This is a genomic window from Streptomyces sp. NPDC001700 (genome assembly GCF_053596435.1).
This window is the reverse complement of the sequence record NZ_JBSFGE010000001.1, coordinates 167096-397781: the sequence shown is the minus strand read 5'-3', so window position 1 is coordinate 397781 and position 230686 is coordinate 167096. Positions and strand designations below refer to the sequence as shown.

The following is a 230686-nucleotide window of genomic DNA, read 5'->3' as shown; positions in this document are numbered from 1 at the left end:
GGTGACCGACGCGCTCGCGCTGGTGCCGTTCCGGCAGATCCGGGAGCGCGGGTTCGACGTACGGGACGACGGGACGCCGCTGGCCGTGCTGCGGCCGGAGGAGACGTACACGCTGCCGCTCGCCGAGCTGCTGGACGCGCTGCCCGCGCACGCCGTGCGGGTCGAGGGCGGGCGGTTCGACGTCGGCGACGACGCGTACGCCGAGATCGTGAGCCGGGTCATCGAGGACGAGATCGGCACCGGGGAGGGCGCCAACTTCGTCATCCGACGAACCTTCGAGGGCGAGATCCCGGGCTTCGCGAGTACCGACGCGCTCGCGCTCTTCCGGCGGCTGCTCGCCGGTGAGCGGGGCGCGTACTGGACGTACGTCGTACGGCTGGGCGGCGGGCGGACGCTGGTCGGGGCCAGCCCGGAGGTGCACGTACGGATGTCCGGCGGGACGGTCGTCATGAACCCGATCAGCGGGACGTACCGCTACCCGGAGGGCGGGGCGTCGGTGGACGGGCTGCTGGAGTTCCTGCACGACCCGAAGGAGGTGGAGGAGCTGTCCATGGTCGTGGACGAGGAGCTGAAGATGATGTGCACCGTCGGCGACATGGGCGGGGTCGTGGTCGGGCCACGGCTCAAGGAGATGGCGCACCTGGCGCACACCGAGTACGAGCTGCGGGGGCGCTCGTCGCTGGACGTGCGGGAGGTGCTGCGGGAGACGATGTTCGCGGCGACCGTCACCGGGTCGCCCGTGCAGAACGCGTGCCGGGTGATCGAGCGGTACGAGCCGGGTGGGCGCGGCTATTACGCGGGGGCGCTGGCCCTTATCGGGCGGGACGGCGGGGGTGCCCAGACCCTCGACTCGCCGATCCTCATCCGGACCGCCGACATCTCCGGCGGGGGCGCGCTGCGGGTGGCGGTGGGGGCGACGCTGGTGCGTCACTCCGACCCTCGGGGTGAGGTCGCCGAGACGCATGCCAAGGCGGCCGGGGTGCTCACGGCGCTGGGGGTGCGCGAGGCGCCCGTACGGGCTGGGGCTGGCTCCCGGTCCCGGCTCGCGGACGACGCGCGGGTGCGGGCGGCGCTGGACGCGCGGCGGGCCGACCTGGCGCCGTTCTGGCTGCGGATGCAGGCGGCGGAGGGGCTGCTGTCCGGGCATGCGCTGGTGATCGACGCCGAGGACACGTTTACGTCGATGCTGGCGCATCTGCTGCGGACGGCGGGGCTGACGGTGACCGTGGTTCGCTACGACGCGCCGGGCGTGCGGGAGGCCGCGCTTGCGCACGACGGGCCGATCGTGCTCGGCCCCGGGCCGGGGGATCCGGGGGATGCCGATGATGTCAAGATGCGGTTCCTGCGGGGGCTGGTGGCGGAGTTGGTGGCCGGGCACCGGCACGGGCTGCTCGGGGTGTGCCTCGGGCACGAGCTGCTTGCGGCGGAGCTGGGGTTGGAGATCGCGCGGAAGGCGGTGCCGTTTCAGGGGGCGCAGGAGCGGATCGACTTCTTCGGGCGGGAGGAGACGGTGGGGTTCTACAACACGTTTACCGCGCGGTGCGATGAGGGGGTGGAGGCGGAGTTGGCTATGCACCGGGTGGAGTTGTGCCGCGACGAGTCGACCGGGGACGTCCACGCCCTGCGCGGGCCGGGCTTCGCGGGCGTCCAGTTCCACCCCGAGTCCGTCCTGTCCCTGAACGGGGCGAGGCTGGTAGCCGACCTCCTGGCCGCAGTCCGCGTGTAATCCCCCACCCCGCCCCTCCCCGAAACCGGGACCAGCCCCGGCCCCCGCTCCTCAAACGCCGGAGGGGCTGGGGGTGGGGCATCACCGCCCCGGACCCGGGTGGGGGCTCCGCCCCCACACCCCCGCTCCTCAAACGCCGGAGGGGCTGGAATGTGGACCCGGTTGTGGGCAATCGTTCCGCGGGGCGGAACGGGTGGGCACAACCCGGCCACCGGGCCGCACCCGGCTACGAAACCCCAGGCCCCGGCCCCCGGCCCCCGGCCCCGCTCCCACAGCGACCGGGGGCCGGGGGCCGGGGCGGAGCCCCGGTTCGGGAAGGGGCGGGGTGGGGAACAAACCGCGCACGCGTCACCCGGCGCGGTGGGGGCGCGGGTTCAAGCCCGGACCCACGCACGGGGCCCGGGGAGGGCTTAGCCGAAGAAGACCTCCGCTTCCGCGTACAGCGACGGGTCCACCGTCTTGAGGCGGGCCGTCGCCTCGGCCAGCGGGACGCGGACGATGTCCGTGCCCCGCAGGGCCACCATCTGGCCGAAGTCCTCGTCACGGACCGCGTCGATCGCGTGCAGACCGAAGCGGGTCGCGAGCCACCGGTCGAAGGCGCTCGGGGTGCCACCCCGCTGGACGTGGCCCAGCACAGTGGTCCGGGCCTCCTTGCCCGTACGGCTCTCGATCTCCTTGGCCAGCCACTCCCCGATACCGGAGAGCCGGACGTGACCGAAGGAGTCCAAGGACTCGTCCTTCAGGACCGCATCGCGGTCCTTCGGCATCGCCCCCTCCGCCACCACCACAATCGGCGCGTAGCGAATCTTGAAGCGGGATTCGACCCACCCGCAGATGCGGTCGACGTCGAAGCGCTGCTCGGGGATGAGGATGACGTTGGCACCCCCGGCGAGCCCCGCGTGGAGGGCGATCCAGCCCGCGTGGCGGCCCATCACCTCGACCACCAGGACCCGCATATGGGATTCGGCGGTGGTGTGGAGGCGATCGATCGCCTCCGTCGCGATGTTGACGGCCGTGTCGAAGCCGAAGGTGTAGTCCGTGGCGGAGAGGTCGTTGTCGATGGTCTTCGGGACGCCGACGCACGCGATGCCGTAGTCGCCGGAGAGCCGGGCGGCGACCCCGAGGGTGTCCTCGCCGCCGATCGCGATGAGCGCGTCGACCTCCTGCTTGGCCAGGGTCTCCTTGACCCGGCGGACGCCGTCCTCGCTGTTGAACGGGTTGGTGCGGGACGATCCGAGGATGGTGCCCCCGCGCGGCAGGATGCCGCGTACCGCGCGGATGTCGAGGGGAACGGTGTCGTTCTGGAGGGGACCGCGCCAGCCGTCCCGGAAGCCGACGAAGTCGTAGCCGTATTCCTGCACGCCCTTACGGACGACGGCGCGGATGACCGCGTTGAGCCCGGGGCAGTCGCCGCCGCCGGTGAGCACTCCGACCCGCATCCTTTTCATCCCTTCTGCCGCTGAAATCCCGGAAATCCCGAGATGGGGCCCGGTACGGGGCCACGCTAACGGTGATCCAGGTCACAGAGGATGGGGCAGATGGTGATTCCTGTGGATAACAAGGGAGTTGAGGGAGAAGTTCACCCGTTCGAGCGGCGGGCCGCCACAGGGCTCAGGCGTCGTCCAGCCCGGCCTCGATGGCGTACCGCACCAGCTCCACCCGGTTGTGCAGCTGGAGCTTGCCCAGCGTGTTCTGCACATGGTTCTGCACGGTGCGGTGGGAGATCACCAGGCGCTCGGCGATCTGCTTGTACGAGAGCCCCTTGGCCACCAGCCGCAGCACCTCCGTCTCCCGCTCGGTGAGCTGCGGGACGACCGGCTGGTCGGCGGTGGCGGGGGCGGGCTCGCTGGCCAGCCGCCGGTACTCGCCGAGCACCAGACCGGCGAGGCCCGGGGTGAACACGGCATCGCCCACGGCGGTACGGCGCACCGCGTCGATCAGCTCTTCCGTACTGGCCGACTTCACCAGATACCCCGTGGCGCCGGACTTGACCGCCTCCAGGACGTCCGCGTGCTCGCCGCTCGCGGAGAGCACCAGCACCCGCAGCTTGGGGTGGGCGGCGACGACCTCCTTGCAGACCTCGACGCCCGGCAGCCCGGGCAGGTTGAGGTCGAGCACCAGGACATCGGGCTCGGCGGCCTTGGCCCGGCGGACCGCCTGCGGCCCGTCCCCGGCGGTGGCGACCACGTCGAACCCGGCCTCGGACAGGTCGCGGGCGACGGCGTCGCGCCACATCGGGTGGTCGTCCACCACCATCACCGTCACCGTCGGTTCGGCTTCCCGGTCGTCGTCGGTCATCGTGCGCTCGTTCCCTTCGTCGTCACCGCAGGCTTCGGAACTGTCAGCTCCACTTCGGTGCCCTGCCCCGGCGCCGAGATCCACTCGGCGGTGCCGCCGAGGTCCCGCAGCCGCCCCCGGATCGACAGGGCGACGCCGAGCCGCCCTTCCCGCTCGGCGTCGGCGAGCCTGCCCTCCGGGATGCCGGGGCCGTCGTCCCGGACGGTGACCATCACCGCGCTCGGCTCGTCCTCCAGCAGGATCCAGGCCCGCGCGCGGTCCCCCGCGTGCACCCGCACATTGTCCAGCGCGGCACCGACAGCGGCCGCCAACTCCCCCGCAGCGGCCGCCGTGAGGAGCACCGGGGCGCCCGGTTCGGAGAAGGTGACCTGGGATCCGGCGTGCGGGGCGAGCAGCGCCCGTACGTCGCACGGCTCATCGGCGTCCTCGGGCAGGGCGTCCAGGGGAGCGCACGGCGGTACCGGGGTCGTGGCATCCGTACGGTCACGGTCGTCAGCGGCGTCACCCGTACGGTCGCCACTCGTACGGTCATCCGCCGCACCGCGCGGCGGGGTGACCAGACCGGTGGCCACCAGCGACCGCAGCGCGATCTCCTGCTCCCCCGCCATCCGGCCCAGTTCGGCCGCCTCGCCGCCGATCGCCGCGCCCCGCCGCTGCACCATGGCCAGCACCTGGAGCACGCTGTCGTGGATGTCCCGGGCCAGCCGCTCCCGTTCGCGGGTCGCCGCCTCGATGCGCAGCGCGCGCTCCAGGGTGCGTTCACTGGCGCGGGCGACCTCCACGACGTACCCGATGGCCACGCTCGCCACCCACACCAGCATCAGCATGTGCACGGTGTCCTGCGCGAACCCGCCGCGTTCGATGATGTTGGCCGCGCAGACGACGGTCGACGCCCACGCGGCCCACCGCCAGCCGCCCTTGATGGCGAAGCCGAGGACCGCGCCCGCCGTCCATATGGAGGGCAGCGTGGGCGTGCCCTCGACGATGCGGTCGTGGGTGTCGACGAGCGGGGTGAGCAGGATGCCGGTGATCGCGACACCGAGGTCGCCGATCAGGAAGCGCCGGGTGCAGCGCTCGGCCGAGGAGACCATGCGGAAGGTCAGCGCCGTCCACAGGGTGAGCACCGCCATATAGGCGGCGGCGCCCAGCGGATGGTCGTAGTCGTGGAAGGAGTAGACGAAGAGGCAGAGCGCGTAGACCAGGGTGAGCACCCGGTAGGCCGTCAGCGCCTGCCACAGCGGCTGCTCCACGGACATGCGTACGACACGCTCGCGCTTGGGCTGCAGCGCCAACTTCCCCCCACCCCCGGGTCCGGCGCGACCTACGCCCCGGTCTTGTCCCTGTCCTTGCTGTTGCTGTCGTCGCTCTTGTCGTCCGCGCCCTCGTCCACGGCCTTCTCGGCCTTGTCCGCCTTCTCGGCCTTCTTACGGGCCGCCTCCGCGTCCGCGATCTGCCGCTTGGCGGCGGTCGCGTAGACGTCGACGTACTCCTGGCCGGACAGCTTCATGATCTCGTACATGACCTCGTCGGTCACCGAGCGCAGGATGAAGCGGTCGCCGTCCATGCCGTGGTAGCGGCTGAAGTCCAGCGGTTTCCCGATCTTGATGCCCGGGCGCATCAGCTTGGGCATCACCTTGCCGGGAGGCTGGATCTTCTCGGTGTCGATCATCGCGACCGGGATCACCGGCGCGCCCGTCGCCAGCGCGACCCGGGCGAGGCCGCCGGGCTTGCCCCGGTAGAGCCGACCGTCCGGCGAGCGCGTGCCCTCCGGGTAGATGCCGAACAGCTCACCGCGCTTGATGACCTCGATCCCGGCCTTGATCGCGGCCTCGCCCGCCCCCCTGCTGCCCGAGCGGTCCACGGGAAGCTGGCCGACGCCCTTGAAGAACGCCGCCGTCAGCCTGCCCTTGATCCCCGGAGTGGTGAAGTACTCCTGCTTGGCGATGAAGGTGACCTTCCGGTCGAGCATCGCGGGCAGGAAGAAGGAGTCGGAGAAGGAGAGGTGGTTGCTCGCGAGGATGGCCGGACCCTCGGAGGGGACGTTTTCCAATCCCTCCACCCAGGGCCGGAAGGCAAGCTTCAACGTGCCACCCACCGACAGCTTCATTGCACCGTAGAACAACCGAGAACCTCCTGTATCCGACGAGGAGACCTTAACCTGCCTACCCCCGGTGCGGCGCGCCGCGTACGCTGAGGTCCCGTTGACCGCTTCACCACCGAACGGAGATCCGTGGTGCCGCTCCTCCCCGGAGCCGAGCCGTTCCGCCACGACGGCGGAGAGATCGGCGTCCTCGTCTGTCACGGCTTCACCGGTTCCCCGCAGTCGGTGCGCCCCTGGGCCGAGCACCTCGCCCGGCGCGGGCTGACCGTCTCGCTTCCGCTCCTCCCCGGCCATGGGACCCGCTGGCAGGATCTCGCCGTCACCGGGTGGCAGGACTGGTACGCCGAGGTCGACCGGGAGCTGCGGGCGCTGCGCGAGCGGTGCGCCCGGGTCTTCGTCTGCGGGCTGTCGATGGGCGGCGCCCTCGCGCTGCGGCTGGCCGCCCAGCACGGCGGGGCGATCAGTGGCGTCGCCGTGGTGAATCCGGCCAACCGGATCCACGATCCGCTGGCCGTGGCCCTTCCGGTGCTGCGTCATCTGGTGCCCTCCGTCAAGGGAATCGCGAGCGACATCGCCAAGCCGGGTTCCCAGGAATGGGGCTATGACCGGATGCCGCTGCACGCGGTTCACTCGATGCGCCGCTTCTACCGGGTGGTCGACGCCGAACTGCCGCAGGTGACCCAGCCGCTGCTGGTGATGCACAGCCCGCAGGACCATGTGGTGCCGTCGGCCGACTCCGAGCGCATCCTGAGCCAGGTCTCCTCCCGGGACGTCACAGAACACCTGCTGGAGCGCAGCTACCACGTGGCGACGCTGGACTACGACGCCGAGTTCATCTTCGAGGAGACGGACACGTTCATCACCCGGCTGACCGCGGGTATGGGAGAGGACAACGGGACCGGACCCGGTGACGTCAGCGGGAAGGAGGGGGCGGCGGCCAGTGGCTGAGCGCGATTCGAACGAGAATGAGGCGGGGGCGCGCCGGGACGACGACGCCGCCTTCGCGGCGATCGTCGCCGCGTACGGGGAGGAGCCGCCGGACCCGCCGGAGGCGGAGCGGTGGCCCGCGGCCAAGGACCTGACGGAGAAGTGGGGCCGCGAGGACTCCCGGCGTGAGGACTCCCAGCGTGACGACTCCCGGCCTGAGGACTCCCGCCGCGACGACCCGCTGAACGAGCTGGACGACGAACTGAGCGGCAGACCGGGCGAACGCTTCGAGGACGACTTCGACCCCGACGTCGAGGACGACCGTCCGGGCGGGGCGGCGCCGGACACCCTCACCAAGGCCGACGAGGGCGATAAGACGGGCAAGGGCGACAAGCCCGTCGGGAGCTTCATCGTGTACGCGCCGGGCGTGGGCCCGCGCGACTGGGACTCCGAGGAGCCCTCCGAGGGCGACTTCGACGAGACCGACGAGGGCCACTTCGTCCCGCCCGAGCCGCCGCCGCTCCCCGAGTCCGACACCACGTCCCGGTTCGCCTGGCTGGGCGTGCTGGGCGGGCCGCTGCTGCTGCTCGGCGTGGTGCTGTTCCGGGTGGACCTGACCTGGTGGATCACGACGCTGGGCGTCGGCGGGTTCCTCGGCGGCTTCGTCACGCTGGTGATGCGGATGAAGGACAGCGACGACGAGGGCGAGGACGACGACCCGGGGCGCGGCGCCGTCGTCTGACCCCCGGCGGGATTACGAGGCCGCGCGCGGCAGCCGGAGCGCGGCCAGGAGCGGAAGGTGGTCCGTGGCCGCCCTCAGGTCCGCGTCGGCGACGCCGGGCAGCCCGGACGGCACCCCACAGCCGATGATCTCGATGCCGTCGGACGCGAACAGCGCGTCGATGCGGCGGCGCGGATCGCCCGGGTCGAAGGTGGCCTCGCTCCCCCACGGCTCGGTGGCCCAGCCGTCCCGCAGCGTTCCGGCGATACGGCGGAAGGCGCGGCCGTCCGGCTGCTCGTTGATGTCCCCGGCGGCGACGGCGTACGGCGCGCCGAGCGCGGCGATCCGGTCCAGCAGCATCCCCGCCTGGTCGTAGCGCTCGGCCGCGGACAGGCTCAGATGGCAGCTGACGACGCCCAGCCTTATGCCGTCGTCGCCCCGGTGGCCGCCGCCTAAGCGCAGCACGGCGGTGGCGAAGCCCCGCCGGTGCAGGCCGGGTACGCGGGGCAGCAGGACGTCCTCGGAGCGCTCCACATGGGCGCGCAGCGAGGTGAGGATCATGGGGCCGGTGGCGGTGGCGCCGCCCGTCGCGTAGACGAGGCCGGTCTCGCGGGCCAGCCAGGCGGCGGCCTTGCGCCAGCGGAAGAAGCGCGGCGCCTCCTGGACGCAGACCACATCGGGGGCGCAGGCCCGGATCACCCGGGCCAGCGCCTCGCGGTCGTCGCGCAGCGAGCGGATGTTGTAGCTGAGCACCCGCACCACGGCCGCGTCAGGGCCGGTGGTGGAGGCGGGCAGATCCGCGAGCACCACGCGCCTCCCCGAAAGTGTCTCGTCAGCCCTGGCGGGCGAGGTCTGCGGCGCCGACCAGCCCGGCCTTGCCGCCGAGCTGCGCGGCGAGCACCTGGGCGTGCGGCCGCCACTGGTTGCCGACCAGCCAGCGGCGGAACGACTTGCGGATCGGCTCCAGGACGAGATCGCCCTCGTCGGAGACCCCGCCGCCGACGATGAAAGCCGACGGGTCGAAGAGCGAGGCGAGGTCGGCGAGCCCGGCGCCCGCCCAGCGGGCCAGCTCGCGGAAGGAGTCGATGGCGACCGGGTCGCCCTGGCGGGCGGCGTCGCTGATGTGCTTGCCCTCGACGCCCTCGGGGGTGCCGTCGCCGAGGCCGAGCAGGATCTCGGCGTTCTCCGGGGTGGCGGCGGCGCGCTGCTGGGCGTAACGCACCAGGGCGCGGCCGGAGGCGTACTGCTCCCAGCAGCCCTGGCTGCCGCAGCCGCACAGCAGACCGTCGGGGACGACCCTTATGTGGCCGAACTCGGCCGCGACGCCGAAGCGGCCTCGGTGCAGCTTGCCGCCGATGATGATGCCGCCGCCGAGGCCGGTGCCGAGGGTGATGCACACGACGTCGTCATGGCCCGCGCCCGCGCCGAAGCGGTACTCGCCCCACGCGGCCGCGTTCGCGTCGTTCTCGACCACGACGGGGAGGCCCACGCGCTGCTCGACCTTGTCCTTCAGCGCCTCGTGCCGCCAGTTGATGTTGGGCGCGAAGAGCACGGTGGCGCGCTTGTCGTCCACGTAACCGGCCGCGCCGATACCGACGGCCTCGACGTCATGACCGGCGCTGACCTTGCGCACCGCGTCCGCGATGGCGTCGACGACTCCCTCGGGGGTCGGCGGGGTCGATACCTTGCTCGTTTCGAGAATCGAGCCCTCTTCGTCGACCACGCCAGCCGCGATCTTCGTGCCGCCGATGTCGACGCCGATGGTGAGTCCCATGAGTCCCTCAGTTATTTGGTCGAACCCCGCCACGGCTAACGGTACCGGAGGTAGCGCTCAATCGAGGTCGATGTGTTCACTACTCGAACTCTGACCTTCGTCCCCGCGCGGCGCCCCTCCGCTCTCGCCGCTCTGGGTCCAACGCTGCTCCTGGCCCGTCACGGCGGCCCGGTAGGCGGCGAGCAGCTCGCTTCCGGCGCCGACGAGATGCTCGAATACGTCGGGATTGCGCTCTATGACCGGTTCAACGGCCGCCTTCGCCCCTGCGATCAACTGTTGTACGGCGCCTTCGACGGCCGTACCGGCAGCCGTACCGGCGAGCGGTGTCTGCAGCCCGGCCAGCTTCTCGGCGACGGCGTCGGCCAGTTTGCGCAGCTCCTCGGCGGCGCTGCCCGGCTCCTCACCGCCGCCCTCCCGGGCCTTCCGCCGGGCCTTCTCGGCGGCCAGGTCCTCGGCGCAGGCCTGCTCCCAGGCGTCGGGGTCGATGTCGGTGACCGGTACGTCGGTGCCCTGGGCGTCGGCGGGGCGCTCGGTGGCATCGCTCATGGCGAACTCCTGCGGCGGGGAGGCTGGCTGCCCGGTCCGTTCGTTCAACCGGGCTTGCTCTCGACGTTACCGGAACGAGGGGCCCGGGTCAGATGCCCCGGAAGCGGTCAGGGGCGCTTCGGCCACAGGTCGGGGTCCGGGGTGAAGCGGACCTGCAGCTGGCCGTCGCGCAGCCCGGCGCCGGAGACCGTGCAGCGGCGCAGCGCGGACGGCAGCGGCAGCACGCGGTGGAACGGCCCGACCGTGACGATCAGTTCGTCGCCGCGCCGGACCAGGTTCAGCCCGTCCCGGGAGGCGCCGGGCAGCGGCAGCCGCCACAGCAGCACGCCCTCGTCGCCCAGCCGGTCCTCGACGGTCCACGGGTCGGGCGCCGGGCGGTCCGGCCGCGGGTCGGGCGCCCCGACGGGACCGGCCAGCGCGGCCAGTCCGGCGGTGGGGCGGGGCGCGCCGCCCCCGCCGGAGACGACCACCCCGGAGACCACTCCGGAGACCACTCCGGAGACGTCACCAGCGGTGTCATCAGGGCCGCTGTCGGCGGGATCGGTGGCGTCGCCGAGGCCCTGCGGATCGCGGCCGAGATGCGGCAGCTCGCGGACCGGCGTGGCCGGTGCCCACTGCTCGTACAGCTCCTTCAGCGCGGCCTGCTGCTGCCCGGACAGCGCCCCGAGCCACGGGTCCGGGGTGCCGGTGGGCAGCAGCCGGTTGGCGACGACGGACTCCACCCGGCAGCCGTGCAGCGCGAGCCCGGCGCGGGCGGTGCGCAGCGCGCGGTCGGCGAGCGGTCCGGGGTCCACCACCAGCCGTACGGTCGTGGCCTCCGACTCCAGGACGCCCTGGACGGCGGCCAGCTCGCGCTCCCAGCGCTCGGCCGTCTCGTACAGCTTCTGCGCGGGCATCGGCATCCCGGCCAGCTGCGCCAGCATCGGCCGCAGCGCGCGGGCCGCCTGCCGCTCGGCGGGCAGCAGCCGCCGCAGATAGCGGCGCAGCTGTTCGGGCAGGGCGAGCAGGGCGACGGTCTCCGGCGCGGGCGGCAGGTCGACCACCAGGACGTCCCAGCCGGTGCCGGGCGGGGCGGTCTGCGCGGCGCGCAGCGCGCGCAGCAGCGCGACCGCCTCCACGCCGGGCAGCACGGACATCTCCTCGCCGTCCAGCGGGGCCGAGCCCAGCATGTCCAGCACGCTCCGGCCACGGTCCTGGAGGGCGGTCAGTTCGTCGCGGAACCATTCGTCGGTGACGACCCGGGCGGCCCACAGCCCGGGGGTCAGCGCGACGGGTACGGACCACGGCAGCCGGTCGGCGCTGCGGCCGGGTGCGCCGCGCAGCGGGCCGATGCCGAGCAGCGCCTCGGGCGTGCCGTCCCGGTCCGCGGTGAGCAGCAGGGTGCGCTGTCCCTCGCGGGCGGCGGCGAGGGCGGTCGCGGCGGCCACGGTGGTGCGGCCCGCGCCGCCCGTACCGGTGACGAGGACCGTACGCATGAAAGGAGCCTCCGGCGGGGTGGTACGTGGGTGTGCGGTGCGGCTCCCAGTGGCCGCCCCCGGCGGAGCGTACCCCGCGCCCGGCCCGCTTCCCGCCTGCCGGTGGCCGCGCGCCGGATGGAGGTCAGGCCGCCTCGACGCGCTTCTTCAGGCCCGCGAGCGCCCGGTCGATGATGACCTTCTCGGCCTTGCGCTTGATCATGCCGAGCATGGGGATCTTGACGTCCACGGTGAGCTGGTACGTCACCTCGGTGCTCGTGCCGCCGTCCAGCGGGGCCAGCCGGTAGGAGCCGTCGAGGGTGCGCAGCATCTGCGACTTGAGCAGGGACCAGCTGACCTCGTCGGCGGTCCAGGTGTACTGGAGCGTGTAGTCGTCCTTGATGGCCCCGGCGTCGAGCACCATCCGCACCTGCTGGCCGCGCCCCTGATCGTCCTTGGTGAGGATCTCGGCCTCCTTCACCTCACCGGACCACTCCGGGTAACGGTCGAAGTCGGCGATCACCTCCATCACGTCGGCCGGTGCCGCCTCGATCGTGATGCTCGAGCTGGTGTGTTCCGCCATCGCCGTGGCTCCTCCGTACCGGTCCGCCGCATGGGATGTCTGCCGGTGAAGGCTATCGCGGGTGGGTCACCACTCCAGGGTCCAGGGGGTACCGGTGGAGGCGAAGTGTCCGACGTTGACACATTCGGTGGCGCCGATCCGCATGCGGCGGGCGAGCGGCTGGTGGACATGGCCGAAGAACGAATAGCGGGGGCGGATGGTGTGGATCGCCTCCAACAGCGCCTTGCTGCCGCGTTCGAAGCGGCGGGCGACGGTGTCGTAGCAGAGGTCCGGCACCTCGGGCGGGATGTGGGTGCACAGCACGTCCACATCGCCCCGGCCGCCGAGCGCGGCGATCTTCTCGGCGTACGTCTCGTCGTCGATCTCGTACGGGGTGCGCATCGCCGTGCGCAAGCCGCCGCCGACGAAGCCGAAGACGAGACCGCCTATCTCGACCCGTTCGCCGTCGAGGATCGTGGTGCCGGGTTCGGCGTATTCCGGCCAGAGTCGCGGTATGTCGACATTGCCGTAGGTGGCGTACGTCGGGGCGGGAAAGGCCGCGAACAGCTCGGCGTACTGCCTGCGGACGGCGGCCTCGATGGCCGCGTTGCGGTCGAGTCCCTCCCACAGCCGGTTGCCCAGCTCGCGGGCCTCCTCGAAGCGGCGGGCGGTGCGGAGTTCGACCAGGCGGTCGGCGTTCTCGGTGCCGAAGAGGTCGGGGAAGATGCCGCGGGAGTGGTCGGCGTAGTCGAGGAAGAGGACGAGGTCACCGAGGCAGATCAGGGCGTCGGCCCCGTCGCCCGCCTTCCCAAGGTCCTGACTGTTCCCGTGCACGTCACTCACCACGTGGACTCGCATGCGTGTCACCCTAAGACCTGTGACCATCCGTCCGTAAGGTGTTCTGTTCCTAGTGACCCGCGTCCACCTGCGGTTCCTTCCGGGCTCCGGTGGCTGTCGACTAGTCTGCGGGCAGGACGAGGGCGGTGTGTGACGCATAAAACATCTGTACGGAAACCCCTATCCCGAAGCCATACCGATGGGTAACGTCCGGGCAGTCCAGCACCTCCCATTGCCCTGCAGCGGCGCCGGCGCCCATGAGGAGCAGCAGTCTTGCGCGAGTTCAGCCTTCCGGCCCTGTACGAGGTTCCGGCCGACGGCAATCTGACGGACCTCATCCAACGCAACGCGGCGCAGCACCCGGATGTGGCGGTGGTCGGCCGCAAGGTCGGCGACCGGTGGGAGGACGTCACCGCGGCGGACTTCCTGGCCGAGGTACGCACCGCCGCCAAGGGCCTGATCGCGGCCGGGGTATCGCCGGGCGACCGGGTCGGTCTGATGTCGCGCACCCGCTACGAGTGGACGCTGCTGGACTTCGCCATCTGGAGCGCGGGCGCCATCACCGTGCCGGTGTACGAGACGAGTTCACCGGAGCAGGTGCGGTGGATCCTCAGCGACTCGGGCGCGGTCGCGGTCGTCGTCGAGACCGGGGTGCACGAGGCGGCCGTGGAGTCCGTGCGGGACACCCTGCCGGACCTCAAGCACGTCTGGCAGGTCGAGGACGACGCGATCGGGACGCTGCGGGAGCTGGGTTCGGACGTCAAGGACGAGACGGTGGACGAGCGTTCCTCGCTCGCGGGCGCGGACTCCCCCGCCACCATCGTCTACACCTCGGGCACCACCGGCCGCCCCAAGGGCTGTGTCCTCTCGCACCGCAGCTTCTTCGCCGAGTGCGGGAACGCGGTGGCCCGGCTGAAACCCATCTTCGCCACCGGTGACTCCTCCGTGCTGCTCTTCCTCCCGGAGGCGCACGTCTTCGGGCGGTTGGTGGAGATTTGCGCGGTCCTGGCACCGATCAAACTCGGCCATGTTTCGGACATCAAGACGCTCACCGATGAACTCGCCGCGTTCCAGCCGACCTTGGTGCTGGGCGTGCCGCGGGTCTTCGAGAAGGTCTACAACTCGGCGCGGGCCAAGGCCCAGGCCGAGGGCAAGGGAAAGATCTTCGACAAGGCCGCCGACGCCGCCATCGCCTACAGCAAGGCCCTGGACACCGAGTCCGGGCCGTCCTTCGGACTCCGGCTCAAGCACCGGGTCTTCGACCGGCTGGTCTTCGGCAAGCTGCGCGCCGCCCTCGGCGGCCGCGCCACCCACGCCATCTCCGGCGGCGCGCCGCTGGGTGAGCGGCTGGGCCACTTCTACCGGGGCATCGGCTTCACGGTGCTGGAGGGCTACGGGCTGACCGAGTCCTGCGCGGCCACCACCTTCAACCCGTGGGACCGGCAGAAGATCGGCTCGGTCGGCCAGCCGATGCCGGGCACGGTGGTCCGTATCGCCGACGACGGCGAGGTGCTGCTGCACGGGGATCATCTGTTCACGGAGTACTGGAACAACGAGGCGGCGACGGCCGAGGCGCTGTCGGATGGCTGGTTCCATACCGGTGACGTCGGCGCCCTCGACGAGGACGGCTACCTCACCATCACCGGCCGCAAGAAGGAGATCATCATCACCGCGGGCGGCAAGAACGTCGCCCCCGCGGTGATCGAGGACCGCATCCGGGCACACGCGCTGGTCGCCGAGTGCATGGTCGTCGGCGACGGCCGCCCGTTCGTGGGCGCGCTGATCACCCTGGACGAGGAGTTCCTGCCCCGCTGGGCCGCCGAACACGGCAAGCCGGAGGGCGCGACGGCGGCCGACCTGTGCGAGGACGCCGAGCTGCTGGCCGAGCTCCAGACGGCGGTGGACGACGGGAACGCGGCGGTCTCGAAGGCGGAGTCGGTGCGGAAGTTCCGCGTGCTGACGCAGCAGTTCACCGAGGACTCGGGGCATGTGACGCCGTCGCTGAAGCTGAAGCGGAATGTGGTGGCGAAGGATTTCGCGACGGAGATCGAGGCGCTGTACGGGGGCTGAGCCGGGCGCTTGGGGCCCGGGGCTTTTCTTGAGCCCCGGGCTCTTATTCGTTCAGAGCAGCGAACGCAGCCGGTCGGCCAGCAGGTCCCAGCGCCAGCGCTCCTCTACCCAGGCGCGGCCGCGCTCGCCCATCCGGCGGCGCAGCGCCTCGTCCTCCAGCAGGGCCACGATCCGCTCCGCGCTCTGCTCCGCGGAGCCGCCCGGCACCACCCACCCGGTCTCGCCCTCCAGCACCGCGTCCGGTGCGCCGCCGGAGTCCCCGGCGACCACCGGAAGGCCGGTCGCGGACGCCTCCAGGTAGACGATGCCCAGGCCCTCGACGTCCAGCCCGCGCCGCCGCGTACGGCACGGCATGGCGAACACGTCGCCCGCGCCGTAGTGGGCGGGCAGTTCCGCCCAGGGCACCGGGCCGGTGAAGCGTACGGATTCGGCCACGCCCGTCGACTCGGCGAGGCGCCGCAGGTCCTTCTCGTACGGGCCGCCGCCGACGATCAGCAGCGCCGCGCTCGGAACCCGCTTCAGGATCAGCGGCATCGCCTCGATCAGCGTGTCCTGCCCCTTGCGCGGCACCAGCCGCGACACGCACACCACGACGGGCCGCTCCGCGAGCCCCAGCCTTGCCCGGATCTCGTCCCCGCCGGAGCCGGGGTGGAACGTCTTCTCGTCCACCCCCGGCGGCAGTTGCACCATGCGGGCGGCGGCCTCGGGGGTGAGCGCGTCGGCGATGCGGGAGCGGGTGTACTCGCCGAGGTAGGTGATCGTATCCGTACCCTCGCCGATGCGGCGCAGCAGCGCGCGGGAGGCGGGGAGCTGGGCCCAGGCGGCCTCGTGCCCGTGCGTGGTCGCCACCGCCCGCCTGGCCCCTGCCGCGCGCAGCGCGGGCGCCATCAGCCCGAGCGGCGCGGCGGCGCCGAACCACACCGAGCCGCAGCCGTGCTCGCGCAGCAGCTCGGTGGCGCGGCGGGTGACGCGGGGCGTGGGCAGCAGCATCGTCGTACGGTCCCGGATGACGGGGTACGGCTGCTCGGCGTCGAAGCGGGCAGTGGCCTCTTTGCCCTCTTCTCCGTGGGTCCAGGTGGAGGCGTAGACGACGATCCGCTCCGGGTCCAGGCGGAGGGCGATGTTGTGCAGGAACGCCTGGATGCCGCCGGGGCGGGGCGGGAAGTCGTTGGTCACGAGCAGGGTCTTGTCCATCGGGCCCGACAGTACCGGGTGGGTGCGGCCGCGCCGCCAAGTCCCCCACCCCGCCCCTTCCCGAAACCAGGGCTCCGCCCCGGCCCCCGCTCCTCAATCGCCGGAGAGGCTGGAGCGTTGTGGGCAATCGTTCCGCCGGGGCGGAACGGGTGGGCACAACGCGGCCACCGGGCCGCACCCGGCGACGAAATCCCAGGGCCCACCCGGCGGAGCCGCACACAGCCCCGGCGGGGCTAGCTCAGGGCTGTGGCTACGTACTTGCGCCACTGCGCCGTGAACTCCGGCAGGCTGACGTCCAGCACATCGCGCAGCCCCGCCTCCACCGCCCCCTCCCGCCGCGGAGCGGCGCCCACCGCGCGGTAGAGGGCGACGAGCTTCCCCGCCCCCCACCGATCGGCGATCATCCGGCAAGCCAGCCACCCCTGCTCGTACGCCTCGGAGAGACGATCCGGGCGGCTGCCGAAGCGGAAGGCATCGTCGGACGGGAGGGCCTTCGGGAGGCGGCCGCTCGCGACGGACTCGGAGAGTTCGGGGGCGACTTGGCGCGGGGTGCGCCCAGGGGTGCGGTAGCCGGTCCAGTCGGCGAAGCCCTCGGAGAGCCACAGCGGGGTGGCCGCGGTGGTGGCGGCGCGGGTGGCGACATGGGCCGTCTCGTGGGTGATCACGACCTGACGGCCGAAGTCCCCCAGCGCCCGGTACGCGTCGGGGTTGACGATCACCCGGTCGGCGGGCGAGGAGTCGCTCGCCCCGCCCACCTCACCGGTGGTGACGGCCGCGATGCCCCGGTAGCCGCCCGCGGAGGCCCCCAGCAGGGCCGCCATCCGGTCCAGCGAGGCGGGCACCTCGACGACGACGCGCCCCGCCCAGGAGCCGGGCCAGACGCGGTCCAGGGCGGGCACGGCCCGGTCGGCGGTGGCGGCGACGCCGCGCAGCAGGCGGCGGTTCTGGCCGACGCCCAGGACGAGGCTGTGCTTGCCCCGGACGACGTCGACCCGGCCCTGGTCCCACAGCTGGTCGACGCCGCGCTTGCCGTCCACCCGGCCGTCGTCGGCGGCGACGAACCACCGCCCGCCGCGCTGCGCGAGCGTCAGATACTGGGGGGCGACGACGGGCGCGGTGTCGTATCCGGCGAGCCGGTAGCGGAGTTCGACCTGGGCGGCGAGGCGGCGGCCGGTGCCGTCGGCGGGCCGGAAGCCGCCGGTGTGCACCAGCCGGTACGTCCAGGAGCGCAGGGGGACGGCGGACAGCCGCCGGAACACCCGCCGCTGCTCGGCCCGGTAGCCGTCCGAGCCACGGTCGACGGTGGCGAGGAAGGCGCCCGCGTCGCGGCTGCGGACCGCCGCGGCGCGCTGGTCGAGCATGCGCTGCACGGCGCGCCCGTCACGCCCCGCGGGGTCGTCGGGCGGTACGGACGTACCGCACGCGGCGAGCGCGGCCAGCGGCAGCGCCCACACCACCGGCAGACAGAGTGCCGTCCGCCATCGCCCCGATCTCCACCGACCCGTCACGCCATAGATCGTACGAGCCGCCGCCGCGCTTCAGACGCGGGTGATGGAAAAGATCGGCATCATGCCGACGGGGTCGTAGCGGACCGCCGCCCCCGGGTAGGGCGCGTGGATGACCTGTCCGCCCCCGGCGTACATCGCGACGTGCCCGGCGTCGGAGCGATAGACGACCAGGTCGCCGGGGCGGGCCTGGGAGAGCAGTACGGACTGCCCGGTGTGCGCCTGGGCCTGGGAGGTGCGCGGGATCGCCACCCCGGCGCGGCGGTACGCCCACTGGGTCAGCCCGGAGCAGTCGAAGGCGGTGGGCCCGGCCTGCCCCCAGGCGTACGGCAGGCCGAGCGCGGCCCGCGCCGCGCCGAAGGCCGCCGCGGCGCGCGGCGAGGACGGGCCGGGACCGGTGGTTGCGTGCGGGCCACCGGAGGGCGCGCCGGGCATGCCGTGCGCCCCGTACCCGCGCCCATCTCCGGCGCGCGAGGCGCGTGCGTACGTCTCGTACTCCCCCGGCCGTAGCGCGCCCATCAGCCGTCGCGCGGTGGCCAGCTTGCGCTGGACCTCGCGCTTGTGGAGGGCGACGGCCCGGCAGCCGCGCTCCAGCTTCACCAGCTGCGCCGCGGCCTCGGTGCGCTGCTGCCGCAGGGTGCGCTGGGCGCGCGCCAGGACCCGTAGCTGACCGGCCTGGCGGCTGCTGATGCGGTCCAGCATGGCGGCCTGGTCGAGGTAGTGGGCCGGGTCGGAGGAGAGCAGGAGCGCGAGACCGGGGTCGAAGCCGCCGGTGCGGTACTGCCCGCCCGCGATCGCGCCGAGCGCCACCCGCATCCGGTTGACCCGCTCCTGGCCACGGGCCGCCCGGTCCTGGAGCCGGTCGACCTGGCGGCGCAGCCGGTGGGTGCGGGTGCTGGCCGCGTTGTAGCGCTCGGTGGCCCGCTCCGCCTGCTCGTAGAGCCGGTCGATCCGGTCGGCGGCGGTCCGGGCCGAGGAGTGGCCCACCGAGGTGGTGTCGTGGGGCTCGGCCCCGGCCGGGGCGGCCAGCGCGGCGCCGGTGGCGGCGGCCGCCGAGGCGGCGGTGAGGACGACGGTGGCCCGGACGGGCCCGGGTTTCGAGATGCGGCGAGAGGACGCCATGGGAGCCGCACTCCCTTCCGCGGAGTCGGTGAGGAACTGCGCGCAGACAGTAGCGGCGCGACCACCCCGGGTCCAAAGCCGATCGCGGGCACACAAACTGACGCCCCGCCGGAGACCGCAGGTCACCGACGGGGCGGGAGTCGTGGGGAGTTGTACCGATTCGCCCGAACGGACGTCAGATCCGCACGCCGAACTGGAACGGCATGTTGTCCATCGACTCGAAACGCACATTGGCGCCGGGCTTGGGCGCGTGCAGCACCTGTCCGTTGCCCGCGTACAGGCCTATGTGGTGCAGGTCGCTGTAGAACATCACCAGGTCGCCGGGCTTCAGCTCGCCACGACCGATCTGGGTACCGGCGTTGGCCTGGTCCTGGGAGATGCGCGGCAGCTGGACCCCGGCCTGCTGGTACGCCCAGCCGGTGAGGCCGGAGCAGTCGAAGGAGGACGGGCCGGTGGCGCCCCAGACGTACGGGGAGCCGATCTTGGTCTTGGCGGCGGCCAGCGCGGCGGCGGCACGCTGCGAGTCGGGCACGTCGGTGCCCAGGTCGGCCCGGCTGCTGGCGCGGTTGGCGCGCTCGCGCTCCTCCTCCGCCAGCTTGGCGCGCTCCTGCTCGGTGAGGGTGTTGAGCAGATTGCGGGCCTTGGTGAGCTTGCCCTGGATCTGCTTCTTCTTGTCGCCCAGGGCCTTCCGGGTGTCCGCCAGGTCCTGCAGCTTGGTGGACGCCTCTTCGCGCTGCTGCTTGAGCGTGCGCTGCTTGTCGGCGATCTTCCGCAGCGACTCGGCCTGCTTGCCGCTGACCTGGTCGAGGGTGGACGCCTTGTCGAGGTAGGTGTCCGGGTCGGAGGAGAGGATCAGCTGTACGGAGGGGTCGATACCGCCGGTGCGGTACTGGGCGGTGGCCATCGAGCCCAGGCCGTCGCGCAGCTTGTTCAGGTCCTCCTGACCGCGCGCCACGTTGTCCTGGAGGTCGCCGACCTGCTGCTCCAGCTTCTCCTGCTTCTCCTTGGCGCCGTTGTACTTCTCGGTCGCCTGCTCCGCCTCTTCGTAGAGTTTGTCGACCTGCTCCTTGACGTCCTTCTTGTCCTGCTTCGGAGCGGCCTGGGCGGCCTGGGACGTGAGCGCGACGGCGGCTGCGGCGGTCGCCGTGAGTACGGTTACCCGAGTGCGGCTCGGCTGCTTGGGTCGACGGTGGGACGCCACGAAGGCGATCTCCTTCTTCCTCCGGCCGCCTACCGGGGGTGGAAAAGCGACCCCGGCTCCACGGATACGCCGCGGACTCGACGGTACCCCCGCTGTCACCCCGGATGGGTGATCTACCGCGCGAAGGTTCGAGCCGACATTAGTGACCCTGCCGTGATCCGTTCAAATCCCAACGACGAAAAAATTGGCCACAGGCGCATCTTTTACAAACATCGCACGGGCAGTGACGGTCATTTGACGCTGTGCTGATACTGAGCGACGGTCAGGTACGCGCAAGCCGCTTGAGCAACAAGGCGGATGCCACGGGGCGCGCTCCGGCGCGCGCGACCCCGTCCGCGACCTCCCGGTCGGTCGACACGACGACCACCGGACGGCCCGGCGGCTCGGCCCGCACCAGCTGCCGGATCAGCTCGTCCGCCGTCACGCCGGGCTTGCTGAACAGGACCCGTACGCCGCGCGGCGGCGCCAGCAGCACCGGAGCCGCCAGCTCCGCGCCGTCGAAGACACACGTCATCTCCGCGCCGGTCTGCGCCGCGAGCACCGCGAGGCCGCCCAGCAGCCGCAGCCGCTGCTTCTCCAACGGCATCGTCGGATAGCCGGTCTTGGTGACGTTGTAGCCGTCCACGACCAGATGTGCCTGCGGCAGCTCCAGCAACTGGTCCAGCAGCGCCGGATCCGTCTCCGACAGCGCCCTGGTCGCTATGTCCTTCGGCGTCATCTTCCCCGGCTCGACCGCGTCCACCGTGTCCGCCGGGTGCATCGACGCGGGCGGCAGCGCCAGTTCGCGGCGCAGCCCCTGGGCCGCGTCCAGCACCGTGTCCAGCAGCAGCCGCAGCCGCATGTCCTCCACGCTGCGGCCCTCGCGCACCGCCCGCCGGCTGGCCTCCAGCGCCGACTCCGCCTCCGAGAGCCGGGCCCGCAGCCGTCGCGCCTCACCGTCGGCGGCCGCCTGCCGCGTCGCCGCCTCCGAGCGCACGGTCTCCAGCTCGCCCTCGGCCTTGCGCAGCGCCGCCGCCCCGCGCTTCACATCGCTCTGCGCGCTGCGCAGCTTGCGCTGCACCGCGTCCGTTTCCTTACGGGCCGCGTCCAGCTCGGCGCGGATCCGTTCCGTTTCCTTACGGGACGACGCGCGGGCGGCGGCCAGCTCCTCGCGCAGCCGGTGCAGCTCGCGCTCCGCCTCCTCACCGGCCCGCTCGGCCGAGGCCCGCTGGGCCTCCTCGCCCGCCGCCTCGACCAGCTTCACCCAGCCCACCGGGCGCAGCACGTACGCCACCGCCGCCACGTCCACCGGATCGGCGGCCGCTGGCGGCGAACCGCCCTCGATGGCCTCGGCCAGCTCGGCCTGGGTCTCGCGCAGCCGCTGCCCGATCCGCTGCCGGAAGACGGGGTCGCTCTCCACCGCGGCGGCCATCGCGTTCCCCGCGAACTTCGCGCGCCGATTCGGGGTGAACCGGGCGTACTGCCGCAGCTGGGGTGGCAGTTCGGTGACCGTCAGCCCACCGAACGCGTCGGCGACCAGCGCCACCACGCGCCGCCGCACCCCTTCCGGCAGGGGGCGGTCCAGCGCCTCGGCGACGCCCTCGGCGTCACCGGCCGTCCCGGGCCCGCCCGTCCGGTCCACGACCTTCTCCTCGCTCCGTCTCTCAGGCCTTCTCTCAGGCCTTCGCGTTCGTGCTCGGCCGGTCCACCAGCTCGATCTGGTCGACCGCGTTGCACCAGCGACAACGCACTGACTCAATGGTCTCACTGACCACATCGCGCTCCTCGACCCGAGCCTCCCCGGCCAGGTCCAGATGCACGAACTCCACCGCCTTCGTCGAGCGGGTCACATCGAAACGGGTGAGGTTGCCGCACAGCGTGCAGCGCCAGCGGGTCTCGGCTGTCGGCGTGGGAACGGCCATGGTGTCGCGTCCTCGCTTCTCGGCTCATCGGCGTCCTGTAACCCTACGGCCTGAGACCCGGGCGGTGTCGGGCCCGTACCCGCCCCTGGGCGGCGGCGAGGCGCTCTGTGCAGGTTGTGCCGGGTACGCGATGATCTGCCCATGATCGAGAAGTCGGCGGAGTCCGGCCGTCCCGTGATGACGTACGCCCTCATCATCAGCTGCTGCCTGATCTTCGTCCTCGGACCGGCCTCCGGGCTCGACCCCCGCTACGGCTCCGACGGGGACCTTCTCCAGGCCCAGACCGCGTACTTCGAGCGCTGGGGAGTCGTCCCCAGCGCCCTGTGGAGCGGCACCCCCGCCGAGCCGCTGACCCCGCTGACCGCGCTCTTCGTCCACGGCAACTGGCTGCATCTCCTCGGCAACATGCTGTTTCTCTACGTCTTCGGGGCGATGGCCGAGGAGCGCATGGGGCGTATCCACTTCGCGCTCTTCTACCTCGGCACCGGCTATCTCGCCCTCCTCGGCTACGCCGTCGCCCACGCCTCCTCGCCGCAGACGCTGGTCGGCGCCTCCGGTGCCATCTCCGGCGTCCTCGGCGCCTTCCTCTGGCTCTTTCCGCGCGCCCGGGTGACCAGCCTGTTCCCGTTCCTCTTCTTCCTCCCGCTGCGCTTTCCCGCCTGGGCCGTGCTGATCTTCTGGGTCACCCTCCAGTGGCTCGCCGCCCGCCAGGCCGACGCCCGTCCCGGGGTGGCCTACCTCGCCCACCTCGTGGGCTTCACCCTCGGATTTCTCTACGCGTGGGCCCGCTTCGGGCGGCCGGATAGAGTGGGCGGCGCAGCGAGGCCCAGCGAGGGAGAAAGCCAGCCGTGATCACTTCGATCGTGCTCATCAAGACCAGCGTGGACCGGATCCCCGAGATCGCCGAGAAGATCGCCGCGATCGAGGGCGTGAGCGAGGTCTACTCGGTCACCGGCGCGCACGATCTGATCGCGATGGTGCGGGTGGCCCAGCACGACGACCTCGCGGACATCATCCCGGGCCAGATCTCCAAGGTCCCCGGCGTGGCCTCCACCGAGACCCACATCGCCTTCCGCACGTACTCGCAGCACGACCTGGAAGCGGCGTTCGCCATCGGCCTGGACAGCTAGTTCCTTCTAGGAGACCGGCACGCAGCGGCCGTCCTCCGTGCGGTAGTCCCACCGCGCGCCGTCCCGGACCAGCTCCTTCACGGCCCGTACGAAGCGCTCCACATGCTCGTCCGGGGTGCCCGCGCCGAAGCTGACCCGGATCGCGTTCAGCGCGCGCTCGCCCGGGGCGGCCTCGGGCGCGCCGCACTCCCCCGGCTCGTCGGGCTCGCTGTCCAGCAGGGTCCGCAGCAGCGGGTGCGCGCAGAACAGCCCGTCCCGGACGCCGATCCCGTACTCGGCGGAGAGCGCCGCCGCGAAGTGCGAGCTGTTCCAGCCGTCCACCACGAACGACAGCACGCCCACGCGCGGCGCGTCGTCGCCGAACAGCGACAGCAGCCGCACCTCCGGCACCTCCGCCAGACCCTCCCGCACCTCCGCGATCAGCTGCCGCTCCCGCGCCACCAGGCCGTCGAACCCGGCCTCGGACAGCGCCTTGCAGGCCGAGGCGATCGCGTACACCCCGATCACGTTCGGCGAACCGGCCTCGTGGCGCGCCGCGGTGGTGTGCCACTCGACGTCCACCCCGCCGTCGTCCCGGCGCGCGACCTTACGGCTGGCGCCGCCGCCCGCCAGGTACGGGCTCGCCTCGCGCAGCCAGTCGGCCCGGCCCGCCAGGACGCCCGCCCCGAACGGCGCGTACAGCTTGTGCCCCGAGAACGCCACCCAGTCGACGTCCGCCTCCGCGATGTCCACCGGGTGGTGCGGGGCCAGCTGCGCGGCGTCCAGGACGATACGGGCACCGTGCGCGTGCGCCGCCTCGGCCAGCTCCCGTACGGGCCACAGCTCGCCCGTCACGTTCGACGCGCCCGTCACGCACACCAGCGCCGGGCCGCCGCCGTCCCGTCCGGCTAGGGCCTTCTCCAGCGTCTCCACGGCCTCCTGGGGCGAGCGCGGCGCGCTCAGGTAGGTCACCCGGGTGTCCTCCCGCCGCTCCCACGGCAGCAGCGAGGCGTGGTGCTCGGTCTCGAACACGAACACCTCGGTGCCGGTCGGCAGCGCGGCGGCCAGCAGGTTGAGCGAATCGGTGGTCGAGCGGGTGAAGACCACCTGGTCGTCCTCCCGGCACCCCAGGAACGCCGCGACCTCCTTGCGGCTGGTCTCGAAGAGGTCCGTCGACAGCTGCGAGAGGTAACCCGCCCCCCGGTGGACGCTCCCGTAGTACGGGGCGTAGGCGGCGACGTCGTCCCACACCCTGCGCAGGGCGGGCGCGCTGGCCGCGTAGTCGAGCGCGGCGTAGGTGACCTCGCCGCCGGTGACCAGCGGCACGGTGACATCGCTGCCGAGGACGGGGAGCAGGGCGGGGATCTCGACTGCAGAAGGGCATGCGGACATGGCGAATTCTCCCGATGGGTGTGCGAGCATGCGGAACTCGCTCAACGCGCGGGCGGGTGTGATGCACCGTGGCTCCGCGCGGAGCTGGGGGGAAAACGGGGCGCTGCGGCCCTAGCGCATTCGCTGCGTCACGGAAGAACTCCCTCGACCACCAGGACCCCTAGTGCGAGGGGTCCGCGCTTGCCGCACGCCTCGCTGCGTGCGGCCTGGTCATCACCCGGGGCACCCCGCCACGGACGGAGGGTTGCCGGACAGCGGGCCGGGGCCGAAGTCGCTGTCGCTCGTGACCTGGGGCGAGTATGCCATGCCGCCCCGCGAAGCCCCCCGCCCGTCCGCATGCTGGAAACCCCCACCCCGCCCCTTCCCGAAACCGAGGGCTCCGCCCCCGGACCCCCGCCGGGGCTCCGCCCCGGACCCCATTGCGGGGCTCCGCCCCTGCACCCCGCTCCTCAAACGCCGGAGAGGCTGGATTTGCCCGGCCGGGGCCGGGTTTACCTGGCCGGGGCCGGGTTTGCTCGTCGGGCTGGGGGACGGCCGGAGCCTTGGAAATGTTGTGGGCAATCGTTCCGCCGGGGGGCACCTCCCAGCGGTAGCTGGGGGAGGAACGGGTGGGCACAACCCGGCCACCGGCCCGCACCCGGGGTCCGGGGCGGAGTCCCGGTTTCGGGAAGGGGCGGGGTGGGGGCTAACCCCCCGGCGGGCGCTACGCGTTGCTCGCGCGGACCCAGCGTTCCAGCGCCTCGCGGGCCGCGCCCGAGTCGATCGACTCGGCGGCTCGGGTGACGGCCGTCGCGATACGGGACGTAAGGGGGGTATCGGCAGGCTCGGCGGACCAGTCCAGGGTCGCCAGGGCGGCGGCCGAGTTGAGGAGGACCGCGTCGCGGACGGGGCCCGTCTCGCCCGCGAGCAGGCGGCGGGCGACGTCCGCGTTGTGGGAGGCATCGGCACCCCGCAGGGACTCCACCGGAGACAGCTCGAAGCCGATGTCGCGCGGGTCAAAAGACTCCCGCCGGACCGTGCCGTCCCGGACCACCCACACCTGGGACGTCGCGGTCACGGTCAGCTCGTCCAGACCGTCGTCGCCCCGGAAGACCAGCGCCGACGAGCCCCGCTCGGCCAGCACCCCGGCCATGATCGGCGCCATCCGCGCGTCGGCGACGCCCGTCACCTGGCAGGCCACCCGGGCCGGATTCGTCAGCGGGCCGAGGAAGTTGAACGGGGTGGCGATACCCAGCTCGCGGCGGGCCGCCGCGACGTGCCGCAGCGACGGGTGGAACTTGACCGCGAAGCACATCGTGATGCCCGCTTCCTCGGCGATCTCGGCCACCCGCGCCGGGCTCAGGTCGAGGTTGACGCCGAGCTTCTCCAGGACGTCGGAGGCGCCGCTCGCGGAGGACGAGGCACGGTTGCCGTGCTTGACCACGCGCGCGCCCGCACCGGCGGCCACGAGGGCGGACATGGTCGAGATATTGACGGTCTTGGCGCGGTCGCCGCCCGTGCCGACGATGTCGACGGTCCGCCCGGGCACCTCGATCGTCTTGGCGTGCCCGTACATCGCGCGGACCAGACCGGACAGCTCGGCGACGGTCTCGCCCTTGGCCCGCAGCGCGACCGCGAACCCGGCGATCTGGGCGTCGGTGGCCTCGCCGCGCATGATGCGGTCCATGGCCCACGCGGTGTCGTCGGCGCTGAGGTCCTGGCCGCCGAGGAGGGAGGTGAGCACGTCCGGCCAGGTACGGGCCGCCGCGGTGCTGTCGCCTCCGGCTGGGGTCACAACGTCCATGGTCCGCTCCTGAGTGGCTGGATCCGCGCTCGATCAGACCCAGCCTATCCGCGCGGACACTGGTCATAAGCACAGACCAAGGCACAGACCAGGGCACAGACCAGGGCCCCGGTCCGGACGCGAGGTCCGGGCCGGGGCCCTGGTCTGTGGCGGACAGACGTCAGCAGACGTCAGCGGAGATCAGTGGTGGCCGTGGCCGCTGGTGATCTCCTTGTACTCCTCGGAGGTCGGCTTCGGGATGAAGGCGTCCTCGCCGTAGTACGACTTGGACAGCCTGGCCCGCAGCTTCTGCGACGCCGTGGACTTGCGGCGGACGCCGTTCTCGTCGACCTCGGGGCCCAGCTCGTAGGCCTTCGGCTGCTCGTGCTGGGTGAGCACGTGCATCTGCTCCTGCGTGAGCGGCTCGTGCACCTCGATGAACTCACCGTGCGGCAGGCGCTTGATGATGCCGGTCTCGCGACCGTGCAGCACCTTCTCCTTGTCGCGGCGCTGGAGGCCGAGGCAGATCCGCTTGGTGGCGATGAACGCGAGGACCGGCCCGGCGAAGAAGCCGATCCGCACGAACCAGGTGATCGAGTTGATCGACAGCTGGAAGTGGGTGGCCCACAGGTCGTTGCCGCCACCGATCAGCATCACGAAGTACGCGGTCAGCCAGGCGACACCGAAGGCCGTACGGGTCGGGGCGTTGCGCGGGCGGTCCAGGATGTGGTGCTCGCGCTTGTCGCCGGTGATCCAGCCCTCGATGAAGGGGTAGAAGCCGATCGCGAAGAGGACCAGCGGGAAGGCCACGATCGGGATGAACACGCCCAGGACGAGCGTGTGGCCCCACGCGGTGATCTCCCAGCCCGGCATGACACGGACCAGACCCTCGGCGAAGCCCATGTACCAGTCGGGCTGGGCGCCGGTGGAGACCTGGTCGGGCCGGTAGGGGCCGATGGTCCAGATCGGGTTGATCGTGGCGATCGCGGAGATGACCGCGATGACGCCGAAGACCAGGAAGAAGAAGCCGCCCGCCTTGGCCATGTAGACCGGCAGCAGGGGCATGCCGACGACGTTCTTGTTGGTCTTTCCGGCCCCGGGGTACTGCGTGTGCTTGTGGTAGAAGACCAGGATCAGGTGCGCCACCAGCAGGCCGAGCATGATGCCCGGCAGCAGCAGGACGTGGACCGGGTAGAGCCTCGGGATGAGGTCCATGCCCGGGAACTCGCCGCCGAACACGAACATCGAGATGTAGGTGCCGACGACCGGGATCGACAGGAACACGCCCTCGATGAACCGCAGACCGGTGCCGGAGAGCAGGTCGTCGGGGAGCGAGTAGCCGGTGAAGCCGGTCAGCATGCCGAGGAAGAACAGCAGGAAGCCGAACAGCCAGTTGACCTCACGCGGCTTGCGGAAGGCACCGGTGAAGAAGACGCGCATCATGTGCACGAACATCGCGCAGAGGAAGACCAGCGCGGCCCAGTGGTGGATCTGCCGGATCAGCAGACCGCCGCGCACCTCGAAGCTGATGTCGAGCGTCGAGGCGAAGGCCTCGGACATCCGGACGCCCTGCATCGGGACGTACGGGCCGTGGTACACGACCTCTTCCATGCTGGGGTGGAAGAACAGCGTCAGGTACACACCCGTGAGGATGATGATGATGAAGCTGTAGAGCGCGACCTCGCCCAGCATGAAGGACCAGTGGTCCGGGAAGATCTTGCGCATGTTGGCCCGGGCGAGGCTGTAGATGCCCAGCCGGCCGTCGGCCCAGTCGGCGACGCGCTCGCCCGCGGGCGCTTTGCCGCGCCGCGGCGTGCCCGTGTCTGTTGCAGTACTCATCCGCGCTCCCAGTAAGCAGGACCGACGGGCTCCGAGAAGTCGCCCATGGCTTCGAGGTACCCCTGGTCATTGGCCCTGATCCGCAGCTGGGGCAGTGCGTGACCGGCCGGACCGAAGATCACTCGGCCACCGTCGGAGAGGTCGAACGTCGACTGGTGGCAGGGGCACAGGACGTGGTGGGTCTGCTGCTCGTACAGGTTGATCGGGCAGCCGACGTGGGTGCAGATCTTCGAGAAGGCGACGATGCCCTCGTGCGACCAGTCCAGCTCGCGCTTGTCCTTGATGTTCTCCGGCTGGAGCCGGACCAGCATCAGGGCGGCCTTGGCGATCTCGGTCTGGAAGTCGTGGTCCTCCTCGGTCATGCCCTCGGGCATGGCGAAGGTCAGGGAGCCGACCGAGATGTCCTCGGGCCGCAGCGGCTGCATGGTGTTGTAGTTCATGAGCCGCTTGCCCTTGCCCCAGCTGGTGTGCCGGAGCTTGGTGCCGGGCAGCGGGCCGAGGTCGCGCAGCAGCACGATGCCGGAGAGCGGCACCAGGGCGAGCGCGCCGAAGAGGGTGTTGCGGGCGAGCTTGCGGCGGCCGAAGCCGGACTCCTTGGCGCCCGCGCGGAAGTCGTCGAGGACCTTGGCCTTGACCTCGGGGCTGGCCTCGATGGCGTGCCGGTCGTCGGCGATCTCCACGTCGGACATCAGGGTGCGGGCCCAGTGGACGGCACCGGCGCCGATGGCGAACAGCGCGATGCCGAGGGTGACACCCAGCGCGAAGTTCAGCGCGCTGATGTGACCGATCGGGAAGACGTAGATGTACTTGTCGACCGGCAGTGCCACGTAGGAGGCGATGAACGCGACCGTCGCCAGCATCGAGATCGTGAAGAGCAGGGCGACGGTGCGCTCGGACCGCTGGGCGGCCCGCTCGTCGATGTCCTGCTGACGGTGCTCGTGCGGGGGCAGCCCCGGGTCGGCGAACGGGTCTTCCGCGACGACGGTCGCCCCGCCCCCCGCCCGCTCCTCGGGCAGCTTCTCTTCTGCTTCTGAAATCTCGTGGCTACTCATGACTTCTTGGCCTTTGCGGTCCGGGCGGCGACCCAGATGGTGAGGACGATCAGCGCGCCCATGCCGAAGACCCAGGCGAAGAGGCCCTCGCTGACCGGGCCGAGCCCGCCGAGCTCAAGGCCACCGGGGGTCTTGGACTTGTCGCTGTTGACCGTGTCGAGGTACGCGATGATGTCCTGCTTGGTCTTCTCCGGCATCGTGGTGTCGGGGAAGGAGGGCATGTTCTGCGGGCCGGTCTGCATGGCCTCGTACAGATGCTTCTTGCTCACGCCCTCGAGGGACGGCGCGTACTTGCCGTTGGTGAGGGCACCGCCCTTGCCGGCGAAGTTGTGGCACTGCGCGCAGTTCGTACGGAAGAGCTCTCCGCCCTTCGCGACATCCGCGTCGTCGGTGCTGTACTGGCTCTTGGAGGGCGTCACCGGCCCGGCGCCGAGCGAGGAGATGAAGGCGGCCAGCTGCTCGGTCTCGGCGTCCGAGTAGACCTTCTTCTTCTTCGGCACCTGGGCGCCCGGCTGCTGGGCGGGCATCCGGCCGGTACCGACCTGGAAGTCGACGGCGGCGGAGCCGACTCCGACGAGGCTCGGGCCGTCGGTGGTCCCCTGACCGCCCGTACCGTGGCAGCTGGCGCAGCCGACGGCATAGAGCTTCTTGCCCTCCTCGATGGCGAGGGACTGGGCGGAGCTGTCATCGGCCTTCGCCTCGCTCGGCGAGAACGCGGCGTACAGCCCCCCAGTGACCGCCAGCGCGAAGAGTAGGACGACGAGCGCAGCCAGCGGATGGCGCCGTCGTGCGGAGAGCTTTTTCACGGATTACCCCGGTGTCAGGATCTTCTGCGTCGATGCTTGAGGACGTGCTTCCGGTCGCGGTGACCGGCTTACTTGATCATGTAGATCGTGGCGAAGAGGCCGATCCAGACGACATCGACGAAGTGCCAGTAGTAGGACACGACGATGGCCGCCGTCGCCTGCTGGTGGGTGAACCTCTTGGCCGCGTACGTCCTCCCCAGGACCAGCAGGAAGGCGATGAGGCCGCCCGTCACATGCAGTCCGTGGAAACCGGTGGTCAGGTAGAACACCGAGCCGTACGGGTCGGAGGAGAGCGAGAGCCCCTCGTGCTTGACCAGCTCGGTGTACTCGAAGACCTGACCGCCGATGAAGATCGCGCCCATGATGAAGGTGATCACGAACCAGGAGCGCAGCTTCCTCACATCGCCACGCTCGGCAGCAAAGACACCGAGCTGGCAGGTGAGGGAGGAGAGCACGAGGATCGTGGTGTTCGTCGCCGAGAACGGGAAGTTCAGCGCGGACGCCATTTCCTTCCAGTGCTCGGCTCCGGTCACCGATCGCAGGGTGAAGTACATCGCGAAGAGGGCCGCGAAGAACATCAGCTCGGAACTCAACCAGATGATGGTTCCGACGCTGGTGAGGTTCGGTCGGTTGACCGACGGGTGCGCGTGCCCGGTATCTGTTGCTGTTGCTGTCGCCACGACCGACATTATGTCGGTCGCTTATCCGGCCCTCACTCCCGGGGGTGCCGTTCGGAGTGTCCGGGGCGGCATCAGGGGCATCGATGCTGCTCGTCGCGGCTGCTGAGGGCCGTCCCTCGAAGGAGGGAGAGATCGGTTCGCCCCCTCCTCCGGAAGGCTGTACGGGAGTAACATCCGCCGCAGAAGCCCGGTAGTCCCCTTGGCTGATGCGGAGGAAACGATGCGGCCGACCGCCACGGTGCTGGTCTACAGCGACGACGCGAACACCCGCGAACAGGTGCGGCTCGCGACCGGTCGCCGGCTCGCCGCCGATCTGCCTCCGGTGGAGTTCGTGGAGTGCGCGACCCTCCCCGCCGTCCTGGCGGCGCTGGAGGACGGCGGGGTCGACGTGTGCGTCCTGGACGGGGAGACGGCGCCCGCGGGCGGGATGGGCGTCTGCCGGCAGATCAAGGACGAGGTCTTCCAGTGCCCGCCGGTGCTGCTGCTCATCGGCCGCCCGCAGGACGCCTGGCTGGCCACCTGGAGCCGCGCGGAGGCCGCGGTGACGCATCCGGTGGACCCGGTGGCCCTGTCGGACGCGCTGGCCGGGCTGCTCCGCAAGCGGCTCGCGGTGGGCGCCTGACCGCACTCCGCGCGGTCTCACCCGGTCACGCCATGGGGCGGAGCCGGGCCGAGTCGGCCGGGGTGCTGCCGTCCCGCTGACCGGCGGCGAGGGCGCTGCCCTGGCGCCAGTCGGCCCAGGCCATGTTCCAGTCGCCGTAGCCGTTGCCGAACGCGGCCATGTCGGCACCGTTGCTGTTGACGACCTTGACGACGTCGCCGAGGTGCACGGTGTTGAAGAACCACTGGGCGTTCGCGGTGGACATGCCGGTGCAGCCGTGGCTGACGTTGGCGTATCCCTGCGAGCCGGTCGACCAGGGCGCGGCGTGGACGTATTCACCACTTTCAGTGACCCGGGCCGCCCAGTAGACCATCAGATCGTAGGAACCGGAGCCCAGGCCGATGCTGGCGCCCGTCATCCGTACGGCTGACTCCTTGGCCAGGATGACCTTGGTGCCGTTACGGGTGTCGAACCCGGGCATACCGGTCGTGATCGGGATGGTCCGGATCACCTGCCCGTTGCGCTTCACCGTCATCTGGTGGGTCCCGGAGTCGGTGAGGGCCTCGATGCGGTCGCCGGTGGTGATCCGCAGCGGCTTGGCCTCGCCGCCGTAGAGCCCGCCGCCGATCCTGATGCCCTTGAGGTTGGAGCGCACGTTGACGGTGGCGTGGGCGGGCCAGTACTCGGCCGGGCGGTAGTGCAGCGTCTTGTTGTTCACCCAGTGCCAGACGCCGTCCACCGCGGGCTGTGAGTCCACCTTCAGGCCCCGCTCGACCACGGACCGGGCCGAGGGGTCCTTCACCGGGCGGCTCAGCTTGGCTGTGATCGGCTGGCCGACCCCGTACTCCCCCGCCTTGGGCCCGAAGCTGACCTTCAGCTGGCGGTGCTTGGAACTGGTGGCGAAGCTGATCGTACGGCGGCCCGGCGCGCCGCCCGAGTCCTCCGTGGACACCCGCAGCGTGTAGTGGGCGCCCGCGGCCAGCGGCACGGTGGAGCGCCACCGGCCGCCGTCCGGCGTCAGCTCGCCCCGTACGTACCTGCCTGCCGCGTCGGTGGCGGTGACGTCCGTGATCCGGCCGTCGTCGCCCTTGGCGGTCACTTGGAGCGGCCGGTCCGGATCGGCGTCGCGGGCGCCGCTCTCGCCGTTGAACGAGATCTGGTCGGCGGCGTCGTACGGCTTGGCGGACAGCGGGTCCGAGGAGGGGCCCCCGCATCCGCTGAGACCCGCTATCAGCGACGCCACCAGCAGGGCACTGGAGAGCACCGCCCGGGTTCGAGGAGATCGAGGTGTGTGGCTCATGCGCTCACGCTATGAAGGCCCGCGGCGGACGGCGCGCCGAGCGTGGCATCCGTGTGTTGACACACGGATGGGGCCCGACACCTGTCCGGTGTCGGGCCCCATTCGGGAACAGCTACTGGTTCTGGTTCTCGCCGCGGTAGTACTCGAAGACCCAGCCGAAGAGGCCGACCATGATCATCGGAGCGGAGAAGAACAGCAGCCACCAGCCGAAGACCACGCCCATGAAGGCCAGGGCGCCGCCGACGGCCAGGGAGAGCGGCTGCCAGCTGTGCGGGGAGAAGAAGCCCAGCTCACCAGCGTCGTCCGCGACATCGGCGTCCTCGTTGTCCTGCGCTCCGGCGTCCACCCGGCGCGCGGTGAACGCCAGGTAGAAGCCGATCATGATGCTCAGGCCGAAGGCGAGGAACAGCGCCGTGGTACCGGCGGGCTCCTTCGACCACACGCCGTAGACGATCGCCATCAGCAGGATGAAGACGGCGAGCCAGATGAACATCCGGCCTTGGACCTTCACTTGTCGGCCTCCTTACCACCCGCGAGGGCCTTGTCTGCGTCGGCCGCACCCTGGTGCTCGAGCTGGTCGAGCGCCGCGATCTCAGGGTGGTGCAGGTCGAACGCCGGGGATTCGGAACGGATCCGCGGCAGGGTGAGGAAGTTGTGCCGGGGCGGCGGGCAGGAGGTCGCCCACTCGAGCGAGCGGCCGTAGCCCCACGGGTCGTCGACCTCGACCTTCTTGCCGTACTTGGCGGTCTTCCACACGTTGTAGAGGAACGGCAGTATCGACAGACCGAGCAGGAACGAGCTGATCGTGGAGATCGTGTTCAGCGCGGTGAAGCCGTCGGCCGCCAGGTAGTCGGCGTACCGGCGCGGCATGCCCTCGGCGCCCAGCCAGTGCTGCACCAGGAAGGTGCCGTGGAAGCCGATGAACAGCGTCCAGAAGGTGATCTTGCCGAGCTTCTCGTCCAGCATCTTGCCGGTCATCTTCGGCCACCAGAAGTGGAAGCCGGAGAACATCGCGAAGACCACGGTGCCGAAGACCACGTAGTGGAAGTGGGCCACCACGAAGTACGAGTCGGAGACGTGGAAGTCCATCGGCGGCGACGCCAGGATGACGCCGGTGAGACCACCGAAGGTGAAGGTGATGAGGAAGCCGACCGCCCAGAGCATCGGGGTCTCGAAGCTCAGCGAGCCCTTCCACATCGTGCCGATCCAGTTGAAGAACTTGATACCGGTCGGAACCGCGATCAAGAACGTCATGAAGGAGAAGAACGGTAGGAGCACCCCGCCGGTGACGTACATGTGGTGCGCCCACACGGTCACCGACAGACCGGCGATGGAGATCGTCGCGGCGACCAGGGTGAAGTAACCGAACATCGGCTTGCGCGAGAAGACCGGGATGACCTCGGAAATGATTCCGAAGAACGGCAGCGCGATGATGTACACCTCTGGGTGTCCGAAGAACCAGAAGAGGTGTTGCCACAACAACGCCCCGCCATTGGCCGCGTCGAAGACATGCGCCCCGAATTTACGGTCCGCCTCCAGGGCGAACAGCGCGGCGGCCAGCACCGGGAAGGCCAGCAGGACCAGCACCGCGGTCAGCAGCACGTTCCAGGTGAAGATCGGCATGCGGAACATGGTCATGCCGGGAGCGCGCATGCAGATGATCGTGGTGATGAAGTTGACCGCACCGAGGATCGTGCCGAAGCCGGAGAAGGCCAGACCCATGATCCACATGTCGGCGCCGACGCCCGGCGAGCGGACCGCGTCCGACAGCGGTGAGTACGCGAACCAGCCGAAGTCGGCCGCGCCCTGCGGGGTCAGGAAGCCGCCCACCGCGATGAGCGAGCCGAAGAGGTACAGCCAGTACGCGAACATGTTCAGCCGCGGGAACGCCACATCGGGCGCGCCGATCTGGAGCGGCATGATCCAGTTCGTGAAGCCCGCGAACAGCGGGGTGGCGAACATCAGCAGCATGATCGTGCCATGCATGGTGAACGCCTGGTTGAACTGCTCGTTCGACATGATCTGCGTGCCGGGACGGGCCAGCTCGGCGCGCATGAAGAGCGCCATGAGTCCGCCGATGCAGAAGAACGCGAACGACGTGACCAGGTAGAGCGTGCCGATCGTCTTGTGGTCCGTGGTGGTCAGCCACTTGACGACGACATTGCCGGGCTGCTTGCGGCGCACCGGCAACTCATCCTCGTACGAGGCGGTTGCGTCGGCACCCTGGGGTTCGTTGAGGATGCTCACTGTGTCTTGGTCTCCGCGTTCTTGGCGGGGTCCGTCTGCGCAATGCCCGCCGGGATGTATCCCGTCTGGCCCTTCTTCGCCAGGTCCTTCAGGTGCTGCTGGTAGCGCTCCGGGGAAACGACCTTGACGTTGAAGAGCATCCGGGAGTGGTCGACGCCGCACAGCTCGGCACACTTGCCCATGAAGGTGCCTTCACGGTTCGGGGTGACCTCGAACCGGTTGGCATGGCCCGGGACGACGTCCATCTTCATCAGGAAGGGGACCACCCAGAACGAGTGGATGACGTCACGGGAGGTCAGGATGAACTCAACCGATTCACCCTTGGGCAGCCACAGGGTCGGACCCGGGTTGCCGTTCTGCGGATTCCGCTCGCCGGGGGTACCGGTCTCGTAGACGCCCTCGGCGCCCTTCGGGACGGTGTCGAGCATCTTGTCGGGGATGGACGACACCTCCTTCGGGAAGGCCTTGGGGCTGGCCGGATTCCCGTCCACGTCCTCCATGTAGTTGAAGCCCCAGCTCCACTGGTAGCCAACGACGTTGACCACGTGGTTGGGCTTCTTGGAGGTCTTGAGGAGGGCGTTCTCATCGCGCGCGGTGAAGTAGAACAGCACCGCGACGATGACGATCGGGACCACGGTGAACAGTGCCTCGAGAGGCATGTTGTACCGGACCTGTACCGGGACCTCGATGCGGGTCCTGGTCCGGCGGTGGAGGACCACCGACCACAGGATCAGGCCCCACACCAGCACGCCCACGGCGAGCGCTGCCGCCCACGAGCCCTGCCACAGGGAGAGGATCCGCGGCGCCTCCTCCGTGACCGGGGTGGGCATTCCGAGCCGGGGGAAGTCCTTGGATGTGCAACCGGTGGCGGTCGCCAGGACCGCGCCGGCGGACAGCGCCTGCAGCAGCTTCCGCCGCACCGGGCGCCGCGACGAGCGGTCGGAGCCGTTGGGACTCACGTAGCGCCTTCCCGAGAGTCTCGCCCGCGCGGTCGGCCGCGGCCGTCATCTGGTCGGTCGCCGGCCCGGTGCGGGCAGGGGTTTGGATGTTTATGCGGACCAAACCCTACTGGACGCCATTTGGCGCTGCGCGGGGAGGGTGCCCAACGCGCCGGACCCCTCCCCGAAGGGGTGGCGTCACCCCCGGAACAGCGCGGAATCCAGGCGGAATGACCTGCTCCGCCAGCGTTTTCCGGGCCCGGGGACGGGGCGACGTGTGGCCGGAGGGCGACAGGGGTACAGGTGGGACGGGCAGCGCCCCGTTCGTGTGATGCGCGCGCGTCGGTACGCCGTACGCCCGTGCGTGGCATGTTCTATACGTGTCCTATTTCGACGCGGCCTCGTCCGCACCGCTGCATCCCGTCGCCCGGCAGGCGCTGCTCGCCGCCCTCGACGAGGGGTGGGCCGACCCGGCCCGGCTCTACCGCGAGGGGCGGCGCGCCCGGCTGCTGCTGGACGCCGCGCGGGAGACCGCCGCCGAGGCCGTCGGATGCCGCCCCGACGAGCTGGCCTTCACCCCCTCGGGAACCCGCGCCCTGCACGACGGCATCGCCGGAGCGCTCGCCGGGCGGCGGCGGGCCGGGCGGCGGCTGATCGTCTCCGCCGTGGAGCACTCCGCGGTGTTCCAGGCCGCGGCGGCGCACGAGGCGTCCGGCGGCGCGGTCACCGAGGTCCCGGTGGACCGTACGGGCCGGGTCGCGCCGGACGCGTATACGACGGCCCTGCGCGAGGCCCCCGACGGCGTCGCGCTGGCCTGCCTCCAGTCCGCCAACCACGAGGTCGGCACGGTGCAGCCGGTGGCGGCGGCCGCGGAGGCGTGCGCGGCGGACGGCGTACCGCTGCTGGTGGACGCGGCCCAGTCGCTGGGCTGGGGCCCGGTGGAGGGCACGTGGTCGCTGCTCACGGCGAGCGCCCACAAGTGGGGCGGCCCGGCCGGGGTGGGGCTCCTCGCGGTGCGCAAGGGCACCCGGTTCCGTCCGGTCGCGGCGGACGAGCGGGAGTCGGGCCGCGCCCCGGGCTTCGAGAACCTCCCGGCCATCGTCGCGGCCGCCGCCTCCCTGCGCGCCGTGCGGGCCGAGGCCGCCGGGGAGGCGGCGCGGCTGCGGGAGCTGGTGGACCGCGTCCGGGCCCGGGTGCCGGAGCTGGTGCCGGACGTGGAAGTGGTCGGCGATCCGGAGCGGCGGCTGCCGCATCTGGTCACCTTCTCGTGTCTCTATGTCGACGGGGAGGCGCTGCTGCACGAGCTGGACCGGGCGGAGTTCTCGGTCTCCTCCGGCTCGTCGTGCACGTCGAGCACGCTGGTCCCCAGCCATGTGCTGCGGGCCATGGGGGTGCTGTCCGAGGGCAACATCCGGGTCTCGCTCCCGCGCGGGACCGCGGAGACGGACGTGGACCGGTTCCTGGAGGTGCTGCCGGGCGTGGTGGCCGGGGTCCGCGAGCGGCTGGGCGCCCCGTCGGCCCCGGCCGGGGCCGCCCCCGCCGGGGAGACCGCTTCCGAGGGTCCTGGCCTGGTGGTCGACTCGCTGGGCAAGCGGTGCCCGATTCCGGTGATCGAACTGGCCAAGGTCATCGGCGACGTACCGGTGGGCGGGGTGGTGACCGTGCTGTCCGACGACGACGCGGCGCGGCTGGACATCCCGGCGTGGTGCGAGATGCGGGGGCAGGGTTACGAGGGCGAGCGCCCGGCCGAGCGCGGCACGGCGTACCGGGTGCGCCGCCGGACGTAAGACCTGACGCAGGGTGGGGCCGGGGGACGCGCCCCCGGCCCCACCCTGTGCGTACTGCCGTCAGGCCAGGTGGCCGCCGATCTCGGCGGCCGCCTCGGGGCCGTAGGCCTTGGCGAAACGTTCCATGAAGTGGCCCCGGCGCAGCTCGTACTCCTGCGTGCCGACCGTCTCGATGACGAGCGTCGCGAGCATGCAGCCCACCTGGGCGGCGCGCTCCAGCGGGAGCTTCCAGGACAGACCGGAGAGGAAGCCCGCGCGGAAGGCGTCGCCGACGCCCGTGGGGTCGGCCTTCCGCTCCTCTTCGGCGCAGCCGACGACGATCGGCTCCTCGCCCTCGCGCTCGATCCGGACGCCCTGGGCGCCCAGCGTGGTGATGCGGGTGCCGACCTTGGCGAGGATCTGCTCGGAGGTCCAGCCGGTCTTGGTCTCGATCAGCGCGGCCTCGTACTCATTGGTGAAGAGGTATTCCGCACCGCCCACCAGCACCCGGATGTCCTCGCCGTCCATGCGGGCGAGCTGCTGCGAGGGGTCGGCGGCGAACGGGATGCCGCGCGAGCGGCACTCCTCGGTGTGGCGGACCATCGCCTCCGGGTCGTCCGCGCCGATGAGCACCAGGTCCAGCCCGCCGACCCGCTCGGCGACCGGCTGCAGCTCGATCTGGCGGGCCTCGCTCATCGCGCCGGGGTAGAAGGAGGCGATCTGGTTCTGGTCGTCGTCCGTGGTGCAGACGAAGCGCGCGGTGTGCAGCACCTCGGAGATCCGGACGGACTGGGTGTCCACACCGTGCCGGTCCAGCCAGGCGCGGTATTCGGCGAAGTCCTCGCCGGCCGCGCCGACCAGGACCGGGTGCTGCCCGAGCACTCCCATGCCGAAGCAGATGTTCGGGGCGACCCCGCCCCGGCGGACTTCGAGCTTGTCGACCAGGAAGGAGAGGGAGACCGTGTGCAACTGGTCGGCGACCAGCTGATCGGCAATGCGTCCGGGGAAGGTCATCAGATGGTCGGTGGCGATGGAGCCGGTGACGGCGATACGCACGAGAGCTGCTCCTGTTTCGGGGCGGCGGCGAAATCGGACGCTTCACGCTATCGGCTTCCCCGGCCGCTTACGAACGGCAGGAAGTACCCGTTAGTAGGGCATACGGTGCGGAGATGACGGGGCTCGTGCCCGTGCGGGCCCCCTGGACCGGGAGTTCGTATGCCGCAGCACGTCACCCCCGACCTGCCCGCCGCCGGAGTGATCGAACCCGACGCCCTGGCCGAACTGCGCGGCTACGGCGCCCGGATGGCGCCGCACTGGGCGGTTCCGGTGGTCACCGTAGCGCCTCCCGCCGCGCCCGTGTCTCCGTCGCGCATCCGAGGGATCACGGTTTCGGCCGCGTCGGCGGATCTGGTCGACGGCATGTCCGACTACGGCGACTGAGCGCGGCCGCCGTGAACGGCCGCCACTGAGCGGCCGAAAAACGGCGGAAGGAACCAGCCGCCGCTTCACCCCGTCACAACGGCGACCCCCTCGCGAGGGCAAGGGACCGGACAGAGCGTGAGCGGAGCCGAAGGAGTGAAACGGTGAGCACCGAGGAGACCGACACCCCGCAGACCCCCGACGACGACCATCCGCAGCCGCGTCGGCGTTCCCGGCTGGCCGTCGTATCGGTGGCGGCCGCGGTGCTGGTCGCCGGTGGCGGCAGCGCCTACTGGGCCTCGACCGCGGCGAACGGCGGCGGCTCCCAGGGCCCGGGCTCGGGTGGAACCCCCCAGCCCCTCGCACTGGACGCGTACGCCGCCCCGGCGGGGCACGAGGGGATCGCGGTCGGCGAGCCCGATCCGAGCGGCGGCGACCGCTACGTGGTCAAGGGGAAGCTTCCCGACGGGCCCGACGAGGCGCCCGTCTACCGAACCGGCGCCAAGGTCACCAAGGCCGATGTGGCGCGGCTGGCGAAGGCCCTGGACGTCTCCGGCAGCCCCCGCGCCGAGCACGGCTCCTGGAAGGTCGGGGGCACGGAGGACGGCCGGGGCCCGGTGCTGCGGGTCAGCGAGAAGGGCCCGGGCAGCTGGTCGTTCTCCCGCTTCGGGACGCCGGGCGGCGACACGTGCGTGCATCCGCCGAGCGCGGGGCCGAAGGCCGGAAGCACCTCCTGCCCGACCTACCGGGACGGCGAGAAGAAGAGCGGCACCGACAGGAGCGGCAAGAGCGGTGACGACAAGGCCGTGTCCGAGGAGAAGGCCAAGCGCACGGCCGGGCCGGTGCTGAAGGCACTCGGGCTGTCCGGCGCGAAACTCGACGCGGGCGGCCGCTACGGCGCCGTGCGCATGGTGAACGCGGACCCGGTGCTGGACGAGCTGCCCACCCACGGCTGGACGACCAGCCTCCAGATCGGCGCGGACGGCGGTCTGGTCGGCGGGAGCGGCATGCTGGCGGAGCCGACGGAGGCCGACAGCTATCCGCTGATCAGCGCGGGGCAGGCGCTGAAGAAGCTCAACGCCACGGCGCCGAAGAGCGGTGCGAAGGGGGCGGGGAAGGTGGCCGTGAAGTCGGTGACCTTCGGGCTGGCCTCGCACTCCGTGGCCGGACAGCGCGCGCTGGTGCCGTCGTGGATCTTCAAGACGGAGCCGACCGGGGCCAACGGCGTCGCGGTGACCCTCCCCTACCCGGCGGTGAAGCCGGAGTTCATCAAGAAGAAGGCGGACCAGCCGAAGGACACCGGCGGCGAGGCCCCGGGCCAGGGCCAGAAGCGCAGTGAGCCGGGCACGCCGGGCCGCGGTTCCAAGGCCGACGACATCACCTCGTACAGCGCGGACGGGAAGACCCTGACGCTGCGCTTCTGGGGCGGGGTGTGCGACACCTACTCGGTCTCCGCCGAGGAGACGTCGAAGAAGGTGACGGTCGAGGTCGAGAGCAAGCCGAAGCGTCCGGGCCAGGCCTGCATCCTCATGGCCAAGGAGATGACCAAGAAGGTCACGCTCGACAAGCCGCTGGACGGCCGTGAGGTCGTCGACAAGTCGACGGGCGACAAGATCCCGGCGCAGAAGAAGTAGCCCCAGCACATACCGAAGGCGGCGGGTCCGGATGGACCCGCCGCCTCCGTATGCCGGTCGCTTCAGGGCTCAGCTGAAGGAGTCGCCGCAGGCGCAGGAGCCCGAGGCGTTCGGGTTGTCGATCGTGAAGCCCTGCTTCTCGATGGTGTCGACGAAGTCGATCGAGGCACCGCCCAGGTACGGGGCGCTCATCCGGTCGGTCACGACCTTGACGCCGTCGAAGTCCTTCACGACGTCGCCGTCGAGCGCGCGCTCGTCGAAGAAGAGCTGGTAGCGCAGGCCGGAGCAGCCACCGGGCTGGACGGCGACGCGCAGCGCGAGGTCCTCGCGGCCCTCCTGCTCCAGCAGGCTCTTGACCTTCGACGCGGCGGCGTCGGACAGGATGATGCCCTCGCTCGCGGTGGTCTCGTCCTGAACGGTCATCTGCTTCTCTCCCGGGTCGTACGGACTACTTGCCGTCGGCACCAACCAACGGCACCCCGGATTCATTCCGGGCCCAGCGCATGTTCCTGGCACTTCATGCTCGCACACAGGGCGCGCGGTCCGGAATGCGTCACATCGACGCGATGCCCATCGTCAACATGACGTGAAGCGGTTATGATAGATAGCGTCAAATTGACGATTAGGGTTCCGAGTGAAGAAAGAAGGGTGCGTGTTGTGACCACCGCCCAGCCCCTCGACGTCCAGCCGACCCCGCTCGCGCTGCTCCTGCTCGGCCGTGACGCCGACCCGAGGAGCGAACGCGGTGTGGAGTGCCCCGGCGACCTCCCCGCGCCCTCCGACCCGGATCTGGTGGCCCGCGCCCGCGCGGCCAAGGAGAAGCTCGGCGACAAGGTCTTCGTGCTCGGCCACCACTACCAGCGCGACGAGGTCATCGAATTCGCCGATGTCACCGGCGACTCCTTCAAGCTCGCCCGTGACGCGGCCGCCCGGCCGGACGCCGAGTACATCGTCTTCTGCGGTGTGCATTTCATGGCGGAATCCGCCGACATCCTGACCGGCGACGCCCAGCAGGTCGTCCTCCCCGACCTGGCGGCGGGCTGCTCGATGGCCGACATGGCCACCGCCGAGCAGGTCGCCGAGTGCTGGGACGTGCTGACCGACGCGGGCGTCGCCGGGACGACGGTGCCCGTCTCGTACATGAACTCCTCCGCCGACATCAAGGCCTTCACCGGCCGCCACGGCGGCACGATCTGCACCTCCTCCAACGCCCGCCGCGCCCTGGACTGGGCGTTCCAGCAGGGCGAGAAGGTGCTGTTCCTGCCCGACCAGCACCTGGGCCGGAACACCGCCGTGCGGGACATGGGCATGACGCTGGACGACTGCGTCGTCTACAACCCGCACAAGCCCGGTGGCGGGCTGACCGCCGAGCAGCTGCGCGCCGCCAAGATGATCCTGTGGCGCGGCCACTGCTCGGTGCACGGCCGCTTCTCGCTGGAGTCCGTACGAGACGTCCGCGAGCGCATACCGGGCGTCAACGTGCTGGTGCACCCCGAGTGCAAACACGAGGTCGTCGCGGCGGCGGACCTCGTCGGCTCGACCGAGTACATCATCAAGGCGCTCGAAGCCGCCCCGCCCGGCAGCAAGTGGGCCATCGGCACCGAGCTGAACCTCGTCCGGCGGCTGGCGAACCGATTCGCCGCCGAGGACAAGGAGATCGTCTTCCTCGACAAGACGGTGTGCTTCTGCTCGACCATGAACCGGATCGACCTGCCGCACCTGGTGTGGGCCCTGGAGTCGCTGGTGGCGGGCAAGGTCGTGAACCGCATCCAGGTGGACGCCGAGACGGAGGCCCACGCGAAGGCCGCCCTGGAACGGATGCTGGCGCTCCCGTAGCCCGCCCCCGCTCCCCCGCCCCGGTGGCTACGCGCCGGGGCGGACCAGGCCCGTCTCGTACGCGATGACCACCAGCTGGGCCCGGTCCCGCGCGCCCAGCTTCGCCATCGCCCGGTTGACGTGCGTCTTCACGGTCAGCGGGCTGACCTCCAGGCGGGTGGCGATCTCGTCGTTGGAGTGGCCGCCCGCGACCTGGACCAGGACCTCGCGCTCCCGGCCCGTGAGGGCGTCCAGCCGGGAGGCCTCGTACGGGCTGTCGCCGGAGACCGGGGCGCCCTGGGCCAGGAAGCGGGCGATCAGGCCCTTGGTGGCGACCGGGGAGAGCAGCGCCTCGCCCGCCGCCGCGATGCGGATGGCGGCCAGCAGCTCGCCGGGTTCCGCCCCCTTGCCGAGGAAGCCGCTCGCCCCGGCCCGCAGCGAGTCCACCACGTACTCGTCGACCTCGAAGGTGGTCAGCATGACCACCCGGACGTCCGCGAGGCGCGGGTCCTCACTGATCATGCGGGTGGCGGCGAGCCCGTCCGTTCCGGGCATGCGGATGTCCATCAGCACCACGTCGGCGCCCTTGGCGCGCACGATGTCGACCGCCTCCGCGCCGTCCGATGCCTCACCGACCACCTCCATATCGGGCTCCGAGTCCACCAGCACCCGGAACGCGCTGCGCAGCAGCGTCTGGTCATCGGCGAGCAGCACCTTGATCGTCATGAATCCCCTCCCCTGCGGGTCTGCAGAGGAAGTGTCGCCCGCACCTCGAAGCCGCCCTCGGGGCGGGTCCCCGCCTCGCAGGTGCCGCGCAGCGCGGCGACCCGCTCGCGCATCCCCAGCAGCCCGTGGCCGCCCCCGTCGTCGCCGGACGGATTGCCGACGCCGTCGTCCCGTACGGTGATCTCCAGCGCGCCGTCCGTGCGGACGATGCGGACCTCGGCCCTGACATCGGGCCCGGCGTGCTTGTGCACATTGGTCAGCGCCTCCTGGACCACCCGGTACGCGGTGAGGTCCACCGAACCGGCGAGCGCCCCGAGGCCGTCCTGCGGATGCTCCTTGACCTCGACCCGCATCCCGGCCCGTACGAAGCCGTCCACCAGCTGGTCGAGGACGCCGAGGCCCGGCGCGGGCTCGGTGGGCGCCGCGGGGTCGCCGTACTGCCGGAGCAGGCCGACGGTGGCGCGCAGCTCGTCCAGCGCCGAGCGGCTGGCCTGCCGTACGTGGGCGAGCGCCTCCTTGGCCTGGTCCGGGCGGTTGTCCATGACGTGCGAGGCGACCCCGGCCTGGACGTTGACCAGCGCGATGTGGTGCGCGACGACGTCGTGCAGCTCGCGCGCGATCCGCAGCCGCTCCTCGGCGACCCGGCGCCGGGCCTCCTCCTCGCGGGTGCGCTCGGCGCGCTCGGCCCGCTCCTCGATCGCGGCGATGAAGGCGCGGCGGCTGCGGACGGCGTCGCCCACGGCGGCGGCGAGCCCGGTCCAGGCGAAGATGCCCCAGTTCTCCTGCGCGTACCAGGGGGTCAGCCCGAAGAGCATGCCGGTGCCGGTGAGCACCACGGCCGTGACGGCGCCGATCCGCCAGGTGGTGGGCCGGTCGGTGCGCGCGGCGACCGTGTAGAGCGCGACCACGACCCCGAAGACGATCGAGGTGCGCGGCGGCCCGTCGTCGTTGGTGACGATCTCGATGACGCTGATCGCGCAGGTGAACGCCAGCACCGCGCGCGGCAGCTCACGGCGCAGGACGAGCGAGGCGGAGGTGAGGGTGGCCAGCAGCCCGAAGAAGGCACCGACGTGCTGGTGGTCGCGCAGATGCGGGTTGGACACCGCGCCGATGAGGATCAGGGCGAGGCAGCCCGCGGCCACGAGGGTGTCCAGGGCGCGTGGATGGGCGGCCAGCCAGCGGTGCGGACGGGCCAGGCCGGGCCCGACGGCGAGGGGAGTCACGGGATCCAACGGTAAACGCCGCGCCCCGCCGCCACGGCGACGCGTCTCCCGTACGGCATCGGCGCGATCCGCCGGGACCCGGTCTGTGGCCTGGTATGTCGCCTGCGAGGACGCTCGGTCTGCGGGCACGGTGTCAGCCCGGGATGAGGCCGTCGTCCTTGAGCATCGCCTTGACGTCCTCAAGCGTCGCCTCGGGGGCGGGCAGGATCAGATCGGACGGTTCCAGCGCGTCGGCGGGCAGCGGCTCGCCTGCCGAGCGCACCGCGTCGAGGAGCGCGCCGAAGGTGCGCCGGAAGCCGTCGTGGTCGCCGCTCTCGATTTCGGCGAGCAGATCGTCGTCCAGCTTGTTGAGTCCGGGCAGATGGCTGTCGTCCACCCGCATCTGCCCCTCCCCCATGATCCGTACGATCATGACGACCTCCTTGGGACGCCGGAGAAGACCACGCCCGGGCGGGGGCGGCTACTGCTTGTCGAACTTATGCTGATTCGGCGACTGCTGCGACTGCTGCGACTGGTCCTGCTGGCCGCCCTCGATCGCCTGCTGCGAGCTGCTGCCACCGGCCAGCTCGGCCTTCATACGCTGCAGCTCCAGCTCGACGTCCGTGCCGCCGGAGATCCGGTCCAGCTCGGCCGCGATGTCGTCCTTGGCCATCCCGGACTGGTCGTCGAGCGCGCCGGAGGCCAGCAGCTCGTCGATCGCGCCCGCGCGGGCCTGCATCTGCGCGGTCTTGTCCTCGGCGCGCTGGATCGCCATGCCGACGTCGCCCATCTCCTCGGAGATGCCGGAGAACGCCTCGCCGATCCGGGTCTGCGCCTGGGCGGCGGTGTAGGTGGCCTTGATGGTCTCCTTGCGGGTGCGGAACGCGTCGACCTTGGCCTGCAGCCGCTGCGAGGCCAGGGTGAGCTTCTCCTCCTCGCCCTGCAGCGTCTGGTGCTGCGCCTCCAGGTCGGTGACCTGCTGCTGCAGCGCGGCACGGCGGGACAGCGCCTCGCGCGCCAGGTCCTCCCGGCCGAGCGCGAGCGCCTTGCGGCCCTGGTCCTCCAGCTTGGCGGACTGGCCCTGCAACTGGTTCAGCTGCAGCTCCAGACGCTTACGGGAGGTGGCCACGTCGGCCACCCCGCGCCGGACCTTCTGCAGCAGCTCCAGCTGCTTCTGGTACGAGTAGTCAAGGGTCTCGCGCGGGTCCTCGGCCCGGTCCAGGGCCTTGTTGGCCTTCGCGCGGAAGATCATCCCCATACGCTTCATGACACCGCTCATGGGCCTCGCGCGCCCCCTTCTGACGGACTTGTGGAACCAGCACACCCAACAGACCCAGCCTACGGGCCCTGCTTCCATTACCGCACTGTTCCGCCCGTCCCGCGCTCCTCCTGCAGGACGATCGCGGTCCGGGCGCCTCCGGCGCAGGGAGGAGCGCGACCACCCCGACCACCCCGCCCACCCCGCCCACTCTGTCCGCTTTGCCCGTTTCTGCCGCGTGCGCGGCGGGAAAGCGGTTGCCGGATCTTTCCCCCTGACACTGGGGCCCACACTCGCGAACCCGTACCCTTGGGCTTTGTGTTCCGAAGCCGTTCCAAGGATGAGCAGGCCGCCACCGCCAAGGTGACCGCGGACCAGCCGCAGCAGACCCGTGACCCTCAGGCGCCCAAGGGCCGCCCCACTCCCAAGCGGAGTGTGGCCCAGTCGCAGCGCCGCAGCCTGGCGAATACGCCGACGACCCGCAAGGACGCCGCCAAGCGGCAGAAGGAGGCCCGCCGCGCCGATCTGACGCGCCAGCGCGAGGCACTGGCCGGTGGCGACGAGCGCTATCTGCCCGCCCGCGACAAGGGTCCGGTGCGCCGCTTCGCCCGTGACTACGTGGACTCGCGGTTCGTCATCGCCGAGTTCTTCCTGCCGCTCGCCGTGCTGATCATGGTGCTCAGCATGATCCAGGCCGGGGCCATGCAGAGCTATGTGCTGCTGCTCTGGATGGTCGTCATCGTGCTGATCGTCCTGAACTCGTTCGTCCTCGCCTTCCAGCTCAAGCGGCAGCTGCGGCAGAAGTTCCCGGACGAGAACCTGCGGGGCGTGATCGCGTACGCCCTCATGCGCACCCTCCAGATGCGCCGGCTGCGTCTGCCCAAGCCGCAGGTCAAGCGCGGAGAGCGGCCCTGAGCGGGACCTCCGGCTTCGCCGGTGGGGCGGCCGGCTGGCTCGGCGGCCTCGGAAGCTTACGGAACACGGTCCGCCAGGCCCTGGTCGCCCATCAGCTCGATGAGCAGATCACCTCGCGGTTCCGTTTCGACCAGCGGCTCAGGGTGCTCGACGTCGGCCTCGGCCAGGGCACCCAGGCGCTGCGATTAGCCCGTGCCGGTCACCAGGTGACCGGCGTCGAATCCGATCCGGCGATGCTGGAGGCGGCCCGTACCGCGCTGGCCGACGAGCCCGAGGGCATCCGGCAGCGGGTGAGGCTGCTGCAAGGCGACGGCCGGGAGACCGGCGCGACGTTCCTGCCCGGCGCCTTCGACGTGGTGCTCTGCCACGGGGTGCTGATGTACACGGCCGAGCCGGACCCGCTGCTCGCCGGTCTTGCCCGGGTGCTGGCCCCCGGCGGACTGCTCTCGCTCCTGGTGCGCAACGCCGACGCGCTCGCGATGCGGCCGGGGCTGGCCGGTGACTGGGACACCGCGCTCGGCTCGTTCGACTCCCCGGTGTATACGAACCGCCTCGGGCTCCAGGTCCGCGCCGACCGGCGCGAGGAGCTGACCACGACGCTCACCGCGATCGGGGCTCCGCTGCACGCCTGGTACGGGGTGCGGGTCTTCACCGACCGGGCCCCCGACACCGCCGAGCCCCCGCCGTCCCCCGAGTGGGACCGCCTGCTGGCCGCCGAGGAGCGGGCGGGGCGCACCGACCCGTACCGCGCGGTGGCGGCGCTGCTGCATCTGTGCGGCGTACGCGGCTGATGTGCGGCGTACGCGGCTGAAGCGGCGTACGCGGCTGAGGGGGGCGGCGCCCCGCCCCCCTGCTGCTCGGCTATTCCGCGTTCAGGCTCATCGGGCCGTAGATCTTCGACCCGTCCTCGAAGAGCGTGACCTGTTCCGCGCCGCCCTCCAGCAGCGCCTTCCACTCCTCACCGATCCATGACTCCGCGTCCCCCTGGGTCGGGAACTCCTCGGGCTGCACCGCGGGTGCCGTCTCCGTCCCGTCGGACTTCTCGAACCGCCACGTCCAGGCCATGTCCGCCTCCTCGATCCCACCGGTCGACACGTGATATCTGCCCGCAGCCTAGGCGACTGATCACTCCGTACGGCTCCGAACCGATGGGTACGCCGCCGTGGAGGGTGACCCGGCGCGCCCGCCCCGCGGGGACGCGAGACGATCGTGGCGTGGAACTCACTCTTCTGGGCACCGGGGCCCCCGATGGACTGCCGCGCCACGGATGTCCCTGCGCGGCCTGCGCGACCGCCGTCGGCGACGAGGCACGGGCGGCGACGGCACTCCTGATCGACGGCGCGCTGCTCCTCGACCTCACCCCGGGCGCCGCCTTCGCGGCGGCGCGGGCCGGATACTCGCTGGTCGGGGTGCGGCAGGTGCTCCTCTCCCATCCCCACGCGGGCCCGGCCGTCGAGTTCCCGGCCGGGCTCCCGGCGCCGGGGCGGGTGCCGGACGGGCGCGAGCTGTCCCTGATCAGCGGGCACCGGGTGCGGGCGGTGGCGCTGGACTCGCCCGGTACGGGGTACGAGGTGACCGGCCCCGACGGCAGCCGCCTGCTGTACCTGCCGCCGGGCGGCGCCCCGTCCGGGCTGTCCGGTCCCGTTCCCGAGCCGTACGACATGGTCGTGCTCGACGTCCTCGGCCGCCCGGACGCGCTGGCCCGGCTCCGGTCGTCCGGCGGCGTGGGCGCCACCACCGATGTGGTGGCCGTCCACCTCGACCACACCGTGCCGCCCGGCGCCGAGATGCACCGCCGTCTCGCGACGGCGGGCGCGCGGGCCGTACCGGACGGGAAGACGCTGTTCGTCGGCGAGTACCACGAGGTGCCGGACCTGCCCCGGCGCACCCTGGTGCTGGGCGGGGCGCGGTCCGGCAAGTCGCTCGAAGCGGAACGGCGGCTGGCCGCCTTCCCCGACGTGCTGTACGTGGCGACCGGCGGCACCCGGGACGGCGACGGGGAGTGGGCCGCCCGCATCGCCGCCCACCGCGACCGGCGGCCCGGTTCGTGGCGTACGGCCGAGACCTGCGACCTGGTGCCGCTGCTGGCGCGGGACGGCGCCCCGCTGCTGATCGACTGTCTGTCGCTGTGGCTCACCGACGCGATGGACTCGGTCGGCGCCTGGGACGACGAGAAATGGACCCACGGCGGTGAACGCGCCCTGCACGAGCGGGTCGCCGCGCTCGTCGCGGCGGTGCGGGCGACGGAGCGGACGGTGGTGGCGGTAAGCAACGAGGTCGGCGCCGGGGTCGTCCCCGCGACGGCTGCGGGGCGCCGCTTCCGGGACGAGCTGGGTCGGCTGAACGCGGCGCTGGCGGCCGAGTGCGAGCAGGTACTCCTGGTAGTAGCTGGCCAGCCTCTGCCGTTGCGCAGCTGAGCGCCGGGAGCCTTCCCCACCCCGCCCCTTCCCGAACCGGGGCTCCGCCCCGGCCCCCGCTCCTCAATCGCCGGAGGGGCTGGGGGCACGCCCGGCGGGGCTGGGCGGTAGCCCGGCGGGGCTGAAGGTGAGGCGCCGCATGTGCCGCTGGTTGTGGGCAATCGTTCCGCCGGGGCGGAACGGGTGGGCACAACCGGGCCACCGGGCCGCACCCGGCAACGAAACCCGGGTGCAGCGGAGCTGCCGGGGGCCGGGGGTGTCCTCCGGTTTCGGGGAGGGGCGGGGTGGGTGAAGAGGCCCCCGGCCGGGGGGGATTCCCGGGGGCCGGGGTTTCAACATCGGGTGGCCGGTAGGGTTCACGGCGTGAGCAGCGGCCTGAATCTCGATGACTTCGTCGACCTGATCGAGCGCCCCGACGGGGGCATCCGACGTGACGCCGAGGAGCGGCGGGAGCGGCTGGCGCCGCCGCCCGGCGCACTCGGGCGGCTGGACGAGCTGGGCGAGTGGCTGGCCGCCGCCCAGCAGCAGGTGCCGGTCAAGCCCATCGAACGCCCCCGCGTGGTGCTGTTCGCGGGCGACCACGGCATCGCCGAACTCGGCGTCTCCGCCCGCCCGGCAGGCAGCGCCCACGCCCTCGTCCGCGCCGTGATCGACGGCGAGAGCAGCGTCGCCGTGCTCGCCCGCCGCTTCGGGGTGCCCGTCCGCGTCGTCGACATGGCGCTGGACTGCGACCCGGCCGAGCTGCCCGCCGAGGTCACCCGGCACCGGGTGCGCCGGGGTTCGGGGCGGCTCGACATCGAGGACGCGCTGACCGCCGAGGAGGCCGAGCAGGCGTTCCGTACCGGCATGGCCATCGCCGACGAGGAAGCCGACGCGGGTACGGACCTCATCGTGCTCGGCGACCTCAGCGTCGGCGGCACCACCGCCGCGGCCACCCTGACCGCCGCGCTGTGCGGCACGGACGCGTCCGTGGTGACCGGGCGCGGCGGGGCCGGGATCGACGATCTGGCCTGGATGCGCAAGTGCGCGGCGATCCGGGACGGGCTGCGCCGGGCCCGTCCGGTCCTCGGCGACCAGCTCCAGCTGCTGGCCACGGTCGGCGGCGCGGACCTCACCGCGATCACCGGCTTTCTGCTCCAGAGCGCGGTGCGCCGCACCCCCGTGATCCTCGACGGCGTCGTCTCGGCGGCCTGCGCGCTGGTCGCCCAGCGGGTGGCGTTCCGCGCGCCGGACTGGTGGCTGGCGGGGCAGGCCAGCGGCGAACCGGCGCAGGAGAAGGCGCTCGACCGGATCGCGCTCGACCCGCTGCTCGACCACGGCGTGACCGTGGGCGAGGGCGCGGGGGCGCTGCTGGCGCTGCCGCTGGTCCAGGCGGCCGCGGCGCTCGCGGGGGAACTGCCCGAGCGGGCACAGGACGACAAGGACTGACGGTCGCTCAGGACGGTTCGGAGAAGCCGCCGATCCAGTCCTGGAGCCGCCGCCGTACCCCGTCCCAGCGCGCGTCGTGGCGCGCGGCCCGGCGGCGGGCCCGCGCCCGGGTCCGGGGCCGGTGGCGGTAGACGCGGCGCGCCCACGGCGATCCGGGGCGCGCCAGCCGTACGGCGCCGACGATCGCCACCAGCGGCACCAGCACCCCGATCACCGCGATCCGCAACTTGCCCTTGACGAGGGCCAGTAGCGCGAAGGCGAAGTTGACGGAGACCTCCGCGACCACCGCCCCGCGGTCGCCGCGCTCGGCGTCCGACACCTCGTTCACCCCGAACGGCAGGAAGCCGCTGAGCACCAGCGCGACCAGGGCCGCGGTGACCACGACGACCTCGACGCTCTGTCTGCCCTGCTCGGACCAGTAGACGTCGTGCAGGTGGAGGATCAGCGCGAACTCGTCGAGCACCAGCCCCGCGCCCACCCCGAAGAGCACCGCCGAGACCGCCGCCCCCACCCCGTGCCGCGCGCTGGCGACCGCGCCGAAGCCGCCGATGACGGTCAGGATCACGCCGGGCACCACGTGGTGCACATGCACCCCGCCGGGGGTGACGTTGCGGAACGGGCCCTTGCCCGCCTTGATCAGCCGGGTGATCGTGCGCGTGATCACGAACGAGAGGATGAACGAGGCCAGCGCGAGGAGCAGCGGCAGCTTGCCGGGCTCGGCGATGTTGCGTTCCCACCAATGGGCCATGGCCCGTCAGGGTCGCGCGATACCCTGCGGCGCGATGGACACCACGCCGGAGCAGTCCCCCGACCGCCAGCCGGATCCGGACCCCGAAATACCAGGGGAACCGGATCCCGGAATACCGCCGCGTCCGGCGCACCCCCCGCGCGCCTCCCTCGACGACGGCCTCCGCTTCGCCTTCGGCACGCTCACGGCGCTGCCCGTACGGGTGGCGCGCTGGGATCGCGAGGCGGCGCGCGTCGGCATGCTGTGCGCCCTGCCGGTCGGGCTGACGGTCGGGCTGTGCGCGGCCGCGCTGGGCGGCGTCCTGCTGTTCCTCGGCGCCGGGCCGCTGCTCGCGGCCGTCGCCACCGCCGCCGTACCGGCCGTACTGACCCGCGGGCTGCACCTCGACGGGCTCGCGGACACCGCGGACGGCCTCGGCAGCGGCAAGCCCGCGGACGAGGCACTGCGGATCATGAAGCGCTCGGACATCGGCCCGTTCGGCGTCATCACCCTGCTGTTCGTGCTGCTCGTACAGGTGGCGGCGCTGGCCGAGCTGTACGGGCAGAGCTGGACGCGCGGCGCGGTGGCCGCCGCCGCGTCGGGGCTCGTCGCCCGGTGCGCCCTGACCCTCGCCGCCCGCCAGGGGATGCCCGCGGCCCGGCCGGAGGGGCTGGGCGCGGCGGTCGCCGGGGTGGTCCCGCCACGGGCTGCGGCCAGCGCGGCCGCGCTGGCCGTCGTCGCGTGCGCGGGGGCGGGCGCGCTCGTCGGCGTGTACGCGATGCCGATGCACGCCCTGGCGGCCCTGGCCGGGCTCGGCGCCGCCGATCTGCTCTCCCGCCACTGCGTACGCCGCTTCGACGGCGTGACGGGCGACGTCTTCGGCGCCCTCGCCGAGACGGCGGCCACGGCGGCCCTGCTGGTCCTGACGTTCGGCTGAGACGTACGGCTACGCCCTTGGCGCCCCGGAGGCGAACGGCGCTCTGAAATAAGGTTGTCCCGAGGCTGACCACATCCGGTGTCGGCCGGTGAACTACCGGAAGAGGGACCCGACCACTGTGACTGCACTGACTCTCAGCACCTCCTCCGCCGCGACGCTGCGCGCGGATGCCGTTGTCGTCGGCGTGGCGAAGGGGGCCAAGGGCCCCGTCGTCGCCCCGGGCGCCGAGGCCGTGGACAAGGCGTTCGGCGGGAAGCTCGCCACCGTTCTGGAGACGCTCGGCGCGACCGGCGCCGAGGGTGAGGTGACCAAGCTGCCCGCCGCGTCCGGGCTCAAGGCCCCGGTCGTGCTGGCGGTCGGCCTGGGCGAGGCTCCGGCGAAGGGCGACGGCTTCGCCGCCGAGGCGCTGCGCCGCGCGGCGGGCGCGGCCGCCCGCGCGCTGGCGGGGTCGAAGAAGGGCGCGTTCGCGCTGCCCGTCGAGGACGCGGCGGACGCGGCCGCGGTCGCCGAGGGCGCGCTGCTCGGCGCGTACGCGTACGACAAGACGAACGGCAACGGCGCCAAGAGCAGCAAGGCCGCCAAGGGCGACAAGGACGCGAAGAACAACGGTCCGCTCGCCGAGGTGACCCTGCTCGGCGGCAAGCCGCGCGACAAGGCGTACAAGGCGGCGGCCGAGCGGGCCACGGCGCTGATCGCCGAGGTCAACCGCGCCCGCGACCTGATCAACACCCCGTCCAACCTGCTCGACCCGGCCTCGTTCGCGGCGGCCGCCGTGACCGCGGGCAAGGAGCACGGGCTGAAGACCGAGGTGCTGGACGAGAAGGCCCTCGCCAAGGGCGGGTACGGCGGCATCCTGGGCGTGGGCCAGGGCTCGGACGCCCCGCCGAGGCTGGTGCGGATCGCGTACACCCACCCCAAGGCGGAGAAGACCCTCGCGCTGGTCGGCAAGGGCATCACGTACGACTCGGGCGGTATCTCGCTGAAGCCGGCCGGTCACAACGAGACCATGAAGTGCGACATGAGCGGCGCGGCCGCGGTGTTCGCCGCGGTGGTGGCGGCGGCCAAGCTGGGGCTGCGGGTCAACATCACCGGCTGGCTGGCGCTGGCCGAGAACATGCCGTCGGGTTCGGCGACCCGTCCCGGCGATGTGCTCTCGATGTACAGCGGCAAGACGGTCGAGGTGCTGAACACCGACGCCGAGGGCCGCCTGGTGCTCGCCGACGCGCTCGCCCGCGCGTGCGAGGAGAAGCCGGACGCGATCGTCGACGTGGCGACGCTGACCGGTGCGATGATGCTGGCGCTGGGCAACCGCACGTTCGGGATCATGTCGAACGACGAGGCGTTCCGCACCGCGCTGCACGAGACCGCGGACGAGGCGGGCGAGGCGTCCTGGCCGATGCCGATGCCCGCCCACCTCCGCAAGGGCATCGACTCCCCGGTCGCCGACCTGGCGAACATGGGCGAGCGCATGGGTGGCGGTCTGGTGGCCGGTATCTTCCTGAAGGAGTTCATCGAGGACGGGATCGCCTGGGGTCACCTGGACATCGCGGGTCCCGCCTTCAACGAGTCCGGTCCGTTCGGCTACACCCCCAAGGGCGGCACCGGGTCCGCGGTCCGCACCCTGGTACGGCTCGCGGAGCGCACCGCCGACGGGGATCTAGGCTGAGCGGCAGACCTCCATACCGGGTACTGCCCGGTAACCCCTGATCCGGGGTCCGGAGATATCGAACACAGCGGCCCCGCGTCCCGCCTCCCGTCAACAAGTGCGAAGATGTTGTCCCGGCAGGACAGGGCCCCCACACCAGGGCTGCGAGCAAGAAGCGGCCGAACAACCGACGCCGCCCGGCTACCTACGGCCGGCCCGGCGCACCCATGCATGGAGGACGTGACGTGGCGAACGACGCCAGCACCGTTTTCGACCTAGTGATCCTCGGAGGCGGTAGCGGCGGTTACGCCGCTGCCCTGCGCGGGGCGCAGCTGGGCCTGGACGTCGCCCTGATCGAGAAGGACAAGCTGGGCGGCACCTGTCTGCACCGCGGCTGCATTCCCACCAAGGCTCTGCTGCACGCCGGTGAGCTGGCCGACCAGGCTCGTGAGGGCTCGGAATTCGGCGTGAAGACCACCTTCGAGGGCATCGACATCGAAGGTGTGCACAAGTACAAGGACGGCGTGGTCACAGGCCTGTACAAGGGCCTGCAGGGCCTGATCGCGTCCCGCAAGGTCACCTATGTGACGGGCGAGGGCCGGCTGTCCTCCCCGACCTCCGTCGATGTGAACGGCGAGCGCTACACCGGCCGCCACATCCTGCTCGCCACCGGTTCGGTGCCGAAGTCCCTGCCGGGCCTGGAGATCGACGGCGAGCGCGTCATCTCCTCGGACCACGCCCTGGTCCTGGACCGCGTTCCGAAGTCCGCGATCGTGCTGGGCGGCGGCGTGATCGGCGTCGAGTTCGCCTCCGCGTGGAAGTCCTTCGGGGCCGACGTCACCATCGTCGAGGCGCTTCCCCACCTCGTCCCGGTCGAGGACGAGAGCAGCTCCAAGCTGCTGGAGCGCGCCTTCCGCAAGCGCGGCATCAACTTCTCCCTGGGCTCCCGCTTCTCGGGCGTCGAGCACACCGCCGACGGCGTCAAGGTCTCGCTGGAGAACGGCAAGACCTTCGAGGCCGAGGTGCTGCTCGTGGCCGTGGGCCGCGGCCCGGTCTCGCAGGGCCTGGGCTACGAGGAGGCCGGGGTCGCCATGGACCGCGGCTACGTCCTGGCCGACGAGTACATGCAGACCAACGTCCCGACCATCTCCGCCGTCGGTGACCTGGTCCCCACGCTTCAGCTCGCCCACGTCGGCTTCGCCGAGGGCATGCTGGTGGCCGAGCGCCTGGCCGGCCAGAACCCCGTTCCGATCGACTACGACGGCGTGCCCCGGGTGACGTACTGCCACCCCGAGGTCGCCTCCGTCGGCATCACCGAGGCCAAGGCCAAGGAGCTGTACGGTGCGGACAAGGTCGTCGCCCTGAAGTACAACCTCGCGGGCAACGGCAAGAGCAAGATCCTGAAGACCACGGGCGAGATCAAGCTCGTCCAGGTCCGCGACGGTGCTGTCGTCGGCGTCCACATGGTCGGTGACCGTATGGGCGAGCAGGTCGGCGAGGCTCAGCTGATCTACAACTGGGAGGCGCTGCCGGCCGAGGTCGCGCAGCTCGTCCACGCCCACCCCACCCAGAACGAGGCGCTCGGCGAGGCCCACCTGGCACTTGCCGGCAAGCCGCTGCACTCCCACGACTAGTCAGTCCGAGCGCGCGACCCATTCCGCACAGATCGTTAAGGAGCAACCGAACACCATGGCGGTATCCGTAACCCTGCCGGCGCTCGGCGAGAGCGTGACCGAGGGCACCGTCACCCGCTGGCTCAAGGCCGAAGGTGAGCGCGTCGAGGCCGACGAGCCGCTGCTCGAGGTCTCGACCGACAAGGTCGACACCGAGATCCCGGCGCCCAGCGCCGGTGTGCTGACGTCCATCAAGGTGGCCGAGGACGAGACGGTCGAGGTCGGCGCCGAGCTGGCCGTCATCGACGACGGCGAGGGCGCCCCGGCCGAGGCCCCCGCCCCCGCGGCCGAGCCCGCTCCGGCGGCTCAGCCCGAGCCCACCCCGGCCCCCGCCGCCGAGGCCCCGGCCCCCGCGGCCGCCCCGGCCGGTGGCGCCGAGGGCACCGACGTGGTCCTCCCGGCGCTCGGCGAGAGCGTCACCGAGGGCACCGTCACCCGCTGGCTCAAGGAGGTCGGCGAGTCGGTCGAGGCCGACGAGCCGCTGCTGGAGGTCTCCACCGACAAGGTCGACACCGAGATCCCGGCCCCGGCCGCGGGCACTCTGCTGGAGATCCTGGTCGGCGAGGACGAGACCGCCGAGGTCGGCGCCAAGCTCGCCGTGATCGGCGTCGCCGGTGCCGCTCCGGCCGCCGCGCCCGCCGAGGCCCCGGCCGCCCCCGCCCCGGCTCCCGAGCCGGTCAAGGAGGAGGCCCCGGCCCCCGCCCCCGCTCCGGAGCCCACCCCGGCCCCGGCGCCCGCTCCGGCTCCGGCGGCGCCCGCCCCGGCCGCCCAGGCCCCGGCGCCGTCCATCCCGGCTCCGGCCTCCCCCGAGGCCGAGGGCGCGTACGTGACCCCGCTGGTGCGCAAGCTCGCCGCGGAGAACGGCGTGGACCTGGGCACCGTCAAGGGCACCGGCGTCGGCGGCCGCATCCGCAAGCAGGACGTCATCGCCGCCGCCGAGGCCGCCAAGGCCGCGGCTCAGGCCCAGGCTCCGGCCCCGGCCGCCGCCGCGCCGAAGGCCGCCAAGCAGGAGGTCTCCCCGCTGCGCGGCCAGACCATCAAGATGCCGCGGATGCGCAAGGTCATCGGCGACAACATGATGAAGGCCCTGCACGGCCAGGCCCAGCTGACCAGCGTGGTCGAGGTGGACATCACCAAGGTCATGCGGCTGCGCAACCAGGCCAAGGAGTCGTTCGCGCAGCGTGAGGGCGTCAAGCTCTCGCCGATGCCGTTCTTCGTGAAGGCCGCCGTCCAGGCGCTGAAGGCCCACCCGGCCGTCAACGCCCGGATCAACGACGACGACACGATCACGTACTTCGACGTGGAGAACATCGGCATCGCGGTCGACGCCGAGAAGGGCCTGATGACCCCGGTCATCAAGGGCGCCGGCGACCTCAACATCGCGGGCATCTCCAAGAAGACGGCGGAGCTGGCGGGCAAGGTCCGCTCCAGCAAGATCAGCCCGGACGACATGTCCGGCGCCACCTTCACGATCAGCAACACCGGCTCGCGCGGTGCGCTGTTCGACACGGTCATCGTGCCCCCGAACCAGGTCGCCATCCTGGGCATCGGCGCGACCGTCAAGCGTCCGGTGGTCATCAACCACCCGGACCTGGGCGAGACCATCGCGGTGCGCGACATGACGTACCTGGCGCTCTCCTACGACCACCGCCTGGTGGACGGTGCCGACGCGGCCCGCTACCTGACCGCGGTCAAGGAGATCCTGGAGGCCGGCGAGTTCGAGGTCGAGCTGGGTCTCTGATCGTCACTCCGGCATACGGCCGCGCCCCGCACGGGCTTCCGTGCGGGGCGCGGCCCTTTTGCGTACACCTGGCTTCCGTGCCACCTGGTATGCGTGCCACCTGGATAATGACTTCCGTTCACCGCTGGTTCCGAAGGAGCGCTCGTTATGATCCCGCCCGTCATCCACTCGCTGCGCGAGCAGATCCGCGAGCACATCGTGGAGGGCATCGTCAGCGGGCGGTGGAAGCCGGGCGAGCGGATCGTGGAGCGGCGCATCGCCACCGAGCTGGAGGTCAGCCAGACGCCCGTACGGGAGGCGCTGCGCGAGCTGGAGACGCTGCGGCTGATCGAGTCGGCGCCCAACAAGGGCGTCCGGGTGCGGAATCTGACCGCCGCCGACCTGGAGGAGATCTATCCGGTGCGGGCCGGTCTGGAGCAGATCGCCGCCGAGCTGGCGGCGGACCGGCTGGCCGAGGACACCTCGGCGCTGGAGCCCGAGGTGCGGGCGCTGTACGAGGCGGACCGCAGGGCCGACGGCGAGGCGCAGGTGCGGCACACCGTGGCCTTCCACCGGGAGCTGGTGCGGGCGTCGGGCAACAGCGTGCTGCTGCACACCTGGGAGTCGCTGGGCATCGAGATCTGGACGACGCTGTCGATCCGCTGGCTGGGCACCGTGCAGCAGTCGTACGCGGAGGAGCACGAGGCCGTGGTGGACGCGTTCCGGCGCCGGGATCCGCGGGTCGGCGAACTGGTCAAGGCCCATGTGCTCGGCTGTGCACCGCGTGCCTGATTTCGAGGCACGGAATGCCAATTTCGCCGTACGGACAAGTTTTTCCCTTCATCTACTTTGATCGATCATCGATCAGAACTTACAGTCGACCGCATGACCGATCTCGCAAGCACGCAGCCGAGTGCGCTCGACCAGTTCCCCGACCGGGACCCCGAGGAGACCGCCGAGTGGGGCGCCTCGCTCGCTGCCGTCACCCAGGCCGCCGGCCCGCACCGCGCCTCGTACCTGATGCGCCGCACCCTGGAGCGCGCCGAGGGCACCGGACTGGCGCTGCCGCCGCTGCTGGAGTCGGACTACGTCAACACCATCCCCACCGCCGGGGAGCCCGCGTTCCCCGGTGACGAGGCCATGGAGCGCCGGATCACCGCCTGGAACCGGTGGAACGCGGCCGCGATGGTCACCCGTGGCAGCAAGGACGGCCTCGGCGGCCACATCGCCACCTTCGCCTCCGCCGCCTGGCTCTACGAGACGGGCTTCCAGCACTTCTTCCACGGCAAAGAGGCCGACGGCAGCGGCGACCAGCTCTACATCCAGGGCCACGCCTCCCCCGGCATCTACGCCCGCGCCTTCCTCGACGGCCGGCTGACCGAGCAGCACCTCGACCACTTCCGCCGCGAGGCGGGCGGCGAGGGCCTGCCCTCCTATCCGCACCCGCGCCGGATGCCGTGGCTGTGGGAGTTCCCCACCGTCTCGATGGGCCTCGGCCCGATCTCCGCGATCTACCAGGCCCGCTTCAACCGCTACCTGGCCGCCCGTGGCATCAAGGACACGGCCAACTCCCACGTATGGGCCTTCCTCGGCGACGGCGAGATGGACGAGCCGGAGTCGACCGCCGCACTGGCGCTGGCCGGGCGCGAGGGCCTGGACAACCTCACGTTCGTCATCAACTGCAACCTGCAGCGCCTCGACGGCCCGGTGCGCGCCAACTTCAAGATCGTGCAGGAGCTGGAGGCCCAGTTCCGGGCCGCCGGGTGGAACGTCGTCAAGTCGCTGTGGGGCTCCGCCTGGGACGAGCTGTTCGCCCGGGACACCTCCGGTGCGCTGGCGCGGCGGCTGCGCGAGGTCCCCGACGGCCAGTTCCAGACGTACGCGACCCGCGAGGCCGCTTACATCCGCGAGCACTTCTTCGGTGCCGACCCGGCCCTCGCGGAGCTGGCGAAGACGCTGTCCGACGCCAAGCTGGCCGAGTGTTTCCACACCTCCCGCGCGGGCCACGAGCCGCGCAAGGTGTACGCGGCCTACCGCGCGGCGATCGAGCACAAGGGCGCCCCGACGGTCGTTCTCGCCCAGACCGTCAAGGGGTACACGCTCGGCCCGACCTTCGAGTCGCGCAACGCGAACCACCAGATGAAGAAGCTGACCGGCAAGGAGTTCCGCGCCATGCGCGACCTCCTGGAGCTGCCGATCCCGGACAGCAAGCTGGACGACAGCCTCGTCCCGTACGCCCACCCCGGCGAGGACTCCCCCGAGGTCCGCTACCTCCAGGAGCGCCGCGCCGAGCTGGGCGGCCCCGCCCCGGCCCGCAAGGTCCACCCGGTGGCCCTGCCCGAGCCCGCCGCCAAGCCCTTCGAGGCCCTGGCCAAGGGCTCCGGCAGCCAGGAGATCGCCACGACCATGGCCTTCGTGCGCCTGGTCAAGGACCTGATGCGGGACAAGGAGACCGGCCACCGCTGGGTGCCGATCGTGCCCGACGAGGCCCGTACGTTCGGCATGGAGTCGCTCTTCCCGACCGCCGGGATCTACTCCCCGCTCGGCCAGACCTACGACCCGGTCGACCGCGATCAGCTCCTGTACTACAAGGAAGCCAAGAACGGTCAGATCCTCAACGAGGGGATCACCGAGGCCGGTTCGATGGCCGACTTCACGGCCGCCGCCACGTCGTACGCGACGCACGGCGAGCCGATGATCCCCTTCTACATCTTCTACTCGATGTTCGGCTGGCAGCGCACCGCCGACCAGATGTGGGCGTTCGCCGACCAGCTCGGCCGCGGCTTCCTGATCGGCGCCACCGCGGGCCGCACCACCATGACCGGTGAGGGCCTGCAGCACGCCGACGGCCACTCGCACCTGATCGCCTCCACCAACCCGGCGGCGCTCGCCTACGACCCGGCGTTCGCGTACGAGGTCGGCGTGATCGTGCGGGACGGGCTGCGGCGGATGTACGGCCCGCAGGCCGAGGACGTCTTCTACTACCTGACGGTCTACAACGAGACCAAGGTGCAGCCGCCGATGCCGCAGCACGAGGGCGTCGAGGAAGGCATCGTCAAGGGTCTCTACCGCTTCCAGGAGGCCGAGGCGCCCGCCGCCGACGCCCCCCGTATCCAGCTGATCGCCTCCGGCACCGCCATCCACTGGGTGCTGGAGGCCCAGAAACTGCTCGCCGACGACTGGGGCGTGGCCGCCGACGTGTGGTCCGCCACCTCCTGGAGCGAGCTGCGCCGCGATGCCCTGTCCTGTGACGCGGCGCAGCTCAGCGGCGAAGACCGGGTCCCGTACGTCACCCGTGCCCTGGCAGGCGCACCGGGCCCGGTCCTCGCGGTCAGCGACTGGATGCGTGCGGTACCGGACCAGATCAGCCAGTGGGTCGAGCAGGACTGGTACTCGCTCGGCACCGACGGCTTCGGTCTGTCCGACACCCGCGAGGCGGCCCGCCGCCACTTCGGGGTGGACGTCCCGTCGATCGTGGTCACCGCCCTGGCCCGGCTCGCCAAGCAGGGCGCGGTCAAGAGCACGGCCCCCAAGGAAGCCGCCGAGCGCTACGGCCTCTGAGCCCCCAGCGCCCGCCCGGGCCCCGGCTCCCCGCGCGGGAGCCGGGGCCCGGCTCTTGCCCCGACTGCGGAGGCCCGGGCCTCACCCCGATTGCGGGGCCCAGGGCTCACCCCAGCTGCGGAGGGCCGGGCCTCACCCCAGCTGCGGGGCCCAGGACTCACCCCAGCTGCGGGGCCCAGGACTCACCCCGGCTGCGGGGCCCGGGGCTTGCCCCGGCTGCGGGGGCCCAGGACTCACCCCAGCTGCGGCTGCGGAGCCCCGGGACTCACCCTGACTGTGGGGCCCAGGCTCGCCCCGATTGCTGGGGCCCGGGACTTGCCCCCACTGCGGGGCCCGGGACTCACCCGCTGCGGGGCCCGGGGGTCACCCCGGCTGCGGAGGCCCGGGGCTTGCCCCGGCTGCGGGGTCCGGGGCTTGCCCCGGTTCGGGAAGGGGCGGGGTGGGGGCAAAACCTCCGGTGGCACGGTGCGGCACGGCATGATGGGGCGGTGCGTGCGGCGCGGCTGATCAAGATGGTCCTTCTGCTCCAGGCTCGGCCCTCCATGACGGGGGCCGAGCTGGCGCGTGAGCTGGAGGTTTCGGAGCGCACGGTGACGCGCGACGCCGCCGCGCTCTCCGAGGCCGGGGTCCCGGTCTACGCGGACCGCGGCCGCGCCGGTGGCTACCGCCTCATCGGCGGCTACCGCACCCGGCTGACCGGCCTCGGCCGCACCGAGGCCGAGGCGCTGTTCCTCTCCGGGGTGCCGTCCGCGCTGCGCGAGATGGGGCTCGCGGACGCCGCGTCCGCCGCCCGCCTCAAGGTCTCCGCCGCGCTCCTCCCCGAGCTGCGCGACGCCTCCCACACGGTGGCCCAGCGCTTCCACCTCGACGCCCCGGGCTGGTGGCAGGAGCCGCAGACGCCGTCGCTGCTGCCGGACGTCGCCGACGCCGTATGGGACGACCGGCGGCTCGCGGTGCGCTACCGCCGCCGGGACACCGAGGTGGGGCGCGAGCTGGAGCCGTACGGGCTCGTCCTCAAGGCGGGCGTCTGGTACCTGGCGGCCCGCGCCGAAGCCTCCAACGGCTCCCCCGGCGACTTCCGGGTCTACCGGGTGGACCGCCTGGCCTCCGTCGCGCCCGCGCCCGGCGACGGCCGCTTCCGGCGCGACGAGACGTTCGACCTGCCCGCCTTCTGGGCGGAGCGCGCCGCCCAGTTCGCGCGCTCGATCCTCCGCGAGGAGGTCACCCTGCGCCTCACCCCCGGGGCCGCCCGCGCCCTGCCGTACGTCACGGACCGCACGGCGGGCGAGGAGGCCGTACGGGCGGCCGGGGAGCCGGACGGGCAGGGGCGGATCACCGTGACCCTGCCCGTGGAGTCGGCCGAGGTGGCGTACGGACAGCTGCTCGCGCTCGGCCCGGAGGCGGAGGTGCTGGCGCCGCCGGAGCTGCGGGAACGGTTCGCCGAGGCAGCTCGACGGATGGCGGACCTCTACAGCTAGCTACCGGTAGTCGTCGGCCGTACCCTCCTGGCCGCCGAAGACGACGTCACGGAAGTACCCGAAGGCGTCCGGCCGCGATCCGTCGAGGTCGGTGAAGCCGTAGACCTTGGCCAGGTCCCCGCTGAAGACGGACTGTCCGCTCCACCGCGCCCGCTCCGGGTCGGCGGCGAGCGCGGCGACCGCGCGCCCGACGAAGTACGGCGTCTCGGCGATGGCGAAGTGCGGCTCCCGCTCGACCGCGTCCCGCCAGTTCTCCTCGGTCACCCCGAAGTGGTCCAGCATCTGTTCGGAGCGCAGGAAGCCCGGGGAGATACACACCGCCGTGCCGTCGTACTCCTTCAGCTCCTCCGCCAGCCCGAAGGCGGTGCGGATGGGGGCGTTCTTGGTGAGGTCGAAGAAGAGGTTCTCCCGGTAGGTCTTGTTGAACTCCTCGTTCCCGTCGGTCACCTCGACCACCAGGCCACCCGGGTTCCGGATCAGCAGCGGCAGCGCGTAATAGCTGGTGATCAGGTGGGTCTCGACGCCGAGCCGGAGCATCCGCAGCCCCCCGTCCAGGTCGTTCTCCCAGGTCTTCTTGCCGAACGCGATCAGGTGTTCGCCGCCCCAGACGTCGTTGACCAGGACGTCCAGCCGCCCCTGCTCGCGGTCGACGCGCTCGATGAGGGCCCGTACCTGCTCGGGCTCCAGGTGGTCGACGGGCACCGCGATACCCGTCCCGCCCGCCGCCGTGATCAGTTCCGCGGTCTCCTCGATGGTCTCCGTCGCCCGCCCGACCTCGCTGATCCGGTCCCGGGTGGTGCGCCCCGTCGCGTAGACGGTGGCGCCCGCCGCGCCCAGCTCGACGGCCATGGCCCGCCCCGCGCCGCGTGTCGCGCCCGCGACGAGCGCGACCTTGCCCGCCAGTGGCCGCTGCGTGCCCTGCGTGCCCTGTGTGCTCACGTATGTACGTCCTCTCCGTGGAGCCGTCCTCAGTGACGCGTTCGACGATCGCAAGGAAACCCGACACCTTCTGTCCCATATAACAAGAGGGCCGCATCTGGGTCGCTCCACGTGCGGGGGTGGGCGCGAGGGCCGATGCTGGTCCCGTGATGATGGACGAGACGGAGTTCTGGGGGCTGGTCGACCACGCCCGGGAGACCGCCGAGGGCGACCCCGAGGACCAGTCCGACCTGCTCGTCGAGCAGCTGTCACAGCTCGACCCCGACTCCGTGCTGGACTTCGCCCGGCACTTCGAGGCCCGCGCCAACCGCGCGTACCGCTGGGATCTGTGGGGGGCCGCCTGGGTGCTACTGGGCGGCGTCAGCGACGACGCCTTCGAGGCGTTCCGCTACTGGCTGATCGGCCAGGGCCGGGAGGTCTTCGAGGGCGCGCTGCACGATCCGGACGCCCTGGCCGAGCTGCTCGACGACTTCGACGAGCAGGTGGACGGCGACTGCGAGGACCTGGGCTTCGCGGCGGACGAGGCGTACGAGCAGCTCACCGGCCTGGTCCTGCCGGAGCTTGGGCTCCCCGAGCAGCCGGACGAGCCGCTGGGCGCGACGTTCGACCTGGAGAACGATCAGGCGCTGGCGGAGCGGTACCCCCGGCTCTGGGAACGCTTCCGGAGCTGACAGGTCAGCCGGTCAGAGGGCGTCCCATCAGCACATCGTCCACGTACGCGCCGTCCAGCAGGAACTCCCCCGGCAGGACGCCCTCCACCACGAACCCCTCCGACTCGTAGAGCCGCCGCGCCGGGAGGTTGTGGCCGAGCACCCGCAGGGTCATCCGGCTCGCGCCCTGCCGCACCGCCTCCTCGTACGCCGCGTGCAGCAGCGCCCGCGCGACGCCCCGGCCGCGCGCCACCGGGTCCACGGCGAGCCCCTGTATCTGGCGGACGTGCGCGTTGCAGGCCAGCTGCGTCGACGGGACCAGCCGTACGAAGCCGACGGGGCGCCCGTCCAGCTCGGCCACCTGAACGTGGACGGGGCGGTTGCGGTGGGTGAAGAAGGCGTCGTACGGCGGCTCCGGTGCCGGCAGTACGGAGTGCAGCGTGGACCAGGTGCGGCGCTCCAGCGCGACCAGTGCCTGCTCGTCGTCGAGCACGGCGCGCCGGATGAACGGCGCGGGTACGGCGGACGGCTGGGGCGGGGCGGAGGGCTCGGACATGCGGGTCACTCTGCCACGCACTCCCCCACGCCCGACATCCCCCCGAAGCACGTCCGACATCACCGATAGCACGTCCGACATCCCCCGGAAGATCAGGGGCAGGATGGGGCCATGCGCATCGCGGTCACCGGTTCCACCGGGCTCATCGGTACGGCCCTCGTCCACTCCTTGCGCCGGGACGGCCACCAGATCGTGCGGCTGGTGCGGCGAACTCCGCGTGAGGAGGCGGAGGTCGAGTGGGATCCGCACCGGCAGTGGGTCGACACCGCCGGGCTGACGGGATGTGAGGCCGTCGTCCACCTCGCGGGCGCGGGCATCGGCGAGCACCGCTGGACCGACGCGTACAAGAAGGAGCTGCGGGACAGCCGGGTGCTGGGCACGGCCGCCATCGCCGAGGCCGTGGCCGCTCTGGACACCCCGCCCCGGGTGCTGGTGAGTGGAAGCGCGGTGGGGTTCTACGGGGACACGGGGGAGCGCGCGGTGGATGAGAGCGCGCCCCCTGGGCACGGTTTCCTCCCGGATCTGTGTCAGGACTGGGAGGAGGCGACCGCCGCGGCACAGGAGGCGGACATCCGCACGGTGTTCGTCCGCAGCGGGCTGGTGATCGCGCCCGAGGGCGGGGCGTGGGGCCGTCTCTTCCCGCTGTTCAAGGCGGGGCTCGGCGGGCGGATGGGCAGCGGACGGCAGTACTGGAGCTTCATCGCCCTGCACGACCACATCGCCGCGCTGCGCCACATCCTGGACACGGCGGACCTCAGCGGCCCCGTGAACCTCACCAGCCCCTCCCCCGTGACCAACCGTGAGATGACCGAGGCCATGGGCCGGGTGCTGCGCCGCCCGACGCTGCTCCACGTCCCCGCCCCGGCCCTGCGGATCGCGCTGGGCGAGATGTCCACGGACATCCTCGGCAGTGTGCGCGCCCTCCCCCGCAAGCTCCTGGACTCCGGCTTCTCCTTCACCTACCCGCATGTCGACGAGGCCCTGAAGGCGGCGGTGGGCGGAGGGCGCTGACGGTCCGCCGGGGAAGGGGATGTGGCGAAACCGAGCGGCCTGAACGGTCGTACACGATCGGCGTGCGACCGTTGTGCGCCCGTGCTCGGTCGATGCGCGTCTGTCATCGACCGTTTTTGCCCTTACCGTCGTGACCGTTCCGATCCGCTCCATCCCGACCCCGGGGAGGGAACGTGCTCACCAGCGCGCACCGCACGGACGTCGTCATCGTGGGAGCCGGACTCGCGGGGCTGGCCGCCGCCCAGTTGCTGACCGGCGCGGGCATGGAGGTCACCGTCCTGGAGGCCGCGCCCCGGGTCGGCGGCCGTATGACGACCGATACGGTCGACGGCTTCCGGCTGGACCGCACCGGGCAGCTGGTGAACACCTCCTTCCCCGAACTGCGGCACACCCCTGGGCTCGACGCGCTCGCCCTGCGCCCCTTCTCGCAGGGGGTGCTGGTGCACAGCGACGGCCGTACGCAGCGGATCGGCGCGCACCGCGGCTCCCGTAGCGGAACTCGTAGTGGCTCCCGGAGCACAAGGGGCGCACTCACCACGGCGCGCGCTCTCGCAAGCGCCGCCCGCGCGCCCTTGGGCGGCGGACTCGATCAGGCCCGACTCGGTGCCGCGCTCGGCAGGCTCGCCGCCCTGCCCGCGGACCGCCTCCTCGCCCGCCCCGACCGGCCGGTCCACGAGACCCTGGCGGGGCGGGGCCTACCCGCTCGTACCGTCGAGAGCGTGCTGCGCCCGCTTCTCGTCTCGCTGCTGAGCGACCCGGGCCTGAGCACGTCCAGCCGCTGCGCCGACCTGGTGCTGCGCGGCTACGCCCGCGGGCGGCTGTGCCTCCCGGCGGGCGGCGCCGCCACCGTCCCCGAGCTGCTGGCCGCCAGCCTGCCGCCGGGGACGGTCCGTACCGGCGTACGCGCCACCTCGGCCGCCACCACCGCCGTGACCACCGCCGCGCACGGCGAGATCGGCTGCCGCGCGGTGCTGGTGGCCACCGGGGCGCACGACGCCGCCGAATTCCTCCCCGGGCTGCGGCTGCCCGCCTTCCACCCGGTCACCGTGCTGCACCACACCGCCGACCAGCCGCCGCTGCGCGAACCCGCGCTGATCCTCGCCGCGGGCGGCCAGGGCCCGGTCGCGCACACCACGGTCGCCAGCGAGGTCGACCCCTCGCGCGCGCCGGGCGGCCGGGTGCTGATCACCTCCACCGTGCTGGGCGCCGCCGCGGGGCTTCCGGCCGCCGAACTCGACCGGCAGGCCAGGGCCCAGCTCGCCGCGGTCTACGGCACCTCCACCGCCGACTGGGAGCTGCTGGCCGCCCACCACGACCCGCACGCGGTGCCCGCCATGCCCGCGCCGCACGACCTGCGGCGCCCGGTGCGGCTGCTGTCCGGGCTGTACGTATGCGGCGACCACCGCGACGCCAGCAACGTGCAGGGCGCCCTCGTCTCCGGCCGCCGCGCCGCCCGGGCGGTCCTCCAGGACTTCGGCGCCACCCCCGGCTCCGACACCACCCCCGCGCTCCCGGCGGCGGCCGCCTGAACTGTCCCGCGTCGTACGTCGGTCACCGGCCGAAAACCGCTTGAGCGCCCGGCGGACACCGCGCACCATCACATCACCATGACCGACGAAACCTTCCTCGACCATGTCGCCGACCGGCTCGCCGCGCTGCCCGCCGTGCACGCCGTCGCCCTCGGCGGCTCGCGCGCCCAGCGCACCCACACCCCGGACAGCGACTGGGACCTGGCCCTCTACTACCGGGGCGGCTTCGACCCGGCCGACCTGCGGGCGGTCGGCTGGGAGGGCGAGGTCTCCGAGATCGGCGGCTGGGGCGGTGGCGTCTTCAACGGCGGCGCCTGGCTGACCGTTGACGGCCGCCACGTCGACGTCCACTACCGCGACCTCGACGCCGTCGAACACGAACTCGCCGAGGCCCGGCAGGGCCGCTTCCACGTGGAACCGCTCCTCTTCCACCTCGCGGGCGTCCCCAGCTATCTGCTCGCCGCCGAACTCGGCGACAACCAGGTGCTCCGCGGCACCCTGCCCCGCCCCGCGTACCCGGAGCCGCTGCGCGCGGCGGCTCCCCCGTTCTGGCGCGAACGGGCCGCCCTGACGCTCGCGTACGCAGGCGGCTCGTACGCCCCGCGCGGCCAGGCCACGGAGGTCGCGGGCGCGCTCGCCACCGCCGCCATGCAGACCGCGCACGCGGTGCTGGCGGCGCGCGGCGAGTGGGTCACCAACGAGAAGCGGCTGCTGCGGCGGGCGGGCCTGCGCGACCTCGACACGATCACGGCCGGGCTCCGCCCGGAACCCGAGACCCTGACCCGGGCGATCGCCGAGGCGGAGGAGGCATTCGGGGCGGCGCGCTGAGCGCCCCCTCCCGGCATCCACACTTCGCCGGGTGCCGAAGCGCCCCCGTCCTACGCTGACCTCATGGCCTCCCCCGTCTCCCCCGCCCGCGACGCGGACATCGCCCGCGCCGCCACCGCCCTCGCCGACGCCTCCCGCGCCCGGATCCTGCTGGCGCTGGCGGAGGGGCGGGCGCTGCCCGCGAGCGTGCTGGCCACCGAGGCGGGGGTGAGCGCGTCCACGGTGAGCGGGCATCTGGCGAAGCTACTGGAGGCCGGTGTCGTACGCGTCGAACAGCAGGGGCGGCACCGCTACTACCGGCTGGCCGGGCCCGCCGTCGGCGAGGCCATCGAGGCGCTGGCCAGGATCGCGCCGCCGCTGCCCGTCACCTCGCTGCGCGCTGCTGGCCACGCCCACGCCCTGCGCCGGGCCCGCACCTGCTACGACCATGTCGCGGGCGGCCTGGGCGTGGCCCTGATGGCCGCCCTGCTGGACCGCTCCGTACTGACCGGCGGCGACGGACGCCACCACCCGGAGACGGCCGAACGCGACCGGCTGTCCGCGCCCGGCAACGACACCCCGTACCGGCTGACCGACCGGGGGCGGGCCGAGCTGGCCGCGTTCGGCGTGGACACCGACCAGCTCCGCACCCGCCGCCGCCCCCTGATCCGCTACTGCGTGGACTGGACCGAACAGCGCCACCACCTGGCAGGCGCCCTCGGCGCCGCACTCACCGACCGGCTCTTCGAACTGGACTGGATCCGCCGGGGCACGCGGCGCCGAGCGATCGACGTGACGGAGGCGGGCGCGGCAGGCCTGGCCCGAACCTTCGGGATCGGCGCGGGCTAGGGCCCACAACCTCCCGCCAGGCCCGCGCCACCCAGCCTTGCTCCCGCCCCCCGACCACCGCCGGGGGCCGCCCGACGCCGCGTCGCCGGAGCCGCCCGGTCCAGCCGCCCCGGCAACCGCCGGAAGGCGCCCCCGCGAGGGCGCCCCTCCGCCTCGCCCGGCGCCGTCTGCCGACGCGGCGGTGTCGGAAGCGGGCGGCGCCACCACCCCGGCAGACTCGCCTGCCTCGGGCGTGGGGCCCGAGGCCGCCTCCGCAGCGTCGAACGGTCCGGCGGGCCTGCCGGGGACTCGTACTGGCGACGGCGGCGAGCAGTCCCGTCGACCACACGCACCTCCGGCCACCGCCCGGGGCGCCGCCGGACGCCGCGCCCGCCCGATCCGGCCCGCCCTCACCACCGACGGGCCGGGCCGGGCGTCGGGAGCCCGGCCCGGCACGGCGCCCCCTACCCCAGCGCGGCCACCCGCTCCCGGTAGCCGCGGACCGGGGCCGCGTCCCGGTATGGCTCCAGGCGGCGTTCGAAGTCGCGTACGTAGTCCAGCGCCCGCGCCGACCGCATCTCGGAGGCCTGCTGCGCCGCCTCCGCGCCCAGCGTGCACGCCTGTTCCAGCTCGCCGAGGCCCAGCCGGGCGGTCGCCAGCACCACCCGGCTGAAGAGGCGGCTGCGGGCGAACCCGGCGCCGCGCAGCCGCAGCGAGCGCTCCGCGTGCTGGGCCGCGGCCCGGTACTGCTGGAGGTCCCGGTGGCAGTGGCCGAACTCGTCGGCCAGCTGCGCCTCGTCGAAGGTCCGCGCCCAGTACGGCACGTCGTCGCCCGGCCGCGACGTCTCCAGCGCCCGCTCGGCGCGGGCGAGGGAGGCGGTGGAGGCCCGTACCTCGCCGAGCACCGCGTGCCCGCGCGCCTCGACGGCGTGCAGCAGGGACTGGAGCACCGGCGGGGCGCCGCCGCCCACGCCCTGCTGGGCCACCCTGGCGAGCTGGACGGCCTCCCGGCCGTGGCCCAGGTAGACGGCCTGGCGGCTCATCGTCACCAGCACATAGCTGCCGTACGGCCGGTCCCCGGCGGCCTGCGCGAGCCGCAGCGCCTGGACGAAATACCGCTGGGCCAGGCCGTGCGCGGCGATGTCGTACGACGTCCACCCGGCCAGCCGGGTCAGGTCGGCGACGGCGCCGAACAGCCGCCGCCCCGTCGTCTCGCCGTAGGTGCCGCGCAGCATCGGCTCGCCCTCGTGCTCCAGATAGCGCACCAGGGCCTGCCGGGCGTGGCCGCCGCCGTACGTCTGGTCCAGCGTCCGGAACAGCTCGCTGACCGAGCGCAGCGCCGCGATGTCGCCCGGGGTCACCCGGTGGCCGGGCCCGCGCTGGACCCGGTCCGCCTGCCGCTGCCGGGGCACGGGGGCCCGTTCGGCGGCCCCAGGAGCGGCGACCGTCCGGCCCACGGGGACCACGGGGACCGCCCGGCCCGCGGCCGCCGCCCGGCCGCCCTGGGCCGGGACGGTCGCACCACCGGCCGCCGGGGGTTCACCTCGGGCGACCCGGTCGTCGGGTCTGCCGATCAGCCAGTCGCGGCTGGGGACCACCAGCCCGGCCGGGGTGAACGCGATCTTCCGCAGCTCCGCGTGGCTGCCCGAGTCCTTCCGCCACAACCCGCTGACGATGTCCACCGCCTCCTGCGGGGTGGCCGCGAACTCCAGACCCGCGTACACCGGCGCACAGGCGTCCAGCCCCAGGTCCTGGGCGGACAGCCGGCGGCCCAGCCGACGGGTGAAGACCTCCGCGATCAGCGCGGGGGTGGTGCCGCGCGGCTGCTGGCCACGCAGCCAGCGGGTGACCGATGTCTTGTCGTACCGCAGGTCGAGGCCGTGCTCGATGCCGAGCTGGTCCACCCGCCGGGCCAGCCCGGCGTTGGAGAACCCTGCCTCGGAAATCAGCGCGGCGAGCTGACGGTTGGGGATGCGCTGGGGGGGTCGTTCCGTCATCAGCCTGCCGGTCTCCCTGATTCGCTCTGTGGAACGATTCGCTCTGTGGAACGGCGTGAATTTAACTGCCTGTAGCGGGCTGATCGCGCTGCTCGGACTCCTTTCATCCGATCGTGTGAGAACGAGCCGGATAGGGGTCCGAAAGTGCGCGGTCGTACAGTGGCGGAGGCACCGCCCACCGTTACGAGGTCCGAAAAGGAGCTTGCCGTGACCGCAACGTCCCCGGAGACGCCCCCCGCTTCGCAGACGCGACTGCGCTACGTCCATCTGGGGTTCGGGGCGGACGCCGTCGACTACCAGGAGGCGTGGCAGGAGCAGCGCCGGGTGCACGCCGCCCGCTTCGCGGACGAGATCCCGGACACCTGTCTGCTGCTGGAACACCAGGCCGTCTACACGGCGGGGCGGCGCACGGCCGACAACGAGCGCCCTCTCGACGGCACCCCGGTGGTGGACGTGGACCGCGGCGGCAAGATCACCTGGCATGGCCCCGGCCAGCTGGTCGGCTATCCGATCCTCAAGCTGCCGCGCCCGGTCGACGTCGTCGCCCACGTCCGGCGGCTGGAGGAGGCCATGCTGCTGACCTGCGCCGATTTCGGCGTGGCGGCCACCCGCGTGGAGGGCCGCAGCGGGGTGTGGGTGCTGGGCGACCCGGTGGACCAGCGGCCCGCGCTCGGCGGGCTGACGCTGGACTTCGACCCGCGAGTGGAGGACGAGGAGTTCGACCCGCGGCTGAACGGCCCGGAGTACGCCCCGTCCAACGCCGGACAGCGCCGCGAGGACCGCAAGCTCGGCGCGATCGGCGTGCGGGTCGCCAAGGGCGTGACCATGCACGGCTTCTCGTTCAACTGCGATCCGGACAACACCTCGTACGACCGGATCGTGCCGTGCGGCATCCGGGACGCCGGAGTGACGTCGCTCTCGGCGGAGCTGGGCCGGGACGTGACGGTCGCCGAGGTGATCCCGGTGGTCGAGAAACATCTGCGGGCGGTCGTGGAGTCCGCCGTTCCGCTGCCCCGCGCCGTGTAAGCCCCGGGCATGGCCCGGGCAGCGGCCCTGTAGGGCCCCGGGCATGGGCTCAGGGCCCCGGGGAAGGCGGCCCTTGGGGAATGCGGCCCCCGACCTCACCGGTTGCCCTGGACGTAAATCCGTACGAATGACGGGCGTACCCTGGTGACCGCCGACGATTCGAAAGCCGCGCCACCCAGACTCGCCAAGCAAAGAGGAGTGCCGGACGTGTCCGCAGTCGCACCCGACGGACGCAAGATGCTGCGTCTGGAGGTCCGGAACAGCCAGACCCCCATCGAGCGCAAGCCCGAATGGATCAAAACGCGGGCGAAGATGGGCCCCGAGTACACCGAGCTGCACGGCCTGGTGAAGCGGGAAGGCCTGCACACGGTGTGCCAGGAGGCGGGCTGTCCCAACATCTTCGAATGCTGGGAGGACCGCGAGGCCACGTTCCTCATCGGCGGCGACCAGTGCACCCGGCGCTGTGACTTCTGCCAGATCGACACCGGCAAGCCGCAGCCGCTGGACCGCGACGAGCCGCGCCGGGTGGCCGAATCCGTACGGACGATGGAGCTGCGGTACGCGACGATCACCGGCGTCGCCCGCGACGACCTGGACGACGGCGGTGCCTGGCTCTACGCCGAGACCGTGCGGCAGATCCACTCGCTCATGCCGGACACCGGCGTCGAGCTGCTGATCCCGGACTTCAACGCGGACCCCGACCAGCTCGCCGAGGTCTTCTCGTCCCGTCCCGAGGTGCTCGCGCACAACGTCGAGACGGTGCCGCGGATCTTCAAGCGCATCCGCCCCGGCTTCCGCTACGAGCGCTCGCTCGAGGTCATCACCAAGGCCCGCGAGGCGGGGCTGGTCACCAAGTCCAACCTGATCCTGGGCATGGGCGAGACCCGCGAGGAGGTCAGCGAGGCGCTGCAGGACCTGTACGACGCGGGCTGCGAGCTGATCACGATCACCCAGTACCTGCGCCCCTCCGCCCGGCACCACCCGGTGGAGCGCTGGGTCAAGCCGAACGAGTTCGTGGAGCTGAAGGAGGAGGCGGACGAGATCGGCTACGCCGGTGTCATGTCCGGCCCCCTCGTCCGTTCGTCGTACCGCGCGGGTCGGCTGTACCAGCAGGCCATCGACCAGCGGGAGAACGCGGCGCAGGCGGTCTGAAAGCCGAAACGCCCAACGGCGGTGCGAACCCGGGCGGGTTCGCACCGCCGTTGGCTCGCAAGCGGGCATATCCGGTCGGTGTGAGCAACACGCTGTGTGAGTACGGGCACACCACGCTCTCCGCGTCCCTGACAAAACCGCAGGTCACAGCCGCAATCGGCAGCTTCCCCAAGGCTTCATCGGTGTTTGACCGACCGGTCACACACTGGTAACACCATTGGGTAACGATGAAACCACGCACCGCTCATGGTCGCGTGCTTCGTGATAATCCGCCGCTCCCGAGGGGTACCCATGCCGGCTGCGCCCGTACGCCCGTCCGTGACCGACGCGCTGCTCGCCCTGGAGGGACTGCTGCTGCGCGGCGGGCAGCGCACAGCCCGGCGTAACGCCTGGACCGCGGTCCTGGAGGACCGCCGCCGCGCCAAGGACCGGACCGAAGCCCAGCACGTACTGGAGGCCGTGTCCACCGAGGCTTCCCAGGCCACGTAAACTTCGCCTTATGGCGCGGAAGGAAACATCCGAGAACCCCGGGCGACTGAAGCAGATCGCCCTGACCTACAAGATGACCAAACGGGTCGACTCGAAGGTCGGCCTTGTGGTCGCCGGCGTGGGGATCATCACCTTCGGTGTCCTCCTCGCCATCGGCTTCCTCATCGGCCACCCCATCTTCCTGGGCATCCTGGGCTTCGTCCTGGCGTTCCTCGCGATGGCGATCATTTTCGGCCGCCGCGCCGAGCGGGCGGCCTTCGGCCAGATGGAGGGCCAGCCGGGCGCGGCCGCCGCCGTTCTGGAGAACGTGGGCCGCGGCTGGTCGGTGACCCCGGCGGTCGCGATGAACCGCAACCAGGACGTCATCCACCGGGCCATCGGCAAGGCGGGCATCGTGCTCGTCGGCGAGGGCAACCCGAACCGGCTCAAGGGCATGCTGGCCGCCGAGAAGAAGCGGATGGGCCGCATCGTGTCGGACGTCCCGGTGCACGACGTGATCGTCGGCTCCGGCGAGGGCCAGGTGGAGATCAAGAAGCTCCGCACCACGCTGCTGAAGCTGCCGAGGGTGCTGCCGGGCGCGCAGGTGACGGTCGTGAACGAGCGGCTGCGCGCGCTGGGCGACCTCATGAGCAACATGCCGATCCCGAAGGGCCCGATGCCCAAGGGCATGCGCATGCCGAAGGGCCGCTGAGCGGCCGTACGCCGAGACTCCACGTAACGAAGGCGGCCCGGGACTCTCCGTCCCGGGCCGCCTTTCGTATGCAATCAGCCGTTCGTATGCAATCAGCCGTTCGTATGCGATTGCCGTTATGCGACCAGCGGCTCAGACGCGGATCTGCACGGCCCGCGACAACCGGTCATGCAACCCGCGGGTGTCACGGTCGAAGACGACCGCGGGGATGACGAGCAGCAGCAGCACGCTGCGCAGCACGGCCCGCGGCAGGCTGAGCCGCGCCCCGCCCTCGCCGACCACCCGCAGCTTGAGCAGCAGCTTGCCGGGGGTCGCGCCGACGGTGCCCACGGTCAGCAGGCTGAGCACGAGGAACACGAGCAGCGCCCAGTTCCCGGCGGCCTGCACATTGCGCCCGGCCAGCAGCGCGTACGAGACGAGCACGCACAGGCCCCAGTCGATGAAAATCGCCCCGAAGCGGCGTCCGAGCGGTGCGATCGCGCCCGGTCCGCTCTCGGGCAGCCCCAGCCCCTGGCCGCGGTAGCCCAGGTCGACGCCCATCTCCTCGGCGGCCGCGCGAGGGCCGGAAAGCCAGGATCCGATTGCTTGCCTCTTGTCCACGCTCCATACGTTACTGCGGCCCCCCGCATACGCCCGTAACGCCCCCTGACCCGGTTAACCTGGGTGAAACAAATGGGTCATGCCCGGGAAATCCCGCCTGCTTATCGTCGGCGACAGCGCGCCACCCACGTGCGACCGCGCGACCGAACAAATCCCCGTCCCCCTGCGGCCGGGCTAGGAGGAGTTGGATGTTCCAGAACGCCGACGACGCTCGGAAGTTCATCTCGGACGAGGACGTCAAGTTCGTCGACGTCCGGTTCTGTGACCTTCCCGGCGTCATGCAGCACTTCACCGTACCGGCGGAGGCGTTCGACCCGAACGAGGAGCTGGCCTTCGACGGCTCGTCGATCCGCGGCTTCCAGGCGATCCACGAGTCGGACATGGCGCTGCGTGCGGACCTGTCGACGGCGCGTGTCGACCCCTTCCGTCGCGACAAGACGCTCAACATCAACTTCTTTATCCACGACCCGATCACGGGCGAGCAGTACAGCCGCGACCCGCGCAACATCGCCAAGAAGGCCGAGGCCTACCTCGCCTCCACCGGCATCGCGGACACCGCGTTCTTCGGCCCGGAGGCCGAGTTCTACGTCTTCGACAGCGTGCGCTTCGAGACCAAGGCGAACGAGGCCTTCTACCACATCGACTCCGAGGCCGGCGCCTGGAACACCGGTGCGATCGAGGGCAACCGCGGCTACAAGGTCCGCTACAAGGGCGGCTACTTCCCGACCCCGCCGGTCGACCACTTCGCCGACCTCCGCGCCGAGATCAGCCTCGAGCTGGAAAAGGCGGGCCTCCAGGTCGAGCGCCAGCACCACGAGGTGGGCACCGCCGGCCAGGCCGAGATCAACTACAAGTTCAACACGCTGCTCGCCGCCGCCGACGACCTTCAGCTCTTCAAGTACATCGTGAAGAACGTCGCCTGGCGCAACGGCAAGACCGCGACCTTCATGCCGAAGCCGATCTTCGGCGACAACGGCTCGGGCATGCACGTCCACTCGTCGCTGTGGCAGGGCGGCGTCCCGCTCTTCTACGACGAGCAGGGGTACGCGGGCCTCTCGGACACCGCCCGCTACTACATCGGCGGCATCCTCAAGCACGCCCCGTCGCTGCTGGCCTTCACCAACCCGACGGTGAACTCCTACCACCGCCTGGTCCCGGGCTTCGAGGCGCCGGTCAACATGGTGTACTCGCAGCGTAACCGCTCGGCCGCGATGCGTATCCCGATCACGGGCTCCAACCCGAAGGCCAAGCGCGTCGAGTTCCGCGCCCCGGACTCCTCCGGCAACCCGTACCTGGCCTTCGCCGCGCTCCTGCTCGCGGGCCTGGACGGCATCAAGAACAAGATCGAGCCGGCCGAGCCGATCGACAAGGACCTCTACGAGCTGGCCCCCGAGGAGCACGCGGGCGTCCCCCAGGTCCCGACCTCCCTCCCGGCCGTCCTCGACGCGCTCGAGGCCGACCACGAGTTCCTCCTCCAGGGCGGTGTCTTCACCTCCGACCTGATCGAGACGTGGATCGACTACAAGCGCACGAACGAGATCGCCCCCCTCCAGCTCCGCCCGCACCCGCACGAGTTCGAGCTGTACTTCGACGTGTAAAGGTCACTGACCTGGCGTCATAGGCGACAGCGAGGGCCGCTACCCCATGGTCGGGGTAGCGGCCCTCGTCGGCTTGCCCAGTTCAGACGGGGTTCACCGTGTGGGTGTCGGTGCCGGAGGACGGGAGGAAGCTGGTGTCGCCGGTGTAGATGGCGATCACGGGGTGGGTGCCGACGCCCAGGGTGGTGAGCGTCAGGGTCGCCACGCCAGCCGTCACGGGCTGGGTGAACGTGCCGCCGCCCGAGCCGCCGATGACGAAGGTCATCACCCCGGTCGGGGAGCCCGCGCCGGGGGCGACCGGGGTCACGGTGGCCGTGAACGTCACCGACTGGCCGAGGGTCGACGGGTCCGGGCTGGACACCACCGAGGTCGTCGTCGCGGCCTGGATGACCGCGATGAGGGTGGTGCCGGTGGAGGAGAGGAAGTTGGTGTCGCCGCTGTAGACGGCGACGACGGGGTGGATGCCGGTGCTCAGCCCGGGGGCGGTGACCGAGGTCGTGCCGCCCGACAGCGTCCCCGTCAGGGTGGGGCCACCGGTGATGGTGAAGGTGACGGTGCCGGTGGGGGTTCCGGCGCCGAGCGGGACGACGGTGGCGGTGAGCGTGACGGACTGGCCGAATGTCGCCGGGTTCGGCGTTGCCGTCACCAGGGTGATGGTGGGGGAAGCCATGATGGGCCCTCCAAGTGAGGTGGAGTGGTGGGCCGTTGGTCGCCGGGCCGACGCCTTGATCAGGGCGCGGCGGCGCATCGGGTACCAGGGGGTGCGCACTTACGGCGATCGACTCCGGGGCCTGCCCGCGTCACCGTCCCCCGGCGGATGTGGAACCCACCGGTCTGTAGCACCAGTAGGCGCGCGGTTGGTGGCAGAACGCCAGGTACGCGGGGGTGAATTGCCCTGAATGGCGCAGCGCTCAGCGGCTCGCGCCGGGTGCGCCGCGCGTACCGTCGATGCGCGGGTTCGCTGACCGGTGCGCACCGCGCGGGCGCTGTGGGGCGTGGTGCGGTGGGTGCGTCAGGGGCGCGTACGGGAGGGGCGGAGGTTGGACTTTCGGCAGTGTCCGGGCGGGTTCGGGTTCCGTAGCGTCAGCCCGGTGAAGAGGATTGCGCGGGTCGTGGGGCGGGGCCGACTGCCGGTGGCGGGGGCGGCCGTGGGGGCCGGGTTGAGTGTGCTGAGCCTGTGGTGGGTGGTGCCCACGGCGGTGGCCGCGTTCCGGGCGGGCCGGGGGCGCGGGCGGACGGGGCCCGCGGTGCTGGCGTTCGCGGGGGTGGTCTCGGCGGGGGTCGTCGCGGCGGCGGTGGTGCCGAGCCTGCTCGGGCTGGGGAGCCGGTTCGTGGGGGTGGTGGTGTGCGGTGTGATGGTGCCGTGGTTCGGGGGACGTTTCTGGCGGCAGTACCAGGAGCTGGTACGGGCGGGCTGGGAGCGGGCCGAACAGGCGGAGCGCGAGCGGTGGTTGGTCGCCGAGCGGGCCAGGCTGCGGGAGCGGGCCCGGATCGCGCGGGACATGCATGACGTCCTCGGGCATGACCTCAGCCTGATCGCACTGTCGGCGGGCGCGCTGAAGCTGGCGCCTGGGCTGGAGGAGAGCCACCGGCGGACCGCGCGGGACATCAGGGCGCGGGCGGAGGTCGCGGTGGACCGGCTCGGGGAGGTGATCGGGGTGCTGCGCGAGGAGGCGCCCACCGCCTCCATCGCGCGGCTGGTCGACGAGGCTGCCGCCGCCGGGCTCACCGTCGAACTCCGTACGGAGGGGGCGGAGGGGGCCGAGGGGGCTGTTACGGGGCTGCCGCCGCTGGTGGAGCGGGCCGCGTACCACGTCGTCCAGGAGGGGCTGACCAACGCCGCCAAGCACGCGCCCGGTGCGGCGGTGACCGTCCGGGTGGTGTGCGGGGCGGCGGAGACGGTCGTCCGGGTGGAGAACGACGCCGAGGCGGGTGGCGCGGGGTCGCGGGTGCGGGGCGGTGGGAATGGGCTCAGGGGGCTCGACGAGCGCGTACGGCTGGCCGGAGGGTCGTTCGCGTACGGCCCTCAGTCCTCCCGCTTCGCCGTCGAGGCCCGGCTTCCGCATACGCCCCCGGAACGGACCGTTCCAGCAGCCCGCCAGGAACACCATCAGGCCCGCCACCGCATGCGTCGGGTGCTGATCGCGGCGGTCATGGTGCCGCTGGTGACCGGCGCGGGGCTGAGCGCCGCGCTGATGGGGTGGGACTGGGCGACGGCGTCGCGCGCGGTGCTGGACCCGGATGACTTCGCCCGGCTGCGGGTGGGGCAGGATCGCTCCGAGGTGGAACGGGTGCTGCCGGACCGTCAGCTGGCCCATCACCCCTCTGCCGCAGAACCGGAGGGACGGGGCATCACATGCGAGTACTACGCGATGACGGCGGATCGTCTCGACGACCGTTCCGGAGACGCGTACCGGCTGTGCTTCCGCGGGGACGTTCTGGTGGCGCGCGATGCCCTCGCGCCGTGAACCCGCTGAGCTGCCGGTGATCCGGGTGCTGGTCGCCGACGACGAGGCGATGATCCGCGCGGGCGTACGCGCCGTACTGGCCACCGACCCGGCCATCGACGTCGTCGCCGAGGCGGCCGACGGCCGGGACGCCGTCGAGCTGGTGCGGCGGCACCGCCCGCAGGTGGCGGTCCTCGACATCCGGATGCCGGTGATGGGCGGGATCGAGGCGGCGGAGGAGATCCGCAGGACGGTGCCGGAGACCGGGGTGGTCATGCTGACGACGTTCGGGGAGGACGACTACATCCTGCGGGCGCTCGGCGGCGGCGCGGCCGGTTTCCTGATCAAGTCGGGCGAGCCCGAGGAACTGATCGCGGGGGTCCGCGCGGTGGCCGACGGCGCCGCCTATCTGTCACCGAAGGTCGCCGCCCGGGTGGTCGCGCACCTCGCGGCCGGTGGCGCCGGTGCCGCCGCCGGTCGGCGCGGCGCGGCCCGGGAGCGGGTCGCGGCGCTCACCGCCCGGGAGCGCGAGGTGCTGGCGTTCCTCGGCGGCGGGCTGTCGAACGGGCAGATCGCGCGTCGGCTCCATGTGGTGGAGGGCACGGTCAAGGCGCACGTCAGCTCCATCCTGGCCCGGCTGGGGGTGGACAACCGGGCCGCGGCCGCCGTCGTGGCGCATGAGGCCGGTGTCGTCACCCCGCCGCCGCCCGAGGCATAGCGAGAGGCATAGCGATGTGACGCGTACGGCGAACGGCTCCAGCGCGAGCAGCGCGGCCGCCACGACGCACCCGCCCAGGATCGCCCCGGCGAGTACGTCGTGCGGATAGTGCACCCCCGCCAGGACGCGCAGCAGCGCCGCCGCCGCTGCCGTAGGCAGGGCCAGGGCGGCCCAGCGCGGCCGCAGGACGGCTATGCCGGTCGCGAGGGCGGCGGCCAGGGTGGCGTGGTTGCTGGGGAACGACCAGTCCCCCGGCTCGGGGCAATGGGCGAGCGCGGCGGCTCCGCGCACCGCACGGCAGGGCCGTTCCTCGTCCACCACCAGCTTCAGGGCCTCGCTGAGCGCGTAGGCGGCCGCGGTGCCGAGGCCGACCAGAGCGGTACCGGCGATTCCGCGCGCGTCCCTGCGGCGCAGCGCGGTCCACCCCCATACGGCCAGCAGCAGCCCGAGGACGGCGACGGTGCCCTCGCTCGCCGCCTCCAGAAGCGCCGCCGGGACATCGGCCACCGCTCCGGTCAGCGCGCGGTACGCGGATGCCGAGGCTCCGTATCTGACCTCGACGGGGCCGGGGTCCCCCAGCCCGCCCAGGGAGAGCCCGCCGGTCGGGGAGAGCCCGCCGCCCGGGGAAAGCCGGACGACCGCCCCCGCGCCCGCGGCGAGCAGCGCCGCGGCCCACAGGAGGCGGGAGGTGGAGTGAGAGTGGGTTCGCATGGCCCCGAACGTAGGAGCGGCGCGGTCCGGAAACCCGGGCCGAACGGCAGGGCGGGACCTGGACGATGGTCAGGGTTGACAGGGCGGGAGTGGCCGGGTTGACGGGGCGGGGCGGTACGCGCCGGGGCGCTTCCACGATCGTGTGGACCTCCGTCGTACGCCCCACGACGCCCACGGCTTTACGGCAAGGTGACCGGCACCGCCGTGCTGGACCGCATCGTCACCGCACCGTCAGGGGGACCAGATCCGTGGCAGCGTCACAGAGCACCGGAAAACCGGCAGGACAACCAGTAGAGCCCGGTGAGGAGTTACGGTTCCGGCCGCCCACCCCGGTGGCGCTGGAGACGATCACCACCCGGGCCATGGCCCGCCGCCTGCCGCAACTGGTGCGCCGCGCACTCGGGTTGGCGTGGCGGGTGGACCGCAGGGCGGTGGTGACGCTGCTGGTGTGCCAGGCGCTCGCGGGGTTCTTCGAGGCGTTCGGGCTGCTGGCGACCACCGGCACCATCACGGCGCTCATCTCGTCCGGGCACATCGGCGAGCGGCTGCGGGAGGCGCTGCCGTCGATCGCGGTGCTGGCCGGGGCGGCGGGGCTGCGGGCGCTGCTCGGGATCGCGGTGTCGAACATCTCCAGCAGGCTGTCGCCGCGGATCTCGCGGGAGGCCGAGACCCAGATGCTGGACGCGGCGATCAACGCGGAGCTGGCGGCGTACGACAACCCCGGGTTCAACGACAAGTGGGACGCGGCGGACCGGGGCGCCGAGGTCGCGCAGGATCTGATCGTCGAGTCGCAGCAGCTGATGGCGTGTCTGTCCTCGCTGATCGCGGCGGCCGGGGTGGTGGCCGTGCTGCATCCGGCGCTGCTGCCGCTGTTGATGCTGGCCGCGCTGCCGCAGGGGATCGCGGGGATGAAGGGCGCGCGGGTGCAGTACGAGACGAGCCGGGCGATGAGCGCGGACCGGCGCACGCTCGGGCTGCTGCGCTGGTACATGGTGGACAAGGACATCGCCGATCAGCTGCGCTCGGGCACCATGGCGTCGTTCCTCCTGGAGCGGTACCGGGCGATCGGCGCGCGGGTGGACGCCGCGACCGACAAGGCGGTGCACCGGGGCGCCCGGTACGCGGTGGCGGGGGCGCTGACCGGGGGGTTCGCGTCGGGGCTGGTGTGGGCGTCGCTGGCCCTGCTGCTGGGCTCGGGGCAGATGTCGGTGGCCTCGGCGGGGACCGCGGTGTTCGCGCTGCGGACGGTGGGCGCGTCGTTGCAGGGGATGGTCGGGTACGGGACGCGGCTGTTCCGTACGGGGCTGTACCTGGACGACTGGGCGGAGTTCATCGAGGAGGCGGGCGGGCACCGGATGCGGCGCGGCAGCCGGGTGCCGGACGTACCGCGGGTGATCCGCGCCGAGGGGCTGACGTACGCCTATCCGGAGTCCTCGGGGGCGGTGCCTTCGGAATCGGGGTCCGAGGGGCCCGGCGCTCCGGCGCTCGCCGAGGTGAGCCTGGAGGTGCGGCGCGGCGAAGTGCTGGCGCTGGTCGGGGAGAACGGTTCCGGCAAGACCACCCTGAGCAAGCTGCTGACCGGGCTGTATCTGCCCACCGGGGGCGCGGTGACCTGGGACGGTACGAGCACCGCGGAGCTGGAGCCGCAGGCGATGTGGCGGCACACGGCTGTCGTGCCGCAGGACTACGCGCACTGGCCGCTGACCGCGCGCGACAACATCACGCTCGGGCAGCCGCACGGCGGGGACGAGGCGGTCCGGGCGGCGGCGGTCCACTCCGGGGCGCATGAGGTGGTCGACGGGTTGCGCAGCGGTCTTGACACGCTGCTGGCCCGGCAGTGGTGGGGCGGGGTGGAGCTGTCCGGCGGGCAGTGGCAGCGGATCGCGCTGGCCCGCGCGTTCCACCGGCCCGCCGGGCTGCTGGTGATGGACGAGCCGACCAGCGCCCTGGACGCGCGCGCCGAGCACCGGATCTTCGCCGGGCTGCGGCGGATGGCACGGGACCGCGCGGTCGTGCTGGTGACGCACCGGCTGGCGAACGTCGCGGTGGCCGACCGGATCGTGGTGCTGGACCGGGGCCGGGTGATCCAGCAGGGCACGTTCGAGGAGCTGACCCGATCGCCGGGCCTCTTCCGGGAGTTGTGGGAGCTGCAGAACGACCGTGGGGTGCCTGCCCCGCGTCGCGGCGGGACGTCCTGAAGCGGCTTACGACGCGCCCTCAGGCCACGCGGGCGCGGGACGCGGCGATCTCGGCGTACGCCGCGTCGCGGCCCTCCCAGTGCGATCCCTCGACGGACTTGCCGGGTTCGAGGTCCTTGTAGACGTCGAAGAAGTGGGTGATCTCCATACGGTCGAACTCGGGCACGTCCTCGATGTCCTGGACGTCGACGTAGCGCGGATCGTGGGCGGGCACGCAAAGGATCTTCTCGTCCGGCCCCTTCTCGTCGCGCATGCAGTACATGCCGATGGCCCGGCACAGGATCACGCAGCCGGGGAAGGTGGGCTCGCCGACGGTGACCAGGGCGTCCAGCGGGTCACCGTCGCGGCCGAGGGTGTGGTCGATATAGCCGTAGTCGGCCGGGTACTTCGTGGCCGTGAACAGCATCCGGTCCAGCCGGATGCGCCCGGCCTCATGGTCCATCTCGTACTTGTTGCGGGACCCCTCGGGGATCTCCACGACGACGTCGAATTCGGCGGCGGACTCCATCGCGACCTCCGGTCACCGGTGGGCGTCCTTCCAGTGTGCGCCGTGTGCGCCGCTCACGCACCGCGCACGAGGACGGCTCACGCCCCGCGTACTAGCCCGGCTCACGCACCGCGTACGAGGGCGCCCACCTCGGCCTCGAAGAGCGCCCCCGGATCGAAGCCCATCCCGCTGAACTGGCCCTGCACTTCAAGGCTGATCACCCCGTGCAGCCGGGTCCAGGTGGCCAGGGCGCGGCACTTCAGCTCGCCGTCCGGCTCCGGGCCGGGGGCCCAGGGGCCCACGCCCTCCAGCTGCCGCGACAGCTCGGCTTCGAGGGGGGTCGGGGCGGTGGCGCGGTCGAGGGTGGCGCACGCGTCGAGGATGGTGCGCATCAGGGAGCCCGCGATCTCGGTGGTCTCGGCGGGCGCCTGGTAACCGGGCACCGGGGTGCCGTAGATGAGCAGATAGCGGTCGGGCTGCTGCTTGGCCCAGTCGCGCAGGGCGTGGGCGAGGGTGCGGAAGCGGTCGGCGGGGGCGGCGGCCTCGACTGCGGCGGAGGCCACCGCGGCCAGATCGCGGTAGGCGTCGGTGATCAGCTCGGTCAGCAGCTCGTCCCGGCCGGCGAAGTAGCGGTAGAGCGCGGGGCCGGTCATGCCCATCGCCTTCGCGATCGCGTTCACCGAGATTCCCGCCGTGCCCGACTCGGCGAGCTGGGTCAGGGCCACTGCCTTGGCCTCGTCCCGCGTCTGCTGCCGGTAGCGCTCTCGCCGTGCTGTGGCCATGGGCGCGCCCATCCCTTCTCGTACGGACCTCGTGCCGACCCGAAATCGGGGCTTGACACATCGAGGGTAACAGGTTCATTGTTTCGTTAGAAGCTCTCACAGTCGATAGAAGACCTTCCGACCTCACGACCTCACGAGAATCGGAGCCCTGCCATGCCGCTGACCGACGCCGAAGTGCTCACCGAAGTCGTCCTGCCCGGCCCGGTGGATCCGGAGGGGCTCCGGCTCCGCTCCCGCGCGGTGCCCGAACCCGGCCCCGGCCAAGCCCTGGTGGCCGTCGAGGCGTCCGGGGTCTCCTTCGCCGAGCAGCAGATGCGCCGCGGCAAGTACTACGACCAGCCGCCGTTCCCCTTCGTGCCCGGATACGACCTGGTGGGCACGGTCGCCGCGACGGGCGCGGGAGTTGATCCAGGGCTGCGGGGCGGGCGGTTCGCCGTGCTGACGAAGGTCGGCGGATGGGCCAGCCATGTCCTGGCCGACGTGGGCGATCTGGTCGCCGTGCCGGATGGCGTGGGCGCGGCCGAGGCCGAGACGGTGGTGGTCAACGGGATCACGGCGTGGCAGATGCTGCACCGGGTGGCCGGGGCCCGCGCCGGGATGACCGTGCTGGTCCACGGGGCCAACGGCGGAGTGGGCTCCACCCTGGTCCAGCTCGCCCGCCGGGCCGGAATCGCGGTCATCGGCACCGCGTCGCCCCGCCACCACGACGCGGTGCGGGCGCTGGGCGCCACCCCCGTCGACTACCGCGACCCCGATCTGGCCGCGCGCGTGCGCGAGCTGGCACCCGGCGGGGTGGACGCGGTCTTCGACCACGTCGGCGGCGAGGGCATCGTGGAGTCGTTCCGGCTGCTGGCCCGCGGCGGCACCCTCGTCTCGTACGGCACGGCGGCCACCCGGGACGTGCCCGGGTCGTCCCGGGCGCCGGTCCTCAAGCTGCTCGCCCGGCTCATGCTGTGGAATCTGCTGCCCAACGGCCGGAAGGCGCACTTCTACAACCTGTGGGCGGGTAGGCGGCGGCGCGCCGCCTACCAGGCGCGGGTGCGGGAGGATCTGGGCCAGGTCTTCGCGCTGCTCGCGAGCGGTGAGTTCACCGCCCAGGTGGCCGCGCGGATCCCGCTCGCCGAGGCCGCGCGGGCGATGCGGCTGGCGGAGTCCGGCACGGTCACCGGCAAAGTCGTCCTCGTGACCGGCGAGGACTCATGAACTCCGCCCTCCTGGCCCTCTTCGCCGTGATAATTTTCGTATACGAGTGGTATGCGAGGAGGCATGGGCCCAGTGCAGTCCGGACGAGAAAAGGCGTACGCGTTCCTCAAGGAAACCGTGCTGACCGATCCCGACATGCAGGGCCGGTTCCTCACCGAGCAGGAGATCGCCGACCGGATCGGCATCTCCCGCACCCCCATCCGCGAGGCGCTGCTGCTGCTCGCGGCCGAGGATCTGGTCCAGTTGGTGCCCAAGCGGGGCGCGCAGATCGCGCCGCTGTCCGGCCGGGAGATCACCGAGCTGATGGAGCTGCGCGGGATCGTCGAGCGCTATGCCGCGGAGCAGGCCATCGAGCAGCGGAAGGTGCCGGTCGAGGAGCTGACGGAGCTGCTGGAACGGCAGCGCGGGCTCAGCGGACCCGAGCACGCCAAGGAATTCATCGCCGTGGACCACCTCTTCCACGCGACCATGGTCGCCTCGGTGGGCAACGCGCTCCTCAACCGGCACTACGACGGGCTGCGCAGCCGTCAGATCCGGGCCGGGGTGGTGGCGCTGTACAACCGGACCGGCCGCCAGCAGGCGGTCCTCGCCGAGCACCAGGCGATCCTGGACGCGGTGGCCTCCGGCGACCCGGAGGCGGCGCGCACCGCGATCAGCGATCACCTGGAGTCGACGCTCAAGGTGCTGCTCGCGGGGTGAGCCGCGGGCCGCCTCAGGCCTCGGGCCGCGGGCCACCTCAGGTCTCGGGCCGCCTCACGCCTTGGGCCGCTCAGGCCTCGGCCGGGGTCTCGGGGTCGGTGCCCGGGTAGGTGATCACCAGCATCGTCACCCCGTCCTCGGAGGTCCACGGGCCGTGGGGCATGCCCGGCGGGCGGCACGCGTAGTACCCCCGCGAGAAGGTCCGCCCCAGCGTCAGGTCGTGCATGTCGCCCTCCAGCAGGTAGACCTCCTCCCAGAAGTCATGGCGGACGACTCCGGACGCCGAGGTGTCCGTACCCGGCTCCCACCGGACGAGCGCCGTGCGACGCGCACCGCTCCCGTCCGCGGCGAGGGTCTGCTCCCGGACCCCCGGGGCCGCCCCCTCGGGCACCTGCCAGGCGCCCGAGGGACGGTGGAACTCCAGCTCAGGCTTGGCCCGCCCGCTCATGCGTCGCTGCCCAGCTTGCGGTTGGCCAGGACGGACACCGTGCGCCGCACCGCCGTGACCTCCTCGGTGTCGACGTTCGCCACCAGCAGTCCGGGCGCCGCCTCCAGCCGCTCGCGCACGGTCCCGTCCGGGCCGACGAGGGCGCTGTAGCCGATGCCGGTGGGGGCGCTCGTCGAGGGGGCCTCGGCGCCGCTCGCCGCAGGGTCGGCCTGGCCCACGGCGGCCAGCCAGACGGTGGCGTCCAGCGCCCGCGCCCGGGTCAGCAGCTCCCACTGCTCACGCTTGCCGGGGCCCGCGCCCCAGGAGGCCGGAAGCAGCGAGAGCACCGCGCCCGCGTCGGCGTGCGCCCGGAACAGCTCCGGGAACCGCACGTCGTAGCAGGTGGCGAGGCCGATCCGGACACCGTCCAGCTCGAAGGTGACCACCTGGGAGCCCGGGGCCACGGTCTTGGACTCCGCGAAACCGAAGGCGTCATACAGATGGATCTTGTCGTACGCGGCCTCGACCCCGGGGCCGGTGGCCAGCAGGGTGTTCGTGACCCGCCCGTCGGGGGCCGGGGTGAACATGCCCGCCACGACCACCAGCCCGGCGTCCTGCGCGATCCGCCGGACCTCGGTGGCCCAGGGGCCGTCCAGCGGTTCGGCGAGCGGGCCCAGCCGGGTGCCGAAGCACGCCATGGCGGCCTCCGGGAAGACCACGAGCCGGGCGCCCTCGGCCGCCGCGCGCTGGGCCTGCTCGCGCAGCGTGTCGAGGTTCGCCTTCGGATCCGGACCGGTGGTGATCTGGCTCAGTGCGATGCGCATGGGGTGTGTTGCCTTCCCTGGTCGGCGCGGTGGTGAGTGGTGATCTGGCGATGATGCCCCGGGAGGAGCGGGGCTGCCCATCGCGGGGGCGTCAGCCGGTCGCGGCGGGCGAGTGGTGGCGTTCGGCCACGGCGTCCGGCTCCTCGTCCTCCGCGGGCGCCGCGTCCCGGCCCAGCCACAGCCCGGCGACCGTGACCACCGCCGTGAGCGCGATGTAGAGCGCCAGCGGCTGCCAGGCGCGGTACGTACCGAGCAGCGTCGTGAACAGCAGCGGCGCGATCGCCCCGCCGACGACTCCGGCCAGGGTGTAGGCGAGAGAGGAGCCCGTGTAGCGCAGCCGCGGCGAGAACTGCTCGGCGATGAAGGCCGCCTGCGGTCCGTACATCAGCGAATGGATCACCAGCGCCACGATCACACCCAGGGTGAGCAGCGGCCAGCTGCCGCCCGCGACCAGGGGGAAGAAGACGAAGGGCCAGACACCGGCGGCGACGGCGGAGAGACCGTACAGCCACCGCCGGTTGACGCGGTCGGAGAGCGCCCCGGCCAGCGGGATCAGGAAGATCTGGAGAGAGGAGCCGATGAGGACGGCGGCCAGCGCGGAGCCGCGCGACATGCCCAGCTCGCCGGTCGCGTAGGTGAGCACGAAGACGGTGAACATCGCGTACAGCACATCGGGGGCGATGCGGCAGAGGATCGCCGCGGTCAGCGCCCGGGGCTGGGAGGTGAACACCTCGCGCACCGGCGCCTCGGGGCGGTCCTGCGCGGCCTCCATGGCCCGGAAGACCGGGGTCTCCTCCAGCTTGGCGCGGATCCACAGCCCGAACATCACCAGCACGCCGGAGAGGAGGAACGCCACCCGCCAGCCCCAGGACAGGAACTGCTCCTCCGTCAGCGCGGCGCCCAGTGCCGCGAGCACCCCGTTGGCGAGCAGATTGCCCGCGGGCGGCCCGACCTGGGCGGCCGAGGCGAAGAAGCCGCGCCGCCGCGGATCGCCGTACTCGCTGGACAGCAGCACCGCGCCGCCCCACTCGCCGCCCACGCCGACGCCCTGGGCGAAGCGCAGCAGCACCAGGGCGGCGGGGGCCGCGACGCCGACGGTGGCGTAGGTGGGCAGCAGTCCGATCAGGAAGGTCGCGGCGCCGATGAGCACCAGGGTCGCGATGAGCACTTTCTTCCGGCCGATGACGTCTCCGAGACGGCCGAAGACGAAGCCGCCCAGCGGGCGGGAGACATAGCCGACGGCGTAGGTGGAGAACGCCAGGAGGGTGCCGGTGAACGGGTCCTTGGAGGGGAAGAACAGGTCGCCGAAGACCAGCGCCGCGGCGGCGGAGTAGACGGCGAAGTCGTACCACTCCAGGGCGGTTCCGGTCAGGCTGGCGACGAAGGCGCGGCGGACCGCGGGTCCGTCCGCCCGGGGCTCTGGTGCGCTCGGGGAGGTGCGCTTCATGGTCCGTCCTCGGGATGGTGCGGGGTGGGTGCTGGGTGAGTGGGTGCTTGATGGGTGGTTGCGTGATGCGGGGCTTCCGGCATACTTGTTGTATACCAAGCGTATGCGCAACCCCCTTGAGGGAAGTTCCTCGCGATTTGGAGAGCACGCCCCATGACGACCCAGCCCCCGCAGTCCCCCCGCCCCGCCCTGACCTTCACGCTCCCCGACGGCTCCACCCGGCATGTGGAGGTCGTCCAGGTGCTCAACGCGGGCTACGCCGGGCGCAGCCAGGAGGACGTGGCCGCCCATGTCGCCGAACTCGCCGAGCTGGGCGTTCCCGCCCCCAGCGTGACGCCCGCCCTCTACCCCGTCTCCCCGTACCTCGCCCAGCAGACCGGCCGGGTCAGCGTGCAGCACGGCCGCACCTCGGGCGAGGCGGAGTGGGCGCTGATCGTCGCCGACGGCGGGGAGCTGCTGCTCACCGCCGCCTGTGACCACACCGACCGGGAGCTGGAGGTGCACGGCGTGGCCTGGAGCAAGAACGCGAGCCCCGATGTGCTCGGCGCCCGCGCCTGGCCCCTCGCGGACGTGTCCGAGCGGCTGGACGGGCTGACCCTGCGGGCCTGGGTCACCCATGGCGGCGAGGAGACCGAGGTGCAGAGCGGCACCCTGGCCGAGCTGCTGCCGCCCGCGTACTGGGTCGAGGTGCTGCGCGAGCGCGGCGGTCTGGTGCCGGGCACGGTGCTGATCTCCGGGACGATCCCGATGGCGGAGGGTGTCGACCAGTTCGCCGACCGCTGGCGGGTGGAGCTGGGCGATCCGGCCACCGGCGACACCATCGAGTGCTCGTATGACGTGGTTCCCATGCCGGAGCCGATCGGCTGACGCGGCACACAGCGAGCCACAGCGGACCAGGCGGTGGGCCCGGTCCGCTGTGGCTCGTTAGCGTCTGATTCCGGCTCGTTCAGCTCTCGGTCAGGTGGTCTCCCGTCCCTTCCGCATCACCACGCCTGCGGCGATCAGGCCGAACAGGCAGGTGAGGGCGCCGATGAGCACGTTGTTCCAGATCATCCCGGCATCCGGGTCCATGGCAACGACCCAGGGAGAGATGATCATCCATATACCGATCGCGGACATGGCCCAGCACAGGCTGTACATCCTCCTCGGCGCCGATGTGAGGCCGATGCCCAGCAGGGCGATGGCCAGGCCGAGGACGAGGTTGTTGACCATGAGGTCGGGGCTGGTGCTCGAGAAGTGCACCACCCAGGGGGAGATGGCGAAGTACAGACCGGCAAGCAGCACCGGTCCGTCGAGGAAGACAACGTCCCGCGCATCCATCATGCGAGCGAAGCGCTCACGCATCTCGGACACGTCGGGGTGGCCCTTGAGATCACCTCGGGTACGTGAGACGTCGGCCATACGACTCGCCTCCTTCGTTCATGCAAGTCTGACCGCGCAGTGCGGTAATACCGCCGCACCACCATTGTGCGCCTCGCCTCGCTTTATAGGTAGATGTCGGATTGGCTCCGCTACCCGAGATACCCGAGATACCCGAGACACCTGGGATACCCGAGATGCTTCCGGGACTTAAGAGGGCGGGGTGGCCTCCTCGTGCTTCGCGTACCAGGCGCGGTCCAGGTCGCTGATGTTCACGGTGGTCTGCACGGTCAGCCCCGGCACCGGCGCCACATACGCGCGGGCGACGTCCAGCACCGCGCGGGACAGCTCCGCCTTGGTCTCGGCGTCCCGGCCGGACAGGATCGCCACCTCGATGTGGATCATGGCGAGATGGGGTGCCCCGTCGGCGATGACGGCCTCTTCGATCCGGCGGAACCGGGTCTTGCACCCGGCCACCCCGGTGTCGATGGTCTTGGCGACCACCGGGTGCAGGGCGGTGCCGAAGCCCTGGCGGTCGAAGGCGTCGGTCAGGGTGTCGGAGTATTCGACGACGATGTGCGGCATGGGCGGGCACTCCTCATCAGCTCTGCGAGAGTGGAGTGGGCATCGTCGCACCCTGCCCGGGACCCGAGCGCCCCGGCCCGTTCTTCTGCTTCAATAGGGGGCATGGTCAGCCTCATCAACGCCGCGACGGGTCGTCTCGACCTCGAGCCGTTCTGGCCGTCCCGGCAGGCGCACCACTTCGACCGCGAGTGTTGCCGCGCATCCGTTGCGCGGGCCCGCTCGCTCGGCTGCTGACGCCGCCCCACCCGGCCGCTCAGCCATCCGCCCGGCTCCGGGGCATCGTTGCCCCGGCCCGGTCCCCCGGCCCAGCCCGCGCGCATGACGTCCACCGACGCCCCTTAGCGCGAAAGAGCTGACTCCCATGACGAACGTCCGTACCCTCTCCGCCTCCTCGTCCACCGCGCCCGCCGCCGTGCCCGGCCGTAGCCCGATCAGCGGCCGTCAGCGGCTACGAGCCGTGGCCCGGGACGAGGTGCCCCCCGTCGACGACTTGCTGCACCCCGGCGCCACCTGGCTGCCCGCTCCCCCGCACACCGTCCCCGCCCTCCCCGGACAGCCGCCGATGATCGGCTACCTGGTGCTGGTCCCGGCCGACCAGCGGGAGCGCCAGACGGCCACCACCGCCACCGCCGCACCCACCGCGTCCCTCACCTCGCCCGCCGCCGCCCCGCTCACCACCGACGACGGCCCGGTGCGGATCGACCCCGAGCAGCGGACCGTGCGGGTCGGAGGGCGTCCGCTCGACCTCACCTATCTGGAGTTCGAGCTGCTGGCCCATCTCGTCGCCCACCCGCACCGGGTGCACACCCGCGACCAGCTGGTGACGACGGTGTGGGGGTACGGACACGTCGGCGACGGCCGCACCGTGGACGTCCATGTCGCCCGGCTGCGCCGCAAGTTGGGCGCGGAGCACCGCGGGTCGATCGTGACCGTGCGGCGCGTGGGCTACAAGTACGTGCCGAACGCATAAGCACGGCAAGAAGCGCCGTACGGACCGCGACTCGGCCCGTACGGCGCTCCTCGGCGGGCGCCGCTTCTCAGCGTTCGGCGCCCACCAGCGGGCGGGACTCCGCGGGGGCCGGAGCCTCGCCATGGCTGACGTTCGGCAGCCACCGCAGCGCGCGCGGCAGGTACCAGTTGCGCTCGCCGAGCAGCGCCATCAGCGACGGCAGCAGCATCATCCGTACGAGCGTGGCGTCCAGCAGCACCGCGACCGCGAGCCCGACGCCCATCTGCTGCATGTCCTGCATCCGCAGCAGCGCCAGGACCGAGAACACCGCGACCATGATGGCGGCCGCCCCGGTGACGGAGCCCGCCGTCGAGCGGATGCCCTCGCGGATCGCGTCGCGCGTCGACAGGCCCCGCTCGTGCGCCTCACGGATCCGCGAGACCACGAAGACGTGGTAGTCCATCGACAGTCCGAAGAGGATGACGAGGACGAACAGCGGCATCCACGACTCGATCGCCCCGGCCGGTTCCATGCCCAGCAGTTCCGCGCCCCAGCCGTGCTGGAAGACGGCGGTCATGGTGCCGTACGCGGCGCCCACCGACAGCAGGTTGAGCAGGATCGACACGATCGCGATCGGCAGCGAGCGGAAGCACACCAGCATCAGCAGGAAGGTCACGACGGCGATGAAGATGAAGACCGGTGCGATGTCGCTCTTCAGCTGGTCGGTGAAGTCGCGGTTGTTGGCCAGCTCACCGCCCACGTAGGCCTGATCGGAGACCGGGCCGAGGATGTCCGGCACCAGGTCGTCGCGCAGGGTGTCCAGCGCGCGCCGCGACTCCGCGTTCGCGCCGTTCCCCGCCAGCGGCACCTCGATACGGGCCACCCCCTGCTTGGCGTGCAGCTCGACCTCGACGGCCTTGCCGAACCGGCCGGAGTCGGCCAGCCGCTGCTTGAAGTCGGTGACGGCCGCGCCGAAGCGGGGCGAGGAGACATCGTCGGCCCGCAGCACCACCTCGGCCGGGGCCGGGCCGCCCGGGAACGCCCCGGTGATCTCCTTGTACGCCACGGTCAGCGGGGCGTCCGAGCCGAACTGCTTCTCCATGCCGAGGTTCTCGGTCTTCATCCCGAGCGCGGGGGCGCACAGCACCAGCAGCAGGGCGCCCGAGATCGCGGCGAACAGCTTCGGCCTGGCCAGCACGGGCTTCATGAGCTTGCCGGAGACACCGCCGCTCGCCTGGTGAACGCCCTTCTGACGACGCCGGTTCAGCAGCGGCACCCGGCCCTTGTCGATCCGGTCGCCGAGCCAGGACAGCGTGGCGGGCAGGACCGTCACCGACCCCAGCATGGCCATCAGGACGACCAGCAGGGTGGCGACCGCGAAGCCCTGGAAGAGCATCAGCCCGGACAGGAACATGCCCGACATCGCCAGCATGACCGTGACCCCTGAGATCAGCACCGCCCGGCCGCTGGTCTCCGCCGCGATGCGCAGCGCGGTCTCCGGGTCCCGGCCCGCGGCCCGCTCGTCCCGCTCGCGCCGCAGGTAGAACAGGCAGTAGTCGACGCCGACGGCCAGCCCGACCAGGAACATCACGGAGTTGGTGGAGTCGTACAGCGGCAGCTTGTGGCTGACCAGGGCCAGCAGCCCGAAGGTTCCGATGCAGGCGGTCAGCCCGAGCAGCACCGGCAGCAGGGCCGCGACCAGCGCCCCGAAGACCACCAGCAGGATGCCCAGCGCCAGGGGCACGGCGGTCAGTTCGGCCTTCTTGAAGTCGTCCGCCAGCATGCCGTCCAGCTCATGCTGCGCGGTCGCGTCGCCGAACTCATGGGCGGTGATCCCCTGATGCGCGGACTCGGTCGCCGCCACCGCGTCCAGCACGGGCTTCACCCGCTCCCCCGCGGTGTCCGGATCGCCCTTCAGCTCGAAGGTGACCAGCCCCTCCCGGCCGCTGGCCGAGCGCACCGGCGGCTGGATCCGCGCCGTCTCGCCGGTCTTCTCCAGCCGGGCGGTGAGATCACCGGCCGCGGCCCGCCAGCCGTCCGGGCCGTCGCTGCGCAGCATCACCATCTCACCGGCCGGTGTGGTGACCCCGGCGTCCTCGAGGATCTTCATGGCGCGGGCGGAGTCGCCCGCTCCGTTCTCGGAATTGGTCATCTGCCGCGACCCGGACATGCCGCCGACGACGGCGACAACGACGACGAACAGCAGCCATCCGATGATCGCGGACTTGCGGTGGCGGGTGCTCCACCCACCGAGCCGCACGGCGAGGCCCTGCCTCGTTGCGCTCATGGCGTCTCTCCCACTGGGGATGCGGACTGAATACGGACCGGATCGGTCACGTCCACAACGCTAGAAAAAGCCGCGTTCCGGCCCCAGCCGGGCAACCCCCGAATCCCCGGGACATAAGGAGAGACCCGGGGGTGGTGTTAGGTGTACCCCCGAAGGCAGCGCGGCCCCCGTGACCGATCATGCGGCGTCCAGCAGACTGAGGACATCGGATCAGCGGGAGCCGCCGCGAGATCCACGGGATTCGCGGCGGAAGCACCGCGGCAGAAGCACACGGGAGGGCGTCGGATGAAGGTCCGCAGCAGACTTTTGGCCTGTTTACGGGGGCTCGGCGCATCCGTTCTCGCGCTGGTGTCGATCATCCTGTCGGTGCTGACGATCCTGTCCATCGCCTTCATCCCGCTGGGCCTGGGAGTCTTCACCACCCCGGTGATGATCAGTGCGGTGCGCGCCCACGCCAATCGGCGCCGGCTGCTGGCCGCCCAGTGGTCCGGCGTGCAGATCCGGATGCCGTACCGCCCGCTCCCCCACGACCGGCGCTCCGGCGTGACCGGCCAGGTGGAGCTGTGCACCTTCCTGCTGAAGGACCCGGCGACCTGGCGCGACCTGCTCTGGCTCCAGGTGGACATGACTGCCGGGTACGTGATCGGGCTGCTGGCCTTCGTCTTCCCGCCGTACGGGGTCGAGGGTTCCGTCCTGGCCGCCGGGGTCTGGGAGCCGATCGTCGACGCGGGCGGCACCTACTGGTACGCGTTCGTCCCGGTGACCTCGCAGGGGACCGCGAACCTCGCCGCCCTGACCGGCCTCGGCTTCATCGCCCTCGGGCTGTTCGTCTCCCCGGTGCTGCTGCGCGCCCACTTCCTGCTGGCCCGCGCCTTCCTCGCCCCCACCCCGCAGATGGCCCTCGCCGAGCGCGTCGAGCGGCTCACCGAGACCCGGCACGACGCCGTGGACACCTCGGCCGCCGAGCTGCGCCGCATCGAGCGCGATCTGCACGACGGCGCACAGGCCCGGCTCGTCGCCATGGGCATGAGCCTGGGCACCATCGAGGCGCTGATCGAGAAGGACCCGGCCCAGGCCAAGGAACTCATCGCCGCGGCCCGTACCAACTCCGCCGAGGCCCTGGCCGAACTGCGCGACCTGGTCCGCGGCATCCACCCGCCGGTCCTGGCCGAACGGGGCCTCGGTGACGCGGTGCGCGCCCTCGCCCTGCGGATGCCCCTCCCGGTGGAGACGGAGGTGGAGCTTCCGGGCCGGTTCGAGGAACCGGTCGAGTCGGCCGCGTACTTCGCCGTCAGCGAGATCCTGACCAACGCGGCCAAGCACTCCGGCGCCGAGCGCATGTGGCTCGACATCCACCATGAGGCGGGCATGCTGCGCATCGCGGTCACCGACAACGGCGGCGGCGGCGCGCGCGTCAACCACGGCGGCGGGCTCAGCGGCATCGAGCGGCGGCTGGGCACCTTCGACGGCGTCCTCGCCGTCAGCAGCCCGCCCGGCGGCCCGACCATGGTGACGATGGAGATCCCCTGCGCCCCCACCGCCCCACGACCGGCGGTCTGAGCACCAACAGCGCCCCCGCGACGGTACATTCGACGCATTCGGCCCGGCAGTCAGTATCGGGCCCGATGACGTCATGGAGCCCGCCGTGCGCGTAGTCGTTGCCGAGGATCTGTTCCTGCTCAGGGACGGGTTGGTGCGGATGCTGGAGGCCTACGATTTCGAGATCGCGGCCGCCGTCGAAAGCGGCCCCGAGCTGACCCGGGCGCTGGCGGAGCTGAAACCGGACGTGGCCGTGGTGGACGTACGGCTGCCCCCGTCGTTCACCGACGAGGGTCTGCAGTGCGCGCTGGCGGCCCGCCGGGAGCGGCCGGGGCTGCCGGTGCTGGTGCTGTCGCAGCACGTGGAGCAGTTGTACGCGCGGGAGCTGCTGGCCGACGGGAGCGGCGGCATCGGCTATCTCCTCAAGGACCGGGTCTTCGACGCGGACCAGTTCATCGACGCGGTGCGGCGGGTCGCCGAGGGCGGTACGGCGATGGATCCGCAGGTGATCTCGCAGCTGCTGTCCCGGCGCTCGCAGGACCAGCCGATGGGCCATCTGACGCCGCGCGAGCGCGAGGTGATGGAACTGATGGCGCAGGGGCGGTCGAACACGGCGATCGCGGCGCAGCTGGTGGTGACCGAGCGGGCCGTCGCCAAGCACACCTCGAACATCTTCGGGAAGCTCGGCCTGCCGCAGTCCGACGACGACAACCGCCGGGTGCTGGCCGTGCTGGCGTACCTGGACCGGGGGCGTACGGAGGCGAACGGGAGCTGACGGGCGCTTCCCCCGGCGCGCGTCGCGCACCGCTCCCCGGCGCGCGTGCCCCATTGCTCCCGCCCCGCATCGCTGGTTAAGTGCGCTGCGCACCACAACCGTTGGCCGTTGTCCGTTGGGGGGCGCATGAGCGACCTGAGCAGACGCACGCTGATCGGAACCGCCGGAGCACTCGGGGCCGGGGCCGCGTTAGGGGCCCACTCCCCCGCGCTGGCCGACACACCGCACCCGCCGCAGCAGCAGCGACAGGACACCGCCGTGACCGCCTTCTCCACCGCTCCCGCGCGCGCCGCGCTACGCCGGCTGCTGCCCGGGCACGCCGATCAGTTCCGGCTGGTGGCGCTCCCCAAAGGCGCCGACGGGAAGACAGAACGGTTCGAGGTCACCGGTTCGGCCGGGCGTGTCACCGTGGCCGGGACGAGCCCCGCGGTGCTGCTCACCGGCGTCCACTGGTACCTCAAGTACACCTGCCACGCCCAGATCACCTGGGCGGGCGATCAGCTGGGGCTGCCGGAGAAGCTGCCCGCGCCGCACGGCACCGTCGAGCGCTCGACCGCGCTGCCGCACCGCTTCGCGTTCAACGACACCCACGACGGCTACACCGCGCCCTTCGCCGACTGGGCCCGCTGGGAACACCTGATCGACGTCGCGGCCCTGCACGGCTGCAACGAGCTGCTGGTCACCGCGGGCCAGGAGGCCGTCTACCACCGGCTGCTCCAGGACTTCGGCTATACGGAGGCGGAGGTGCGCGCCTGGCTGCCCACCCCCGCCCACCAGCCGTGGTGGATGATGCAGAACATGAGCGTGTACGGCGGCCCGGTGTCGACCGCGCTCATGGAGAAGCGGACCGACCTGGGGCGGCGCATCGCCGACCGGCTGCGGGAGCTGGGCATGCGGCCCGTCTTCCCCGGCTACTTCGGCACCGTCCCCGACGGCTTCGCCGACCGCAACCCGGGCGCGACCACGGTCCCGCAGGGCGACTGGAACGGGCTGCGGCGGCCGGACTGGCTCGACCCGCGCACCGAGGCGTTCCGCGAGGTGGCCGCGGCCTTCTACCGCCACCAGCAGGACCTGTTCGGCGCGTGCGACCTGTTCAAGATGGACCTGCTGCACGAGGGCGGCAACGCCGGTGACGTCTCAGTCCCGGATGCCGCGCGCGCCGTCGAGAAGGCGCTGCAGACCGCCCGCCCCGGCGCCATCTGGGTGATCCTGGGCTGGCAGGCCAACCCCCGGCGCGACCTGCTGGACGCCGTGGACCACGACCACACGCTGGTCGTGGACGGTCTGTCGGACCTGGACACGATCACCGACCGGGAGAAGGACTGGGGTTCGGTGCCGTACGCGTTCGGCACCATCCCCAACTTCGGCGGCCGTACGACGGTCGGCGCCAAGACCCACATCTGGGCGGACCGGTTCACCGTCTGGCGGGACAAGCCGGGCAGCAAGCTGGTCGGCACGGCGTACATGCCGGAGGCGGTCGAACGCGATCCGGCCGCGTTCGAGCTGTTCAGCGAGCTGGCGTGGCGGGACGAGGCGGTGGACCGGGACGCGTGGTTCCGTACCTACGCCGACGTCCGCTACGGCGCGCGGGACGGGCAGGCGCGCGAGGCGTTCGCGGCGATGCGCGACACCGCGTACCAGATCAGCAGCAAGGACGGCCGCCCCCACGACTCCATATTCGCCTCCCGGCCCTCGGTCGCCGCGCGCTCCGGCACCAACTACGCCACCCACACTCCCGCGTTCGACATCGCCCGCTTCGACGCGGCCCTGGCCGGGCTGCTGGGCGTACGGGCCGGGCTGCGCGACAGCGACGCGTACCGCTACGACCTCGCCGACACCGCGCGGCAGGCGCTCGCCAACCGCTCCTGGCAGCTCGCCCCGCAGCTCTCGGACGCCTACGCCCGCAAGGATCTGGACACCTTCCGGGCGCTGTCCCGGCTGTGGCTGAAGCTGATGCGGCTGAGCGACGACGTGACCGGCACCCACAAGCGGCTCCTCCTCGGCCCCTGGCTGGAGGACGCCAAGCGGATGGCGTCGGGCGCGGAGGAGTCCGCGCAGCTGGAGTTCGCCGCCCGCGCCCTCATCACCACCTGGGCGGACCGGGGCGCCGCGGACGGCGGCAAGCTCGCCAACTACGCCAACCGCGACTGGAACGGCCTCATCGGCGACTTCCACCTGCCCCAGTGGCAGGCCTACCTGGACGAGCTGGAGGACGCCCTCGCCCAGGACCGCGCGCCGCGCACCTTCGACTGGTACGCGATCGAGGAGCCGTGGACCCGGGAGCGCAAGAGCTATCCGGTCCGGCCGGTGGCGGACGCGTGGCGCACCGCGCGCCGGGTGCACGACGCGCTGGCCACGGCCCCGTACCAGGGCACGCTGTCCGTCGACACCGAGCCCGGGACGCTGCCGCCGGGCGGCGCCGCGGTCATCACCGCGGCCCTGCGCAACGTCAACGGGCTGCGGGCCACCGGCCGCGTCGACTTCGACCTGACCGTGACCGGTCTCGACCCCGCCCCGCAGGGCCCCACCTCGCTGCCGTCGGTGCCCGCGGCGGGCAGCGGCGAGGTCCACTGGCGGGCCACCGCGCCCGGCGACCCGCTGGACGATCCGCTGAAGCCGTATCCGTACGAACTCGCCGTCCAGTACGGGCCGCGCGGCGAGGACCGGGTGCGGGCGGTGCGCACCGGCACCCTGTGGGTGGCGGGTCCGCTGGCCGAGGGCTGGAAGACGGTCACCAACAACGGCGCGGCCTTCGGGCAGTTGGGCGAGCGGTTCGCGATCGACGGGGCGGGCCAGGACCTGTGGAAGGCCACCGCCGAGTTCGGCGCGGCCTACCGGGAGGGCGCGCTGCGGACCGGTACGGCGGTGACGGTGAAGGTGGCCGCGCAGGCCGTCACCGGCCCCTGGGCCCGCGCCGGGATCATCGTCCGCAACGCGCTGGGGACGGCGGGCTCGCCCGGGTTCCTCAACCTGTCGGTCACGCCCGCCAACGGCGTCGTGCTGTCGTACGACTCCAATGGCGACGGCACCCTGGACACCTACCAGCGGGTCACGGGCGTCAAGGCGCCGGTGCTGCTGCGGCTGACCCGCGCGTCCGCCACCTCGTACACCGGCGAGCTGTCCACCGACGACGGCGCGAACTGGCGCAAGGTCGCGACGGTGACCGTGCCGGGCGCGGCGGCGGCGCAGGACGCCGGGCTGTTCATGAGCGCGGCGAACGGCGGCAGCGGGGCGCGCGGCACGGTCGAGTTCAGCGGCTGGCGCGTCCTTTAAGGACCTTTGAGGACCGCGGCCTGAAGACCTTCGCGGAAACATCGGCTCCGCCCCGGACCCCACGCTCCGGTGGCGGAGCCGCCCGCTTTGTGACCTCCTCCCACCACCGCTCGTTTACGCCACGTGGAGCAGCAGCAGGCGACAGCCCATTCCGACGACGACACCGATGCCGACACCGCGGGTCCCATCGACGTCGAGCAGGCCGAGGCCGCCATCGTCGAGCACTATCCGCGGCTGGTGCGGCTCGCGTACCTCATCCTGCCGCCCGGCATGGGCCGCACCCGGCGGGTGCTGGCCGCGCACGCGCTGGCGCAGCGGGCGCTGCCGCGCAACCAGGGCAGGCCCGACACCCCGGAGGTCGAGCTGCCGTGGCAGCGCGGCACCAAGGGCGCGGCGGGCGACGCGGGATACGCCTATGTGCGGCTGCGCGTGCTGCGCTCCGCGCTGCGGGCGGCGCGGCCGCGCCGCCCGTGGGCGCTGGCCGTGCCGCTCCCCGTGGTGTGGGGGCTGCGGCTGTTCCCCCGGTCCGGCGGCGCCGATGAACTCGCCCTGGACAAGGCGCTGTCCGAGCTGTCCGGCGCCGGCCGGGCCGCGTACGTGCTGCGCGAGCTGGAGCGGCTGGACGACCGCGAGGTCAAGGCGCTGCTGCAAGCCGCCGGCGTGGACTCGGACGACGCGCTGGACGCGCTCGACGAGGCGGACGAGGTCCCGGAGCCCGCGGGCAGCCGGGACGACGGCTCGCTGCTGGAGTCGGCCGAGTTCGACCCGTGCTCGCTCCAGGCGCGCCCCACCGATCTGATGCGCCGCCGCCAGCATCTGCGCGCGCTGCTGGTGGCCGTGGTGGCGCTGGTGGTGTGCGGGTCGCTGCTGGGGATGCCGGGCGAGGGCTGGGGGCGCGCCGGTGCGGCGGCGCCCTCGTACGCCCGTAACCCGTCCTCCGAACGGGCCCTGGACCCGGACCGGTTGACGCGCGCCGAGCCCTTCGCGTGGCGCACCGCGAGCCGCGCCGACTTCTCGTCCTGGCCCGCCCGTGGCGACCGGCTCGGCGACACCGCGCTGCTGCGTCGCGCGCTGGCCGTCTGGGCCCGCCCGGGGGACGCGGTACGGGTGTCGGCGACGGCGGGCACCCAGTCGGGGCCGCCGTCCGGGCCGCCGCAGCTGCTGTACGCGGGCGAGGTGGACCAGGCGGCGGTGGTGCTGCTGTACGACGGGCTGCGGATCGCCCGGTACGCGGAGGGGAACGGCGACGGAGGCGGCCCGGTGGCGCTGGACCTCGCCCGTCTCGACGCGGCGGACGCGGCCGCCTCGACCGCCCTCACGCTGGGCCGTACCGACGGCAACGTCCGCTATCTGACCGCCCCCTGGGTGCGCCGCGCCTCCGTACGGGACCTGCTGCGCCCCGACGGGCGGCCGCGCCCGGTGCGGCTGACCACCGACGGGGTGACCGACCCGGTGCGCACCGTGCCACGGATGCGCCCATGCCGGGGCTGGCCCGCGCTGCGGTTCGGCTCGCACCTGGTGGCGGACCTCGGCGAACTGGCCCCGGCCCGGCTGACGTACGGCGACCCCGGCGCCGCCGGGCGCGGCGGCCCGCGCGATGTGGCGGGCCGGGCGGCCCTGCTGAGCTGGGCGCGGACGGCGTGCCGACTGCCGCTGATGACCGGGCGCGGGGTGCGCTCGGTGAACATCTGGCGGTTCGGCGTCCAGCGGCTGCCCGAGGCGGGCGGCCGTGCGGCGTGGCTGTGCACCCGGGCCGAGACCTGGCGGGGCCCGGGCAGCCGGGTGCTGGCCCAGTTCCAGCCCTGGACCACCCGCCGGGGCGCGGCGGGCGCGGTCGCCGCCACGTCGGACGGCTCCCCCGCCTGCGGGCAGCGCGCACCGCGCGTCCTGGCGGGCGTGCTGTGGAAGGCGCGGTCCGGGCGCTGGTTCCTGCTGGCCGCGGGCAGCCGCCAGGTGACCGCGATCGCGGCGAGCGGCGGCGTCCGGGGCCGGTCCGCCGGCCGCGCCCTGACCACCCCCGCCAAGCCGGGTGCCCGCGCCACCCTCAAGGCCCGCCTGACGGGCGGCGGCCACCTGAACGGTCTGCGTTAGCTCACTTTCACGACTCCTCGGCCGGTCCGCAGTCACGCGCGCCCCCGTGCAGCGCCACCGCCGTGTCCGCGCCCAGTGTGGCGGTGAATCGGCCCGAGGAGTCGACCGTGACGGACCTGCCGCTCTGTACGTCGCAGTAGCCGCCCGCCGGGAGCGAGGTCTGGAAGGTCCGGGTCAGGGAGGCGCTTTCGTGGTTGATGGCCACGTATGCCTTGTCGCCCCGTCCGAAGGCGATGGCGTCGTCGCCGTTGTCCCACCAGTTGGTCACCGCCGTGCCCCGGGCCGTGTCGCGGAGGGCGACCATGTTCTTGATCTCGGGCCAGGCGTGCTGGCACTTCCAGCCGTCCTGGTAGCAGGCGCCCACCGTGCCCCCGCCCGGCGGACCGGCGTCGTTGTCGCTGAACTCGTAGCCGGAATGGACGTCCGGGGAGCCATAGGGCCAGGCCAGCATGAAGACGTTCGCCAGGGTGTAGGAGGCGCCGTCTTTGTAGCTGAGGGTGGAGCCGTTGCGCTCGGTGTCCCAGTTGTCGACGAAAACACCGGACTGGCCGCTCGCCAGATAGCCCCAGCCCTCGCCGAAGTTCTGCAGATACGCCAGCTTCTCGTCGTGGAACACCCGCTTGAGGTCACGGCCGTAGCGGAACTCCTGCACATCGCCGTTGCGCGGATATTCCGCCGGGGAGACCGCCTCGCCCTCGCCGTGGATGACCTCCTGCTTCCAGTAGACGCCGGGGTCGCTCAACTGGCTCTTGATGGCGGCCAGGTCGTCCGCCGGTATGTGCTTGGCGCCGTCGATACGGAAGCCGTCGACACCGAGTGAGAGCAGGTCGTTCAGGTACTGCGCGAGCCGGGTCCGGACGTACGGCTCACCGGTGTCCAGGTCCGCGAGACCCACCAGCTCGCAGTGCTGCACGTTCCAGCGGTCCCGGTAGTCGCTGATCTGCGAGGTGCAGTCGTCCATGTCCTGGGGCTGGTAGATCCCGGGGTAGGTGTACTTGGTGTACGAGGAGCCGCCGGTACCGGTTCCGGATCCGGCGGACATGTGGTTGATGACGGCGTCGGCGACGACCTTGACGCCCGCCGCGTGACAGGTGTCGATCATGTTCTTGAAGGCGGCGCGGTCACCGAGCCGCCCGGCGATCTTGTAGCTGACGGGCTGGTAGGACGTCCACCACTGGCCGCCCTGGATGTGCTCGGTGGCCGGGGACACCTCGGCATAGCCGTATCCGGCGGGGCCCAGGGTGCTGGTGCACTCCTTGGCGACGGAGGCGTACGACCACTCGAAGAGTTCGGCGGTGACGTCCTTGGTTCCGGGCGGTGCCGCCAGTGCGGTCGGCGGGGGCAGGGCGACGAGCGCCGCCGCGAGGGCGAGCACGGTGGCGAGGGAAGTGCGGCTGCCGGTCATCGTTACTCCGTGGGGGGAGAGTTCTGTCAGGACTTGGTCGCGCCCGCCGTGAGGCCCGCGACCAGATGGCGCTGCACCCAGGCGAACACCAGCGCCGCCGGGACGGCGATCATGACGGCGGCGGCCGTCATCGAGCCCCAGTCGGAGGTGTACTGGTTGACGAAGGTCTGCAGCCCCGCGGCGAGGGTCAGGTTCTCCTCGCCGGTCATGAACGCGGACGCGTAGGCGACTTCGGCCCAGGCGGTGATGAAGGTGTAGAAGGCGGTGACCGCGATGCCCGGCTTGGCGAGCGGGACGACCAGCCGCCAGAAGGCGCCGAAGGGCGTGAGCCCGTCGACCCGCCCCGACTCGTCGATCTCGGCCGGGATGGTGTCGAAGTAGCCCTTCATCATCCAGGCGCAGAACGGCACGGCCACCGTCAGATAGGTGACGATGAGCGAGACCGGCTGATTGAGCCAGCCGAGCGTCGACATGATCGTGTAGAGCGGCACGATGAGGATCGCCACCGGGAACATCTGGGTGATCAGCAGCAGCCACATCAGCGGCCGCATGCCGGGGAAGCGGAAGCGGCTGACGGCGTAGCCGGTGGTGGCCGCGATGAACACGCCCAGCACGGTCGTGCAGCCGACCACCAGCAGCGAGTTGCCGAACCAGGTCAGGAACTCCGTATCGGCCAGGACATGGGTGTAGTTCCCCAGCGTGGGGTCCTTGATCACATCGGCGCTGAACGCCTCGCCCTTGGGCTTGAACGAGGTCATCAGCAGCCACAGCGGTGGGAACACCGCGACGGCCGAGGCGAGGATCAGGGTCGTGTGCAGCCCGATCGAGGCGAGCGGGCCGCGTTGACGGTCGCGCATGGCTGTCACACCTCTCCCTGCTTGCGGAGGGCGCGGCGGTAGACCACCGCGAAGAGCAGGAGGATGAGCAGGATGAGGACGCCCCAGGCGGAGGCGCCCGCGTAGTCGCGCGGACTGTTGACGAAGGAGATCCGGTACGCGTACGTCACCAGGATCTCCGTGGTGTCACCGGGCCCGCCCCGGGTCAGCAGGAAGATCACCGGGAACATGTTGAAGGTCCAGATGGTGGAGAGCAGGACCACGGTGGAGGAGACCGGCCGCAGCCCGGGCAGGGTGATGTGGCGGAACCGCTGCCAGGGGCTCGCGCCGTCCATCTCGGCGGCCTCGTACCGCTCGCCGGGGATGGACTGGAGCCCGCCGAGCAGGGCGACCAGCATGAACGGCACTCCGATCCAGACGTTGACGGCGATCACCGAGACCTTGGCCAGGGTGGGGTCGTTCAGCCAGGGCACGGCGTCGATGCCGCCGCCGTCGAGCACCTTGTTGAGGATGCCGTTCCGCTCGTTGTAGAGCAGTCGCCAGGCGAAGACGGAGACGAAGGCGGGCACCGCCCAGGGCAGGATCAGCAGCGACCGGTAGACGGCGCGCCCGGCGAACCGGCGGTTCAGCAGCACGGCGAGGCCGAGGCCGAGCGCGAAGCTGACGGCGACGCAGGAGACGGTCCAGGTCACCGTCCACAGGAGCCGGTCCAGGAAGACCTCGTCCGTCAGGACCGCGGTGAGGTTGTCGAGGCCGGTGAAGCGGTAGGTGGCGGGGAGGTGGTTGATGCCGATGGTGCGCTCGACGTTGGTCTCGTCGGCGTCGGTGAGCGACAGGTAGAGGCCTCGGCCCAGCGGATAGCCGATGATCAGGCCGATGACGATCACGACGGGCGCGACCATGGCCCAGGCGTACCAGTGGCGGGCGAGCGCGGTGCGGATCCGGCCGGTGTCGACGGTCATCGTCACCGGCCCTACTTCCAGTCGCCCTTGAGGAGCTTCCGGTACGCGTCGCCGACCGCCGTGGCGGCCTCCTTCGGCGACGTCCTGCCGCCGAGGACGTTCGGGAACTGGACCAGGACCGCCTGGAAGAGGCTGTTGCCCTCGGGGATCCACGGGCGCTCGACGGCCTTGTCGACGGCGGCCTTGAAGAACTTCACGTTGGGGTTGGCCGCGACCGCCTCGTTCCGGTAGACGGAGGCGCGGGTGGGCAGCAGGCTCAGCTTCTCGGTGGTCTTCGCCTGCACCTCGGCCGAACTCATGTAGCGGGCGAAGGCGTACGAGGCGTCGAGGTTCCCCGAGCCCGCGTAGACGGTGAGGTTGTGGCCGCCCTGCGGGGCGCCCTGGCCGCCGCCGCCCGCCGGGACCGGGACCACGCCGAGGTTGGACTCGCCGGGGTTGGACTCGCCGGGGTTGGATTTATCAGCGAAGGCCTTCCCGGCCAAGGTGTCCTCGATCGCCCACGGCCCGTTGAGGGTCATCGCCACGTCGCCGTTCTTGATGGCGTGCTGCATGGTGTCCCAGCCGTCGGTGGCGTCGGTCTCCGCGGCTCCCGAGGCGACCAGGTCGCGGGCGGCGGCGAACGCCTTGACGCCGGGGGCGTCGTCGACGGTGATCCGCTTCTCGCCGGTGTCGAGCAGATCGCCGCCCTCGCCGTAGAGGAAGGGCAGGTACCAGTAGGCGTCGTCGCCGCGCAGATAGAGCCCGGTCTTGCCGGTCTTCTGCTTGATCTTCTTGGCGGCGGCCTTCAGCCCGGCCCAGCTGGTGGGCGGCGCCACCCCGGACTCCTTCAGCATCTTCTTGTTGTAGAAGAGGCCGAGGGTGTCGATGACCTGCGGTACGCCGTACGTCGCGCCCTTGAACTTGGTCCCGGCCGCCGCCTTGGGCAGATAGTCGGACTGGTCGGCGAGGGCGGTGGTGCCGTCCAGCTTGGCGAGATAGCCGATGTTGGCGAGGTCCTGGGTCCAGGCCACCTCGGCGCGCAGCACATCGGGGGCGCCGGAGCCGCCGGAGCCCGCGGCGTTCTTGAACTTGGCCAGCGCCTCGCCGAAGGGGACGTTGACGTAGTTCACCTTCACCCCGGGGTACTTCTTCTGGAAGCCGAGGGCGAGCTGCTCGTACGTGCCCTTCTCGGCCTCGTTCGAGGTGTCCCAGTAGGTGACGGTGCCGGAGATCTTGCCGTCGGATCCCTTTCCGCCGCCGTCAGTACCGTCGCCGTCGGTGCCGCCGCCGCACGCGGTCGCCGTGAGCGTGATGGCCGCGATGAGCGCGGTGGCCGCCATGCCATGTCGCATCTGTACCCCTCCCCGAGCCGGCTCGCCGCACCAGCGCGGCGCCGGATTGCGGAGGAACGTAACAGCGCCACGGGGTCCCGGGAAGACCGCCGGAAATATCTTGCGGCGACTTTCTGCAAGCGGACCCGATCGTTACCCCAGCGTGTCCCCGTGGTAGCCGCCCAGGCGCTTGACAGCAGCGCCACAAGGCCCCGTAGTGCGCCGTTGCGCGCCACTCGCCCCTGCAAGCTCTTCCGCAAGACATTGCAGAGCTGTTACGTTCCCGGCATGACCCAGGAGCTCACGACCTCCCTCCAGGCCGACCTCCAAACCGAGCCGGCCCGCTCCCCCGAGGGGCCCGGCTGGTGGCGGGACGCCGTCATCTACCAGGTGTACGTCCGGTCCTTCGCCGACAGCGACGGCGACGGCATCGGGGATCTGCGCGGCGCGCGCGAGCGGCTGCCGCACCTCGCCCGGCTCGGAGTGGACGCCGTCTGGCTGACCCCGTTCTACGCCTCGCCGCAGGCCGACGGCGGCTACGACGTCGCGGACTACCGGGCCGTCGATCCGCTCTTCGGCACCCTCCAGGACGCCGACGACCTGGTGCGCACCGCCCATGAGCTGGGGCTGCGGGTGATCGTCGACGTCGTCCCGAACCACACCTCGGACCGCCATCCGTGGTTCATCAGCGCGCTCGCGGACCGGCCTCGGGGGGCGGCCCGCGAGCGGTACCACTTCCGTCGCGGCCGGGGCGCGAACGGTGAACTGCCGCCGAACGACTGGGAGTCCGTCTTCGGCGGCCCCGCCTGGACGCGCACCACCGGCCCGGACGGCGCCCCGGGCGAGTGGTATCTCCACCTGTTCGCGCCCGAGCAGCCCGACCTCAACTGGGACTGCCCGGAGGTCCGCGAGGAGTTCGACTCGGTGCTGCGCTTCTGGCTGGACCTGGGCGTGGACGGATTCCGTATCGACGTCGCACACGGCATGGTCAAGGCCCCGGGGCTGCCCGACATCGGCCGCACCGAACAGGCCAAGCTGATCGGCTCGCAGGTGCTGCCGTTCTTCGACCAGGACGGGGTGCACGAGATCCACCGAGGCTGGCGGCGGCTGCTGGACTCCTACCCGGGGGCGCGGATCGGGGTCGCCGAGGCCTGGGCGCCCAGCGCCGAGCGGCTCGCCCTGTATGTCCGCCCGGACGAGCTGCACCAGGCGTTCAACTTCCAGTTCCTCAAGTGCCCGTGGGACGCGGCCGCGATGCGCGAGGTGATCGACGAGTCGCTGGCCGCCACCGCCTCGGTCGGCGCCCCCACCACCTGGGTGCTCTCCAACCACGACGTCGTCCGGCACACCACCCGGTACGCCGCCGAGAGCCCCGGGCAGGGGCTGCGGCGGGCCCGGGCGGCGGCCCTGCTCACCCTGGCGCTGCCGGGTTCGGCGTATCTGTACCAGGGCGAGGAGCTGGGCCTTCCCGAGGTCGTCGACCTGCCGGACGAGGCGCGCCAGGACCCGGCGTTCTTCCGTACCTCCGCCGACGGGCAGGACGGCCAGGACGGTCAGGAGGGCCGCCGCGACGGCTGCCGGGTGCCGCTGCCCTGGTCGCGTTCGGGCCCGTCGTACGGGTTCGGGGCGGGCGGCAGCTGGCTGCCGCAGCCCGAGGGCTGGGCGGACAGTTCCGTGGAGGCACAGACCGGCGACCCGGACTCCACGCTGGAGCTGTACCGCGCCGCGCTCGCGCTGCGCCGGGAGCGGCCGGGCCTGGGCGACGGCCCGATGAGCTGGCTGGACGCCCCGGCGGGGGTGCTCGCGCTGTCCCGTCCGGGCCTCGTCTGCACGCTCAACACCCTCGGCGAGGAGGTCCGGCTGCCGGTCCCGGGGCGTGCGCTGCTGTCCTCCGCGCCGCTGGCGTACGACGCCGGTACGGTGCGCATTCCGGCCGAATCCTGCGCGTGGTGGGCAATCTGACATGCGACCGGTAAGGTCCCGGTCCATGACCGCACGGCTTGCCGACATCGCAGCCCAGGCGGGGGTCAGCGAAGCCACCGTCAGCCGCGTCCTCAACGGCAGGCCGGGGGTGGCCTCGGCCACCCGCGAGTCCGTCCTCGCCGCCCTGGACGTCCTCGGCTACGAGCGGCCGGTGCGGCTGCGGCAGCGCAGCGCGGGGCTGGTGGGACTGATCACGCCCGAGCTGGAGAACCCCATATTCCCCGCGCTCGCCCAGGTGATCGGGCAAGCGCTGACCCGGCAGGGCTACACCCCGGTGCTGGCCACCCAGACCCCCGGCGGCTCCACCGAGGACGAGCTGACCGAGATGCTGGTGGACCGGGGCGTGGCCGGGATCATCTTCGTCTCGGGGCTGCACGCGGACACCTCCGCCGATATGCAGCGCTATGACCAGCTGCGCGGCCAGGGCGTGCCGTTCGTGCTGGTGGACGGCTTCTCGCCGAAGGTGCGGGCGCCGTTCATCTCCCCCGACGACCGGGCGGCGATGCTGCTGGCCGTCACCCATCTGGTGTCCCTCGGGCACACCCGGATCGGGCTGGCGCTCGGGCCCAGGCGGTTCGTCCCCGTACTGCGGAAGATCGAGGGCTTCCAGCACGCGATGCGGGACCGGCTGGGGGTGCCGCCCGAGGACTCCGAGGAGCTGATCCAGCATTCGCTGTACACCCTGGAGGGCGGTCAGGCGGCGGCGGGCGCGCTGATCGACCGGGGCTGTACGGCGGTGGTGTGCGCGAGCGACATGATGGCGCTGGGGGCCATACGCGCGGCCCGCCGCCGGGAGCTGCGGGTCCCTCAGGACGTCTCGGTGGTCGGCTTCGACGACTCCCCGCTGATCGCCTTCACCGACCCGCCGCTGACCACCATCCGCAAACCGGTGCAGTCGATGGGGCAGGCGGCGGTGCGGGCGCTGCTGGAGGAGATCGGGGGCACTCCGGCGCCGCCCAGCGAGTTCGTCTTCCTGCCCGAACTGGTGGTCCGCGGGTCCACCGCCTCGGCGCACGGCGCCCGTCCGTAACGGTACATAACCACACCCCGTATCGGACATCTCTGGCAGACTGTTGCCCTATGGGTGAAGCGACTTCTCGGACCTCGATGGACCGGCTGCGGACGCCGCGGCGGCCCCGGCTCTGGTTCGAGATCGTCCTGCTCGCGGTCAGCTACTGGACGTACTCCCTGATCCGCAACGCCGTCCCCGAGCAGCGCGCCGAGGCGCTGCGCAACGCGGGCTGGATCTGGGACTGGGAGCACCGGCTCGGGATGGCCTTCGAACGCGGCGTCAACCATGCGAGCGACTCGGTCAGCTGGCTGATCGTCGGCATGAACTACTACTACGCCACCCTCCACTTCATCGTGACGCTCAGCGTGTTGGTGTGGCTCTACCACTGGCATCCGGGCCGCTACGCCGCCATCCGGCTGGCCCTCTTCGCGACCACCGGCGTGGCCCTGCTCGGCTACTACTTCTTCCCGCTGGCCCCGCCCCGGCTCATGCACGGCGGGCACTTCATCGACACGGTCGTGGTGCACCACACCTGGGGCTCGATGGCCTCGGGGAACCTGGCCAACATGTCCAACCAGTACGCGGCGATGCCCTCGATGCACATCGGCTGGTCGCTGTGGTGCGGCCTGACCATCGCCACGCTGGCCCGCCCGGTGTGGGTGCGGGTCCTGGGGCTGCTGTACCCGACGGCGACGCTGCTGGTGATCGTCGCGACGGCGAACCACTTCTGGATGGACGCGGTCGGCGGCGTCATCTGCCTGTCCGTCGGCATCGCACTGTCGTACGCCTGGTACGGGGCGCTGCCGTACCGGCTGCCGAAGCAGGTCGCCGGGCGGCGGCGGGCGCCCGAGCGCGAGGGCGAGCTGCGCCCGGCCTAGCTTTCGGCGCCTGCCTGCACGGTTTGATCGACCCCGGCCGACCCGCCATTCTGATGCACCGTGTACATCCCCGAAGCCACAGCTGCCACTTCTGCCGCTCCTGCCGCTCCTGCCCCCGGAGCCCTCCTCCCTCGCCCCCGGTCCGCCGGTCCGCCCTTCCGGCTGGTGGCCACCGACCTCGACGGCACCCTGCTGCGCGGCGATCTGACGGTCTCGCCGCGCACCCGTGCGGCGCTGGCCGCCGCGTCCCGCGCCGGGGCGCGGCATCTGGTGGTCACCGGGCGCGCGGCCGCGTCCTGCCGGGAGTTCCTGGTGGCGATCGGCTACCGGGGGCTCGCGGTGTGCGGACAGGGCGCGCAGCTGTACGACGCGACCGCGGACCGGCTGCTGCTCTCGGCCGCGCTCGACCGCGACCTGGCCCGGTCGGTGGTGGAGCGCACCGAGCAGGCGCTGGGCGCGGGCCCGCTGGAGCTGGCCGTGGTGACCGCCGCGCCGGAGAACCGCTTCGTGGTCACGCCCGGGTTCGCCGAGCTGCGGCGGCGGCCGGGCTGGCACGCGATCGTCGGCCGGGAGGCGCTGTGGGCGGGGCCGATCGAGAAGGTGCTGATGCGTCACCGGGAGGTGGCGGACGACGCTGTAGCGGCCGCGGCGGCCTGGGCGGGCGCGGGTGAGGTGTCGGTGACGCTCTCGGAGAAGGGCATGATCGAGGTGCTGCCCGAGGGCGTCTCCAAGGCGGTGGGGCTGGGTCTCGCCGCCGAGCGGATGGGGTTCGCCCCCGCCGACACGATCGCCTTCGGCGACATGCCGAACGACATCCCGCTGCTGGACTGGGCCGGATACGGGGTCGCGATGGGCAACGCCCACCCGGACCTGATCGCGCTGGCCGACGAGGTGGCACCGCGCAATGACGAGGACGGGGTCGCGGTGGTGCTGGAACGGCTGTTCGCCCATGTCGCGCCTGCTTGAACACACCTTGAATCCGACTTGAGTCGCCTTCAGAGACCTTGACGGTCGTTTTACAACTGCACAGAATGTCCAAGGTGCGAGCCGAACCCCATTACGTCGACGAGCGCTCCGGCGCCTCGTATCCGATCGACGAGCCGCGCTGGTGCGGCGACGACGGCGCACCGCTCACCGTCTCCGCGCTGCCCGGCATCACCCCCGGGCAGGTGGACACCGGGGCCCGGTCGCTGTGGCGCTACCGAGCGGCCCTCCCGGTGCGCATCGACGCCCCGGTGTCCTTGGGTGAAGGATGCACGCCGCTGGTCGAGAAGGACTGGGGCGAGGGTCGGGTGCACTTCAAGCTGGAGTGGTTCAGCCCCACCGGCAGCTTCAAGGACCGTGGCACCAGCGTGATGATCTCCCTGCTGGCCCAGCGCGGCGTCCGCGAGGTCATCGAGGACAGCTCGGGCAACGGCGGCGCCTCCGTCGCCGCGTACTGCGCCGCCGCCGGGATCAAGGCCCGGATCCTCGCCCCGGAGTCGACGTCACCGGCCAAGGTCCTGCAGGCCAGGGCGTACGGCGCCGACGTGCGGCTGATCCCCGGCGACCGGGACGCCACCGCCGCCGAGGCGCTGCGCCAGTCGGCCGCCACGTACTACGCCAGCCACAACTGGCACCCCTTCTTCCTCCAGGGCACCAAGACCCTCGCGTACGAGCTGTGGGAAGACCTCGGCTTCACCGCACCCGACGCCGTGGTGACGGTGGCCGGGGCCGGGTCCACCGTGCTCGGCTGCGACCTCGGCTTCGGTGAGCTGCTGAGCGCGGGCCAGATCGCCCGCCGCCCCCGGCTGCTGGTCGCCCAGCCCGCCCACTGCGCCCCCATCCACGCCGCGTTCCGCGGTGCGACGGCCGCCCCCGCCTTCTCCCCCACCATCGCCGAGGGCACGGCCATCCGGGAGCCCGTCCGGCTGCCGGAGGTGGTGAGCGCGGTCCGCCGCTCGGGCGGCGACATGGCCGCCATCCCCGAGGACGCCATCGTCGCGGCGGTGCGCAGGCTGGCCGCGATGGGGCTGTACGCCGAGCCGACCAGCGCGACCGCCGCCGCGGCGATCGACGTCTTCCGGGCCCGTGGCGCGATCCGCCCCGGCGAGACGACGGCCGTCCTGCTGACCGGCTCGGGGCTGAAGGCGGCGACGGCGATGGGCGCCCTGTTCACGCCGGAGGACACGCCGGAGGACCCACGATGACCGAACCGGCCGGGGACGAGCCGCGCGACAGCGCCGAGGACGAACTGCTGCTGCGCGAGGCCGAGAAGATCGTCACCGCCATCGGCCGGATGTTCCCCGGGCTGTGCGAGGTGGTGCTGCACGATCTGCGCCGCCCCGACCAGGCCATCCGCGCCATCGAGTCCAATCTCTCCGGCCGGTCGGTCGGCGATCCGGCCACCGAACTCGGCCTCGCCCGCATCGAGGACCCCGGCTTCCCCGGCATCGTCCAGAACTACTCCAACCGCTTCCCGGACGGCCGCCCGGCCAAGAGCACGTCCATCGGCATCAAGAACAGCGCGGGCACGTACGTCGCCGCCATCTGCCTCAACCTGGATGTCTCCCTCTTCGCCAGCGTCGCCCGCAGCCTCAACAACCTCATCCGCACCGACGATCAGGAACAGCCCCTCATCGAGACCCTGCGGGCCCGTACCGTCACCGAGCTGCGCACCGTCGTGGAGGAGTTCGCCGCCGCGCGCGGCCACACCCCCCGGGGTCTGGGCTCCGCCGCCAAGAAGGAACTCGTCCGCTCCCTCCAGACCCGTGGCTTCCTCCAGGTCAAGCACTCGGTGCAGGTGGTCACCGAACTGCTCGGCGTCTCGCGCGCCACGGTCTACAACTATCTGCGCGCGCCTTAATACCTCTGGGCTCAGTCCGGTGCGGCCGTGCACTGCTCGGAGGGCGGGCGGCCATCCGGCCAGGCGAGCTTCTCGAACTCGATGTGCCGGTCCTTCCTGGGCGAGAGCTTCACGATGGCCACCGCCTTGTCGTACGGCGTCCCGTAGCCGTTGAGGCAGATCCAGCCGCTGGCCCCGCGCACCATCTGGTCCCCGTGCAGCCGTGGCCACGCCGCCGCGATGGAGTCCAGCTCCGGCACCTGCCCCTTGGTGGTGGTGCGGTTGCGGATGCCCGCGATGGCCGTCGTCGCGGAGTCGTAGGTGGTGATCGTCCGGCCGTCGGCGAGCCCGGTCGGGCCGATGTCGCCGACCGCCTTGTCCCCGGTGTCGTGGTCGCCGACGAGCGTGCTGAGCGCCCGGAAGTCGGCGGCCGAACCGCCCGTCGCGGGCGGGTTGCCGCTGGTCCAGGCGTTCTCATGGGTGATGGTCGCGTACTCGACGGTCAGCCCGGCGCCGTAGGAGAAGGCGTCCCAGTCCATCGTGGGGTCGTACGCCAGCGTCGACGCGCCCGAGACCGTGACCACCCGGTAGCGCTGGTCCGCGCAGCCCCGCTTGCCCAGCGCCCTGATCAACTGGGCGAGCGCGGGCGGGCGGCCGGAGAAGTAGACCGTGGTGGCCCGCGAGTCGCAGAGGTTGTTGACCATCTGGACGAAGTCGTTCGGGATGGCCGTCGACGAGTCGTACTGCTCGGAATACGGCGTTCCGTTCGTCTCCGCGCGGAAGGCGGCGCGCAGCGACCGCGCGTAGAGGTCGTCCGCGTGGGTGTCCTCGACCAGGAAGGTGTCGCGCGGCTTCACCTTCAGATGGTGGGTGAGCGCCCGCGCCTGGTCACGGTTGGACGGCACGATCTTCGCCAGGCCCGGGTATCTCCGGGGGTTCTCACGGTCGTTGCCCAGGTCGTCGGCGGTGATCGGACCGCCCACCACCGCGATCCCCTTCTCCCTGGTCAGATACGCGATGGTCTGCTCGGTGCGGGTGACGCTGAGGTTGAACCCGAACACCGCGCGCAGCCGGTCCTTCCCCGACTGCGCCATCCCGGCCAGCTGGTCCGACACCTCCTTCCAGCGGGTCATGTCGCGGCCGGGGTTGGCGAGCACCAGCCGGATCGCCGGTTCGTCGCCGCTCTCGTGGTTGGCCCGGTACTGCGCGAGATAGGCGCCCTGGACCTCCCGGACCACCTGGGCCCGCTCCGCCACGTCGTCCTTCCTGAACGTCATGGGGATCATCAGGGCGATGGTCGCGTACGCCTTGCCGCTCTTGGTGACCTTCGTGTTCTCCGCCTTGATGCGGTCGGACACCGGGCCCAGTTCGGCCATGAAGGCGTGGCCGCCGTCGGTGACGCCCGTGCACTCCTTGTCGCCCGCGCGCTTGTCGACCCCGGCGCCGCACGAGCGGTCGGGCGTCAGCGTGACGATGCCCACCGCCACGAGCGCGCCCGCGACCAGCCCCACCAGGAGCCAGTTCAGGACCCGGCGGATCGGCGGAAGGGCGGAGTGCCAGTTCCGGATGGCGCTGAAGGGACGGACGAAGGGACGGGTCATCGGCTACTCCCCTTGACTGGAAGATCAGGGGCCTGCACCCCGCTGACCAGGGCGTCGATCCAGCCGCCGTCCGCGATGGCGTCGACATACACGTTGTACGCCCGCTCGCGGCGCGGGCTGTTGCCGTAGTCGGAGCACAGCGCTTCCAGCGCGGTCCGCAGGTGCACCAGGTCGGCGTCCCGGTGGCTCGACGGCACCGGGGCCGTCGGCGCGGACAGCCGCCATACGGTGGCCAGCAGCAGCCGGATCGCGGCGTGGACGCGCTGATCGGCGCCGGGCCCGCAGGATGCGCAGGCGGGCAGGGCCTCACGGGCGGGCGGGTCCTCGGGGGCGAAACCGGCCCACCCCGGGGGCGCGGCCGCGATGAGGTTGAGGTCGCCCAGCCACTCGGCGGGGGTGCGGTGCAGATACCGGTAGTGCAGCGCCCGCACCACCAGGGTGTCGATGCGGCCCTGGGCGAGCGCGTGGTGCAGATAGCGCCGGTCGTGCCGGTCCGAGTCGTCGGTCCGTATATCGCCGTCGTTGTAGCGGGCGGCCGACAGGGCGTGCAGACGGGTCCAGCGCGCCTCGTCGGCCCCGGCTCTCGCTTCGTGCAGCAGCAGCGCGCGCAGCGCCCGGTCGGTGATCAGCGGCGGCTGCCCGGAGCGCCCCGGGCCCGGTGGCCAGGGCCGGTGGTCCCAGTGCGGCCGCTCCAGGGTGGCGTCCCGCAGCCGTCTGACGCGCAGCTCGGGGCTGAGGCCGGGCAGCGCGGCCCGGTCGGCCCGGAGCAGCCGCGCCGCCGCCTCCCCGTCCAGCGCGGGCGCGAGCCTCAGCACCTCCTCCCGTACGTCCGGGTCGGGCAGCAGCCGCGCCAACAGCCGCGCGCCCACGGGTTCGGCCGAGCCGGGCGCCGGAAGCGACAGCAGTTCGTCCAGTACGAAGGGGCCGGGCTCGCGCAGCCGCGCCGCCGCGGCCCCGGCGAGCAGCAGGGCGTCGCCCGTACGCCCGCCGCTCAGCCGGGCGATGACGGTGGGCAGCGACGGCGGGTACGCGGCGTCGGCCCCGGTACCGGCGTCGGCCCCGGCCTCGTCGAGCATCGAACGGATCTCCGCGTCGCCGACCTTGGGGATGCCCAGCCGCAGCAGCCACGCGCCCGGCGGGCACCGCTCCGGCTTCGTCCACGGGGGCGCGTCGGTGGTGAGCGCTTTCGGCCCGGCGCCGTCCCCGAGCGAGGTCGCGAAGACGACGGGCAGCATGACGCGCCCGCGCTTGCGCCACTCCCGGCTGTCGCGCGCGTACCGGGCGACGAACGGGTCGAGGAAGCGCGCGCGCAGCGCCTCGTCCAGGTTGTCCAGCAGGATCAGGGACGGATGCTGGGTCCTGCGCGCCCAGGCGCCGTACGCGCCGTTGATGTCCGCCAGCAGGGCGGCGATCAGGTCGGCCTCCACCTCGGCGCGGTCCGCTCCGCCCCGGCGGAACTTCCGTACCAGCGTGAACAGCCGCTGCACCGCGTCGCCGTCGATACGGTCCAGATGGCTGCGCCACCACGACGAGCCGTCCCGGCCGTCGTCGCTCCGCGCGAGCAGGGTGTCGGTGGCGGCGCTCAGCACCTCCTGGAGCCCTGGCACCCCGGGCAGCAGCCCGGCCACGACCCCGCCCAGCGCGTTCAGCCACCGGCCGACGACGACCTTCCGGGCCTGCGGGTCGGGGTCGCGCTGCGCGAGGATGCGCCCCAACTCCTCCTCCGCCGCGACCAGATCGGCGGGCGCCACCTCGCCCTCGTGCCGTTCCCGCGCCTCGGGCCGCCACGCGGTGATCACCAGGAGCGCGGGCGCGAGCCGGGGGAAGGTCAGGGTGCGTTTGTTGCCGTCGCGTTCGTAGCCGAGCTGATGGGAGACGGTGAAGAGCAGATTGGTCACCGGGGACGCGTGCGCGGTGTCCAGCCGGGCGCGGTCGCCCTGGTCGTCCGCCGAGTACGGGGCCTCCGCCAGGTCCACCCGGGCCGTGGGCACCCAGGCGTGATAGCCGTCGTACAGGGCGTCCAGCAGCGCCGTCTTGCCGGTGGCCCGGCCGCCGGTGACCTCCACGACGGGCTCGCCCGCCGGGAACGTCCGCTTCACCCATGGCCCGCCGCCCGGTGGCATCCCGAGCAGCGCCGGGGCCAGCGTGTCCATGACGCTCTTAAGGTTATACAGGCCGCTCCCCATCGTGCCCCCCGTGGCTCGCCCTTCCCCCGCTATACCCGGCCCGTACGCCGCCCATGTACGGACATCAGGCGATCCAGCGGTAGCGGTGCTCGGGACGGCCCGTACCGCCGTAGCGCAAGGTGACCTCGGCCTGTCCGGTATCGGCGAAGTACTCCAGATAACGGCGCGCGCTCACCCGCGAAAAGGCGCCCGCCTCGGCGCATTCGGCGGCGGACAGCCCGCCCGCGTGGGCCCGCAGGGTGCGCTCGACGAGGTCGGCGGTGTGCGCGGCCAGCCCCTTGGGCAGCTCGCGGGAGGCGCGCGGGCGGCCGCCGAAGATCTGGTCCACGTCCGCCTGGCGTGCCTCGCCGAGGGTGTCGAGGCGGGCCCGCAGGGCCGCCGCGTGCCGCAGCTGGTCCCGGAGCGCGGCCCGGTCGAACGGCTTGATCAGGTAGTGCAGCGCCCCCGCGCGCAGCGCCTCGCGCACCACGTGGGCGTCCTTGGCGGCGGTCACGAACAGGGCGTCCACATGGTGGCCGCCGTCCTCCGCCTTCGCGCGCAGCTCGCGCAGCACGCTGATGCCGTCCATGTCCGGCAGATAGATGTCGAGGAGGACGAGGTCGGGGCGCAGCTCCTCGGCGGCGCGCAGCGCCTCGGCCCCGGTGTGCGCGACCCCGGCGACCGTGAAGCCCTCCGTGGCCGCCACATAGCGGCTGTGCAGCTTGGCGACCATGAAGTCGTCATCGACGACCAGCACTGTCGTCACCGGGCGGCCCCTTTCCGGCATCCAGGCCCGCGATCACCCCGCGAACTCAACGACCACAACGTCTCTTAATACCGGAAGCGAGACAGCCCGGTAACCCATAGGCAACATGTGGCCCACCTCACACGCAAGCCCGAAAGGTGGTGTCACCAGGTGCGACAGCGTCCGAGCCTGCCGCTGCGTCCTGCCCTGCGTACCCCGCTCGCCGTACTCTCGGCGGCCCTGCTCGTCCTCCTCGCGCCGCCGCTGCTCAGCTCCGGGGACGGCTCCGGGGGCGGCACCCACATTCCGGGTCTGCGCGTCATGGTGCCCAATACGCCCGGCGGCGGTTACGACATCACCGCGCGTACGGCCGCCAAGAGCGCCGAGGACGCGGGGCTGGGCAACAACATCGAGGTGTTCAACCTCCCCGGCGCCGGGGGCACGGTGGGGCTGAGCCAGCTCGTGGCCGAGCGCGGCAACGGCAAGCTGGCGATGTCGATGGGGCTCGGTGTCGTCGGCGCCGTCCACACCAACCACGCGCCGTCCTCGCTCGCCGACACCACGCCGATCGCCCGGCTCACGGAGGAGCCGGACATCGTGGTCGTCGCCAAGAACTCCAAGTACCGGACCTTCGACCAGCTCCTCGCGGACTGGCGCAAGAAGCCCCACGCGCTCCCGGTGGGCGGCGGCTCCTCGCCCGGCGGTCCGGACCACCTGGCGCCCATGCTCATGGCGAAGGCCGCCGGGATCGCCCCGAAGACCGTCAACTACATCGCCTACGACGGCGGCGGCGAGCTGCTCGCCTCCGTCCTCGGCGGCAAGGTCGCCTTCGGCGTCTCGGGCATCGGCGAATACCTCGACCAGATCAAGTCCGGCGATCTGCGGGTGCTCGCGGTGACCAGCGCCGAGCGGCCGAAGGGGCTCGACGCCCCGACGCTCAAGGAGTCCGGGGTGGACGTGACGTTCACCAACTGGCGCGGCATCGTCGCCCCGCCCGGTCTGAGCGACAGCGAACGCGAGAAGCTCACCGGCCTGGTCGAGAAGCTGCACGCCTCGAAGCAGTGGAAGGACGCCGTCAAGCGCAACCAGTGGACCGACGCCTATCTGCCGGGCGAGGACTTCGGGCGCTTCCTGGACGCGCAGGACAAGCGCGTGGACACCGTGCTGAAGGAGCTGGGCCTGTGACCCCCGAACCCACTGCCACCGCCGGGTCCTCCGGCCTTACGGAACGCCTGCGCGGCCGCTCCGAACTCGGCGTCTGCGCGCTGCTGCTGGTCCTCGGCGTCCTCGTCCTCACCGACGCCCTCACCATGGACACCGGCTTCGCGCAGCGCGGCCCGGTCGGCCCCAAGACCGTGCCCCTCGTCGTCGGCGCCGGGCTGCTGCTGGTCGCCGTCCTGCTGGCCGTGGACGTCCTGCGCGGCGGGCGCGGCGAGGCGGAGGGCGGCGAGGACATCGACCTGAGCGCGCCCGGCGACTGGCGGACCGTGGTCCTGCTCGCCGGGGTGTTCCTCGGCAACGCCGTCCTCATCCAGCCCCTCGGCTTCCCCATCTCCGGCGCGCTGCTCTTCTGGGGCTCCGCGTACGCGCTGGGCAGCCGCTCCTTCTCGCGTGATCCGATCATCGCGGCCGTGCTGTCCGTGGTCACGTTCTTCGTCTTCGACCGGCTGCTCTCGGTGCCGCTGCCCGGCGGCCCGCTGATGGGGGTGCTCTGACCGATGGATTCCCTGAACCACCTCCTCGACGGCTTCGGCACCGCCCTCTCCCCGATCAACCTGCTGTGGGCGGCCGTCGGTGTGCTCCTCGGCACCGCGATCGGCGTGCTGCCCGGCATCGGCCCGGCGATGGCGGTCGCGCTGCTGCTGCCCGTCACGTACGGGCTGGACCCGACCGCCGCGTTCATCATGTTCGCGGGCATCTACTACGGCGGCATGTTCGGCGGCTCCACCACGTCCATCCTGCTCAACACCCCGGGTGAGACGGCGGCCGTGGTCGCCGCCATGGAAGGCCATCCGATGGCCAAGTCCGGGCGCGGCGCGCAGGCCCTCGCGGCGGCCGCCATCGGGCACTTCGCGGGCGGCATGATCGGCACGATCCTGCTGGTCTTCCTCGCCCCGACCGTCGCCGACCTCGCCGTCGACATCGGCGCCCCCGACTACTTCGCCATCATGGTCCTGGCGTTCGTCGCCGTGACGTCCGTCCTCGGCAGCTCCCGCATCCGCGGCTTCGCCTCGCTCCTCATCGGCCTCACCCTCGGCCTCGTCGGCCTGGACCGGCTCACCGGCCAGCAGCGGCTCACCTTCGGTTCGCTGCAGCTCGCGGACGGCATCGACGTGGTGATCGTCGCGGTCGGGCTCTTCGCCATCGGCGAGGCGCTGTGGGTGGCCATGCATCTGCGCACCCGCCCCGACCAGCCCATCCCCGTCGGCCGCCCCTGGCTCGGCAAGGCCGAACTGCGCCGCACCTGGCGCCCCTGGCTGCGCGGCCCCGCGATCGGCTTCCCCTTCGGCGCGATCCCGGCGGGCGGCGCCGAAATCCCCACCTTCCTCTCCTATGTGACGGAGAAACGGCTCTCCAAGCACCGCGACGAGTTCGGCAAGGGCGCCATCGAGGGCGTCGCGGGCCCCGAGTCCGCGGCCTCCGCGTCCGCCGCGGGCACGCTCGTCTCGATGCTCACCCTCGGCCTGCCCACCACCGCCGTCGCCGCGGTGATGCTCGCCGCGTTCCAGCAGTACGGCATCCAGCCCGGCCCCCTCCTCTTCGAACGCGAACCGGACCTCGTCTGGGGCCTGATCGCCTCGCTCTTCATCGCCATGGCCCTGCTGATCGTCCTCAACCTCCCCCTGGCCCCGATCTGGGCGAAGCTGCTGAAGGTGCCCCGGCCCTACCTGTACGCGGGCATCCTCTTCTTCGCGGCGGTCGGCGCGTACGCGGTCGGCGGCGAACCGCTGGACCTGGTCATCCTGCTCATCATCGGCCTGCTGGGCCTCCTGATGCGCCGCTACGGCCTCCCCGTCCTCCCCGCCGTCATCGGCGTCATCCTCGGCCCCGGCGCCGAACTCCAGCTGCGGCGCGCGCTGCAGATCAGCGACGGCAGCCTCACGGGCCTGGTCAACACGCCCTTCGCGGTGACCGTGTACGTGGTGATAGCCCTGATCGTGACCTGGCCGTGGACCCGCAAACTCCTCCCCCGCCCGGGAACCCGCCCCTGACCTCCGCCGGGGGCGCGGCGGGACACCCCGCCGCGCCCCCGGCTCCGGTTACCCCTGTCACGGCTGGCCGAAGACCACTCCGCGCCAGGTCCATCCCGCGTCGAGGACCGTGTTCCGCAGGGGGTCCTTGAGGTCCGCGCTGTCGAAGCGGAACGTCTCCGTCATCTCTGGACGGCCATCGGCTCCGCGCCCGATCGTCCACCGCCGGGACGTCGTGTTCACCGGCCCACGGCCGTACTTCTTCGCCACCGGTACGCCCCCGGCCCACTCGACCTCCCACTGCCGGTCGAGGGCGCGCACCTCGTGGTTCTCCGGGACGAGGCGCATGCGGATCTCCATGGCGTGGCTCAGCTGGGACGTGACGAAGAAGGTCCGCCAGGCCGGTTCCATGATCCGCCACTCCGCGACCAGGTCGGCGCCCTCCGGCGCGCCGTCGCGGATGACGTACGGGACGTCCTGCCCGCCCAGGCCGAGCAGCGCGGCCCGGACCTCCTCGGCGGGGCGCGGCACGAGACCGCTGGCGGGTCGCTTCGTGCCGGTCAGTGCGTCGAAGAGGCCCATCGACGCAGCCTATGACACCGCGCGCCCGCGCTTCCGGGCCCGCGCCATACGCATCGCTTCTGGCTACCAGAAGAACCATCTCTTGGACGTATGGCCGCACACCCCGGCACCCTGGAACACATGGAGACAACGGGGAACATCAGGGACGCGATCGCGGCCGAACGGCGGGAGCTGGCCGACCTGTTGGACAGGCTGACCCCCGCGCAGTGGGACGCGCCCTCGCTGTGTGCGGGGTGGCGGGTGCGGGAGGTGGCGGCGCACATGTCGCAGGGGTTCCGCTACCCGCTGCCCCGGACCCTGCTCGAACTCCTCAAGGCGCGCGGCAGCCTGCACCGCATGACCGACCGCCTCGCCCGCGCGGACGCGGCCGCCGCCCCGACGGCCCAACTCGCCGCGCACCTGCGCGACAACGCCCACCACCCGTGGACGCCCCCGGTCGGCGGCCTCACGGCGGCGCTGGGCCACGACGTCATCCACGGCCTGGACATCACGGTCGCGCTGGGCCTGGACCGCCGCGTCCCGGAGGACCGCGTGCGTCCCCTCCTCGGGGCCATCGCCCCCAGGACCCTGAAGTTCTTCGGCGCCGACCTCACCGGCGTCCAACTCCGCGCCGACGACCTCGACTGGACGTACGGCACCGGCACCCCCCTGACCGCCACCGCCCAGGACCTCCTCCTCCTCACCTACGGCCGCAAACTCCCCCCGGGCCACCTCCACGGCGAACCCAGCCCCCGCTTCGTCAGCGCCTGAGCGGCGCAGCCCTACCATCTCGGAGCCTCTGTCAGCTTCCGCCCTCATAGAGGAAGTCGTAGCAGTTTTCGTCTCCGACGAGAACTGAGGTGAAACACACGGGAAGCCCGCTGGACTCCCGAGGAACTTCTTGCGAGGTCTGCCGGGTGAATCCCAACGAAACGCCGGGGATGAGCGGAGACTCAGCATTCGAATCATCGACCCGCCAGCCGCGGGCGATTGCCCTTCGCAGGATCTCGTCAGCGGGGGTCTGGAATACGTCTTCACCGTCCAGGATTACACGAGTACTCGTTTCCCGTCCCTCGCCGGGCCACCACAGTTCGACCGACGTGACGTGCTCACCTTCCTCCAAGTGAACCTGAAAGCCTATTCCGTTAACAACGATGTCAATGTCCACCAGGGACGTGTGAGCAAATGGCCCAAACACCTTCGGCTCACCCCATACGGACACCGCCTCCACGGCCTCTTGGAAGGACATCCCAATCCTCACAGGAGCCACTCCGCGAGGCGGATCCAGCACAAAGTTCACTGCCTACCACTCTCTTGCTTTCGCTTCATGCCCGAGTGATGAGCCCCACGACCTCACCAACCGTCAAACTAAACGCACGTCAGAGAATGTCAGCGTTCGAATCGAATTGATCCACTTCTGGACCAAGATCGGGGAGGCATTCAGAGCGAAGTTCCCCCGTGATCGCGGAGAGGACGAACTGAGCACACGAAAGTGGGTGATGCTCCCACTCTGGGCCGCGCCCTTCATTAACCATGGTGGTCCAGTCATTGGGCATTTGACCAGACTTCACAAGCCAATAAAGGAAGGCACCACTTCCCTCGATATAGGCCCAGGGGATGAGCCGCGCCCCCTCCTCGGACGCGAGTTCGGCCGGTTTGGGCTCACCGCCATCCCAGAGATTAGAAAGCACTTCTGCGCGTTCCGCAACAAGGGAGAGGAGATTATAGTCCTCGACCGGGCACTCCGGATCCAGCAGCCAGATGGTTTCGTTGAAAACGCCCCCACCGTAGGTTTGCACGAGTTCTTTGTAGTCGTCAGGAAGCGCCGTCGCGAGTTGCCGCTCGACAGACACCCAGTCACGAGCCCGAGGCGCCGAGGGTGGCGCAGTGAGCTGGGTTACTTGTTCAACTGCAGGATGCATGGGAGCCCCTCACATCGCGGCCGACATGGGCGCGATCACTGAAATGGTTCTGGCTACGGTTTCTGCTTGGGCACGTTCAGGACAGTGACAGTGTTGGTCGGAGACCCCCCTTCGTAAGGGGTGAACTGGAATCCGTTGCCATTGCGAGCTTCGATGGTCAGCCCCACCGGCACGACATCACTGGGATCATTACTCGTACGATAAATCGGGGTAACGCTGTACTCAATAGTCTCGCCCCTGTCAGCCGCCTGCCGGATCTGGTCCTCGATCTTACGCATGACCGGTGAGTTCGCATATCTATGCATGGTGACGAAATTTCTGGAGTCCTTGTTGGAGCCGCCTATCTGAGCGCCCAAGAGGTGCGTTGCATTGAGTCCCTTATATTTCTGGTAGCCGGGCACCTTGGCCTGCGGTCTCGTCTGCCCGCCGGTCATGTCCGGCATGACTGTCGCACGCATCCCGGTGGCCCGGCCACCTGGGCCTGGCACACCAAAACGCACGCGCCCGCCCCAGGTGACGTCACCTTCGTCGCAGGGCGTAAGGCCTAGTGGATCGGACTCGGTGTGGGGATTGTCGACGTAGGTTGCGGGATTGGGATCGGGATCCAGACCAAGGGGGTCGAGGGTGAGATAGCGGGCGGTTTCGGGATCATAGTGACGGAAGTAGTTGTGGTGGAGTTCCGTTTCCGGGTCGAAATATTGACCGGGGAAACGTAGGGGCGTTTGTGCGGTGGCATCACGGTTCCAAGCACTGGCACCCCACACCGTGGAACGAGACCGCCAAGCGATGCACCCTGCCTCGTCGACGAGTTCGGTCGGGGTGCCGATCTGGTCGGTGACAATGACGAAGAAGCGCTGGTCGATGACGTTCTGCGGGGCGTCGATCAGAGCCTTGGTCTCGGTCTGGGCCAGCGGTGTGTAGCCATCGTGGTCCCAGGTGATTGTCAGAGCCTCAGAGCCCCCGTAGAGCCGAGTGGTCTGCTCGGTAAGAGTGCTGCCATCCCACGTGAAGAGGGTTTCCTCAACAACGGTGAAGCCGTCTTCGGCAAGTCGCTGCTTGGCTATGCGCCGACCGAGGGGGTCGTAGAGATAGCGCCAGTGGGTGCCGTCCGGAGTGGTGACGGCGGTGAGACGGTCTTCGGCGCTCCAGGTGTAGCGCCAGGTGTCTGGCTTGCGCGACAGACGGGTTTTCTGCCGGAGGATGACGCGTCCCTGAGCGTCGTGCTCATAGCGAATGCCACCAGCTCGGGTGATGCGGGCGCCTGTGTACGTGCGGTCTCCACGGGCGTCGCCGCCCGGGTGCCGGTCGGGCCAACTGGCGTGGATCTGGTTGCCCATCTCGTCGTACGCATAGCTCTCAACCCAGTTCGGGGCACTGACCGCGGTGACTCGCCCAGCCTGGTCGAGATCGAAGGTGCGACGCCGGGCGCGCCCATCGCTGATGGCTGTCAGTCGGTTATCGGGACGGTAGGAGTAGGTGCGGCTCAGAGGCGCGCGACCGACTCCCGAGGCATCGAGTTGTCGCTGGAGGAGGCGTCCAGCGGGACCCCATGTGGAGGTGAGGGTCATCGCATCGCCGAGACGGCGCGTGGTTTCATGCCCGATCGAGTCGCGGTCGAAAGTCAGGGTGCGCCCCGAGGCGGTCAGACTGGCGCAGTAGCCCGCAGCGTCATACGTGTAGGCAGTATTGACCCCCATCGGGGTGGTGCGCAGAGTGCGCTGCCCTGCCGCATCGCACGCGGTCGCAAGCGTGCGGCCGTTGACGCTTTCCCTGATGACGCGACCGACCGGGTCGTAGTCGTATGCGAGAGTGGCATTCGGCGAGGTGGCGGTCAGCAGCCGTCCGCATGGATCGTTTTCGTATGTGATGACGTCGCCGTCAATGGCCTTCTCTGTCAGGGCGCCCACGCTGTCATGGCAATAGGTGATCCGCTGGCCAGCGGCATTCGTACGGGTGGTGAGCTGACCCGCCGCGTCATATGCGTAAGTGAGTGTGTGGCCGTCGAAATCGGTTTCCTCAACAAGCCGTCCGGCTGGGTCATAGGAATAGGCCCAAGTCAAGCCGTGCGGGTTGGTGACCTGTGTCAGACGAAGCTCGGTGTCATGTGTGAAGCTGTGCCGCACGCCATCAGGTGTGATGCGAGCCGTCTGGAGATCGAAGTGGGAGTATTCGAACTGGGTGGTCCGACCCGTCGGTTCGGTGTGCGATGTGCAATTGCCTTCACCATCGAACGTCCAGCGCTCGATGTGTCCCGCAGGGTCGGTTCTGGCCGTGAGCTGGCCTTCCACCGACCATTCCAGACATGTGGTGTCGCCCAGCGGGTTGGTGACGATGACAGGGCGTCCGAAGTCGTCGTAGACGTGACGGGTAAGTGAACCAGCTGGATCCGCGATGGTCAGCGGCAGGCCCGCGCGAGTCCGGGCAATCCGCACCGATCGCCCCACGGCATCAGTGACAGAGGTGATGGCACCATGTCGGTCATGAGTAAAGAGCACTGCCTCACCGGCCGGATCGGCGAGTGAGGTCCGGTTGCCTCGCTCGTCATAGGTGTGGTGCCACGTCGCGCCATCCGGCTCAGTGAGGGTCGCAGGCAGGCCCAGGTCGTTGTACGTCACGAGCGTCCGGCGCCCGTCAGCCCTCACCAACGCCGTTGGACGCCCGAATGCGTCGTAGCTGAGCCGTGTCGTTCGGCCGAGAGGATCCGTCGCTGAATGGATGCGGTCGAACTCGTCGTATTCGGTCCGGGTGATGTGTCCGCATGGGTCGGTTTCAGCGACGATCTGGAGTTTCTCGTTGAGCTGGTAGGTGGTGGTGGCGCCGGTGGAGTCGGTGTAGCGGGTGGTCCGGGCCTCGGTGTCGTAGGTGAAGGCGGAGGAGAGGTACCCGTCCGGGCCGATGGTGCGGGCGATACGCCCAGCGGTGTCGTACACGTACTGGTAGGTGGAGTCGTTGCGGTCGGTCCATGAGGTGATGCGGCCGTGCGGATCGTAGGTGAACCGCAGCGGCAGGCCGGAGGAGTTGGTGACCGCGTCGAGGTTGTCCTGCTCGCCGTAGCCGTACGTCATGACGGTGACCGGACCGTCTGAGGTGCGCAGGGCGAGTTCGCGTATGCGGCCGTGCCGGACAGTCAGCAGTGCCTGGTAGCCGCCTTCGTGCGTGACGGCTATCGGGGTTCCGTCTCCGCGTCGGTCGAAGGCGATGCGGTTGTTGTTGCGGTCCTCGATTTCGCTGAGCCAGTAGGCGATGGACTCGCTGTAGGGGCTGCCCGTGAACCACCTGGTCAGTCCGCTGTCCGGGTCGGTGATGCGATAGCTGGTCTCCGCGTTGCTCTCCTCGCCGAACGACAGCGGCAGCCGCGGACCCTCCAGAGGCATGACCGGCTCGGGGTCCTGCGGGCGTGGCAGGCGTGGGTAGACCAGGAGCGAGCCGTCTTCCCGGGCCCAGATCGCGCCCCCGCCGAGCGGGTCGAGTTCGATGCGTTCGTCGAGCGTGGAGGCCCAGCTGCGGCCGAACCACTGGCCGTAGCGGTAGCTGGAGATGTGAGTGCGCTGGAGGACGAGGGGCAGTACGCCCGGCAGGGCCAGATCCGTCTGGGCCAGCACCATCTCGCCCGAGGCCACGTCGACCGGGTCGGTCGCACAGCGCCGCTTGTTGAGCGGGATGCCCTTGCCGCGTGGGTCGTCCTTGGCGTCGCGCAGCGAGTTCGGCTTGACGTGGGAAGCGCCCTTCTTGCCGCCGCCCTTGCCACCGTTCCATCCGTCGCCGTCGCGCCCCTTCTTGCCGAAGGTCGCGCCGATGTCGATGTCGTTGTTCTTGTGGTCGGTGGAGATCTGCTTGACGGCCTTGGGCAGCTTGGTGCTGACGTGGTCGCCCATGGTCTTGAGCGCCTTCTCCAGCGCGTCCACGGCCTTGTCGGCGACCGGGTCGATGGCCTCCGCGATGCTGTCGCGCCCACGGGTGCGGCTGTGGTGCGACTTGGCCTTGCCCAGCTTGCCCGCGGTCTTGGAGTGGAAGTTGACGCTCAGGCCACTGAGCTGGGTGGAGGCGTGGTCGTGCTCGCCGTGCTCGATGTGCAGGCCCTTGGAGTTGCCGCCACCGCCCCCACCGGGGCCACCCGCGGAGGCCAGGTGCATGCCTTCCTTCGCGCCCTGCACACCGTCCTTGAACCCCTCCTTGCCCGCCTGCTGGGCCTGGCCGAGATCCACGCCGTCCTGCAGCCCCATCGCGCTGGCGCCGACTTGGACGACGAGGTCGGCGGCGAGATTCTCCAGGGCGGCGACGGCCGGTTCGGTCAGCGCGGCGACGATGTAGCCGACCGCCTCCTCGGCGCACTCCTTGATCAGCCGCCGGACCACCTCCTGGGTCGCCCGTATCGCCCCCGCGCCCAGCAGCGCCGACAGGCCGCCGGTCACCGGGATCAGCGACAGCGCGAGACCGGTCTCACCGGCCAGATAGCCGAGCTGGACCAGCGCCGCGCCCTTCATCCCCTCGACCGCGGTGGCCGCGGTGTCCATCGCCCCGGCGATCGTGCGCGCCGCCGACGCGATGTCCTTGATATGGGTGCCCTTGACCTTGCCCCAGTGGAGGTTGAGGGCATCCATCGCCTCGCCGTACCCCGACGACAACAACCGCTCGACATGGCCATTGGCCAGCTGCCCGTCGTCCTCCAGGTCCTCGGCGAACTCCCGCAGGGAGTCCGCCATGTCCCGGTAGGCGTCCTCGTCGATGTTCGGCCACGAGACGCCGATCAGGTCCAGCATCGTGTCGGCCCAGTCCGGCACCGTGACGGCCACGTTTTGCCCATCCCCCCGTTTACGTATGCGCGTTCGCTGAACGCATGTGCTAACCAAGTGTCACATGCGCTCACCTTCGGCTAAGGGCGGCGCCGTGGCTCGCCCGGGGGCGCACCGTTTCCCAAGGGGCCGGGCGCCGCCCTCCTGAGGGCCGGACCTGCCATAACACAGGGCCCGTCGCTTAGGCTCGACCGCGGGCCTTGATCACGGCAGGGCGTGGACGGAGCACACGGGACGGAGGCGGCGCGCATGGCCGTACCGCAGGGACGCAGGAGCAGCACCTTTACGCGGTTGCTCCGGCACGGCTTCACCGACCCCTCCGCCGCGCAGCGGCTGCTGGACTCGCCCGAGGTGGCGGGGGTGCGGGCCGATTCCGTGCTGCTGGACGCGCTCGGGGGGACCGCCGATCCGGATCTGGCGCTGCGCGGCCTGGTGCGGCTGGTGGAGGCGCTGCCCGAGGAGGCCGGGGGCGGGGAGGAGGCGGGGTCGCGGCAGGCACTGCTGGACACGCTGGTCACCGCCAAGCCGCTGCGGGACCGGCTGCTGGGGGTGCTCGGGGCGTCCGAGGCGCTGGGTGATCATCTGGCGCGGCATCCGCAGGCCTGGCAGTCGCTGGTGACATACGAACCGGCGGATCTGCATCCGGCGACGCCCGAGTTCGAGCAGGCGCTGGCCGAGGGGATCTGGGGCGAGCCGGGGGCGGGGATGCCTCGGCCGGACGCGCTGCGGGTCGCGTACCGCCGGGCGCTGCTGGCGATCGCGGCGCGGGATGTGTGCGGGACGACCGATGTCACGCAGGCGGCGGCCGAGCTGGCGGATCTGGCGACGGCGACGCTGCGGGCGGCGCTGGAGATCGCGGCCGAGGAGCAGCCCGAGGACGCCGCGGCGTGCCGCCTGGCGGTGATCGGGATGGGGAAGTGCGGCGGGCGCGAGCTGAACTACGTCTCGGACGTCGACGTGATCTTCGTGGCGGAGGCCGTGGACGGGGTGGAGGAGGGCACGTCCGTGCGGGCGGCCACCCGGCTGGCCGCGCGGCTGATGCGGATCTGCTCGGACGTGACCATCGAGGGCACGATCTGGCCGGTGGACGCCAATCTCCGGCCGGAGGGGCGCAACGGGCCGCTGGTGCGGACGCTCTCCAGCCATCTGGCCTACTACCAGCGGTGGGCCAAGACCTGGGAGTTCCAGGCGCTGCTGAAGGCCCGGCCGGTGGCGGGCGACGGCGCGCTCGGGCAGGCGTACGTGGACGCGGTGGCGCCGCTGGTCTGGCAGGCCTCCGAGCGCGAGAACTTCGTACCCGATGTGCAGCAGATGCGCCGCCGGGTCGTGGAGAACATCCCGGTCGCGGAGGTCGACCGGGAGCTGAAGCTGGGCCCTGGCGGCCTGCGGGACGTCGAATTCGCCGTGCAGATGCTGCAGTTGGTGCACGGGCGGTCCGACGATTCGCTGCGCAGCGGCACCACGCTGGTCGCGCTCGCCGCGCTGGCGGCGGGCGGCTACGTGGGGCGCTCGGACGCGGCCGCGCTGGACGAGGCGTACCGCTTTCTGCGCTCCATGGAGCACCGCATCCAGCTGTACCGGCTGCGCCGCACCCATCTGGTGCCGGAGGAGGAGGCGGATCTGCGGCGGCTGGGCCGGTCGCTGAGCTTCCGTACGGAGCCGGTGGCCGAGCTGGGGACGGCCTGGCGGCGGTACGCGCGCGAGGTGCGGCGGCTGCACGAGAAGCTGTTCTACCGGCCGCTGCTGGACGCGGTCGCCCAGCTGGAGCCGGGCGAGGCCCGGCTCAGCTCCAAGGCGGCGGGGCAACGGCTTGAGGCACTGGGCTACGCGGATCCGACCGGCGCCCTACGTCATTTGGAGGCTTTGGCGTCCGGAGTGTCCCGGAAAGCAGCCATTCAGCGTACGCTGCTGCCCGTGCTGCTGGGCTGGTTCGCCGATTCCGCAGACCCGGACGCCGGGCTGCTGGGCTTCCGTAAGGTCTCGGACGCGCTGGGCAAGACGCCCTGGTATCTGCGGCTGCTGCGGGACGAGGGCGCGGCCGCGGAGAACCTGGCGCGGGTCCTCTCCGCCGGGCGCCTCGCCCCCGATCTACTGCTGCGCGCCCCCGAGGCGGTCGCCCTGCTGGGCGACCCGGAGGGGCTGCGTCCGCGCGGCCGGGACCATCTGGAGCAGGAGGTGCTGGCCGCGGTGGGCCGCGCGGAGGGCGCCGAGCAGGCGGTGGCGGCGGCGCGCGGGGTGCGGCGGCGCGAGCTGTTCCGTACGGCGGCGGCGGACGTGATCGAGAGCGCCCGGCTGGCCAACGGGGCGGTACGGTCCACCGTGAGCTTGCCGCCCCCGGGCGGCGACGAGACGCACACCGCCGCGCCGTCGAAGGCGCCCGAGGTGCCGCGTGCGCTGCGCGACTCGGAGCCGCACGTTCCGGCCCGTCCCACCGGCCATCCGGCACCGGCCGAGGAGCCGGCGGACGCAGCGGGGCTGGCCGATCTGGTCGGCGACGCCGTCTCCGACCTCAACGCCGCGACCATCGCGGGCGCGCTGCGCGCGGCGGTCCGGGACACCTGGGGCGACGAGCTGCCGACCCGCTTCGCGGTGATCGGCCTTGGCCGGTTCGGCGGCCATGAGCTGAGCTACGGCTCGGACGCGGACGTGCTGTTCGTCCACGAGCCACGCGAGGGCGCCGACGAACAGGAGGCCTCGCGGGCCGCGTTCGCCGTGGCCAACGAGATGCGGCGGCTGCTGCAGCTGCCGACCGCCGATCCGCCGCTGCTCATCGACGCCGATCTGCGCCCGGAGGGCAAGTCCGGGCCGCTGGTGCGCACCCTCGGCTCGTACGCCGCGTACTACCGGCGCTGGTCGCTGGTCTGGGAGAGCCAGGCGCTGCTGCGCGCCGAGCCGGTCGCGGGCGACCCGGATCTCGGGGCGCGGTTCATCGAGCTGATCGACCCGCTGCGGTATCCGGCCGAGGGGCTGGGCGACGACGCGATCCGCGAGATCCGCCGTCTCAAGGCCCGGATGGAGTCCGAGCGCCTGCCCCGGGGCGCGGACCCGACCACCCACGCCAAGCTGGGCCGTGGCGGGCTCAGCGATGTGGAGTGGACGGTTCAGCTGCTCCAGATGCGCCACGGGTGGGCGGAGCCGGGGCTGCGTACGACCCGCACCCGCCGGGCGCTGGCGGCGGCGCACGCGGCCGGGCTGATCGACACGGAGGACGCCCAGATCCTGGACGAGGCCTGGGTGCTGGCCACCCGGGTCCGTAACGGCGTGATGCTGGTCCGCGGCCGCCCGGGCGACACGTTCCCCAGCGACTCGCGCGAACTGGCCGCGGTGGGGCGCTACTTGGGGTACGGCCCGGGGCACGTGGGCGAGATGCTGGACGACTACCGCCGTACGACGCGGCGGGCTCGGGCGGTGGTGGAGCGGCTGTTCTACGACTACGAGGACTGACGGGCCCCTCTACGACGGTGTATTCGAGCAGGGCGCGTCGCGCGGCGCGCCGGGTGGCAGCAGCCTGCGTTCGGCGGCGGTGAAGTCGCGGCCCACGGTGGCGCAGAGGCGGCGGAATGCACGGTCCGGGTCGAGGTCCATGGTCTGGGACCAGCCGTCCCCCACCGTGAGGAGGCGCCCGTCGCCGACGGCCACGGTGAGCATCTTGCTGAGGAAGGGGAGTTCGGCCACCGAGCCGCCGGTGTCGAGGTTCCAGACGGTGAAGGTGTGGTCGGCGGCGCTCTGGGTGACCAGCCGGTCGCGCCCGCTGAAGCCGACCAGTTGGTCGTCGTCACCGATCGGCAGGGGATTGTTCAGCGCGGTGCCCCGGTCGACGTTCCACACCCGCACGAAGTGGTCGGAGTTGTCCGTCGCCATGCGCTCTCCGTCGCGGGTGAAGGCGACACTTACGGTGAGGTTGCTACCGATGAGCGCCCCCTCCATGGGGCCCGTCGAGAGGGACCTGAGACGCTTGCGTACGCGCAGGTCCCATAGCTGGACTTCACCCTCGCCGAGCCCGTCCCGGGTGATCACCGCTATCTGGCCGGGGTGGCCGGGGCGGGCGCGGAGCTGTCCGTACGACGCGAAAGTCTTGGAGGCGGTCTGAGGCGTCATGCGCCCCACGTCCACCGGCCGGGTCAGGGGTTTCCCGGTGGCCGTGTCCACCCGTACCAAGGCGCCCTTCACGGTGAGAACGGCGACCTCGCTTCCGCCCAGGGACTCCACGACCTCCAGTTCCTCGGCCGCTCCGCCGGGCAGGATGTCGGCCAGATCCAGCGCGACGCCGCGCCCGGGATCGTCGGTGGAGATCACCTGGAGGCGCTGCGATCCGCGGCCCCACAGGACGATCCGTCGTGAGTCCGCCGTCCACAGCGGCACCCAGCCGTACAGCAATCCGGACGCCGAGGGCAGGTTCACGGTCCTGCCCTCTCCCTCACCTCTGGGGAGGATCTCCAGATGATTTCCGGACACCCTTGCCACCCGCTTGCCGTTGGGAGACGGCTCCGTGTGCATGTCGGTCCCCACGGCGCCCGGGTCGCCCCGGGGCAGTGTCACCGGCACGGCCCTCGCCATCATGAGCGCGTCCCCGGCGGCGACGTAGACGGACAGCGTCCCATCGGTGCGCGCCACGGCGCCCACGGCATGGTCCGAGGAGCCCACCGGCACGGTGGTCTGGTACGTCGTGCCGGTGCGCAGCGCGGTCAGCGTCAGCACGGCGTAGTAGCCGTCGTCGGAGGTCTCTGCAGAGACGTTGTACTCGGCGGTGGCATCCGGCGTCGGGTCCGGTCCGACGGGCACGTTCGCCATGTGCCTGGCCGTGCGGCCGAGCTCCAGCGCCCGTGAACCGTTCTGCAGGAGTTCGCCGCCCCCCGCGAGGTCCGCGGTGTCACTGTCGGGTACGGTCCGCAGCACACGGCCTGTGCGCAGGTCGCGCAATTCGGCCCGCCAACTTCCACGTCGGTGGATGACACGGGTGAACACCACCGTTCCGGGATCGGTGGTGAAAGCGGCAGCTTCGAAATACTCCTCGGGGACCAGGTCCCGCCCGATGGGCAGTCGGCGGCCGGTCCGCGCGTCCCACACCGAGAACCCGGCGCGGCGTTCATCCTGCGACGTCAGCGCCCTGAGCAGCCGTCGGCTGTCGCTGCTGTAGTCCAGAGTGATGCCGTTGACTTTCAGGCCGGACTCGTCGTCCGTGCGCAGGATGCGCGGGCCGGTGCGCTTCCGCAGATCCCAGACGCGGACATCCCCGTCCGCCGTGCCGAGGGCGTAGCTGCGGCCGTCCGGGCTGATGGCACCGCTGATGTCGGTGGCCGGGACGCCGGACAGCCGCCATGTGTGCGGCCGCCCCTGCCGCAGCCCGGTGACCACCGTGACGGTGGTGCGCTTGCTACGGTCCGGCACCGAGTGGACGACCACCGTCCCGGTGTCCGGGGTCGCCGTCATGCGCGAGAAGCGGCCCGGCCACAGGCCGGGGTGGCTGCCGGTGAGCCGCTGCCCCCGTACGTACTGGCGCAGCAGCGCGGCCGATGCCTGCGGGGTGCCACGGGTGCGCCAGGCGGCGAGGGCGAGTTGGAGGGACGTGGCGGGCTGGCTGCCGACGCGGCGGTTGGCCGCCTCGGCCAGCAGGCCGGACGCCTCGGTGCGCCGCTGCTGTTCGATCCGCTGCTGACCGCTCCAGGTGACGAACGACAGCGCCGCCACCACCAGGACCAGCGCGGTGAGCCCGGCGGTCACCATGCGCCACCGCCGTCTGCCGCGCCGCTCGTGGCGGTGGCTCGCCTCGATGTACTGGCGTTCCGCCGGGGTGATGTCCTCGGGCTGCCGGGCCAGGCGGTCGACGGCGACCGCCAGGGTGCCGCCGCGCAGCAGGTCGCCCGGTTCGTTCCCCTGCTCCCGCCAGCGCCGCCGATCAGCGCGGAGCTGTTCCTGCCAGGCGCGGAACTCCTTGGATTCCACGAGCCAGCGGTGGAGCCTTGGCCAGAGTCTCGTCAGCGCCTCATGGGCCAGGTCGACGATCTCCTCGCCGTCGGGCGCCCGGCCGTGGACCACCAGTTTGGTGGGGCCGAGCTTTCGCGCGAGGGCGCGCAGGTCGGGTTCGAGGTCGGCCGTACGGGCGGGCAGGCGCGAGAAGCCGCCGCTGTCGTCGGCGGGACGGGTGAGCTGGGCGAACAGCCGCCGGGCGGTCGTCTCATCGGCCTCGGTGACATGGTCGTGGAAGACGTCTTCGGCGTAGCCGACCAGCGCCCCGGGTACGCCGCCCAGCGCGTCGTAGGCGGCGTGGGTGAGCATCGACCGGCTGCGCCGCTCCCACAGCCGGGTCAGGGCGAACTCGACCAGGGGCATCCGCCCCGGCTCTTCCGCCGCGTCGGCCGCGATCCGCGCGGGCAGCCCCGGTTCGAACCACAGCCCGGGAACGGCGTCGACCGGCGCGGTGATCGCCCGGAGCAGGTTGTCCGAGGACAGCGGGGCGACGAAACGGGTGGCGTCGCTGAGCACGTCCGCCGTACGCGGGGTCACGAGGGTGTCGAGGGTTTCGGACCGCGCGGTGACGACGATGCGCAGGGCCCGCTCCTGCGGCGGCCCGGCCTCGCTGCCGAGGGCGATGAGGAGGCCGAACAGCTCGCGGGCGGCGGCGGGCTCGGACGCGGCGTACTCCTCGAACTGGTCGACGAAGAGCACATGCCCACCCGTCCCACCCCGAGCGGCGAGGCGCACCCCCACCCCGGCGGCCACGCCAAGCCCGATGCCCACCTCGGGCACGGCGCCCGCCGCAGAACCGGCACCCGGCCCGGAATCAGGGCCCGGCCCGGGCGTAGCGGCCAGGCCAGAAACCGCATCGGCCCCGGGGGCGGCGGCCCGCTCGGTGCGGGCGTCCGCCGCACGCCCGCCCAGCCTGGGGTGGGCGTTTGGCCCGGAACCGGCCTCCACCCCTGGGACGGCGCCCTGGGCGGGCTCAACGTCCAGATCGGAAACGGAGTCCGGCCCAGGGCAGACGCCCGCCGCTTGCCCGGCGCCCAGCCCGAAGCCGGGTTCCCCACCGGGGACAGCGACCGATCCGGGACCGGAACTCGGCCCAGGAGCCGCATCCGGCCCGGGGGTGGCGCCCGCCGCTTGCCCGGCGCCCGGCCCGGAGTCGGGGGACTGACCGGGAGCAGGGCCCGACCCGGAACCGGAACTTGGCCCAGGACCGGCGGTCAAGTCAGGAGCCGCATCCGGGCCGGAGCCGGTGCCCGGCCCAGGGGCAACGCCCTGCCCGGGGGTGGCGTCCGGCCCGGGGGTGGCGTCCGGCCCGGGGGTGGCGCCCGCCGCTTGCCCGGCGCCCGGCCCGGAGTCGGGGGCCCGCCCGGGAGCAGGGCCCGACCCGGAACCGGAACTCGGCCCAGGACCGGCGGTCAGGTCAGGAGCCGGATCCGGGCCGGAGCCGGAGGCGGAGGTCCGTAGCAGGTCGGCCAGTTCCGCCGCCATCCGGAGGCGGGCCACCTCGTCCGCGTGCGGCTCCAGGAGCGGGATCACGGTGCGGGCGAGGGCATCCACCGGGCGCGCCCCGGGGACTGGGCGGAGTTCGGAGATCGTTGTGCCCGCCGCGCGTAACGCGGGGAGCAGACCGGCCCGGACCAGGGACGACTTACCGCACCCCGACGGGCCGACGACCACGGTCAGCATGGCGCGGCCGACGGCGGCGCGCAGTCGGCGGGCGTCGTCCTCGCGGCCGTGGAAGAACTCCTCGTCCTCCTCCCGGAACTGCGACAGGCCCCGGAAGGGGCAGCGGGGGCGCAGCACCCGCTCGTCGACCAGCGCGGCGGACGGGATGAGGTAGGCGGTGGTCGAGGCGTCGCCCCGCTGGACGGCCACGGTCATGCCGACGACGCCGCCCTGCGCCTCGTCCCACACCGGGGAGCCGCTGAAGCCGGGGGTGACGCGGCGGCCCGCCGACTCCGCTTCCATCTGCAGCCAGCCCGCACCCTGCGGCCCGCGCAGCGTCCCGGCCGCCCAGACGCCCTGTTCGGCACCGCGCGGGTAGCCCAGTACGCGGAAGCCGTGGCCCCACACCTGCGTGCCGTCCACCAGCGGGACCGGGCGGGCGCCGGGCACCGGGCGGTCCAGCCTCAGCAGCGCGACGTCGCCGCTGCCGTCGTCGGCCCACCGCCAGGTCGCGACGGTGGCATGCGCGGCCGGTACGGACCCTTCCGTATCGCGCAGCAGCGGGAAGTCCAACCGCACCGCACCGGCGGGGGGTTGTACGGGGACCTCGGGCAGGTCGAGCGCCCGGGCGACGACATGGGCGCAGGTGCACACGACGTCCGCGGCCACGAGGAATCCGGCGCCGACGACAACCCCGGACGCGGTACGGATCCGTACCAGCGCGGGTGTCAGGGCGTCCTCTTCGCGAACAGCTGCCACCGTCACGTACCCCCGACCCCCGTCGTGTCCGCACCCGCACTCACGGTAGCCGACCGCACCCCCTCACGGGGAGCGGTCGGCCGGGGGCTTGACCGCGACGATGGGGACGGGGCTCTGCAGCAGCAGCCGCTGGCTGACGCTGCCCAGGAAGGCCTTGCCCACCGGGGAGCGGCGCCGGATGCCGATGACGAGCCGGTCGATGCCGGGGCGGGCCTCGATCTCGTCCAGGACGGCGTCGACCGGGTCCCGGTCGCCGGGGCCGCTGCGTTCGACGAGCGTGATCGTGAGGTCGTCGGGCAGGCCGGTGTGGTCCAGCGCCGACAGGCGCAGGTTGACGACGACCAGGTCGGTGCCGAGCAGCCGGGCTTCGGCGATGCCCGCGACCAGGGCCTGGTCTCCTTCGCGGCCCTCGGCGACGGCGGTCATGACGGTCATGGTGGGTGAACCCTTCTCTCACAGCTCAAAAGATCAGCACAGCTCAAAAGATCAGGAGTAGCGCGCGCGGAAGTCGTCCTCCAGCTCCTCCAGCGAGCGGTCCTTGGTCTCGGGAACGCACTTCCCGATGAAGACGAGGGCCAGCACACCGAAGGCGGCGAAGGCGAGGAAGGTGTTGGAGATGCCCATGGCCTTGACGACGGGCGGGAAGCCGAGCGCGACCAGGGCGTTGGCCATCCACAGCACGAAGATGCTGATGCCGATGGCCATGCTGCGGATCTTCAGCGGGAACATCTCGGAGAGGATGAGCCAGACCAGCGGCCCGATGGTGGCCTGCATGGAGAAGACGAAGAGCACGACGAACACGAGGATGAACCAGGCCTTCGCGCCGCCGTCCGGCATCAGCATCGCGGAGAGGCCGACGAGCAGGTGGAACGTCGTGGTCAGGGCGAACCCGCCGAGCAGCATGGTGCGCCGATTGAGCTTGTTGATGACCGACAGGCCCACGGTGATGCCGATGACGCTGAACGCGCCGTTCAGGGTGTTCGCGATGATGGCCGAGTCGCCCGAGAACCCGGCGTCGCCGAGCAGTTGGGTGCCGTAGTACATGACGGAGTTGATGCCGGTGAACTGCTGACAGATGCCCAGCGCGGCCCCGATCAGGATGAGCACGCGGACCCAGCGCACCCCGAGGTCCACCGCCCCGGCGGTCTTCGCGGTCCGCTCCTCCTCGGCGAGCCGGTGGACCTCGGCCATCTCCGCCTGGGCGCGCTCGGGGGTGCGTACCTGGGACAGGACCGCGAGCGCCTCGTCGTCCCGGCCCTGGGCGACCAGCCAGCGCGGGCTCTCCGGCAGCCGCAGCATGCCGATGAACAGCCCGATCGCGGGCAGCAGGGCGACCAGCAGCATGATCCGCCAGACGCCGTCGCTCTCGCCCCAGATGTTGAAGATGAGCGCGTTGATGACGAACGCGGCGAACTGACCGCTCACGATCATCACCTCGTTGCGGGTGACGATGCTGCCACGCCGCTCGACCGGGGCGATCTCGGCCAGGTAGACGGGAACCGTCGCCGACGCACCGCCCACGGCGAGCCCGAGGATGAACCGGAACAGGGCCAGGATCTCCCAGTTCGGCGACAGGACACAGCCCACGGTGCCGACCATGAACACCAGGGCCAGCATGAGGATGTTGTGGCGGCGGCCGTACCGGTCGGACATCGCCCCGCCGATCATGGCACCGAAGGCGGCACCGAAGACCAGGATGCTGACGACCACTCCCTCGGTGAACGCGGTCAGACCGAGATCGGCGGTGAGCGGTTCAAGAGCACCGTTGATCACACCGGTGTCGTAACCGAACAGCAGGCCGCCGAAGGTCACGATGACGGAGACGAGGCCCAGGCGTCGCGAGTGGGGTCCCGGTGCGTCCGGCGGCAATCCGTGGGAGGCGGGGCTTGGGCTGGTCCTGGTCATGCCGGTGGCTCCTCTTCGAGCGTTCCTGAGGGAAGTTCGTGGAAGTTCATGGAAGTTCAGCCCCGGTCCGGCGAGGGGCGGGCGGCGTGCGCCGACGGGGGTACGCCGGTTCAGCGCGCTCGGGCGACCGTGTGGTGTGTGGTGGCGCCGGGTTGGGGGGCGGGCATGGTTCAGCCGCGGCGACAGCGCCCCCGCGTCGTGTGTGACGCACAGCCGGGCGCTTGTTCGTACTACTAATACGTACTAGGTTCCCGGTACTATGTGCTGCGGTGTTATGCATGTCAATACCTGAGCGCGGGAGGCACGCATGCGAGATCCAGGGATCACCGACCAGACGGGCGTACCTGGATCGCCTCCGATACGCCCGAAACGCCCCACCATGTCCGACGTCGCGGCGCGCGTGGGCGTCTCACAGGCCCTCGTTTCCCTGGTGTTCCGCAACCAGCCCGGCGCGAGTTCGCTCACCCGCCAGCGCGTGTTCGAGGCCGCCGAGGAGCTGGGCTACCGCCCCGACACCGCCGCCCAGCTGCTGCGCCGCAACCGCAGCCGCCAGCTGGGCGTGCTGTTCACCATGCGCCACCCGCACGACGTCGGCATCGTCGAGGCCCTCTACCCCGCCGCCCAGAAGCACGGCTACCACCTCGCACTCAGCGCCATGGTCGCCACCCGCGACGAGCGCCAGGCCGTGGAGCAACTGCTCGGACTGCGCAGCGAAGCCATCATCATCATCGGCGCCGAGTCCAGCCCGCAGCACCTGGCCAGGGTCGCGGGCCCCACGCCCCTGATAGAGATCAGCCCGTGCACCCGGGCCGCCGGAGTGGACGTCGTACGGACCGCCGACACCAGGGGGATACGGCAGGCCGTCGACCACCTCACCGATCTCGGCCACCGCGCCATCATCCACATCGACGGCGGCACGATGCCCGCCGCCGACGAACGGCGGCGCGGCTACCGCACCGCCATGGAGCGCCACGGACTCGCCGAGCACATCCGGATCCTCCCCGGCGACTACACCGAGGAGTCCGGCGCCCGGGCGGCCCGGGAACTCCTGCGCCAGGGCGAGCTGCCCACCGCCGTCATCGCGGGCAACGACCGCTGCGCCCACGGCGTGCTCAACACGTTCCTGCGCGCGGGCCTCACCGTGCCGACGGACGTGTCCATCGTCGGCTACGACGACAGCCAGCTCGCCCAGCTGTCCTTCATCGACCTCACCTCGGTGCGCCAGGACACCACCGAGGTGGCCGAACGCGCGGTCCGGGCGGCCGTCGAACGCCTCGACGAGGGCCGCACCGCGGACCGCGACATCGTCCTCGACCCGACCCTCGTCATCCGCGGCAGCACGGGCCCGCCCCGCACCCGCTGAGCCCGCCGCGCTAAAGAACCGCTACAGCACCGGCAGGCTCTTGCGCAGCTCGAAGGGGGTGACCTCCGAGCGGTACTCCTCCCACTCCTGCTTCTTGTTGCGCAGGAAGAAGTCGAAGACGTGCTCGCCGAGCGTCTCGGCGACGAGTTCGCTGCGCTCCATCAGGGTGATGGCCTCGCCGAGGTTCTGCGGCAGCGGCTCGATGCCGAGCGAGCGGCGCTCGGCATCGGACAGCGCCCAGACGTCGTCGTCGGCGCCCGCCGGGAGTTCGTAGCCGCCCTCGATGCCCTTGAGGCCGGCGGCCAGCAGGACCGCGTAGGAGAGGTACGGGTTGGCGCCGGAGTCCAGGGAGCGGACCTCGACCCGGGTGGAGCCGGTCTTGCCGGGCTTGTAGAGCGGGACCCGGACCAGCGCGGAGCGGTTGTTGTGGCCCCAGCAGATGTACGAGGGGGCCTCGCCGCCCGCGCCCGCGGTGCGCTGGGAGCCGCCCCAGATGCGCTTGTACGAGTTGACCCACTGGTTGGTCACGGCCGAGATCTCCCCGGCGTGCCGGAGCAGCCCGGCGATGAAGGAGCGGCCGACCTTGGAGAGCTGGAACTCGGAGCCCGACTCGTAGAACGCGTTGCGGTCGCCCTCGAAGAGGGAGAGGTGGGTGTGCATGCCCGAGCCGGGGTGCTCGGAGAACGGCTTCGGCATGAAGGTGGCCTGGACCCCCTGCTCCAGCGCGACCTGCTTCATGACCAGGCGGAAGGTCATGATGTTGTCGGCGGTGGAGAGCGCGTCGGCGTAGCGCAGGTCGATCTCCTGCTGGCCGGGGGCGCCCTCGTGGTGGGAGAACTCGACCGAGATGCCCATCGATTCGAGCATGGTGATCGCCTGGCGGCGGAAGTCCATGCCGATGTTCTGCGGGGTGTGGTCGAAGTAGCCGGAGGAGTCGGCGGGCACCGGGCGGGTGCCGTCCATCGGCTTCTGCTTGAGCAGGAAGAACTCGATCTCGGGGTGGGTGTAGAAGGTGAAGCCGAGGTCGGAGGTCTTGGCGAGGATGCGCTTGAGCACGAAGCGCGGATCGGCGAAGGAGGGGGAGCCGTCCGGCATCAGGATGTCGCAGAACATCCGGGCGGTCCCGGGGGCCTCAGCGCGCCAGGGCAGGATCTGGAAGGTGCCGGGGTCCGGCTTGGCGATCATGTCGGATTCGTAGACCCGGGCGAAGCCCTCGATCGCGGAGCCGTCGAAGCCGATGCCCTCGTCGAAGGCGCCCTCCAGCTCGGCGGGTGCGACGGCCACGGACTTGAGGAAACCGAGGACATCGGTGAACCACAGCCGCACGAACCGGATGTCGCGCTCTTCGAGAGTACGGAGCACGAACTCCTGCTGCTTATCCATGGTCCCCTATCCTTGCAGGTCAAACGGCTCTTTCAACGGGCGCGGGGCACCTCGACAGCCCCAGTATCACGCGGCGGGGTTTCGGCGAGGTTTCCAACCCGCCCCGACCCGCTCCTCGCGCTCCGACACGATGTGTGCATCGTACTTTCATGCGGCCCGCTCCCGGACCCGCGCGTTCGGCGGGACGGGGCAGGACGGGGGTGACCTAGGGCGACTCAAGCCCGCCCCCGGTCCACAATGCCCCATTTTGATACCCCTTAGGGGTAAGCTGTCGCATTATCATGATCATCGGAGGATGAGACCGGAGCGGAGCGCTCATGCGACACGAACACTCTCGCCGCGCCGTGCTCGGCGCGGGAATCGCCGTCGCGAGCGGCAGTCTGCTCGGCGCCTGCACGTCCTCGGGCGGCGACTACGGAATGGACAACTCCGGGCTGGGCGGGAACGCGGGCCCGGCCGCGGCGCCCCCGTCGGAGTACATCTCCCCGCACGGCCCGGAGGTCCAGGACCGCGAGCACCGGCGGGGTCCTGGACCGGACCGGCACGTCCAGCTCACCGCCACCGCCACCACGCTGGACCTCGGCGCCCGCAAGGTGAAGTCCTGGGCGTACGAGGACCAGGTGCCCGGCCAGGCGCTCCGGGTCACCGCGGGCGAGACCCTCGCCCTCACCCTCGTCAACCAGCTGCCGCAGCCCACCACGCTGCACTGGCACGGCATCCGGCTGCGCAACGACATGGACGGCGTCCCCGGCATCACCCAGCCGGCGCTCAAGACCGGCGAGGCCTTCGACTACCGCTTCACGGCGGTCAACCCGGGCACGTACTGGGTCCACCCGCACACCGGCGTCCAGCTCGACCGGGGGCTGTACGCGCCGCTGATCGTCGAGGACCCGAAGGAGCCGCTGAAGTACGACAAGGAGTGGATCGTCGTCCTCGACGACTGGCTCGACGGGGTGGGCGGCCGGACCCCGGACAAGGTGCTGCGGCAGCTCAACGGCGGCCGCCCCATGGCCCACGGAATGGACCACGGGACGGCGGCGGGCACGGCGAGCGCGGCGGCCGCGACGAGTGCGGCCGGTGCGACGGGTGCGATGGGTGCGGCCGGTGCGATGGGTGCGGCCGGTGCGACGGGTGCGCCAGGTGTGGTGGGTGCGGTGGGGGCGACCAGCGCGCCGCCGATGGCCCGGCACGGCGCCAAGCCGTCCCCCTCCGCCACCCGCTCCGCCGCGTCCGCCGCGCCGACCGGCGGCACGAGCAGGCTGCTGGGCGGCGACGCGGGCCACGTGACGTACCCGTACTACCTCATCAACGGGCGCACCCCCGACTCCCCGCAGGTCTTCCGGGCCAAGCGCGGCGACCGCATCCGGATCCGGATCATCAACGCGGGCGGCGACACCGCCTTCCGGGTGGCGCTCGGCGGCCACAAGATGACCATCACCCACACCGACGGCTATCCCGTGCAGCACAAGACCACCGACGCGCTGCTGCTGGGCATGGGCGAGCGGTACGACGTGCTGGTCACCGCGAAGAGCGGGGTGTTCCCGCTGGCCGCGCTCGCCGAGGGCAAGAAGCGGTCCACGCTGGCCGTGCTCCACACGAGCGGCAAGGGCGCGAAGAAGTTCAAGCGCCCCAAGGAGCTGGACGGCAAGCTGGTCTGGGCGGACCAGCTGAAGGCCGACGAATCGGTTCGGCTGGAGTCGCGCCCGCCGGACCGCACGATCAGGATGCGGCTCACCGGCTCGATGCGGAAGTTCGACTGGGCGATCAACGGCAAGCCGTACGAGCCGTCGCAGCGCTATCCGGTGCGGGCGGGCGAGCGGGTGCGGCTGACCTTCATCAACGGCACCCCGATGTGGCATCCGGTGCATGTCCACGGCCACACCTACGGGCTGCCGGACGGCGGGGCGCGCAAGGACACCACGATCCTGCTGCCGCACCGGAAGGTGAGCGTCGACTTCGACGCGGACAATCCGGGGCTGTGGATGGTCCACTGCCACAACGTCTACCACTCGGAGTCGGGGATGATGACGATCCTCGGTTACCAGAAGTAATCACAGGCTCGGGCCGGGCCCGGCCGCAGGAGCCGCAGGAGGTGTTCTCGGACACGCACCGGCCATCGCGTCAGACAGACGATTACACTGGGCGCCGTGCCTCAACTTCGCCTCGCTCTGAACCAGATCGACTCGACCGTCGGCGACCTCGCCGGGAACGCCGAGTCGATAGTCCACTGGACCCGGCACTCCGCCGAGCAGGGCGCCCATCTGGTGGCGTTCCCCGAGATGGCGCTGACCGGGTACCCCGTCGAGGATCTGGCCCTGCGCTCCTCCTTCGTCGAGGCGTCGCGCACCGCGCTGCGCGCGCTCGCCGAGCGGCTGGACGCCGAGGGTCTGGGCGAGCTGCCGGTGATCGTCGGCTATCTCGACCGCAGCGAGCGGGCCCGGCGGTACGGGCAGCCCGCCGGATCCCCGCAGAACGCCGCCGCCGTGCTGCACCGCGGCTCCGTCGTGCTCACCTTCGCCAAGCACCATCTGCCGAACTACGGCGTCTTCGACGAGTTCCGCTACTTCGTGCCCGGCGACACCATGCCCGTCGTCCGCGTCCACGGCATCGACGTCGCCCTCGCCATCTGCGAAGACCTCTGGCAGGACGGCGGCCGGGTGCCCGCCGCCCACTCCGCCGGGGCCGGGCTGCTGCTGTCGATCAACGCCTCGCCGTACGAGCGCGAGAAGGACGACACCCGGCTGGACCTGGTCCGCAAGCGCGCCCAGGAGGCGGGCTGCACCACCGCGTACCTGGCGATGATCGGCGGCCAGGACGAGCTGGTCTTCGACGGTGACTCGATCATCGTCGACCGCGACGGTGAAGTGGTCGCCCGCGCCCCGCAGTTCGCCGAGGGCTGCGTCGTGGTCGACCTCGACCTGCCCGCCGCCGACCCGGACGCCGTTCCGGAAGGCGTCGTGGACGACGGGCTGCGCATCGACCACCGCACCCTCTCCGCCGACCCCCTCCCCGCCTACGACCCCGAGCCGGGGCTCGCGGGCGGCGAGGCGGAGCGGCTCGGCGACGACGAGGAGATCTACACCGCGCTGGTGGTCGGGCTGCGGGCCTATGTCGCGAAGAACGGTTTCCGCAGCGTGCTGATCGGGCTCTCCGGCGGCATCGACTCCGCCCTCGTCGCGGCCATCGCGTGCGACGCGGTCGGCGCGCAGAACGTCTACGGCGTGGCCATGCCGTCCCGCTACTCCTCCGAGCACTCGATCGCCGACGCGGACGAGCTGGCGCGGCGTACCGGGCTCAACTTCCGCACCGTCCCGATCGCCCCGATGTTCGACGCCTACATGGGCTCGCTGCACCTCACCGGGCTCGCCGAGGAGAACCTGCAGTCGCGGCTGCGCGGCACGATGCTGATGGCGCTCTCCAACCAGGAGGGCCACATCGTCCTCGCCCCGGGCAACAAGTCCGAGCTGGCGTGCGGGTATTCGACGCTCTACGGGGACTCCGTGGGCGCGTACGGCCCCATCAAGGACGTCTACAAGACGTCCATCTTCCGGCTGGCGAAGTGGCGCAACCGCGCGGCGGGCGAGCGGGGCCAGACCCCGCCCATCCCCGAGAACTCCATCACCAAGCCGCCGAGCGCGGAGCTGCGGCCGGGCCAGGTCGACACCGACTCCCTCCCGGACTACGACGTGCTCGACCGCATCCTGGAGCTGTACGTCGACCGCGACCGGGGGCGGCAGGAGATCGTCGCGGCGGGCTACGACGATGAGCTGGTGGCGCGGATCCTGCGGCTGGTCGACACGGCGGAGTACAAGCGCCGCCAGTACCCGCCGGGGACGAAGATCTCCGCCAAGGGCTTCGGCAAGGACCGCCGCCTGCCGATCACCAACCGCTGGCGCGAACGGGACTGATGTCCCGGGGGCTCCGCCCCCGGACCCCCGCCGGGGCTCCGCCCCGGACCCCGGTGCGCGGTTGCCGGGGTGGCGGGTGCCGGGTGCGGCGCCTCCGGGGCGGGGCCCTGGACTCGTATATTTACGGCGCCGCCGCCCGGGAACGTGGGGCGGGCCGGAAGTCCACGGCGCCACAAATACACGTCGTCGTCCAGGACCCCACCCCTCCGACCCCGCCCCCTGCGCCGAACAGCGGCCCCCCGCCGGTGGTCCCGGCCCCGGGCGCGATTCCGGTCTGCCCAGTGGCGGAGTGTCGGTCGGGGGTGGGAGCGACCCCGCCCCCTGCGCCGAGTAGCGGCCCCCGCCGGTGCCCTCGGGTCCGGCTCCGGGTGTGCCGGATCCAGCCCCTCCGGCGTTTGAGGAGCGGGGGTGTGGGGGCTGAGCCCCCTAACCGGGGGCCGGGGGCTTGCCCCCGGCGCGCGGCGGAGCCGCATAGGGGCGGGGTGGGGGAAGAACCGGCGGCGGCAGAGGGGCGGGCGGGTCGGTCGGGTGGGCGCGTAGGGACTGGAGCAGCAGGGCCACCAGGCGGCGGGAGGCGGCTGGGGGCTCCGTCGCTATGGCGCCGTTGGCCATGATCAGCAGCTTGATGTCGTCCGGTACGAAGTCGGCCCGCAGGTGTCCGCTCTGCTTGGCGCGCCGCGTCAGCTCGGCGAAGCGGCGCAGGTGGTGGTCGCGGACGCGCTCGAAGTCGGTGGCCAGCGTGCCGGGGAGGGTGGCGAGGAAGGCGGCCGTGAAGCCCCGGTCGTCGGCCTGCATCGCGCACACCTTCTCGATGAACGCGCAGAACCCGCGCCAGGGGTCGGGGTCGGCGAGGGCGGCGTCGAGGGTGGCCACGCAGTGGTCCAGCTGATCGGCGAAGGCCGCGGCGACCAGGTCTCCTTTCGCGGGGAAGTGGCGGTAGAGCGTCGCGGGCCCGACACCGGCGCGGCGGGCGATCTCGCGCATCGGCACATCGAGCCCCTGGGCGGCGAAGGTGGCACCGGCGACCTCGATGATGCGGTCGCGGTTGCGGCGGGCGTCGGTGCGTTTCCGAGACGGTTCGTCGATCATGTCTCTCACTTTAAAGCGAAACGGACGCCCTGTTCCGGTTCGCTGTTAGCGTCAGCCACATGTTTGCGCTTCAGTATTCAGAACTGGGCCCGCCGGACGTTCTCGCGGTCGGCGAGGCCGATGAGCCGCACGCCGGGCGGGGTGAGATCCGTATCGCCGTACGGGCCGTCGGGGTCACCCCGGCGGACCACAAGCTGCGCTCCGGGGCGATCCCCGAGGAGCTGCGGCTCGGGCTCGCCCTGCCGCATATCCCCGGGGTGGACGCCTCGGGAGTCGTGGACGAGATCGGCGAGGGCGTCACGGGGGTGGCGGTCGGGGACGCCGTGTTCGGGGTGGTCGACATCGGCCGACTCGGGGGCGCGGCGGCCGAGTTCGCCGTCCTGGCCGCCTGGGCCGCCAAGCCGGACGCGCTGAGCTGGGAGGAGGCGGGCGGCGCGGCGGCCAATGTGGAGACGGCGACCCGCGCCCTGGATCTGCTGGGCGTCACCGAGGGCACGACGCTGCTGATCGAGGGGGCGGCCGGGGGCGTCGGCACGACGACGATCCAGCTCGCGGCCGCCCGCGGGGCCACCGTGATCGGCACGGCCCGGGAGGCGAACCACGCGTTCCTCACCGGGCTCGGGGCGACGCCCACTACCTACGGCCCCGGCCTCGGGATACGGGTCGCGGCGCTGGGGGGTGTCCGCACAGTCGCGTCGGGTCAGCCCGCGGCATCTGGTGCGTGCGATCGCAAGGCGGAGGGTCGTCCTCGTAGCGGGCCTACTCGGACGAGCCCGACAACGCAGCGAGCGCGCGTGCCAGGCGTCGCGGGCCCGGCGGGACTATGGGGACACCCCCCAACACCCGGCGGGGTCGACGCGGTGCTGGACGCGGCGGGATCGGGCTCGCTGCCGGACCTCGTCGCCATCGCGGGGGACGCCCGGCGGGTGGTGTCGGTGGCCGACATGGCCGCGCAGGAGCACGGCGTCCACCTGACCTGGGCGGGCAGCGGGGACGCGCCCGGCCACGACGGGCTCGCGGTGGCGGCGGCGCTGGCCGGAGAGGGCCGGTTCCGGGTGCCGCTGCACGAGGTGTTCCCGCTCGCGGACGCGGCGAAGGCGCATGAGCTGAGCGCCACCGGCCGCGTCCGGGGGAAGATCGTGCTGACGGTGCCGTAAGAACACGAAAGCGCGCCCCCGCCGCAGCGGCGGGGGCGCGTTCGTCAACGAGAAACAGGTCAGCGCACCTCGGACAGCGTGGGCACCGATTCGCTGCCCGCCACGACGCGGGACTTCTCCGAGGAGCCTCGGTCCAGCAGCCCCGCGATCACCGCTATCGCCAGGCCGACCACCGCGAGCGCCGCGCCGACCAGGGTCGGGGACGTCCAGCCCCAGCCCGCCGCGATGGCGACGCCGCCGATCCAGGCGCCGCCCGCGTTGGCGAGGTTGAACGCGGAGTGGTTGGAGGCGGAGGCGAGGGTCGGGGCGTGCTTCGCCTTGTTCATGACGAGCATCTGCAGCGGGGTGGTGGTCATGAAGCCCACCGCGCCGAGCAGGACGACCGAGACCAGCGCCGCCCACTTGATGTGCACGGTGAAGTTGAACACCACCAGCATCACGGCCAGCGCCGCCAGCGACCCGTACAGCGTGGGCCGCAGCGCGCGGTCGGTGAGCGGGCCCGCGACCAGCGCGCCCAGGGTCATGCCGATGCCGAACAGGGCGAGCACGATCGTGACGGAGGACTCGGCGAAGCCGGTGACCTCGGTCACCATCGAGGCCAGGTAGCTGTAGACGGCGAAGACACCGGCGAAGCCGAAGACCGCGGTGAGCAGCCCGAGCAGCACCTGACGGTTGCCAAGGGCGCGCAGCTCGTGGCCGAGGCCGCCGTGCTGGTCCCGCGGCACCTGCGGCACGAGCCGGGCGAGCGCGGCCATGGCCACCAGGCCGATGCCGGTCACGACGAGGAAGGTGGCGCGCCAGCCCAGCCCCTGGCCGAGCGCCGTGCCCACCGGTACGCCGACGATGTTGGCGATCGTCAGCCCCAGGAACATGGTGGCGACCGCGCGGGCCTGCTTCTCCTCGCTCACCAGCCGGGAGGCGACCACCGCGCCGACGCCGAAGAACGCGCCGTGCGGCAGCCCGGCGAGCACCCGCCCGGCGAGCAGCAGCCCGAACGAGGGGGCGAGGGCGGAGGCGAGGTTGCCGACCGTGAAGAGCCCCATCAGCAGCACGAGCATGCGTTTGCGCGGGATGCGCGCGCCGAGGGCGGTGAGCAGCGGGGCGCCGATGACGACGCCGATGGCATAGGCGGAGACGAGATAGCCAGCGGTCGGCACCGAGGTGCTCAGATCGTCGGCGACGTTGGGCAGCAGGCCCATCATCACGAACTCTGTGGTGCCGATACCGAAGGCAGAGATCGCCAAGGCGAGCAGTGCCAGGGGCATGAGAGACCTTTCACAAGCGGTGAGGAAGAGGAGATCGCGCGTATGTTCTCTACCGGAACAAAGTCTCTCACGCGCTTTATTTCCGGAGCACCATCCTCAAGGTGAACAGCTTGTTAGATCTTCGATTGGCAGGCTCAGAGGGTAACGGACGCCGCCAGCGGAAGGTGATCGCTGCCCGTCTGCTGCAGAGCCCAGGCCGAGACCGGGCTCACCCCGCGCACCATGATCTGGTCGATACGGGCCATCGGGAACGAGGCGGGCCAGCTGAAGCCGAAGCCGTCGCCCGCCGCGCCCTGCGCGGAGCGCATCTGCGAGGTGACCGGGGCCAGCGAACGGTCGTTCATCGTGCCGTTCAGGTCGCCGAGCAGGATCACCTTGTCCTGCGGCTCGTCACGGATGGCCTCGCCCAGCGCCTCGGCGCTCGCGTCGCGCTGCCCGGCGGTGAAGCCCGCGTTGAACTTCACCCGCACCGAGGGGAGATGGGCGACGTAGACGGCGACCTCGCCCTCCGGCGTGGTGACCGTGGTGCGCAGCGCCCGGGTCCAGCCCATCTTGATGTCGACCGGCTTGGTCCCGGACAGCGGGTACTTGCTCCACACCCCGACCGTGCCCTGCACGGCGTGGTAGCGGTACTCGCCCGCGAGCGCCTTCCGGTACGTCGGCACGGCCTTGTCGGTCAGCTCCTCCAGCGCCACCACCTGGGCGCCCGAGGCGGCCACGTCCTTCGCGGTGGCGACCGGGTCGGAGTTGTCGGCGTTGACGTTGTGGGTGACGACGGTCAGGTCGCCGTCGCCGCCGGACTTGTCGGAGAACATCAGCCCGCCGAAGAGGTTCAGCCAGACGGTGACCGGCAGCACCAGCGCCACCAGCGCGCTCGCCGACCGCCGCACCAGGCCGAGCACCAGCAGCACCGGGAGGAACACACCCAGCCACGGCAGGAAGGTCTCCAGCAGGCTGCCCAGGTTGCCGACGCGGTTGGGGATGTCGGCGTGGAAGACCATGATCAGCGTGAGCAGGACCGCGAACGCCGCGAGCACCAGGCCGCGCCGCCAGATTCCGCGGCTGTGCCGGAGCCGGTCGCGCAGGCGACCGAACCCGGAGCCGGCCGACTGGGGTGCGCCCCCGGACTGTCCGGTCTCCCGCGTGTACGCCTGCACCATGCGCTGTCCGTCCCTCACTTGCCGCTCGCCCGCCTATCGGTCAAGACCCTAGGCGATGACCAGGGCATTCCCGACGCCCCCACCGGGCGTCCCTGCCCGGTGGACGCCCAACCGGTATGCCCAGGTTCCGCATCCCGCGGCAACAGGGGCGGTTGTGACGCAACAGGCACAAAAGACAGCACCAGTGCTGACGGGCCTGGGGCACCGGGACGCACCGTCCGTCATACGCTCGCATACGCGCTCTCAGCCGCGCGCCGAGACCCCCTCCAGAACGGTGTCCACGATCCGCTCGGCCAGCCCCTCCGGCAGTTCCCGCCACTCGTGCAGGATCGCGCGCGACAGCATCGGCCCGGTGAACAGGTCGGCCAGCAGCTCGGGATCGGTGTCCGCCCGGATCTCACCGTTCGCGACGCCCCGCCGCAGCACCGACCGCAGCAGCTCCCGGCGGACCTCGATGACGTTCTCGTCGTACGCCCGCCACAGCTCCCGGTCGGCGTGCATCTGGGCCAGGATGCCGCGCAGCACCAGGGAGTTGCGCTTGGCCAGCCCGCGCCGCCGCATGAACTCCAGCACGGTGACGAGATCGTCGCGGACCGAGACCCCGGCAGGTTCCGGGCCCGGCTCCTCCAGCGACCGCAGGACGTCCAGCATCAGCGCGTCCTTGCCGGACCAGCGGCGGTAGACGGTGGCCTTGCCCACACCCGCCGCGCGCGCGATCCCCTCGATGGACAGCGCGCCGACGGATGTGCCCTCCTCCAGCAGCCGCAGCACGGCCTCGATGATCGCGGCGTCGGTGGCTGCGCTGCGCGGCCGCCCGCGCAGCGGGAGTCCGTGAGCCGGGGGCGCGGTCACCGTCCGGCTCCCGCCCCGGCCTGCTCCCGTGGCCGCCCGCTGCCGGGGCCGTCGTCCGCGTCCTTGCCGGGCAGGAAGGCCGCCACGACCAGCGCGCCGAAGAGGGCGACACCGGACGAGCCGAGCGCGGTGAGGTGCATCGCGTGGACGAAGGAGTCGTGCGCGGGCCCCAGCAGCGCGTGCCCCGCGGGCCCCAGCCGCTCGGCGAGGCCGACAGTGGCCTCGATGGACTCGCCCGCCGAGTGCCGTGCGGAGGGGGAAAGACCGGGGACGGCGGCGAGGGTGGGCTGAATGCCCTCGCGGTACGTGGCGGAGAGCACCGAGCCGAGGACGGCCACCCCGAGCGCGCCGCCGACCTGCCGGAACGTGTTGTTGAGGGCCGATCCGGAACCGGCCTTCTCACGCGGCAGCGCCTGCATGATCGCGGTGGTGACCGGCGGCATGATGTGCGCCATCCCCGCGCCCTGGAAGAAGAACAGCACCTCCAGCACCCACAGCGGCGAATCGGTGTCCAGCAGCAGGAACCCGGCCATGGTGGCGGCCACCAGCAGCATCCCGCCCGTGCACACGACGCGGGCGCCGAACCGCTCCACCACCAGCCGGGCGCGCGGCGCGAACAGCAGCTGCGCGGCGGCCAGCGGCAGGAGCAGCAGCCCGGAGTCCAGGGCGCTGAAGCCGCGCACGCTCTGGATGTAGAAGACCATGAAGAAGGTCACGCCCATGAGCGCGAAGAAGACCAGCGCGACGGCGGCGATGGCGGCCGAGAAGGCGGGGTTCCGGAAGTAGTTGACATCGATGGCCGGATGGCTGCTGCGCTTCTCGTGCCAGACGAACAGGCCCAGGACGAGAAGCCCGGCGCCGATCGTGGCCAGCACCTGGGCGTCGGTGAAGTCGGCGAGCTGGCCGCCCTTGATGATGCCGTACACCAGCAGCACCAGGCCCACGACGGACAGCAGCACGCCCAGCGGGTCGAGGCGGCCGGGCGCCGGGTCCCGGGAGTCGGGGACGAGCAGCACCATCGCGGTGATCCCGGCGGCCACCACGGGCACGTTGACGAAGAAGACCGAGCCCCACCAGAAGTGTTCCAGCAGCAGACCGCCGGTGATCGGCCCGATGGCGATGGCGAGGCCGACCGCGGCGACCCAGATGCCGATGGCCTTCGCCTGCTCGTCGCGCTCGAAGACGTTGACCAGGATGGCCAGGGTGGCGGGCATCACGAAGGCCGCGCCCAGGCCCATCAGCGCCCGGAAGCCGATCAGCTCACCGGGCGAGGAGGAGAACGCGGCGAGCACCGAGCCGATGCCGAACACGGCCATGCCGCCGAGCAGCACCTTCTTGCGGCCGAGCCGGTCACCGAGGAGCCCGGCGGTGAACAGCAGCCCCGCGAAGACCAGCGTGTAGGCGTTGATGGCCCACTCCAGCTGGCTCTGGGTGGCGCCGAGACCGGTGGGCTCCGGGGTGGAGATGGTCTTCATCGCCACGTTGAGTATCGAGTTGTCCAGGACGACGACCAGGACGCTGACCATGAGGACGACCAGGATCGCCCAGCGTCTGCGGTGGATCGCCTCGGCGGAGGGTGCTGCTGCCATGCGGCCCAGGCTAAGACCGTTTCGATACGGTCCCGTCTCGTATGGGCAAGACTTTGCGAGCCTTTGTCCATCGAATGTCCATCCGTACTCGAATGTCCCTACTTTCGGAGCGCCGGGAGGCGTGCCAGCATGGGGGTGGTCCGGGGACGCCGTCAGGGCGCCTCGAGATGACGAACAGGAGCCGTCGTAATGACGCACGTCAGCCCTGCGCAAAAGCCAGAAAAGCCGGAAACACCGGAAAAGCGGCCGTCGAAGGCGCTGTACGGGGGGACGGGGTCCCGCCGGGTCACCGTCCGCGACATCGCCGCCGCCAAGGAGCGCGGCGAGAAGTGGCCCATGCTCACCGCCTATGACGCGATGACCGCCTCCGTCTTCGACGAGTCGGGCATCCCGGTCATGCTGGTCGGCGACTCGATGGGCAACTGCCATCTGGGCTACGAGTCCACCGTGCCCGTCACGATGGACGAGGTCGCCCTGCTGTCCGCCGCCGTCGTACGCGGCACCAAGCGCGCCCTCGTCGTGGGCGACCTGCCCTTCGGCTCGTACCAGGAGGGCGCGGTCCAGGCGCTGCGCAACGCCACCCGGCTGGTCAAGGAGGCCGGGGTGGGCGCGGTCAAGCTGGAGGGCGGCGAGCGCTCCGCCCACCAGATCGAGCTGCTCGTCCAGTCCGGCATCCCCGTCATGGCGCACATCGGCCTCACCCCGCAGTCCGTCAACGCGTACGGCGGCTACCCGGTGCAGGGCCGCGGCGAGGAGGCCGCGCAGCAGCTGCTGCGCGACGCCAAGGCCGTGCAGGACGCGGGCGCCTTCGCCGTCGTCCTGGAGCTGGTCCCGGCCGAGCTGGCCGCCGAGGTCACCCGCTCGCTGCAGATCGCGACGGTCGGCATCGGCGCGGGCGCCGGGTGCGACGCCCAGGTGCTGGTGTGGACGGACATGGCGGGCCTGACCGGCGGCCGGGTGCCGCGCTTCGTCAAGCAGTACGCCCGGATGCGGGAGGTACTGGGCGACGCGGCGCGCGCGTTCGCCGAGGACGTCGTCGGCGGGGCGTACCCGGCCGAGGAGCACTCGTTCCACTAGCACCCCGAGACCATCGCGGTACATCGACAGCCCGCCGACCGTCCCCCGTCGGCGGGCTGTCTGCTGCTTGTCGGTGATCTGTCGGCGGGGGGTGTCACGCTTACTACATGACGCGACAGGAACACAAGATCAGGGACGGTAACGCCGTCGAAGTACGGGGGCTGGTCAAGCACTTCGGCGACACCAAGGCGGTCGACGGGGTGGATCTGGACGTGCCGGAAGGCACCGTCCTCGGTGTGCTCGGCCCCAACGGCGCCGGGAAGACCACCCTCGTCCGCTGTCTGTCCACCCTGCTGGTGCCGGACGCGGGCACCGCCGTCGTGGCGGGGTACGACGTGGTGCGGCAGCCCCGGCAGCTGCGCCGCACGATCGGTCTGACCGGGCAGTACGCCTCGGTCGACGAGAAGCTCTCCGGCTGGGAGAACCTGTACATGATCGGGCGGCTGCTCGATCTCTCCCGCAAGGAGGCCCGGGCGCGCGCGGACGCCATGCTGGAGCGGTTCTCGCTGACGGACGCCGCGAAGCGGGCCGCGGCCACCTACTCCGGCGGTATGCGGCGCCGTCTGGACCTGGCCGCCTCCATGATCGGGCGGCCCGCGGTGCTCTATCTGGACGAGCCGACGACCGGTCTCGACCCGCGCACCCGCAACGAGGTGTGGGACGAGGTCAAGCGCATGGTCGCCGAGGGCTCCACGGTGCTGCTGACCACCCAGTACATGGAGGAGGCCGAGCAGCTGGCGCACGACCTCACCGTCATCGACCGCGGCAAGATCATCGCCGAGGGCCGGGTGAACGAGCTGAAGGCCAAGGTCGGCGGGCGCACCCTGCAGATCCGCCCCTCCGACCCCGGTGAGCTGAACCGGATGGTCGGCGCCATAGCGCAGGCCGGGCTCGACGGTGTCGGCGGCGCGACCGCCGACGTGGAAGAGGGCCTGGTCAACGTACCGATCGTCAGCGACGAGCAGCTGACCGCGGTGATCGGGCTGCTCGGCGAGCGCGGCTTCGCGATCGCCGGGATCGACACCCATCTGCCCAGCCTGGACGAGGTGTTCCTGGCCATCACCGGCCAGAAGACCTCGACCCCCGAGGACACCAAGACCGACAGCGACAGCGACAAGGCCCTTGAGGAGGTTGCGGCATGAGTGCGGCAACGGTCACCGCGTCCGCCAAAAGCCTGCCCGACGAGGGGCGGATCGGGCTGCGCGCCAATCTCCGGCACATCGGCGCGCTGGTGCGCCGTAACGCCCTGCAGATCAAGCAGGACCCGGAGTCGATGTTCGACGCGCTGATGATGCCGATCGTCTTCTCGCTGCTGTTCACCTATGTCTTCGGTGGCGCGGTGTCGGGCGGCGACCGCGGCGAGTACGTCAACTACTTCATCCCCGGGATGATGGCGATGGGCGGGCTCAACATCGCGATGTCGGTCGGCACGGGCGTCAACGACGACTTCCGCAAGGGGGTGATGGACCGCTTCCGCACGATGCCGATAGCCCGCTCCTCGGTGCTGGTCGCCAAGCTGATCGTGGAGACCGGGCGGATGCTGGTGTCCACCCTCATCCTGCTGATCATGGGCTTCATCATGGGCTTCGAGCTGAAGACCGGCCCGGCCGAGCTGGTGGCCGCGGTGCTCCTGGCCCTGGCCTTCGGGTCCTCGCTGACCTGGATCTTCATGCTGCTGGGGCTGTCGCTGAAGACGCCGCAGGCGGTGCAGGGCATCGGCTTCCTGGTGATCATGCCGCTGCAGTTCGGCTCGTCGATCTTCGCGCCGACCAGCACCATGCCGGGCTGGCTGCAGACCTTCACCAAGTACAACCCGCTCTCCCAGCTCGCCGACGCCGCGCGGTCGCTCACCAGCGGCCACGGCCCGCTCGCCCATCCGGTGACCGTCGCCCTGGTGTGGGCGGTGGCCATCACGGTGATCACGGCGCCGCTGGCGGTGCGGAAGTTCCGCACCAAGACCTGAGCGGCGGTACACGGTGGTTCAGACGAGGGCGGCTGCCTCCCGCACGGTGAGGCCGCCGCCCTCCGCGTACGCCCGCTCGTAACTCCCGTCCTCAAGCCAGACCCGCACCGCCGCCTCGCCCGCCGCCCGGTCCGTCCGCTCGCTGGCGGGGATCCGCTGGATGCCGGGCCGCAGCGCGTCGTACGCGCCGAGCAGCCGGGCCGCGAGCGCGGCCCGCTCCGCGCCGCCGAGGGCGGCCAGCACCCGCGCGGCGGTCATCAGCTGGACCACCGGCACCTGCGGGGCGACCACCTGGGCCATGAGGTCACTGGTCTTCACGAGCGCCCGCCTGATCCGGGTGAGCGCCTCTCCGGGCTGTCCGTCGATCAGGTCCAGCCAGGCCATCATCCCCTCGACCAGGCCCTGGAACAGATCGAGCGCCCGGTTGGCGAACTCCTCGTGCAGCACCGCCAGAAGCTCCCGGGCCTCGGCCACCCGGCCCGTGACGCCGTACCGGTGGGCCAGATGCATCCGGACGTACGCCGCGGCCTCGGCATCCGCCTGCGCGGACTCCGTCAGCAGCTCGCGCAGGACCCGCTCGCCCTCCGCCGCCTCCGTCTCGTCCCCGTGCTCGACGTGCAGCCCCGCCAGCCGGGCCCTGAGCAGCACCACTTGCGCGTGCGCGTCCAGCTCCTCGGCGTAGCGGATCGCCGCGCGGTAGTCGTCGGCCGCGGCCCGGCCGTCGCCGATCAGCTCCAGGGTTTCGCCGCGCCCGGACAGCGCCTCGGCCACGCCCCAGGCGTCACCGAGCTGGATGAACAGCTGCAGGCTCTCGTCGGCGTCCCTGCGCGCCTGCTCCCCGGGATCGCCGCCGGTGCGCTGGGTCATCACCTTGGCCCGCATCTGGAGGGTGAAGGCCAGCTCCCAGCTGTAGCCCAGCTTCCGGCTGGTGCGCACCGCCTGGTCCACGACCTCCCGCATCAGGGCGAGGTCGCCCGTCAGCAGCACCGCGAAGAACCACATGACGCCGGGGACCCGGCAGTTCTGCGGCAGCCCCGGGCGGTAGGCGGCGGCGATGCCCCGCATCTCCTGCCGGGTCTCGTCGTCGTCCATGGCCTTCATGTTGCCTTCGAGGTTGGCCAGCGCGAACAGCCGCACCCCGCGCCGGGCCTCCTCCAGCATCTCGGGCCCCATCGGCGGCGGGGCGGCCGTACAGCTCGTGTACAGCGGGGGCGCGGGGGCGACGGGCGGCGCGAACGGGTTGGGGCCCAGCCGCGCCGCGGCCGTCGCCCAGTGGCGTCCGTCGCCGCGGTGGCCGCGCAGATTCCAGAACCAGCCGAGCGACAGCACCAGACACAGCGCCTCCTGCTCGTCGCCCGCCGCGACGGCCCGGCGCAGCGCGGTGCGCAGGTTCTCGTGCTCGGTCTCCAGCCGGGCCAGCCAGACGCGCTGCTCGCGGCCGCGCAGCAGGGGGTCGGCGGTACGGGCCAGCTCCCGGTACGCGACCAGGTGCCGCCGTTCGGCCACCGCCCGCTCCCCCGTCTCGTCCAGCCGCTCGGCCGCGTACTCGGCGACGGTCTCCAGCAGCCGGTAGCGCATCTCGCCGTCGGCGCCGTCCGCTCCCGGCGCGGCCACCACCAGCGACCGGTCGACCAGGGAGCCGAGCAGCGCGGCCACGTCCCGGGGGTCCACCGGGGTCCGGTCCCCCGGATCGCCGCAGACCGCCTCGGCCGCCGGGAGGTCGCAGCCGCCCGCGAAGACCGAGAGGCGGGCGAGGACGGTGCGCTCCCGGGCGTCGAGCAGGTCCCAGGACCAGTCCACGACGGCGCGCAGCGTCTGCTGGCGGGGCAGCACGGTACGGCTGCCGCTGGTCAGCAGGCGGAAGCGGTCGTCGAGGCGGTCGGCGATCTGCCGGGGGGTGAGCAGCCGCAGCCGGGCGGCGGCCAGTTCGACGGCCAGCGGCAGACCGTCGAGGCGGCGGCAGATCTCGGCGCACGCGGCCGGGTCGTCGTCGGTGCGGAAGCCGGGGCGGGCCGCCGCGCCGCGCTCCTGGAACAGCCGCAGCGCGACCGGATCCGGCAGCGGCTCCACCGGGCGCACCAACTCGCCGGGCACGGCGAGCGGTTCGCGGCTGGTGGCCAGCACGGTGACGCCGGGGCAGCGGGCCAGCAGGGAGTCGGCGAGCCGGGCGGCGGCCTCGACCAGATGCTCGCAGTTGTCGAGCACGATCAGCATCCGGCGCGGTTCGCAGTGCTCCACGAGCCGGGTGAGCGGATCGTGGGCGGTCGGGTCGGCGGCGGCGCGCAGCCCCTCGGCGGCGCTGCCGCGGATGACGGTCTCGCGCGCGCCGAGCGCGGTGAGCACGGTCTCGGGCACGGTCTTCGGGTCGTCCACGGGGGCGAGTTCGGCCAGCCACACCCCGTCCGGCCAGGCGTCGGCGACGGACTCGGCGGCCTCCTGGGACAGCCGGGTCTTCCCGGCGCCGCCGGGCCCCAGGAGGGTGACCAGCCGGTGCGCGGCCAGATCGGTGCGCAGCACCGCGAGGTCGGCCTCCCGGCCGACGAAGCTGGTGAGCCGGGCCCGCAGATTGCCACCGCGCCGCCCGCCCCGCAGCGGCGCCGGGGCCCTCGGCGGCTTGGTCGGCTTGGGCTGCTCCAGTTGCTCGGACCGCTCGGGGGTCAGCAGCTCTCCGTGCAGGGCGCGCAGCTCGGGGCCCGGGTCCGCGCCCAGCCGGTCGGCGATCTCCGCCCGGATCGCCTCGTACGCGGCCAGCGCCTCCGCGGGGCGGCCGGTGTCCCGCAGGGCGCGGATGCGCAGCGCGTGCAGCGGCTCGTCCAGGGGGTGGGCGTCGCACAGCTCGGCGAGCGCGGGCAGGGTCCGGGCGGCGTCGCCGAGGGCGAGCCCGGCGGCGATCCGGCCGCGCCGCGCGTCCAGCCGCTGGGCCTCGGCGCGGGCGGCCGAGGCCATCCCGTCGGGCAGGTCGGTGAGCGCCGGGCCGCGCCACAGGGCGAGGGCGTCGTCGTAGCGGGCGGCGGCCTTGGCCGGGTCGCCGTCGGCGAGCGCGCGGGCGCCTTCCTCCGCGAGCCGTACGAAGCGGTGCAGATCGACGTCGTCGGGCTCGGCGCACAGCCGGTAGCCGCCGGGCCCGGACGCGATGGCCGCCTTGCCGACGGCCCGCCGCAGCCGCCCGACGAGGGCCTGCAGCGCGCCGTTCTCGTCGGCGGGCGGGTCGGTGTCCCAGACCTCGGCGATGAGCGCCCCGTTCGTCCGCAGCCGCCCCGGCGCCAGGGCGAGCGCGGTCAGCAGCGCACGCAGCCGTGCGCCACCGAGGTCGACGGGGGTGCCGTCGTCGTGGTGGGCCTGAGTGGTGCCGAGGATGGCGTAGCGCACGGCCCCATTGTTGTCGACGGTCACGCCTCACCGTTCATCCACTCCCGGACGTTGCCCGTCCGCTTGCCTGTCACGCGCTCCCGCGCGGCTCTGCCTGGAACTTCCGGACCCCTGTCCAACGTTTTCCGGGCGTCGAGCGGGGCACCGTACGACGCACCACGACCGGTACCGGACGGAGCCACCTCGCACATGACCACCGCCATCAGCCGCCGTGAGCGGCGGATCAGTCCTGTTTTTCTCGGCCTGGTCGCGATCATGCTCGTGTCCGCGTGGGCGGTGTGGACGGACTACTCGGCCAGTCCCGGCTTCGCCGTCTTCCTCTTCGTTGTCTCCGGCTGGGTCGTCTCGCTGTGTCTGCACGAGTACGCGCACGCCCGCACCGCGCTGCACGGCGGTGATCTGTCGATCGGCGCGAAGGGGTATCTGACCCTCAACCCGCTGAAGTACACGCATGTGGCGCTGAGCATCGTGCTGCCGCTGATCTTCGTGATCATGGGCGGGATCGGGCTGCCGGGCGGGGCGGTCTTCATCGAGCGGCACCGGATCCAGGGCCGCTGGCGGCACAGTCTGATCTCGGCCGCGGGGCCGCTGACGAACGCGCTGTTCGCCGCCGCGCTCACCGCCCCGTTCTGGCTCGGCACCGCCGACCAGATACCGGTGGTCTTCCGCTTCGCGCTGGCGTTCCTGGCGCTGCTCCAGGTCACCGCCGCGATCCTGAACTCACTGCCGGTTCCGGGGCTGGACGGGTACGGGGTGATCGAGCCGTGGCTGTCCCACCGCGTCCGGCGGCAGGTCGAGCCGTACGCGCCGTTCGGGCTGCTCGCGGTCTTCGGCATCCTGTGGATACCCGAGGTCAACCAGGTCTTCTTCGACGCGGTCGACGCGATCATGCGGGGGCTCGGGGTGACACCGTTCGAGACCTACTTCGGCCAGGAGTTCTTCCGCTTCTGGCAGGGCCAGCCGCAGTTGCCCGGGATCAGCTCGTAGCGCCCGGGGCGCCCGCCGCCTCGCGCTCGGCGTCCCGCTCGGCCTTCGCCCTGCGGACGTAGAACCAGGCCATGTTGGACGAGATCCCGGCGAGCAGCACCCAGACGACGCCGAGCCAGCTGCCCCGCGCGAACGAGACGACGGCCGCCGCGACGGTGAGGGCGCAGACGAGGAGGGCGTAGACGGCGAGGCGGGGCATGGGGGTGGCTCCTGTGAGGTCCTGTCGGGGGTGACGCTTCCGACATTGTCGCCCATGCCCCGCCGGGGCGTACGGGTCGCCCTGACGATGTCCTCAGACGTCCGCTCAGACGTCGGTGACGCGCAGGCCCGCGTGGGCCTTGTAGCGGCGGTTGACCGAGATCAGGTTGGCCACCAGGGACTCGACCTGGTGGGCGTTGCGCAGCCGCCCCGCGAAGACGCCCCGCATACCGGGGATGCGGGCGGCCAGGGCCTGCACCACATCGGTGTCCGCGCGGGACTCGCCCAGCACCATCACATCCGTGTCGATCTCCGCGATCTCCGGGTCCTGGAGCAGCACGGCCGACAGATGGTGGAAGGCGGCGGTGACCCGGGAGTCCGGGAGCAGGGCCGCGGCCTGCTCGGCGGCGCTGCCCTCCTCGGGCTTGAGCGCGTACGCGCCCTTCTTGTCGAAGCCCAGCGGGTTGACGCAGTCGATGACGAGCTTGCCGCTCAGCTCCTCCCGCAGCGACTCCAGCGTCTTGCCGTGGCCCTCCCACGGCACCGCGACGATCACGATGTCGCTGCGCCGCGAGCACTCGGCGTTGTCCGCGCCCTCGATGCCCAGCTCCGCGCCGCCCAGCTCCTCGGCCGCGGTCTGCGCCCGCTCCGCCGCGCGCGAGCCGATGATCACCTTCTGACCGGCCCGGGCCAGCCGGTAGGCGAGGCCTCGGCCCTGGTCACCGGTGCCGCCGAGCACGCCGACGACCAGGCCGGAGACGTCCGGGAGGTCCCACGGGTCCTTGGCGGGGGCCTTCTTGGCGGGGGCTTCGTTCGTGGCGGTCGTACCGTCAGGAGTAGTCATGACAGCGATACTGTCACGCCCACGTCATGCCTTCACGCTCCCCTCCGTCAGCCCCGTACGCCAGTACCGCTGGAGAACGCCCATCAGCACCATCAGCGGCAGCACGGACAGGAAGGCGCCCCCGACCGTGTACTGGTACAGCTCCGGCTGCCGGTCCGCGTACCCGGTCCAGGAGGTCAGGCCGAGCTGGATCGGATAGAGGTCGGAGTCGGAGAGCATGACCAGCGGCAGGAAGAAGTTGTTCCAGATGTGCACGAACTGGAACAGGAAGACGGTGACCAGGGCCGGGGTCATCAGCCGCAGCCCCAGCGTGGAGAAGATCCGCGCCTCACCCGCGCCGTCGATCCGCGCCGCCTCCATCAGCGAGTCGGGCACGGCGGCCGCCGCGTAGATCCGGCACAGGTACACCCCGAAGGGGCTGACCACGCTGGGGATGAGGACGGCCCAGTAGGTGTTGGCCAGGCCGATGCGGCTGAAGAGGAGGTAAAGGGGGAGGGCGAGCGCGGTGCCGGGGATGAGGACCCCGGCCAGGATGACGTTGAAGATCCCCTCCCGCCCGGGAAAGCGGAACTTGGCGAGGGCGTACCCGGCGGCGGCCGACAGCAGCGTGGCGGCGATGGCGCCGACGCCCGCGTACATCAGGCTGTTGGCGAACCACCGCGCGTAGATGCCGTCGTCGTACGTCAGCACCTGGCGCAGCCGCCCGAAGAGATCCGGGTCGTGGAACCAGAAGCCGAACGTGCCGAAGAGGTCGCTGCTGGACTTGGTCGAGGAGACCACGAGCCAGTAGACGGGCGTGAGGAAGTACACGGCGGCGACGGCGAGCAGCGAGACGGTGATGATCCGATACCGCAGCGACGGCCGGGCGGCGCCGGGCTCGCTCGGGCGGCTCACCGGTCTTCCCCGCCCTTGCCGCGCTGGCCCACCAGGCGCAGGAAGCCGAACGACAGCACGCACGCGACGAGGGCGAGCAGCACCGCCTCGGCCGCGGCGATGTGCTGGTTGTTGCTGGTGAACGCCTCGTTGTAGGCGGCCAGGTTGGGGGTGTAGCCGGAGTCGATCGAGTTGGTGAGCGGTTTGAGCACCTTCGGCTCGGCGAACAGCTGCAGGGTGCCGATGAGGCTGAAGACCGTGGTGAGGACGAGGGCGGGCCGGATCAGGGGCAGCTTGATGTGCCGGGCGATCTGCCAGGCGCTCGCGCCGTCGATCCTCGCGGCCTCGTACAGCTCCCCCGGTACGGCCTTGAGCTGCGCGATCAGCACCAGCATGTTGTAGCCGGTGAACTGCCACGTGACGATGTTCGCGATGGACCACAGCACGGTCGAGCGGCCGAGGAAGTCCACCTCCCAGCCCGCCGAGTGCGCCATCTCCACCAGCGGGCTGATCCCCGGTACGTAGAGGAAGCCCCACAGGATCGAGGCGATCACCCCGGGCACCCCGTACGGCAGGAAGAAGGCGGTGCGGAAGAAGCCGACCCAGCGCGCCGACGCCGCCTCCAGCAGCAGCGCGAGCGCGGTGGCGAAGGCGATCATCACCGGGATCTGGACCACGCCGAAGAGCAGCACCCGCCCGAATCCGGCGGTGAAGTGGCCGTCCTGGAGGGCGTGGGTGTAGTTGGACAGGCCCGCCCACACGTCCTTGGTCTCGCCGCCGAGGCCGAGCGGTCCGGTGCGCTCGACCTTGAGCAGGCTTTCGTAGAGCGCGAAGCCGATGGGGGCGATGAAGCAGAGCAGGAACAGCGCGAGGAACGGCAGCAGGAAACCGGCCGCCGCCCGCGCGCCGCGCGCCTCGGCGCGGGTCAGGCGGCGTACCCGGCCGCCCGCCGCCGGACCCGCCGCCCGGCCCGGCGCCCGGCTCGTCATCCGGCCTCCGCCTTCAGGCCCTTTTCCTTCAGATCGCTGATCGTGTCCCGCTGCACCTTCTTCAGCACGGACCGGAAGGACGCCCCGTCGCCGATGGCCGCCGTGAAGGCGTCGCCGAGCCGCTGGTAGAGGGTGTCGGTCGCCGGGCCCCACTTCCAGCTGGTGTCCACGCCCTTGCTCGCGGCCTCGAACACCTCGCTGTACGCCTGGCCGCCGAAGAAGTCCTGGTGGACGTCGAGGTCGGAGGTGGTGTAGCCCTGCTTCGCGCCGGGAGTGCCGTAGCCGTTGTCGATCAGCAGCTTGATCGACTCGGGGTCGGTGTTGAGCCAGATCGCGAAGTCCAGCGCGTCCTTGGGGTACTTGGTCTTGGCGAAGACGGCGGTCGTGGAGCCGCCCCAGTTGGCGTACGCCGCCTCCCCCCGCTTCCACTGCGGCATGGGGACGACCCGCCACTTCCCGGCGGTCTTCGGCGCGTTGCCGACCAGCAGCGCGTCGCCCCAGCTGGCGCCGAGCCAGGAGGCCATGGCGCCGGTCTGGACGTCCTTGTACCAGGCGTTCTGCCGGTCCGGGATGGTCTTGATCAGCTTCTGCTTGACCAGCGCGTCCCAGTAGTCGGCGACCTTACGGGTCGGCTCGTCGTCGATCGAGACGGTCCAGGTGTCGCCCTCGGTGCCGAACCAGCGCGCCCCGGCCTGCCAGGCGAGGCCCGCGAAGCGGTTGCCGTTGGTGGCCGAGAAGGTCTCGATCCAGGCGCCCTTCTTACGGATCGCCTTGGCAGCCGCCTCGTACGCGTCCCAGGTGGCGGGCGGCTCGATGCCCCACTGGTCGAACAGGTCCTGACGGAGGAACAGCCCCATCGGCCCGGACGCCTGCGGTACGGCGTACACGCCCTTGCCGAACACCGACTGCTGCCACTGCCAGCCGACGAACTTGTCCTTGTACCGCTCGATCCCGTGCTTCGTGAGGTCCAGCAGCCCGTTGTCGATCAGGAAGCTGGGCACCACCGGGTACTCGATCTGGCCGAGGTCCGGCGGGTTGCCCGCCTTGATCGCGGCGTGCATCTTCGCGTACTGGGCGCCCTCGACCGCCGACACCTTCTCGACCTTGACCCGGACCTCGGGGTTCTCGCTGTTCCACAGGTCCACGGGCTTGTCGATGCCCGGCACCCAGGACCAGAAGGTCAGGGTGATCTTCTGGCCCTTCTTACGGCCCTTGGGCTCGTCGCCCCCGTCGTCGTCCCCGCCGCATCCGGCGAGGGTGAACCCGGCCGCCGCGGCGGCCGCACCGCCGAGGACGGCACGCCGCCGCGGTCCCATGCTGTCTGACATGCTCCTCATACCAGCTCCTCCACCGGAACGCGCCGGAATGTGATGGTCGAGTAGGCGCTGAAGTCGCCGGTCTCGTAGAGCAGTCCGACCGTGTCCTGATCGATCCTGACCAGATCGGAGTAGGCGGCGGGCAGCCCGTCCACGGTGTGCACCGCCTGCCAGGTGACGCCGCCGTCGCGGCTCGCCCGCACCGTCATCAGGGCCCGGAAGCCGGGGGCGGCGGGGCCGGAGTACAGCAGGACGTCCGGCTCACCGCTCGGATCGCCGAGGTGCAGAACGCACCCCTCGACGACGGGCGTCACCAGCCCGGCCTGCGGCCGGAAGGGGGTGGCGAGGGTCGCGCCGCCGTCGTACGAGCAGGCGTCGGCGCGGGTGCCGGGCGCGGTCGCGTCGTTGCGGGTGTTGAAGTAGACCCGGCCGTCGGGGAGTTCGGCGGCGGTCGTCTCGTTGACGTTGATGTAGCCGTCCGGGTTGTCGTCCACGTACCCGATCCGCCAGGTCTCGCCGTCGTCGTCGCTCAGCAGGTCATGCCCGCCGTTGTAGCGGCCCTCGGTGCCGATGTCGCCGGGGACGGTCGGCGGGAGGGAGTGGTTGGCCGGTACGACGATCCGGCCCGCGTGATCGCCGTGGCGTAACCGCAGCGCGTGGCCCGGGGTGGTGGCGTACCAGCGCCACTCGGGCCGCTTCGTCTGCGCGGTGATCTCACGGGCCGCGCTCCAGCTCACGCCGTCGTCGTCGCTGTACGTCAGCCACACCCGCCGCCCGTCCGCCGCGGACACCTCGCCACGGCGGATCCGGTCCTCGGTCGCGGACGCGGCGCTGCGGACGTGGACCAGGACGACGCGGCCCGCGTGCGGGCCGTCCTCCAGCACAACGGGCGCGGGATTCCCCGCCGTTCCGTTTCCGTTCTGGGCGACGACCTGGGGCGCGCCCCAGGTGCGGCCCCCGTCGGCGGACCGCTTCAGTACCAGGTCGATGTCCCCGTGGTCGGCGGACGACCCCACCCGCGCCTCGGCGAAGGCCAGCAGCGTCCCGGCGCGCGTCACCACCACCGCCGGAATCCGGTAGCTCGCGTATCCCCCGGTCCCGGCCCGGAACGGGACGGAGACCTCGTACGGGCGTGCCATGCAGACCCTCCCGATGCGCCGTTGCAATCGATCGAGTGCTCAGCCAGAAAAATGGGACGTAGGACGTCCCTTGTGTCCGGCGACCATAGGGTTTGCCTCACAGAGCGTCAAGAGAGGGCGCAATGAACAGTTGGCGCGGAGGCGCACCGCGAAGGCGCATCGCGGAGGCGCACCGCGAAGGCCCCCAAAGGGGTGAGCGCCCCCCATTCCCCCGCCAACCGCCCCTCGGGCACGGCAGGATCCGGACACATGGACGCCGTACGGGTCGCGCTGCTGCGCGAAGTGCTCGCCGGAACCGAGTGGTTGCAGTCCACCCGCCGCTTCGCGGGCTCCCTGCGGGGCTCGGTGGGCTCGCGCGAGGGTGGACTGCTGCTCGTGGGCAGCGAGGAGTACGAGCCCTGGCACCTGGCCGCGCACCTCGACGACGAGGCCGCGTGGTCCGGCCTGCCCGAGCTGTCCCCCACCCTGGTCCGCCACCGCGTGCCCGTGGGTCGCGCGGTGCCCGCGCATCTCGCGGTCGGGCTGGGCCGCCTGGAGGCCGCCGGGCGCGGCGAGACGCTGCTCGTGGTCACCCCGGGCGATCCGGGCGCCGGGCTGCTGGAGCGCGTCAACGACGCCCGCCGGGGCGGCGCCACCGTCCTCGCCCTCGACGGCGGCGACCCCGAACTCCACGCCCTGGCCCACGACGCGCTGTCCGCCCCCGAGGGCGCCGACCTGGACCTCGACACGGTCCAGCACCTGGTGAGCGCGGCCGCCGGAGAGAACACCCTGCCGCCGCGCCCCGGGCGCCGCCGCTTCCGCGACCGCCTGGCGCGGCTGGCCGACCAGCTGACGTCCCCGCCCCCGCCGGGCTGGTAGGGGCCTGTTCGTTCCCGCCCCCGCCCCTTCCCGCAACAAGGGGCTCCGCCCCTGGACCCCGACGCGCGGGGGCGGCCCCGGAGGACGCCCTGCGGCGAGCCCAGACGGCAGCCGCCGCTCCCAACCACCCCTGCCGCAGGCCAGACGACCCCACGTCGCGCCCCCGGCGCCACCGGAGCCCAGACGCGCGGCACGCGGGCACCGCCACGGTGGCGGCGAGCCGCGTGGCCGCGCGAGCGCGGGGGCAGGGGCGAGTGCGGGGGCGGAACGGACAGCACGGGCGGAACGGGGCGGGCCCGGACCTCCGGCATGGCGTCACCGTCGCGCAGACCGAATCGGGGCCGGACCGAGGGCCGAACCGAGGGCCGAACCGAGGGCCGAATCGGGGGTCGAATCAGGCCGACCGGGGCGTAATTGGGTTGCCGTGCGCGTCGGCGCGGTCGGAGCATGGGCGCTCGTGACCTTGACCGGCGAAGACGACCAAGCCCCGCCAGAACCCCCACGCAAGCGGACCCGCGCGCTGCTGCCGGACCTCGCCCCCTGGCGCTCCTCCCGCGACTTCCGTCTCATGTGGACGGCGGGCCTGGTGACCGCCTTCGGCAGCTTCCTCACCATGGTGGCGCTGCCGCTGCAGATCAAGGAGCTGACCGGTTCCACGGTGGCGGTGGGGGCGATCGGCGCGGTCGAGCTGGTGCCGCTGATCGTCTTCGGTCTCTACGGCGGGGCGCTCGCCGACGCCGTCGACCGCCGGAAACTGATCCTCGCCACCGAGGCCGGGCTCGGGCTGCTCGCTGTCCTGCTGCTGGTCAACAGCCTGTTGCCGGAGCCCATGCTGTGGCCGCTGTACGTCGTCGCCGCGCTGGCCAGCGCGCTGGTGGGTCTGCAGCGCCCGGCCATCGACGCGGTCGTGGTCCGTATCGTCCCGCACGACCAGCTCACCGCGGCGGCCGCGCTCAACTCGCTGCGCTGGCAGTTATCGGCCATCGCGGGCCCCTCGCTCGCCGGTGTGGTCGTCGCGTACGCGGGCGTGCCGCTCGCGTACGGCCTCGACCTGCTGACCTTCGTCGCCTCCCTGCTCCTCACTCTGGGTCTCACCCCGGCCCCGCCCGCCCATGACGCCGATCCGCCGTCGCTGCGGGCGATCGCGGAGGGGGCGCGGTACGCCTGGCGGCGCAAGGAGCTGCTGGGGACGTACGCGGTCGACATGGCCGCGATGTTCTTCGCCTTCCCGAACGCGATCTTCCCCTTCCTCGCCGACGACCTGGGCGTCCCCTGGGCGCTCGGCCTGATGTACGCGGCGGGCTCGGTCGGCTCGGTGGCGGTCAGCGCGACCAGCGGCTGGACGTCCCGCGTCCACCGGCACGGCCGGATGGTGGTCCTGGGCGCGGCGGTCTGGGGGCTGGCGATGGCCGCCGCCGGGTGGCTGTCGAACATCTGGCTGGTGCTGCTGTGCCTGACGGTGGCGGGCGGCGGCGACATGGTGAGCGGACTGTTCCGCTCCACGATCTGGAACCAGACGATCCCCGACAAGCTCCGGGGCCGTCTGGCGGGCATCGAACTGCTCTCGTACGCCACCGGCCCCCAACTGGGCCAGGTCCGCGCCGGAACCACGGCCGCCTTCGTGGACGTACGGGCCGCGGTGTGGTCGGGCGGTCTGGCCTGCGTGGCCTCGGTGGCCCTGCTGGCGGCGGCCCTCCCCCGCCTGATGGCGTACGACGCGCGCACGGACGAACACGCGCAGGCCGCCCGCGCGGCCGCGCCCAGATCCTGAAGAGGGCTTCAGGACTTCAGCCTGCCTTCAGGTTCGATTCGGCAACGTAGTGGGTGTTCGGAAGGGCGCGAGAGAGCCCCGCCGACGGAACGCACCACACGCAACGAACCGGAGGAACCGTCACCATGAAGGCCACCGCCAAGCGCACCCTCACCCCCCGCGCCATCGTCCTCGGCACGGCCGCCGCCATCGCCCTCATCGGCGGCACGGGCGCGGCGACCGCCTTCGCCGACGACGACGGCGGCCCGGCCCCCAAGTCCTCCGTCCAGCTCACCCAGAACGAACGCCACCTGGACGACACCGCCCAGGACCGCACCCAGGTCAAGGCCGACAAGCTCAGCTACGACCAGGCCACCACCGCGGCCCTGAAGGCCGTCCCCGGCACCGCCACCTCCGCCGAACTCGACACCGACGACCGCAACGGCTCCCTCACCTGGGAGGTCGACATCTTCGGCAAGGACCACAAGAACCACGACATCACCATCGACGCGGGCAACGGCACCGTCCTGAACCAGCACACCGACCGCGACGACGACGCCGCCGAGGACGCCCGCGAAACCCAGGCCCTCATCAAGGCCGACACCACCGGCTACCACAAGGCCACCACCACAGCCCTCAAGGCCGTCCCCGGCACCATCACCTCCTACGGCCTCGACGACACCGACCGCGCCAACTCCGCCGTCTACGAGCTGGACATCCTCGGCAAGGACCACAAGAGCCACGAGGTCACCGTCGACGCCACCAACGGCAAGGTCCTGAACCAGCACATCGACCAGGACGACTGACCCCACTCCGGAGGGACGTGGACCGCCGCCAGGCTCACCACCCGGGCGGTCTGCTGCCGGTGCCTGCAGGTGCCCAGAACAGGCATCATGGGCCGGTGGCACACCTACCCGTCGACGTGCGTGCATCGCTCCGATTCTTCGCCTTCTACCTGGCCAACGGCACCCTCGACGTCGACCTGCTGGACGACGTCGACTACCGCCCGGCCCTCTTCCAGTTCGGCTCGCCGCTGGAGCAGGTCTTCGCGATCTACGGCAATGTGCTGCGAGTAGACGAGAGCGGACAGGTGCTGAACGACGGCGAGGCGCAGTACCGCGCCGCCCAGTGGATACGGGCCTACTGCGACCCGGGCTACCAGGTCGAGCCGCCGTTCCAGGCATGGGAGACGGAACTCCACGGCCCCTGACAGGCCGGGAAAGGCCGGGAAAGGCCGGGAAAGCCGGGGAAAAGCCTTCGACCGGCCAGGGGCCGATGCGGCACCCTCCCCAGCATGACCACGCCGTCCTTCATCCCCGGGCTGGAGCTGTCCCGCCGCTTCTACCGCGAGGCCGTGCGGCCGCTGCTGGACGAGGCCGCGCCCGGGGTCGCGTACTCCGCCGCCCGGCTCGGCAGCGGCTCGGAAGTCCTCGGCTTCGACACCGCCCGCTCCGCCGACCACGAGTGGGGGCCGCGCCTGCAGATCTTCCTGCACGCGCGGGACGTCGCGCGCCACAGCGCGAGGATCACGGCACTGCTGGCCGACCGTCTACCGAAGACCTTCCTCGGCTACCCGACGCACTTCGCCCCCACCGGGGAAGCGGGCATCGGGGTCATGCGGACAACCGACGGCGCGGTCCATCACCGGGTCGACGTCATGGACCCGGGCGGCTGGTTCACCGCGCGGCTGGGCTTCGACCCACGCGGGGACATCACCGTGGCGGACTGGCTGGCCACCCCCACGCAGCGCCTCGCCGAGGTCACCGCCGGGGACGTCTTCCACGACGGGCTCGGCCAGCTCGCACCGGCCCGCGCCCGCCTCGGCTGGTACCCCCACGACCTCTGGCTCCATCTGCTCGCCTGCCAGTGGCAGCGCGTCTCCCAGGAGGAAGCCTTCGTCGGGCGCTGCGGCGAAGTGGGCGACGAACTCGGCTCCGCGGTCGTCGCCTCCCGCCTGGTGCGCGACCTGATGCGGCTCTGCCTGCTCATGGAGCGCCGCTATCCGCCGTACGGCAAGTGGCTCGGCAGCGCCTTCGCCCGCACCGCCCAGGCGCCCGCCCTCACCCCGGTCCTCACCGCGGCCCTCGCCGCCACCGACTGGCACGACCGCGAGCACCACATGGCCCGCGCCTACGAGGCCATCGCGACCGCGCACAATCAGCTCGGGCTCACCGACCCCGTCGACCCCACCACCCGGCCGTACCACTCCCGACCCTTTCAGGTCCTGCACGCCGAACGGTTCACCCAGGCGCTGACCACTCGCATCGCCGACCCGGCCATCCGCTCCCTGCCGACGGTCGGCGCCGTCGATCAGTTCGTCGACAACACCGATGTCCTGAGCCATCCGGAACGGGCACGCGCCGCGACCCACGCGACGGTCTGACGGTCTGACGGGGTCTGAGGCAAAAGCAAAGGCGAGGAGACCTCTCCTCGCCACAATCAAGATATAGCGCACCAGGGGGCTTGCGGCAAGGCCCCGGGCAAGGCGCAGAATCGTCGGCCGAAGCCACAACCTGCGGAAATAGGGGGACACTGCGTGCAGTACGTGTGGGATCTTCACGAGGTCGACGAGACGCGGGTCGCCGTCGTCGGCGGCAAGGGCGCGCACCTGGGCGGGCTGTCGCGGATCGACGGCATCCACGTGCCGACCGGCTTCTGCGTGACGACGGACGCCTTCCGGCGGATCGTGGCGGAAGCGCCGTCGATCGGCGATCGGCTCGATCAGTTGTCGCGCGTGAACCCGGACGACCGGGAGGCGATCCGCACGCTCAGCGCGCAAATCCGCCGGACGATCGAAGAGATCGCCATCCCGGGCGACCTCGCGGCGGCGATCACCGGCGCGCTCGCCCGGCTCGGCGAGCAGGCCGCCTACGCGGTCCGGTCCAGCGCGACGGCGGAGGATCTGCCGACGGCCTCCTTCGCCGGTCAGCAGGACACGTACCTGAACGTCGTGGGGCCGACGGCGGTCCTCCAGCACGTCAGCCGGTGCTGGGCCTCGCTGTTCACCGAGCGGGCCGTGACGTACCGCCAGCGGAACGGCATCGATCACCGTACGGTCCACATGGCCGTGGTCGTGCAGCGGATGGTCTTCCCGCACGCGTCCGGCATCCTGTTCACGGCCGACCCCGTCACGGGCAACCGGAAGGTCGCCACCGTGGACGCCGGTTTCGGCCTCGGTGAGGCCCTGGTCTCCGGCCTGGTGAACCCGGACGTGTTCACGGTGCGGGACGGTGAAGTCGTCGCCAAGGCGATCGCCGCCAAAGAGCGTGCCGTTCACGCCCTGCCGACCGGCGGCACGCGGACAGTGGCGGTCGACGCGCGGCGGCAGGAGCAGCCGACGCTGACGGACGCACAGGTCGTACGGCTCGTACAGCTCGGGCGGCGGATCGAAGCGCACTTCGGCCGCCCGCAGGACATCGAATGGTGCCTGGTCGATGACGGCTTCCAGATCGTTCAGAGCCGACCGATCACGACGCTGTTCCCCATCCCCGAGAGCGGCATCCCCGAGACCGGCGACCAGGAGAATCACGTCTACGTCTCCGTCGGTCATCAGCAGATGATGACCGACGCCATGAAGCCCCTGGGGCTCTCCATGTGGCAGCTGACGGCCATGGTGCCGATGCACGAGGCCGCCGGGAGGCTGTTCGTCGACGTCACCCCGCGGCTGGCCGCGCCCGCGAGCCGGGCCGCTCTCCTGGACCTCATGGGACGAGGCGATCCGCTGGTCAGGGACGCGCTGGAGACCGTCCTCGACCGCGACGATTTCGTCCCGTCGCTCCCGGACGCCCCTCCCGGCGGGCCGCCGACTCGTGCCGGGGTCGCGCCCGTCGAGGCCGATCCGGCCATCGTCACCGAGCTGATCGAGCGCAGCGAGGCGTCCGTCGCCGCCCTGGAGCGCGACATCCGGACGAAGACCGGACCGGAGCTGTTCGACTTCCTGCTGGATGCCTTCGAGGAGCACAAGCGCGTCCTCGGTGATCCGCTGAACTTCCAGGCGATCATGGCGGGGATGGAGGCCACGTGGTGGCTCAACGACCAGCTTCAGGAGTGGCTGAGCGAGAAGAACGCGGCTGACACGCTCACGCTGTCCGCCCCCGACAACGTCACGTCGGAGATGGGACTGGCGCTGCTCGACGTCGCGGATGTGATCCGCCCGCATCCGGAGGTGGTGGCGTTCCTCGAAGCCATCCAGGGCATCGAGGACGAGCGCTTCCTGGACGAGCTGGCGAAGCTCGCGGGCGGGACGGAAGCGCGCGACGCCATCGAGACCTACCTCGACCGGTACGGCATGCGCTGCGTCGGCGAGATCGACATCACGAGGCCACGGTGGCGCGAGCGCCCCACCACGCTCGTGCCCGTGATCCTCGACAACGTCAGGAACTTCGAGCCGGGCGCCGCCGAGCGACGCTTCGAGCAGGGGCGGCAGAAGGCCCAGCAGAAGGAACAGGACGTACTGTCACGCTTGCGGGACTTGCCGGACGGGGACCGGAAAGCCGACGCGGCCAAGCGGATGATCGACCAGGTCAGGGCCTTCATCGGGTACCGGGAGTACCCGAAGTACGGCATCGTCAGCCGCTACTTCGTCTACAAGCGGGCCCTGCTGGCGGAGGCCGAACGCCTCGTGCGGGCCGATGTGCTTCCTGAGCGGGAGGACGCCTTCTACCTCACGTTCCAGGAACTCCACGACGTCGTGCGCTCGCAGCGGGTGGACGACCAGCTCATCCAGCAGCGCAAGGACGCGTTCCGGTCGTACCAGGCGCTCACCCCGCCCCGGGTGCTCACCTCGGACGGCGAGGCCGTCACGGGGGCGTACCGGCGCGACGACGTGCCGTCCGGTGCCCTGGTCGGCCTCCCGGTTTCCGCCGGGACCGTCGAGGGGAGGGCCCGCGTCATCCTCGACATGGCGGACGCCGATCTCGAGGCGGGCGACATCCTGGTCACGACCTACACGGACCCCAGCTGGTCGCCCCTGTTCGTCGGCATCACGGGCCTGGTGACGGAGGTGGGCGGCCAGATGACGCATGGCGCGGTGATCGCCCGGGAGTACGGCTTGCCCGCCGTCGTGGGCGTGGATCAGGCCACCCGGCGGATCCGGGACGGGCAGCGGATCCGCGTGCACGGAACCGACGGCTACGTCGAGATCCTGCCGTGACCCGTGACCCGTAACCCGTGAACCCGGCCCCTGTGACCCCGGCCCCTGTGACCGCCTAGGCGGTGCCGTCCCGCGAGGCACCGCCGCCCGGTCCCGGGGCGTCGTCCTGCCAGCGGGGGTCGTTCTGCCACTCGGCGTTCCGCTCCTGCGCCGTCTCCAGGGCGCGGGCGGCCTCCTCCGGGGTCCCGTACGGGCCCAGGCGGTCCGCCGCCCGGCACTCCGGGCCCTCTTCGACCTTGTGATGCTTGACGCAGTAGTACCACTCGCCCGGCTTTCCGGCGGGACCCTTCCTGAACAGCGCCATCCCGGCCTCCGTCTCGATACGTCACGCCGCACCTCACGCCGCGGTCTTCCTCGCGGCCATGGTGCCCGATCCGGCGCCGATACACTCGCTGATATGTCTGGCCAGTCACTCCTTGTTCCGGGGAAGCTCTCCCCCACCCGCCCCGTCCCCGCCTCGATCCCGCGGCCCGAGTACGTCGGGAAGGAGGGTCCCGCGCCGTACGAGGGGCCCGAGGTGCAGGACACCGAAACGATCGAGCGGATGCGGATCGCGGGGCGGATCGCCGCGCGGGCGATGGAGGAGGCCGCGAAGCTCATCGCGCCGGGGGTCACGACGGATGAGCTGGACCGGGTCGCGCACGAGTACATGTGCGACCACGGCGCGTATCCGTCCACCCTCGGCTACCGCGGCTTCCCGAAGTCGCTGTGCTCCTCGGTCAACGAGGTCATCTGCCACGGGATCCCGGACACCACCGTCCTCCAGGACGGCGACATCGTGAACCTCGACGTCACCGCCTTCATCCACGGCGTGCACGGCGACAACAACGCCACCTACCTGTGCGGCGACGTGGACGAGGAGTCGCGGCTGCTGGTGGAGCGGACGCGGGAGTCCCTCACCCGCGCCATCAAGGCCGTCAAGCCGGGCCGGAAGATCAACATCATCGGCCGGGTCATCGAGTCGTACGCCAAGCGCTTCGGCTACGGCGTCGTCCGCGACTTCACCGGCCACGGCGTCAATACGTCGTTCCACTCCGGCCTGATCGTGCCGCACTACGACAGCCCGCACCACACGACCGAGATCAAGCCGGGCATGACGTTCACGATCGAGCCGATGCTGACGCTCGGGACGTACGAGTACGACATGTGGGAGGACGGCTGGACGGTCGTCACCAAGGACCGCAAGCGGACGGCTCAGTTCGAGCACACACTGGTGGTGACGGACACCGGAGCGGAGATCCTGACGCTCCCCTGAGTCATCCCCTGAGTAAGGCCTGCCCCAGAGGTTTTGCCGACAGGCCGTCGGGAAAGGGTGAAGTTAGGTCACCCTAACCTACCCCGGAGGCCGTCTTGGACGCCACGCCCACGCCCTTCTCCGCGCTCCTCCGCGCCGCCTCGCACGAGCAGCACACCCAGGTCGCCGGGTCGGCCTTCATGGGCGACCTGCTCGGCGGGCGGCTCGGCGTGGATGCCTACCGGCAGTACACCGAGCAGCTCTGGTTCGTCTACCGGGCCCTGGAGACGGTCCCCGAGCGCCTCGCGGAGGACCCGGTCGCGGGTCCGTTCGTACGGCTCGACCTGGCCCGCACCGCGGAGCTGGAGCGCGACCTGGCCCACCTCGGCGGCCCCGAGTGGCGCTCCGGCCTGCGGCCGCTGCCCGCCACGGCGGAGTACGCGGAGCGAATAACGGAGTGCGCCCGGGACTGGCCCGCCGGGCTGGTCGCCCACCACTACACCCGCTACCTCGGCGACCTCTCCGGCGGCCAGATCGTCCGCGGGATGGCCGAGAAGACGTGGGGCTTCGACCGCAAGGGCGACGGAGTGCGGTTCTACGTCTTCGAGTCGATCCCCAACCCTGCCTCTTTCAAGCGCGACTACCGCGCCCTGCTGGACGCCCTGCCGCTGGACGATCTGGAGAAGCAGCGCGTAGTAGACGAGTGCAAGCACGCCTACGGCCTCAACACCGCGATCCTCAGCGACCTGGGCCGCCGCTTCCCCCTCAGCGCCTGAGCATGTCGAGCAGCGCGTCTGGGCCGGGTTCCTCCCGGCCCAGACGGTGCGAGCTTATTCAGCTTCCTCAGGCTCCGGTGACGCCCCATCCCACACGGTGCCGGTATCCCCACCAGCAGGGTCGCACATCCTCGGAGCTTTGTGGCGAACAAGCGCCGGAGCAGCCTACGGCCGAACCCCTTATGGTCAGGGGCCATTGTCGGTATCCGCATCGTCGGTGGTGATGTCTCGCAATCGGCCCGCGCAAAAGCTGTTGGGCCATACACGAGCCTAACCGCCGGGCTGTCTCAGGCTGGGCGGGGGCCCGCGCCCGCCGGTGGGAGGGGATCGGTGGGCGCGGGGCCGGGGTGTTACTTGGAGGCGCGGCGGCGGGTGGTGGCTAGGACTGTTGCTGTGCCCAGGGTGGCCAGGGCGGCGGCTGCTCCCAGGAGTTTGGGGGCGGGGGTGTTCGTGCCGGTGGTGGCCAGGGAGGCTGTGCCGCCGGTTGTGGTGCCGCCTGTTGTGGTGCCTCCGCCGGTTGTGCTGCCGCCGGTGGAGGGGGCGTTGGTGGATGAGTTGTCGGTGGGGGTGTTGGTGGGGAGGGCGGCGTCCTCGTCCAGGGAGATCGCGGCGGTTACCGGGTCCAGGGCGTCGCCCGCCGCGTAGAAGCCGCCGAAGGCCTTGGCGCCGTCGGTGGTCAGGGTGGCCGGGACCTTGGTGAGGGTGAGGACGCCGTCCTTGGGGGCGAGGGAGCCCGGGGTGAGGTCGGCGACCCGGACGTCATCGCTGTTGGTGACCTTGCCCGTCTCCCGGTCCTTGGCCGATACGTCGGCCACCAGCGCGCCCTTGGCGCCGTCGACCTCAAGGCTCAGGTCGCTGAACTTCAGGTCCAGGGAGCCTTCGTGGCCGGTGAAGCGGACCGCGCCGTCGAACCCGGCGTCCAGGGAGGGCCCTTCGGCGTCGTACGCGCCTTGGGCGCCTGGGAAGCGGTAGCCGGCGGCGCCCTGGTCGGTCGCGCCGTCGGAGAGGGTGATCTCGCCCTTGGCGATCGGGCCGGTGACGTAGTCGCGGAAGGACTTCTTCACGCCCCAGTCGAGGGTGCCGTCCACGATCCCGGGTGCGGCGGTGGGGGTGCCGGAGGCCGGGGTGGAGGGGGTGCGGCTGGGGGTCGGGGGCGGGGTGGGCGACGGGGGCTGCGTCGTCGCGGTCGGGGTGTCCGTGGGAGTGGGGGTCGGCGTCGGGGTCGGGGTCGGCTGGGACGGGCTGGCCGGGGTCACGGCCAGCGTCGCGGGGTCGAGCGCCATGCCCTCCTCGTACATGTCGTTGAAGGCCTTGGCGCCGTCGGCGGTCAGCTTCGTCGGGATGTCCGCGAAGGTCATCCGGCCGCCCTCGCCGCTCCCCGGTGTCACCTTGGACAGGTCGAGGGTGGCGAGGGCGACGTCGTCGCTGGTCTTGCCGGGCACGGTGACATCGGCGGTGATCTCGCCCGAGGTGCCCTCCGTGCTCACCTTGAGGTCGCCGAGGGTGAGGTCGAGGGCGCCGCCGTGGCCGGTGAAGCGGACGCTGCCCTTGAAGGTGGTGGCGACGGCGTGGGTCGAGGTGTCGTACGTCCCCGTGCCGTCGGTGAAGGTGAACGGGCCGTTGTCTGGGGCCTGTTGGGCACCGTCCGCGACCTCGATCGTGCCGTGGGCTATCGGGCCCGTCACATACTTACGGAACCCCTCCTTCGCGCCCCACTCCAGGGTGCCGTCCTTCAGCTCCAGCCCCGGGGCCTGGGCCGCTGCCGGGGCGGCGTGCGCGGGCAGCGCCGCCACGGTGGCCCCGAGGGCCGCACTGGCGGCGACGGCCGTGGCGAGCGCGAGCAGGGCGCGCGGAGTGCGCGGAGTGCGTCTGCGGGGTGCGGACGGGGTGACGGTCATGGTCCGGGTGCCTCCTTGGCTATGGCGCCGCCCGGCACGTAATGGGGGGCGGCGTTGAATGGGGTTCAGCGGCGTGCGGCGTCAGCCGTACGGCGGCGGCGCAGCAGGACGAAGGCGGCCACGGCGAGCGCGCCGCCCACCACGCCGCCCATCAGCGGCAGCGAGGAAGAGCCTCCACCACCGCTACGTCGCGCGGCCGTCTCAGCGGACGGCTTCGGCGCGGCGGCGGCAGCGGTGGTCGGGGCGCTGCCCAGGTCAGGCAGCGGCGGAAGCGACGCCTTGGCGTCGACGGGGACGGCGAGCGACACCGGGTCCATGGCCGTGCCCGCCCGGTAGAGCCCGCCGAACGCCTCGGCGCCGCGCGCGGTGAGCTTCGCAGGAGCGTCGTTCACGGCGATCAGGCCGTTCTCGGGGCGCAGCAGCCGAGTGGCGACGGCGAAGGTGGCCAGTGGGACGTCCCGCCGAGCCCTACCCCGCTCGGTCACATCGGCCGCCAGCGTCCCGCGCCCGTCCGCGATCCGTACGGTCACTCCGCTGAGCGCGAGGTCGAGCCCCTTGCCCCGGAAGCGGAGTTGGCCGTCGAAGGCGGCGCGGAGGGTGCCCCGGCGCTCGTCGTACGTGCCCTTCCCGCGCGGGAAGCGGAAGAGCGCGCCACCGTCCTGGGCGCCCTGCGACAGCCGCCACTCCCCCTTGGCGACCGGCCCGGTGACGTACTCGCGGAAGGTGCGGCGCACGCCCCAGTCGACGGCCGCTGTCGTGAACGTTCCCCGGGGGCGGGCCGTTTCAGCAGCGCCAGGACTGACACTCGCACTCGCGCTCGCACTCGCGCTCGCGCTCGGGCTGGCGCTGGGCGCCCCGGCGGCCGCGTCCGCCGACAGGCTGACCGGGTCCAGCTCCGCCCCCGCCGCGTAGTACCCCGCGAACGCCTTCGCGCCCTCGGAAGTGAGCTTCGCCGGGAGCCGGTTGAGCGCCACCGTGGGCCCGCCGCCCCGCATGGTGATCCCGCCGAGGTCGAGCGTGGCCAGCGGCACCTGACGGGCGCTGGTGGTCTTGCCGGAGTCCTTCGCCTTGCTGGTCATGTCGGCGTACAGAGTCCCGCTGCCGCTTCCGGCGCCGATCCGGACGGTGGGGCGGCTGATGGTGAGGTCCAGTTGGTACGAACCGTCCGGCTTACGGTGGCCGAGGAAGCGCACCCCGCCCGAGAACCCCGCCTCGAAGGCGCCGTCGGCCGGGTCGTACGAGCCGGTGGCGGAATGAAAGCGGAACTGGCTGTCGCCGACGGTCGCGCTGCCGTCGCGCAGGCTCCAGCTCCCGTGGGCGATGGGCCCGGTGACATAGCTCTGGAACGAGGACTTGATGCCCCAGTCCAGGCGCCCGCCCGCGACCTCACGGTCCGCCGCGTGCGCGGTGGAACCGCTCAGCGGGGCGAGGCCGAGGGTGAGCAGGACGGATACGCATAACACGGCGGACGCATGGACCGGTCTCCACGACGGCATCAGAAGCCCCTCCGACATCTGGTGAAGCGAGGTAAGGCTAACCTAAGGTATTCGCCGTCGGGTCGGAACAGCGCTAGCGCGGAAGGGCTGGAAAGTGGATCAACCGCAGTCGGCAGCCAGGGCGTTACTCCACAGACGCAGACCGCCGCGCAAACCGCCTCAGGTGCTGCTCGTCCTCATCGCCCTGCTCGCGCTCACCGGCTGCGGCGGAAGCGACAACGGCACCACCACACCGAAACGCACAGCCGCCGCCCCGGACCGCGTCGAACCCCTGCGCACCAAGCCCGCACCCCGCCTCCCCGCCACCGTCCGATCCGCCGACGGCCGCCGGGTGACGGTGCGTTCGGCCGACCGGATCGTGCCCCTCACCGGCTCGCTCTCCGAGATCGTCTTCACCCTCGGCCTCGGCCGGAACGTCGTCGCCCGCGACATCACCGCCACCTTCGACCAGGCGGCGAAGCTGCCCATGGTCACCCGCGCCCATGACGTCTCGGCCGAGAGCGTGCTCTCCCTGCGCCCCAGCGTCGTCCTCGCGGACACCTCCACGGGCCCGGACGAGGCCCTGGACCAGATACGGGACGCCGGGATTCCGCTCATCGTGCTCGACCCGCCGAAGGACCTGTCCGACATCGGCCCCCGGATCGACGCGGTGGCCGCCGCGCTCGGCGTCCGCGAAGCCGGTACGGAGCTGCGCGAGCGCACTCAGCAGCGCATCGAGGCCGTACGCGAGAAGAGCCCAACCGCGAACAAACGGCCCCGCGTCGCCTTCCTCTATCTGCGCGGCTCCGCCTCCGTCTATCTCCTCGGCGGCCGCGACTCCGGCGCGAGTTCGCTCCTCGAAGCCGCCGGAGCGGTCGACGCGGGCAAGGAGTCCGGGCTGACGAAGGATTTCACCCCGCTCACCAGCGAAGCCCTCGCGAAGGCGGCACCCGACGCGATCCTCGTCATGACCAAGGGGCTGGATTCGGTCGGCGGGGTCGACGGGCTGCTGAAGGTGCCCGGCGTCGCCGAGACCCCGGCCGGGATGGACCGCCGTATCGTCACGGTCAACGACGGCGTGCTGCTCAACTACGGCCCCCGCACCGACCAGGTGCTGGACTCCCTCGTTCAGCAGATCCACCGCGCCGGACAGCAGTGACCCGCCGCGCCACGCTCCTCACCGCCGCCCTCGCCGTCGCCCTCGCGGTCCTCGCCCTGCTCTCGGCGTCCATCGGCGCGTACGAGATCCCGCTGCGCCCGCTGCTCGACTCGCTGCTCCACCGCGCCGGTCTGGGCGGCGCCGCGCTGGACCGGGTGGGCGAGAGCGTGCTGTGGAACGTGCGGCTGCCGCGCGTCGTCCTCGCCCTGCTGGTCGGGGCGTCGCTGGGGTGCGCGGGCGCGCTGACGCAGGGGCTGTTCGGCAATCCCCTCGCCGAACCGGGCGTCATCGGCATCTCCATGGGCGCCGCCGTCGGCGCGGTCGGCTCCATCGCGCTCGGGCTGAACTTCCTCGGCACCTGGACGGTGACCGTGTGCGCGTTCTGCGCCGGACTGCTCACCGTCCTCGTCGTCTACGCGCTGTCGCGGGCGGACGGCCGTACGGAGGTGGTCACGCTCATCCTCACCGGCATCGCGGTCAACGCCTTCGCGGGCGCGCTCATCGGACTGGCCATCTTCTTCGCCGACAACGCCCAGATCACCGAGATCACCTTCTGGCAGCTCGGCTCGCTCGCCCAGGCCACCTGGCCGAAGGTGCTGGCCGTGCTGCCGTGCGCGCTCGCGGGTCTGGTCGTGGCGCCGCTGTACGGCCGCAAGCTGGACCTGCTCGCGCTGGGCGAGCGCCCGGCCCGCCACCTCGGGGTGGACGTCGAACGGTTGCGCCTCGCGCTGATCCTCGTCGTCGCGCTGCTGACGGCCGCCGCGGTCGCCGTCGCGGGCGTCATCACCTTCGTCGGCCTCCTGGTGCCGCATGTGCTGCGGATGGCGGCCGGTCCCGGGCACCGCTTCCTCGTCCCCGGCAGCGCGCTCGGCGGGGCGCTGGTGCTGGTCGCGGCCGACCTCGCGGCCCGTACGATCGCCCAGCCCGCCGAGCTGCCGCTCGGGGTGCTGACGGCGCTCGTCGGCAGCCCGTTCTTCTTCTGGCTGCTGCGCAGGACCCGCCGCCGCCAAGGGGGTTGGGCATGACCAGGGGCATGAGCGGACTCCCGCAGCGGCTGTTCGCCCGGCGCGGCAACCGTCTCGCGCCCGCCCCCGTCGCCCCGGGCGCGGCCGTCGCGGGGGCCGAGGCGCTGACGGTGCGGCTGGGCGCCCGTACGGTGCTCACCGAGACCGACCTGACCGTCCGGGCCGGGGAGGTGCTGGCGCTCGTAGGGCCCAATGGCGCGGGCAAATCCACGCTGCTCGCAGCCCTCGCGGCCGATCTGCCCGCCGCCTCCGGCACGGTCCGCGTCGACGGCCGCCCGGTCACCGCGTGGGCGCCCGCCGAACTGGCGCTGCGCCGCGCCGTGCTCCCCCAGGACCCCACCCTCGCCTTTCCCTTCACGGTCCGGGAGGTCGTGGCGATGGGCCGAGCGCCGTGGGCGGGCACCGCCGCCGAGGGCGAGGACGAGGAGGCGGTGGCGGGCGCGATGGCCCGGGTGGAGGTGGCGGAGTTCGCCGAACGGCCGTTCCTCGCGCTCTCCGGCGGCGAGCGGGCCCGGGTCGCGTTCGCCCGGATCCTCGCCCAGCGCACCCCGCTGCTGCTGCTCGACGAGCCGACCGCCGCCCTCGATCTGCGCCACCAGGAGCTGGTCCTGAACGTCTGCCGGGACCGGGCCGCCGCGGGCGACGCGGTGGTCGTGGTGCTGCACGACCTGTCGCTGGCCGCCGCCCACGCGGACCGCGCCGCGGTCCTGCACGAGGGCCGGATCGCGGCGGACGGACCGCCGGAGGAGGTGTTCGACGCCGCCCTGCTGTCCCGCGTCTACCGGCAGCCCGTGGAGGTGGTCCCGCACCCCCGCACCGGGGAACGGATCGTGTTGCCGCGCCGGGACGACAACACCCGCGCATAACGGCCCCATAACGCATACCAGCCACTTGGCTGAGAATTTGCCATGCGTAAGCAGTCCCTTGGACTTACCCAGACGATACACAGGCACGGCTCAGTTAAGTTAGGCCCGCCTTACTTCCGCCTTACTTCCTGAACCGCGTCTGGAGCCCGCATGCGAGCCGCCCGCACCTCCGTCGTCGCCGCCATATCGGCGCTGACGACCCTCACCGCCGTCGCAGGCTGCGCCGAGAAGTCCGATGCCAAGGGCTCCGACGCCGTCCAGGTCACGGCGTCGGACAGCGCGTGCAAGGTCTCGAAAACGTCGTTCCCGGCCGGGCATGTGAAGCTCGCCGTGGAGAACAAGGGCTCCAAGGTCACCGAGGTCTACGTCTACGCCCCCGGCGACCGGATCGTCACCGAGCGGGAGAACATCGGGCCGGGCACCAAGGCCGTGGTCAACGCCGAGGTGAAGACCGGTTCGTACGAGATCGCCTGCAAGCCCGGGATGAAGGGCTACGGCATCCGCCAGAAGGTGTCCGCGACCGGCAAGGGCGCGGCGGCCAAGCGGAATCCGAAGCTGGACAAGGCGGTGGCCGAGTACCGCGCGTACGCACAGGCGCAGGCCGACGAGACGCTGCCGAAGGCCCAGGCGTTCGCCGACGCGGTCACGAAGGACGATCTGGCGGCCGCCAAGAAGGCGTACGCGCCCTCCCGCGTCGGCTGGGAGCGCACCGAGCCGGTCGCCGAGTCGTTCGGTGACATCGACCCGAAGGTCGACGTCCGCGCGGACGGGCTGGAGAAGGGGCAGAAGTGGACCGGCTGGCACCGGCTGGAGAAGTCGCTGTGGCAGACGAAGAAGATCACCAAGGCCGACCATGACCTCGCCGACCAGCTGATCACGGACCTCAAGGACTGGCAGAAGCGGGTCGGCACCGCCGAGATCACCCCGACCGGCATGGCGAACGGCGCCAAGGAGCTGCTGGACGAGGTGCAGACCGGCAAGGTCACCGGCGAGGAGGAGCGCTACAGCCACACCGACCTGGTGGACTTCGAGGCCAACGTCGAGGGCGCCGAGACCTCGTACAAGCTGCTCAAGCCCGTGGCCGCGTCGAACGACCCGGCGCTGGCCAAGGAGCTGGACAAGCAGTTCGCCGCGGTGGAGAAGCTGCTGGACGCGTACCGCGAGGGCGATGGCTTCGTCTCGTACGACACCGTCTCGGAGACGAAGCGCAAGGAGCTGTCGGACGGGGTCAACGCGCTGGCCGAGCCGCTGTCCAAGCTCGCCGCCGCCGTCGTCTCGAAGTGAGGGCCGGTTCATGAGCGACGCCTCCCCCTCGCGCCGCGCCCTCCTCGGCTGGGGCGGCGCCGGGCTCGCGCTCGGCGCCGCGGCCGCGGGCGGCACAGCGGCCGCGCTGAGCGGCAACGACACCCCACCCGTGGAGGACAGCGGCGGCGCCGTGCCCTTCCACGGGCCCCACCAGGCGGGCATCGCCACCGCCGTCCAGGACCGGCTGCACTTCGCGGCGTTCGACGTCACCACCGACGACCGCGCCGAGCTGATCGATCTGCTCAAGGAGTGGACGCGGGCGGCGGCCCGGATGACGCGGGGGCACGCGGTCGGCGGCGGCGCGGTCAGCGACCTCGTCGAGGCGCCGCCGGACGACACCGGCGAGGCGCTGGGGCTCAAGCCCTCCCGGCTCACCCTCACCTTCGGCATCGGGCCCTCCCTCTTCGAGGACCGGAAGGGGAAGGACCGGTTCGGCATCGCGAAGCGCCGCCCCGAGGCGCTGATCGACCTGCCCGCCTTCCCCGGCGACGACCTCGACGCGGCGCGCGGCGGCGGCGATCTGTGCGTCCAGGCGTGCGCCGACGACCCGCAGGTGGCCGTGCACGCGATCCGCAACCTGGCCCGCATCGGCATGGGCAAGGTCGCGGTCCGCTGGTCGCAGCTGGGCTTCGGCAAGACGTCCTCGACCACCCCGGACGCGCAGACGCCGCGCAACATGATGGGTTTCAAGGACGGCACCCGGAACATTCCCGGCACCGACGCCGCCGCCCTCACGAAGCATGTGTGGGTGAGCGAGCAGGCGGGCCCGGCGTGGCTGGCCGGGGGCTCGTACCTGGTGGCACGCCGCATCCGCATGCACATCGAGACGTGGGACCGCACCTCGCTCAAGGAGCAGGAGGACGTGTTCGGGCGCGACAAGGGCGAGGGCGCGCCGTACGGCAAGCAGCACGAGCGCGATACGCCCAACCTGAAGGCGATGCTGCCCGACGCGCACGTCCGCCTCGCCCACCCCGACTCCAACGGCGGCGTCCGCATCCTGCGCCGCGGCTACTCCTTCACCGACGGTACGGACGGTCTGGGGCGGCTGGACGCGGGGCTGTTCTTCCTCGCGTACCAGCACGACGTACGCGAGGGCTTCGTACCGCTGCAGCGGCGGCTGGCGCGCGAGGACGCGCTCAACGAGTACATCCAGCACGTGGGTTCGGCGCTGTTCGCCATCCCGCCGGGCGTCCGGGACGCGGACGACTGGTGGGGCCGGGCGCTGTTCACCTGACGGACGATCGAATGAGAGCGAGGCGGACTCCGTGTTCGGCAACTACCTGATCGGGCTGCGCGAAGGGCTCGAAGCCAGCCTGATCGTGTGCATCCTGGTCGCCTATCTGGTCAAGACGGACCGCCGGGACGCGCTGCGCCCGGTGTGGCTGGGCATCGGGGCGGCGGTGGTGCTGGCCCTGTCGTTCGGCGCGGCCCTGGAGTTCGGCTCGCAGGAGCTGACGTTCGAGGCGCAGGAGGCGCTGGGCGGCTCGCTGTCGATCGTCGCGGTCGGCCTGGTGACCTGGATGGTGTTCTGGATGCGGCGCACCGCCCGCCAGCTGAAGCACGAGCTGCACGGGCGGCTGGACGCGGCGCTCGCCATGGGCACCGGCGCGCTGGTGGCCACGGCGTTCCTGGCGGTGGGCCGGGAGGGCCTGGAGACCGCGCTGTTCGTGTGGGCCGCGGTGCGGGCGAGCAACGACGGCTCGGCGGACCCGCTGATCGGGGTGGCCCTGGGGCTGCTGACCGCCGTGGTGCTGGGCTGGCTGTTCTACCGTGGCGCGGTACGGATCAACCTGGCGAAGTTCTTCACCTGGACGGGTGGCATGCTGGTCGTGGTGGCGGCGGGCGTGCTCGCGTACGGCTTCCACGACCTCCAGGAGGCGAACTGGCTTCCGGGTCTCCACTCCCAGGCGTTCGACATCAGCGCCACCATCGCGCCGGACACCTGGTACGGCACCCTGCTCAAGGGCGTTTTCAACTTCCAGCCGGACCCCACCTGGCTCCAGGTCACAGTGTGGCTGCTGTATCTGGTCCCCACGCTGACCTTCTTCTTCGCCCCGGGTAGGGTGGCGCCGTCCGACGCAGCCCCGAAGGAGCCGCAGCCCCATGACACGCAGGTCATCCCGCCGGCCGTCCGCCCTACCGACCGCAGCGGCGGTGCTGGCGCTGGGGATGACACTGACAGGTTGCATGACGGTGCACGGCGAACGGGAGAACATCCCGTCCGTGGACAAGGCTGAGGCCGCCGAGGCGCTCCGCGACTTCACCGCCACGTACAACAAGGCGTACCAGGAGCTGGACCCGTCGGTGGTGAGCCAGGTGGAGACCGGCCCGCTGGAGGCGATCAGCACGGCCGACCTCAAGGCCCAGCACGCCAACTCCCCGCAGGGCAACCCGAACTACCCGGCGCTGAAGCTGTCCGACGCGAGCTTCCACATCCCCCGGCAGATCGGGTGGCCGAAGTTCTTCGTGGCGGACACCGACAGCAACCGGGACGGCAACCGGTGGCTGGTGGTCTTCATCCGGGACGGCATCGACAAGCCGTGGAAGGCCGCGTATCTGTCGATCCTCAGCCAGGACGAGGTTCCGGAGTTCGCGACCGACAAGGACGGCTGGGCCAAGCCGGTCAAGGCCACGGGCGCGGCGCCCCGGCTCGCCGTCCGGCCGGACAAGCTGAGCGGCACGTACGTCAACTACCTGATGACGGGCGAGGGCGGCACGTTCGCGGACGGGCAGGCGACGTCGGGGCTGCGGGAGTCGCGGAGCAAGTTCAAGAAGACGCCGAAGTTCTGGACGCAGTACATCGACACCCCGGCGCCCGGGGGCGGCCCCGAGGCCCCCGTGGGCCTGCGGACGGAGGACGGCGGCGCGGTCGTCTTCTTCGCCTCGCACCACCGGCAGAAGCAGACCATGGCGAAGGGCTTCCGACCCAACCCGGATCCGCAGGTCAAGGCGCTGATGACGGGCGAGGCGAAGCGGGCGGTGACGCTGACCCGGGTGGCCGAGTCGGCCGTCCGCGTCCCCGCGAAGGACGCGGCCGACCCCAAGGTGGTCTTCCTGAACCGCCTGGAAGGCGTAACAGCCGCCAAGGGCGAATAACCGTTGTGGGCAATCGTTCCGCCGGGGGCACCTCCCAGCGGTAGCTGGGGGAGGAACGGGTGGGCACAACCCACCCACCGGCCCGCACCCGGCAACGAAACCCCAGGCGCAACCGGCGCCTACCGCCCTATCGGCCAAGCAGCAGACGCATGCTCGTCGTCGTCCTCGGCAACGAAACGCGCGCACGCATCCGTCAACGCCTCCAGCAACGTCAACGGATCCGGCAACGCCCGCTCCGGCCCGAGGAGCCACGCCACCCGCCCATCCCCCGGCAGCCGAGCCGGAGGCACCAGCACATAACTCCCCCGGCAATGCCACCGCAGCCCCGGATGCTCATCCATCGTCTCGGGATGGCAGTCCAGCTCACACGGCCACCACTCGTCCTCGTCCTCCGGCGTCCCCCGCGTCGCCGTGAAGAAGAGCATCCGCCCCTGCCGCACATCCCCACCGCTCGTCGCGACCGGCCCGACCTCCACCTCCGAGGCGCCCAGCCGCTCCAGGGCCTGCCGCCCCGCGTCGACCGGTACGTCGAGCACATCGTGGACATGACCGGTGGCGGTGATGAAGTTGGCCTGCGGGTCGGCGCGCAGCCAGTGGGCGACCTTGTCCGGGTCGGTCGACGCCTGTGTCGACCAGGCGAAGGAGACGGGGTGGCGGGCGGGGGTCGGACAGCCGATGCGGTCGCAGGAACAGCCGTAGCCGGAGGGGTACGCGGCGGGCGCGAGCGGGAATCCGGCGGCGGCCGCGGCCATGAGCAGGTCCTCGCGGGCACTCGCGGCGACCGCACCCGAGCCGCTATCCCCGCCCGTCGCGCTTCTCGACCGGCGCAGCCACTGGGTGAACCTGCTCTTGCGTTCCATCTATCGCCTCGCTTCACCGCCGCGACCGGCGGTACCGCCGGTACCCGATCAATGCTGCCACCATCCTGCGCCCGAGGTGGCCGGTGTCCGCATCCGGGGTGACGCCGGGACCCACGTCCGGGTGCCGATATCAGGACATAACAGAACGAGCACCCCTAGCGTTCCCTATATGATCACCAGGTATTTTCTGACCGGTGTGGCGGTCCTCACCCTCTCCATACCAGCGGCCCTCCTGGCGACCCCCACCGCCCGCCCGACCGTCTCCCCGGCCGCCCGCCCGCCGGAACGAGCCCTCGACACGGGCCTCGGCACGAGCCCCCCGCAGATCATCTACACGGCCCATCGCGGCGGCGCCCTCGAAGTGCCCGAGAACAGCATGGCCGGGCTGACCACCGCCCTGACCCGCAAGGACGCCCAGGTCGTCGACTTCGACATCCGCACCCTGCGCGACGGCACGCTCGTCGTGATGCACGATGCGACGCTGGACCGTACGACGTCCCAGGCCGGGCCCGTGAACGCCCTCACCGCCACCCAGTGGCGCACCGTACGCCTCCGCCCCGCCCCCGCCCTGCGCGGCGCCTGGAAGCCCGAGCGGCCGCCGACCGTGACCGAGGCGCTGGACCGGCTCGGGGGACGTACGACCCTGATGGTCGAGACGAAGGACCCGGCCGGACTGCCCGAACTGGCCCGCATGATCCGCGACCGGGGCCTGACCCGCTCGGTCTACGTGAACTCCAACCACCCGGACGTGGCCCGCGAGGCCCACCGGATGGGCCTGCTGGCCCAGCTGTGGCGGTCCGCCCGGCAGATGCGCCACGACCGCCCCGGCGACTGGCGCGGGGTCGTGGACCTGCTGGACGTCGACTACCGGGCCCGGGACGCGGACATACGGCGGGCCGTCGCGTCCGGCGTGCCCCATGTGTGGGCGCACACCGTCAACACCGCGGGTCAGCGCGACCGGATGGTGCGGCTGGGGTGCGACGGGATCATCACGGACGCGCCGAGCCTGATGATCACCACCCCGATGCGGGGGCGGCTCAGCGCGGGCTGAGGCCGCGCAAGGCCATGCCGACCACGGCATCCGCGTACGCATGGGTGAGCGGCAGCGTCCGCAGCAGCCAGCGGGCGGTGATCGGGCCGGTCACCAGCTCCACCGCGATCCGTGGATCGAGGTCCGCCGCCACCTGCCCCGCCCGCTGGGCGGCGCGCAGCCGCTCGACGTAGCGCTGGACCGACGGCTCCAGCACCCGGCGCACGAACTCCGCGGCGATCTCCGGGTTGACGATGCCCTCGGCGGCCAGCGCCCGGTAGGGCAGGTCGTACGTGGGCGACAGCAGCTCGTCCACCGTCGCGCGCAGCACGCCCCTGAGGTCGGCCGCCAGGTCCCCGGTGTCGGGAACCGCACCCCCGGCCGCCCCCGCGGCCCGCTCGCCGAGGTCGACGAACGCGTCCAGCAGGACGGCCGCCCTGGACGGCCACCAGCGGTAGATCGTCTGCTTGCCGACCCCGGCGCGGGCGGCGATGGCCTCGATGGTGAGCTTCGGATAGCCCACCTCGGCGACGAGTTCGAGCGCGGCATCGAGGATCGCGCGGTGCGAACGTTCACTGCGGCGGGTCGCGTTGGGAGCCATGCAGCTCAATGTAACGGCCCCTGAGGACAGCCCTGGCCCGCCTCAGGGGGCCACCCCTCGCCGGTCGCCGATCCTCACGCGCGCCTCCGGCTCCCCGCCGGTCGGTCGGGCGCAACCCCGCGCCAGTGGCACCCGCCGCCCGCCAGGCGGGGGCACCCGCGTGCAGAAGACGCCCCCAGCCGGTCAGATCGGGGCACCCGAGACCGGAGCAGCCCGCAGCCCGTCAGACGTGGCCACCCGCCAGACCGGGGCACCCGGGCGCCGGAGGCACCCGACGCCGGTCGGACGGGCGCACCCACACGCCAGCGCCATCCACCGCCAGTCAGACGAGGGCGCCCGCGTGCAGAAGGCACCCAGCCAGGTCAGATCGGGGTGCCCGAGGCCGGAGCTGCCCACCGCCCGTCAGACGCGACCACCCGCGCCGCGCCCACCGTCCACCAGACCGGCGCACCACGCGCCGGAGACGCCCGTCGCCGGTCAGACCGGGGCACCCACCGCCGGTCGGACGGGCGCAACCCCGCGCCAGTGGCACCCGCCGCTCGCCAGGCGGGGGCACCCGCGTGCAGAAGACGCCCCCAGCCGGTCAGATCGGGGCACCCGAGGCCGGAGCAGCCCACCGCCCGTCAGGCGCGACCACTCGCGCACCGGTGGCGCCCGCCGCACGCCGGACCGGCGCACCCACACACCGGAGCTGCCCGCCGTCCGCCGGGGCGGCCACGCACTCGAAGTCCCCGCCGTCGCGGGAGCCGGGCGCTCGGGGGCGGGGGCATCACCCCGTAGAATTCACGGAATGCACGCCCCGCATGCCGCCCCCACCGCCGAGACGCCGCGCACCGCGCACGCCGCCCCCACCGCCGAGACGCTGCGCGCCGCGCTCGCCGGGCTGCTCGACGGACTGCCGCCGCGCCAGGCGGCCCAGGCGGTCGACCGGCTGATCGCCAACTACCGGGGCCGCACCCCGACCGACGCGCCCGTGCTGCGGGACCGCTCCGATGTCGCCGCGTACGCCGCGTACCGGATGCCCGCGACGTTCGAGGCCGTGCGCGCCGCCCTCGACGCGCTGCGCGAGCGCGCCCCGGCCTGGGCGCCCGCCTCGCACCTCGACATCGGCGGCGGTACGGGCGCGGCGAGCTGGGCCGTGGCCGCCGCGTGGCCGGACGGGGGCCACAGCACCACCGTCCTGGACTGGGCCGAGCCCGCCCTCGCCCTCGGCCGCGAGCTGGCCGGGCAGTCCCCCGCCGCCCCGCTGCGCGAGGCCCACTGGCAGCGCCGCGCCCTCACCTCCGACCTCGCCCTCCCCGACGCGACGGACCTGGTCACCGTCTCGTACGTGCTGGGCGAACTCACCGCCCCCGACCGCCGCGCGGTCGTCGGCGAGGCGGCGCGGACGGCCCAGGCCGTGGTGCTCGTCGAACCCGGCACCCCCGACGGCTATCTGCGCATCCGCGAGGCCCGCGACCAGCTCGTATCGGCGGGCTTCCGGATCCTCGCCCCGTGCCCGCACAGCGACACCTGCCCCATCGAACCGGGCGCCGACTGGTGCCACTTCGCGGCCCGGGTGAGCCGTTCGTCGCTGCACCGCCAGGTGAAGGGGGGCTCGCTGGGGCACGAGGACGAGAAGTTCGCGTACGTCGCGGCGGCCCGCTTCCCCGCCGAGGCGGCGGACGGGACGTCACGCGTCACCCGCCACCCCCAGACCCGCAAGGGCCAGGTGCTGCTGGATCTGTGCACCCCCGACGAGGGCCTGACCCGCCGCACCGTCACCAAGCGCCACGGCCCCCTCTACCGCGCCGCCCGCGACACCACGTGGGGCGACTCCTGGCCGCCGCCGCTCGACGAGCAGTGATCTAGAGGGCGCGGGCCAAGGCGGTGGCGGCCGCCGCGCGGGGCGCGCTGTCGCCGGGGCGGCGGCGCGGGTGGACCGTATTGGCGAGCAGGATCAGATAGCAGTCCCGGGACCGGTCCAGCACCAGGCTGGTGCCCGTGAACCCGGTGTGCCCGGCCGCGCCGCCGCCCGCCAACTCGCCCATGAACCACGGCTGATCGACCTCGAAGCCCAGCCCAGGCGCGGTCAGCATCAGGTCCACAGACGCGGGCGAGAGCACCGGCCCGCCGCCCGCCAGCAGCGCACGGCACAGCACGGACAGATCGGCCACGGTCGAGAAGAGCCCGGCGTGGCCCGCGACGCCGCCGAGCGCGTACGCGTTCTCGTCGTGCACCACGCCCCGCAGCATGCCCCGGTCGAGCTTGCCCCAGGGGCGCCGCTGGTCCTCGGTCGCGGCGATGCGCGGCAGCCAGGCGCGGGGCGGGCGGAAGCGGGTGGACGCCATGTCCAGGGGGCCGGTGATCCGGTCGTGGACGAGGCCGTCCAGCGCGCGGCCGGTCACCCGCTCCAGGACGCGCTGGAGCAGCAGCAGGTTGAGGTCGGAGTAGCGGCGGGCGGCCCCGGGCGGGGTGCGCGGCGGCTCGGCGTACAGCCGCGCCCACCGCGCCTCGTCCCCATCGCACTCGTAGAGCGGCAACTCCGGGACCAGCCCCGAGCGGTGGGTGAGCAGCTGCCGCACCGTGATGCCGTGCTCGGCGGCGGCGGTGCATTCGGGGGCGTACGAGGCGACCGGGGCGTCCAGCGCGATCTCGCCGCGCTCCAGCGAGCCCACCGCCACGATCGCGGTGAACAGCTTGGTCAGCGAGGCGAGGTCGAAGATGGTGTCGGCGCGCGCCGGGACCCATCGCGCGCGCGGCAGCTCACGGTCGTACGCGGCGTACCGCACGGCCCAGCCGAAGGCGCCCTCCGCCAGGGGCCCGGCGCCCGTCCCGGCCGTCACCACCGCGCCCGCGCACCAGGGGCGCTCCCCCTCGGGGAGCGCCTCCACGGTGCGCAGGAGGAGGCTCAGGCCACCGTCACGCTCTGCTTGGTGCGTCGCTGCCACGGGCGGCAGAGTCCCATGAAGCAGCCCATGGCGGCCAGCGCGCACATCAGCTGGACGACGGCCATCGGCACCGCCGTGGTCTCACCCGCGATCCCCACCAGCGGCGAGGCGACGGCCCCGAGCAGGAAGGTGGAGGTGCCGAGCAGCGCGGACGCGGAACCGGCGGCGTGCGGGGTGCGCATCAGCGCCGAGGCGTTGGTGTTGGGCATCGCCAGGCCCATCGAGGACATCAGCACGAACAGGCAGGCGGCGACCGGTACGAGACCGACCTCGCCGAACAGCCCGGCGGACAGGGCGAGCAGCGCGGTCGCCGCGACGGTGATCATGGCCAGCCCCACGGCCAGCACCTTGTCCATGCTGACGCGGCCGACCAGGATCCGGCCGTTGACCTGGCCCATGCCGATGAGGCCGATCGAGTTGAGCCCGAACAGCAGGCTGAACGTCTGCGGCGAGGCGCCGTAGATCTCCTGGACGACGAAGGACGAACCGGAGACATAGGCGAAGAGGGCGGCGAAGGCGAAGCTGCCCGCGAGCATGTAGCCGGTGAAGACGCGGTCGGCGAGCAGCCCGCGCATCGTACGGAGCGCTTCGCCGAGCCCGCCGTCGTGGCGGCGCTCGGGCGGCAGCGTCTCGTGGAGGAAGCGCCAGACGACGAGGGTGAGCAGCGCGCCGATCACGGTGAGGACGAGGAAGACGCCGCGCCAGTCGGTGAAGCGCAGGATCTGGCCGCCGATGACGGGGGCGGCGATGGGCGCGACACCGGAGATCAGCATCAGGGTGGAGAAGAAGCGGGCCATCGCGATGCCGTCGTACAGGTCGCGGACGACGGCGCGGGCGATCACGATCCCGGCCGACCCGGCGAGCCCCTGGAGCAGCCGGAAGCCGATGAGCATCCCGGCGGAGGGGGCGAAGGCGCAGATGGCGGTGGCGATGACGTAGATCACCATGCCGATGAGGAGGGGGCGGCGGCGGCCCCACTTGTCACTCATCGGGCCGACGACGAGCTGACCGAGCGCCATGCCCATCAGGCAGGCGGTCAGGGTGAGCTGGGCCGTGGCGGCGGAGCTGTGGAGCGCGTCGGTGACCGCCGGCAGGGCCGGGAGGTACATGTCCATCGAGAGGGCGGGGAGAGCGGTGAGCCCGCCGAGGACGAAGGTGACGAGGAGGCTCGCGCGGCGCTGCGCGGTCAGTGGAGCGGTGACCTGGGGCGCGGCGGCGGAGGCGGGAGAAGAAGAGGGTTCGGGTCTGTCGGCCCGGTCGGGAGCGGCGGCCGTTAGGCCGGGCTGCTGCATGCTGACCTTCCATGAGTCGTTTAGTCGTTCTCTATGCTCTCAGCAGAATCGGTGTGCTCAGGACCGATCAGGCCGAGGGGTAGAGAGGGGCAGGGATGTCGGGACCGAAGACCGAGCGCGTGCGGTGGGGGATCCTGGCGACCGGCGGGATCGCCGCGTCATTCACGGCAGATCTGCTGGACATGGCAGACGCGCAGGTCATGGCGGTGGGCTCGCGCAGCCCGGAGACGGCGAAGCGGTTCGCCGAACGATTCGGAATACCCCGCTCCTACGGTAGCTGGGCGGAGCTGGCCGCCGACCCCGAACTCGACGTGATATACGTCGCTACCCCGCACGCGGCCCACCGCGCCGCGGCCGGCCTGTGCCTGGAGGCGGGCCGGGGGGTGCTGTGCGAGAAGGCGTTCACCCTCAACACGCGCGAGGCGGACGAACTGGTCGGCCTCGCCCGCACCCACGACCGCTTCCTGATGGAGGCGATGTGGACGTACTGCGATCCGGTCATCCGGCGCATGACCGACCTCATCCAGGACGGCGCGATCGGCGAGATCCGCGCGGTCCACGCGGACTTCGGCCTCCCCGGCCCCTTCGACCCCGCCCACCGCCTCCGCGACCCGGCCCAGGGCGGCGGCGCCCTGCTCGACCTCGGCGTGTACCCGGTCTCCTTCGCCCAGCTCCTGCTGGGCGAACCCGCCACCGTCCAGGCCCGTGCCGAGCTGTCCCCCGAGGGCGTGGACGTGAACACGGGCCTGCTGCTCGGCTGGGACACCGGCGCGGTGGCCCTGCTGAGCTGCTCGATCACCGCCGACACCCCCATGACGGCGGCGGTGACCGGCTCGGCGGGCCGCATCGAGTTCCCCCGGGGCTTCTTCCACCCCGACCACTTCACCCTCCACCGCCCGGACCGCGCCCCGGAGAAGTTCACGGCCCCGGACGGCCTGCGCGCCTACCAGCGCGAGGCGGCCGAGGTAATGCGCTGCCTGCGCGCGGGCGAACGCGAGTCCCCCCTCGTCCCCCTGTCGGGCACCCTGTCCGTCATGCGCACCCTGGACAAGGCCCGAGCCCAAACCGGCGTCCGCTACCCGGGCGAGAGCTAGCGGATATCGGTTCGGCCCGCGGCGCCCGGGTCGCGGCGCCGCGGGCCGTCACCGGTCAGACCTGCTGGAGGCCAGGGTTTCCGGCTTCGCTGACGAACGACGCCGCTGTGGTGAGGGGCGCGCCCGGGGTCGTGACCGCGGAGACCGTCTTGTAGTCGGCCCGCGCCTGGTCGCCGTCCAGCTGGACCGTCACATAGCCGCGGCGCCCGTTGTAGAACTTCATGTGCGGGTTGGCGGCCATGTAGGTGGACCAGTTGGCGGGCTTGTCGGCGCCGTCCTTGCCGCTGGTGACCGACGTGCCGACGAACTCGACGCCCAGGGTCTGGGACGACGGGTTGTTGAAGTCCTTCTTGATGTCGAAGGCGTAGTGGACGTGGACGTCACCGGTCAGGACGACGAAGTTCTCGATGCCCGCCTGCTCGACACCGGCCATGACGCGGTCCCGGGAGGCGGGGTAGCCGTCCCAGGAGTCCATGGAGAGCTGGGAGCGGTCGGCGGTGGTGTTCTTCCGCTGCGAGAAGGTGACCTGCTGCGGGAGGACGTTCCAGGTGGCGCTGGAGCGCTGGAAGCCGTCGAGGAGCCAGCGCTCCTGGGCGGCGCCGGTGAGGGTGCGGGACGGGTCCTCGGACTCGGGTCCTGGGTACTGCCAGCCGTCGCCGTACGCCTGGTTGGAGCGGTACTGGCGGGTGTCGAGGATGTCGAACTGGGCGAGGCGGCCGTAGTGGAAGCGCCGGTAGAGCCGCATGTCGGCGCCGGCGGGCTGCTGCGGCATGCGCAGCGGCATGTTCTCCCAGTACGCGCGGTAGGCGGCGGCCCGGCGGATGAGGAACTCCTCGGACGGGTTGCCGTTCTCGTCGACGTCGTCCGCGTAGTTGTTCTCGGTCTCGTGGTCGTCCCAGGTGACGAACCAGGGGAAGGCGGCGTGGGCGGCCTGCAGGTCCGGGTCGGACTTGTAGAGCGCGTAGCGCAGCCGGTAGTCCCCGAGCGTCATGGTCTCGGTGTTGTAGTGGCTCGGGAGGGTGCGGTCGGTGTACTTGCGGGCGCCGCCGACCGCGCTGACGGCGTACTCGTACTGGTAGTCGCCGACGTGGAAGACGGCGTCCAGGTCCTCGGCCGCGAGGTGCCCCAGGGCCGTGTAGTAGCCGTCGTGGTACGCCTGGCAGGAGATCAGTCCGAAGCTCATGTCACGGACCCGGGCGCCGTACGACGGGGTGGTACGGGTGCGGCCGACGGGGCTGGTCCATTTGCCCGCGCGGAAGCGGTACCAGTAGACGCGGTCGGGGTCGAGGCCCTTGGCGTCCACGTGCACGGTGTAGTTGAACTCGGCGTGGGCGGTGGCGGTTCCGCGCGCGGCCACCCGGCTGAAGTGCTCGTCGCGGGCGATCTGCCACTCGACCTTGACGGCGCCCTCCTCGGGCAGTCCGTTGCCGGGCTCGTAGGCGCGGGGCGCCAGTCTGGTCCACAGCACGACGGCGTCGGGCAGTGGATCGCCGGATGCCACGCCGAGCGTGAAGGGGTTTTCGGTGAGCGCGTCCGTACGTACCTGCGCGGCCTGGGCGCTGGGCAGGTTGGTGGAGAAGGCCAGCGCGGCGGCTGCTCCGGTGACGGTGAGGAAGCGGCGGCGGCCCAGATGTGCTGCCGCGGCTCGTATCGCCTGCTGATGTGCGGCGTGTGCCATGTGCTCTCCCCTGGCTCGTGGCGTCAGAGGAATTGGAGTGTCGGGGAGAGGCCGCACGCTTGCCTACACACGACGCACACATGTCGGCTGGGTGAGGTCCGTTTCCGGATAGGGCGTTTGCCGTCATATACCGTGCGCGAAAAGGCATGTGACGTGGCGTACGCTCCGGCTCCATGAACCCAAGCGATGGTGTGCCGGTGGTGTCGAAGGTCGCCGTAGTGACGGGCGCGGGCTCCGGGATCGGCCGGGCGGTGGCGCTCGAACTGTGCGAGGCGGGCTGGTCGGTGGTGCTCGCGGGGCGCCGCGAGGAGACCCTGGCGGAGACGGCGCGCCGGGCGGGCGAGGGCCCCTCGGTCCTCGTCGTGCCGACGGATGTGAGCAGGCCGGAGCGGGTGGACGCGCTCTTCGCGGCCGTACGGGACCGCTTCGGCCGCCTCGATCTGCTGTTCAACAACGCGGGCAGCTTCGGCCCGCGCGGGGTGCCGGTGGAGGACCTGAGCCACGAGGACTGGCAGGCGGTCGTGGACACCAATCTGACGGGCGCGTTCCTGTGTGCGCAGGGTGCCTTCCGGCTGATGCGCGACCAGGATCCGCAGGGCGGACGGATCATCAATAATGGCTCGATTTCCGCCCATGCCCCACGGCCGCACAGCGTCGCGTACACGACGACCAAGCACGCGCTGACCGGGCTGACCAAGTCGCTGTCGCTGGACGGGCGGGCGTACTCCATCGCCTGTGGACAGATCGACATCGGCAACGCGGAGACGGAGATGACCGGGCAGATGCGGGCCGGTGTACTCCAGGCGAACGGGGAAGTGGTGGCCGAGCCCGTGATGGACGTGGCGGATGTCGCACGTACCGTGCGGCATATGGCGTCGCTGCCCCTGGAGGCGAATGTGCAGTTCGCGACGGTACTGGCGACGGCGATGCCGTACATCGGTCGCGGCTGACGGGCGGTGGGTCGTCACCGATCGTAGATAACCCCCGGCCCGATCGAATAATGTGACCGAGCGGAAATTCACCCCAAGAGATCAGCCCCGCCCGCAGATCCGACCGCCCCACGATCGAAGAAGACCGCATTGCGTTCCTTCCCGCTCACTCTGGTCGCCCGGCTGCTGCCCGTCGCGGTCCTCGCCGTCGCAGGCGTGGCCATGACCTCCCCCGGCGACCCGGACGACACGCGCCCTCAGGCGGCCGACGCCTCCCCGACCCCGTCCGCCGCCGACGAGGACGGCGCCCCGGACGGGGCCGACCCGGACGGGGGCGGGTCCGGGATCAAACCGGACGGGGGCGGCGGCGGCGCGAGTACGTCGGGGCGCTACTCCAAGCCGCCGACCGACGCCTGCGCCGCGCTCCCGGCGGCCACCGTCAAGGAGCTGGTGCCGGGCGCGAAGACCAGCGGCGACGCGATGAAGAGCAGCGATCTCTCCCGCCGTTCCGGCTGCTCCTGGCACGCGCTGGAGGGCTTCGACTACCGCTGGCTGGACATCAGCTTCGACGTCACCGGCCGGGCGCCCGGGGGCTCCGGCGACCCGGTGTCCGGCCTCGGCGACAAGGCGACCGTGAGCGACAAGCTCACCAGCGACGACGACCAGCAGGTGCGTGAGGCGGTCGTCACCGTCCGCAAGGACAACGCGACCATCGTCGCCACCTACAACGGCGGCGACTTCGAGAGCCACAAGGCCCCTTCGTCCAAGGTGGTACGGGACGGAGCGATCAGCGCCGCCAAGAATGCTCTCTCCGCGCTCGACGAATGACCGCTTTTGCGTATGTCGATGAACATGCGCTGTGTTTCGACAGGACGCTTCGGCGACTGGTTACGATCACCGCACCGTAACCAACCTCTGGAGTACCACCGTGTCCGAACCACGCCTGGGCGTTGCCATCCTGACCATGGGCAACCGGCCCAGAGAGGTGGCCGCCCTGCTGGAGTCGGTCGCGAAACAGGACGTACCGCCCACCCGTGTCGTCGTCGTCGGCAACGGCTCCCCGCTCCCCGAGATGCCGGACGGGGTGACCGCGGTCGAGCTGGAGGAGAACCTCGGCGTCTCCGGCGGCCGCAATGTCGCCTGGCAGCGGCTGCGCGCCTTCGGTGACGTCGACGTCGTCATCGACCTGGACGACGACGGGCTGCTCGTCGACGCCGATGTCTTCCGCACCGTGCGCGACCTGTACGCGGACGACCCCCGGCTGGGCATCGTCAGCTTCCGCATCGCCGACGAGCTGGGCGAGACCCAGCGCCGCCACGTCCCCCGGCTGCGGGCGGGCGACCCGATGCGCGGCGGCGAGGTGACCACCTTCCTCGGCGGCGGACACGCCCTGGCCGTGCCAATGCTGGACCAGGTCGGCGGCTGGCCGGACGAGTTCTTCTTCACCCACGAGGAGACCGACCTCGCCTGGCGGGCGCTCGACGCCGGGTGGAAGGTGCTGTACGTCCCCGAACTGCTGCTCCAGCACCCCCGCACCTCCCCCGCCCGGCACGCGGTCTACTACCGGATGACCGCCCGCAACCGCGTCTGGCTGGCCCGCCGCCACCTTCCGCTGCCGCTGGTCCCCGTCTACCTCGGTACGTGGACCCTGCTCACCCTCGCCCGCACCCGCGCCCTCGACGGGCTGCGGGCCTGGGCGGGCGGCTTCCTGGAGGGCGTCCGCACCCCGTGCGGCACCCGGCGGCCGATGCGGTGGCGCACGGTGTGGCGGATGACCAGGCTGGGCCGCCCGCCGGTGATCTGACGCCGCGTAGTACTCAGCTGAGGGCGTCGGCCACCAGGGCGGCGGCCCTCGCCACCAGGGGGTTGTCCGTCGGGCCCTGGGGGTCGTGCTTGACCGAGAGGACCGACAGCACCAGCGGGGTGCGCTCCGGCGGCCACACCACGCCCACGTCGTTGGCCACCCCGTACTGGGTGCCGCCGCCCGTCTTGTCTGCCAGGATCCAGTCGGCGGGCAGGCCCTTGCGGAACCGCTCGGTGTTCGTGGTGTTCGCCACCAGCCACCGGGTCAGCCGCCCGCGGTCCCCAGTGTCGAGCGCACGGCCGAGGACGAGGCGTGCGAACGTCTTCCCAATGGCGCCGGGGCTGGTGGTGTCCGTCTCCCGCCACGGCTCGGCCGTGTTCAGCTCCGGCTCCCAGCGGTCGAGCCGGGTCGTCCCGTCGCCGAGGGAACGGCAGAAGCGGGTGATGGCCGTCGGGCCGCCCAGGTCCTGGAGCAGGAGGTTCCCGGCGGCGTTGTCGCTCTCGCTGACGGCGGCCGCGCACAGCTGCTCGACGGTCAGCCCGTTCGCGATGTTCTCCGGCTTGCCGGTCACCGGGGCGTAGCCCGCCTTCCGGACGAACTCCTCGGTGTAGTGGACGCGCCGGGCGAGGAACTCGCCGTCGCGGTCGAGATCGCGCAGCACCGCGGCGGCGGCGAGCGCCTTGAAGACGGAGCAGATCGGGAAGCGCTCCTCGGCGCGGTAGGACACCGCCGCCCCGCTGGCCGGGTCGAACGCGAACACGCCCAGCCGGGCCGCGTACTCCTGCTCAAGTGCCCGCAGTTGTGCGGTGATGTCCGCGCGGGACGAGGCCGCTGACGCGCTGCCCGGTACGGACACCACGGCGGCCAGAGCCGTACCGGCGCCCAGGGCCAGCGCTTTCCGGCGGGAGGGGGCAGGGGTGGTGGGGTGCACAGGCGGTCCTCATCTCCTGGTATGGGGTCGTGCCGGAATCGCACGCCGTCAGTGAAGCCCGGGCGCATCGCCAAGTCGAATACACTCTCGACCCACGTGCGATTCCATCTGGCTATCCGCGCATGTCAGGGGGCTCGTTGCTGACGGAACGACATCTGGAAATCTTCGTCGCGCTGGCGGAGGAGCAGCACTTCGGCGCCGCCGCGCAGCGCGTGGGCATCACCCAGCCACCGCTGTCCCAGGGGCTTCGCCGTCTGGAGGCGCTGCTCGGCGTCCGCCTCTTCGACCGCACCCGGGGCGTCGCCCTCACCGACGAGGGCGCCCTGCTGCTGCCCCACGCGCGCCGCGCGATGGCCGCGCTGGCGGAGCTGCGGGAGGCCGGGGCCCGGGAGCGAGCCGATGGCCGACGGCTGCGGCTGGGGCTCGCCCCCGAGGTGCCGCCGTGGGTCGCGGCGGCCGTGGCCTCCGCACCGGGCCGGGCCGGGGAGGGCGGCCGTATCACGGTGGTGACGGCGCCGACCGCCACGCTGCTGTCCGAGACCTCGGCGGGGCGGCTCGATGTGGCGCTGGTGCGGCATCCGGCGGTGCTCCACGGTCTGGGGGCGGGCCGGGTGGTGCTCTTCCCCACCTGGACGCTCTCGCCCGCCGACCACCCGGCGGCGGCCCGGCTGCCCGTGGCCGTACGTCCGCGAGAGGAGGCCCCGGCGGCGTACGACCTGTTCGTGGACGCCCTGGCCAGCCGCGGACGGCGGGTGGAGACCGTCGTGGTCACCGACGAACGCGCCGGGCTGGCCCTGGTCGCGGCGGGCCAGGCGGTGCTGGTCACCGCCGACCACACGCTGACCGCCTACGGCATCGAGCGCACCCCGGCCGTCGATCCGCCGCTGCCGCTGCGGCTGCGGGTGGTGTGGGACGCCCGGCAGCCGGACGGCGAGGGGACCGAGCGGACGGCGCGGCTGCTGGTGGAGGCCCTGTCGCTGCAGGCGGCGGCCCTGGAAACCTCGGCACAGGCGGCGCCATGAGCGGGGCCACCGGCTGGGAGGCCCGGGCGCAGCGCGCGATCCGCGGCATGTTCGCCGACGCCGGGGTCCGGGGCTGGCTCCATGTGGCCGATCTGCACCGCCCCGAGGCGTGCGTGACGATCGACCCCGACGAGCCGGTCCCGGTCGGCTCCGTCTACAAGGTGCCGCTGATGGTCGCCTTCTGCCGCCTCGCGGACGCCGGGACGCTCGACCCGCGCGAACGCATGACGCTCGGCCCGGCGGACCGGATGCCCGGCCCCACCGGCATCTCCATCCTGCGGGACGACATCACCCTCTCCCTGCGCGACCTGGTCGTCCTGATGATGAGCGTGTCCGACAACACCGCCGCCGACGCGGTGCTGCGCCGGGTCGGCACCGAGGCGGTCGACGCGGTGTGCCGGGACCTCGGCCTGCCGTTCACCCGGATCCACGGCGGAGTGGCCACCACGTTCGCGCAGTTGATGGCGGAGACCGGGACCGAGTCGCTGGGCGCGGCGATGCGGCGTCTCGCGGACAACGACGCGACCGTCCCACCCGTCGTCTACAGTCCGCTCCTCAAGGCCTCCGCCACGCCCTCGGACATGGCCCGGCTGCTGCGCGCCATCTGGACCGGCCGGGCGGCCTCGGCAGAGAGCTGCGCGTTCATGCGCGACGCGATGGGCAAGCAGCCGTGGACGCACCGGCTCGCCTCCGGTTTTCCGTACGACGATGTGACGGTGTCGGGGAAGACCGGGACGTTCGGGTCGATGCGTCACGAGGCCGGGGTGGTCGAACTCGCCGACGGCAGCGCGTACACCGCCGTGGTGTTCACCCAGGCGGCGCGCGCCGACAGCCGACTCCCGCGCGCCGACGCGGTCATCGGCGCGGCCGCCCGTACCGCCGTGGAGGAGCTGCGCGGCAACGAGGGCACCTAGGGGGTGCCTTCCGCCTCCTCCAGCAGCGCGCCCACCTCCTCAGCGGACGTCTCCCGTAGCTCCTCGCCGACCAGCAGCCAGCGGGTGACGCCGACCGATTCGAGGAACGGCAGGTCGTGACCGGCGATCAGCAGCGCGCCCCGGTACGAGGCGAGCGCGCCGGTCAGCTGGCGCACGCTGGCCAGGTCGAGGTTGTTGGTGGGCTCGTCCAGCAGCAGCAGCTGCGGGGCCGGGGCGGCGAGCATGGTGGCCGCGAGGGCGGCCCGGAAGCGCTCACCGCCGGAGAGGGTGCCCGCGGGCTGTTCGGCGCGCGCGCCCTTGAACAGGAAGCGGGCGAGCTGCGAGCGGATGTGCTGGTCGGTGACGCCGGGCGCCATCCGGGACACGTTCGCCGCGACGCTCAGCGCGTCGTCCAGCACGTCGAGGCGCTGCGGCAGGAAGCGCAGCGGTACGAGCGCCCTGGCCTCGCCGGACAGCGGGGCCAGCTCCCCGGCGAGGGTGCGCAGGAGTGTCGTCTTCCCGGATCCATTGCGGCCGACGAGGGCGATGCGCTCGGGGCCGCGTACGTCGAGGTCGGCGTCGCGCAGCCGCCCGTGGCGGGGGCGCAGCGCGCTCAGGCTGAGCACGGTGCGGCCCGTGGGGACGGCGGTGTGGGGCAGGTCCACCCGGATCTCGGCGTCCTCGCGGACCGCCTCCGCGGCCTCCTCGCGCCGCTCGCGCGCCTCCCGCAGCCGGTCCTCGTGCAGTCCGCGCAGGCCCGCCGCCGACTCCTGGGCGGAGCGCTTGCGTTCACCCGCGACGATGCGCGGGGCCCGCCGCTGGGCGTCCATCTTCTTGCTGTGCCGCTCCCGGCGAGCTACCTTGACCTGGGTTTCCTCCAGTTCGCGCCGCTGCCTGCGGACGTCCGCCTCGGCGGCCCGCAGCGCCCGTCCGGCCGCCTCCTGCTGGACGGCCAGGGCCTCCTGGTACGCGGACCAGCCGCCCCCGTACCAGCCGACCTCCCCGGACCGCAGCTCGGCGATCCGGTCCACCCGCTCCAGCAGGTCACGGTCGTGGCTGACGACGATCAGCACACCGGAGCGCCAGTTGTCGACGGCCTCGTAGAGCCTGCGGCGCGCGAACAGGTCGAGGTTGTTGGTCGGCTCGTCGAGCAGCAGCACATCGGGGCGCTCCAGCAGCAGCGCGGCCAGCCGCAGCAGTACGGTCTCCCCGCCGGACATCTCGCCCACGGTGCGGTCCAGTCCGAGGCCGCCGAGCCCGAGCGAGCCGAGCGTCGCCAGGGCCCGTTCCTCGACGTCCCAGTCGTCGCCGACCGTCTCGAAGTGTTCGGTGCTCACGTCTCCGGTCTCGATGGCCCGCACGGCGGCGCGGCGCTCGGCGATGCCGAGGGCGTGGTCGACGCGGAGCGTGGTGTCGAGGGTGATGTTCTGCGGGAGATAGGCGAGGCTGCCGCCGATGGTCACCGACCCGTGGGAGGGGCGCAGTTGACCGGCGAGCAGCCGCAACAGGGTGGATTTTCCGGTGCCGTTGGCGCCGACCAGCCCGGTACGGCCCCGGGCGACGCTGAGGGAGAGCCCGTCGAAGAGCGTCGTGCCGTCGGGCCACTGGAAGGTCAGGTTGGAGCAGGTCACGGCGGTGCCGGGCGTGGTGGTTTCGGCCATGGTGTTCTCGCAGTCGTCAGCGCTGGGGCAGGGGCGTCGTATGCGAGCACCACGCGGCGGCCAAGCCCTGTCGGAGCGAGGGACGGCTCATGCACCGAGGTCGCAACACGCGTACGGCAACGCCGTACCACGCGGTGATCGCGAACCTCAGATGCGCAACGTCCACCTCTATCGGAGACAACAGGACGCCGTCACGATAGCGCAGCCACCTCCCGGCGGCAGCGCCATTTTTTACCGGGGGCGCTGTCAGGCGTGCCCGGCCATCGACGTGAGGCGGTCGGCCAGGCGGGTGGTGGCTTCTCTCAGCTCCGGGGGGTCCAGGATCTGGGCCTCGAAGGGGAGGCGGGCCACGTGGACGGCGAGCCAGTCCAGGTTGTCGCCGCCCGCGACGAGGACGCACCAGCCGTCGCGGTCGTCCTCGACGCGGCCCACCTGCGGCGGGACCAGCTCGCGCACGCGGTCGGGCGGGGCGTGCAGGCGTACGCGGGCGACGTGGCGGTACGGGGCGCCCGTCACGGACTGCTGCACATAGGCGACCGGGTCGGGGTGCTCGCGCGGGCGGAAACGCCAGGTCGTCGCCGTCGTCTCGCGCATCCGGTCCAGCCGGAAGGTGCGCCAGTCGTCGCGGTCGGTGTCCCAGGCCATCAGGTACCAGCGGCGGCCGGTGGTGACCATCCGTACCGGCTCGACCGTGCGCTCGCGCTCCTCGCCACCTCGGGCGGCGTACCGGAACCGCACCCGCACCGCGTCACGGCAGGCCCGCGCGAGGGTCACCAGCACCTCCGCGTCGATCTCGACACCCGGGCCGACCAGGGTCTCGGTGGCGCCGTGCACCGCCCGGACCTCGGCGCGCAGCCGGGGCGGCATCACCTGGTCGAGCTTGGCGAGGGCCCGCAGCGCCGCCTCGCCCGCCCCGGCGACCGTGCCGCCGGACGCCAGCCGCAGGGACACGGCGGTCGCGATCGCCTCCTCGTCGTCGAGGAGCAGCGGCGGCAGCCGGGTGCCCGCGCCGAGCTGGTAGCCGCCGCCGACGCCCGCCACCGCGTGGACGGGGTAGCCGAGCGTACGCAGCCGCTCCACGTCGCGGCGCACCGAGCGGTCGGTGACACCCAGCTCGGCGGCGAGTTCGGCGGCGGTCCACGACGCCCGGCGCTGGAGCAGCGCCAGCAGCCTCAGCACCCGTTCGGTCGTCCCCTGGGCGGTCATGTCCTCATCGTTCCAGCAATCGCGGAAGGGAGCTGTCCGCTATCTGCGCCACGCTGCACTCATGACCGACCAGACGTGGAACACCCTGCTGCGCGACCAGATCGGCTGGCACTGGACCCACCAGCTGCGGGCCCGGCTCGACGGGCTCACCGACGACGAGTACTTCTGGGAGCCGGTGCCCGACTGCTGGAACGTGCGCCCGCGCGGCACCGGCACCGCCCCCGTACAGGCCGGGTCCGGCGCGATGACCATCGACTTCGCGATGCCGGAGCCCGACCCGCCGCCGTTCTCGACGATCGCCTGGCGCCTCGGGCATGTGATCGTCGGCGTCCTGGCGATGCGCAACGCCTCGCACTTCGGCCGTACGCCGACCGACTACCAGTCGTACCCGTACGCCGCGACCGCCGCCGAGGCGCTGGCCCAGCTGGACGCGGAGTACGCGACCTGGCAGGCCGGGGTCGAGGCCCTCGGCGAATCGGACCTCGCCCGCCCCTGCGGGAAGGCGGAGGGTCCGTACGCCGAGTACCCGTTGGCGGCGCTCGTGCTGCACATCAACCGGGAGATGATCCACCATCTGTCCGAGGTGTGTCTGCTGCGCGACCTGTATCTGCACACCCACCGGACCCCACGGGAGGCGAGCTGACATGGCCCGCGACATCCAGATCACCTACGACTGCGCCGACCCGGCCGGGCTGGCCGCGTTCTGGGCCGAGGCCCTGGCCTACCGGGTGCAGGACGCGCCCGAGGGCTTCGACTCCTGGGACCAGGCCCTGGAGGCGATGGGCGTGCCGCCCGGGAGACGCAACGACGCCTCGGCCCTGGTCGACCCGGAGGGCGCCGGGCCACGGCTGTTCTTCCAGCGGGTGCCGGAGGGCAAGCGGGCCAAGAACCGCGTGCACCTCGACGTACGGGCCGCCCCCGGGCTGGAGGGCGACGCGCGGATGGCGGCCCTGGAGGCGGAGGCCGAACGGCTCATCGCGCACGGCGCCACCCGGCTGGAGCGCCACGACCCCGCTCCCCCGCTCGGCACAGGGCACATCGTGATGGCCGATCCCGAGGGCAACGAGTTCTGCCTCGACTAGCCCGGAAAGGGCCTCGCGCCGTGGCGCGAGGCCCTTGGCACCGGGGGCTAGTCCTGCGTTACGCGCAGCTTGTCCCAGCTCTTCTCGCCCGGGATGCCGTCGGCGTCATCGCCGGAGAAGCCCAGCTTCCGCTGCCACGCGGCGTACGACTCCTTGTCGGCGTCCGTCCACTCCGGGCCCGGACCCTCCTCGTAGAGGTCGCAGTCCTCGGCGACGAGCCGCGTCCCCATCGCCGTGATGATCTCGCTGTCCCGGCCGTCACGGAAGAAGTCGGCGCCCGGGAAGGGCACGTACTCCGCCGCCTTCGTCTCGTCGGTGCTGTCCGGCTCGGTGCTGTCCGGCTTGGTGCCGAGCCGCTTGCCGACGCGCGTGCGCATGGACTCCATCGTGAAGCCCCGGGGGTCCGACTTCCCCGGCTGCCACTCCAGATGGCCGATCACGGACCGCTCGCTCCAGTCGTGGGCGCGGCAGATCGCGGCGGACACCTTCTCGATGGCCAGCTTCTGCTCCTCGGGCCACGGGTCCTCGCCGTCGCCGAGGTTGACGCATTCGAAGCCGTAGAAGCGGGCGTTGCCGTCCTCCTCGGCCTCGTTGTCGGCGGGCAGCTCGGTCTCGTTGATCACCGCGTCCAGGACGTCGCTGTCGCCGATGCCCGCGTGGTTGGCGCGGCCGCTGCTGACGAGGTGGATCTCGCCCTTCTTGTCGATGACCCCGTGGCACAGCGGCCCGGGGAGGTCCGCGTGGCCCTCGTAACAGAGCTGGACGGAACTCTCGGTGCCCGAGGTGACGGTGTGGTGGATCATGACGCCGTTCACCGGGCCCCAGGGGCCCTTGTCGTTGCGGTTGTGCGAGCGCCAGTCGCGCACTTCGTGGACGGTCAGCCCCTCGTCACGGAGGGCCTTCAGAAGGCTGTCGGCGCTCAGGGGTGTTGCCATGGGGTGTGCTCCTTCGGTGCCTCTGGTCCTCGTCCTCTACGGACGCCCTGAGGACATCCGTCAGTTGCGGTCCCCGGCCTCCGCATCCCCGAGCGCCAGGACCCGCACTCCGTACGCGTCCAGTCCGATCTCGGCGACCGGTTCGCCCGTCGCGAGGTCGCGCAGTTCCCCGTCCGCCGCAGGGCGCACCGTCAGCGGCTCCGGGGACTGGCTGATCAGCCACACGAACCGCCGCCCGTCCTCGTGCACCAGCACATCGGCGCCGACGTACGGGGTGTCGACCGTGACCGGTCGGTCCACACCGGCGAGGTCGGCGAGCGCCTCGTACAGCCGGTGGGTCTGCTCGGGGTTGACGCGGGCGGTGCGCGCCGCCATGTGCTCCAGCGGGTACGTGGCCAGCACGGTGCGGCCGTGGCCGATGTCGTGGACCAGGAGCGCGGGGCGGCCGTGGGCGTCGGTGGCGACGACGCGGGCGCCCCGGGGGACGACGGGGAGGTAGGCGCGGGAGTCCTCGTTGCCCGCGACGGGGAACCGCAGCGTCTCCCCGGCGGTCAGCGGGCCGAAGTCCTCGGTGAAGGTCATGACGAGGGTGTCGTCCTCGATCGGCTCCGCCACCCCGTACGACAGCCGCAGCTCGACCCCGAACAGCGCGTCCAGGCCGTCGAACCAGGGGCCCCGGGTGCCGGGGTGTTCGCCGGAGCAGAAGGAGAGGTACACGGTGGCGCCGTCGCGGGCCCGCCGCTCCAGGGCGCGCCGGGTGCGGGTGGTCAGCTGGCGTGTGGAGGGCAGCAGATACAGCGCGGCGCCGTCCTCCAGGCCGTCCGCCTCGCGGAGGAGGCCCACCGGCAGGTCGGCGGCGCGCGTGGCGGCGTACGCCTGGTGGAGCGAGGTGAAGATGAGCGGCCGGTCGGCGGGGCGGCTGTAGGGGTAGCCGCGCTCCAGGAACGCGGGCACCACCAGCGCCGCGCCCGTATCCGCGCGGCGGCAGCGCGGAAAGTCCACGCGGCCCAACACGTCGGCGAAGGAGGCCAGTTCGAGCAGCGGGGTCTTGGGGGCGCCGGTGGAGTCGGTGATGCCGAAGTGCATCTCGAAGGGGTGGTGGTCGTACGGGGACTGGTCCCACAGGTCGTCGTAGTCGGTGTTGTTCCAGGCGATCCAGCCGGTGGCCCCGCCGAGGAGGGAGTTGTGCAGCGTCTGCCGGTAGTACACGGCGGCGTTCTCGGCGGAGACGGTGTCGGTCGACACCCCGAACTCCTCCAGTACGACGGGCGCGCCGGTCACCGAGGCCAGTTCGCATTCGAACGCGGCGCGGTGGTGCTGCCGCACCCGGTCGGTGTCGGAGCGGTAGACGTGCGGGCCCACGAAGTCGACGTACTCGGCGGTGTCGCGCAGCGAGAAGCCGTTGTCCCGGCCGGTCACCTCGATGCCCCACGCGCCGTCCCCGAGCGAGACCGGCTGGGTGCCACCGCCCGCCCGCACCGCGTTGCACATGGCCTGCGCCCAGGCGGTCACGACGTCGCTGGAGGGCGGATCGACCTGGTAGATACGGCCGTAGCCGGGCATCTCGTTGGTGATCAGCCAGCCGGTGACCGCCGGGTGGCCGGTGAAGCGGCGGGTCATCTGCGAGACGAACCACGCCTGGCGGCCGACCATCCACACGTCCTCGTACAGATCGCGGCCGCCCCGCCAGGCCGGATCCCAGTTCTCGCCGGACATATGGCCGACGATGAAGGTCGGGATGGTCCCCATGCCCGCCTCGGTGTGCGCGTCCAGGAAGTCGCGGAAGCGCTCGCACAACTCCTCGTCGACCCGGTGCGGTTCGGGGTGGAAGTCGGGCCAGTAGAAGAAGGAGCGGGTCATGGTCAGACCGTGCTCGCGCAGCACCCGCAATTCCTCGCGGACCGTCTTGGGGTCGTAGTTCCGCCACATCAGGGGCCCGCCGGTGCGGGACCAGAAGTTGGCGCCGAGCCAGGGCAGGACGGCGGGGTGGTGGGTGAGCTGGGCGCTGTGGCGTCGCATGGGCTCTCTTCTGTCGCTTCGGGTGATACGGCGCGGACGTGGCGGGTCAGCGGGGCGCGGGGCCCGTCGAGTCGCGGGCGACCAGGCGGGGCCGGGCGTCGAGCCGGGCGTCCCCCGCGTCCTCGCCGCAGCGGGCCAGCAGCAGCCGCGCGGCGGCCGCGCCGACCTGCCGCACCTGCTGGTCGACGGTGGTCAGGCGCGGGTGCAGCCAGCGGCCGATCGGCAGGTTGTCGTAGCCGACGACGGACAGGTCGGCCGGGACCCGCAGGCCGGTGCGCTGTGCGGTGCCGATGCCGCACACCGCCATGGAGTCGTTGGCGTACACGATCGCCGTGGGCGGGTCGGCGGCGTCGAGCAGCGCCTCGGTGGCGGCGATGGCCGCGCCTTCGGAGAAGTCCGTGTGGAGGACGGCGAAGGGCCGGTGGCCCGCGGTGCGCAGGCCCTCCTCGAAGTGGCGGCGGCGCAGCCGGGTGTGCTGGAGTTCGGCCGGTCCCGCCACGTAGGCGACGCGCCGGTGGCCCAGCTCCAGCAGATGGCCGACCACCTCGGCCACGCCCGCGCCCTGGTGTCCCAGGCCCACGCCCCGCACGGCAATGTCGGGGTCGGCCGCGTCGGGGTCGGGCGCGCCGAGCATGACGGCGGGCAGGCCGAGCCGGGTCAGCAGCGCGGGGCGGGGGTCGTCGGTGCGCGCGTCGGTGAGGACGGCGCCGTCGACGCGGCCCTCCGCCGCCAGACGTTCGTACAGCGCGCTCTCCTCGTGGACATCGGTGACCAGGTGGAGGAGGAGCCCGTAGCCGCGTGGCGCCAGTTCGCCCTCGATGCCGGTGATCAGCTCGCTGAAGTGCGGGTCGGCGCCCAGGACGTCGGTGGGGCGGCGTACGACGAGGGCGAGGGTGCGGGTGCGGGCGCTGCGCAGCGCGGCGGCCGGGGCGCTCGGCGACCAGCCGAGGTCCATGGCGGCGTCGAGGATGCGGCGCCGGGTGGCTTCGGAGAGCCGCCCCTTGTTGTTGAAGGCCTGGGATACGGCGGCCGTGGACACCCCGGCGATGGCGGCGACGGCCTTGATGGTGGGCCGGGTACGCCCGCTCGGGATGCTCACATCTTCACCGCCCCGCTGATGAGCGCCCGCTGCATCCGCTTCTGCAGCACCGTGTAGACGATCCACACCGGTACGAGGGTGAGGATCGTCCCCGCGGTCAGCACACCGTAATCCGTTCCCGTGATCGCCTTGAGGGTGGGCAGCGCCACCTGGACGGTGCGCTGGGCGGGGTCCGGGCCGATGATGACGAGCGAGTACAGGTACTCGTTCCAGAAGGTCAGGAAGTTCAGCAGCAGCACGGTCGCGATCCCCGGCAGGCACATCGGCGTGTAGACGTGGCGCAGCACGGCGAAGGTGGAGGCGCCGTCGATACGGGCGGCCTCCTCCATCTCGGCGGGCACGGTCCGCATGAACTGCACCAGGATCACCACCGACAGCGGCATCGCCGTGGCGGGCAGGAACAGCACCATGAAGGTCCGCGTGTGGAACAGACCGGTGGCGGCGGCCAGCAGGAAGGTGGGGAAGAGCGCGGCGAAGGTGGGGATGAGGAAGCCGAGCGAGAACACCTTCTCCAGCGCCGAGGCCAGCCGCCCCGTGGACCGGGCCAGCGCGAACGCCGCCGGGATGGCCAGCGCCAGCGTGAGGACCAGCGAAAGCCCCGTCACCAGGCCCGAGTTGACGACCGCGAGGCCCAGGTCGGCGCGGTGGAAGGCGGTGGAGAAGTTGCCCGGGTCCAGGGACGACGGGGGCTTGAAGGGGCTGGCGAAGATCTCCTCGTTGCTCTTGAAGGCGGAGGAGAGGAAGTAGTAGAGCGGGACGACCAGCAGCACCACATAGGTCCACACCAGGACATGAGCGGGCAGCCACGACTTGCCGAGCTTCATGATGAGCGGCTCCGATCAGTAGTTCTGGCGCAACGAGCGGCGGATGAGCAGCAGGCCGACGAGTCCGGTCAGGAAGAGGAACACGCCCACGGTCTGGCTGTAGCCGAGGTCGGCCGCGATGAACGCCTTCTGGTAGACGAGGAAGGAGAGCGTCGTGGACGAGGCGCCGGGCCCGCCCTGGGTGAGCAGCAGGACATGCTGCGCGGAGCCGAAGAGGGTCCACAGGAACTGCAGCATCGTCACCACGCCCACGTAGTCGCGGATCACCGGGAAGTGGACGCGCCACATGGTCCGCCAGTGCCCGGCGCCGTCCAGCTGCGCGGCCTCCCCCACCTCGTCCGGCACGCTGGAGAGCCGGGCGGCGAACAGGACGGCCGTGAAGCCGATGCCGCTCCACAGGTCCAGGGCGATCAGGCAGCCCAGCGCCGTCGACGGCGAGGCGAGCCACGCGTCGGTCAGCGACCCCAGACCCACCGCCTGGAGCGCCCCGTTGACCAGGCCGTCCGGGGAGAGGGCGGCGTAGAACACCATCGCCTTGGCGGGGGTGGAGATCAGCCCCGGGACGAACAGCAGATAGCGGATCACCCGGTGGCCCGGGGGCCGCTGCGCCACGTAGTAGCCCAGCATGTACGCGCAGACGATCATCACCGGCAGCGCCACGGCCAGCTGCACGGCCGTGTTGCGCACCGCCTCCCAGAACACCGGGTCGTCGAGGACGGTACGGACGTTGCCGAGCCCGGCGAACGTGACCGGCTGCAGCATCCCCGGCCAGTGCAGGGCGGCGACGACGAAGATGGCGACCAGCGGGCCGACCATGAAGACCAGGTACCAGACCAGGGCGGGCACGGCGAGGATCGTGCCGCCCTCGCGCACCCGGCGCGGTGCGGACGGGGACGGGACCGGGCGCCGGGAGGCGGCCTGGCCCCGGGTGGGCGTCAGCGTCGTCATGGGGTGGCTCCCGGGGATTCGGGGACAGGTCGTCTCATGGGGGCCGCCTCACGCACCGCGGTACGCGGCTTCGAGGGCGGCGCGCACCTTCGCGGCGCCGGTCCCGCGGGTGAAGGACGTGCTCGTCGCGGTGATCAGCGGCTGGGTCGCGGCAGGCGGCACGTACACATCCGGCAGCAGCGCCTGGCTCACCGAGCCGCCGAGCCGCTGCGCCGCCGCCACCAGCGGGAAGCCGGTGCTGAGCGTGTCGGTCCGCAGGGCCATGTCCCGGCCGCTCTCCCTGATGAACCGCGACACGGTGTCCGGCCGGTACATGAAGCGCACGAACTTCTCGACGGCCTCGATCTTCTTGGTGCCGTTCGGGCTGATCCAGAAGCCGATCAGGGTGTACGTGCGCAGGATCGTGGGCTTGTCGTGGACCGCGCCCGGCGCGAGCGGCCAGCCGCCCACCTCGGTCTGCCGCGCCACCTTCTCCGGCACCTCGGCCAGCGCCGAGGACATCGCGGACTCGATGGCCGCGGAACCGGTGTTGAACTGGGTGGTCATCGAGTCCGAGGTGAGCCCCTGCGCCTTGTCGACGAAGACACCGGCGTCCCGCAGCTCCACGAAGTAGTCGATCCCCTGCCGCGCGCCCCGGCTGCCGCTGAAGTCGCCGGTGGCGAAGACGTGCCGGGCCTCGTCCTCGGTCAGGAAGGTCTGGATGATCTGCGCGAGCAGCTTCTGCCCGGTCCAGTCGTTGCCGCCCGTGGTCACCGGGCCGATGCCCTTGGCGCGCAGCTTGCGCGCGGCGCCGATGAGCGCGTCGCCGGTCCGGGGGATGCCGTCCACACCGGCCCGCTCCAGCAGCGCGGTGTTGTAGGCGATCGGCCAGTTGGTGGCGAAGTACGGGAAGGCCCGCAGCCGCCCCTTTCCGTCGGTCCAGGACGTCAGCGCCACCGGCAGGACGCGCTTCCGCAGCCCCCAGTCGTCCAGATAGCCCGTGACGTCGACCGTGGCGCCCACATCCGTCCAGGCCAGGGTCTTGTCGTACAGGTTGACCATGACGACGTCCGGCTCTTTGCGGGCCAGTCGCGAGGTCTCGTAGACCTGGGCGAGATCGTCGCCGTTGACGAGGTTCTTGACCTTCAGGCCGGGGTTCTCCGCGCGGAAGCGGCGCAGGGCGGCCAGATAGGTCGGGGAGCCCGGCGCGGTGGTGCCCAGCTGGCTGTGGATCACGAGCGTATGGGGGTCGGAATCCGTGGCGGCCAGCGCGGAGCAGCCGGACAGGGCGGGCAGGGCGGTCGCGGCGGCGAGTCCGGACCCGGCGGCGAGAACGCCGCGCCGACTGGGGCGTGAGCGCACCACGGATGTCTCCAACCAGGGCGGTTAACGGATTGGTTAATCGATATACCGAGGAGGGTGGGAGGACAGTAAGGGCCGGTCCGGCACCGGTCAACCCTTCGCGCTGTGGTTCTAGAGGGCCTGGGTGGCGGCCTCGGTGATCGTCTCGACGGCGCGGGTGAGGACGGGTATCTCCCTCGCCCCGAGCCGGGTCACGGCCATGATGCGGCGCGCCGGAGCCGGTTCGCCGTGCAGCGGGAGCCGCACCACCCGGTCCTCCTCGCTCAGCTGCGCCAGGCGCGGTACGAGGATGACGCCGAAGCCATGGGCTACCAGGGCGGTCCCGGTGCCCCACTCGTCCGCGTGGTGGGCGATGTGCGGGGTGAAGCCCGCGCTCATGCAGGCGGCGAGCACCAACTGGTGGTACGTCGTACCCGGGTTGCCCACGATCCACGGTTCGCGCGCGGCGTCGGCCAGGGTGACCCGCGGCCGCCGGGTCAGCGGGTGGCCCCGGGGGACGACCAGGTCCAGCGGGTCGTCCAGCAGCGGCCGCTGGTCGAAGCGCTGGTCGGTCATGGGCGGGGAGTCGGCGGTGACGACGAGCAGCGCGAGGTCGGCCTCCTCCGACAGCAGCAGGTCGAAGCAGCGGTCGGGTTCGGCCTCGATGATCCGCACCGTGAGGTGGGGGTGGGCGTCGCGCAGCTCGGCGGCGGCGGGAGGCAGCAGACGGCTGGCGGCGGTGGAGAACCCGCACAGGGTGATCTGCCCGGTGGGTTCGGTGCCCGCGGCGGCCAGTTCGGCGCGGGCCTCCTCCCACTGCTCCTGGAGGCGCTCCGCGTGGCGCAGCAGGATGCGGGCCGCGTTCGTCAGGCGGATGCCCCGGCCATGCTGTACCACCAGCTCCGTTTCGACCTCGGCGGCGAGCTGGCGCAGTTGGTAGGAGACGGCGGACGGCGTGTAGTGCAGCGCCTGCGCCGCGGCGGTCACCGTGCCGTGCTCGGCGACCATCTGGAGGATCCGGAGCCGAGAGTCAATCATGCAAATAGTTTGCACGGTCAGCCCCAGAACCGTTTGATTTTCTTCGCGTTGGCCCGGCCCCACACTGGCGGTTGTGGCGGATCAACGGGCAATCAGAACGGTGTCGGAACGAGCGGTACGGACCACCGTACTCCTGGTGGTGGTGCTCACGGCGGGCGCGTATCTCCCCAGCCCGCTCTATCCCGACTACCAGCGTCTCTTCGGCTACGACGACTTCGTGATGACCCTGCTCTTCGCGACGTTCGCGCTGGTCAGCGGAGTGGCACTGCTGCTGTGCGGACCGGCGGCGGACGTGGTCGGCGACCGGCCGGTGCTGCGGTTGAGCGTGCTGCTCGCCGCCGCGGGCTCCTGCTGCTTCCTGCTCGCCGACAGCCCCGGCTGGCTCTTCACCGGCCGGGTCGGCCACGCGCTGGCCCTGGGCGCGGCGACCGGAGCGGCGCAGGCGCTCATCGCCCGGCACAGCAGTCCCACGGCCCGCGTCGCCGGACCGCTGCTCGCGGGCCTCGCCTTCGCGGCGGGCACCGCCCTGGGGCCGGTGGTCTCGGGTGTCCTCGCCGAGTACGTCCCGGGCCCGCTGACCACTCCGTACGTGCTGCATCTGGCCCTGCTGGGGTGGGTATGGCACCGGCTGCGCCGGACCGTTCCCGCGACCACCGGTGAGGAACGGGTACGGCAGCGGTGGCGCCCCACCCGGCCGCACATCCCCCCGGCCCTGCGCGGGCTCTTCCTCGTCGCCGGGCTGAGCGGGTTCCTCGCCTGGGCCGTCGTCGGCATCTACCTCGCCCTCCTCCCCGCGCTGCTCGAACAGACCCCGCACGGCGCCCATCCGGCCCTGGTCGGCGGGGTGCTGGGCAGCGTCCTGGTCTGGTCGCTGCTGGCCCAGCTGGCCAGTGCGCGCCGTACCGCGTACGCCGCCCAGCGGTACGGCCTCGCCGCGCTCGCCGGGAGCCTGGTGCTGCTCGCGGCCACCGGAGCCGCCTCGCTGCCCGCCACGCTCGGCTCCACGGTCCTCGCCGGTATCGGGCACGGGCTCGCCTACAGCGGCGCCGCGCGAGCGGTCGACGCGCGGACCCCGGCCGGGCAGCGCGCGGGGATCGGGGCCGCGCTGTATCTGCTGTTCTACTGGGGCTCCGGGGCGCCCGCGGTCGCCGTCGGAGCGCTGACCACCTGGATGCCGCTCACGGCGGCGGTGACCTGGCTGAGTTGGGCCGGAGTCGCCCTGACCGCGCTGGCCCTGACGATCACGTACGGCTTCGCCTTGCCCACGCGGCGACGCGCAGCGGCAACATCGCACCCCGCGCCCCGCACCTCCCGGGGCGCGGGACTCCGGTAAGCGACGGCTCCCGCCCGGTGCGAGACCGGGCGGAAGCGGCTCCCGCCCGGCGCGGGGTGTCCCCGGACTCGTCGTCGCGCCGAGGCCGCAACCCGCCTCCCCGCAGGGCCGGATGCGGCCTCGGGCCCGGTGGCCACGTCGGCGATGCATGCGTCACCGGCACGCCGAGCCCGCCGAGCCCCCGGCCTCACAGCGGGTGGCGGCGCCCCGGGGCTGCTGTCGCGGCCCGGGGCGTGGGCGGGGCACCCGTACGGTCAGTCGCGCAGAGCGGCCAGCTCCACCGCGCGGCGGCGGATCGTCCGGGTCACCGAAACGGCCGCCGTCGCCACGGCGGTGGCCACCGACACCACGGCCGTCAGGCCGATCGACTGCCACGGCGCGCTCGGGGAGATCCGGCCGACCAGGGCGGCCAGCGAGGCGTACTGGGCGAGCAGGGCGGCCGCACCGGCCGCCAGTGCCAGCAGCGTGCCGAGCAGCCCGGCGATCAGGGACTCGGCCGTCACCATACGGAGGGCCTGGCCACGGGTGGCCCCGGCCAGGCTGAACGCCGCCAGCTCGCGGCGCCGTCCGGCGGCGGCCATGGCCAGGGTGTTGGCCACCGCGATCAGCGCGTAGCCGACCGCGATGCCCAGCACCATCCGCGTACCGGTCCGGTTCCGCTGCCGCTGATCGGCGCGGGTCTCGGCGAACCAGTCGGCGGCGGTCATCACCGTGACGGCCTGCCCGCGCAGGGCGGTGGCCACCTGCGCGGCCCCGGCCGCCGGGTCGGTGCCCGCGTCCAGCCGCAGCAGCATCCGTTCGGGGAGGGCGCCCGCGGCATGCCGGGTGGAGAGGTAGCCGCCGTGGTCGCTCAGCCCCGCCTCGACCACGGCGGCGACGGTGAGCGTGGCCCGGGAGTTGTCCGGCAGCCACACCGTGACCTCGCTGCCCGGGGCGTAGCCGTGGTCGTCGGCGGTCGGCGCGTCGACCACCAGGAAGTCGTGGCCCAGGTCGCGCAGCGAGCCCTCGACGACCCTGGGGGCCAGGGTGCCGCCCATCGCCGCCGGGTCGACGGCCGTGCCCATCACGCCGTCCGCCACCTGCCCGTCGGGGCCGGGCAGATAGACCCGGGCCGGGGCGACCGGGACGGCCGCCCGTACGCCCGGCAGAGCGCCGACCCGGGACACCGTGTCGCGGTCCAACCGGCCGCCGTCCTCGGGCAGTACGACGACATCCGCGCGCACCCGCGCCCGCGCCTGGTCGGCGCTGGTCCGGTCGCCGCTGTCCGTCACCAGGCCCATCGTGGTGACCAGGCCGACCGCCACCACCACGGGGGCGACGGTGGCGGCCGTACGGCGCCGCGCGGTCAGCAGGTTCTGGCGGACGATCACCGCCCCGGCCCCGAACCGCTCCAGCGGGCTGGTGAGCACCCGGGTGACCGGCGGCAGCACCAGCGGGGCGAAGAGGGCGAACGCGCCGACGAACAGCAGCGGTACGGCGGCGAACTTGCGCGGGTTGACCGCGACGTCCGGCGATTCCACGGCGAAGTAAGCGGCGGTGCCCAGCGCGCCGAGCAGCATGCCGGTGCCCAGCACCCAGCGCACGGGGCTCATCCGCCGGGTGTCGGCCGCAGCGTCCCGCAACGCCTCGATGGGGGCCACCCGCCCGGCCTGCACGGCGACGGTGGCGGCTCCGCCGATGGCCGCGAGGACGCCCACGAGGAACGCCAGGATCAGCGGCCAGGGGGTGACACCGATGTCGAACCACGCCGGGGCGATGTCGTGGTCCAGCATCCAGTCGTGCAGCGGGCCGACCGCCGCCACGCCCAGCGCGCAGCCCGCCACCGCCGCGACCAGACCGATCAACACGGCCTCGGTGAGGACCGTCCGGCGGACCTGCGCCGGGGTGGAGCCGATCAGCCGCAGCAACGCCAGTTCGCGGCGCCGCTGATCGGCCATGAAGGCGAAGGTGGCGGCGACGATGAACGCCGCCACCCCCACCGCCACGCCCAGCGTCGTGCTGGTCATGGCGCGGGCGTCACGCAACTGGTCGCTGCCGCCCGAGGGGTCGGGGTCGGCCTTCTTGCGGTCGTCCCCGGTCAGCACGAGCACCCCGGCGCCCGCGGCCCGCTGTACGGACTGCCGTACGGACTCCGTACCGGCCCGCGACACCAGCGCGTTGACCGGCGGGGAGAGCCGGGCGGACTCGCGGTCGGTGAAGAACACCGGGTGCTCGAACCACACCCCCGAGGTGGCGCCCACCACCGTGTAGGCGGTGCGCCCGCGTGGGGTGCCGATGGTGATCCGGTGGCCGACGAGCGCGGAGCCGCCGCCGACCACGACCTCGCGGTCGGCCGCCGGTGCGCGCCCGGACGTCAGCCGGTACGGGCCGAAGGCGGCGGACGACCAGCCGTGGCCGACCGATTCCCCCGTCCCGCCGGGCACCCCACCGGGCACCCCCACCGGGAACGTACGGTCGGCAACGGCCTCGCCCAGCGCCGAGATCCGGTCGGCCTGCGCGGCGGACAGGGCGGCCGGGGGCTTGGCGGCCCACCGCAGGTACGGCACCGGGTCCTTCGGTACGACCACGGTCGGTGCCGTATCCGCCGCGAACCGCTGCGGCCCCGGGAACGGCGTGGCGAGGGTGGCGGCCAGGGTCAGCGCGGTCACCGCGACCATCGCGGTGCCCAGCGCCAGGGCCAGGAAGGCACCCGCGAACCCCACCCATCGGGTGCGAAGGGTGGCCCACGCGAGGCTCAGCACGAGGGCACCCCGTGCTGAGCCGAGGTCTCCAGCGTCGCCATGTGAGTGGCCACGTCCTCGGCGGTCGGCCGGGCCAGTTCGTCGACCAGCTGCCCGTCGGCGAGGAAGACCACCTTGTCCGCGTACGAGGCGGCGACCGGGTCGTGGGTGACCATGACGATCGTCTGGCCGTGCTCGTCCACCAGACCGCGCAGCAGGCTCAACACCTCGCGGGAGGTACGGGAGTCCAGCGCACCGGTCGGCTCGTCGGCGAACAGCACCTGCGGGCGGGTGACCAGCGCCCGGGCTATCGCCACCCGCTGCTGCTGGCCACCGGACAGCTGACTGGGCAGATGCCCGGCCCGCTCCGCGAGCCCGACGTCGGCGAGGACGCGGGCCACCTGGTCCGGGGCGGGGCGGCGGCGGGCCAGCCGCAGCGGCAGTTCGACGTTCTGCCGGGCGGTGAGCGAGGGCATGAGGTTGAACGCCTGGAAGACGAAGCCGATCCGCTCCCGCCGCAGCTTGGTGAGCGCGGTCTCGGAGAGCGCCGCCGGGTCCGCTCCGGCCAGGTCGACCCGGCCCGCGTCGACCCGGTCCAGACCCGCCGCGCACTGCAGCAGCGTCGACTTCCCGGAGCCGGACGGGCCCATGATGGCGGTGAAGGTCCCGGCCGTGAAGGTCAGCGTGACGCCGTCCAGCGCGGCCACCTCGCCCTCGCCACTGCCGTACACCCGCCGCACCCCACTGAGCGCCACGATCGCCTTGCCGTCCCCGGCGGGTGCCGGACACGGCTCCGGCTCGGCATCCCGTCCGGCTATCCGTCTGCCTAACAACTTCTCACCTCTCGCCGATCAGCCACATGTAGGCCCAGTTGTACCGGGCCCGCCCGCATCCCTCCCATTTCTGACGGTGCGGGCGGGAGATGGTGCGCTGTACATTTCGACAACGCTTGTTACGCGAATGGGGAGGCCCTGATGTTCTCGCTGCCGCTGCGCGACGGTGCTCGTCTCGGTCCGCTGGAGGTCTGGCACGCCGAGGAGTTCGCCGACCACCTGGACCGGGCCCGCGAACACATCCGCCCCTGGGTCGGCCCCACGTTCGTCACGGACGACGTGGACGGGGCCCGCGCCACACTCAAGCGGTACGCCGAAGGCCAGGCCGCCGACGGCGCCCGCCTCTACGGCATCTGGCGGGGCGGCGTACTGGTCGGCGGCGTGTTGTTCACCGATGTCCACGCCGCCTCCGGCTCATGTGAGATCGGCTGCTGGCTGGAGCCCTCCGCCGAGGGCCACGGCCTGATCACCCCGGCCTGCGCCGCGCTGCTGGACTGGGCGTTCACGACCCGGGGCCTCCACCGCGCCGAGTGGCACTGCCGAGCCGACAACCACCGCAGCGCGGCGGTGGCGCAGCGGCTCGGCATGACCCTGGAGGGCGTACGACGCGAGGCCTGGCCCTACGAGGGCGCGCGCTACGACAAACAACTCTGGGCGATCCTCGCCCCCGAATGGCAAGCCCGCCCCCGATGACCACCACCGCGTCGCTCACCGCTCGGCTTCCTGGTCGATGAGTCGCCCTGAGGCGAAGAGGGCGAACTCGGGCCGCCACTCGGCGCGGTAACCAGGATCACCAGCGAAGCGCAGCGCCAGCGCGCGGACGTGCAGGCAGGGCCACGCAGGAACGTCGATGTGCCCATGGCCGAGGAACAGCGTGCCAGGAGGAATGCGCGAGCACGCGGTACACCCGGTGAACCACACACCCCGCGTCTCCGCGCGACCACCGCCCCCTTCGAAGTAGGGCGCTGACATCCGCCGCGGTTCATGGGCGACCAGGCGCACGAGTCCGTCCTCGTCTATCCGGGTCAGCAGGAAGGCGAGCAGTTCCTCGACGAAGCGGTCGTAACGGGCCACTCCATGAGCCTGCCACGCACGTGCATACGCTGAACCTGGCGCGGCTCGCCAACGCGCATGCCGCCCACCGGTCCCCGGACGCCGCCTGTTCCACCGCCATGGAAGCGCTGAACATCAGCCGTGAGACGGAGTCGCGCCGTACCACCGAGGAGCTTCGCCGGGTGGTGACCAGCCTGGCGCCCTGGCGGCGTACGCCGATGGTGCGGGACCTGACGGAGGTCATCGCCGCAGCGTGACGGCTGCCCGGAACCAAGATCTGCTGGAGGAGCCCATGCACATCAGCGAGTTGGTCGGCGCCGACGAGTGGCACGCCGTCGAGGGACGGCCGTACGTCGTCGCCGTCCGGTCGGCGAAGGACGACCCGAAGCTGAAGGTGGCTGTGCCGGTCGACGAGCAGCCGTGGCGCGTCATCGTCGACAGCAACGCGCGGGCTGGTCGACCGCATGATCGCCTACATCGCCCCCGCGCTCCTCGGCCGTGGCAAGAGCGCGCTGCAGGGCGGCACCGTCGAGACGATGGACGACATCCTGCGATGCGAGCTGCTGGACGTCTCCCGCTCCGGCCCGGACGTCCGACTCGTCGCCCGCCCGAAGCGCCCGCAGGCCAGCGGATGAGGGCCGGGTGTGCAACGCCCCGCTGGACCCCCTCAGAACTCCCTGAGATTTATGCAGAAGCGCCTGCGGACACAGCCGAGCGCCGCCTGTGTGGCTCCTTACGCTTTCTGCCCGGCCCTGCCCCTGACCCGTGCGTGTCCTTTCTCCACGCAGCGCACGGGGACGACGGCACCGTCGCCACGCAACGACACCAGGCCGTCGCCATGGAGATGGCCCGCGAACCAGACCTGCGTCCTCCCAGCCGGTGGTCGGCGCAGAACGAGCTGCGTGCGCAGGGCCTCGTTACCGGTGACCAGCACGACAGCACGCCCACGGTGCCGTATCTCGACATTCAGCGTGCGCCAGGGCTGACCGTCGCCCCGCACGTCCCTCCGCAGCTTGAAGCGGGTCCGCAAACGCTGGAAGGCCGGGACCACGGTGGCGAGTAGCAGCATGCCGAGGCCCTTGCCTGCGAGGATGCCGGAGGGCCCGAGCGAGAGCAGCCCGAGGAAGGGCACCGGCGCGACGATCAGAACGGCCGTACCTCGCAGCAACAGCAGCCGCATCGAGCGGCGCGTGGCCGGAAAGGACAAGGCCGGGCCCGGCGGTGGTGCGGGAGCCCGCACCATGGGGGTGCGGTCCGACGCCTCGGCCGGGCGGGCGAGTTCCGAAAGGGGCACACCTGCCTTGAGGGCCCGTGTCAGCGCTTCGTCAGAGGCCAGGCCAGTCTGGTTGATGGTGGTGCCCCGCCCTACCGCGCGCCCAACCTCCAGCATGCGCTGCGGCCCGCGCTTGCCCGGCACCGCGAGGATGGCCCGGAAACGCGGATCCCCGGCGAACCACAGCGTCCGGATCTCCGTCTTGGCTTCGCGCCCGGCCTGCGGGGACATCCGCTCAAGCCACCAGCGGCTGTGCCGACTGTGGTCCAGGTCGACCGATACCCAAGTTTCCGGTTTATCCGGATCCGGAACCTTGAGCCAGGGCACTCCGCGATGGGCGGAATGGAGCTGACCGTTCGAGTGCGGAAGGCCCTTCTCATGGACCTGCCACGGATAGGTGCGCAGAATGCGGCGCAGCTCGAACATGCGCCTGGCTCGGGGGACTTGAAGGAGGCAGACTGCGCAGATTCCGGCGATGAGGTGCGTAAACGCCAGAATCCAGATCAACCACAATGGAGTGGGCAAGATGACGAAGAAGACGACGACGCTTGCCGCAAGTCCGAGAGGCACGCCAAGGAGATGGAGCGCGAGGCGGACCTGGCAGGCACGACGGGTGGCTGGGTGCTGCCAGGCGGTGTCACCGGTGGCGGGAGAGGGCACAACGTGGCCGCGTCCCTCGACGAGGATCATGAAGACTTCCAGGTCTCCGCTTCCTCATCCGGGCCGATGCGGATGGTGCGGGCAAATTCATCGATGTCAGCGAATGCGCGGATGATGCGGCCCGGTTCCGGGTGGGACAACATAATGAGGACATCCGCGGCTTCCGGGCCCTTTTCGTAGCGCCAGGCGTAGCGGAGGCCGGCATGCACCTCATTACTGTCCTCGTCCTGGAAGTAGCGCAGCACACGCAGGCCGGTGCCAAGGTGCGGAGAGTCGAAGTTCTCGACGATCGGGCGCTCGATGGCATAGTCCGCATCAGCGTGCGTCAGTTCGCGCAGCGCAGTGTCCCGGTCTTCTTCTTCGTCAATCTCGACCAGGTCCACAGACACGGTTATCGGAACGTCTCTCGGGTGCGGCAAGTGCAGGAAGACATCGGCTCCCGGCCAGATGTTGGGCGCTCTCACGGCGTGCATCACCAGGATGTCGATCAGCAGGTCGACCTCGCCCGGTTGCGGCTCCTCAGTCGCGAAATCGTCCCACCACGCCTCGGCGAAGACACGCGCCCACCCCTCGGGCGTCTGAGCAGCTGCCACGTCCTCAAGACCCGGCTCGGGCCACATGAGCGGCACGCGGATCCAAGGGTCGAGATACATCGCGTGCTTGACGTTGAGCCAGCTCATTCATACCTCCACTTGAATGTACCCACGACTGCGTCGAACAGCTCGACCAACACATCGGTGAGTTCGCTGTCGAGGTTCCCATCCCCTGGTGTGGAAAAACTGATCGAAAGCCAATTTCCCGAGTTACCAGCCATCGGCATGACATATTCGACCCGGCGGGAATCAACATCGAGTTCCCGGCCGGGCTCTGCCGCTACTCGACTCTCCCGGCGGACGGCTGTGCCGCCTGCGAGTTCCCTGGTGGACATGCCGGGGCCCGCGGTATTGGCTGCGAGCCGCTCCAGGACCTGCTTGGCCTTGGCCTGTTCGGCGCCTCCGATGGGCAGCTCAGCCACGATGAACGAGGCAGCGAAGAGGGTACCGCCACGCGGGCGCACCGGCAGATAGAGATCCAGGCCGCCGTTACGCCGTGCAGCGCGAGCCCTCTTCTCGAGCTGTCGGCGCAGCTCGAGCCGGAAGCTCATGGCATCGTCGCGCGCCACCCCGTCCGGGACCTTGTCCAGATGCGTGAAAAAGATCCGCTCAAGAGCCTCTTTTGTCCCCTCGCGCAGGGGAATCCGGGCCCAACCCGGCGGGATGATGAGCGTGTATCCGGTTGGTGTCGTTTCGGCCGTTCCGCTAGAACTCACAGCGCCTCCTCGACAGGCCTCTTGATCAGCCCGCCCAACAGGATCGCCAGGCAAAGTACTGCCGGAACCACTGCCACCCACGAGTAGATGATCAGCACGAAGTTCATGGCGGAAATCATCCCCGCAGCCACCTTGAACAATGTCGGCAGGTGGCCTACATGCTCCGGATTCTGGATAGTGCGTCGAAACTTCACGAAGACCACAGTCAATACAACGGGCGCGGTCATCATGGGCCAGGCCCATGCTTCGATCGGCACCCAGTCCCGCCCCGCAAACTTTCCGACCAACCCTACGAGAAGGAACCAGAGCATGGGTACGAGTACGGTCACTCGAACCGCGAGCAGGCCCTTGGATTCACCGTTACCGGATGACATTGCGTTACCTCCTGGATTTCCTTTTGCCGCAGTGGCTCACCATCCGCTCCCCACTTCAATAGTTGGGACGTCTTTGAGCTTCTCGTAGCCGTCATATCCGAAGAGCGATGAGGTATTATCAATCCCCTTGTCGACAGCGTCGACGCCGGTACCTACGCCCCAATACATCTGGAACTTCGCATGCGCCGACAGTGCCTCCTTCGCACCTGCCTCAACCGCCTTCGCGCTGTCCCTAACCTCCTTCGCCGCGTGATCTACGTTGTTCCCACCGAAATCTTTCTGCATGCGCTTGACGTCCTCGGCAATTTCCCGGCCTTCCTTGTCCCCGAGTCCCCGGCCCGCCTGCGCCGTGGGAGCATTTGCCTCCGCTTGCTTCGCTGCACGCATCTCACCGGCGGCCTGTTCACGCAGTCGCTGTTTGGCCCTCAGCGCCATCTGCCCACGCTGTGAATCGGCTCCGTGGCGGGTGATGTTCTTGTCGAGGAGCTTGCGCATGTTCTTGTAGCGATCGAACTGCTGGCGAGCCTTTTGAGTACTCGCGGCAGCCTTGGAAGCGGTCTTGGTCAAAGCCTGGCCGGCTTTGAGGCCCTTCATAGCCGCCGAACCGAGTCCCATCGTCGCCAATGCGAGCGCGTCGAAGGCAACGTCTGTCCACGAACCCTCGCCGGTGATTGCCAGCACAAGGTGACCAGCGAAACTCACGAATGTCAGAGCGGTGGCGAGCGCCGCAACCCAACCCACCGGGGTGCAGAAGATAGCGATCACAGCTAGCGCAAGTCCGAGATAGCCGATCACTTCGAGCGCTGTATCGAGCCCTTGCGCAAAGTTCTCCCAGGTACTGTCCTTGATGACGTCCGAGATGTCGTCACCGATGTTGTTGGCAAAGTGCTGGGCACGGGTGTCGCGTTCGGAGATGACCTCGTTCAGCTGCTTGCGGTACGACGCCAAGTGGCTGTCGGAGTCGGAGTCCTCCGGCGCCTTCTTGTCGTCGTCCTTCTTCGCCTCGGCCTCCTTCTTCTTCACCTCAGCAGCGTGGTGCTCATCGGCGCGCTTCGCGGCCTTGAGGATCCCGTCCGCCCGCTCCTGGAAACCCTCCAGTTCGTTGGCCCACTTGCCGAGGTCACCGACCACCCGTTCGTAACGGCCCGCCGTCTCGCGGAAGTGCTTCTCCAGCTCGCCGGACTTCTCGCGGATCTTGTCGGCGTAGTTGCCCTTCAGCGCCTCGCCGTCCTCGGCCTTGCGCAGGATGCGGGCCTGGTCGCGGAGGGTCTTGGCGAGGTCCTTCATCTTGGTGACCTCAGCTCGGATGTCTTCCGGGTCGCCGGGGACCGGGTCCTTCTCCGCCAGCGGCTGCCAGTCGACCGGCCTGCGCCTGCCCTTACCGTTTCCCATCGCTTACTTTCCCCCGTTTTTCCCGCTTTTCTCGCTTGAGTTCATCAAGTCGAGGTCCTGCTTCTTGAAGTTCTTGAGCGCGCCCTCTACGTGCTCCCCCAATTCCTGGACGCTCTCCACCAGTTTTTCTCGATAGTTGTCCCAGTTGGTGACGAACTCATCCATCTTGCCGGCGACGCTCTCGTGGCCCCAGATGTCCTGTATGCCTTCGCTGTGATCATCGATGTCATCCATGACCTTCTTGATCTCCCGAAGATTGCTCTTCGAGGATTCAAGCAGCGCGTAGTCGACAACCAGCCGCTCGTGGCGACCCATGTTTCCCCTCCCCGTGTCCTTACCTGTTCAACAGCTCACGTTGCGGCTCAGCCTCAGCCCATCGGTACCGTCACCGTGAACGCCTCGCCGTTCCCCAGGTGCAGCAGGCCCTTGCCCGGGGTCACCGGGCCGCCCACGTTGCTCCGGGGCAGGCGTACGCCGATCAGTTCGCCGCTCGACGTGTCCTGCGGGGAAAGCAGCAGGCCGCGCTTGGACTTCTTCAGGTCGACCTGCCAGCCGCTGAAGCCCGAGCAGACGTCGTCCTCGTCGCCGGCGATGACGATGCCGATGCCGCGGTCGGCGCCGGTCGCAATCAGCCTCTTGAACTCGTCCTCCGCATCGCAGTCCTCAAGGAGTTCGCCGTCGTCGATCAGGACCACGATCGGATGCTCCAAAGACGCCGTGGCCACGGCCTCCTTCAGCTCGTCCTCCTCGATGTCGCTGCCCGTGAAGACCGCCAACACCCCCTTGTAGCCCTCCAGTTGGCGCAACGGAGAGGTCCGTGGGGCGGCGATGACCAGGCGGGCGCTGCGGCGGCCCACAAACGCGGCCGCCAGGTTCATCAGCACGGTCGAGCGACCCGACTTCGCCGGGCCCGCGATCACGAAGCCCGGCAGTCCCTGTGCCAGGTCCACGCCGAAGGCCGTCAGGTCGTCACCGCCGACGCCCACCAGGCCCCACAGCCGCGAGGCGGACACCGCCGGGTCGGCGTACTGCCACGCCTGGTTCAAGGTGATGCGGCTGGGCAGCGAGTCCACCCGGAACGGCCGCAGGGCCCGCGGCACTGCCGCGTCCCGGTGGGCCGTCCCCTCTCCGATGGCCACGATCGCCGCGTTCTGGCCCTGTCCGGTGGCGTCCTCGCTCAGCAGCGCGAACTGGATCTCCGTACCCGTCTCGTTGCGGAACGCGCGACCCGGCGCGATCTCGTCCGGCACCTTGCGGCTGTTGAGGCCCAGCATCGAGAAGTCGGTACGGTCCGAAAGGCGCAGGGCGAGCTTGTCCTCCGTCAGCGAGGAGATCCGGCCGGTGAGGAGCTGCCGGTCGCCCGTGATCACCAAGTGGATGCCGACGCTCGCGCCCTCGCGCATCAGGGTCAGCAACTCGTCGGTCAGCTCGCCGTGTGCCAGCTCGCCCAGGGACGAGACCCAGCCCTCCCAGCGGTCGAGCAGCAGCACGATGTGCGGCAGCCGCTGGTCCTGCGGCGCCCCGGCGCGCTGCTCGCCGATGTCCGCGAAGCCGTACTGCGCGAGCAGCTCCTGCCGCCTGCTCGTCTCCGCCGAAAGGCGGCGGACCAGGCGAGTGGCCCGCTCGCTCTGGTTGCGGCCCACCACCGCGCCGCAGTGCGGCAGCTTGGCCAGCGCGTTCAGTGCGCCGTTGCCGCAGTCGATGCCGTACAGGTGGACGTCGGCGCAGGAGAGAGTGCGGGCCAGGGAGCCCGCGATCGTTCGCAGCACCTGGGAGCGGCCGCTGCGCGGTGCGCCCGCGACGAGCAGGTGGCCGAAGGTGGCGAAGTCGATCGCGGCCGCGCGGCGGGACTGGCTCGCCGGAAGGTCCTCGATGCCGTACGGCGCCGGGGGCAGTGCGCCCAGACCCCGCACCGGCGGCAGGTCCTCCGGCAGCACGGTCTCCGCGAGGGCCGCCAGCCACGGGCTGTGCTGCTGCGGGATCTGCAGGTGGGCGTTGGCCTCCCGGATGGCGTCGACCAGGACCTTCAGATCGGTGATCTCCTCTTCCTCGCTCTTGGCGGCCGCGGGCTTCACCAGCGCCTGGCGGCCCAGGTCGGCCCAGTCCAGCTCCCCGGTCCACGGGGCGAGGGTCATCGGGTCCACGGTGCCGGGGCGGCGGCCGCCGACGCGGCCGGACTGGAAGGGAATGAGGGAGGCCGCGCCGGTGCGCACGTAGGCGCGGCCCGGGTTGTTCTTGGAGATGTTGCCGGCCTCGGGCGAGTCGATGACGTCCGTCGACTCGCCGCCGTCGGTGACCCGCAGCGCGATCCGGAGGTTGGTGTTGGCCCGGATCTCCGGCGAGACCACGCCGGACGGCCGCTGGGTGGCCAGCATCAGGTGGATGCCGAGGGAGCGGCCCCGCTGGGCGATGTTGACCAGGCCGGTGACGAAGTCCGGCATGTCGCGGACCATGGACGCGAACTCGTCGATGACGAGGAGCAGTCGGGGCAGCGGAGCCATACCCGGATTACGGCGCACCAAGTCCTGGTAGTCCTCGATGTCCTTCGCGCCGGCCTGGGCCAGGATGTGCTCGCGGCGGTGCAGCTCGGCGCCGAGCGACTCGAGGGCGCGTTCGACGAGGTGGGCGTCGAGGTCGGTGACCATGCCGACGGTGTGCGGCAGGTGGACGCAGTCCTTGAACGCGCTGCCGCCCTTGTAGTCGACGAGCACGAAGGTCATGTTCTCCGGCGTGTTCGCCACCGCGAGCGCGGCGACGATCGTCTGCAGCAGCTCGGATTTGCCGGAACCCGTCGTACCCGCGATGAGGCCGTGCGGCCCGTCCTTGCGGATGTCGATGCCGAAGGGACCATCGTACGACTCGCCGACCATCGCGAGCGTGGACTGCCCGCCGGTCTGCCAGCGGCCGACCACCGCCCCGGCCGTCGGCGGCTCCATCCCGATGACGTCAAGGAGCCGGCTGGCGTCCGGCAGCGCGCTGTCCGTCGCCTCACCGCTGATGTCGCGCAGTGGGGCGAGCGCCCGGGCCACCCGGTCGCACCAGGCCGGCGAGACGAAGTCGGGCCGTACGCCCAGGATCTTGTTTTCGCCCGCCTGCTGCACGCGCAGTCGCAACACGGAGGGGTCGACCTGATCCGCGGCCGTCGGCGCCCCGGGGGTGGGGGTGCCGCTCTGGTTGTCGAGGGAGAGCAGCACGGCGGCGGTGTTGGTCAGCGCCGGAGTGTCGGGCGCGGCCGACTTCCTCCGCTTCCCCTTCCCCTTCGCTTTCCCCTTCCCCTTCCGGCGCGACCTGTCGGCCTCGGCCGCCGCCTTCTTCCGCTCCTCCGCTTCGGCGGCCTGCCGCAGCGCTTCGACAGCGTCGCTCGCGCCGCCGCCGGCCTTCTGCTCGTGCCGGGCGTGCCGGGCGGTGCGCGGCTCCGCGATCACGATGCCCTTGCACTCGCCCGGCAGGAAGCGCTCCTCGGCGTCCAGGCAGATCGCGTACATCGATACGGCCGGGCCTTCCTGCAGCAGCCGTACGACGCCGGGCATCGAGCGCAGCCGACGCGAGCCGTCCCAGACGACGACGATGTCGGGGTCGGAGAAGCCCACCTGGCCGCGGTTCTCCTTGGCGGCTTTCTGCCTGGCCTCAAGGATCTGGGTGAGTTCACCGATTCGGGCACCGACGGTCTCGGCGTCGTTCCCGATGAGGACGTTGGCGTCCTGCGCCGTCGGACGGACATGCGGCAGCCAGCGGACCCAGTCCCAACCGGGCTGCGCGTTCACCTCGGTGAGCACGTAGAACTGCACGTCCAGCGGGCTGTGCAGGGCGGCCGTCTGCGTCACCGCCCACCGCGCCAGGCTGCGGGCGGTGTCGTCGGGACCCGCGAAGCCGATCACACCGAGCTGGCCCAGGTGCAGGGCGACGGGGGTGTCGGCGATGTCCCAGGTGACCTGGCGGCGGTGGTCGTCCTGCTCGGGGTCGTCGAGGACGACGGCGGAGGGCAGCCGTCCGGTGCCCACCCGCAGCAGCAGGTGGTCGGCGTCGCTGCGGCGGCGCTCCCACAGACGGGTGCGGGGGCCAGTGGCGTTGGCCCAGATGCTGCCGGGGTCCGGGTGGTCGAGGCGGCGGTCGCCGCGCTCCAGGACCAGCGCCTCCTGCGCGTCCAGCTCGATCCTGGCCTTGTGCTCCTCGTACTCCTTGACCTGCTTGGCGTGGGACTTACGGCCGTGCTTCTTGTCCCAGTAGTAGTTGCCGATCATGATCAGCGGGCTGAAGAGCGCGATCAGCAGGTACGTCGTGCGCCCCATCGCAAACGCCATGGTGACGGCCATGACAAGCGGGGACAGCGCCATCAGCCAGGGCAGCGGCCGGGCCTCGAACTCCTTCGGGGGCGCCGGCAGGCGGAACTTGGTGGTGCGCTCCGGCGGGCGCAGCCGCGGCGGGCGGTTGTAGTCGAGCCCGGAGCCGTCGTCGGACCACTTGAGGGCCGCGTCCGGGGGCGTGTAATGGGCCACGTCGATCAGGGTGTTGCCGATGGCGAGCTGGGAGTCGACGCGCAGTCGCTGCCCTTCGACCGGCTTGCCGTCGACCCGCACCTCGCACGTGGGCCCCTTGCTCTCGGGCGCCGCACCGGGCCCGCCGGGCTCTCCGCCTTGACCGACGTGCACGGCCAGGCGGAGGTCGTCCGGGGCCACCACGTAGAGCGTCAGGACGCGCGGGGGTACCTCCGGGTCATTGACGATCAGCTGGCAGCCCTCGCCGGATCCTATGTCGTACCGGCCGATGCCGAACCGGTACACGGCACCGGCGTCGGGCCCGCCGGCCACCCGGAGTTCGATGACACCGGGCTGCTCGCCGGGCAGCGTGCCGGAGGGGTCGTCCAGGCTCACCACCGCGCCGTCGCGCAGCGGGGAGGTGGCGACGGTGTGGTGGGGGTCCACTGGGTGGTTGTCGACGCAGAGCACGGGACCGGGCTGTCCGGGCGCGACCCCGCCGCGCACCCGGACTGCCAACTCCCAAGCGACGGCGTCGATTCGGGCCTCGGGATCGGCATCGAGGACGAGGTCTTTGCTGGCGTTCGTATAGGGATCGACGACAGTCAGCTTCAAACGCACACTTAGCTCCTCCTCGAAATACCTCTCTCCGAGGAGAGAATATCCCCCCGGAAACTCGTCCGCGCACCCGCCGCATATGTCAACAACCGCCCACTTTGAGCGAGCTAACGGCCGTTGTCCTGCACTTATGTGCACCCTGTGCGGGCTAGCGACTAAGGTGCCCAACGGCGCGCGCCCAACCACCCGGTGCACGCCACGCGTATACCGGGAGGGGGAACCTCGCGGTTGTCTAACGGAGGGAACAAGCGTTATGGCCAAGGACCTTGATGTCACATACGAGGACATGCGGGCCGCCGCGAAGAAGATGAACCGCGAGAAGGAGCGCATCGAGGAGAAGCTTCACGACCTGAAGTCCTACATCGACGACCTGCTCGAGAACGGCTTCGTCACCCGGTCGGCCTCGAAGAAGTTCGGCCAGGACTTCAGCGAGTTCAAGCAGGGCATGTCGAAGACCAACGAGGGTCTCGACGGCCTGGCCCAGTACCTGGAGAAGGCGGCGGACTCCTTCGAGAACATCGACCACGAGCTCGGCAAGTAAGCCGGCGACTGCCGCGGCTGCGCCTTCCCTCACCCCCTTGCTGCTTTCTGCGGCAAGGGGGTGAGCGCGTTATACGCGGCCGGGCCGCTCCGTGACCGCATGATCTCCACTTCCGTCACACCTCTTACAGCGCATCCACAAAGCATTCACAGTCGCCCGCATTTCGTGATTCTTTCCCTTGTGAGCCCGATAACGGCCACGGTGAATTGCGCCACGGACAAGGTGGGCGGCACGCCGCATACGGCGGAAGAGGGAAGGGGGAGGGCGGACGAGGCGGCCTGTACGCCGGGTTCTGTCTCTCGTGGGCCTTACGGCCCGCGAGGAGGCGGCCATCCATCTAGGGCCGGCGTTGCCGTCGGCCTCGTGCGGTCTACCCGCGGACTCGGGCGGGCAGCCCTCGATCATCCGCGCAGAGCCGCCTTGCGGTGGCTCCTCTTGACCTTGCTCCGGGTGGGGTTTACCTAGCTGCCCAGGTCACCCTGGGCACTGGTGGTCTCTTACACCACCGTTTCACCCTTACCGGGCGCCTTGCGGCCCCGGCGGTCTGTTTTCTGTGGCACTGTCCCGCGGGTCACCCCGGGTGGGCGTTACCCACCACCCTGCCGTGTGGAGCCCGGACGTTCCTCGGCGGGATCCCGAAGAATCCCGACGCGACCGCCCGGCCGGCTCGTCCGCCGTAGTGACCATGGTACCGGCCCGGGCAGGGCGGCTCAGACAGTCGCCCCACGGCTCTCTCGACACGGCGCGCCCCGGCCCGGGACACTGCTTCGACGGCTGGGCGCCAGCGCCCGACACCATGAGCGAGGACACCGTGCGCGAGGACAACAGCAGCTGGTGGCGGCAGGCCGTCATCTATCAGGTCTATCCCCGCAGCTTCGCGGACTCCGACGGCGACGGCATCGGCGATCTGCCCGGGGTGACCAGTCGGCTGCCGTACCTCGCCGGGCTCGGCGTCGACGCCGTCTGGCTGAGCCCGTTCTATCCGTCCGCCCTCGCCGACGGCGGCTATGACGTGGCCGACTACCGCGACGTCGATCCTCGGCTCGGGACGCTGGACGACTTCGACCGGATGGTCGCGGAGGCGGACCGGCTCGGGCTCAGGGTGATGGTGGACATCGTCCCCAATCACACCTCGAACGACCACGCCTGGTTCCAGGAGGCCCTGCGCGCGGGCCCCGGCAGCGCGGCCCGGGAGCGGTATGTGTTCCGGGAGGGGCGGGGGCCGGGCGGGGGGCTGCCGCCCACCGACTGGGTCTCGTGCTTCGGCGGTCCCGCGTGGACCCGGCTGCCCGACGGGCAGTGGTATCTGCACCTCTTCGCCCCCGAGCAGCCCGATCTCAACTGGGACCATCCGGAGGTGCGCGCCGACTTCCTCACCACGCTGCGCTTCTGGTCCGACCGGGGCGTGGCCGGGTTCCGGGTGGACGTCGCGCACGGGCTGGCCAAGGACCTGGCCGAGCCGCTGCGCGACATCGGCGACGTACCCGGCTACGAGCCGGAGGACCTGCCGGAGGACGGCAGCCATCCGCTGTGGGACCGCGACGAGGTGCACGGGATCTTCCGCGAGTGGCGCAGGGTGTTCGACGAGTACGACCCGCCGCGGATCGCGGTCGCCGAGGCGTGGGTACGGAACTCCCGCCGGGTGTCGTACGCCCGCGCCGACGAGCTGGGCCAGGCGTTCAACTTCGACTTCCTGGGCGCCCCGCTCACCGCCCCCGCCCTGCACGCCGTCATCGACGGCGCGCTGTCGGCCGCCCGCGCGGCGGGGGCCTCGGCGACCTGGGTGCTCTCCAACCACGATGTGATCCGGCACCGCAGCCGGTTCGCCCTGCCGGACGATCTGACGGGCGCGGGCCGGGACGCCTGGCTGCTGGCCGACGGCCGGGAGCCGGAGGCCGACCTCGCGCTCGGGCTGCGGCGGGCCCGTGCCGCGACGCTGCTGATGCTGGCGCTGCCGGGTTCGTCGTATCTCTACCAGGGCGAGGAGCTGGGCCTTCCGGAGGTCGCCGACCTGCCCGTGGCCGCGCTCCAGGACCCGACCTGGGAGCGCAGCGGCCACCGGGTCAAGGGGCGCGACGGCTGCCGGGTGCCGGTGCCGTGGACGCGTGGCGGCCCGTCGTACGGATTCGGCGCGGGCGGCGCGTGGCTGCCGCAGCCGGAGGGGTTCGGGGAGCTGTCGGTCGAGGCGCAGGACGGGGAGGCCGGTTCGACGCTGGAGCTGTACCGGCGCGCGCTGCGGCTGCGGCGGGAGCTGCGCGGGGATGAGTCCGTGGAGTGGCTGGGCTCGGTCGCGGAACTGAGCGCCGGGGTGCTGCACTTCCGCCGCGCCGGTGGCTGGCACAGCGTCACCAACCTGTCGGCGTCCGCCGTGCCGCTGCCTGCCGTGGGCGAGGTGGTGCTGAGCAGCGTGCCGCTGTCGGACGATGCGTCCTCGCTGCCGCCGGACAGCACGGTCTGGCTGCGGGAGGCGGGCGCGTAGACCGTAGGCTGCGGGGCTGGGGCGACGCCCCTGCTCTACGTACCGCCGACGCTCCGAGGAGAACCCGTGCTCGTCCTGCTGCCGCCGTCCGAGGGAAAGGCCACGGGAGGCTCCGGGTCCCCGCTGGACCTGGGATCGCTGTCGCTGCCGGGA

Annotated in this window: 195 protein-coding genes, 1 other RNA gene, 3 pseudogenes and 1 riboswitch (2 of these 200 cut by a window edge); of the genes and pseudogenes, 95 read left to right on the top strand and 104 right to left on the bottom strand. The window is 71.8% G+C overall.

The annotated features are described in order from the left end of the window. Positions 1–1726: the 3' portion of an anthranilate synthase family protein gene (locus tag ACWC5C_RS01815; protein WP_450872725.1), read on the top strand. It extends 191 nt beyond the left edge of the window; the window shows 1726 of its 1917 coding nt (coding positions 192–1917); its start codon lies beyond the left edge, outside the window; the stop codon is at positions 1724–1726. 410 nt (positions 1727–2136) lie between these two features. Here ACWC5C_RS01815 and ACWC5C_RS01810 read toward each other — a convergent pair whose 3' ends face one another. The 4 genes from ACWC5C_RS01810 to ACWC5C_RS01795 form a co-directional block, all read right to left on the bottom strand. Further along, positions 2137–3165 (bottom strand): 6-phosphofructokinase, encoded by a 1029-nt coding sequence (locus ACWC5C_RS01810; protein WP_450872723.1) that lies wholly within the window; start codon positions 3163–3165, stop codon positions 2137–2139. Positions 3166–3337: 172 nt separating this feature from the next. Next, positions 3338–4024, bottom strand: a complete 687-nt coding sequence (locus tag ACWC5C_RS01805; RefSeq protein ID WP_450872721.1) for a response regulator — start codon at positions 4022–4024, stop codon at positions 3338–3340. Continuing rightward, a complete protein-coding gene (gene macS / locus ACWC5C_RS01800) occupies positions 4021–5280 on the bottom strand; it encodes a MacS family sensor histidine kinase (protein ID WP_450873235.1) in 1260 nt (419 codons plus the stop codon). The genes ACWC5C_RS01805 and macS overlap by 4 nt, the downstream gene beginning before the upstream one ends. 65 nt (positions 5281–5345) lie before the next feature. After that, the gene (locus ACWC5C_RS01795; protein WP_450873233.1) at positions 5346–6131 is read right to left on the bottom strand and encodes a lysophospholipid acyltransferase family protein; all 786 of its coding nucleotides are present in this window, start codon (positions 6129–6131) and stop codon (positions 5346–5348) included. Between the two features lie 126 nt (positions 6132–6257). Between ACWC5C_RS01795 and ACWC5C_RS01790 the strand changes: the two genes are divergently transcribed. Both ACWC5C_RS01790 and ACWC5C_RS01785 read left to right on the top strand, forming a co-directional pair. Beyond that, the gene (locus tag ACWC5C_RS01790) at positions 6258–7073 is read left to right on the top strand and encodes an alpha/beta hydrolase (RefSeq protein WP_450872719.1); all 816 of its coding nucleotides are present in this window, start codon (positions 6258–6260) and stop codon (positions 7071–7073) included. Further along, complete coding sequence (locus tag ACWC5C_RS01785; RefSeq protein ID WP_450872718.1) at positions 7066–7794, top strand: hypothetical protein; 729 nt, start codon at positions 7066–7068, stop codon at positions 7792–7794. The genes ACWC5C_RS01790 and ACWC5C_RS01785 overlap by 8 nt, the downstream gene beginning before the upstream one ends. A 12-nt stretch (positions 7795–7806) precedes the next feature. Here the strand turns inward: ACWC5C_RS01785 and ACWC5C_RS01780 are convergent, their stop codons facing one another. The 6 genes from ACWC5C_RS01780 to ACWC5C_RS01755 form a co-directional block, all read right to left on the bottom strand. Further along, the gene (locus ACWC5C_RS01780; RefSeq protein ID WP_450872716.1) at positions 7807–8583 is read right to left on the bottom strand and encodes an endonuclease/exonuclease/phosphatase family protein; all 777 of its coding nucleotides are present in this window, start codon (positions 8581–8583) and stop codon (positions 7807–7809) included. Between the two features lie 22 nt (positions 8584–8605). Next, positions 8606–9547, bottom strand: a complete 942-nt coding sequence (locus tag ACWC5C_RS01775; protein WP_450872714.1) for an ROK family glucokinase — start codon at positions 9545–9547, stop codon at positions 8606–8608. 57 nt (positions 9548–9604) lie between these two features. Continuing rightward, a complete protein-coding gene (locus ACWC5C_RS01770; protein WP_450872712.1) occupies positions 9605–10093 on the bottom strand; it encodes a DUF5304 domain-containing protein in 489 nt (162 codons plus the stop codon). 107 nt (positions 10094–10200) lie between these two features. Beyond that, a complete protein-coding gene (locus tag ACWC5C_RS01765) occupies positions 10201–11568 on the bottom strand; it encodes an ArsA family ATPase (protein ID WP_450872710.1) in 1368 nt (455 codons plus the stop codon). A gap of 124 nt (positions 11569–11692) precedes the next feature. Continuing rightward, on the bottom strand, positions 11693–12130 hold the full coding sequence (locus ACWC5C_RS01760) for an SRPBCC family protein (protein ID WP_450872708.1): 438 nt from the start codon (positions 12128–12130) through the stop codon (positions 11693–11695). Between the two features lie 66 nt (positions 12131–12196). Continuing rightward, positions 12197–12967, bottom strand: a complete 771-nt coding sequence (locus ACWC5C_RS01755) for a metallophosphoesterase family protein (RefSeq protein WP_450872706.1) — start codon at positions 12965–12967, stop codon at positions 12197–12199. Between the two features lie 252 nt (positions 12968–13219). On the opposite strand from ACWC5C_RS01755, the gene ACWC5C_RS01750 reads away from it, so the two are divergent. Further along, entirely contained in the window at positions 13220–15016 is a 1797-nt protein-coding gene (locus tag ACWC5C_RS01750) for an AMP-dependent synthetase/ligase (protein WP_450872704.1), read from the top strand. Positions 15017–15067: 51 nt separating this feature from the next. Here the strand turns inward: ACWC5C_RS01750 and ACWC5C_RS01745 are convergent, their stop codons facing one another. From ACWC5C_RS01745 to ACWC5C_RS01720, 6 genes are all read right to left on the bottom strand, one after another. Then, positions 15068–16210: a glycosyltransferase family 4 protein gene (locus ACWC5C_RS01745; RefSeq protein ID WP_450872702.1), complete on the bottom strand. Its 1143-nt coding sequence runs from the start codon at positions 16208–16210 to the stop codon at positions 15068–15070. Positions 16211–16443: 233 nt separating this feature from the next. Next, on the bottom strand, positions 16444–17718 hold the full coding sequence (locus tag ACWC5C_RS01740; protein WP_450872701.1) for a hypothetical protein: 1275 nt from the start codon (positions 17716–17718) through the stop codon (positions 16444–16446). 30 nt (positions 17719–17748) lie between these two features. Further along, positions 17749–18837 (bottom strand): NlpC/P60 family protein, encoded by a 1089-nt coding sequence (locus ACWC5C_RS01735; RefSeq protein ID WP_450872699.1) that lies wholly within the window; start codon positions 18835–18837, stop codon positions 17749–17751. Positions 18838–19012: 175 nt separating this feature from the next. Continuing rightward, a complete protein-coding gene (locus tag ACWC5C_RS01730; RefSeq protein ID WP_450872698.1) occupies positions 19013–20038 on the bottom strand; it encodes an NlpC/P60 family protein in 1026 nt (341 codons plus the stop codon). A 262-nt stretch (positions 20039–20300) separates the two neighbouring features. Continuing rightward, positions 20301–21659 carry an NYN domain-containing protein gene (locus ACWC5C_RS01725; RefSeq protein ID WP_450872697.1) on the bottom strand — a complete coding sequence of 453 codons (1359 nt, stop codon included), beginning with the start codon at positions 21657–21659 and terminating at the stop codon, positions 20301–20303. Positions 21660–21693: 34 nt separating this feature from the next. After that, on the bottom strand, positions 21694–21939 hold the full coding sequence (locus tag ACWC5C_RS01720) for a hypothetical protein (RefSeq protein WP_385449033.1): 246 nt from the start codon (positions 21937–21939) through the stop codon (positions 21694–21696). A gap of 141 nt (positions 21940–22080) precedes the next feature. On the opposite strand from ACWC5C_RS01720, the gene ACWC5C_RS01715 reads away from it, so the two are divergent. Beyond that, positions 22081–22791, top strand: a complete 711-nt coding sequence (locus ACWC5C_RS01715; RefSeq protein ID WP_450872695.1) for a rhomboid family intramembrane serine protease — start codon at positions 22081–22083, stop codon at positions 22789–22791. Further along, the gene (locus ACWC5C_RS01710) at positions 22788–23069 is read left to right on the top strand and encodes an Lrp/AsnC family transcriptional regulator (RefSeq protein WP_123100692.1); all 282 of its coding nucleotides are present in this window, start codon (positions 22788–22790) and stop codon (positions 23067–23069) included. Before ACWC5C_RS01715 ends, ACWC5C_RS01710 begins: the two co-directional genes overlap by 4 nt. A 6-nt stretch (positions 23070–23075) precedes the next feature. On the opposite strand, the gene ACWC5C_RS01705 is transcribed toward ACWC5C_RS01710, so the two are convergent. The 6 genes from ACWC5C_RS01705 to ctaE form a co-directional block, all read right to left on the bottom strand. Beyond that, positions 23076–24440 carry an aminotransferase class V-fold PLP-dependent enzyme gene (locus ACWC5C_RS01705; RefSeq protein ID WP_450872693.1) on the bottom strand — a complete coding sequence of 455 codons (1365 nt, stop codon included), beginning with the start codon at positions 24438–24440 and terminating at the stop codon, positions 23076–23078. 171 nt (positions 24441–24611) lie between these two features. Further along, a riboswitch (SAM riboswitch) is annotated at positions 24612–24729 on the bottom strand. A 414-nt stretch (positions 24730–25143) separates the two neighbouring features. Beyond that, positions 25144–26223, bottom strand: a complete 1080-nt coding sequence (gene trpD / locus ACWC5C_RS01700; RefSeq protein ID WP_450872692.1) for an anthranilate phosphoribosyltransferase — start codon at positions 26221–26223, stop codon at positions 25144–25146. Positions 26224–26403: 180 nt separating this feature from the next. Then, complete coding sequence (gene qcrB, locus ACWC5C_RS01695) at positions 26404–28041, bottom strand: cytochrome bc1 complex cytochrome b subunit (protein WP_450872690.1); 1638 nt, start codon at positions 28039–28041, stop codon at positions 26404–26406. Continuing rightward, positions 28038–29093: a cytochrome bc1 complex Rieske iron-sulfur subunit gene (qcrA, locus tag ACWC5C_RS01690; RefSeq protein ID WP_450872688.1), complete on the bottom strand. Its 1056-nt coding sequence runs from the start codon at positions 29091–29093 to the stop codon at positions 28038–28040. The genes qcrB and qcrA overlap by 4 nt, the downstream gene beginning before the upstream one ends. Further along, entirely contained in the window at positions 29090–29899 is an 810-nt protein-coding gene (gene qcrC, locus ACWC5C_RS01685) for a cytochrome bc1 complex diheme cytochrome c subunit (protein ID WP_450872686.1), read from the bottom strand. Before qcrC ends, qcrA begins: the two co-directional genes overlap by 4 nt. Before the next feature lie 68 nt (positions 29900–29967). Then, on the bottom strand, positions 29968–30588 hold the full coding sequence (gene ctaE / locus ACWC5C_RS01680; protein ID WP_450872684.1) for an aa3-type cytochrome oxidase subunit III: 621 nt from the start codon (positions 30586–30588) through the stop codon (positions 29968–29970). Positions 30589–30799: 211 nt separating this feature from the next. Here ctaE and ACWC5C_RS01675 point away from each other — a divergent pair, with 211 nt between their 5' ends. Further along, a complete protein-coding gene (locus ACWC5C_RS01675; RefSeq protein WP_385448008.1) occupies positions 30800–31201 on the top strand; it encodes a DNA-binding transcriptional response regulator in 402 nt (133 codons plus the stop codon). A gap of 25 nt (positions 31202–31226) precedes the next feature. Here the strand turns inward: ACWC5C_RS01675 and ACWC5C_RS01670 are convergent, their stop codons facing one another. From ACWC5C_RS01670 to ctaC, 4 genes are all read right to left on the bottom strand, one after another. Beyond that, the gene (locus ACWC5C_RS01670; protein WP_450872682.1) at positions 31227–32480 is read right to left on the bottom strand and encodes an Ig-like domain-containing protein; all 1254 of its coding nucleotides are present in this window, start codon (positions 32478–32480) and stop codon (positions 31227–31229) included. A 112-nt stretch (positions 32481–32592) separates the two neighbouring features. Further along, positions 32593–32991 (bottom strand): cytochrome c oxidase subunit 4, encoded by a 399-nt coding sequence (locus tag ACWC5C_RS01665; protein WP_385448003.1) that lies wholly within the window; start codon positions 32989–32991, stop codon positions 32593–32595. Then, positions 32988–34727 carry an aa3-type cytochrome oxidase subunit I gene (ctaD, locus tag ACWC5C_RS01660; protein WP_450872680.1) on the bottom strand — a complete coding sequence of 580 codons (1740 nt, stop codon included), beginning with the start codon at positions 34725–34727 and terminating at the stop codon, positions 32988–32990. The genes ACWC5C_RS01665 and ctaD overlap by 4 nt, the downstream gene beginning before the upstream one ends. Further along, on the bottom strand, positions 34724–35686 hold the full coding sequence (ctaC, locus tag ACWC5C_RS01655) for an aa3-type cytochrome oxidase subunit II (RefSeq protein ID WP_385447999.1): 963 nt from the start codon (positions 35684–35686) through the stop codon (positions 34724–34726). Before ctaC ends, ctaD begins: the two co-directional genes overlap by 4 nt. A gap of 359 nt (positions 35687–36045) precedes the next feature. Between ctaC and ACWC5C_RS01650 the strand changes: the two genes are divergently transcribed. Beyond that, positions 36046–37452, top strand: coding sequence for an aminotransferase class V-fold PLP-dependent enzyme (locus tag ACWC5C_RS01650; protein WP_450872678.1), 1407 nt, complete (start codon positions 36046–36048; stop codon positions 37450–37452). A gap of 60 nt (positions 37453–37512) precedes the next feature. Here ACWC5C_RS01650 and ACWC5C_RS01645 read toward each other — a convergent pair whose 3' ends face one another. Then, on the bottom strand, positions 37513–38487 hold the full coding sequence (locus ACWC5C_RS01645) for a carbohydrate kinase family protein (RefSeq protein ID WP_450872676.1): 975 nt from the start codon (positions 38485–38487) through the stop codon (positions 37513–37515). Positions 38488–38646: 159 nt separating this feature from the next. Between ACWC5C_RS01645 and ACWC5C_RS01640 the strand changes: the two genes are divergently transcribed. Further along, complete coding sequence (locus ACWC5C_RS01640) at positions 38647–38871, top strand: hypothetical protein (RefSeq protein ID WP_385447992.1); 225 nt, start codon at positions 38647–38649, stop codon at positions 38869–38871. A gap of 143 nt (positions 38872–39014) precedes the next feature. Next, positions 39015–40484 (top strand): hypothetical protein, encoded by a 1470-nt coding sequence (locus ACWC5C_RS01635; protein ID WP_450872674.1) that lies wholly within the window; start codon positions 39015–39017, stop codon positions 40482–40484. 69 nt (positions 40485–40553) lie between these two features. Here ACWC5C_RS01635 and erpA read toward each other — a convergent pair whose 3' ends face one another. Next, positions 40554–40907, bottom strand: a complete 354-nt coding sequence (gene erpA / locus ACWC5C_RS01630) for an iron-sulfur cluster insertion protein ErpA (RefSeq protein ID WP_385447986.1) — start codon at positions 40905–40907, stop codon at positions 40554–40556. A gap of 225 nt (positions 40908–41132) precedes the next feature. Here erpA and nadA point away from each other — a divergent pair, with 225 nt between their 5' ends. Further along, positions 41133–42320: a quinolinate synthase NadA gene (gene nadA, locus ACWC5C_RS01625; RefSeq protein ID WP_385447984.1), complete on the top strand. Its 1188-nt coding sequence runs from the start codon at positions 41133–41135 to the stop codon at positions 42318–42320. Positions 42321–42347: 27 nt separating this feature from the next. On the opposite strand, the gene ACWC5C_RS01620 is transcribed toward nadA, so the two are convergent. From ACWC5C_RS01620 to ACWC5C_RS01605, 4 genes are all read right to left on the bottom strand, one after another. Continuing rightward, a complete protein-coding gene (locus tag ACWC5C_RS01620) occupies positions 42348–43025 on the bottom strand; it encodes a response regulator transcription factor (protein WP_450872671.1) in 678 nt (225 codons plus the stop codon). After that, on the bottom strand, positions 43022–44257 hold the full coding sequence (locus ACWC5C_RS01615; RefSeq protein WP_450872669.1) for a sensor histidine kinase: 1236 nt from the start codon (positions 44255–44257) through the stop codon (positions 43022–43024). The genes ACWC5C_RS01620 and ACWC5C_RS01615 overlap by 4 nt, the downstream gene beginning before the upstream one ends. A gap of 124 nt (positions 44258–44381) precedes the next feature. Then, the gene (gene pspAA / locus ACWC5C_RS01610; RefSeq protein WP_385447976.1) at positions 44382–44660 is read right to left on the bottom strand and encodes a PspA-associated protein PspAA; all 279 of its coding nucleotides are present in this window, start codon (positions 44658–44660) and stop codon (positions 44382–44384) included. A gap of 48 nt (positions 44661–44708) precedes the next feature. Continuing rightward, positions 44709–45494, bottom strand: coding sequence for a PspA/IM30 family protein (locus tag ACWC5C_RS01605; protein ID WP_450872667.1), 786 nt, complete (start codon positions 45492–45494; stop codon positions 44709–44711). A 309-nt stretch (positions 45495–45803) separates the two neighbouring features. Between ACWC5C_RS01605 and ACWC5C_RS01600 the strand changes: the two genes are divergently transcribed. Next, positions 45804–46400 (top strand): DUF3043 domain-containing protein, encoded by a 597-nt coding sequence (locus ACWC5C_RS01600; protein WP_385447971.1) that lies wholly within the window; start codon positions 45804–45806, stop codon positions 46398–46400. An 80-nt stretch (positions 46401–46480) separates the two neighbouring features. Further along, positions 46481–47191, top strand: a complete 711-nt coding sequence (locus ACWC5C_RS01595; protein ID WP_450873231.1) for a class I SAM-dependent methyltransferase — start codon at positions 46481–46483, stop codon at positions 47189–47191. 70 nt (positions 47192–47261) lie between these two features. On the opposite strand, the gene ACWC5C_RS01590 is transcribed toward ACWC5C_RS01595, so the two are convergent. Then, positions 47262–47465 (bottom strand): hypothetical protein, encoded by a 204-nt coding sequence (locus ACWC5C_RS01590; RefSeq protein ID WP_385447968.1) that lies wholly within the window; start codon positions 47463–47465, stop codon positions 47262–47264. Between the two features lie 149 nt (positions 47466–47614). Here ACWC5C_RS01590 and ACWC5C_RS01585 point away from each other — a divergent pair, with 149 nt between their 5' ends. Continuing rightward, the gene (locus ACWC5C_RS01585; RefSeq protein WP_450872664.1) at positions 47615–48817 is read left to right on the top strand and encodes a bifunctional adenosylcobinamide kinase/adenosylcobinamide-phosphate guanylyltransferase; all 1203 of its coding nucleotides are present in this window, start codon (positions 47615–47617) and stop codon (positions 48815–48817) included. Between the two features lie 375 nt (positions 48818–49192). Then, a complete protein-coding gene (gene cobT, locus ACWC5C_RS01580; protein ID WP_450873229.1) occupies positions 49193–50245 on the top strand; it encodes a nicotinate-nucleotide--dimethylbenzimidazole phosphoribosyltransferase in 1053 nt (350 codons plus the stop codon). A gap of 7 nt (positions 50246–50252) precedes the next feature. Here the strand turns inward: cobT and ACWC5C_RS01575 are convergent, their stop codons facing one another. Next, positions 50253–50993 carry a hypothetical protein gene (locus ACWC5C_RS01575; protein ID WP_450872662.1) on the bottom strand — a complete coding sequence of 247 codons (741 nt, stop codon included), beginning with the start codon at positions 50991–50993 and terminating at the stop codon, positions 50253–50255. Positions 50994–51027: 34 nt separating this feature from the next. Between ACWC5C_RS01575 and ACWC5C_RS01570 the strand changes: the two genes are divergently transcribed. The 7 genes from ACWC5C_RS01570 to ACWC5C_RS01540 all read left to right on the top strand — a co-directional run bounded on the left by ACWC5C_RS01570 (position 51028) and on the right by ACWC5C_RS01540 (position 61986). Next, positions 51028–51909: an adenosylcobinamide-GDP ribazoletransferase gene (locus ACWC5C_RS01570; RefSeq protein ID WP_450872660.1), complete on the top strand. Its 882-nt coding sequence runs from the start codon at positions 51028–51030 to the stop codon at positions 51907–51909. Positions 51910–52027: 118 nt separating this feature from the next. Further along, positions 52028–53575, top strand: a complete 1548-nt coding sequence (locus ACWC5C_RS01565) for a leucyl aminopeptidase (RefSeq protein WP_450872658.1) — start codon at positions 52028–52030, stop codon at positions 53573–53575. Between the two features lie 224 nt (positions 53576–53799). Next, positions 53800–55188: a dihydrolipoyl dehydrogenase gene (lpdA, locus tag ACWC5C_RS01560; protein WP_385447959.1), complete on the top strand. Its 1389-nt coding sequence runs from the start codon at positions 53800–53802 to the stop codon at positions 55186–55188. A gap of 55 nt (positions 55189–55243) precedes the next feature. Further along, complete coding sequence (gene sucB / locus ACWC5C_RS01555; RefSeq protein ID WP_450872656.1) at positions 55244–56968, top strand: 2-oxoglutarate dehydrogenase, E2 component, dihydrolipoamide succinyltransferase; 1725 nt, start codon at positions 55244–55246, stop codon at positions 56966–56968. A gap of 147 nt (positions 56969–57115) precedes the next feature. Beyond that, a complete protein-coding gene (locus tag ACWC5C_RS01550) occupies positions 57116–57739 on the top strand; it encodes a GntR family transcriptional regulator (RefSeq protein WP_385438214.1) in 624 nt (207 codons plus the stop codon). A gap of 93 nt (positions 57740–57832) precedes the next feature. Continuing rightward, positions 57833–60508, top strand: coding sequence for a pyruvate dehydrogenase (acetyl-transferring), homodimeric type (gene aceE, locus ACWC5C_RS01545; protein ID WP_450872654.1), 2676 nt, complete (start codon positions 57833–57835; stop codon positions 60506–60508). 488 nt (positions 60509–60996) lie between these two features. After that, a complete protein-coding gene (locus tag ACWC5C_RS01540; protein ID WP_450872653.1) occupies positions 60997–61986 on the top strand; it encodes a helix-turn-helix transcriptional regulator in 990 nt (329 codons plus the stop codon). Here the strand turns inward: ACWC5C_RS01540 and ACWC5C_RS01535 are convergent, their stop codons facing one another. After that, complete coding sequence (locus ACWC5C_RS01535; protein WP_450872651.1) at positions 61987–62925, bottom strand: SDR family oxidoreductase; 939 nt, start codon at positions 62923–62925, stop codon at positions 61987–61989. Positions 62926–63077: 152 nt separating this feature from the next. Here ACWC5C_RS01535 and ACWC5C_RS01530 point away from each other — a divergent pair, with 152 nt between their 5' ends. Then, positions 63078–63596 (top strand): DUF4240 domain-containing protein, encoded by a 519-nt coding sequence (locus tag ACWC5C_RS01530; protein WP_450873227.1) that lies wholly within the window; start codon positions 63078–63080, stop codon positions 63594–63596. Between the two features lie 4 nt (positions 63597–63600). Here the strand turns inward: ACWC5C_RS01530 and ACWC5C_RS01525 are convergent, their stop codons facing one another. Further along, a complete protein-coding gene (locus tag ACWC5C_RS01525) occupies positions 63601–64131 on the bottom strand; it encodes an N-acetyltransferase family protein (RefSeq protein ID WP_450872649.1) in 531 nt (176 codons plus the stop codon). A 111-nt stretch (positions 64132–64242) separates the two neighbouring features. On the opposite strand from ACWC5C_RS01525, the gene ACWC5C_RS01520 reads away from it, so the two are divergent. From ACWC5C_RS01520 to ACWC5C_RS01505, 4 genes are all read left to right on the top strand, one after another. Beyond that, positions 64243–65142 carry a TIGR01777 family oxidoreductase gene (locus ACWC5C_RS01520; protein ID WP_450872647.1) on the top strand — a complete coding sequence of 300 codons (900 nt, stop codon included), beginning with the start codon at positions 64243–64245 and terminating at the stop codon, positions 65140–65142. Positions 65143–65315: 173 nt separating this feature from the next. Beyond that, positions 65316–66671, top strand: coding sequence for an FAD-dependent oxidoreductase (locus ACWC5C_RS01515; RefSeq protein ID WP_450872646.1), 1356 nt, complete (start codon positions 65316–65318; stop codon positions 66669–66671). Between the two features lie 78 nt (positions 66672–66749). Continuing rightward, positions 66750–67499 carry a nucleotidyltransferase domain-containing protein gene (locus ACWC5C_RS01510; protein WP_450872644.1) on the top strand — a complete coding sequence of 250 codons (750 nt, stop codon included), beginning with the start codon at positions 66750–66752 and terminating at the stop codon, positions 67497–67499. A gap of 63 nt (positions 67500–67562) precedes the next feature. Then, a complete protein-coding gene (locus tag ACWC5C_RS01505; protein ID WP_450872642.1) occupies positions 67563–68327 on the top strand; it encodes an ArsR/SmtB family transcription factor in 765 nt (254 codons plus the stop codon). Positions 68328–68770: 443 nt separating this feature from the next. On the opposite strand, the gene ACWC5C_RS01500 is transcribed toward ACWC5C_RS01505, so the two are convergent. Then, positions 68771–70303 (bottom strand): regulator, encoded by a 1533-nt coding sequence (locus ACWC5C_RS01500; RefSeq protein ID WP_450872640.1) that lies wholly within the window; start codon positions 70301–70303, stop codon positions 68771–68773. Positions 70304–70510: 207 nt separating this feature from the next. Here ACWC5C_RS01500 and lipB point away from each other — a divergent pair, with 207 nt between their 5' ends. The 4 genes from lipB (at position 70511) to ACWC5C_RS01480 (ending at position 73661) form a co-directional block, all read left to right on the top strand. After that, positions 70511–71329, top strand: coding sequence for a lipoyl(octanoyl) transferase LipB (gene lipB / locus ACWC5C_RS01495; protein WP_450872638.1), 819 nt, complete (start codon positions 70511–70513; stop codon positions 71327–71329). Between the two features lie 207 nt (positions 71330–71536). Then, positions 71537–72481, top strand: coding sequence for a lipoyl synthase (gene lipA / locus ACWC5C_RS01490; protein WP_450872637.1), 945 nt, complete (start codon positions 71537–71539; stop codon positions 72479–72481). Between the two features lie 291 nt (positions 72482–72772). Beyond that, the gene (locus ACWC5C_RS01485) at positions 72773–72970 is read left to right on the top strand and encodes an SCO2195 family GlnR-regulated protein (RefSeq protein ID WP_039939240.1); all 198 of its coding nucleotides are present in this window, start codon (positions 72773–72775) and stop codon (positions 72968–72970) included. 10 nt (positions 72971–72980) lie between these two features. After that, positions 72981–73661, top strand: a complete 681-nt coding sequence (locus ACWC5C_RS01480; protein ID WP_385438239.1) for a DUF4191 domain-containing protein — start codon at positions 72981–72983, stop codon at positions 73659–73661. Positions 73662–73793: 132 nt separating this feature from the next. Here ACWC5C_RS01480 and ACWC5C_RS01475 read toward each other — a convergent pair whose 3' ends face one another. Next, positions 73794–74261: an RDD family protein gene (locus ACWC5C_RS01475; RefSeq protein WP_450872634.1), complete on the bottom strand. Its 468-nt coding sequence runs from the start codon at positions 74259–74261 to the stop codon at positions 73794–73796. A gap of 188 nt (positions 74262–74449) precedes the next feature. On the opposite strand from ACWC5C_RS01475, the gene glnA (ACWC5C_RS01470) reads away from it, so the two are divergent. Then, entirely contained in the window at positions 74450–75859 is a 1410-nt protein-coding gene (glnA, locus tag ACWC5C_RS01470) for a type I glutamate--ammonia ligase (RefSeq protein ID WP_450872632.1), read from the top strand. 82 nt (positions 75860–75941) lie between these two features. On the opposite strand, the gene ACWC5C_RS01465 is transcribed toward glnA (ACWC5C_RS01470), so the two are convergent. Then, on the bottom strand, positions 75942–76529 hold the full coding sequence (locus ACWC5C_RS01465) for an Ig-like domain-containing protein (RefSeq protein WP_450872630.1): 588 nt from the start codon (positions 76527–76529) through the stop codon (positions 75942–75944). A gap of 421 nt (positions 76530–76950) precedes the next feature. Between ACWC5C_RS01465 and ACWC5C_RS01460 the strand changes: the two genes are divergently transcribed. Then, positions 76951–78327: a sensor histidine kinase gene (locus tag ACWC5C_RS01460; RefSeq protein ID WP_450872628.1), complete on the top strand. Its 1377-nt coding sequence runs from the start codon at positions 76951–76953 to the stop codon at positions 78325–78327. Further along, positions 78311–79024, top strand: a complete 714-nt coding sequence (locus ACWC5C_RS01455) for a response regulator transcription factor (protein WP_450872626.1) — start codon at positions 78311–78313, stop codon at positions 79022–79024. The genes ACWC5C_RS01460 and ACWC5C_RS01455 overlap by 17 nt, the downstream gene beginning before the upstream one ends. Positions 79025–79036: 12 nt before the next feature. On the opposite strand, the pseudogene ACWC5C_RS01450 reads toward ACWC5C_RS01455, so the two are convergent. Continuing rightward, a pseudogene (locus ACWC5C_RS01450) lies at positions 79037–79735 on the bottom strand (phosphatase PAP2 family protein); the annotation flags it as partial. Between the two features lie 248 nt (positions 79736–79983). Between ACWC5C_RS01450 and ACWC5C_RS01445 the strand changes: the two are divergent. Beyond that, on the top strand, positions 79984–81933 hold the full coding sequence (locus ACWC5C_RS01445) for an ABC transporter ATP-binding protein (RefSeq protein ID WP_450872625.1): 1950 nt from the start codon (positions 79984–79986) through the stop codon (positions 81931–81933). Between the two features lie 19 nt (positions 81934–81952). Here ACWC5C_RS01445 and ACWC5C_RS01440 read toward each other — a convergent pair whose 3' ends face one another. Both ACWC5C_RS01440 and ACWC5C_RS01435 read right to left on the bottom strand, forming a co-directional pair. Then, the gene (locus ACWC5C_RS01440; RefSeq protein WP_385438272.1) at positions 81953–82441 is read right to left on the bottom strand and encodes an inorganic diphosphatase; all 489 of its coding nucleotides are present in this window, start codon (positions 82439–82441) and stop codon (positions 81953–81955) included. A 101-nt stretch (positions 82442–82542) separates the two neighbouring features. Next, complete coding sequence (locus ACWC5C_RS01435; protein ID WP_450872623.1) at positions 82543–83202, bottom strand: TetR/AcrR family transcriptional regulator; 660 nt, start codon at positions 83200–83202, stop codon at positions 82543–82545. Between the two features lie 153 nt (positions 83203–83355). Here ACWC5C_RS01435 and ACWC5C_RS01430 point away from each other — a divergent pair, with 153 nt between their 5' ends. Further along, complete coding sequence (locus ACWC5C_RS01430; protein ID WP_450872621.1) at positions 83356–84405, top strand: medium chain dehydrogenase/reductase family protein; 1050 nt, start codon at positions 83356–83358, stop codon at positions 84403–84405. 72 nt (positions 84406–84477) lie between these two features. Then, positions 84478–85104, top strand: coding sequence for a GntR family transcriptional regulator (locus tag ACWC5C_RS01425; protein WP_385438564.1), 627 nt, complete (start codon positions 84478–84480; stop codon positions 85102–85104). Positions 85105–85174: 70 nt separating this feature from the next. Here ACWC5C_RS01425 and ACWC5C_RS01420 read toward each other — a convergent pair whose 3' ends face one another. The 3 genes from ACWC5C_RS01420 to ACWC5C_RS01410 form a co-directional block, all read right to left on the bottom strand. Next, positions 85175–85552 (bottom strand): cupin domain-containing protein, encoded by a 378-nt coding sequence (locus ACWC5C_RS01420; RefSeq protein ID WP_450872619.1) that lies wholly within the window; start codon positions 85550–85552, stop codon positions 85175–85177. Continuing rightward, positions 85549–86355, bottom strand: a complete 807-nt coding sequence (locus ACWC5C_RS01415; protein ID WP_450872617.1) for a carbon-nitrogen hydrolase family protein — start codon at positions 86353–86355, stop codon at positions 85549–85551. Before ACWC5C_RS01415 ends, ACWC5C_RS01420 begins: the two co-directional genes overlap by 4 nt. A 91-nt stretch (positions 86356–86446) precedes the next feature. Further along, positions 86447–87802, bottom strand: a complete 1356-nt coding sequence (locus tag ACWC5C_RS01410; protein WP_450872615.1) for an MFS transporter — start codon at positions 87800–87802, stop codon at positions 86447–86449. Positions 87803–87955: 153 nt separating this feature from the next. Here ACWC5C_RS01410 and ACWC5C_RS01405 point away from each other — a divergent pair, with 153 nt between their 5' ends. After that, complete coding sequence (locus ACWC5C_RS01405) at positions 87956–88669, top strand: DUF2848 domain-containing protein (protein ID WP_385438285.1); 714 nt, start codon at positions 87956–87958, stop codon at positions 88667–88669. A 90-nt stretch (positions 88670–88759) separates the two neighbouring features. On the opposite strand, the gene ACWC5C_RS01400 is transcribed toward ACWC5C_RS01405, so the two are convergent. Together ACWC5C_RS01400 and ACWC5C_RS01395 are read right to left on the bottom strand one after the other, a co-directional pair. Next, positions 88760–89203: an SPW repeat protein gene (locus tag ACWC5C_RS01400; protein WP_385438288.1), complete on the bottom strand. Its 444-nt coding sequence runs from the start codon at positions 89201–89203 to the stop codon at positions 88760–88762. A gap of 168 nt (positions 89204–89371) precedes the next feature. Then, the gene (locus ACWC5C_RS01395) at positions 89372–89746 is read right to left on the bottom strand and encodes a 5-carboxymethyl-2-hydroxymuconate Delta-isomerase (protein ID WP_450872612.1); all 375 of its coding nucleotides are present in this window, start codon (positions 89744–89746) and stop codon (positions 89372–89374) included. A 361-nt stretch (positions 89747–90107) separates the two neighbouring features. On the opposite strand from ACWC5C_RS01395, the gene ACWC5C_RS01390 reads away from it, so the two are divergent. Beyond that, a complete protein-coding gene (locus ACWC5C_RS01390; RefSeq protein WP_450872611.1) occupies positions 90108–90716 on the top strand; it encodes a winged helix-turn-helix domain-containing protein in 609 nt (202 codons plus the stop codon). A gap of 67 nt (positions 90717–90783) precedes the next feature. On the opposite strand, the gene ACWC5C_RS01385 is transcribed toward ACWC5C_RS01390, so the two are convergent. Beyond that, positions 90784–92982, bottom strand: coding sequence for an MMPL family transporter (locus tag ACWC5C_RS01385; RefSeq protein ID WP_450872609.1), 2199 nt, complete (start codon positions 92980–92982; stop codon positions 90784–90786). Positions 92983–93267: 285 nt separating this feature from the next. Here ACWC5C_RS01385 and ACWC5C_RS01380 point away from each other — a divergent pair, with 285 nt between their 5' ends. The 4 genes from ACWC5C_RS01380 (at position 93268) to ACWC5C_RS01365 (ending at position 100660) form a co-directional block, all read left to right on the top strand. Further along, positions 93268–94542 (top strand): sensor histidine kinase, encoded by a 1275-nt coding sequence (locus ACWC5C_RS01380; RefSeq protein WP_450872607.1) that lies wholly within the window; start codon positions 93268–93270, stop codon positions 94540–94542. 85 nt (positions 94543–94627) lie between these two features. Continuing rightward, positions 94628–95296 carry a LuxR C-terminal-related transcriptional regulator gene (locus ACWC5C_RS01375; protein ID WP_450872605.1) on the top strand — a complete coding sequence of 223 codons (669 nt, stop codon included), beginning with the start codon at positions 94628–94630 and terminating at the stop codon, positions 95294–95296. Between the two features lie 126 nt (positions 95297–95422). Next, on the top strand, positions 95423–98569 hold the full coding sequence (locus ACWC5C_RS01370; RefSeq protein WP_450872604.1) for an alpha-N-acetylglucosaminidase: 3147 nt from the start codon (positions 95423–95425) through the stop codon (positions 98567–98569). Positions 98570–98692: 123 nt separating this feature from the next. Further along, a complete protein-coding gene (locus tag ACWC5C_RS01365; RefSeq protein WP_450872602.1) occupies positions 98693–100660 on the top strand; it encodes a hypothetical protein in 1968 nt (655 codons plus the stop codon). A 7-nt stretch (positions 100661–100667) separates the two neighbouring features. Here ACWC5C_RS01365 and ACWC5C_RS01360 read toward each other — a convergent pair whose 3' ends face one another. The 4 genes from ACWC5C_RS01360 to ACWC5C_RS01345 are packed head-to-tail and all read right to left on the bottom strand — an operon-like array spanning position 100668 to position 105194. Next, a complete protein-coding gene (locus ACWC5C_RS01360) occupies positions 100668–102065 on the bottom strand; it encodes an alpha-amylase (protein ID WP_450872600.1) in 1398 nt (465 codons plus the stop codon). Between the two features lie 26 nt (positions 102066–102091). Then, positions 102092–102922 carry a sugar ABC transporter permease gene (locus ACWC5C_RS01355; RefSeq protein ID WP_450872598.1) on the bottom strand — a complete coding sequence of 277 codons (831 nt, stop codon included), beginning with the start codon at positions 102920–102922 and terminating at the stop codon, positions 102092–102094. A 5-nt stretch (positions 102923–102927) separates the two neighbouring features. After that, entirely contained in the window at positions 102928–103863 is a 936-nt protein-coding gene (locus tag ACWC5C_RS01350) for a carbohydrate ABC transporter permease (protein WP_450873225.1), read from the bottom strand. A gap of 11 nt (positions 103864–103874) precedes the next feature. Continuing rightward, complete coding sequence (locus tag ACWC5C_RS01345; protein WP_450872596.1) at positions 103875–105194, bottom strand: extracellular solute-binding protein; 1320 nt, start codon at positions 105192–105194, stop codon at positions 103875–103877. 267 nt (positions 105195–105461) lie between these two features. Between ACWC5C_RS01345 and ACWC5C_RS01340 the strand changes: the two genes are divergently transcribed. The 6 genes from ACWC5C_RS01340 (at position 105462) to ACWC5C_RS01315 (ending at position 111891) form a co-directional block, all read left to right on the top strand. Next, the gene (locus ACWC5C_RS01340) at positions 105462–107135 is read left to right on the top strand and encodes a glycoside hydrolase family 13 protein (protein ID WP_450872595.1); all 1674 of its coding nucleotides are present in this window, start codon (positions 105462–105464) and stop codon (positions 107133–107135) included. A 25-nt stretch (positions 107136–107160) separates the two neighbouring features. Continuing rightward, complete coding sequence (locus ACWC5C_RS01335; protein ID WP_450872593.1) at positions 107161–108186, top strand: LacI family DNA-binding transcriptional regulator; 1026 nt, start codon at positions 107161–107163, stop codon at positions 108184–108186. 50 nt (positions 108187–108236) lie between these two features. Continuing rightward, positions 108237–109046 carry a phosphatase PAP2 family protein gene (locus ACWC5C_RS01330; protein ID WP_450872591.1) on the top strand — a complete coding sequence of 270 codons (810 nt, stop codon included), beginning with the start codon at positions 108237–108239 and terminating at the stop codon, positions 109044–109046. 162 nt (positions 109047–109208) lie between these two features. After that, positions 109209–110012 carry an HAD family hydrolase gene (locus ACWC5C_RS01325; protein ID WP_450873223.1) on the top strand — a complete coding sequence of 268 codons (804 nt, stop codon included), beginning with the start codon at positions 109209–109211 and terminating at the stop codon, positions 110010–110012. Between the two features lie 74 nt (positions 110013–110086). Then, the gene (locus tag ACWC5C_RS01320; protein ID WP_450872589.1) at positions 110087–111235 is read left to right on the top strand and encodes a threonine synthase; all 1149 of its coding nucleotides are present in this window, start codon (positions 110087–110089) and stop codon (positions 111233–111235) included. Next, positions 111232–111891 carry a helix-turn-helix transcriptional regulator gene (locus tag ACWC5C_RS01315; protein WP_450872587.1) on the top strand — a complete coding sequence of 220 codons (660 nt, stop codon included), beginning with the start codon at positions 111232–111234 and terminating at the stop codon, positions 111889–111891. The genes ACWC5C_RS01320 and ACWC5C_RS01315 overlap by 4 nt, the downstream gene beginning before the upstream one ends. Before the next feature lie 11 nt (positions 111892–111902). Here ACWC5C_RS01315 and ACWC5C_RS01310 read toward each other — a convergent pair whose 3' ends face one another. The 3 genes from ACWC5C_RS01310 to ACWC5C_RS01300 form a co-directional block, all read right to left on the bottom strand. Further along, positions 111903–113471, bottom strand: coding sequence for an ABC transporter substrate-binding protein (locus tag ACWC5C_RS01310; RefSeq protein WP_450872585.1), 1569 nt, complete (start codon positions 113469–113471; stop codon positions 111903–111905). Next, complete coding sequence (locus ACWC5C_RS01305) at positions 113468–115624, bottom strand: hypothetical protein (RefSeq protein ID WP_450872583.1); 2157 nt, start codon at positions 115622–115624, stop codon at positions 113468–113470. Before ACWC5C_RS01305 ends, ACWC5C_RS01310 begins: the two co-directional genes overlap by 4 nt. Before the next feature lie 97 nt (positions 115625–115721). After that, on the bottom strand, positions 115722–116402 hold the full coding sequence (locus ACWC5C_RS01300) for a response regulator (protein ID WP_450872581.1): 681 nt from the start codon (positions 116400–116402) through the stop codon (positions 115722–115724). A gap of 186 nt (positions 116403–116588) precedes the next feature. Between ACWC5C_RS01300 and ACWC5C_RS01295 the strand changes: the two genes are divergently transcribed. The 3 genes from ACWC5C_RS01295 to ACWC5C_RS01285 are packed head-to-tail and all read left to right on the top strand — an operon-like array spanning position 116589 to position 119593. Further along, positions 116589–117566: a Bug family tripartite tricarboxylate transporter substrate binding protein gene (locus tag ACWC5C_RS01295; RefSeq protein ID WP_450873222.1), complete on the top strand. Its 978-nt coding sequence runs from the start codon at positions 116589–116591 to the stop codon at positions 117564–117566. Further along, entirely contained in the window at positions 117563–118096 is a 534-nt protein-coding gene (locus ACWC5C_RS01290; RefSeq protein ID WP_450872580.1) for a tripartite tricarboxylate transporter TctB family protein, read from the top strand. Before ACWC5C_RS01295 ends, ACWC5C_RS01290 begins: the two co-directional genes overlap by 4 nt. A 3-nt stretch (positions 118097–118099) precedes the next feature. Next, positions 118100–119593 carry a tripartite tricarboxylate transporter permease gene (locus ACWC5C_RS01285; RefSeq protein ID WP_450872579.1) on the top strand — a complete coding sequence of 498 codons (1494 nt, stop codon included), beginning with the start codon at positions 118100–118102 and terminating at the stop codon, positions 119591–119593. A 57-nt stretch (positions 119594–119650) separates the two neighbouring features. Here the strand turns inward: ACWC5C_RS01285 and ACWC5C_RS01280 are convergent, their stop codons facing one another. Then, the gene (locus tag ACWC5C_RS01280) at positions 119651–120154 is read right to left on the bottom strand and encodes a hypothetical protein (RefSeq protein ID WP_450872577.1); all 504 of its coding nucleotides are present in this window, start codon (positions 120152–120154) and stop codon (positions 119651–119653) included. Between the two features lie 120 nt (positions 120155–120274). Between ACWC5C_RS01280 and ACWC5C_RS01275 the strand changes: the two genes are divergently transcribed. Beyond that, positions 120275–120904 (top strand): maleylpyruvate isomerase family mycothiol-dependent enzyme, encoded by a 630-nt coding sequence (locus tag ACWC5C_RS01275; protein ID WP_450872575.1) that lies wholly within the window; start codon positions 120275–120277, stop codon positions 120902–120904. A 31-nt stretch (positions 120905–120935) separates the two neighbouring features. On the opposite strand, the gene ACWC5C_RS01270 is transcribed toward ACWC5C_RS01275, so the two are convergent. From ACWC5C_RS01270 to ACWC5C_RS01260, 3 genes are all read right to left on the bottom strand, one after another. Continuing rightward, entirely contained in the window at positions 120936–121382 is a 447-nt protein-coding gene (locus tag ACWC5C_RS01270) for a hypothetical protein (protein ID WP_450872573.1), read from the bottom strand. A 130-nt stretch (positions 121383–121512) separates the two neighbouring features. After that, positions 121513–121986 carry an SMI1/KNR4 family protein gene (locus ACWC5C_RS01265; RefSeq protein WP_450872571.1) on the bottom strand — a complete coding sequence of 158 codons (474 nt, stop codon included), beginning with the start codon at positions 121984–121986 and terminating at the stop codon, positions 121513–121515. 122 nt (positions 121987–122108) lie between these two features. After that, the gene (locus ACWC5C_RS01260) at positions 122109–126848 is read right to left on the bottom strand and encodes a DUF6531 domain-containing protein (protein ID WP_450872570.1); all 4740 of its coding nucleotides are present in this window, start codon (positions 126846–126848) and stop codon (positions 122109–122111) included. 249 nt (positions 126849–127097) lie between these two features. Between ACWC5C_RS01260 and ACWC5C_RS01255 the strand changes: the two genes are divergently transcribed. Then, on the top strand, positions 127098–130292 hold the full coding sequence (locus ACWC5C_RS01255) for a bifunctional [glutamine synthetase] adenylyltransferase/[glutamine synthetase]-adenylyl-L-tyrosine phosphorylase (protein ID WP_450872568.1): 3195 nt from the start codon (positions 127098–127100) through the stop codon (positions 130290–130292). Positions 130293–130301: 9 nt separating this feature from the next. Here ACWC5C_RS01255 and ACWC5C_RS01250 read toward each other — a convergent pair whose 3' ends face one another. The 3 genes from ACWC5C_RS01250 to ACWC5C_RS01240 all read right to left on the bottom strand — a co-directional run bounded on the left by ACWC5C_RS01250 (position 130302) and on the right by ACWC5C_RS01240 (position 137141). Further along, positions 130302–135236, bottom strand: coding sequence for an nSTAND1 domain-containing NTPase (locus ACWC5C_RS01250; RefSeq protein ID WP_450872566.1), 4935 nt, complete (start codon positions 135234–135236; stop codon positions 130302–130304). A gap of 63 nt (positions 135237–135299) precedes the next feature. After that, positions 135300–135671, bottom strand: coding sequence for a universal stress protein (locus ACWC5C_RS01245; protein WP_385438349.1), 372 nt, complete (start codon positions 135669–135671; stop codon positions 135300–135302). 51 nt (positions 135672–135722) lie between these two features. After that, complete coding sequence (locus ACWC5C_RS01240; RefSeq protein WP_450872564.1) at positions 135723–137141, bottom strand: sugar porter family MFS transporter; 1419 nt, start codon at positions 137139–137141, stop codon at positions 135723–135725. 379 nt (positions 137142–137520) lie between these two features. Between ACWC5C_RS01240 and ACWC5C_RS01235 the strand changes: the two genes are divergently transcribed. Continuing rightward, positions 137521–138504, top strand: a complete 984-nt coding sequence (locus ACWC5C_RS01235; RefSeq protein ID WP_450872563.1) for a LacI family DNA-binding transcriptional regulator — start codon at positions 137521–137523, stop codon at positions 138502–138504. Positions 138505–138525: 21 nt separating this feature from the next. Here the strand turns inward: ACWC5C_RS01235 and glnA (ACWC5C_RS01230) are convergent, their stop codons facing one another. Further along, the gene (gene glnA / locus ACWC5C_RS01230) at positions 138526–139887 is read right to left on the bottom strand and encodes a type I glutamate--ammonia ligase (RefSeq protein ID WP_450872561.1); all 1362 of its coding nucleotides are present in this window, start codon (positions 139885–139887) and stop codon (positions 138526–138528) included. A gap of 317 nt (positions 139888–140204) precedes the next feature. On the opposite strand from glnA (ACWC5C_RS01230), the gene ACWC5C_RS01225 reads away from it, so the two are divergent. Then, positions 140205–141938 carry a multicopper oxidase family protein gene (locus tag ACWC5C_RS01225; protein ID WP_450872559.1) on the top strand — a complete coding sequence of 578 codons (1734 nt, stop codon included), beginning with the start codon at positions 140205–140207 and terminating at the stop codon, positions 141936–141938. Positions 141939–142034: 96 nt separating this feature from the next. Further along, positions 142035–143795, top strand: a complete 1761-nt coding sequence (locus tag ACWC5C_RS01220; protein WP_450872557.1) for an NAD+ synthase — start codon at positions 142035–142037, stop codon at positions 143793–143795. A 426-nt stretch (positions 143796–144221) separates the two neighbouring features. Here ACWC5C_RS01220 and ACWC5C_RS01215 read toward each other — a convergent pair whose 3' ends face one another. Then, entirely contained in the window at positions 144222–144884 is a 663-nt protein-coding gene (locus ACWC5C_RS01215; protein ID WP_450872555.1) for a TetR/AcrR family transcriptional regulator, read from the bottom strand. A 59-nt stretch (positions 144885–144943) separates the two neighbouring features. Here ACWC5C_RS01215 and ACWC5C_RS01210 point away from each other — a divergent pair. Together ACWC5C_RS01210 and ACWC5C_RS01205 are read left to right on the top strand one after the other, a co-directional pair. Next, positions 144944–145558 (top strand): annotated as a pseudogene (locus tag ACWC5C_RS01210) (NADP-dependent oxidoreductase); the annotation flags it as partial. Positions 145559–145723: 165 nt separating this feature from the next. Then, positions 145724–146041, top strand: a pseudogene (locus ACWC5C_RS01205) (zinc-binding dehydrogenase); the annotation flags it as partial. A 59-nt stretch (positions 146042–146100) separates the two neighbouring features. On the opposite strand, the gene ACWC5C_RS01200 reads toward ACWC5C_RS01205, so the two are convergent. The 4 genes from ACWC5C_RS01200 to ACWC5C_RS01185 all read right to left on the bottom strand — a co-directional run bounded on the left by ACWC5C_RS01200 (position 146101) and on the right by ACWC5C_RS01185 (position 150907). Then, positions 146101–147306 (bottom strand): MFS transporter, encoded by a 1206-nt coding sequence (locus ACWC5C_RS01200; protein WP_385438364.1) that lies wholly within the window; start codon positions 147304–147306, stop codon positions 146101–146103. A 134-nt stretch (positions 147307–147440) separates the two neighbouring features. After that, a complete protein-coding gene (locus ACWC5C_RS01195; RefSeq protein WP_450872554.1) occupies positions 147441–148466 on the bottom strand; it encodes an endonuclease/exonuclease/phosphatase family protein in 1026 nt (341 codons plus the stop codon). A gap of 243 nt (positions 148467–148709) precedes the next feature. Further along, positions 148710–149318 (bottom strand): TetR/AcrR family transcriptional regulator, encoded by a 609-nt coding sequence (locus ACWC5C_RS01190; RefSeq protein ID WP_450872552.1) that lies wholly within the window; start codon positions 149316–149318, stop codon positions 148710–148712. Continuing rightward, positions 149315–150907, bottom strand: coding sequence for an MFS transporter (locus ACWC5C_RS01185; protein ID WP_450872551.1), 1593 nt, complete (start codon positions 150905–150907; stop codon positions 149315–149317). The genes ACWC5C_RS01190 and ACWC5C_RS01185 overlap by 4 nt, the downstream gene beginning before the upstream one ends. A gap of 189 nt (positions 150908–151096) precedes the next feature. Between ACWC5C_RS01185 and panB the strand changes: the two genes are divergently transcribed. From panB to ACWC5C_RS01170, 3 genes are all read left to right on the top strand, one after another. Further along, a complete protein-coding gene (gene panB / locus ACWC5C_RS01180; protein ID WP_450872549.1) occupies positions 151097–151984 on the top strand; it encodes a 3-methyl-2-oxobutanoate hydroxymethyltransferase in 888 nt (295 codons plus the stop codon). A 107-nt stretch (positions 151985–152091) separates the two neighbouring features. Then, complete coding sequence (locus ACWC5C_RS01175; protein WP_450872547.1) at positions 152092–153126, top strand: ATP-binding cassette domain-containing protein; 1035 nt, start codon at positions 152092–152094, stop codon at positions 153124–153126. Beyond that, positions 153123–153947, top strand: a complete 825-nt coding sequence (locus ACWC5C_RS01170; RefSeq protein ID WP_450872545.1) for an ABC transporter permease — start codon at positions 153123–153125, stop codon at positions 153945–153947. Before ACWC5C_RS01175 ends, ACWC5C_RS01170 begins: the two co-directional genes overlap by 4 nt. An 18-nt stretch (positions 153948–153965) precedes the next feature. Here ACWC5C_RS01170 and ACWC5C_RS01165 read toward each other — a convergent pair whose 3' ends face one another. Beyond that, on the bottom strand, positions 153966–157340 hold the full coding sequence (locus ACWC5C_RS01165) for a BTAD domain-containing putative transcriptional regulator (RefSeq protein ID WP_450872544.1): 3375 nt from the start codon (positions 157338–157340) through the stop codon (positions 153966–153968). A 165-nt stretch (positions 157341–157505) separates the two neighbouring features. Here ACWC5C_RS01165 and ACWC5C_RS01160 point away from each other — a divergent pair, with 165 nt between their 5' ends. Continuing rightward, positions 157506–158303 carry a site-2 protease family protein gene (locus tag ACWC5C_RS01160; protein ID WP_450872542.1) on the top strand — a complete coding sequence of 266 codons (798 nt, stop codon included), beginning with the start codon at positions 157506–157508 and terminating at the stop codon, positions 158301–158303. On the opposite strand, the gene ACWC5C_RS01155 is transcribed toward ACWC5C_RS01160, so the two are convergent. The 6 genes from ACWC5C_RS01155 to ACWC5C_RS01130 form a co-directional block, all read right to left on the bottom strand. After that, complete coding sequence (locus tag ACWC5C_RS01155) at positions 158293–158502, bottom strand: hypothetical protein (RefSeq protein ID WP_450872540.1); 210 nt, start codon at positions 158500–158502, stop codon at positions 158293–158295. The genes ACWC5C_RS01160 and ACWC5C_RS01155 overlap by 11 nt on opposite strands. 105 nt (positions 158503–158607) lie before the next feature. Next, positions 158608–159345: an NADPH-dependent F420 reductase gene (gene npdG, locus ACWC5C_RS01150; RefSeq protein WP_450872539.1), complete on the bottom strand. Its 738-nt coding sequence runs from the start codon at positions 159343–159345 to the stop codon at positions 158608–158610. 24 nt (positions 159346–159369) lie between these two features. Then, positions 159370–160239, bottom strand: a complete 870-nt coding sequence (locus ACWC5C_RS01145; protein ID WP_450872537.1) for a carbohydrate ABC transporter permease — start codon at positions 160237–160239, stop codon at positions 159370–159372. Then, a complete protein-coding gene (locus ACWC5C_RS01140) occupies positions 160236–161207 on the bottom strand; it encodes a carbohydrate ABC transporter permease (protein WP_450872535.1) in 972 nt (323 codons plus the stop codon). The genes ACWC5C_RS01145 and ACWC5C_RS01140 overlap by 4 nt, the downstream gene beginning before the upstream one ends. Continuing rightward, positions 161204–162544, bottom strand: a complete 1341-nt coding sequence (locus ACWC5C_RS01135; RefSeq protein ID WP_450872533.1) for an ABC transporter substrate-binding protein — start codon at positions 162542–162544, stop codon at positions 161204–161206. The genes ACWC5C_RS01140 and ACWC5C_RS01135 overlap by 4 nt, the downstream gene beginning before the upstream one ends. Then, positions 162541–163662 (bottom strand): sialidase family protein, encoded by a 1122-nt coding sequence (locus tag ACWC5C_RS01130; protein ID WP_450872531.1) that lies wholly within the window; start codon positions 163660–163662, stop codon positions 162541–162543. Before ACWC5C_RS01130 ends, ACWC5C_RS01135 begins: the two co-directional genes overlap by 4 nt. 249 nt (positions 163663–163911) lie before the next feature. Between ACWC5C_RS01130 and ACWC5C_RS01125 the strand changes: the two genes are divergently transcribed. The 6 genes from ACWC5C_RS01125 to rph all read left to right on the top strand — a co-directional run bounded on the left by ACWC5C_RS01125 (position 163912) and on the right by rph (position 171422). Further along, positions 163912–164520, top strand: coding sequence for a hypothetical protein (locus tag ACWC5C_RS01125; RefSeq protein ID WP_385438390.1), 609 nt, complete (start codon positions 163912–163914; stop codon positions 164518–164520). Positions 164521–164983: 463 nt separating this feature from the next. Further along, the gene (locus tag ACWC5C_RS01120) at positions 164984–166291 is read left to right on the top strand and encodes an MFS transporter (RefSeq protein ID WP_450873220.1); all 1308 of its coding nucleotides are present in this window, start codon (positions 164984–164986) and stop codon (positions 166289–166291) included. A 125-nt stretch (positions 166292–166416) separates the two neighbouring features. Then, entirely contained in the window at positions 166417–167076 is a 660-nt protein-coding gene (locus ACWC5C_RS01115) for a PepSY domain-containing protein (protein WP_450872529.1), read from the top strand. Between the two features lie 95 nt (positions 167077–167171). Further along, positions 167172–167480 carry a DUF7677 family protein gene (locus ACWC5C_RS01110; protein WP_450872527.1) on the top strand — a complete coding sequence of 103 codons (309 nt, stop codon included), beginning with the start codon at positions 167172–167174 and terminating at the stop codon, positions 167478–167480. Positions 167481–167564: 84 nt separating this feature from the next. Then, positions 167565–168653 carry a DUF4037 domain-containing protein gene (locus tag ACWC5C_RS01105; protein ID WP_450872525.1) on the top strand — a complete coding sequence of 363 codons (1089 nt, stop codon included), beginning with the start codon at positions 167565–167567 and terminating at the stop codon, positions 168651–168653. A gap of 153 nt (positions 168654–168806) precedes the next feature. Continuing rightward, entirely contained in the window at positions 168807–171422 is a 2616-nt protein-coding gene (gene rph / locus ACWC5C_RS01100; RefSeq protein WP_450872523.1) for a rifamycin-inactivating phosphotransferase, read from the top strand. A gap of 55 nt (positions 171423–171477) precedes the next feature. On the opposite strand, the gene ACWC5C_RS01095 is transcribed toward rph, so the two are convergent. Beyond that, complete coding sequence (locus ACWC5C_RS01095) at positions 171478–171726, bottom strand: hypothetical protein (RefSeq protein ID WP_385438400.1); 249 nt, start codon at positions 171724–171726, stop codon at positions 171478–171480. Between the two features lie 93 nt (positions 171727–171819). Between ACWC5C_RS01095 and map the strand changes: the two genes are divergently transcribed. Both map and ACWC5C_RS01085 read left to right on the top strand, forming a co-directional pair. Further along, positions 171820–172677, top strand: coding sequence for a type I methionyl aminopeptidase (gene map / locus ACWC5C_RS01090; protein WP_450872521.1), 858 nt, complete (start codon positions 171820–171822; stop codon positions 172675–172677). Positions 172678–172772: 95 nt separating this feature from the next. Beyond that, positions 172773–173432, top strand: coding sequence for a biliverdin-producing heme oxygenase (locus tag ACWC5C_RS01085; RefSeq protein ID WP_450872519.1), 660 nt, complete (start codon positions 172773–172775; stop codon positions 173430–173432). Between the two features lie 350 nt (positions 173433–173782). Here ACWC5C_RS01085 and ACWC5C_RS01080 read toward each other — a convergent pair whose 3' ends face one another. Both ACWC5C_RS01080 and ACWC5C_RS01075 read right to left on the bottom strand, forming a co-directional pair. Further along, on the bottom strand, positions 173783–175330 hold the full coding sequence (locus tag ACWC5C_RS01080; protein ID WP_450872517.1) for an HtaA domain-containing protein: 1548 nt from the start codon (positions 175328–175330) through the stop codon (positions 173783–173785). A gap of 65 nt (positions 175331–175395) precedes the next feature. Then, entirely contained in the window at positions 175396–176826 is a 1431-nt protein-coding gene (locus ACWC5C_RS01075; RefSeq protein ID WP_450872515.1) for an HtaA domain-containing protein, read from the bottom strand. A gap of 163 nt (positions 176827–176989) precedes the next feature. Between ACWC5C_RS01075 and ACWC5C_RS01070 the strand changes: the two genes are divergently transcribed. The 7 genes from ACWC5C_RS01070 (at position 176990) to ACWC5C_RS01040 (ending at position 184256) form a co-directional block, all read left to right on the top strand. Next, entirely contained in the window at positions 176990–177964 is a 975-nt protein-coding gene (locus tag ACWC5C_RS01070; protein ID WP_450872513.1) for a heme/hemin ABC transporter substrate-binding protein, read from the top strand. Continuing rightward, positions 177961–178989, top strand: coding sequence for a FecCD family ABC transporter permease (locus ACWC5C_RS01065; protein ID WP_450872511.1), 1029 nt, complete (start codon positions 177961–177963; stop codon positions 178987–178989). Before ACWC5C_RS01070 ends, ACWC5C_RS01065 begins: the two co-directional genes overlap by 4 nt. Continuing rightward, entirely contained in the window at positions 178986–179855 is an 870-nt protein-coding gene (locus ACWC5C_RS01060; RefSeq protein ID WP_450872509.1) for a heme ABC transporter ATP-binding protein, read from the top strand. Before ACWC5C_RS01065 ends, ACWC5C_RS01060 begins: the two co-directional genes overlap by 4 nt. Before the next feature lie 150 nt (positions 179856–180005). Continuing rightward, a complete protein-coding gene (gene efeO, locus ACWC5C_RS01055; protein WP_450872507.1) occupies positions 180006–181139 on the top strand; it encodes an iron uptake system protein EfeO in 1134 nt (377 codons plus the stop codon). 10 nt (positions 181140–181149) lie between these two features. Beyond that, the gene (gene efeB / locus ACWC5C_RS01050) at positions 181150–182394 is read left to right on the top strand and encodes an iron uptake transporter deferrochelatase/peroxidase subunit (RefSeq protein WP_450872505.1); all 1245 of its coding nucleotides are present in this window, start codon (positions 181150–181152) and stop codon (positions 182392–182394) included. Between the two features lie 31 nt (positions 182395–182425). After that, positions 182426–183397, top strand: coding sequence for an iron uptake transporter permease EfeU (gene efeU / locus ACWC5C_RS01045; protein WP_450872503.1), 972 nt, complete (start codon positions 182426–182428; stop codon positions 183395–183397). Further along, entirely contained in the window at positions 183348–184256 is a 909-nt protein-coding gene (locus ACWC5C_RS01040) for a hypothetical protein (protein ID WP_450872501.1), read from the top strand. Before efeU ends, ACWC5C_RS01040 begins: the two co-directional genes overlap by 50 nt. 119 nt (positions 184257–184375) lie before the next feature. Here ACWC5C_RS01040 and ACWC5C_RS01035 read toward each other — a convergent pair whose 3' ends face one another. Beyond that, on the bottom strand, positions 184376–185116 hold the full coding sequence (locus ACWC5C_RS01035) for a bifunctional DNA primase/polymerase (RefSeq protein WP_450872499.1): 741 nt from the start codon (positions 185114–185116) through the stop codon (positions 184376–184378). 169 nt (positions 185117–185285) lie between these two features. On the opposite strand from ACWC5C_RS01035, the gene ACWC5C_RS01030 reads away from it, so the two are divergent. Continuing rightward, positions 185286–186167 (top strand): glycerophosphodiester phosphodiesterase, encoded by an 882-nt coding sequence (locus ACWC5C_RS01030; protein ID WP_450872497.1) that lies wholly within the window; start codon positions 185286–185288, stop codon positions 186165–186167. Here the strand turns inward: ACWC5C_RS01030 and ACWC5C_RS01025 are convergent. Continuing rightward, entirely contained in the window at positions 186154–186747 is a 594-nt protein-coding gene (locus ACWC5C_RS01025; RefSeq protein WP_450872496.1) for a TetR/AcrR family transcriptional regulator, read from the bottom strand. The genes ACWC5C_RS01030 and ACWC5C_RS01025 overlap by 14 nt on opposite strands. A 790-nt stretch (positions 186748–187537) precedes the next feature. On the opposite strand from ACWC5C_RS01025, the gene ACWC5C_RS01020 reads away from it, so the two are divergent. Further along, positions 187538–188593, top strand: coding sequence for a small ribosomal subunit Rsm22 family protein (locus tag ACWC5C_RS01020; protein WP_450872494.1), 1056 nt, complete (start codon positions 187538–187540; stop codon positions 188591–188593). A gap of 1 nt (position 188594) precedes the next feature. On the opposite strand, the gene ACWC5C_RS01015 is transcribed toward ACWC5C_RS01020, so the two are convergent. Both ACWC5C_RS01015 and ACWC5C_RS01010 read right to left on the bottom strand, forming a co-directional pair. Next, positions 188595–189677, bottom strand: coding sequence for a serine hydrolase domain-containing protein (locus tag ACWC5C_RS01015; RefSeq protein ID WP_450872492.1), 1083 nt, complete (start codon positions 189675–189677; stop codon positions 188595–188597). Beyond that, a complete protein-coding gene (locus ACWC5C_RS01010) occupies positions 189638–190969 on the bottom strand; it encodes a multidrug effflux MFS transporter (RefSeq protein ID WP_450872490.1) in 1332 nt (443 codons plus the stop codon). The genes ACWC5C_RS01015 and ACWC5C_RS01010 overlap by 40 nt, the downstream gene beginning before the upstream one ends. 95 nt (positions 190970–191064) lie before the next feature. On the opposite strand from ACWC5C_RS01010, the gene ACWC5C_RS01005 reads away from it, so the two are divergent. Further along, positions 191065–192063: a Gfo/Idh/MocA family protein gene (locus ACWC5C_RS01005; RefSeq protein WP_450872488.1), complete on the top strand. Its 999-nt coding sequence runs from the start codon at positions 191065–191067 to the stop codon at positions 192061–192063. 55 nt (positions 192064–192118) lie between these two features. On the opposite strand, the gene ACWC5C_RS01000 is transcribed toward ACWC5C_RS01005, so the two are convergent. Then, on the bottom strand, positions 192119–193741 hold the full coding sequence (locus ACWC5C_RS01000) for an alkaline phosphatase D family protein (protein ID WP_450872486.1): 1623 nt from the start codon (positions 193739–193741) through the stop codon (positions 192119–192121). Between the two features lie 173 nt (positions 193742–193914). Between ACWC5C_RS01000 and ACWC5C_RS00995 the strand changes: the two genes are divergently transcribed. The 3 genes from ACWC5C_RS00995 (at position 193915) to ACWC5C_RS00985 (ending at position 196474) form a co-directional block, all read left to right on the top strand. Next, positions 193915–194691, top strand: a complete 777-nt coding sequence (locus ACWC5C_RS00995; RefSeq protein WP_450872484.1) for an SDR family oxidoreductase — start codon at positions 193915–193917, stop codon at positions 194689–194691. A gap of 129 nt (positions 194692–194820) precedes the next feature. After that, entirely contained in the window at positions 194821–195498 is a 678-nt protein-coding gene (locus tag ACWC5C_RS00990) for a hypothetical protein (RefSeq protein ID WP_450872482.1), read from the top strand. A gap of 100 nt (positions 195499–195598) precedes the next feature. Next, positions 195599–196474, top strand: a complete 876-nt coding sequence (locus ACWC5C_RS00985) for a glycosyltransferase family 2 protein (protein ID WP_450872481.1) — start codon at positions 195599–195601, stop codon at positions 196472–196474. A gap of 13 nt (positions 196475–196487) precedes the next feature. Here ACWC5C_RS00985 and bla read toward each other — a convergent pair whose 3' ends face one another. Further along, positions 196488–197405, bottom strand: coding sequence for a class A beta-lactamase (bla, locus tag ACWC5C_RS00980; RefSeq protein ID WP_450872479.1), 918 nt, complete (start codon positions 197403–197405; stop codon positions 196488–196490). 137 nt (positions 197406–197542) lie between these two features. Here bla and ACWC5C_RS00975 point away from each other — a divergent pair, with 137 nt between their 5' ends. Beyond that, the gene (locus tag ACWC5C_RS00975) at positions 197543–198427 is read left to right on the top strand and encodes a LysR family transcriptional regulator (RefSeq protein ID WP_450872478.1); all 885 of its coding nucleotides are present in this window, start codon (positions 197543–197545) and stop codon (positions 198425–198427) included. After that, on the top strand, positions 198424–199341 hold the full coding sequence (locus tag ACWC5C_RS00970) for a serine hydrolase (RefSeq protein WP_450872477.1): 918 nt from the start codon (positions 198424–198426) through the stop codon (positions 199339–199341). Before ACWC5C_RS00975 ends, ACWC5C_RS00970 begins: the two co-directional genes overlap by 4 nt. On the opposite strand, the gene ACWC5C_RS00965 is transcribed toward ACWC5C_RS00970, so the two are convergent. Both ACWC5C_RS00965 and ACWC5C_RS00960 read right to left on the bottom strand, forming a co-directional pair. Beyond that, complete coding sequence (locus ACWC5C_RS00965) at positions 199338–201002, bottom strand: ABC-F family ATP-binding cassette domain-containing protein (protein WP_450872476.1); 1665 nt, start codon at positions 201000–201002, stop codon at positions 199338–199340. The two genes, ACWC5C_RS00970 and ACWC5C_RS00965, sit on opposite strands and share 4 nt — an antisense overlap. A gap of 246 nt (positions 201003–201248) precedes the next feature. After that, positions 201249–202208 (bottom strand): helix-turn-helix transcriptional regulator, encoded by a 960-nt coding sequence (locus ACWC5C_RS00960; RefSeq protein WP_450872474.1) that lies wholly within the window; start codon positions 202206–202208, stop codon positions 201249–201251. 61 nt (positions 202209–202269) lie between these two features. Between ACWC5C_RS00960 and ACWC5C_RS00955 the strand changes: the two genes are divergently transcribed. Continuing rightward, positions 202270–202851 carry a DinB family protein gene (locus ACWC5C_RS00955; RefSeq protein WP_450872472.1) on the top strand — a complete coding sequence of 194 codons (582 nt, stop codon included), beginning with the start codon at positions 202270–202272 and terminating at the stop codon, positions 202849–202851. A 1-nt stretch (position 202852) separates the two neighbouring features. Beyond that, entirely contained in the window at positions 202853–203290 is a 438-nt protein-coding gene (locus ACWC5C_RS00950; protein WP_450872470.1) for a VOC family protein, read from the top strand. A 47-nt stretch (positions 203291–203337) separates the two neighbouring features. Here the strand turns inward: ACWC5C_RS00950 and ACWC5C_RS00945 are convergent, their stop codons facing one another. The 7 genes from ACWC5C_RS00945 to ACWC5C_RS00915 form a co-directional block, all read right to left on the bottom strand. Beyond that, positions 203338–204225 carry a peptidoglycan-binding protein gene (locus ACWC5C_RS00945; protein ID WP_450872468.1) on the bottom strand — a complete coding sequence of 296 codons (888 nt, stop codon included), beginning with the start codon at positions 204223–204225 and terminating at the stop codon, positions 203338–203340. Between the two features lie 60 nt (positions 204226–204285). Next, complete coding sequence (locus ACWC5C_RS00940) at positions 204286–206244, bottom strand: glycoside hydrolase 5 family protein (RefSeq protein ID WP_450872466.1); 1959 nt, start codon at positions 206242–206244, stop codon at positions 204286–204288. Positions 206245–206290: 46 nt separating this feature from the next. After that, on the bottom strand, positions 206291–207343 hold the full coding sequence (locus ACWC5C_RS00935; protein WP_450872464.1) for a LacI family DNA-binding transcriptional regulator: 1053 nt from the start codon (positions 207341–207343) through the stop codon (positions 206291–206293). Further along, on the bottom strand, positions 207340–208167 hold the full coding sequence (locus ACWC5C_RS00930) for a carbohydrate ABC transporter permease (protein WP_450872462.1): 828 nt from the start codon (positions 208165–208167) through the stop codon (positions 207340–207342). The genes ACWC5C_RS00935 and ACWC5C_RS00930 overlap by 4 nt, the downstream gene beginning before the upstream one ends. A gap of 15 nt (positions 208168–208182) precedes the next feature. After that, complete coding sequence (locus tag ACWC5C_RS00925) at positions 208183–209115, bottom strand: carbohydrate ABC transporter permease (RefSeq protein ID WP_450872460.1); 933 nt, start codon at positions 209113–209115, stop codon at positions 208183–208185. Between the two features lie 48 nt (positions 209116–209163). After that, complete coding sequence (locus ACWC5C_RS00920; RefSeq protein ID WP_450873218.1) at positions 209164–210456, bottom strand: ABC transporter substrate-binding protein; 1293 nt, start codon at positions 210454–210456, stop codon at positions 209164–209166. Positions 210457–210567: 111 nt separating this feature from the next. Beyond that, a complete protein-coding gene (locus ACWC5C_RS00915; RefSeq protein ID WP_450872458.1) occupies positions 210568–211473 on the bottom strand; it encodes a LysR family transcriptional regulator in 906 nt (301 codons plus the stop codon). A 100-nt stretch (positions 211474–211573) separates the two neighbouring features. Between ACWC5C_RS00915 and ACWC5C_RS00910 the strand changes: the two genes are divergently transcribed. Next, positions 211574–212806: an MFS transporter gene (locus ACWC5C_RS00910; RefSeq protein WP_450872456.1), complete on the top strand. Its 1233-nt coding sequence runs from the start codon at positions 211574–211576 to the stop codon at positions 212804–212806. 254 nt (positions 212807–213060) lie between these two features. Here ACWC5C_RS00910 and ACWC5C_RS00905 read toward each other — a convergent pair whose 3' ends face one another. After that, on the bottom strand, positions 213061–215547 hold the full coding sequence (locus tag ACWC5C_RS00905; RefSeq protein ID WP_450872454.1) for an FtsX-like permease family protein: 2487 nt from the start codon (positions 215545–215547) through the stop codon (positions 213061–213063). After that, complete coding sequence (locus tag ACWC5C_RS00900; RefSeq protein ID WP_450873216.1) at positions 215541–216281, bottom strand: ABC transporter ATP-binding protein; 741 nt, start codon at positions 216279–216281, stop codon at positions 215541–215543. The genes ACWC5C_RS00905 and ACWC5C_RS00900 overlap by 7 nt, the downstream gene beginning before the upstream one ends. A gap of 219 nt (positions 216282–216500) precedes the next feature. On the opposite strand from ACWC5C_RS00900, the gene ACWC5C_RS00895 reads away from it, so the two are divergent. Then, positions 216501–217052 (top strand): GNAT family N-acetyltransferase, encoded by a 552-nt coding sequence (locus tag ACWC5C_RS00895; protein ID WP_450872453.1) that lies wholly within the window; start codon positions 216501–216503, stop codon positions 217050–217052. A gap of 15 nt (positions 217053–217067) precedes the next feature. Here ACWC5C_RS00895 and ACWC5C_RS00890 read toward each other — a convergent pair whose 3' ends face one another. Continuing rightward, positions 217068–217433: a hypothetical protein gene (locus tag ACWC5C_RS00890; protein ID WP_450872451.1), complete on the bottom strand. Its 366-nt coding sequence runs from the start codon at positions 217431–217433 to the stop codon at positions 217068–217070. Positions 217434–217453: 20 nt separating this feature from the next. On the opposite strand from ACWC5C_RS00890, the gene ACWC5C_RS00885 reads away from it, so the two are divergent. Both ACWC5C_RS00885 and ACWC5C_RS00880 read left to right on the top strand, forming a co-directional pair. After that, on the top strand, positions 217454–217669 hold the full coding sequence (locus tag ACWC5C_RS00885) for a hypothetical protein (RefSeq protein WP_450872450.1): 216 nt from the start codon (positions 217454–217456) through the stop codon (positions 217667–217669). 207 nt (positions 217670–217876) lie between these two features. Next, the gene (locus ACWC5C_RS00880; protein WP_450872449.1) at positions 217877–218047 is read left to right on the top strand and encodes a riboflavin biosynthesis protein RibD; all 171 of its coding nucleotides are present in this window, start codon (positions 217877–217879) and stop codon (positions 218045–218047) included. Positions 218048–218145: 98 nt separating this feature from the next. On the opposite strand, the gene ACWC5C_RS00875 is transcribed toward ACWC5C_RS00880, so the two are convergent. The 7 genes from ACWC5C_RS00875 to ACWC5C_RS00845 are packed head-to-tail and all read right to left on the bottom strand — an operon-like array spanning position 218146 to position 227516. Beyond that, a complete protein-coding gene (locus ACWC5C_RS00875; protein WP_450872448.1) occupies positions 218146–219375 on the bottom strand; it encodes a hypothetical protein in 1230 nt (409 codons plus the stop codon). Then, positions 219372–220025: a hypothetical protein gene (locus tag ACWC5C_RS00870; protein WP_450872446.1), complete on the bottom strand. Its 654-nt coding sequence runs from the start codon at positions 220023–220025 to the stop codon at positions 219372–219374. The genes ACWC5C_RS00875 and ACWC5C_RS00870 overlap by 4 nt, the downstream gene beginning before the upstream one ends. Next, positions 220022–220654: a hypothetical protein gene (locus ACWC5C_RS00865; RefSeq protein ID WP_450872444.1), complete on the bottom strand. Its 633-nt coding sequence runs from the start codon at positions 220652–220654 to the stop codon at positions 220022–220024. The genes ACWC5C_RS00870 and ACWC5C_RS00865 overlap by 4 nt, the downstream gene beginning before the upstream one ends. Beyond that, entirely contained in the window at positions 220651–221028 is a 378-nt protein-coding gene (locus ACWC5C_RS00860) for a hypothetical protein (protein WP_450872443.1), read from the bottom strand. The genes ACWC5C_RS00865 and ACWC5C_RS00860 overlap by 4 nt, the downstream gene beginning before the upstream one ends. A gap of 36 nt (positions 221029–221064) precedes the next feature. Then, positions 221065–222420: a putative T7SS-secreted protein gene (locus ACWC5C_RS00855; RefSeq protein ID WP_450872442.1), complete on the bottom strand. Its 1356-nt coding sequence runs from the start codon at positions 222418–222420 to the stop codon at positions 221065–221067. Between the two features lie 3 nt (positions 222421–222423). Beyond that, entirely contained in the window at positions 222424–222735 is a 312-nt protein-coding gene (locus ACWC5C_RS00850) for a hypothetical protein (RefSeq protein WP_450872440.1), read from the bottom strand. 53 nt (positions 222736–222788) lie between these two features. After that, entirely contained in the window at positions 222789–227516 is a 4728-nt protein-coding gene (locus tag ACWC5C_RS00845; protein WP_450872439.1) for an FtsK/SpoIIIE domain-containing protein, read from the bottom strand. Between the two features lie 250 nt (positions 227517–227766). On the opposite strand from ACWC5C_RS00845, the gene ACWC5C_RS00840 reads away from it, so the two are divergent. Next, on the top strand, positions 227767–228054 hold the full coding sequence (locus tag ACWC5C_RS00840; protein ID WP_385438490.1) for a WXG100 family type VII secretion target: 288 nt from the start codon (positions 227767–227769) through the stop codon (positions 228052–228054). A 265-nt stretch (positions 228055–228319) separates the two neighbouring features. On the opposite strand, the gene rnpB is transcribed toward ACWC5C_RS00840, so the two are convergent. Next, an RNA gene (gene rnpB, locus ACWC5C_RS00835) (RNase P RNA component class A) lies at positions 228320–228724 on the bottom strand. A gap of 126 nt (positions 228725–228850) precedes the next feature. Here rnpB and ACWC5C_RS00830 point away from each other — a divergent pair. After that, positions 228851–230533: a glycoside hydrolase family 13 protein gene (locus ACWC5C_RS00830; RefSeq protein ID WP_450872437.1), complete on the top strand. Its 1683-nt coding sequence runs from the start codon at positions 228851–228853 to the stop codon at positions 230531–230533. Positions 230534–230599: 66 nt separating this feature from the next. Continuing rightward, positions 230600–230686: the beginning of a peroxide stress protein YaaA gene (gene yaaA / locus ACWC5C_RS00825; protein WP_450872435.1), read on the top strand. 711 nt of this gene lie beyond the right edge of the window; 87 of the gene's 798 nt are visible here — the first part of the coding sequence; it begins with the start codon at positions 230600–230602; its stop codon lies off the right edge, out of view.

Bases quoted from the DNA above. Each gene is read 5' to 3' on its own strand.
- ACWC5C_RS01235 (WP_450872563.1), top strand. From the start codon at position 137,521: ATGTCCGACGTCGCGGCGCGCGTGGGCGTCTCACAGGCCCTCGTTTCC.
- ACWC5C_RS01340 (WP_450872595.1), top strand. From the start codon at position 105,462: ATGACCCAGGAGCTCACGACCTCCCTCCAGGCCGACCTCCAAACCGAG.
- ACWC5C_RS01215 (WP_450872555.1), bottom strand. From the start codon at position 144,884: ATGATCGACGAACCGTCTCGGAAACGCACCGACGCCCGCCGCAACCGC.
- qcrB (WP_450872690.1), bottom strand. From the start codon at position 28,041: ATGAGTACTGCAACAGACACGGGCACGCCGCGGCGCGGCAAAGCGCCC.
- ACWC5C_RS01420 (WP_450872619.1), bottom strand. From the start codon at position 85,552: ATGAGCGGGCGGGCCAAGCCTGAGCTGGAGTTCCACCGTCCCTCGGGC.
- ACWC5C_RS01040 (WP_450872501.1), top strand. From the start codon at position 183,348: ATGACGGTGCACGGCGAACGGGAGAACATCCCGTCCGTGGACAAGGCT.
- ACWC5C_RS00875 (WP_450872448.1), bottom strand. From the start codon at position 219,375: ATGATCCTCGTCGAGGGACGCGGCCACGTTGTGCCCTCTCCCGCCACC.
- ACWC5C_RS01155 (WP_450872540.1), bottom strand. From the start codon at position 158,502: ATGCCCCGCCTCGCCGTCTACGCCCTCCTCGTCTGCGCCCTCACCGTC.
- ACWC5C_RS01775 (WP_450872714.1), bottom strand. From the start codon at position 9,547: ATGGGACTCACCATCGGCGTCGACATCGGCGGCACGAAGATCGCGGCT.
- ACWC5C_RS01520 (WP_450872647.1), top strand. From the start codon at position 64,243: ATGCGCATCGCGGTCACCGGTTCCACCGGGCTCATCGGTACGGCCCTC.
- macS (WP_450873235.1), bottom strand. From the start codon at position 5,280: ATGTCCGTGGAGCAGCCGCTGTGGCAGGCGCTGACGGCCTACCGGGTG.
- ACWC5C_RS00945 (WP_450872468.1), bottom strand. From the start codon at position 204,225: ATGGCAACACCCCTGAGCGCCGACAGCCTTCTGAAGGCCCTCCGTGAC.
- ACWC5C_RS01500 (WP_450872640.1), bottom strand. From the start codon at position 70,303: ATGACGGAACGACCCCCCCAGCGCATCCCCAACCGTCAGCTCGCCGCG.
- ACWC5C_RS01075 (WP_450872515.1), bottom strand. From the start codon at position 176,826: ATGCCGTCGTGGAGACCGGTCCATGCGTCCGCCGTGTTATGCGTATCC.
- ACWC5C_RS00960 (WP_450872474.1), bottom strand. From the start codon at position 202,208: ATGACCGCCCAGGGGACGACCGAACGGGTGCTGAGGCTGCTGGCGCTG.
- trpD (WP_450872692.1), bottom strand. From the start codon at position 26,223: ATGGACGTTGTGACCCCAGCCGGAGGCGACAGCACCGCGGCGGCCCGT.
- ACWC5C_RS01405 (WP_385438285.1), top strand. From the start codon at position 87,956: ATGACGACCCAGCCCCCGCAGTCCCCCCGCCCCGCCCTGACCTTCACG.
- ACWC5C_RS01030 (WP_450872497.1), top strand. From the start codon at position 185,286: ATGATCACCAGGTATTTTCTGACCGGTGTGGCGGTCCTCACCCTCTCC.
- ACWC5C_RS01670 (WP_450872682.1), bottom strand. From the start codon at position 32,480: ATGAGCCACACACCTCGATCTCCTCGAACCCGGGCGGTGCTCTCCAGT.
- ACWC5C_RS01525 (WP_450872649.1), bottom strand. From the start codon at position 64,131: ATGTCCGAGCCCTCCGCCCCGCCCCAGCCGTCCGCCGTACCCGCGCCG.
- ACWC5C_RS00925 (WP_450872460.1), bottom strand. From the start codon at position 209,115: ATGACGACGCTGACGCCCACCCGGGGCCAGGCCGCCTCCCGGCGCCCG.
- ACWC5C_RS01130 (WP_450872531.1), bottom strand. From the start codon at position 163,662: ATGGCACGCCCGTACGAGGTCTCCGTCCCGTTCCGGGCCGGGACCGGG.
- ACWC5C_RS00950 (WP_450872470.1), top strand. From the start codon at position 202,853: ATGGCCCGCGACATCCAGATCACCTACGACTGCGCCGACCCGGCCGGG.
- ACWC5C_RS01745 (WP_450872702.1), bottom strand. From the start codon at position 16,210: ATGGACAAGACCCTGCTCGTGACCAACGACTTCCCGCCCCGCCCCGGC.
- ACWC5C_RS01140 (WP_450872535.1), bottom strand. From the start codon at position 161,207: ATGACGAGCCGGGCGCCGGGCCGGGCGGCGGGTCCGGCGGCGGGCGGC.
- ACWC5C_RS01720 (WP_385449033.1), bottom strand. From the start codon at position 21,939: ATGGCCGTTCCCACGCCGACAGCCGAGACCCGCTGGCGCTGCACGCTG.
- ACWC5C_RS00870 (WP_450872446.1), bottom strand. From the start codon at position 220,025: ATGAGCTGGCTCAACGTCAAGCACGCGATGTATCTCGACCCTTGGATC.
- ACWC5C_RS01435 (WP_450872623.1), bottom strand. From the start codon at position 83,202: ATGGCCACAGCACGGCGAGAGCGCTACCGGCAGCAGACGCGGGACGAG.
- ACWC5C_RS01275 (WP_450872575.1), top strand. From the start codon at position 120,275: ATGGAGACAACGGGGAACATCAGGGACGCGATCGCGGCCGAACGGCGG.
- ACWC5C_RS01805 (WP_450872721.1), bottom strand. From the start codon at position 4,024: ATGACCGACGACGACCGGGAAGCCGAACCGACGGTGACGGTGATGGTG.
- ACWC5C_RS01240 (WP_450872564.1), bottom strand. From the start codon at position 137,141: ATGACCAGGACCAGCCCAAGCCCCGCCTCCCACGGATTGCCGCCGGAC.
- ACWC5C_RS01270 (WP_450872573.1), bottom strand. From the start codon at position 121,382: ATGTCCTTCCAAGAGGCCGTGGAGGCGGTGTCCGTATGGGGTGAGCCG.
- ACWC5C_RS01135 (WP_450872533.1), bottom strand. From the start codon at position 162,544: ATGAGGAGCATGTCAGACAGCATGGGACCGCGGCGGCGTGCCGTCCTC.
- ACWC5C_RS00880 (WP_450872449.1), top strand. From the start codon at position 217,877: ATGATCGCCTACATCGCCCCCGCGCTCCTCGGCCGTGGCAAGAGCGCG.
- ACWC5C_RS01385 (WP_450872609.1), bottom strand. From the start codon at position 92,982: ATGAGCGCAACGAGGCAGGGCCTCGCCGTGCGGCTCGGTGGGTGGAGC.
- ACWC5C_RS01480 (WP_385438239.1), top strand. From the start codon at position 72,981: ATGGCGCGGAAGGAAACATCCGAGAACCCCGGGCGACTGAAGCAGATC.
- ACWC5C_RS01760 (WP_450872708.1), bottom strand. From the start codon at position 12,130: ATGGCGGAACACACCAGCTCGAGCATCACGATCGAGGCGGCACCGGCC.
- map (WP_450872521.1), top strand. From the start codon at position 171,820: ATGTCTGGCCAGTCACTCCTTGTTCCGGGGAAGCTCTCCCCCACCCGC.
- ACWC5C_RS01590 (WP_385447968.1), bottom strand. From the start codon at position 47,465: ATGGCCTGGACGTGGCGGTTCGAGAAGTCCGACGGGACGGAGACGGCA.
- ACWC5C_RS01360 (WP_450872600.1), bottom strand. From the start codon at position 102,065: ATGACCGGCAGCCGCACTTCCCTCGCCACCGTGCTCGCCCTCGCGGCG.
- ACWC5C_RS01080 (WP_450872517.1), bottom strand. From the start codon at position 175,330: ATGACCGTCACCCCGTCCGCACCCCGCAGACGCACTCCGCGCACTCCG.
- npdG (WP_450872539.1), bottom strand. From the start codon at position 159,345: ATGACTACTCCTGACGGTACGACCGCCACGAACGAAGCCCCCGCCAAG.
- ACWC5C_RS01105 (WP_450872525.1), top strand. From the start codon at position 167,565: ATGACCACGCCGTCCTTCATCCCCGGGCTGGAGCTGTCCCGCCGCTTC.
- ACWC5C_RS01715 (WP_450872695.1), top strand. From the start codon at position 22,081: ATGATCGAGAAGTCGGCGGAGTCCGGCCGTCCCGTGATGACGTACGCC.
- ACWC5C_RS01550 (WP_385438214.1), top strand. From the start codon at position 57,116: ATGATCCCGCCCGTCATCCACTCGCTGCGCGAGCAGATCCGCGAGCAC.
- ACWC5C_RS00915 (WP_450872458.1), bottom strand. From the start codon at position 211,473: ATGATTGACTCTCGGCTCCGGATCCTCCAGATGGTCGCCGAGCACGGC.
- ACWC5C_RS01330 (WP_450872591.1), top strand. From the start codon at position 108,237: ATGGGTGAAGCGACTTCTCGGACCTCGATGGACCGGCTGCGGACGCCG.
- ACWC5C_RS01175 (WP_450872547.1), top strand. From the start codon at position 152,092: ATGACGCGACAGGAACACAAGATCAGGGACGGTAACGCCGTCGAAGTA.
- ACWC5C_RS01125 (WP_385438390.1), top strand. From the start codon at position 163,912: ATGGACGCCGTACGGGTCGCGCTGCTGCGCGAAGTGCTCGCCGGAACC.
- ACWC5C_RS01060 (WP_450872509.1), top strand. From the start codon at position 178,986: ATGACCAGGGGCATGAGCGGACTCCCGCAGCGGCTGTTCGCCCGGCGC.
- aceE (WP_450872654.1), top strand. From the start codon at position 57,833: ATGACCGATCTCGCAAGCACGCAGCCGAGTGCGCTCGACCAGTTCCCC.
- ACWC5C_RS01010 (WP_450872490.1), bottom strand. From the start codon at position 190,969: ATGCAGCAGCCCGGCCTAACGGCCGCCGCTCCCGACCGGGCCGACAGA.
- ACWC5C_RS00860 (WP_450872443.1), bottom strand. From the start codon at position 221,028: ATGTCATCCGGTAACGGTGAATCCAAGGGCCTGCTCGCGGTTCGAGTG.
- qcrA (WP_450872688.1), bottom strand. From the start codon at position 29,093: ATGAGTAGCCACGAGATTTCAGAAGCAGAAGAGAAGCTGCCCGAGGAG.
- ACWC5C_RS01415 (WP_450872617.1), bottom strand. From the start codon at position 86,355: ATGCGCATCGCACTGAGCCAGATCACCACCGGTCCGGATCCGAAGGCG.
- ACWC5C_RS00940 (WP_450872466.1), bottom strand. From the start codon at position 206,244: ATGCGACGCCACAGCGCCCAGCTCACCCACCACCCCGCCGTCCTGCCC.
- ACWC5C_RS01245 (WP_385438349.1), bottom strand. From the start codon at position 135,671: ATGACCGTCATGACCGCCGTCGCCGAGGGCCGCGAAGGAGACCAGGCC.
- ACWC5C_RS00895 (WP_450872453.1), top strand. From the start codon at position 216,501: ATGTTCTCGCTGCCGCTGCGCGACGGTGCTCGTCTCGGTCCGCTGGAG.
- ACWC5C_RS01345 (WP_450872596.1), bottom strand. From the start codon at position 105,194: ATGCGACATGGCATGGCGGCCACCGCGCTCATCGCGGCCATCACGCTC.
- ACWC5C_RS00965 (WP_450872476.1), bottom strand. From the start codon at position 201,002: ATGGCCGAAACCACCACGCCCGGCACCGCCGTGACCTGCTCCAACCTG.
- ACWC5C_RS01310 (WP_450872585.1), bottom strand. From the start codon at position 113,471: ATGACCCGTCCCTTCGTCCGTCCCTTCAGCGCCATCCGGAACTGGCAC.
- ACWC5C_RS01255 (WP_450872568.1), top strand. From the start codon at position 127,098: ATGGCCGTACCGCAGGGACGCAGGAGCAGCACCTTTACGCGGTTGCTC.
- ACWC5C_RS01455 (WP_450872626.1), top strand. From the start codon at position 78,311: ATGCCCTCGCGCCGTGAACCCGCTGAGCTGCCGGTGATCCGGGTGCTG.
- ACWC5C_RS01765 (WP_450872710.1), bottom strand. From the start codon at position 11,568: ATGCGTACGGTCCTCGTCACCGGTACGGGCGGCGCGGGCCGCACCACC.
- ACWC5C_RS01530 (WP_450873227.1), top strand. From the start codon at position 63,078: ATGGACGAGACGGAGTTCTGGGGGCTGGTCGACCACGCCCGGGAGACC.
- ACWC5C_RS01705 (WP_450872693.1), bottom strand. From the start codon at position 24,440: ATGTCCGCATGCCCTTCTGCAGTCGAGATCCCCGCCCTGCTCCCCGTC.
- ACWC5C_RS00970 (WP_450872477.1), top strand. From the start codon at position 198,424: ATGAGCGGGGCCACCGGCTGGGAGGCCCGGGCGCAGCGCGCGATCCGC.
- glnA (WP_450872632.1), top strand. From the start codon at position 74,450: ATGTTCCAGAACGCCGACGACGCTCGGAAGTTCATCTCGGACGAGGAC.
- ACWC5C_RS01170 (WP_450872545.1), top strand. From the start codon at position 153,123: ATGAGTGCGGCAACGGTCACCGCGTCCGCCAAAAGCCTGCCCGACGAG.
- ACWC5C_RS01370 (WP_450872604.1), top strand. From the start codon at position 95,423: ATGAGCGACCTGAGCAGACGCACGCTGATCGGAACCGCCGGAGCACTC.
- ACWC5C_RS00840 (WP_385438490.1), top strand. From the start codon at position 227,767: ATGGCCAAGGACCTTGATGTCACATACGAGGACATGCGGGCCGCCGCG.
- sucB (WP_450872656.1), top strand. From the start codon at position 55,244: ATGGCGGTATCCGTAACCCTGCCGGCGCTCGGCGAGAGCGTGACCGAG.
- pspAA (WP_385447976.1), bottom strand. From the start codon at position 44,660: ATGATCGTACGGATCATGGGGGAGGGGCAGATGCGGGTGGACGACAGC.
- ACWC5C_RS01115 (WP_450872529.1), top strand. From the start codon at position 166,417: ATGAAGGCCACCGCCAAGCGCACCCTCACCCCCCGCGCCATCGTCCTC.
- erpA (WP_385447986.1), bottom strand. From the start codon at position 40,907: ATGACCGTTCAGGACGAGACCACCGCGAGCGAGGGCATCATCCTGTCC.
- ACWC5C_RS00855 (WP_450872442.1), bottom strand. From the start codon at position 222,420: ATGGGAAACGGTAAGGGCAGGCGCAGGCCGGTCGACTGGCAGCCGCTG.
- ACWC5C_RS01465 (WP_450872630.1), bottom strand. From the start codon at position 76,529: ATGGCTTCCCCCACCATCACCCTGGTGACGGCAACGCCGAACCCGGCG.
- ACWC5C_RS01025 (WP_450872496.1), bottom strand. From the start codon at position 186,747: ATGGCTCCCAACGCGACCCGCCGCAGTGAACGTTCGCACCGCGCGATC.
- ACWC5C_RS00930 (WP_450872462.1), bottom strand. From the start codon at position 208,167: ATGAAGCTCGGCAAGTCGTGGCTGCCCGCTCATGTCCTGGTGTGGACC.
- ACWC5C_RS01000 (WP_450872486.1), bottom strand. From the start codon at position 193,741: ATGGCACACGCCGCACATCAGCAGGCGATACGAGCCGCGGCAGCACAT.
- ACWC5C_RS01430 (WP_450872621.1), top strand. From the start codon at position 83,356: ATGCCGCTGACCGACGCCGAAGTGCTCACCGAAGTCGTCCTGCCCGGC.
- ACWC5C_RS01285 (WP_450872579.1), top strand. From the start codon at position 118,100: ATGGATTCCCTGAACCACCTCCTCGACGGCTTCGGCACCGCCCTCTCC.
- ACWC5C_RS01315 (WP_450872587.1), top strand. From the start codon at position 111,232: ATGACCGAACCGGCCGGGGACGAGCCGCGCGACAGCGCCGAGGACGAA.
- ACWC5C_RS01485 (WP_039939240.1), top strand. From the start codon at position 72,773: ATGCCGGCTGCGCCCGTACGCCCGTCCGTGACCGACGCGCTGCTCGCC.
- ACWC5C_RS00830 (WP_450872437.1), top strand. From the start codon at position 228,851: ATGAGCGAGGACACCGTGCGCGAGGACAACAGCAGCTGGTGGCGGCAG.
- ACWC5C_RS01410 (WP_450872615.1), bottom strand. From the start codon at position 87,802: ATGAAGCGCACCTCCCCGAGCGCACCAGAGCCCCGGGCGGACGGACCC.
- ACWC5C_RS01305 (WP_450872583.1), bottom strand. From the start codon at position 115,624: ATGGACACGCTGGCCCCGGCGCTGCTCGGGATGCCACCGGGCGGCGGG.
- ACWC5C_RS01400 (WP_385438288.1), bottom strand. From the start codon at position 89,203: ATGGCCGACGTCTCACGTACCCGAGGTGATCTCAAGGGCCACCCCGAC.
- ACWC5C_RS01640 (WP_385447992.1), top strand. From the start codon at position 38,647: ATGCCGCAGCACGTCACCCCCGACCTGCCCGCCGCCGGAGTGATCGAA.
- ACWC5C_RS01810 (WP_450872723.1), bottom strand. From the start codon at position 3,165: ATGCGGGTCGGAGTGCTCACCGGCGGCGGCGACTGCCCCGGGCTCAAC.
- ACWC5C_RS00850 (WP_450872440.1), bottom strand. From the start codon at position 222,735: ATGGGTCGCCACGAGCGGCTGGTTGTCGACTACGCGCTGCTTGAATCC.
- ACWC5C_RS01390 (WP_450872611.1), top strand. From the start codon at position 90,108: ATGACGAACGTCCGTACCCTCTCCGCCTCCTCGTCCACCGCGCCCGCC.
- ACWC5C_RS01225 (WP_450872559.1), top strand. From the start codon at position 140,205: ATGCGACACGAACACTCTCGCCGCGCCGTGCTCGGCGCGGGAATCGCC.
- ACWC5C_RS01605 (WP_450872667.1), bottom strand. From the start codon at position 45,494: ATGAAGCGTATGGGGATGATCTTCCGCGCGAAGGCCAACAAGGCCCTG.
- ACWC5C_RS01380 (WP_450872607.1), top strand. From the start codon at position 93,268: ATGAAGGTCCGCAGCAGACTTTTGGCCTGTTTACGGGGGCTCGGCGCA.
- ACWC5C_RS01735 (WP_450872699.1), bottom strand. From the start codon at position 18,837: ATGGCGTCCTCTCGCCGCATCTCGAAACCCGGGCCCGTCCGGGCCACC.
- ACWC5C_RS01195 (WP_450872554.1), bottom strand. From the start codon at position 148,466: ATGGTGCAGGCGTACACGCGGGAGACCGGACAGTCCGGGGGCGCACCC.
- ACWC5C_RS00955 (WP_450872472.1), top strand. From the start codon at position 202,270: ATGACCGACCAGACGTGGAACACCCTGCTGCGCGACCAGATCGGCTGG.
- ACWC5C_RS01020 (WP_450872494.1), top strand. From the start codon at position 187,538: ATGCACGCCCCGCATGCCGCCCCCACCGCCGAGACGCCGCGCACCGCG.
- ACWC5C_RS01200 (WP_385438364.1), bottom strand. From the start codon at position 147,306: ATGCCCCTGGCACTGCTCGCCTTGGCGATCTCTGCCTTCGGTATCGGC.
- ACWC5C_RS01795 (WP_450873233.1), bottom strand. From the start codon at position 6,131: ATGAAGCTGTCGGTGGGTGGCACGTTGAAGCTTGCCTTCCGGCCCTGG.
- ACWC5C_RS01440 (WP_385438272.1), bottom strand. From the start codon at position 82,441: ATGGAGTCCGCCGCCGAATTCGACGTCGTCGTGGAGATCCCCGAGGGG.
- ACWC5C_RS01570 (WP_450872660.1), top strand. From the start codon at position 51,028: ATGGACACCACGCCGGAGCAGTCCCCCGACCGCCAGCCGGATCCGGAC.
- ACWC5C_RS01675 (WP_385448008.1), top strand. From the start codon at position 30,800: ATGCGGCCGACCGCCACGGTGCTGGTCTACAGCGACGACGCGAACACC.
- ACWC5C_RS01575 (WP_450872662.1), bottom strand. From the start codon at position 50,993: ATGGCCCATTGGTGGGAACGCAACATCGCCGAGCCCGGCAAGCTGCCG.
- ACWC5C_RS01160 (WP_450872542.1), top strand. From the start codon at position 157,506: ATGACCACCGCCATCAGCCGCCGTGAGCGGCGGATCAGTCCTGTTTTT.
- panB (WP_450872549.1), top strand. From the start codon at position 151,097: ATGACGCACGTCAGCCCTGCGCAAAAGCCAGAAAAGCCGGAAACACCG.
- efeO (WP_450872507.1), top strand. From the start codon at position 180,006: ATGCGAGCCGCCCGCACCTCCGTCGTCGCCGCCATATCGGCGCTGACG.
- ACWC5C_RS01005 (WP_450872488.1), top strand. From the start codon at position 191,065: ATGTCGGGACCGAAGACCGAGCGCGTGCGGTGGGGGATCCTGGCGACC.
- ACWC5C_RS01620 (WP_450872671.1), bottom strand. From the start codon at position 43,025: ATGACGATCAAGGTGCTGCTCGCCGATGACCAGACGCTGCTGCGCAGC.
- ACWC5C_RS01755 (WP_450872706.1), bottom strand. From the start codon at position 12,967: ATGCGAGTCCACGTGGTGAGTGACGTGCACGGGAACAGTCAGGACCTT.
- ACWC5C_RS01095 (WP_385438400.1), bottom strand. From the start codon at position 171,726: ATGGCGCTGTTCAGGAAGGGTCCCGCCGGAAAGCCGGGCGAGTGGTAC.
- ACWC5C_RS01355 (WP_450872598.1), bottom strand. From the start codon at position 102,922: ATGCGCGACCGTCAACGCGGCCCGCTCGCCTCGATCGGGCTGCACACG.
- ACWC5C_RS01185 (WP_450872551.1), bottom strand. From the start codon at position 150,907: ATGGCAGCAGCACCCTCCGCCGAGGCGATCCACCGCAGACGCTGGGCG.
- ACWC5C_RS01280 (WP_450872577.1), bottom strand. From the start codon at position 120,154: ATGGGCCTCTTCGACGCACTGACCGGCACGAAGCGACCCGCCAGCGGT.
- ACWC5C_RS00995 (WP_450872484.1), top strand. From the start codon at position 193,915: ATGAACCCAAGCGATGGTGTGCCGGTGGTGTCGAAGGTCGCCGTAGTG.
- ACWC5C_RS01510 (WP_450872644.1), top strand. From the start codon at position 66,750: ATGACCGACGAAACCTTCCTCGACCATGTCGCCGACCGGCTCGCCGCG.
- efeB (WP_450872505.1), top strand. From the start codon at position 181,150: ATGAGCGACGCCTCCCCCTCGCGCCGCGCCCTCCTCGGCTGGGGCGGC.
- ACWC5C_RS01395 (WP_450872612.1), bottom strand. From the start codon at position 89,746: ATGCCGCACATCGTCGTCGAATACTCCGACACCCTGACCGACGCCTTC.
- ACWC5C_RS01350 (WP_450873225.1), bottom strand. From the start codon at position 103,863: ATGACCGTCGACACCGGCCGGATCCGCACCGCGCTCGCCCGCCACTGG.
- ACWC5C_RS01035 (WP_450872499.1), bottom strand. From the start codon at position 185,116: ATGGAACGCAAGAGCAGGTTCACCCAGTGGCTGCGCCGGTCGAGAAGC.
- ACWC5C_RS01505 (WP_450872642.1), top strand. From the start codon at position 67,563: ATGGCCTCCCCCGTCTCCCCCGCCCGCGACGCGGACATCGCCCGCGCC.
- glnA (WP_450872561.1), bottom strand. From the start codon at position 139,887: ATGGATAAGCAGCAGGAGTTCGTGCTCCGTACTCTCGAAGAGCGCGAC.
- ACWC5C_RS01770 (WP_450872712.1), bottom strand. From the start codon at position 10,093: ATGAGCGATGCCACCGAGCGCCCCGCCGACGCCCAGGGCACCGACGTA.
- ctaE (WP_450872684.1), bottom strand. From the start codon at position 30,588: ATGTCGGTCGTGGCGACAGCAACAGCAACAGATACCGGGCACGCGCAC.
- ACWC5C_RS01335 (WP_450872593.1), top strand. From the start codon at position 107,161: ATGACCGCACGGCTTGCCGACATCGCAGCCCAGGCGGGGGTCAGCGAA.